The sequence below is a fragment of the Pseudomonas sp. MN1F genome (assembly GCF_009391885.1).
GTDB lineage: Bacteria > Pseudomonadota > Gammaproteobacteria > Pseudomonadales > Pseudomonadaceae > Aquipseudomonas.
This window is the reverse complement of the sequence record NZ_VZII01000007.1, coordinates 112,151-337,504: the sequence shown is the minus strand read 5'-3', so window position 1 is coordinate 337,504 and position 225,354 is coordinate 112,151. Positions and strand designations below refer to the sequence as shown.

Here is a 225,354-nt window from a genome sequence, read left to right as displayed (position 1 = left end):
GTAGCTCTTGTTGTTGATGATCCAGCTGTCGTTGACCTCACGCGAGACGATGATGCCGTGCTTCTTCTTGGTGCCGTATACGGTGTTGCCGGCGATGATCAGGCGGTGCGAACGGTCGTGCGGGTCGATGCCGTAGACGATGTTGTCGTGGTAGGTGTTGTCCTTGACCACGAAGTCGGAGGTCTCGTAGCAGTAGAAGCCGTACCACATGTCACTGAACGTCGAGCCGATGATCCAGCCGGTCGGTTCCGCGCGGCCCATGCGCTTGGACATGTTCGGCGTGTACTGCGAGATGCTGACGCCGTACGACTTGGACTTGGCATAACCGAAGCTGGCCATCGTGGTGTTGACGATGTAAGTCTCGGTACCGCCCCACGACAGCAGGAACGGGCGAAACTCCTTGGGCGAGCGGAAGGTCGCCGGGCCGTTGTCCTTCTCGCGCCAGCCGGTCACCTGGGTGTCGGTGACGAACAGCTTGCCGTCGTTGACCAGGAACGCGCCGCCTTCCTGCGACAGGCGCAGCTGCTTGACCTTGCCGTCGATCTCGAGAATACCCTTCTGCCCGACCACGATCGGCAGGCGCGCCAGGTACACGCCTGGCTCGACTTCGCTGAGGTACTGCTTGGGTACCTTCTTGCTCAGCTCGACCAGGTCGACATGGCCGTCATCAATGAAGATCGCCTGGGGAATGCCATGCTGGCGCTGCACCCACTCGGCGGCCTTGTTGTCGCCGCCGACGAATTCCTTGAGGGTGTCCTCCTGGAACATGCGGCGCACGCTGACCTTGCCCTTGTGGCGGCGGTCGATCTTCTTCTGCACCGCTTCGGCGGTGTAGCCGGTGAGGTCGGGCAGCTTCGGCGGGTCCATCTGCAGCGGCTCGATCGGTGCGCTGGCCACGGTATAGGTCTTGGCCTGCTGCAGCTCCTTGGCGATCACCTTGGGCTCTGCGGCGACAGCCAGGCCGCTAGCCAGCAGCAAAGCGCTGGCCAGGAGGCTGTGACGGATGTGCGGGTGAAGGTTCATCAGGGGTCTCCCGGCCTCAGAAGCGCCAGATCACGTCGACGAAGGCGCGGTGCATGTACGAGTCGGCTTCCTTGCCATAGGCATCGCCCGGCTTGAACACACCGGCACGCAGGCGCACCAGGGCGGAAGGCTCGTCGATCGCCTGGCTCATCGAGGCCGGCAGCAGGCCTTGCTTGAAGTACTTGGTGACGACCACGTCCATTTCCTGGCCGAGGTCTTTCTCGCCATCGACCAGTTGGCGGTTCACGCCGTTGTCGTCGACCACCGCGTTGATGCCGCTGGAACCGATGTTCTGGTTGCCATCGACGCGCCAGAACTTGTGGTAGATGAGGCTGGCGTCGTAGTCGTCGCGCAGCTGCCAGGAGGCGAACAGGGTGGCCGCCTGCAGGTTGCCCAGCTCGCCGCGGAAGGCTTCGCCGAAGCGGTGCACGCGCGAGCGGGTGCCGGTGAAGTTGGAGCGGTTGCTCTCAAGGCCGGTCTGCTCGAAGTTGTTCGAACCGTCGTCGCCTCCGCCGCCGCTGCCGCGGGCATAGGCTGCACCGACCTGCCATTGCGGGTCCAGGCGCAGGCGGATGCCGAGGTCGGTGGCCCAGGCGTTGACGTTACCGCTCTGCTTGCCGGTGGCCACGGTCTGGTCGCCGACGGTCTGGCTGCTGAGGGTGTCGCGGTCACCGGTCAGCCAGGTGACGCTGCCCCAGTAGTTGACGGTGTGGTCGTTGCGCCAGTTGTAGGCGTCGCTGTTGGCTTCCAGGCCCAGCCAGGTGAGGTCACCGGTGCGGGTCTTGTCCAGCGCGTCAACGGTCTCGCCCGGGTTCTTCAGGCTGCCGCTGTCATGGGTGTGGTGGGCGCGCACACCGACCCAGTGGCCAGGGGTCCACTGCGTGGCGACGTTGCCGTAGATGTGGGTGCGGTCCTTGTCTTCCGGGGCCAGCTCGGTAAGGTCGGTGCGGTATTCGCTGAAGCGCTGGGCCACACCCAGGTCGGCCTTGAGCAAGGTGGTGTCGAAGGTCCAGTTCAGCGCTTCGATGTTGGTGTCGCGCCACATGCCGTCGTCGCTGCGCAGGCGCTGGCGGCCCAGGCGCAGCTGCTCGCCGGGGTAGGCGGTGAGGCCGCTGTAGCCGACCCAGAATTCGCGCATGGCCAGGTAGCTCTTGTCCTGCTTGCGGCCGTCGGCGGCGGTGTCGGTGCTGGTGCCGTCATCGTTCTGGCGCAGGGTGTCGGTTTCGATGGTGTCGGTGGCGGTGACCGCCTGGCCCATGGCGTAGGCGCTCCAGTTGCCGCGCTCGCCGTACACCCAGGGGCGCAGGTCGAGGCCCAGGCCGTTGACGTCGCCGCCGGGGCGGGTGCCGAGGTCACGGTCGTCTTCCGACTGGCCGGTGATTTTCACATCCAGGCCGAAGTTCTTTTCAGCGGTCATTTCCGCCAGGGTCGGGCAGGACCACAGCAGGGCGAAGCTCAGGCCGATGCCAGCTTTCACGAATGGATTGAGCGTCATAGCGAGTCCTCACCTTCTACTTCTTTTTCGTCGTCTTGCAGGGCTTCGAGGGCCAGGGTGCTGTTGGCGCCCTGAGCCATGCTGCCGCGGGCCTGTTTTTCCTGCGCCAGCAGGCTCTGCGCCTGGCTGCGCTGGTCAGGCGTGAGTTGCTGGTCGAGCTGTTGCAGCAGTTCGCTGGACTGTGGCGTCGGGTTGGCCTGGGCCAGCTGGGCGAACACCCAGGCGTTACCCGGTTGCGGGCGGATGCCATGGCCTTCGCTGAACAGCTGGGCGAGGGCGTAGTCGGCGCTGTTCTGGCCGCCACGGGCGGCAGTCAGCAGGTGGTCGACAGCCTTCTGCGGCTCGACCTTGCCCAGGTAGCCACGGCGGTACAGCTGGCCGAGGTAGTAGTGGGCGCTGACTTCGCCAGCGTCGGCGGCGGCCTGCAGGTGTTGCTCGGCCTTCGGTGCATCGGCGGGCAAGGTCTTGCCTTCGTAGTACAGGCGGCCCAGCAGCAGTTCGGCGCGTGGTTGTTCGGCCTCGCGGCCCTTGTCGATGTAGGCCATCAGCTGGTCGGTGTCGCCCAGTTCGGGGAAGTCGTACACCAGCTGCGCCAGGCTGACCCAGGACGCCGGGTTGGCCGGGGCAACCTGTTCGAGCAGGTCCTTGGCGGTTTTCTCGTCGGTCTGGCCGAGGCTGCGGTCAGCCAGCACCCGGGCGACGCTGTCGACCCGGGTGGCCGGCACCGCGCCACGGGCATAGGCGGATTTGAGCTGGCCGAGCAGGGCAGCCTGTTGGTCGGCCTGGCCGCGCTTCTGGTACACGGTGGCCAGCTCGACGTAGCAGATGTCGGTGCTGTTCAGCGCGGCCTTGCAGATCTTCTCGACGTCACCCAGGTGCTGGTCGTAGGTGCCCTGGGTGCGATACAGCAGCACCTGGGCCAGGCCCGCTTCCGGGTTGCCGGCGGCGCGCCACTGGTCGATCTGTTGCTGGGCGTTGACCTTGGGGAAACTCTGCGGGTAGGTCAGGTAGAGCATCGCCAGCGGGATCAGCGTATTGCTCTCACCTTGCCTGGCGGCCTGCTTGAGCAGGGTTTCGGCCTCTTCACGCTCGGCCTGGGTGCTGTCGGGCTTGGCCACCAGCAGGCGGCCGAGACGCGCCTGGGCACGCGGCGAGGTGGAAGCGGCAGCGCGGTAGGTGGCTTCGGCTTCACGGATTTTTGCCGGGTCACGGGTGGCCACCTTGATGTCCGCCAGGCCCACTTGGGCGTCGCTGTAACCCAGGTCGGCCAGTGCCTTGTAGTTGCGCTCGGCCAGCGCGGTGTCACCGCGCTTGAGGGCTTCGTTGGCCAGGCGCTGGTCGGGCAGGCCCGCACAGCCGGCCAGGGCGACCGCTGCAGCCAGGGCACAGAGGCCCAGGCTTGCGCTTTTCTTATGGGGAATCATCACGAGATCCTCTTACAGACCGCGGGCCACGGCTTTATCGATCAGCCAGTTCAGCGAAGGGCCACGGTCGCTGTTGACCGAGGCCGGGCGGCCGGCGAGCTCGGCCGGCATGGCGCTGTCGGGCTTGATCTGCACGCGGATGTCGGAGGCCAGGTCCTCGCTGTTGAGGCTGGCGCTGCTGACGATCTGGCCGGTGCGCACGTCGTCTTCGCCGGCTACCTGGAAGTTGACCCGGGTGCCTGGCTTGACCTCGTCGAACTGGCGATAGCTGAAGCGTGCCTCGACCATCGGGGTAGTGGTGCGCGGCACCAGCTGGAAGATCGGCTGGCCCTTGGCGGCGTACTGGCCGTCGTCCACCAGCTGGCGGGCGACCACGCAGTCGCAAGGGCTGGTGAGGGTGCCGGAGAGCTGCTTGCCGAACAGCTCCTCGATCTTCGCAGGCTCCAGCTGCGAGTCGTCCAGGTTGCCCTTGAGCATGTCCAGCATGCTGGTGGTGAAGGTGGCCAGCGGCGCGCCCTTGACGATCTGCCCACCGGTTTCGGCCAGGCTGTTGACGGTACCGTCGCGTGGCATGGTGACGGTGGTGGTCGGCACGGCGACCACGCCGGCTTCGGCATGGCTGACGAAGTACATGCCGTACAACGACTTGGCGACGAAGCCGAAGGCGGCCACACCGACCACGAAGACGCCGAGGGTCACGGTCACGGCCTTGAGGCGGCCGAAGGCGGACAGGCCGGAGCCACCGTCCTTCTGCTTGCGCGCCTTGGTGAAGTTGTCGCGCTGCAGGGTGCTGAGCACGTCGCCGACAGTGATCAGCTCACCCGACAGGTGAGTGGTGATGATGTGGCGCAGGGTGGCGATGTCGCGCGGTTCGAGGTTCTGGAACTGCGCGCCGGTACGGCCGCTGCCGCTGTCGTAGGCACGCACCTGGAACTCGATGTCCATCGACAGGCCGAGGTTGTCGACCGTGAACTGCAGGCGACCGCGCAGCACTTCACCGACCGACAGTGGCTGTTTGGTGTGGAAGCTCAGGCCACCGGCGGAGAGGTCATCGACCTTCACATCGTGGGCCTGGCGCTCTTTGTCGAGGAAGCGCAGCTTGGCCGGGATGCGCACCCGGGCGTGTTGGCGCTGGGCTTCGGACTCATGCACGACGTTGACGTTCACGGCGGTATTCATCTGGGTTTGTTCCTGTTAGTTCCGATCCGGGTTGGGCTCACACGACCATGAACAGCACAGCGACGAAGATGCTGGCAGCCGAGAAGGTCATGGTCCGCGAGGACCAGGTGTTGAACCATTGTTGAAAACTGGCGAGGTCACGCTTGAGGGCAGTCGGTTGGCGGGTCCAGGACTGCTTGTCGAGGCGGAAGAACACGTAGATCTTCATCAGCGCGCCGACGATCTGGTTGTAATAGAGAATCAGCGGGTAGGCCGGGCCGACGTTGTGGCCGGAGCACAGCAGCATGACGGTGAGGATCAGGCGGGTGATGCCGATCCACAGCAGGTACACCAGCAGGTACGCCATGCCGAACTTGAGGCTGGCGATCACCGCCACGGTCAGGCCGAGCAGGCTGGTCCACATCGACACGCGCTGGTCGAACAGCACGATGCTGGTGAACAGGCCCAGGCGGCGCAGGCCGAGGCCCAGCGCGCGGGAGTTCTGCCGCAGGTTGTTGCCATACCAGCGGTACATCAGCTTGCGGCTGGCCTTGAGGAAGCTCTTCTCCGGCGGGTGTTCGACCGTGTTGATCGCGGCGTCCGGCACGTAGAAGGTGTCGTAGCCCAGGCGCATCAGGCTGAACCAGCTGGACTTGTCGTCACCGGTGAGGAACTTGAAGCGGCCCAGGCGCCAGTGCATCAGCGAGTCGCTTTCGACGTCGGCGATGAACTCGGGGTTGGTCACTACGCTGGCGCGGAACATCGACATGCGCCCGGTCATGGTCAGCACGCGCTTGGACAGGGCCATCGAGCACATGTTGATGTGGCGCTGGGCGAAGCGCAGCTTGTGCCACTCGCTCATGATGTAGCCGCCGCGCACTTCGCAGAACTCGTTGGTGGTCAGGCCGCCGACGTTGGGGAACAGCTTGAACCACGGCACGGTCTTGCGCACCACGCCTTCACCGAGCACGGTGTCGCCGTCGATCACCGCGACCACGGCGTTTTCGTCTGGCAGCATCCGCGAGATGGCGCGGAAGCCATAGGCCAGGCCGTCGCGCTTGCCAGTACCGGCGATGCGCACGATGTCCAGTTTGACGTGTGCGGGCGGGTTGTAGCGGGCCCACAGGCTCTTCACCAGCAGTTCATCGGACATCTCCACCAGCGAGCAGACCACGGTGGTGGGGTAGCCGCATTCGATCGCCTCGCGGATCACCGAGCTGTACACCTGGGCGGTGGTCAGCGCTTCGATACGGAAGCTGGTGACCATCAGGTACACGTGCGACGGCGCGGCGGTTTCGCCCATCTTCTGCACCTTGCGGCGCAGGTACGGGTAGACGCCGTAGAGGAAGATCATGCCGCGGATGAAATGGGTGGCGCCCATGGAATAGCGCCAGATGCCGACTGCGCCGACCAGGAAGATGAAGTGCTTCGACTGCGAGTCGAAGATATCGGCTGGCAGCGCCAGGGCGATCAACATGAGCAGGCTCATGTAGAGCAGCCACCCGGCGCACTGCAACAGCACTGTCTGGAGCCTTTGCATGTTCAGCATCCGTCGAGAATTCGGGAAAGGGTGGGCAGCGATGGTGGGGAGGCCACCGCTGCCCGGTCGGGCATTACCAGCAAATGCCTTCGGTGCGGCTGGTGGCGCAGGTCGGCTTGCTCATGAAGCCGACCAGGTCGATCACCTGCTTGCCTGCCGGCGCTTGCTCGGCAAGGGCGCGGAACTGCTCGTCGCGGTTGCCCAGGACGATGATGTCGGCGTTGGCGATGACTTTCTGGAAGTCGGCGTTGAGCAGCATTGATACGTGCGGGATCTTCGACTCGATGTACTCTTTGTTTGCCCCGTGGACGCGGGCGTACTCGACGTTCTCGTCGTAGATATCCAGTTGGTAGCCCTTGCCGATCAAGCGTTCGGCCAGTTCCACCAGCGGGCTCTCGCGCAGGTCGTCGGTGCCGGCCTTGAAGCTCAGGCCAAGCAGGGCGACCTTGCGCTTGTCGTGGGCTTCGATCAGCTCGAAGGCGTTCTGCACCTGCGATTCGTTGCTGCGCATCAGCGAGTCGAGCAGCGGTGCGCGTACGTCGAGGGACGCCGCGCGGTAGGTGAGGGCGCGCACGTCTTTGGGCAGGCATGAGCCACCGAAGGCGAAGCCTGGGCGCATGTAGTACTGCGACAGGTTCAGCACTTTGTCCTGGCAGACCACGTCCATCACGTCACGGCCATCGACGCCGACGGCCTTGGCGATGTTGCCGATCTCGTTGGCGAAGGTGACCTTGGTGGCGTGCCACACGTTGCAGGTGTACTTGATCATCTCGGCCACTTCGATCGGCTTGCGGATGACCGGCGCATCGAGCTCTTCGTACAGGGCTTGCAGCACGTCGCCGCTGGCCTTGTCCAGTTCACCGATGACGGTCATCGGCGGCTGGTCGTAGTCCTTGATCGCGGTGCTTTCACGCAGGAACTCCGGGTTCACGGCAACGCCGAAGTCGACGCCGGCCTTTTTGCCCGAGCAGTCTTCGAGAATCGGGATCACCACGTTCTTCACGGTGCCCGGCAGCACGGTGCTGCGCACCACGATGGTGTGGCGACGCTCGCTGTCGCGCAGCACGTAGCCGATTTCGCGGCACACCGACTCGATGTATTCCAGGCCCAGGTCGCCGTTCTTCTTGCTCGGGGTGCCGACGCAGATCATCGACACGTCGCTGGCGCGGATGGCCTCGGCGAAGTCGGTGGTGCCACGCAGGCGGCCGTTGGCGATGCCTTGTTGCAGCAGTGCTTCCAGGCCAGGTTCGACGATCGGCGACTTGCCCTGATTGATCAGGTCGATCTTGGTCTTGGACACGTCCACACCAATCACGTCATGGCCTCGCGCCGTCAGGCAGCCTGCACAGACCGCACCCACATAACCCAAACCAAAGATGCTGATACGCATCGCTATCACCTCATGTGTTTATCACGCCAGCTCTTCCGGGAAGAGCCGGACTGGGTTGATTAACAACAGTTTTCGGGCGCACGGATCCATGGGCGAAAGCTCACTTCGCCGAGCGCAGGCATGAATAAATCCGTCGCGCACAAAGTTGTGCACTAAAAGTTGGCAGTATTAAGCCAGTCTTTAAAAGGCGTGCCCTGTCATGCAGCCGTCTTTATTGCAAAGCGCTACTTGGCGCCTTGCTGTGCTTGTTTTTTCAAGTGGAAAAATCCTTTGAAATCAACCACTAGGACGATTTTGAAGGGGCGCGTTACTCCTCATTGGGCAGTGCCTGCGGGGGTTCCCGTTGCCGCTGCCAGATTATCTAGGCGGGTAGTGATACCTGCCGGTTGTCATCTGTAAGTCATCTCTCACAGCCCAGGGGCAGGAAATTCGTTACGGCACTATGAGCGATGGCTCGCAATAGAAGTTCCTGAGGGCGTTCCGCTTCGATGAAAGATTTTTAAATAATTCTTCAGTGGCAAATACTTTCAAATTGATAGCACGTCACAGTTCCACCCCCGGTTATAAAGGACGAAACTGAAGCGAGGTGCTGTTATGCCATCATGAAAAAATATTTTTCAAAATTCGTCAAAAAAGTACGAACGGTCTTATGGCGTTTGGCGATAACGCTGATAGTGGTGGTTTTTTGGCGTCGTAATTCTGGCGTTACGGCGGTTGATTCAATGCCTCGCAGCGGTGCACGCGGGTACACATGCCGAAACATAGATTGACCATACGAAGACTAAGGTTTTGCTGAGCCTTGCCGTTAAGCCTTTTGGACGCTCTGCGGGGCTGTCCATGTACGAAGGAGCGTCTTGGGCAGCCTCGGGCCGATGGCCAACGAGGGCGTCTCATCCATAAACACATGGAAGAGATGAGAGATAGCTTTATGAAGACAAAATCGCAGGTTCTGATCGGCAGCGCGGCGTTGCTGATGGCGGGAATGGTGCAAGCAGGGCCTCCCGTCGAGGTGACGTTCAAGAATCTTGGAAGCCAGCCAGTAGAACTGAAGTTGGTGACAGCCAATGAAAACAGCACTTATCAGATAGCCAACCCTAAGCCCGCTGGAAAGGTCGAGGGTGGAGCGGCTTTCGTTTTTAGCGTTCAAAGGGTCGTAAGCCCCGACGTCAACGGTGCCCAGGTTCGCTACGCCGTTGGCAGCAAGACCTGTGCGTTTGGAACGACATTCCAGATGCGCGTTCTGCCGGGGGGAATCAAACAGCCGCAATGGACCAAAACCGCCACGCCCAGTGGAGGGGCAGTCTGTGCCGCGACCATCACTCGCATGAATACCGATTACTCATGGAATGTTGAATTCACCATGAAATAAATCAGTTTTTTTGATCGCAACCCATGCCTGCACTTCGTTGGGCATCGCCAGCGAAGTGCGCATCAAAAAATCATGCGTTTGAGGACATCTATCGTGAAACCTGTGCAAAACGGTACGGGTCTGCCGTTGGCGGCCCCCGTGTCGAATGTGGAAAAACCCTTGCAGGGGCGCAGCACCGACCCCGTCACGGCAGCAGCGCAAGCTGTTGATGAACTGGAGCTTTCGGCACTTGGCAAGCAACTCAGTGCCGCAATTGAGCGTGCGGATGCACGCGATTCATCGCTGTCTCGCAAGGAGTTGGCTGCGCTTGGCGCACGCATTTGGGAGCAGGTCGCGGGCGCAAGTTATTCCTTCGCGAAGAAATTGCATGACGCTTATGTCCCCAGTACCGATGACCCAGCCGTGCTGGCACGGGCCGAGCAGGCTACGGACTTTGTCAACGGCAGGGGGCAGAACCCCTTCAAGGCTTTGGGGCGCGAAGAGCTGAGCGCCATCGTCTACGACGAATCCGGTGATTTCAGCGTGAATGAACGTAATGCCGCCTGGAAAGAGATAAACCAACGCGATTGCGACTGGAGCAGGGAAGTCTGCGACCAGCTTGCTGGTGAGTACCAGCGTACTGGCAAAACTGACCGAACCTCGCTTGCCATTCTGGCGCACTACAGGGGGCTTCCCCGCATTGAAGAAGCCCAGCTTCTAGGTAATTACGAAGTCGATATCCTGATGAACAGGTCTGCTTCGGACGCTGACTGGCCCGAATTCTGCGCATCGCTGTTCGAACTGATTGAGAAGCAATGGTTGCAACCCGGTGAAGCCAGTGAGCCTGAACCTGCAGGCCCAAGCGCCGATCTGGCTGGCAGGGAGGCAGGTTAATGTCTGACAGCATCATGCTGCGGGATGTATGCCGCCATCTCGGTGGACAAGTGGTCCTGGAACGCATCAGTCTGTCTATCCCTACTGGACAAAGCTGCGCGATTACTGGCTCGTCTGGCACGGGTAAAAGCACGCTGCTGAATCTCATCGGTCTGCTCGACCAGCCCTGCAGCGGCCGCTTGTGGTTGGCGGGCCTGGACATGACCAATGCCAATGAAGCGCAGCGGGCGATCATGCGCAACCGCACGCTTGGCTTCGTCTTCCAAAACTTCAACCTGCTGCCACGCCTGTCCGCCCTGGACAATGTGGCCTTACCCTTGAGTTACCGAGGTACTCGTCTGGCCTCAGCCCGCCAAGCTGCGAAGCTACAACTGGAAAAAGTTGGCCTGGGGCATCGTGCAGAACATCGCCCGGCCGATTTGTCCGGCGGTCAGCGTCAGCGGGTTGCGATAGCCAGGGCCTTGGTCACCGATCCGCGAATCCTGCTTGCCGATGAGCCCACGGGAAACCTCGATAGCGCCTCGGCGCAGGACATCATGGGGTTGCTGATGACGTTGAATCGGGAGCAGGGCATGACCCTGCTGATGGTCACCCATGACCCGGCCATGGCGCAGTGTATGGAGCGATGCCTGTTGGTACGCGACGGTGGCGTATTCGATGCTTGAGGCAAACTATGGGCCTGGTTGGCAGCTACGCCTCAGCGAAGCGTTGGGCAGCGTTCGCCAGCTGGGCACCAGGGCCTGGCTGGCACTGTTTGGCATCGCGGTCGGCTGCGCCGCCTTGGTCGCGATGATGAACATTGGCTACAGCGCGGCGCAGCATGCCCGGCAACTGTACCGGGGGCTGGGCAGCGACTTGCTGGTGGTCAACCTGCAAGCCCTGGACCAAAGCGCTGCACCCTTGCCGCTTGGCGAGCTGCCGCCAGTCATCCGTGCCGTGGCCCCCCTGGCATTCGCTGTGAGTTCGGTACAGGCCAAGGGTATCAGTATCGAAGTGATGGTCGCTGGCAGCACCGCGCAACTGTTCGAAGTACTGCCGCTTCAGGTTGCTCAAGGCCGTTTGCTCTCTGCCTACGACGATTGGGTGCCGCATGTACTGCTGGGCGCCTCACTGGCCACTGAGCTGCAGGTGAGCAAGGGTGAGCGCGTACGGTTGGGGACGTACCTGTTTGACGTGGTAGGGGTGCTGGCCGCTCAAGGATACAACCCGATGTTGCCGGTCAATTTCGACGACGCGGTATTGATGCCCCTGAGCGGCATGCGCCGTCTGGGTACTCTGCCCGAAGTGGCAACACTCGTTGCGGCGGCTGCGGATGCAGCTTCCATGAAGCATGCGGCCAGTTCACTTGAGCAGTATCTGCGCGCACAGTTGGTGCAGCACGATGTGGATGTTCAGCTACCCAGGCAAATGCTCGAAAGCATGGCCGGCCAGTCCCGCGTGATGACCGGGCTTCTGGCGGGTACGGCGGCAATTGCGTTGCTGCTGGGCGGGGTCGGGGTGATGAATGTCATGGTGATGAATGTGACGCAACGCCGGTGCGAAATAGGCGTGCGCCTGGCGTTGGGCGCACGTGCGCGTGATATCGCCTGGCTGTTCTTGCTCGAGTCGTTGTTGCTGTCGGTAGCAGGCGCGTTGCTGGGCGTACTGCTCGGGTTGGCCGGTGGCTGGCTGTTCGCGCGGTCAGTGGGGTGGGGCTTTGCGCTGGACATAAGCGCCTTGCCGTTGGGCGTTGGCAGTTCGCTGGTGCTGGGGCTTTTCTTTGGCATGCAGCCGGCGCTCGCCGCCGCGCGGCTTCAACCCGCAGCGGCATTGCGTGATGAGTAGGTGGCTGACAGTGACCTGCGCGTGGTCGTTTTCACTACTGGCCGTGGCCGACAATTACTCGCAGTCGTTTCAGTCGAGCCAGCCACAGACGCGCTCGGTAAGCGCCTTGTCTGCCTTGCAGGGCGAAACGGTCGACTTGGAACTGGCCGATGCCATCGGCCTTGCCCTGCGCGATAACCGCGCCATCCGCAGCGCCTATCTGGAGCGTGTGACACAGAAGTTCGACTTGCGCGTGGCCCGTGACCAGTTCGCTCCACAGCTTTCGCTGAAAGCGCGCTATCTAGGCAATCGTACTCACGCCGATCGCATGCGTCAGGCCCAGCTTACCCCCTCTGCCAGCTTGCTTACCCCCTACGGTACTCGCATTGGTCTCGACTGGACTTACGACCATGCCCGTACAGGAAGGGCGGGGCGCCAGTACCGCGATGGGGCCAACCTGATGATCATCCAGCCCCTGCTGCGCGGTGCTGGACGCGATATCACCAGTGCGCCGCTGCGCCAGGCGCAGCTGGCCGAACAGCTCAACCGGTTGGCGCTCAGGGACGAAGTGGCCCAGGTCATTACCCGGACCGTCACCCAGTACCGTGACCTGCTGCGCGCCCAGGAGCGCCTGCGCATTACTGAAGATGCCCTGGCGCGTGCGCGACGCTGGGTGCAAGTGAACCTGGCACTGATCGCCGCCGGGCGCATGCCGGCGTTCGAGGTTGTCCAGGCCGAAGCCGAGGTCGCCAGCCAGGAGTTGGCCCGTGAGGGGAGTCGCAACCGGCTATACCAGAGCCGCCTGGCGTTGGCACAGGTGTTGGCGGTGGACTTGGCGACGCCGCTTCGAGCCGTGGAGCGTCTGCGCGCGGAGCAGCAGCCGTTAAGCATCGAGCAAGCAATGGCGCGGGCCGAAATGTTACAACCGGCTTATCTGATGCAGCAGGTTGCCGGAGAACAGGCCACCATTGCCCTTCAGGTGGCGCGTGATGCGCAGTGGTGGGACTTGTCCTTGGTCGGCGGAGCCAGCCAGTCGCGCGAGCGGCCAGCAGACAGGGTTGCCTGGGAGCAGTACCTGGGGTTTGAACTGGTTATCCCGATTGGCGATCTGAGTCGCCGCCAATCCTTGGTGCAGGCTGAAGTAGCGGTGCAAATCCAGCGGCTGAGCCTGGCCGAATCCCACCAGCAGTTGCAGCGGGATGTCAGCAGTGCGGTTCGTGACCTGGAGGCAGGCTGGCGGCAGCTGGGGATCGCCGATCGCGCGCTTGAGCTTTCACGGCGCAAGCTTGAGATCGAGCAGGAGAAACTTGCAGCCGGGCGTTCCAGCAACTTCCAGGTGCTGAGTTTCGAAAGCGATCTGCGCCAGGCACAGAGTACGCAACTCGATACCACAATCGACTACCTGGATGCTCAGGTAGTGCTGGATCAGGTGCTAGGCACGACGCTGGAGCGTTGGGATGTGGCGCTTCATGACTAGGTGGGCATGGTGTTTGGCAGTCTTGGGGTTGTCAGCCCTGTTGGCCGTTCTGTTCTGGCTGGCCTGGCCCGAGAGCGAGCAGCGAGCCGCACCGCGTTGGGTGCGTGTCGAGCCGCAGTTGGTCGAGCAGCGTCTGGGGCTTGTGGGCAGGCTACAAGCGGCGCGCCGGGAAACCGTGAGCGCACCCTTCGACGGTGTCGTGGCGGCAGTGCTGGCACGGGAAGGGCAGCGTGTGGAGAAGGGACAATCGTTGTTCAGGCTAGACACGACCCAGCTGGATATTCAACTGCGTGAGGCCGAGGCCGAACGCCTCAGAACGGCGGAGCAACTGCGTCAGTTACGTGGCTGGCAAAGCGGGCCCGAAGTGGCGAGAAGCCAGCGTGCACTGGGAGCCGCTCGTACGGCGGTGGCGGTCAGCACGGCGAGCCTGGCTGAAACCCGGCGCCTGTTCGAGCGAGGTATCGTCGCCCGCATCGAAGTCGAAAGCCTTGAGCAATTGCTGCAGGCGCAGCGCCAAGCCTTGAAAGACGCCGAGCAGGAATTATTGCTGACGCGCGCACAAGGTCGAGAGGACGCGCTGTTGATCGTCGAGATGGCACAGGCCAACGCGCAAGCGCGCTGGCAGGCATTGACGTTGATCCGACAGCGCAAGGAGATCAAGGCGCCCTTCACCGGTGTACTGGCGGGCGTGCGACACAGCGAGGGTAGCGCCGCCCGGCAGGTGCAAGCTGGTCAAGCGATGATTCAGGGGATGCCGATGATCACGCTGCTCGACCTCGAACACTTGCAGGTGGCGACCAGAGTACAAGAGCACGACTTGCGCCTGGTTGGCGAAGGCCAGGCGGTCGAAGCCGTCATTGCAGGCCAGCAGTTTGCAGGCGTGATCGAACACATCGGTCTGCAGGCCCGTGACGACACAGGGCCGGTTGCCTGGTATGACGTACGGGTGCGCCTGAATCTGCCCGCAGCGCCTGCGCAACTCGGGTTGCGCCTCGGCATGAGTGCAGAGCTGACAGTAGTGGTGCGGCGTCAGGAGCAGGCCATGGTGCTACCCGTCGAGGCGCTGCGCGAGGATGAGGCAGGCGAGACCTATGTGGTTTATCGCGAGCAGGACGGGCAACCGCCGCGCAGGGTTCATGTGACGCCTGGCGCAGTGCTGTCGCAAGGGGTCGAGGTCGACGGGCTGGGGGCGGGCCTGGTGCTGCTACCCTGAGCATCAGGGTAGCCAGCGGCGGCTTCACTCGGCCGGGTGATCGCGCAGGAACACCAGGTGATCCGGCTTGGACTGCTCGGCACTGTAGTAATAGCCCTGCACGTCGAACTGCTTGAGCTGCTGCGGATCGTTGACCCGTTCCTGGATCACGAAGCGGCTCATCATGCCGCGGGCCTTCTTGGCGTAGAAGCTGATGATCTTGTACTGGCCGTTCTTCAAGTCCTTGAAGTCGACGTTGATCACCCGGCCCTTGAGCGCGCTGCGCTTCACCGCGCTGAAGTATTCGTTGCTGGCCAGGTTGAGCAGCAGGTCGTCGCCTTGCTCGGCCAGCGCCTGGTTCAGCCATTCGCTGATGCGCGTGCCCCAGAAGGCATACAGGTCCTTGCCACGGGCATTGGCCAGCTTGGTGCCCATTTCCAGGCGGTAGGGCTGCATCAGGTCCAGCGGGCGCAGCAGGCCGTACAGGCCGGAGAGCATGCGCAGGTGCTCCTGGGCATAGCTGAAGTCGTCCTCGCTGAGGGTTTCTGCATCCAGGCCGGTGTAGACGTCGCCTTTGAACGCCAGCAGCGCCTGCTTGGCGTTGGCCGGGGTGAAGTCCGGCGTCCAGCTGCCGAAACGCGCGGCATTAAGGCCGGCAAGCTTGTCGGACAGGTGCATCAGTTCGCTGATCTGCGCTGGCGACAGGTCGCGCAGCTGGAGGATCAGTTCCTGGGAATCGTCCAGGTATTGCGGCAAGGTGAAGCGGTCGGTCACCGGCGCGGTGTCGTAGTCGAGGGTCTTGGCGGGGGAAATCACCGTCAGCATCGGTTCGGCTCCTGGAATCGTTGACGGCAATTCTACGGGGTGGGGGGAACAAGTCCAAACTATGGCGACGATAGTCACAGACCATCGGCCAGGCAGGCGCTATAGTGCGCGTTTTGCCGTCACGGAGAGAGCCATCGTGCGCATTGCCGGGGCCTTGCTGGCCACCTTGTTGAGCCTTGCCGCCCAGGCCGCCCCCATGCCCCCGGCCAGCCTGGACCGCAGCCAGTGGCCCGAGCAACTGGACAGCCCGGTGCTGTTCGATGTCGCCTCGCGGGCCGAGATTCTGTCGTTTGCCCAGGTGCTGCATGAAAGCGAGCTGCTCGACGATGGTGCACTGGCTGCGCGTTTGGGGTTGCGGCAGATCAACCTGCAGAAGATTCGAGCTGTGCGCGCGCAGATGTGGCAGCGTTTGTGGCAGGGTTACCAGCAGGCTCAGCGCAGTTGCGAGCAGGATGCCTCGTTCTGCTATCTGTTTGAGTCTATGGCCGACTTGCGCACTAGAGCGGCGACATTCGCTACCGATGTCGGCACGTTCTATACCGGTTGGGTCGAGCCTAGTCATCAGTTCCATGTGCGTTATCTGGATGAGCAACTGCGCAAGGCGGCGTTGCTGCCGCAGACCAGCAGTGAGGTCGAGCGCCTGTCCAGCCGCGAGCGCAATGGCGATGAACTGAACGACCGCATGTTCCTGCTGAGCTTCGTCGGTGGCCCGGGGCCCGAGGGGGGTAGCACCGATGAACTCACCGAGTACCTGCGCAAGCAGAAGCTGCAGGGCACCTTCTTTGTCTTGGGCAATCGCCTTGAGCGGCGGCGCGACAGCGGCGCGGCCAATGCCCTGGCCCAGCTCTACGCCGGCCAATGCGTGGGTATCCAGGGCTGGGAATATCGCTCCCATGCCCAGTGGCAGGGCTGGCAGGATTCGATCAAGCGCGCCCAGGCGCGGGTCCAGGCTGACCTGCCCAATCAATACGTACCGCTGTTCCGTCCGCCCTATGGGCAGCGCCGGGCGGACGGCGAAGCGTTCATGGCCAGCCAGCAACTGCGGGTTTCGCTGTGGGATATCGACGCTCAGGATGATGGCCCACTGACTGCCGAAGCGTCGGCCCAGCGGGTGGTGACCTTGATGCTGTTATGGCGCAAGGGGGTGATCCAGTTCCATGACAGCCTGCCCAAGGCGCAGTCGGCGGTCGAGTGGTTGCTTCACAACACGGTGCAAAGCGGGATCGGCTGGGAGGACTGCCGCGATTACGCTTATCGCGAATAGAGGGTATGACTTTTGACTGTAGTCTCGTCTGGCGTTGCCGCCAAGCGCTCTTCGTCAATCGGAAAAATAAACTTCAAAATCTCGTAAAAATGCTTTTTTTGGTCATCGTTTTTGCGGTATGAAGAAACCAGACAGCCGATTCCTGCAGCACAGGTGGCGTCATCCAGGCCCACCTTGCCAGGTACGCTTCCCGCCCGTAGCAACGCGGATACGGGAAGAACGGCGGTCATTCTGCGGCACCACAGAGCGTGCCGTGTGGCTTCGACATAAGGTGACCGAGTATGGATGACCAAGGACGCAACCCTTCCTCCAGCAAGCCAATCCTCTATGTGCTCGATACCAACGTCCTGATTCACGACCCTAACGCATTACTCAACTTCGAGGAGCATCACGTCGCCATTCCGATGACGGTGCTGGAGGAACTCGACAAGCTCAAGACCGGTAAACAGACCATCGCCGCCGAATGTCGCCAGGCCATCCGCCTGATCGACCAGACCCTCGGTGACGCTTCGCCCAGCGATGTCGAGCAGGGCGTGCCGATCCAGCGTGGCAAGAGCGGGCCCAAGGGGTACCTGTCGATCCTGATGAGCCCGCGCAACGAGCCCAGCAAGCTGCTGCCGGAAAACCTCAACGACAACATCATCATCAACACCCTGTTCGAAGTCCGTAGCCGGCGCACCGACCTGGACGTGGTGCTGGTCACCAAAGACATCAACATGCGCCTGAAGGCGCGCGCCTGTGGGATCGCGGCCGAAGACTACAGCACCGACCAGCTGGTCGACGACGTCTCCTTGCTGTCCAAGGGCTATCACTCGGTCACCGGCTCGTTCTGGGACCGCGTCAGCAAGGTCGATACCCGCCAGGAGCGTGGCCGCACCTGGCATCGAGTGCAGATGATCGACAACCTGCCGGCCGTGCATATCAACGAGTTCATCATTGACGAGCAAGGTTTTGTCGGTTGGGTAAAAGGCATTCGCAACGATGAACTGCTATTGCTCGACCTGCACCAGGAGCCCTTGCTGCACCAGGAAGCCTGGGGCCTGAAACCACGCGACATTCATCAGAGCCTGGCGCTGTTCGCCTTGCTCGACCCGGATATCCACCTGGTCAACCTGACCGGCGCTGCCGGCTCCGGCAAGACCATCCTGGCCCTGGCCGCGGCCATCGAGCAGACCATGGTCAGCAAGCGCTACCGGCGCATCATTGCCACCCGCAGCGTGCAGGGGCTGGACCAGGAGATCGGCTTCCTGCCGGGCACCGAGGCGGAGAAGATGGAGCCTTGGCTGGGCGCCATTACCGACAACCTCGAAGCCTTGCACATGGACGATGAAAGCACCCATGGCAGCGTCGAGTACATCCTCGAACGCGTGCCGCTGCAGTTCAAGTCGCTGAACTACATCCGTGGGCGCAGCTTCCAGCAGAGCCTGATCCTGATCGACGAGTGCCAGAACCTCACGCCGCACCAGATGAAGACCATCATCACCCGCGCTGGCTCCGGCTCCAAAGTGGTGTGCCTGGGCAACCTGGCGCAAATCGACACGCCCTATCTGTCCGCGACCAGCTCGGGCCTGACCTACCTGACCGAGCGCTTCAAGGACTTCCCCCATGGCGTGCACATCACCCTGCAGGGTGTACCACGTTCGGTGCTGGCCGAGTACGCCGAGTCTCACCTGTAACCCACACAGCCGGGTGGCTTGCCGCCCGGCTTTTTTTCCGCTGCGCAATCCTGACCCACGGGTTTACACTCTCTGTTCCCTTCACAGGAGCAGAGCAGTGCTGACTCATCTTGATTCCCAGGGGCGCGCCAACATGGTCGACGTCACTGAAAAGGCCGTGACCGAGCGCGAGGCCGTGGCCGAGGCGCGGGTGCGCATGTTGCCGCAGACTTTGCAGATGATCGTCGACGGTGAGCATCCCAAGGGCGATGTGTTCGCCGTGGCGCGCATTGCTGGCATTCAGGCGGCAAAGAAGACCAGTGACCTGATCCCGCTGTGCCATCCGCTGATGCTGACCAGCGTCAAGGTCGAACTGAGCGCCGAAGGCCAGGACGCGGTGCGCATCGTCGCGCGCTGCAAGCTGGCCGGGCAGACTGGCGTCGAGATGGAAGCGCTGACCGCCGCCAGCGTCGCTGCGCTGACGATCTACGACATGTGCAAGGCGGTAGACAAAGGCATGGTCATCGAGCAGGTGCGTCTGCTGGAAAAGGTCGGTGGCAAGAGCGGCCACTACAAGGTGGAGGCGTGATGAAGGTCAAGGTGATGTATTTCGCCCGTTACCGCGAACTGCTGGGCGTCGATGCCGAGCGCCTGGAAGGTGAGTTCAAGGTGGTCGACGATGTGCGCCAGGCCTTGGTGGCCAAGGGCGGTCAGTACGCGGTGCTGGCCGAACAGAACCTCATGAGTGCGCGCAACGAGGAGCTGTGCAAGCTCGACGAGCCACTGGAAGAAGGCGATGAAGTGGCGTTCTTCCCACCGGTGACCGGAGGCTGAACATGGCAGTGCGAGTGCAACACGGGGCGTTCGACCCGGGGGCCGAGGTCAATGCCATGCATGCGGCCAATGTCGGCGTCGGTGCCGTGGTCGGTTTTGTCGGCTATGTGCGCGATTTCAACGATGGCCGGGAAGTGGCGGGGATGTTCCTCGAGCATTACCCGGGCATGACCGAGAAGGCCCTGGCCAAGATCGTGGTCGAGGCCGAGCAGCGCTGGCCGTTGCTCAAGGTGGAGGTGCTGCACCGCATCGGTGCGCTGGAGCCGGGTGAGCCGATCGTCTTTGTTGGCGTCGCCAGCGCCCATCGGCAGGCGGCGTTCGATGCCTGCAACTTCATCATGGACTACCTGAAGACCCGGGCGCCGTTCTGGAAGAAGGAAAATACCCAGGACGGGCCGAGGTGGGTGGAAGGCAAGCAGAGTGACCAGGATGCTGCTGGGCGCTGGTAGATCCTCTGCTTGATGGCCGGGGCGTTGCCCCGGTTCACCCGCGAACAATCCAGCGCTGATCAGTGGTGCTTGCGCGGCACCGGTTTCAGCAGCTCATCCGGCGGCATCTCGCACTTGATCTTGCGCCCCAGCAATTCCTCGATCGCCGGTAGCTGGTACGAATCATCCTCACCGGCAAAGCTGATCGACACACCGCTGCTACCCGCACGGCCCGTACGGCCAATGCGGTGCACGTAGTCGTCCGGGTCTTCCGGCAGGGTGAAGTTGATCACGTGGCTGATGCCGTCGATGTGAATCCCGCGTCCGGCCACATCGGTGGCCACCAGCACGGTGATGCGCCCTTCACGGAAGTTCTCCAGGGTGCGAATCCGCTTGTGCTGCGGCACGTCACCGGACAACTGCGCGGCATTGATACCGTCGCGCACGAGCTTTTCCTCGATACGCCGTACCTCGTCCTTGCGGTTGGCAAACACCATCACCCGTTCCCACTTGTTCTGGGTCACCAGGTTGTACAGCAACTTGTACTTGTCGCTGCCGGCCACCGCGTACACGTGTTGCTCGACCGTTTCGCTGGCGACGTTCTCCGGCTCGATCTCGACGATCGCCGGGTTGGTGGTCCACTGCTTGGCCAGGTTCATCACGTCTTCGGTGAAGGTGGCGGAGAACAGCAGGGTCTGGCGTTCGCTTTTCGGTGGGGTCTGGCGGATGATCTGCCGGACCTGGGGGATGAAACCCATGTCGAGCATGCGGTCGGCTTCATCCAGCACCATCACCTCGACCATGTCCAGGTGTACCTCGCCGCGCTGGTTGAAGTCCAGCAGACGGCCTGGGGTGGCCACCAGGATGTCGCAATGACGGGCTTCCAGGGCCTTGAGCTGCTTGTCGAAGTCCATGCCACCGACGAAGCTCATCACGTTCAGGCCGGTGTACTTGGTCAGGGCGACGGCGTCCTTGGCGATCTGCACCACCAGCTCGCGGGTTGGCGCGATGATCAGCGCGCGCGGCTCGCCCATGTAGCGCTCTTTCGGCGGCGGCGTCTGCTGCAGCTGGGAAATGATCGAAATCAGGAACGCCGCCGTCTTGCCGGTACCGGTCTGGGCGCGGCCGATGGCGTCCTGGCCAGCCAGGGTGTAACCCAGTACCTGCGCCTGGATCGGCGTGCAGTAAGGGAAACCGAGGTCGTGGATGGCGTGCATCAGCTCGTTGGAGAGCTTGAAGTCGTGGAAGCGGGTCTTGCCTTCCTGCGGCTCGACCACGAAATCTTCCGGCTTCCACAGGCTCGCCTGGGGCTTGGGCTTGCGTTCGCGGCGTGGTTTGTCCTTGGCCGGCTTGTCGGCAGGCGCTGCGGCATCGGCGGGTGCTTCTGCCTTGGCGGCGGGCTTGGCGCGGGGCGCGGCCGGTTTCGGTTCGGGCCGGGCCTCTGCAGTGGGGGCGGGCGCCGTTGGCGTCACGCTGGCAGCAGGAGCGACGGCCGTTGGCGCGGCGTCTCCTTTGCCGAATATTTTCTTGAGTGCCTTGAGCACGATCGTCTCATCAACTGGTTAAGGAATGTACGCCGGGCAGTGTAATGCAAGATCTGGGCGCGGCGTAGCGGAAAACTCCCACAACTACAGGTGGGGTTGGCTTATTGCAATTGCTTGCTCAGCCAGTCGTGGATATCGCTCAGTTCCTCGACCACCACCTCGTGCTCCATCGGGTATTCGTGCCAGCGTGCGGCGACACCCCAGGTGTTGAGGTATTCGAATGCGGTACGGCCCATGGACGGAATCACCACCGGGTCGTGCACGCCGTGCAGGCACAGGGCCGGGGTGCGTTGCTGGCAGGCGCTCAGCTGGTGGCTGTCAGTGAAGGTCGGGGCGTAGGTGGACAGGGCGATCACCCCGCCCAGTGCTTCCTGCCACTTTATATAGGCAGTGTGCAGCACCACCGCGCCGCCCTGGGAAAAACCGGCGAGGAAGATCCGCGACAGGTTGATGCCCTTGGCCTGTTCGGCCTTGATCAGGCCGATGATCTGCTCGGCTGACGCTTCCAGCTGTGTTTCGTCGATGGCGCGCGCCGGGGTCATGGCCTTGATGTCGTACCAGCTGGGCATGGCGTAGCCGCCGTTAATGGTCACTGGGCGGGTCGGCGCCTGGGGCATGACGAAACGGGTACTGGTCAGGCGTTCCTGCATGAATTCGGCAACAGGTAGGAAGTCGTAACGGTCGGCACCCAAACCGTGCAACCAGATCACACAGGCGTCAGCGGTTTTCTGGGGTTCGAGAATCAGCGGGTTGGTCATGACTGCTCCGAAAGAGTGCGGGTCTTGTTATGGCGTGCGTGAAAAGAAGGCGCTGCAATTGATTGTCAGAAAAAGAATGTCGCAACGATACAACTTTCCCTACTTGACGATCGCTTAAACGCTACAGCCAACAAATCTGGTACGCGCTTTGCAATTCTTCATTCGATGCAAAGGGCAGGCCGTGACGGTAACACCCTTTGCACGCGAAGGCTGTCACAGAACAGCCCATTGCGCCAATTGACCCAAGAACAAGCCAACACGGGTCGGATGCGCCTCAAAAGGGTGCGGTGCAATTCCGGCTCGTACAACAAGAGCAATTTGGAGGTTGTGAATGAAGATGTTGAAAACCACCCTGGCAGTCCTGACCGCTGCCGCTGCACTGGGCGCCGTGAGCAACGCCCAGGCCGGCGCCACCCTCGATGCGGTAAAGAAGAAGGGCTTCGTCCAGTGTGGCGTGAGCGACGGTCTTCCTGGCTTCTCGGTACCTGACAAGGAAGGCAAGATCGTCGGCATCGACGCCGACGTCTGCCGCGCCGTGGCCGCCGCCGTGTTCGGCGACGCGACCAAGGTCAAGTTCAGCCAGCTCAACGCCAAGGAGCGCTTCACCGCGCTGCAGTCGGGCGAAGTCGACGTGCTGTCGCGCAACACCACCTGGACCAGCTCGCGCGATGCCGGCATGGGCCTGGTGTTCGCTGGCGTCACCTACTATGACGGCGTTGGCTTCCTGGTCAACAAGAAGCTCGGCGTTTCCAGCGCCAAGGAACTCGACGGCGCGACCATCTGCATCCAGGCCGGTACCACCACCGAACTGAACGTTTCGGACTTCTTCCGTGCCAATGGCCTGAAGTACACCCCGATCACCTTCGACACCTCCGACGAAAGCGCCAAGTCGCTGGAATCCGGCCGTTGCGACGTGCTGACCTCGGACAAGTCGCAGCTGTTCGCCCAGCGCTCCAAGCTGGCCGCGCCGACCGACTACGTGGTGCTGCCGGAAACCATCTCCAAGGAGCCACTCGGCCCGGTGGTGCGTAAAGGCGACGAAGACTGGTTCAGCATCGTCAAGTGGACCCTGTTCGCCATGCTCAACGCTGAAGAGGCCGGCATCACCTCGAAGAACGTCGAGGCCGAGGCCAAGTCCACCAAGAACCCGGACGTCGCCCGCCTGCTGGGCGCTGACGGTGAATATGGCAAGGACCTCAAGCTGCCCAAAGACTGGGTAGTGCAGATCGTCAAGCAAGTCGGCAACTACGGCGAAGTGTTCGAGAAGAACCTGGGCCAGAACACCGACCTGAAGATCGACCGTGGCATGAACGCCCTGTGGAACAACGGCGGCATCCAGTACGCGCCACCTGTGCGCTGATGGCTGCACCCTGCGGCGGCATCCCGCCGCCGCAGGTTGTTCGAATCCCTATTTTTCGGGGCACTTCATGCAAAATCAAATTGGCGCACCCAAGGGGCTTTCCCTGAACGACCCGCGTGTGCGCGCCTGGCTGTTCCAGATTCTTACGATCGCCTTCGTGGTGGGCCTGGGCTGGTACCTGTTCCACAACACCCAGACCAACCTGCAACACCGCGGTATCACCTCGGGTTTCGACTTCCTCGAGCGTAGCGCCGGCTTCGGCATCGCCCAGCACCTGATTCCCTACGTGGAATCCGACAGCTATGCGCGTGTGTTCGTCATCGGCCTGCTCAATACCCTGCTGGTGACGTTCATTGGCGTGATCCTGGCGACCGTGCTCGGTTTCGTCATCGGCGTGGCGCGGCTGTCGCCAAACTGGATGATCAGCAAGCTGGCGACCGTGTATGTGGAAACCTTCCGCAACATCCCGCCGCTGCTGCAGATCCTGTTCTGGTACTTCGCGGTGTTCCTGACCCTGCCGGGGCCCAGGGGCAGCATCAACATCAATGACCTGTTCTTCATCAGCAACCGTGGCCTGAACATGCCCGGTGCCTCGATGGCCGATGGCTTCTGGCCGTTCGTGGTGGCCCTGGTGCTGGCGCTGGTGGCGATCGTGGTGATGGTGCGTTATGCCAACAAACGCTTCGATGCGACCGGCGAGCCGTTCCACAAGTTCTGGGTGGGGCTGGCGCTGTTCATTGCCATTCCAGGCGCCTGCGCGCTGCTGTTCGGCAGCCCGGTGCATTGGGAGGTGCCGCAGCTCAAGGGCTTCAACTTCGTCGGCGGCTGGGTGTTGATCCCCGAACTGCTGGCGCTGACCCTGGCGTTGACCATCTACACGGCGGCATTCATTGCCGAGATCGTGCGTTCGGGCATTCGCTCGGTGAGCCATGGCCAGACCGAAGCGGCCCACTCGCTTGGCCTGCGCGACGGCCCGACCCTGCGCAAGGTGATCATCCCCCAGGCACTGCGGGTGATCATTCCGCCGCTGACCAGCCAATACCTGAACCTGGCGAAGAACTCGTCGCTGGCAGCCGGTATCGGCTACCCGGAGATGGTCTCGCTGTTCGCCGGTACAGTGCTCAACCAGACCGGCCAGGCCATCGAGGTGATTGCCATCACCATGAGTGTCTATCTCGCCATCAGCATCAGCATTTCGCTGCTGATGAACTGGTACAACAAGCGCATCGCGCTGATCGAGCGGTGAGGATACGCCCGTGAATGCTCATGTTTTCAAACCCGACATGCCGCCTCCGGTGAAAACCGTCGGCGTGCTCGCATGGATGCGTGCAAACCTGTTCTCCAGCTGGCTCAACACCCTGCTGACCCTGTTCGCCGTGTACCTGGTGTGGCTGATCGTGCCGCCGCTGGTGCAATGGGCGTTGATCGACGCCAACTGGGTCGGCACCACCCGCGCCGACTGCACCCAGTCGGGCGCCTGCTGGGTGTTCGTGCAGCAGCGCTTTGGCCAGTTCATGTATGGCTACTACCCGGTCGAGTTGCGCTGGCGCGTGGACCTGACGGTATGGCTGGCCGTGCTCGGCGCGGCGCCGCTGTTCATCAAACGCTTCCCGCGCAAGGCGATCTACGGCCTGGGCTTCCTGGTGCTGTACCCGGTCCTCGCCTACACCTTGCTGCACGGTGGCCTGCTCGGCCTGAGCAACGTCGCCACCAGCCAGTGGGGCGGGCTGATGCTGACCCTGGTGATCGCCACCGTGGGGATCGTCGGCGCCTTGCCACTGGGCATCCTGCTGGCCCTTGGGCGGCGCTCGCGGATGCCGGCGGTGAAGGTGGTCTGCGTGACCTTCATCGAGTTCTGGCGTGGCGTGCCGCTGATTACCGTGCTGTTCATGTCGTCGGTGATGCTGCCGTTGTTCCTGCCAGAAGGCATGAGCTTCGACAAGCTGCTGCGGGCGATGATCGGGGTGATCCTGTTCCAGTCGGCGTATGTCGCCGAGGTGGTCCGCGGTGGCCTGCAGGCCATCCCCAAGGGCCAGTACGAAGCCGCTGCGGCCATGGGCCTGGGGTACTGGCGCTCGATGGGCCTGGTGATTCTGCCGCAGGCGCTCAAGCTGGTGATCCCCGGCATCGTCAACACCTTCATCGCCCTGTTCAAGGACACCAGCCTGGTGATCATCATCGGCCTGTTCGACCTGCTCAACAGCGTCAAGCAAGCCGCCGCTGACCCGGCCTGGCTGGGCATGGCCACCGAGGGCTATGTGTTTGCCGCCCTGGTGTTCTGGATTTTCTGTTTCGGTATGTCCCGCTACTCCATGCATCTGGAGCGCAAGCTGGACACTGGCCACAAGCGTTAGGAGTTTCGAAATGAGTGAAGCGATCAAGCAGCCTGCCGGCCCCGAAGGCATCATCCAGATGCAGGGCGTGAACAAGTGGTACGGCCAGTTCCATGTGCTCAAGGACATCAACCTGAACGTGCGCCAGGGCGAGCGCATCGTCCTGTGTGGCCCGTCCGGCTCGGGCAAGTCGACCACCATCCGCTGCCTCAACCGCCTGGAAGAGCACCAGCAGGGCCGCATCGTGGTCGATGGTGTGGAGCTGACCAACGACCTCAAGCAGATCGAAGCGATCCGCCGCGAGGTGGGCATGGTGTTCCAGCACTTCAACCTGTTCCCGCACCTGAGCATTCTGGAAAACTGCACCCTGGCGCCGATGTGGGTGCGCAAGATGCCCCGGCGCAAGGCCGAGGAAATTGCCATGCACTACCTGGAGCGGGTACGTATTCCAGAGCAGGCGCACAAGTTCCCTGGGCAGCTCTCCGGTGGCCAGCAGCAGCGCGTGGCGATTGCCCGGGCGCTGTGCATGAAACCGAAGATCATGCTGTTCGACGAACCGACCTCGGCGCTGGACCCGGAAATGGTCAAGGAAGTGCTCGACACCATGGTCGGCCTGGCCGAGGACGGCATGACCATGCTCTGCGTGACCCACGAAATGGGCTTTGCCCGCACCGTGGCGAACCGGGTGATCTTCATGGACAAGGGGGAGATCGTCGAGCAGGCGGCGCCGGATGACTTCTTCGACCGCCCGCGCAGTGACCGGACCAAGTTGTTCCTCAGCCAGATCCTGCACTGATGCAAGAAGGGGCCGCAAATGCGGCCCCTTCTTCTTATTTCTCTTCCTGCGTTGCTGCAGGTGCTGGAGGCGGGCGCAGCCCCACCTCGGCAATCAGCTTGAGCTGCTGACCATTGCGCATCACCTCGATGGTGATCTTGTCGGTCGGCTTGATCCGCGCCACCTGGTTCATCGACTTGCGCCCGTCGCCAGCCGGTTCGCCGTTGATGCTCAGGATCACATCGCCCAGCTGCAACCCGGCCTTCTGCGCCGGGCCATCACGGAAGATGCCCGCCACCACGATGCCCGGGCGGCCCTGCATGCCGAACGATTCAGCCAGCTCCTGGCTCAACGGCTGCACTTCAATGCCCAGCCAGCCGCGGATCACCTGGCCGTGTTCGACGATCGACTTCATCACCTCCAGCGCCAGCTTGATCGGGATGGCGAAGCCGATACCCTGGGAGCCACCGGACTTGGAGAAGATCGCGGTGTTGATGCCGACCAGGTTGCCATTGGCGTCGACCAGCGCACCACCGGAGTTGCCCGGGTTGATCGCCGCGTCGGTCTGGATGAAGTCTTCGTAGTTGTTCAGGCCCAGCTGGTTGCGGCCGGTGGCGCTGATGATGCCCATGGTCACGGTCTGGCCGACGCCGAACGGGTTGCCGATGGCCAATACCACATCACCGATGTGGATGTTGTCGGAGCGGCCGATGGTAATGGCTGGCAGGTTCTTCAGGTCGATCTTCAACACCGCCAGGTCGGTTTCCGGGTCGCTGCCGATCACCCGGGCCAAGGTTTCGCGGCCGTCTTTCAGGGCCACGACGATCTGGTCGGCGCCGCTGGTGACGTGGTTGTTGGTCAGCAGGTAGCCCTCGGGGCTCATGATCACCGCCGAACCCAGGCTCGACTCCCAGCGGCGCTGCTTGGGCAGGTTGTCACCGAAGAAGCGGCGGAATTGCGGGTCTTCGAACAACGGGTGGGCGGTCTTGTTCACCACCTTGGTGGTGTACAGGTTGACCACGGCCGGGGCGGCGAGGGTCACGGCGTCGGCGTAGGACACCGGGCCCTGCATGATCCGCGAGGTTTGCGGGGCTTGCTGCAGGTTGACGTCCTGGCTGGGCAGACCCACCCACTCGGGGTAGCGCTGGATGATCAGTACGGCGATCAGAATACCGGTGAGCAGGGGCCAGCCAAAGTAACGCAAAGCCTTGAACATGAACGAGTCCTGGAGAGAGCAAGGGCCGGTGGCCGCGCAGTGGGGCATGAGCGCGCGCGATCATACACCGGTTCCCCCGATGCCGGCGACGGCCCATAATGGCCGGCATTATACGGGCGTTCTGCAGGCGTTGCGCCCGAGAAAAGCGCAGATTTCGAGGAGATTTTCATGGCCGTCGCACTCAACACCCTGGTCGAGGAAGCCGAACGCTACCTGGGCAGCGCGAAGATCCAGGATTACTGCCCCAATGGCCTGCAGGTCGAGGGTCGACCACAGGTCAGCCGCATCGTCAGCGGGGTCACCGCCAGTCAGGCCTTGCTGGATGCCGCGGTCGAGGCCGAGGCCGACCTGATCCTGGTGCACCATGGTTATTTCTGGAAAGGTGAGAACCCGTGCGTTACCGGGATCCGTCAGCGCCGGCTGAAGACCTTGCTCAAGCACGACATCAGCCTGCTGGCGTTTCATCTGCCGCTGGACGTGCACCCGGAAGTCGGCAACAACGTGCAGCTGGCGCGGCAACTGGACATCACCGTCGAAGGGCCGCTGGACCCGGAAAACCCCAAGGTGGTCGGCCTGGTCGGTTCGCTGGCGGAGCCTGTGACCGCACGTGACTTCGCCCGTCGGGTGCAGGAAGTGCTCGGGCGTGAGCCGTTGCTGGTGGAAGGCGATCAGATGATCCGCCGGGTCGGCTGGTGCACCGGAGGCGGGCAGGGCTACATCGACACCGCGATTGCTGCGGGGGTGGACCTGTACCTCACTGGCGAGGCGTCCGAGCAGACCTATCACAGTGCCCGGGAGAACGGGGTGAGCTTCGTTGCCGCAGGGCACCATGCCACCGAGCGGTACGGGGTGCAGGCCTTGGGTGACTACCTGGCGCGGCGGTTTGCCCTGGAGCACCTGTTCATCGACTGCCCGAATCCCATCTGACATCCGGGCCAGTCTTCAGGCCGGCGCGGTCCCTGCGGGAGCGGGTTTACCCGCGAAAGGGCCGGGCCTGCCAGCCCCAAACCCCCAGTCATATCGTTAGACTTTTTCGATCTAGCCCGCCTCCTAAATAGAAGCAGCCGCTGTGATAAAGTGGCTCGCTCGAACACGGCCCGCTGGCCGTCCATAAGATCGTTTTTCGTGTTTTTTCGTGAGTAGCCATGGTCGACAAACTGACGCACTTGAAACAGCTGGAGGCGGAAAGCATCCACATCATCCGCGAGGTGGCCGCCGAGTTCGACAACCCGGTGATGCTGTACTCGATCGGCAAGGATTCCGCCGTGATGCTGCACCTGGCGCGCAAGGCCTTCTTCCCGGGCAAGCTGCCGTTCCCGGTGATGCACGTCGACACCCAGTGGAAATTCCAGGAGATGTACAGCTTCCGCGACAAGATGGTCGAGGAAATGGGCCTGGAGCTGATCACCCACGTCAACCCAGAGGGTGTGGCGCAGGGCATCAACCCCTTCACCCATGGCAGCTCCAAGCACACCGACATCATGAAGACCCAGGGCCTCAAGCAGGCGCTGGACAAGCATGGTTTCGACGCCGCCTTCGGTGGCGCGCGCCGCGACGAAGAGAAGTCGCGGGCCAAGGAACGTGTGTACTCGTTCCGTGACAGCAAGCACCGCTGGGACCCGAAGAACCAGCGCCCGGAGCTGTGGAACGTGTACAACGGCAAGGTCAACAAGGGCGAGTCGATCCGCGTCTTCCCGCTGTCGAACTGGACCGAGCTGGACATCTGGCAGTACATCTACCTCGAAGGCATCCCGATCGTGCCGCTGTACTTCGCCGCCGAGCGTGAAGTCATCGAGAAGAACGGCACCCTGATCATGATCGACGACGAACGCATCCTCGAGCACCTCTCCGAGGAAGAGAAGGCGCGCATCGTCAAGAAGAAGGTGCGTTTCCGTACCCTCGGCTGCTACCCGCTGACGGGCGCTGTCGAGTCGGAAGCCGAGACCCTGACGGACATCATTCAGGAAATGCTCCTGACCCGTACGTCCGAACGCCAGGGCCGTGTCATCGACCACGATGGCGCCGGTTCCATGGAAGACAAGAAACGCCAAGGCTACTTCTAATTTCAGGGTTACTCCATGTCGCACCAATCTGATCTGATCAGCGAGGACATCCTCGCCTACCTGGCCCAGCACGAGCGCAAGGAACTGCTGCGCTTCCTGACCTGCGGCAACGTCGACGATGGCAAGAGCACCCTGATCGGGCGCCTGCTGCACGATTCGAAGATGATCTACGAGGACCACCTCGAGGCCATCACCCGTGATTCGAAGAAAGTCGGCACCACTGGCGAGGAAGTCGACCTGGCGCTGCTGGTCGACGGCCTGCAGGCCGAGCGCGAGCAGGGCATCACCATCGATGTCGCCTACCGCTACTTCTCCACCGCCAAGCGCAAGTTCATCATCGCCGACACCCCGGGCCACGAGCAGTACACCCGCAACATGGCCACCGGCGCGTCCACCTGCGACCTGGCAATCATCCTGGTCGATGCCCGCTACGGCGTGCAGACCCAGACCCGTCGCCACAGCTACATCGCCTCGTTGCTGGGCATCAAGCACATCGTGGTCGCGGTCAACAAGATGGACCTCAAAGGCTTCGACGAAGGCGTATTCGAGTCGATCAAGGCCGACTACCTGAAGTTCGCCGACGCCATCAACCTGAAGCCAAGCAGCCTGCAATTCGTGCCGATGTCGGCGCTCAAGGGCGACAACGTGGTCAATCACAGCGAGCAATCGCCGTGGTACGCCGGCCCGACCTTGATGGAAATCCTCGAGACCGTCGAAGTGTCGGCCGACCGCAACTTCACCGACCTGCGTTTCCCGGTGCAGTACGTCAACCGCCCGAACCTGAACTTCCGCGGCTTCGCCGGCACCATCGCCAGCGGCGTGGTGCACAAGGGTGACGAAGTGGTCGTGCTGCCGTCGGGCAAGAGCAGCCGGGTCAAGTCCATCGTCACCTACGAAGGTGAACTGGAAAACGCTGGCCCAGGCCAGGCCGTTACCCTGACCATGGAAGACGAGATTGACATCTCCCGTGGCGACCTGCTGGTGCACGCCGATAACGTGCCGCCAGTCACCGACCAGTTCGACGCCATGCTGGTGTGGATGGCCGAGGAGCCGATGCTCCCGGGCAAGAAGTACGACATCAAGCGCGCTACCAGCTACGTGCCGGGCTCGATTGCCAGCATCACCCACAAGGTCGATGTGAACACCCTGGAGCAGGGCGCTGCCAGCGCGCTGCAGCTGAACGAGATCGGCCGGGTCAAGGTTGCCCTGGACGCCTCGATCGCCCTGGACGGTTACGACAGCAACCGCACCACCGGTGCGTTCATCGTCATCGACCGCCTGACCAACGGCACCGTCGGCGCCGGCATGATCATCGCGCCGCCAGTCTTGCCGCACGGCAGCACCGGCCAGCATGGCAAGCTCGCTCACGTGGCCACCGAAGAGCGCGCCCTGCGCTTCGGCCAGCAGCCTGCAACCGTGCTGTTCAGCGGCCTGTCCGGCGCTGGCAAGAGCACCCTGGCCTACGCTGTGGAGCGCAAGCTGTTCGATATGGGCCGTGCGGTGTACGTACTCGATGGCCAGAACCTGCGCCACGACCTGAACAAGGGCCTGCCACAGGACCGCGCCGGCCGCACCGAGAACTGGCGCCGCGCCGCCCACGTGGCTCGCCAGTTCAACGAAGCCGGCCTGCTGACCCTGGCGGCGTTCGTTGCCCCGGATGCCGAAGGCCGCGAGCAGGCCAAGGCGCTGATCGGCAAGGAGCGCCTGGTGACCGTTTACGTTCAGGCCTCGCCGTTGGCGTGCCGTGAGCGTGACCCGCAGGGGCTGTACGCCGCTGGGGGCGATAACATCCCGGGCGAAAGCTTCCCGTACGATGTGCCGCTGGATGCTGACCTGGTGATCGATACCCAGAACACCAGTGTTGATGAAGGCGTGAAGCAGGTGCTGGATGTGCTGCGCCAGCGTGGCGCGATCTAAGCATTGGTGCTTGTGAAAAACCCCGCTTCGGCGGGGTTTTTTGTTGGTGGATTTAATGGGCAGTGAGAGTGGGCTGCGGGGTGTTCGCCGCAGCATTTTCAGCGCCTAGGAGATCGAGCGCCAGCTCAAAACCCAAGACATGTATCTACGAGTGACGGCCGTGTTTACAAATAGACGCATTGAAAAATTGACTCATGCAACTGGAGAGCCATAGCCTCAGAGTTTACGGAATATCGAATTGCCGAGGAGGACTGATGGCTTCGGTTGCAACGCGTAATCAGGATGCAATAACCAGAATGAAAGCGCGCGCGCTCGAGCGTATCGACAGTCGCTGTCAGCTACTGGATGTGCAGGCAGCTTGCGAATTGTTGGGTATTACACAGCAAAAGTTGATCAAGGAGGCCAGCGCAGGGAAGCTTCTCGCATACACTCACACCGACGGTTGTAGGAAGTTTTACCCTTCGTTTCAGTTTGCGGAAAACAAACCTAAGGCAGTAGTTGCCTTGTTGATCAAGTCGCTTAACGTGACCCCTACGGATATCGAGGCCATGAATTTTCTGCTTCAGCATCTCGTCGGTAAGATGGACTATTCAGACCCAGGTGAGCTGAGCAACGAGGTGCCGCGCTTTGATCTGCTGGATGATGCAGTCGCCTTGGAAATCATCAAGCGTGATTACGTTAATGCTTTGATCCCGGGCCAATAGTAAGGACCTCGGGGAAGGCCCTTTTCTCGCTGTGCATAGCCGTTAACGTATCTAGCCTTCTTGTCCTTGGTGGGATTGAAGTTCAGGTCTGTGTCACTTCAGCGTTCAGACCCTGCCATCGGCGCAACCGGATAGAAGCAGCATCAACACCCATACAAATTTGTTCATTGCATATCCTTGAACAGGGGAAGTTCCTTTGATTTTCGCCAGGCAATGATCCGTGCGATCACCCCCACGGCGCAGCCTTCCAGTTCGTTTGCAGGGTAGTAGAGGAGGTCAGAGCCATCCGGATGTCCGGCCATCTCGATAAAGTGTTCGAGTAAGCGATCCTGCCAGGCGGAGGTACCAGATGCCTGTAGCAATTCCTCAACCACTGTCCTGAATTCGGCGCAGGTGTAGTCGGCAAGGGAGTGTTTTTGACTGATCACCACTTCACCTCCGATGACAGCGCGTACTGCAGGGCGCTCATGATCCGCATGTTTTCGGCGTCGTACGTCGCACCGCAAAAGGCAGGTGGGTCGATGTGGCAGATCTGATAGTCGCGTACGCCTTTTGCGGTTTCACCGAAAGGCGCGCGAGGTGGCCATCCTTGCTTGATGCGGTTGAGTTGCGAGGTAACGAATTGTTGGGAGTAGATCGGGTCTTCGGCGATTGCCAGCCAGAAAGCCTGGGAGAAATCGTCGAAGTTGTTGAAGATTTGCTCAGCAAGCTTGTTTGCGATGTGGTTGGGTAATGGTAATGCCATGTCAGCGTTCCCCTCCTGATTGATGCTGGTAGCATCGCTTAAGTTGCGCGGTAGTTAAGTGTTCGAGGTACTATGTAAAGTGTGAGGGTTTTTCTGTTTTTTGTAGGTTTTTTCCTTGCTGGTTTAACAGCTGCAGTAGTATGCCCCCGCCGTTGGATCTTGGGTTGCCTGCTTGCCATGGCTTCAGGTCATTGGTTTCTTGATCCAGCGACGGTGCTCTTGATAATCCATCATCCGTTCGCAGCCCTGTTTGTAAGGGTCCATGTCACACTGGAATTTCATTTCTTCTCTGTTAGGAAGCAAAAGGGGCATCTCGCCTTTGCATCCGGATAATATGAGAATAACGACTGCTAATAGCTTTTTCATACAGTTCTCGAATTTATGTGTAGTGACGTTATTTGGGGCGTTGTTTGGTGTGTTAGGTATATTTTGCCTGCCGAGTGGGCGCTTGCCATGCCTGAGAGATTATGACTAATTCCTCAATGCGAAATGTGATGACTATATGTGGGTGGATTCTATTGTTGTTGTAGGATTTTTTCCCATGGCAGGGGTGGGAATACTTTTTGGTGTGAATGTTGATTGCATTTGCGGATGATGAGTGCGTACCACTAGTTGAGTAGTGTCTGGCACTTACCTGAAGGAGACTTTCGTCATGGAAAAAAGCAAGTATCAACAAATACAATATCAGCTGTTTCAAGGGTCTGGAGGGGTATTGCTTCCTCCTAACCAGGCCATGCGGGCGGGGCATTTCATAAAATCTGATAATGGAAGGTTTGTACTTCGTCTCAGGGACGATGGTAATCTGGTTTTGGAAGACGCTGGTTCGGTCGTTTGGGTCGCTGACCATACGCAGCCATATAGCTCTACGTTCCGTAATCGATCTCGTGAGCCACTTCAGTTTGTCGTGAGTAACTCAGGTTTTTTATATGATCCGTCACGCGATAGGATATGGTCCGCGCAGAGCACGGAGACGCTGGATAGATCGTATTGGACAAATAATTACCTGAAGGTTACCGATACTGGAAATATTATAATTTTTGATGGCCGCAATGGGGAGGTTCGATGGGCGCGTCAAGGTTATGTGCCAGGACGACTGCCTCGAAATCCAAAAATATACCCTCATGTTTACCCTCCCATTCCTGATCCGTTTATTAAAATCCCTCACGATTATCCATGAGTCATAGCGGTGCATTAGAGCTTGTCGATCTCCAAACTGCACGCGTTGCTCTGATGCTAGCGGTTTGGAGACCGTTATAGACGGTGCGGCTTTTCAGATGTGTATTTCTGATACCGGAATCACTCGTTTTTCCTTGACCGCCTTATAGGAAAAACTCGAATAAATCTCCTTCACCCCCGGCAACCGCTGCAGTACCTCCCGAGTAAATTCCCCGAACGACTCCAGATCCCTCGCCAGAATCTCCAACAGAAAGTCATACCGCCCAGAGATGTTGTGACAAACAACAATCTCGGGAATCTCCATCAGTCGCTGCTCGAATGCCAGCGCCATGTCCTTGGTATGCGAATCCATCATGATGCTGACAAACGCCGTCACCCCAAAGCCCAGCGACTTGGGCGACAAGATGGCCTGGTAGCCGGTGATATAGCCGTTATCCTCCAGCAACTTGACCCGCCGCCAGCACGGCGAGGTGGTCAGCGCAACCTGGTCTGCAAGTTCGGAAATGGTCAGACGGGCGTTGTCCTGCAGGGCAGCGAGCAGAGCGCGGTCGGTGCGGTCGAGGCTTGAAGGCATGATTTGCCCTCCTGGTGTTGTAATTGTTGTTTTCATTCCAAAACAGGCGCGAATGCGTGGGCAATTTTGGAAAAATTCAGGCAGCTCGGTGGCATAAGCTTATAACAAACCACCAGAGGCTGTTGCCATGCGCGACTCCCATAACAACACCGGTTTTTCCACCCGCGCCATCCATCATGGCTACGATCCGCTTTCCCACGGCGGCGCCCTGGTGCCACCGGTTTACCAGACCGCAACCTATGCCTTCCCCAGCGTCGAATACGGCGCGGCGTGCTTTGCCGGTGAGGAGGGCGGGCACTTCTACAGCCGTATCTCCAACCCGACCCTGGCCTTGCTGGAGCAGCGCATGGCTTCTCTGGAAGGGGGCGAGGCAGGCTTGGCGCTGGCGTCGGGCATGGGGGCCATCACCTCGACGCTATGGACCCTGCTGCGCCCCGGTGACGAGTTGATCGTCGGGCGCACGGTGTATGGCTGCACTTTCGCCTACATGCACCATGGCATCGGCGAGTTCGGAGTGAAGGTGCGCCATGTCGACCTCAATGACGCCAAGGCCTTGAAGGCTGCGATCAACGCTAAAACCCGGATGATCTACTTCGAAACCCCGGCCAACCCGAACATGCAACTGGTCGATATCGCGGCAGTTGCTGAAGCGGCGCGGGGGCATGACCTGCATATCGTGGTCGACAATACCTATTGCACGCCTTACCTGCAGCGGCCGCTGGAGCAGGGGGCCGACCTGGTGGTGCATTCGGCGACCAAGTACCTCAGTGGGCACGGCGATATCACGGCCGGGCTGGTGATCGGACGCAAGGCACTGGTGGACCGCATTCGCCTTGAAGGCCTCAAGGACATGACGGGCGCTGTGCTGTCGCCGCACGATGCCTCGCTGCTGATGCGTGGCATCAAGACACTCGCTTTGCGTATGGATCGCCACTGCGCGAATGCCCAGCGGGTTGCCGAGTTTCTCGCGGTCCAGCCACAGGTGGAGCTGATCCAGTATCCGGGGCTACCATCGTTTGCCCAGTACGAACTGGCGCAGCGGCAGATGCGCTTGCCGGGCGGCATGATCGCTTTCGAACTCAAGGGCGGGATCGAGGCCGGGCGGCGCTTCATGAATGCGCTGCAACTGTTTGCCCGGGCGGTGAGCCTGGGGGATGCCGAATCGCTGGCGCAGCATCCGGCGAGCATGACCCACTCCAGCTACACGCCCGAAGAGCGGGCGCATCACGGCATTTCCGAGGGGTTGGTGCGGTTGTCGGTGGGGCTGGAGGATGTGGAGGATCTGCTGGCGGATGTCGAGCAGGCTTTGAAGGCTTGTAGCTAAATCAGTGAATCACACTCAAGAAAAAGGCCTCATGCGAGGCCTTTGTTCTTTTCAGCGGATCAGCGCTTGAGCCCGTAGCTCTCGTCCAGCATGCCCGGCGAGTTCGGCGTTTTGGGCGCGTAATCACGTGGCACTTCGGCGGTGTCTTTTGGTGGGGTCAGGCGATCGCGTGGAACCTGAGAGCCTTCCGAGTGCAGTGCAGCCAGCAGGCGTTGGCGGGTCACGTCGTCGAGGGCCAGGGCGTTGGCACCCTCTGCCAGGTGATCCTGTACATCCTGGTAGCTCTGGGTCAGCCGTTTGACCAGCACGGCAGTGCTGTTGAAGTGGGTGACCACCTCATTCTGGTAAGTGTCGAAGCGCTTCTGAATATCATCCAGCTGACGCTGAGTGCTGCTGGGCGCCGCATTGGGCAGCAGGCGGGCAACGATGAAACCGACCGCCACACCGATGACCAGGGCCAGGGTTGGCAACAACCAAACAAGGAGCGAGAGTTCCACGAGTCCTTCCTCTATAAACGGCTTTGCTTTACGTTAACGGCTCAGACCTGCGCTGTATACCGCGAGCGATCGCAAATCAGAACAGAATTCCTCACCTAGACGAAACGACCCCCTTCGAGGTCACGGAGTAGTGCCTTGCTTGTCCGCGAAACCCCCTTGTTCATCGATGGCCCGATCGGCCAGCTGGAAGCCTTGTACCTGGACGTGGCCGATGCCCGCGGTGCGGTGTTGATCTGCCACCCCAACCCGGTCCAGGGCGGCACCATGCTCAACAAGGTGGTCTCGACCCTGCAGCGCACCGCCCGCGATGCCGGCTACGTGACCTTGCGCTTCAATTACCGCGGCGTTGGCCAGAGCGCCGGCAGCCATGACATGGGCGCTGGCGAAGTGGCCGATGCCGAGGCCGCAGCGGCCTGGTTGCGTGCCAAGCATCCCGAGCTGCCGTTGGTACTGATGGGCTTCTCGTTCGGTGGCTTTGTCGCCACCAGCCTGGCCGGGCGCCTGGAAGCCCAGGGCGTGGCGCTGCAGCAGCTGTTCATGATCGCCCCGGCGGTGATGCGCCTGACCGCAGAGTTCCCGCTGCCGCAACACTGCCCGATCGCTGTGGTGCAGCCGGACGCCGACGAAGTCGTCGATCCGCAGCTGGTTTACGAATGGTCCGACGCACTGGGGCGCCCCCATGAGCTGCTGAAAGTGGCAGAATGCGGACACTTCTTCCATGGCAAGCTGACCGATCTGAAGGATCTGCTGCTGCCGCGCCTTTCGAACTGAGCCAAGCCTGAATAAGCGAACACCCATGACCACGCGCATCCTCACCGGTATCACCACCACCGGCACCCCGCACCTGGGCAACTACGCCGGCGCCATCCGCCCGGCGATCGTCGCCAGCCAGCAACCGGGTGTCGACTCGTTCTACTTCCTGGCCGACTACCACGCCCTGATCAAGTGCGACGACCCGCTGCGCATCCAGCGCTCGCGCCTGGAAATCGCCGCCACCTGGCTGGCTGGTGGCCTGGACCCGGCGAAGGTGACCTTCTACCGCCAGTCCGACATCCCCGAGATCCCCGAGCTGACCTGGCTGCTGACCTGCGTTGCGGCCAAGGGCCTGCTCAACCGCGCCCACGCCTACAAGGCCTCGGTGGACAAGAACCTGGAAGCCGGCGAAGACCCGGATGCCGGCGTGACCATGGGCCTGTACAGCTACCCGGTGCTGATGGCCGCGGACATCCTGATGTTCAACGCCAACAAGGTGCCGGTCGGTCGTGACCAGATCCAGCACGTGGAAATGGCCCGCGACATCGGCCAGCGTTTCAACCACCTGTTCGGCCAGGGCAACGACTTCTTCGCCCTGCCGGAAGCGGTGATCGAGGAGAGCGTGGCGACCCTGCCGGGCCTGGACGGTCGCAAGATGTCCAAGAGCTACGACAACACCATCCCGCTGTTCACCAGCGCCAAGGACATGAAAGACGCCATCTCGCGCATCGTCACCGACTCGCGTGCACCTGGCGAAGCCAAGGACCCGGACAACTCGCACCTGTTCACCCTGTTCCAGGCCTTCTCGACGCCGGCGCAGTGCGCCGAGTTCCGCGAAGAGCTGCTGCAGGGCCTGGGCTGGGGCGACGCGAAACAGCGCCTGTTCCAGCTGCTCGACGGCCAGTTGGCCGAGAAGCGCGAGCACTACCACCAGCTGATCGCGCGCCCGGCGGACCTGGAGGACATCCTCCTTGCTGGCGCCGCCAAGGCCCGCAAGATCGCCACCCCGTTCCTCGAACAGCTGCGTGAAGCCGTTGGCCTGCGCTCGTTCCGCAGCAGCGTGCAGGCCAACACCGAAGTGAAGAAGAAAGCCGCCAAGAGTGCGCGCTTCGTCAGCTTCCGTGATGAAGACGGCAGCTTCCGCTTCCGCCTGCTGGCCGCCGATGGCGAGCAACTGCTGCTGTCGCGCAGCTTCGCCGACGGCAAGAGCGCCGGTGCCGTGAGCAAGCAGCTGCAGCAGGGTGGCGACGCCGATGTGCGCGTTGATGGCCTGGGCTTCAGCCTGTGGCTGAACGATGAGCAGGTTGCCGACGGGCCGCAGTTCGACACTGCCGAAGCCCGTGATTCGGCCATCGAAAGCCTGCGTGTAGCGCTTCAGCCGCAACAGGACTGAGGCATTTCGCCGCAAGTCTGATTGCCATTAAGCGGGCCTGTCGCTACAGTGACGGCCCGTTTTTTGTTGCCTCGCTAACGAAATCATGACGCCCCTAGAACGATATCAAGCAGATCTGAAACGTCCCGACTTCTTCCATGATGCGGCGCAGGAAACTGCGGTTCGTCACCTGCAGCGCCTGTACGACGACCTGGTGCACGCGCAGAACAACAAGCCGGGCATGTTCGGCAAGCTGTTCGGCAAGAAGGAGCAGACGCCAGTCAAGGGTCTGTACTTCTGGGGTGGGGTAGGGCGCGGCAAGACCTATCTGGTCGACACCTTCTACGAAGCGCTGCCGTTCAAGCAGAAGATGCGCACGCACTTCCACCGCTTCATGAAGCGCGTCCACGAGGAAATGAAAACCCTCAAGGGCGAGAAGAACCCGCTGACCCTCATCGCCAAGCGCTTCAGCGACGAAGCCAGGGTGATCTGCTTCGACGAATTCTTCGTCTCCGACATCACCGATGCCATGATCCTCGGCACCCTGATGGAAGAGCTGTTCAAGAACGGCGTCTCGCTGGTGGCGACTTCCAACATCGTCCCTGACGGCCTGTACAAGGACGGCCTGCAGCGCGCGCGCTTCCTGCCGGCCATCGCCATGATCAAGCAGTTCACCGACGTAGTGAACGTCGACAGCGGCGTCGACTACCGTCTGCGCCACCTGGAGCAGGCCGAACTGTTCCACTTCCCGCTCAACGACGCAGCGCACCAGAGCCTGCGCGCCAGCTTCAAGGCGCTGACGCCCGAGTGCACCCAGGCCGTCGAGAACGACGTGCTGATGATCGAAAACCGCCCGATCACTGCCCTGCGCACCTGCGACGACGTCGCCTGGTTCGACTTCCGCGCCCTGTGCGACGGGCCGCGCAGCCAGAACGACTACATCGAGCTGGGCAAGATCTTCCATGCCGTGTTGCTGAGCAACGTGGAGCAGATGGGCGTCACCACCGACGACATTGCCCGCCGCTTCATCAACATGGTGGACGAGTTCTACGACCGCAACGTCAAGCTGATCATCTCGGCCGAAGTGGAACTCAAGGACCTGTACACCGGCGGGCGCCTGAGCTTCGAGTTCCAGCGGACCTTGAGCCGCTTGCTGGAAATGCAGTCGCACGAGTTCCTTTCGCGCCCGCACAAACCCTAAGGGCAGCGGCAAGCCACAAGCTGCAAGCGGTAAGAAAAAGCCAGAACAGTTCGAGAGCTGCTCTGGCTTTTTTGCTTTTTCTTGCCGCTTGCAGCTTCCGGCTTGAAGCTCAGGAGGCCTCAGGCTTCCTGCATGAACTGCTGCCGATACTGGTTCGGCGACAACTCCGTGTGCTGGCGGAACAACCGCGCAAAGAAACTCGCATCGTCATAGCCGACCTCATAACTGATGGTCTTGATGCTCTTGCGCGTGCTCGACAGCAGCCCCTTGGCCGTCTCGATGCGTAGCCGCTGCAGGTAGTGCAACGGCTTGTCGCCGGTCGCTCCCTGGAAGCGGCGCATGAAGTTGCGGATGCTCATGCCATGGTTGCGGGCCACATCCTCGAAGCGGAACTTGTCGGCGAAGTGTTCCTCCAGCCAGTGCTGGATCTGCAGGATGATCAGGTCCTGGTGCAGCTTCTGGCCGCCAAAGCCCATGCGCCCTGGGGTGTAGTTGCGCTGCACTTCGTAGAGGATGTCGCGGGCCACGGCACGCGCCACATTGGCGCCGCAGAAACGCTCGATCAGGTAGATGTACAGGTCGCAGGCCGATGTGGTGCCGCCGGCGCAGTACAGATTGTCGGCGTCGGTCAGGTGCTTGTCCTGGTTCAGGCGAATCTTCGGGAAGCGCTCGGTGAAGCTGTTGAAGAAGCGCCAGTAGGTGGTCGCTTCCTTGCCGTCGAGCAGGCCGGATTCGGCCAGCCAGAACACCCCGCTGGCTTCAGCGCACAGCACGGCGCCACGGGCGTGCTGTTCGCGCAGCCAAGGCAGCACCTGTGGATAACGTTGCAGCAGGTTGTCGAAATCCTCCCAGAAGGCCGGGAGGATGATCACGTCGGCATCATCGAGGCCGCCATCGACCGGCAGCTGCACATTGCTGAAGCTGTCCACCGGCTGGGCATCGGGGCTCACCAGGTGAATCTCGAACATGGGCTGCAAGCCCAGGCCCAGCTGCTTGCTGTAGCGCAAGCTGGCGAGGTGGAAGAAATCCTTGGCCTGCATCAGGGTCGAAGCGAACACCTTGTCAATGGCCAGGATGCTGACGCGCCGCAACGACGCGGAGGGTTGGGTAAACATCATTGTCATTGTTCTTATAGGGTAGAGTGGTCAATCACCGGCTGGATCGTCTTATTTTTTGGCGATTGTGTCTACCCCGTGTCACAGAAGGGCCGCGTGGCGGCCCATGCTGTTCAAGGCGCGGGATTCGGCTGCTCCTGATGGATCGCCTCGATTGCCGCGAGCAGTTCGTCGCTGAGGTTCAGCTGCTGGCTGTCGAGATTGCTCTGCAGTTGCACCAGGTCGGTTGCGCCAATGATGTTGCTGGTCACGAATGGCTGCCGGGTCACGAACGCCAGGGCCATCTGTGCCGGGTCCAGGCCGTGCGCCCGGGCCAGCTGTACATAGCGGCTGCAGGCTGCCACGGTCTGCGGGTTGGAATAGCGGGCGAAGCGGCTGAACAGGGTCAGGCGGCCTTTTTCTGGCCGGGCACCGTTCTCGTACTTGCCTGAGAGCAAGCCGAACGCCAGTGGCGAATAGGCCAGCAGGCCGCATTGTTCGCGGATCGCCACTTCCGCCAGGCCCACTTCGAAGCTGCGGTTGAGCAGGTTGTAAGGGTTCTGGATCGACACCGCCCGCGGCCAGCCGCGGCTATCGGCCAGTTGCAGGAACTTCATGGTGCCCCACGGGGTTTCGTTGGACAGGCCGATGTGACGGATCTTGCCGGCACGCACCTGCTCGTCGAGCACCTCGAGGGTTTCTTCCAGTGGGGTGAACAGGTCGTTGGCCAGGTGCTGGTAACCCAGCTTGCCGAAGAAGTTGGTGCTGCGCTCCGGCCAGTGCAGCTGGTAGAGGTCGATGCGGTCGGTGTGCAGGCGCTTGAGGCTCTCGTCCAGCGCGGCGACGATGTGCTGGCGGTTGTGCTTGAGTTGGCCGTCGCGGATGTGGCTGATGCCGTTGCCAGGGCCGGCGACCTTGCTGGCCAATACCCAGTCATCGCGATCACCGTTGGCCCGGAACCAGTTGCCGATGATGCGCTCGGTGGCGGCATAGGTTTCCGGGCGTGGCGGCACCGGATACATCTCGGCGGTGTCGATGAAGTTGATGCCGCTGGCCTTGGCCAGCGCAATCTGCTCGAAGGCCTCGTCCTGGGTGTTCTGCTCGCCCCAGGTCATGGTGCCCAGGCACAGGGCGCTGACGTCGAGGTCGGTACGGCCGAGCTTGCGGTATTCCATCGGGAAAACACTCCTTGGCAAAAGAAGCCCATCAAAGCAGGTTGAAATTTTTCGCGCAATCTGGATAATTCTGCCCCTCTCCGTGTGGCGGAAGTGATGCACCACCTCGCAGGAAGAACCCCGTCGAACATTGGCGTGCCCGACCCGAGCCCCCAAAAGCGTCAGCGTTCGGCTGCGCGCTTGCCCTTGGCAAGTTGTGCACTATCCAGTAAGATTCGCCGTCTATTTTTCGCTGGGCGGCCTCTGAGGCTTTAGAGAATGAAAACTTTTACTGCTAAACCGGAAACAGTAAAGCGCGAGTGGTTCGTAGTCGACGCCGCTGGCCAGACCCTGGGTCGTCTGGCTACCGAAATCGCTAGCCGTCTGCGTGGCAAACACAAACCAGAATACACCCCTCACGTTGACACCGGCGACTACATCGTCGTCATCAACGCTGAACAGGTTCGTGTGACTGGTGCCAAGTCTTCCGACAAAATGTACTACTCCCACTCCGGTTTCCCAGGCGGTATCAAGGAAATCAACTTCGAGAAGTTGATCGCCAAGGCCCCTGAGCGTGTTATCGAAACCGCGGTCAAGGGCATGCTGCCTAAGAACCCGCTGGGTCGCGACATGTACCGTAAGCTGAAAGTGTACGCGGGTGCTGCTCACCCACACACTGCTCAGCAGCCTCAAGAACTGAAGATCTAACGGGAAAGTTCATTATGTCGGCGACTCAAAATTACGGCACTGGCCGTCGCAAGACCGCAACCGCTCGCGTTTTCCTGCGTCCGGGTACTGGTAACATTTCCATCAACAACCGTTCTCTGGACGTGTTCTTCGGTCGCGAAACCGCTCGCATGGTTGTTCGCCAGCCGCTCGAGCTGACCGAAACCGTTGAGAAATTCGACATCTACGTCACCGTTTCCGGTGGTGGTGTCAGCGGTCAGGCCGGTGCGATCCGTCACGGTATCACCCGCGCCCTGATGGAATACGACGAAACCCTGCGTGGCGCTCTGCGTCGTGCTGGCTACGTCACCCGCGACGCTCGTGAAGTCGAGCGTAAGAAAGTGGGTCTGCGTAAAGCGCGTAAGCGTCCTCAGTACTCCAAGCGTTAATACCGCTTCGGCAGTCGAAAAAAGCCCGGTTCCTTGGAACCGGGCTTTTTTTTGTGCTTGAACTACCCTGTCAGCATGTCGGTGACCACTTGTCGCATAGACGCAGATCAAGCAAAGCGCGGGTTATAGCTCCTTGTGGGGGTAATCACCTTGTCACTGTGTGGATTTGTTTCTTACCATGGCGGCCAATTTTTAGCGCCACAGACACAACCTAAGTACAGGTCAGGTCCAACTGGCCAAGCAAGCTGATGGGAGAGGACTGAATGAGCAATGACGGCGTCAACGCAGGCCGGCGCCGCTTCCTCGTAGCCGCGACATCCGTGGTCGGGGCAGCGGGGGCAGTGGGGGCTGCGGTACCGTTCGTGGGGTCATGGTTCCCCAGTGCCAAGGCGAAGGCGGCCGGTGCACCGGTGAAGGTCAATATTGCCAAGGTCGAGCCAGGGCAGCAGATGGTTGCCGAGTGGCGTGGCCAGCCGGTGTTCATCGTGCGGCGAACGCAGGAGATCCTTGGCAACCTGAAGAAGATCGAGGGTGACCTCTCCGACCCTCAGTCGAAGAGCTCGGTGCAGCCGACCTATGTCGACCCCGAGGTTCGCTCGATCAAGCCGGAAATCCTCATTCTCGTGGGTCTCTGTACGCACCTGGGTTGCTCGCCGACCTTCCGCCCGGAAGTCGCGCCCGCAGACCTCGGGCCGAAGTGGGTCGGTGGCTATTTCTGCCCTTGCCACGGCTCCCACTACGATCTGGCTGGCCGTGTCTACAAGTCGCAGCCGGCGCCACTCAACCTGCCAGTACCGCCGCATTCTTATGAGTCGGACGACATTGTCGTCATCGGCGTCGACCAGGAGAAAGCATGATGAGCAAGTTCATGGACTGGATTGACGCTCGCTTCCCCGCCACCAAGATGTGGGAAGACCACCTGAGCAAGTATTACGCGCCCAAGAACTTCAATTTCCTGTATTTCTTTGGCTCGCTGGCGCTGCTGGTGCTGGTCAACCAGATCGTCACTGGCGTGTGGCTGACCATGAGTTTCACGCCCTCGGCGGAAGAGGCCTTCGCCTCGGTCGAGTACATCATGCGTGACGTCGAGTACGGCTGGATCCTGCGCTACCTGCACTCCACCGGCGCTTCGGCGTTCTTCATCGTGGTCTACCTGCACATGTTCCGCGGCCTGCTCTACGGCTCCTACCAGAAGCCCCGCGAGCTGGTGTGGCTGTTCGGCATGCTGATCTACCTGGCGCTGATGGCTGAAGCTTTCATGGGCTACCTGCTGCCGTGGGGGCAGATGTCTTACTGGGGTGCCCAGGTGATCATCTCGCTGTTCGGTGCCATTCCGGTGATCGGTGGCGATCTGACCCAATGGATCCGTGGTGACTACCTGATCTCGGGCATTACCCTGAACCGCTTCTTCGCCCTGCATGTGGTGGCCCTGCCAATCGTGATTCTCGGCCTGGTGGTGCTGCACATCCTGGCCCTGCACGAAGTGGGTTCGAACAACCCCGATGGTGTGGACATCAAGAAGAAAAAGGACGAAAACGGCATTCCGCTCGACGGTATTCCGTTCCACCCGTACTACACCGTCAAGGACATCGTGGGTGTGGTGGTGTTCCTCTTCGTGTTCTGTGCCGTGGTGTTCTTCTTCCCGGAGATGGGCGGTTACTTCCTGGAAAAACCTAATTTCGAGCAGGCGAACGCATTCAAGACGCCCGAGCATATCGCCCCGGTGTGGTACTTCACGCCGTTCTACGCGATCCTGCGAGCGGTGCCTGACAAGCTCATGGGCGTAATCGCCATGGGCGCCGCCATTGCCGTGTTGTTCGTGCTGCCCTGGCTCGACCGCAGCCCGGTGCGCTCCATGCGCTACAAGGGCTGGATCAGCAAGGTCTTCCTGCTGGTGTTCTGCATTGCCTTCGTCATCCTCGGCATCCTCGGCGTACTGGCGCCTACGCCTGGGCGTACCTTGCTGTCGCAGGTGTGCACGGTGCTGTACTTCGCCTACTTCCTGCTGATGCCGTTCTACACAAGGCTCGAGAAGACCAAACCGGTTCCGGAAAGGGTGACTGGCTGATGAAAAAGTTGATTGCAGTATTTTTGCTGGCAGTGATGCCTGCCTTTGCCTTCGCTGCCGAACATGGCCTGGAGCTGGACAAGGTCGATATCGACCTGACCGACAAGGCGGCCATGCAGGACGGTGCGCGCACCTTCGCCAACTATTGCATGGGTTGCCACAGCGCCAAGTTCCAGCGTTACGAGCGGGTTGCCGATGACCTCGGTATCCCTCATGAGTTGATGCTCGAGAAGCTGGTGTTCACCGGTGCCAAGATCGGTGACCACATGCAGATCGGCATGCAGCCCAGTGACGCCAAGACCTGGTTCGGCGCCGCGCCGCCCGACCTGACCCTGGTCGCACGGGTACGGGGTACCGACTGGCTGTACACCTACCTGCGCAGCTTCTATGAGGACCCGTCGCGCCCGTACGGGGTCAACAACAAGGTGTTCCCGAACGTCGGCATGCCTAACGTGCTGGTCGGCCTGCAGGGCAATCAGGTGGTTGGCTGCAAACAGGTGCAGATGGTGGTCGATGGCAAGAAGCAATTCGACCCATTGACGGGTAGCCCGCTCACCCATGAAGCCTGTGACCAGCTGACCATTACGCCGAATTCCGGTACCCTGAACGCCGAGCAGTTCGACGAGAAGGTCAAGAACCTGGTGACCTTCCTGGCCTATTCGGCCAACCCGGTCAAACTGGAAAGCCAGCGCATCGGTACCTACGTGTTGCTGTACCTGGCTTTCTTCTTCGTATTTGCCTACTTGCTCAAGCGCGAATACTGGAAGGACGTGCACTGATCACGCAGTAATTTCTGGTAGTCGAACGCGCCCGCGGGGCACTGGCAAATATGCCAGTGCCCCGCGGGCGCGTTTTCATTTAGAGTTTTACAAGCATCCCCTGCGAGGAGGCGCTACATGGGCGCAACCAACCGGTTAGCCTGTTATTCCGACCCTGCTGACCATTATTCTCATCGGGTACGCCTCGTGCTCGCCGAGAAGGGCGTCAGCGTGCAGGTCATTGACGTCGACCCTGCGCGCCTGCCACCCAGGCTGGCAGAGGTGAACCCTTACGGCAGCGTGCCGACCCTGGTCGATCGTGATCTGGCGTTGTATGAGTCGACCGTGGTGATGGAATACCTCGAGGAGCGTTATCCACATCCGCCGCTGATGCCGGTGTACCCGGTGGCGCGTGGCAACAGCCGTCTGCTGATGCATCGCATTCAGCGTGACTGGTGCGCGCTCGCGGATACCATTCTCGACCCGCGCAGCGCTGAGGCGGCCCGTACCGAGGCACGCAAGGCGCTGCGCGAAAGCCTGACCGGCGTCTCGCCGCTGTTTGGCGAGTTTGCCTGCTTCATGAGTGAGGAGCAAAGTCTGGTCGACTGTTGTCTATTGCCCATACTCTGGCGTTTGCCGGTAATGGGTATCGAATTACCGCGGCAGGCCAAGCCGCTGCTGGAATACATGGAGCGACAGTTCGTCCGCGAGCCTTTCCAGGCGAGCCTGTCCTCTGTTGAACGTGAAATGCGCAAGCTTTAAGGAGCCGTTGATGAACTCCAGTCGCCCCTACCTGGTTCGAGCGCTGTATGAGTGGATCGTCGACAACGATTGCACCCCCCATATGCTGGTCAATGCCGAATTCCCGGCAGTCCAGGTGCCACAAGGTTTTGCCAGTGATGGCCAGATCGTCCTGAACATTTCGCCGAGTGCCGTGCGCAACCTGCACATGGATAACGACGCGGTGAGCTTCGAGGGGCGCTTCAGTGGCGTTGCCCATTCGTTGTTCGTGCCAGCAGGTGCCATCCTGGGTATCTATGCCCGGGAGAACGGCCAGGGCATGGTCTTCGAGTTGGAGCCACCGCTGATGGATGGCGATGAGCTGGAAGACGAAGGCGTCGAGCCGGATGACGATGGCCCGCCGCAAGGCGGTGGCCAGCCACCACGCCCAAGCGGGCGACCTAGCCTGAAGGTGGTCAAGTAACAAAAAAAGGCGATCCGTAAGGGTCGCCTTTTTCTTTGCCGCGAAGCTGCGCTTACAGGTCGCTGATGGTGCGGACCTGGTCCCGGTTGATGCGGGTACGCTTGCCGTCGAGCTGCTGGAACTCGTAGAAGCCCGAGTCCTTGTCGAAGTGCGGGGCGTCGACAGCCTGGATTTCGCGGCCGTCGTTGAGGGTGATCAGGCTTGGGGTGGAGCAGCCGGCCAGGGTGGCGAAGGTGCCGAACAGCAGGGCGGGCAGCAGAAGCTTTTTCATGCGGTATTTCCTGGAAATTGAACAGCTGGGGCAAGCTGCCGCCGATGCCAGCCAGTTGCTGGTCATGGCGGCAACTGAATCAGTCGATGTACTCGTACAGCTTGACGATTTTCTGCACGCCAGACACACCCTGAACAACGGCGGTGGCGGCATTGGCTTCTTGCTGGGTTACCAGGCCGAGCAAGTAGACGATGCCGTTCTCGGTGATCACCTTGATGCGCGAGCTAGGCACGGCATTGTCGGCGAGCATCTGGGTCTTGATCTTGGTGGTCAGCCAGGCGTCGTTGTTGCGCGCGAGGATGGAGGAGGGCTGCATCACCTGCAGCTCGTTGTGCACCTTTTTCACCCGCTGGACCTGGCTGGCGGTCTGTTCAGCCAGGCTCTTGAGGTCGGCACGCGGCGTTTGCCCGGCAAGCAGGACGATACCGTTGTAGCTGCTGACGACGATGTGCGAGCTCTTGTCCAGGTCAGGGCTGGCCTTGGCAATGTTGACCGAGGCCTTGGTTTCGATCAGTGAGTCGTCGATCTTGCTGCCGATGGTACGGGTGCCACGATCATCCTCGATCGGCGAGTTGCGGGTCGAGGTCAGTACCGAGCTGCAGCCGGTGACGCTCAGGCACAGAGTCAGGGCCATCAGGCCGAGGCGTATGGGGGTCATTCTTCACTCCCGAACAGTTGGCTGTCGATCAGATCGCACAAGCAGTGGATCGCCAGCAGGTGGACTTCCTGGATACGTGCGGTGACCGTCGACGGGACGCGGATTTCCACGTCCTCAGGCAGCAGCAGTGATGCCATGCCGCCGCCATCACGTCCGGTCAATGCTACGACAATCATTTCGCGATCATGTGCGGCCTGGATCGCTTGAATCACGTTGGCAGAGTTGCCGCTGGTCGAAATCGCCAGCAGTACGTCGCCGGGTTGGCCCAGGGCGCGGATCTGCTTGGAGAAGATTTCGTTGTAGCTGTAATCGTTGGCGATCGAGGTCAGCGTCGAGCTGTCGGTGGTCAGGGCGATGGCCGGCAGGCTCGGGCGCTCACGCTCGAAGCGGTTGAGCAGCTCCGAAGAGAAGTGCTGCGCATCGCCGGCCGAGCCGCCATTGCCGCAGGCGAGCATCTTGCCCTCGTTGAGCAGCGCATTGACCATGACCAGGCTAGCCTGCTCGATGTGCGGTGCCAGGATGTCCATTGCCTGTTGCTTGGTGTCGATGCTGGCCTGAAACAGCCGGCGAATTCGGGATTGCATGTCCATCTGGTGACCTTAAGTAGGGCGGTGGCCTTTGCTACGCGCAACAAGGACCAGCCCGCGAAACATAGAGCAAAAAAAACGGAGTGGGTTCAGCATTCGAAGGCGTTTTTCAGCCATTGAAGTGGCCGGCCTGCATGGTGGCTGCCCTGCAGGGCGACAACGTCGAAGCGGCAGGGGTAATTGGCCCAGCGAGACTCCTTCTGCAGGAACAGTGTGGCGGCAAGCACCAGCCGTTTCTGCTTGCGCCCGTCAATGCTGCCGAGGGCGCCACCGAAGTCCGCGTGCAGCCGGTAGCGGACTTCGACGAATACTACTGTATCGGCGTCGAGCATGACCAGATCAAGCTCGCCGCCTTTGCATCGCCAATTGCGCGTCAGCAGTTGCAGGCCTTGCCCTTGAAGGTACTCAAGGGCTTGGGTTTCTGCCGCCTGGCCGGCGCTGCTCGGCGATGCTTCGGGCATCAGTGCGAAGTGTCTGGCAGGCGCTTGACCTGGCCACCAGAGAACTCGGCCCACGGCAGCTGGCGCTCGATGCGCTGGCTGGCGTTGATGCTCAGGCTGCCGGACAGGCCTTGCACACGGTTGTCTGGCAGGGCCTTGAGCTGGCCCAGGCGTGGCGCCAGGCTGTAGGCGTCGACACCCATGGCGTAGAGGCGGCCGAGGCTACCTGCGGCCTGTGGCCACTGCTGCACCACCTGCTGGCGCAGGCTGTTGCTGGTGTCGAGCAACCATGGGGTTTCGCAGAAGCGAATGCCGTTCATGTCGTTGTACTGGTTGACGTCACCGCTGGCGCTGTACAGGTTCGAGGTGGCGTAGACCGGTACGTCACCGGCGTACTGGAAGTTCAGGGTCGGTTTGATCTGCTGCGCCTGCTGTGGGGTCGAGGCGAGGAAGATGAAATCAATGTCCTGACGGCGCGACGGTTGTGCCGCGATGTTGCCGCCCACGGTGCTCTGCAGGCTCTGGGCACGGCCTTCGCTCTGGCGCAGCTGGAACAGGTTGGCGATCTGCTGGGCCAGGGCGACCGGCTGGGCGATGCGCTCGGCGGCGATGATGGTGCCGCCGTTGCTTTCCCAGTCCTGACGGAAGGCGGCCAGCACGCGGTCACCCCACTCGCCACTCGGTACCAGGGCTACGGCGCGGACCATGCCGTCAGCACGGGCACGGCGTGCCACTTCGCGGGCTTCGTCCTCGGCGGCGAGGCCGTACTGGAACAGCTGCGGTGGTGCTTTCTGGCCGGCGTCGGCGTAGTTCAGGGCGAGGGTGGTGATGGGCAGCTGGGTGTTGCCAGCGAGCTGCTTGACCAGCGGCTTTTCCAGCGGGCCGACCACCAGTTGCACGCCATCGGCCTGAGCCTGGCGATAGAAGGCGTCCAGCGAGCCGATACGCGAGCTGTCGTAAACCTGCACGGCAGGCGCTTGCCCGCCAGCCTGCTGGGCCTGGAAGTGCGCGGCCATGAAGCCGTCACGCAGGGCGCGGGCAACGCCGGCCAGCGGGCCTTCCTGAGGCAGCAGCAAGGCGATCTTGGTCAGCGGCTGGCTGGCCAGTTCCTTGAGCTTGGTCAGGGCCAGCGGCAGCTGCTTGGCGGCCGGGTGGTCAGGATGCTGCTTGCGCCAGGCCTCGATGGCAGCCTGTTGCTGCTCGAGGGTGCCGGCGCTTTTCACGGCCAGCGCCAGGCTGGTCCAGCCGGCGAGGATTTCGTTGTTGGCAGGCTGTTGCAGCTGCTCGGCTGGCAGCGAAGCGACCAGGGCCCAGATCGCGTCATTGTTGGCGCTGGCAGCCTGGCCGCTGAGCAGCGGGCTCAGCAGCACGCGTTGCTGGGCGGCGGCCATGGCCTGGCCGTCGGCCTCGAGGGCGGCGGCGTGAACGCTGTAGGTGCGCACCTGCTGTTGCTCCGGCAGCTCTGCGATGTGTTGCAGGCTCGGGTGGGACAGCGCGGTCAGGGCGGCCTTGGGCTGGTTGCGGCTCATGGCCAGTTCGGCGCCGAGGGTGGCGGCGAAAATCTGCTGGGCCGGCTTCAGCGTGTCCATCGGCACCTGCTCGAGGATGCGTGCGGCGCGTGGGAAGTCCTTCTGCTTGTAAGCCAGGTCGGCAGCGCTCAGGCGCAGCAAGGCAGCGTCTTCGGCGGACTTGCTGGTGGCGGCCTTCTCGAGCAGTTGCTCGATGCTGGCATCCGGGGTGCGTGGCAGTTCGCCCAGGCTGGATGAGGGCGAGCTGGCGCAGGCTGCCAGCAGGGCAGCGAGGCAGAGGGCTGTGAACAGCCGCAGGCAAGCGATCATGTAAAGGTCCTGTTACTCGATCAAGTTGGCCGGCAATTGTACCCAAGCGGCGGCCGGGGCGCGATCTGCCGTTAGCAGAACCTTCACTATAGGTGGCTTGCGCAGGCGCGCCGATGAAGTTCTTTGCGCCCTGTTACCGGCGCTCGGGCTACAATGTCGCCTTTGATCCGAAAGGCAGGGTGTGTGCAGTGACTGATGTGGCCGGGGCTTCGAAATCCACCATGGGGACGCTTTATGTGGTCGCGACCCCCATCGGCAACCTTGATGACATGAGCGCCAGGGCGCTCAAGGTGCTGGCCGGTGTTGCCCTGATCGCCGCCGAGGACACCCGGCATTCGATCCGCCTGCTGCAGCACTTCGGCATCGATACGCCGTTGGCGGCCTGCCATGAGCACAACGAGCGCGACGAGGGCGGGCGCTTCATCACCAAGTTGCTGGCGGGTGAAGATGTTGCGCTGGTCTCCGATGCCGGTACGCCGCTAATTTCCGACCCGGGTTACCACCTGGTGCGTCAGGCCCGTGCCGCAGGTGTCAGTGTGGTGCCAGTGCCTGGCGCCTGCGCCTTGATTGCCGCGCTTTCGGCGGCCGGCCTGCCTTCCGACCGCTTCATCTTCGAAGGCTTCCTGCCAGCCAAGGCTGCTGGTCGTCGGGCGCGCCTTGAGCAGGTCAAGGAAGAGCCTCGCACGCTGATCTTCTACGAGGCGCCGCACCGCATCCTGGAGTGCCTTGAAGACATGGAGCTGGTGTTCGGCGGCGAGCGCCCGGCGCTGCTGGCGCGCGAGCTGACCAAGACTTTCGAGACCCTCAAGGGCCTGCCGTTGGCTGAATTGCGTGCGTTCGTCGCCGGCGACAGCAATCAGCAGCGGGGTGAGTGCGTGGTGCTGGTTGGTGGCTGGAGTGCGCCTGAGGGCGAGGATGCGATCAGCGCAGAGGCGCAGCGTGTGCTGGACCTGTTGCTGGCCGAGTTGCCGCTGAAAAGGGCCGCAGCATTGGCGGCGGAAATCACCGGTGTGCGCAAGAACCTGCTGTATCAGGTGGCCCTGGAAAAGCAGAAAGCGCAGTAGTGGCAATTAGACATAGTTCACGGTATCACTTGTTCTTGCGCGCGCGTGCCGTTAACCTTGTCGGCGGAGAGTCGATCGGACAGTCGCTGCCGTCTTTTGTTCCGTAAAAGATGGGGGAGGAAAGTCCGGGCTCCATAGGGCAGAGTGCCAGGTAACGCCTGGGAGGCGCGAGCCTACGGAAAGTGCCACAGAAAATAACCGCCTAAGCACTTCGGTGCCGGTAAGGGTGAAAAGGTGCGGTAAGAGCGCACCGCACGGCTGGCAACAGTTCGTGGCTAGGTAAACCCCACTCGGAGCAAGACCAAATAGGGTTCCATCAGGCGTGGCCCGCGTCGGAACCGGGTAGGTTGCTAGAGGCGTCCAGTGATGGCCGTCGTAGAGGAATGACTGTCCTCGACAAAACCCGGCTTACAGATCGACTCTCCACCTTTTCCTCTCCTGCTTGAATCGACAGCAGATCCCTCTTGGTAATACCAAAAAGATCTTACTCTTAATAATTCACTTTAACTTCGAACGGCATTCGTTTGAGTCGGTTTGATTTTTCTCGTGTTTTTTCCCTCCTGGCAGTCCTTTCTCCTTCAAATGTTGCGCTAAATCTCGGTCCTGTAAGGGTTTTCCTTATGAACGTGCCTTGACGGTGCAGCGGGCGGATTCCTATAGTGTGCGCAAGTGGCAGAAAGTGGGATGAAGTGGGTTTTCTGGCACAAAAAAGCTAACATTGTGGGGAATTGCAGCCGTGTTCCGCGGAGCCAACGCCGTCAGCCTCGATGCCAAGGGCCGTCTCGCCATGCCGAGCCGGTACCGTGACGAGCTCGATTCGCGTTGCAATGGTCAGCTGATCGTGACCATCGACGCCGTTGACCCCTGCTTGTGTGTTTATCCCCTCGATGAGTGGGAACAGATTGAAGCCAAGTTGCGTGCCTTACCGTCGTTGCGTGAGGAAAACCGCCGCCTGCAGCGTTTGCTGATCGGTAATGCGGTTGACCTGGAGCTCGATGGCAGTGGGCGTTTCCTGGTACCGCCCCGCCTGCGTGAGTACGCCAAGCTGGACAAGAAGGCGATGTTGGTGGGGCAGCTGAACAAATTCCAGCTGTGGGATGAGGATGCCTGGAACGCGGTTTCGGCAGCCGACCTTGCAGCTATCCAACAACCGGGCGCCATGCCCGACGATTTGCGTGACCTGATCCTGTGACCATAGATAGCGGCTTCAACCACATCACCGTCCTCCTCGACGAAGCTGTCGAGGCATTGGCCCTGCGCGCCGACGGTTGCTATCTGGACGGCACCTTCGGACGTGGCGGCCATAGCCGCCTGATCCTCAGCAAGCTCGGGCCGCAAGGGCGGTTGCTGGGCTTCGATAAAGATCCTCAAGCGATTGCCACCGGGCAAGCGCTGGCGGCCGAAGACGGCCGCTTTGTCATTGTGCAGCGCAGCTTTGCCGAGCTCGGCGCGGAAGTCGCCGAGCGTGGTCTGCACGGCAAGGTCAGCGGCATCCTGCTTGACCTGGGCGTGTCCTCGCCGCAGCTGGATGACCCTGAGCGCGGCTTCAGCTTCCTCAATGATGGCCCGCTGGACATGCGCATGAACCCGGATCAGGGCATCAGCGCTGCCGAGTTCATCGCCACCGCACCTGTCGAAGAAATTGCCCGTGTCTTCAAGGAATATGGCGAAGAGCGCTTTGCCGGGCGCATGGCGCGTGCCGTGGTCGAACGCCGCGAAAAGCAGCCGTTCACCCGCACCGCCGACCTGGCTGAAGTGCTCAAGGTAGCCAACCCGGCCTGGGAGAAGGGCAAGAACCCGGCGACCCGGGCCTTCCAGGGGCTGCGCATTCACGTCAACAACGAGCTGGGTGACCTCGAGGCTGGCCTTGAAGCTGCGCTCGATGCCCTGGAAATAGGCGGTCGTCTGGCGGTCATCAGCTTCCATTCGCTGGAAGACCGCATCGTCAAGCTGTTCATGCGCAAGCTGGTCAAGGGCGAGGCCGACAACCTGCCACGCAACCTGCCGGTACAGCACAAGGTCTTCGAGCCGAAGATCAAGCTGATCGGCAAGGCCCAGTTTGCCTCCGAAGCCGAACTCAAGGCCAACCCGCGGTCGCGCAGCGCCGTGATGCGGGTGGCGGAGAAGCTTCGGTGAGCCGGCTATTCGCCAAACCTCTGCCAGGCGGAAGCTTCCTGATGCTTCTGCTGTTTGTCGGTGTGCTCGTTTCGGCCATCGCCGTGTCTTACAGCGCCCACTGGAATCGCCAGTTGCTCAACACCCTGTACGGCGAGTTGAACGAGCGTGACAAGGCCCAGGCCGAGTGGGGCCGGCTGATTCTTGAGCAAAGCACCTGGACGGCCTCCAGCCGTATCGAGAGCCTGGCCTCCGAGCAGCTGAAGATGCGTGTGCCTGCGGCTGACGAAGTACGGATGGTGGCGCCATGATGAAGCTCGAAGGCGCACTCTACCCCTGGCGCTTCCGGGTAGTGATCGGCTTGCTCGCGCTGATGGTTGGCGCCATCTGCTGGCGCATCATCGACCTGCAGGTGGTTGACCGTGACTTCCTCAAAGGCCAGGGCGATGCCCGCAGCTTGCGTCACATTCCCATTCCTGCGCACCGTGGCCTGATCACCGACCGTAACGGCGAGCCGCTCGCGGTCAGTACCCCGGTCACCACCTTGTGGGCCAACCCCAAGGAGATGCAGGTCGCCAAGGATCGCTGGCCGCAGTTGGCCGCAGCCCTTGGGCAGAACGCCCAGCAACTGACCGAGCGCCTGACCCAGCAGGCCAGCAAAGAGTTCATCTACCTGGTCCGCGGCCTGACCCCGGAGCAGGGCCAGCACGTGCTCGACCTGAAAGTACCGGGCGTGTATGGCCTGGAAGAATTCCGCCGCTTCTACCCGGCCGGCGACGTGACCGCACACATGGTTGGCTTCACCGACCTCGACGACCACGGTCGTGAAGGTGTGGAGCTGGCCTACGATGAATGGCTGGCCGGCGTGCCCGGCAAGCGGCAAGTGATCAAGGACCGGCGCGGCCGGTTGATCAAGGACATCCAGGTCACCAAGAACGCCAAGGCCGGCAAGACCTTGGCGTTGTCGATCGACCTGCGCCTGCAATACCTGGCCACCCGCGAACTGCGCAACGCCATCGCCGAACAGGACGCCAAGGCCGGCAGCCTGGTGATCATGGACGTCAAGACCGGTGAAGTCCTGGCCATGGTCAACCAGCCGACCTACAACCCCAACAACCGCCGCAGCATGTTCCCGGCTGCCATGCGCAACCGGGCAATCATCGACGTGTTCGAGCCAGGCTCGACGGTCAAGCCGATTTCGATGAGCGCGGCGCTGCAGAGCGGCCGCTGGAAGCCGACCGACAAGGTCGAGGTGTATCCGGGCAGCCTGCAGATCGGCCGTTATACCATCAAGGACGTATCCAAGAGCGAGGGCCCGATCCTCGACCTGACCGGTATCCTGATCAACTCCTCCAACGTCGGCATGAGCAAGATCGCCTTCGATATCGGCGGCGAGGCCATCTACCGGGTCATGTCCCAGGTCGGCCTGGGCCAGTACACCGGCCTCGGCTTCCCGGGCGAGCGCGTCGGCAACCTGCCTAACCACCGCGAGTGGCGCAAGGCTGAAACCGCGACCCTGTCCTACGGCTACGGTGTGTCGGTTACTGCCCTGCAGCTGGTGCATGCCTACGCCGCGCTGGCCAACGACGGCAAGATGGTGCCGCTGTCGATCCTCAAGGTCGACAAGGCGCCGGAAGCGGTGCAGGCCATTCCGAAGGAAACCGCCGAAACCATCCAGGGCATGCTGCAGCAGGTGATCGAAGCACCACGCGGTGTGTTCCGTGCCCAGGTGCCGTTCTATCACGTGGCCGGCAAGTCCGGTACCGCACGTAAAGCCACCGTCGGCTCCAAGGGTTACACCGAAAACGCCTATCGCTCGCTGTTCGCCGGCTTCGGCCCGATGAGTGACCCGCGCTACGCCATCGTCGTGGTCATCGACGAGCCGGGCAAGGGCGGCTATTTCGGCGGCCTGGTATCGGCCCCGGTATTCAGCAAGGTCATGTCGGGCACCCTGCGCCTGATGAACGTGCCGCCAGACAACCTGCCGCCGCCAACTGATCCGCAGCAGGCCAGTGCAGTACCCGCCAAGGGAGGGCGTGGATGATGACAATGCCATTGAGCAAGCTTTTCGCCCACGCCAGCCGTGATCCGCTGATCCGTGAACTGACCCTGGACAGCCGTCAGGTGCGCCAGGGCGACCTGTTCCTGGCCGTGCCAGGTGCCAAGGTTGATGGCCGTGAGCACATTGCCGATGCGCTGTCTCGTGGTGCTGCGGCCGTGGCCTATGAAGAGCAGGGCGTCAACGTCCTGCCGCTCACCGACGTGCCGCTGATTCCGGTGAAGGGCCTGATCGGCCAGCTGTCGCAGATTGCCGGGCGCTTCTATGGCGAGCCTAGCCGCCAGCTGAGCCTGGTGGGCGTCACCGGCACCAACGGCAAGACCAGCGTCACTCAACTGGTGGCCCAGGCGCTCGATGCGCTGGGCCAGCGCTGTGGCTTGATCGGCACCCTGGGCACCGGCTTCTATGGCGAGCTGCAGAGCGGCCGCCTGACCACGCCCGATCCGATCGCCGTGCAGTCGACCCTCAACGACCTCCAGAAAGCCGGCGCCAAGGCCGTGGCCATGGAGGTTTCCTCTCATGCCCTGGAGCAGGGCCGGGTCGCCGCGCTGGAATTCGACATCGCGGTCATGACCAACCTGTCCCGCGACCATCTGGATTACCACGGCAGCATGGAGGCTTACGAGGCCGCCAAAGCCAAGCTGTTCGCCTGGTCGAGCCTGCGTTGCCAGGTAGTCAACCTGGATGACGACTTCGGTCGTCGCCTGGCCGAAGACTTTGCCCGTCGCCCGAGTGTCGACCATATCGAAACCCGGCTGCTCAGCTATAGCCTGGAGAACCCGGACGCTTCGCTGTTCTGCCGTGAAGCGCATTTTGATGATGATGGCGTGCGCGCCATTCTCGTCACCGCCCAGGGTGAACGCACCCTGCGCAGCCAGCTGCTCGGCCGCTTCAACCTGAGCAACATGCTTGCGGCGGTAGCCACGCTGTTGGCACTGGACTACTCGCTGGATGAGATCCTCAAGGTCGCCCCGCACCTGCAAGGGCCGGTCGGCCGCATGCAGCGCCTGGGTGGTGGTGACAAGCCGCTGGTGGTGGTCGATTACGCCCATACCCCCGACGCCCTGGAAAAAGTCCTCGAGGCCCTGCGTCCGCATGCGCACGGCAAGCTGCTGTGCCTGTTCGGCTGCGGTGGTGACCGTGATCGCGGCAAGCGCCCGCTGATGGCCGAAGTGGCCGAGCGCCTGGCCGACCGCGTGCTGGTCACCGACGACAACCCGCGTACTGAAGACCCGCTGCGCATCTTCGACGACATTCGCCCTGGTTTCGCCAAGCCTGCCGACGTCGAGTTCGTCGCTGGCCGTGGTGAAGCCATTGCTCACCTGATTGCCGCCGCTGCCGCCGATGACGTGATCGTCCTGGCCGGCAAGGGGCACGAGGACTACCAGGAGATCAATGGCGAGCGCCATGCCTTCTCCGACCTGATCGAAGCCGACAAGGCACTTGCAGCCTGGGAGGCGCCACATGCTTAAGCCCATGAACCTCAGCCAGCTGACCGGCGCCTTGAATGCGCGCCTGGTCAACGCCGACGCCAGCTTCACCGGTGTCAGCATCGACAGCCGCAGCGTTGCTGCCGGTCAGCTGTTCGTTGCCCTGAGCGGGCCGCGCTTCGATGGCCATGACTACCTCGCCGACGTGCAAGCCAAAGGCGCCGTCGCTGCGCTGGTCGAGCGCGAAATTGCCGATGTTGATCTGCCGCAGCTGCTGGTCGCCGATTGTCGCGTAGCACTCGGCCAGCTCGGTGCGCTGAACCGCGCTGCCTTCGACAAGCCAGTCGTCGCCATCACCGGTTCCAGCGGCAAGACCACGGTCAAGGAGATGCTCGCCAGCATCTTGCGCACCCGCGGCCTCGTGCATGCCACCCGCGGCAACCTGAACAACGACCTCGGCGCCCCGTTGACCCTGCTGGAGATCGCTCCGGAGCACAGCGCCGCCGTGATCGAACTGGGTGCTTCGCGCATCGGTGAAATCCGCTACACCGTCGGCCTGACCCAGCCGCAGGTGGTGATCATCAACAACGCCGGTACTGCCCACGTTGGCGAGTTCGGCGGCCCCGAGAAGATCGTCGAAGCCAAGGGCGAGATCCTCGAGGGCTTGGGCGAGGGCGGTATCGCCATTCTCAACCTGGACGACAAAGCCTTCGCCATCTGGAAGGCCCGTGCCGGTGCGCACAAGGTAATCAGCTTCGCTCGTGGCAACGATCAGGCTGATTTTCACGCCAGCGACATCGGTCGCGATGCCCGTGGCTGCCCGTCGTTCAAACTGCATGGCGCGGGTGAAACGGTAGACGTGCAACTCAATGTGCTCGGCGAACACAACGTCAGCAACGCCCTGGCCGCTGCCGCCGCTGCCCATGCCGTTGGTCTGAGCCTGAGTGGCATCGCCGCCGGCCTCAACGCCGTGCAGCCGGTCAAGGGCCGTACCGTGGCGCAAATCGCCCCGAGCGGTGTGCGGGTAATCGACGATACCTACAACGCAAATCCCACCTCCATGTGCGCGGCCATTGATATACTCCGCGCCTTTTCCGGGCGCACCGTTCTGGTGCTGGGGGATATCGGCGAACTGGGTCAGTGGGCGGAAGAAGGCCACCGGCAGGTGGGTGAGTACGCACGCGGCAAGGTTGACGCCGTGTATGCAGTGGGTTCCAACATGATTCATGCGGTCAAGGCGTTTGGCGCCAATGGCCGTCATTTCGCTACTCAAGCTGAGCTGATCGACGCCGTTCGCGGCGAGACTGCCAGCGAAACCACTATCTTGATCAAGGGCTCGCGCAGCGCTGCGATGGAAAACGTCGTGGCTGCACTGTGCGGTGCCAGCGGGGAGAAACATTAATGCTGCTGCTGTTGGCCGAGTATCTGCAACAGTTCCACAAGGGCTTCGCGGTCTTCCAGTACCTGTCCCTGCGCGGGATTCTTGGCGTACTGACCGCGTTGTCGCTGGCGCTGTGGCTGGGGCCGTGGATGATCCGTACCCTGCAGATCCGTCAGATTGGTCAGGCCGTGCGTAACGACGGCCCGCAATCGCACCTGTCCAAATCCGGCACCCCGACCATGGGTGGCGCACTGATCCTGTCCGCCATCGGCGTCAGCACCCTGCTGTGGGCCGACCTGTCCAACCGCTATGTCTGGACCGTGCTGATCGTCACCTTGCTGTTCGGTGCCATCGGCTGGGTCGACGACTACCGCAAGGTGATCGAAAAGAACTCGCGTGGCCTGCCGAGCCGCTGGAAGTACTTCTGGCAGTCGGTGTTCGGCCTGGGCGCGGCGGTGTTCCTGTACATGACCGCACCGACCACTGTCGAGACCACCCTGATCGTGCCGTTCCTCAAGGATGTCACCATTCCGCTGGGTATCGGCTTCGTCGTGCTGACCTATTTCGTCATCGTCGGCTCCAGCAACGCGGTCAACCTGACCGACGGCCTCGATGGCCTGGCGATCATGCCAACCGTGATGGTCGGTGGTGCGCTGGGCATCTTCTGCTACCTGTCGGGTAACGTGAAGTTCGCCGAATACCTGCTGATCCCGTACGTGCCGGGTTCGGGCGAGTTGATCGTGTTCTGCGGCGCGCTGATCGGTGCCGGCCTGGGCTTCCTGTGGTTCAACACCTATCCGGCCCAGGTGTTCATGGGTGACGTCGGCGCACTGGCGCTGGGCGCTGCATTGGGCACCATCGCCGTGATCGTGCGCCAGGAGATCGTGCTGTTCATCATGGGCGGCATCTTCGTGATGGAAACCCTGTCGGTGGTGATTCAGGTCGCCTCGTTCAAGCTCACCGGCAAGCGCGTGTTCCGCATGGCGCCGATTCACCACCACTTTGAACTCAAGGGCTGGCCTGAGCCGCGCGTGATCGTCCGATTCTGGATCATCACCGTGATTCTGGTGCTGATCGGCCTGGCAACCCTGAAACTGAGGTAGAAAAGCGTGTCATTGATCGCTTCCGACCAATTCCGCATCGTTGTCGGCCTCGGCAAGAGCGGCATGTCCCTGGTTCGCTTCCTGGCGAACCGGGGCATTGCCTTTGCGGTCGCCGACACCCGTGAGCAACCGCCGGAACTGGAAACCCTGCGCCGTGATTACCCGCAGGTGGAAGTGCGCTGTGGTGAGCTGGATGTGGACTTCCTGTGCCGCGCCAACGAGCTGTACGTAAGCCCGGGCCTGGCGCTGGCCACCCCGGCCCTGCAGCAGGCAGCGGCGCGTGGTGTGCTGCTGTCCGGTGACATCGAACTGTTCGCCCGCCATGCCAAGGCGCCGATCGTGGCAATCAGCGGCTCCAACGCGAAAAGCACCGTCACTACCCTGGTCGGCGAGATGGCCGCCAAGGCCGGCAAGCGCGTGGCCGTGGGCGGCAACCTGGGCACCCCGGCGCTGGACCTGCTGAGCGACGACGTCGAGTTGTATGTGCTGGAGCTGTCCAGCTTTCAGCTGGAAACCACCGACCAGCTCAACGCCGAAGTGGCCACCGTGCTGAATATCAGTGAAGACCACATGGACCGCTACAGCGGCCTGCCGGCCTACCACCTGGCCAAGCACCGAATCTTCCGCGGTGCCCGTCAGGTCGTGGTCAACCGCCAGGATGCCCTGAGCCGGCCGCTGCCGGTGGAAGGCCGCCCATGCTTCTCCTTCGGCCTCAACCAGCCGGACTTCAAGGCCTTTGGCCTGCGTGAAGTCGATGGCGAGAAATACCTGGCCTACGAATTCCAGGCGCTGATGCCGGTGCGTGAGCTGAAGATTCGTGGCGCCCACAACCAGAGCAATGCCCTGGCGGCCCTGGCCCTCGGCCATGCTGCCGGCCTGCCATTTGCGCCGATGCTCGAAGCACTGCGTGAGTTCAAGGGCCTGGCGCACCGTTGCCAGTGGATACGTGAGCGTAACGCCGTCAACTGGTACGACGATTCCAAGGCCACCAACGTCGGTGCCGCCCTGGCGGCGATCGAGGGCCTGGGCGCGGACATCGACGGCAAGCTGGTGCTGATCGCCGGTGGCGATGGCAAGGGTGCCGATTTCGCCGCCCTGCGCGAACCGGTCAACAACTTCTGTCGCGCCGTGGTGCTGCTTGGCCGTGATGCCGAGCGCCTGGCCGAGGCCCTGGGCGATGGCGTGCCGCTGGTGCGGGTCAAGACCCTCGATGAGGCAGTGCAGCAATGCGCCGAGCTGGCCCAGCCGGGTGACGCGGTGCTGCTGTCGCCGGCCTGCGCCAGCCTCGACATGTTCAAGAACTTTGAAGAACGCGGGCGCCTGTTCGCCCAGGCGGCGGGAGGGCTGGCATGATCTTCGGCATCCTCAAGCCGTATCCGTCGCCGCTGATCAGCGGCCGTGGCGTCGACCTCGACTTCGCCATGCTGGCCGGTTGCCTGGCGCTGCTGGGCCTGGGCCTGGTGATGATCACCTCGGCGTCGTCGGAAGTTGCCGCCGTGCAGTCCGGCAACCCGCTGTACCACATGTTCCGCCACCTGGTGTACGTGTTCCTCGGCCTTGTGGCCTGTGGCGCGACCATGCTGGTGCCGATCGCCACCTGGCAGCGCATGGGCTTCATGATGCTGATCGGCGCCTTCGGCCTGTTGGTGCTGGTGCTGGTGCCGGGCATCGGCCGTGAAGTGAACGGTTCGATGCGCTGGATCGGCTTCAGCTTCTTCAACGTGCAGCCTTCGGAGATCGCCAAGGTCTTCGTGGTCATTTACCTGGCCGGCTACCTGGTGCGCCGGCAGACCGAAGTGCGCGAAACCTGGATGGGCTTCTTCAAGCCGTTCATCGTGCTGCTGCCGATGGCCGCCCTGTTGCTGATGGAGCCGGACTTCGGCGCCACCGTAGTGATGATGGGGGCCGCCGCCGCGATGCTGTTCCTCGGCGGGGTGGGGTTGTTCCGTTTCAGCCTGATGGTGGTGCTGGCGGTGGCTGCGGTGTTCATCCTGGTGCAGGCGCAGCCATACCGGATGGCGCGTCTGATCACCTTCACCGACCCCTGGTCCGACCAGTTCGGCTCCGGCTACCAGCTGACCCAGGCGCTGATCGCCTTCGGCCGCGGCGAGTGGCTGGGCGTCGGCCTGGGCAACAGCGTACAGAAGCAGTTCTACCTGCCTGAAGCGCACACCGACTTCGTGTTCTCGGTACTGGCCGAAGAGCTGGGCGTGGTCGGCTCGCTGGTAACCATCGCGCTGTTCGTCTTCGTCACTATCCGCGCGCTGTACATCGGCCTGTGGGCAGAGAAGGCCAAGCAGTTCTTTGCCGCCTACATGGCGTTCGGCCTGGCGTTCCTGTGGATTGGTCAGTTCCTGATCAACATCGGCGTGAACGTCGGCCTGCTGCCGACCAAGGGCCTGACCCTGCCGTTCCTCAGTTACGGCGGTTCATCGTTGGTGATCTGCTGTGCCTGCGTGGGCTTGCTGTTGCGCATCGAATGGGAGAGTCGCACGCACCTTGGCAGTGAAGAGCACGAATTCAAAGAGAGTGACTTTGCCGAGGAGACCAGTCATGGCCGCTGACGGCAAGAACGTATTGATCATGGCGGGCGGCACCGGGGGCCACGTGTTCCCGGCCCTGGCCTGCGCCCGTGAATTCCAGGCACGCGGTTACACCGTGCACTGGCTGGGCACCCCGCGTGGCATCGAGAACGAACTGGTGCCGCAAGCCGGCCTGCCACTGCACCTGATCCAGGTCAGCGGCCTTCGTGGCAAGAGCAAGCTCTCGCTGCTCAAGGCGCCGTTCACCCTGCTCAAGGCGGTGCTCCAGGCACGCCGTATCGTGCGTGAGCTCAAACCGGTGTGCGTGGTGGGCTTCGGCGGCTATGTGACTGGCCCGGGCGGCGTTGCTGCGCGGCTGTGCGGCGTGCCGCTGGTGATCCACGAGCAGAACGCCCGCGCCGGCACCACCAACCGCCTGCTGCTGCCGCTGGCGGCGCGTGTCTGCGAAGCCTTCCCGGCGACCTTCGACGCCAGCGACAAGCTGCGCACTACCGGCAACCCGGTGCGCCCGGAGCTGTTCATGGACGCCGTGCGCGCGCCCCTGGCCGAGCGTCGCGCGCGCCTGCTGGTGATGGGTGGCAGCCTGGGTGCGGAACCATTGAACAAATTGTTGCCTAAGGCCCTGTCCGAAGTACCGGCGAATCTGCGCCCAGAGGTGTTTCACCAGGCCGGCAAGCACCATGCGCCAGCCACTGCCGAGCGTTACCGCGAGGCGGGTGTCGAGGCCCAGGTCGAACCGTTTATCAAGGACATGGCTCATGCCTATGGCTGGGCCGATATCGTGGTCTGCCGGGCCGGTGCCCTGACCGTCAGCGAACTCGCGGCGGCGGGCCTGCCTTCGATGCTGGTGCCCTTGCCCCACGCAATCGACGATCACCAGACCTACAACGCCCAATATCTGGCCCGGGAAGGCGCTGCCTTCCTCATGCCACAAGCGACAACTGGCGCAGCGCAACTCGCTGAACGCCTGAACGAGGTGCTGATGCAACCCGAGAAACTCAACACCATGGCTGGCACCGCACGGCGCCTGGCCAAACCTGCTGCAACCAGCACCGTGGTCGATATCTGCCTGGAGGTGGCCCATGGTTGAAAGCCAGAAAGCCATGCCCCAGCCGAAGATGGGCCGCATCAACCGCATCCACTTCGTCGGTATCGGCGGCGTGGGCATGTGCGGTATCGCTGAAGTGCTGCTGAACCTGGGCTACCAGGTGTCCGGTTCCGACCTCAAGGCGTCGCCGGTTACCGAGCGCCTGGAGTCGTTTGGCGCCGAAATCTTCGTCGGCCACCGTGCCGAGAACGCAGCCAATGCCGATGTGCTGGTGGTGTCCAGTGCGATCAACCCGGCCAACCCGGAAGTCGCCACGGCCCTGGAGCGTCGCATCCCTGTGGTGCCGCGTGCCGAGATGCTCGCCGAGCTGATGCGCTACCGTCACGGCGTGGCGGTTGCCGGTACCCATGGCAAGACCACCACTACCAGCTTGCTGGCTTCGGTGTTCGCCGCCGGTGGCCTGGACCCGACCTTCGTCATCGGTGGCCGCCTGACCGCTGCCGGCACCAACGCGCAGCTGGGCACCAGCCGCTACCTGATTGCCGAAGCTGACGAAAGTGATGCCAGCTTCCTGCACCTGCAGCCGATGGTAGCCGTGGTCACCAACATCGACGCCGACCACATGGCGACCTACGAAGGCGACTTCAACAAACTGAAGAAGACCTTCGTCGAGTTCCTGCACAACCTGCCGTTCTACGGCTTGGCCGTGATGTGCCTGGACGACCCTGTCGTGCGCGAGATCCTGCCGCAGGTCAAGCGCCCGACCGTCACCTACGGTTTCAGCGAAGAGGCCGACATCCGCGCCATCAACGTGCGCCAGCAGGGCATGCAGACCCACTTCACCGTGCTGCGCCGCGACTGCGAGCCGCTTGAGGTGTCGGTGAACATGCCCGGCAATCACAACGTGCTCAATGCCTTGGCCACCATCGCCATCGCCACCGACGAAGGCATCAGCGACGAAGCCATCGTCCAGGGGCTGTCCGGCTTCCAGGGTGTCGGCCGACGCTTCCAGGTGTACGGCGAACTGCCGGTCGATGGCGGCAGCGTGATGCTGGTCGACGACTATGGTCACCACCCGACCGAAGTGGCTGCAGTGATCAAGGCCGTGCGCGGTGGCTGGCCAAGCCGCCGCCTGGTGATTGTCTACCAGCCGCACCGTTACAGCCGTACTCGCGACCTGTACGACGATTTCGTCCAGGTGCTGGGCGATGCCAACGTGCTGCTGTTGATGGAGGTCTACCCGGCCGGCGAAGAGCCGATCCCCGGCGCCGACAGCCGCCAGCTGTGCCACAGCATCCGCCAGCGCGGCAAGCTGGACCCGATCTACATCGAACGCGGCGCCGAACTGGCACCGCTGGTCAAACCGCTGCTGCGCGCTGGCGACATCCTGATCTGCCAGGGTGCCGGTGACGTCGGTGGCCTGGCCCCGCAACTGATGAAAAGCCCTCTGTTCGCTGGCGCCAAGCAGGAGAAGTCGAAATGACCAGCGCCTACGAACAACTGCGCTCGACCCTGGACGTGAAAGCATTCGGCCGCGTGGCTGTGCTGTACGGCGGCAAGAGCGCCGAGCGTGAAGTGTCGCTGAAGTCCGGCGCTGCGGTGATCGACGCGCTGACCACTGCTGGTGTCGACGTGGTCGGCATCGATGTCGGTGACGACCTGCTGGTGCGCCTGCAGAGCGAGAAGATCGACCGTGCCTTCATCATCCTCCACGGCCGTGGCGGTGAAGACGGCAGCATGCAGGGCCTGCTCGAATGCTTGGGGATTCCCTACACCGGCAGCGGCATCCTCGCCTCGGCCCTGGCCATGGACAAACTGCGCACCAAGCAGGTGTGGCAGAGCCTGGGTATTCCGACCCCGCGTCACGCGGTGCTGGCCAGCGAAGACGATTGTGTTGCCGCCGGTACGGAACTGGGCTTCCCGCTGATCGTCAAACCGGCCCATGAAGGCTCCAGCATCGGCATGGCCAAGGTGGGCAGCGTGAAAGAGCTGGTCGCCGCCTGGAAGGATGCCGCCCATTACGATTCGCAAGTCCTGGTCGAGCAATGGATCCACGGCCCGGAGTTCACCATCGCCGTTCTGCGTGGCCAGGTGCTGCCGCCGATCGCCCTGGGCACACCGCACGTGTTCTACGACTACGACGCCAAGTACATCGCCAATGACACCCAGTACCGCATCCCGTGCGGCCTGGACAGTGCCAAGGAGCAGGAACTGATCGACCTGACCGCGCGCGCCTGCGATGCCATCGGCATCGAAGGCTGGGGCCGGCTGGACGTGATGCAGGACGAGCAGGGCCGGTTCTGGCTGCTCGAAGTCAACACCGCACCCGGCATGACCGACCATAGCCTGGTGCCCATGGCGGCCCGCGCGGCCGGCCTGGACTTCCAGCAACTGGTGCTGGCGATCCTGGCTGAAAGCGTGAAGACGCGAGGTTAACCATCATGCAAGGCGCAATGATACGTCAGCAGCAACCCGTTACCGGCCGTAGCAAGCCGGTGCCGCGTGGTGCCAGCCGACTGGTGGCCGACGAGCCCGTATCGGCGCGCCTGCCGCGGCCCAGCCTGGGCGGCCTGAAACGCCTGCTGTGGCCGATCGTGCTGGTGGCTGCGGGCTTTGGTGCCTATGAGGGCGCCATCCGCCTGATGCCCTATGCCGACCGGCCGATCACCAAGATCGACGTGCAGGGTGACCTCAGCTACATCAGCCAGCAGTCGGTGCAGCAGCGCATTGCGCCGTATGTGGCGGCGAGCTTCTTCAGCGTCGACCTCACGGCGATGCGCGCCGAGCTCGAGCAGATGCCATGGATCGCCCACGCCGAAGTACGCCGGGTGTGGCCCGACGAAGTGGTGATTCGCCTGGAAGAACAGCTGCCGGTGGCACGCTGGGGTGACGAAGCCCTGCTGAACAACCAGGGCCAGGCCTTCACCCCGCGCGAACTGGCCAACTACGAGCACCTGCCGCAGCTGGCCGGGCCGCAGCGCGCTCAGCAACAAGTCATGCAGCAATATCAGGTATTGAGCCAGATGCTGCGCCCCCTGGGCTTTTCCATCGCTCGCCTGGAGCTGCGCGAGCGGGGCAGCTGGTTCCTGACCACCGGTGCGAGCAGTGCCGGGCCGGGCATCGAGCTGCTGTTGGGGCGCGACCACCTGGTGGAGAAGATGCGCCGTTTCATTGCCATTTACGACAAGACACTCAAAGAGCAGATCACCAATATCGCCCGCATTGATCTGCGTTACTCCAACGGACTTGCCGTTGGTTGGCGGGAACCGAACGCACCGACGACGGCCAAACCCGCCGTTGCGAAGAATTAGAGAGAGGCAGGACCATGGCAAACGCGCATAGCGGCAAAATGATCGTCGGGCTGGACATCGGCACCTCCAAGGTGGTGGCGCTGGTGGGTGAAGTGGGCGAAGACGGCACCCTCGAGATCGTGGGCATCGGCACCCATCCGTCCCGCGGCCTGAAGAAGGGCGTGGTGGTGAACATCGAATCGACTGTGCAGTCGATCCAGCGCGCGGTGGAAGAAGCCCAGCTGATGGCCGGCTGCCGTATCCACTCGGCGTTCGTCGGCGTGGCCGGCAACCACATCCGCAGCCTGAACTCCCACGGCATCGTCGCCATCCGCGATCGTGAGGTCAGTGTTGCCGACCTCGAACGCGTGCTCGATGCCGCCCAGGCCGTGGCCATTCCGGCTGACCAACGCGTGCTGCACACCCTGCCGCAGGACTACGTGATCGACAACCAGGAAGGCGTGCGCGAGCCGCTGGGCATGTCTGGTGTGCGTCTGGAGGCCAAGGTTCACGTGGTCACCTGCGCGGTCAACGCGGCGCAGAACATCGAGAAGTGCGTACGCCGCTGCGGCCTGGAAATCGACGACATCATCCTCGAGCAGCTGGCCTCGGCCTACTCGGTGCTGACCGATGACGAGAAAGAGCTGGGTGTGTGCCTGGTGGACATCGGGGGTGGCACCACTGACATCGCCATCTTCACCGAGGGCGCGATCCGTCACACCGCGGTCATCCCGATTGCCGGCGACCAGGTGACCAACGACATCGCCATGGCCCTGCGTACGCCAACCCAGTACGCCGAGGAAATCAAGATCCGCTACGCCTGCGCCCTGGCCAAACTGGCCGGTGCCGGCGAGACCATCAAGGTGCCGAGCGTGGGCGACCGCCCACCGCGCGAGCTGTCGCGCCAGGCCCTGGCCGAGGTGGTGGAGCCACGTTACGACGAGCTCTTCACCCTGATCCAGGCCGAACTGCGCCGCAGCGGCTACGAGGACCTGGTGCCAGCCGGCATCGTCCTCACCGGCGGCACTGCGAAGATGGAAGGTGCCGTGGAACTGGCCGAGGAAATCTTCCACATGCCGGTACGCCTGGGCGTACCGCACAGCGTTCGGGGGCTGAGCGACGTGGTGCGCAACCCGATCTATTCCACCGGCGTGGGCTTGCTCACCTACGGCCTGCTCAAGCAGTCCGAGGACATGGTCCTGACCGGTAACAGCAACAGCAGCAGCAACAGCTATGGCGATGAACCGAAGGCCCCAGTGCTTGAACGCTTCAAGCGGTGGGTCCAGGGCAACTTCTAAGTTTCAAAGCAGTAGTGGTAGGCGCGACAACTAGAGAACTGTAAGGAGAGGGAAAATGTTCGAGCTCGTAGACAACGTCCCGCAAAGTCCGGTCATCAAAGTGATCGGTGTTGGCGGTGGCGGCGGCAACGCCGTCAACCACATGGTGAAGAGCAGCATCGAAGGCGTCGAGTTCATCTGCGCCAACACCGATGCCCAGGCGCTGAAAAACATCGGCGCACGCACCATCCTGCAACTGGGTACCGGCGTGACCAAGGGTTTGGGTGCCGGTGCCAATCCGGAAGTCGGCCGTCAGGCGGCTCTGGAGGACCGTGAGCGCATCGCCGAGGTGCTGCAGGGCACCAACATGGTGTTCATCACCACCGGCATGGGCGGCGGTACCGGTACCGGCGCGGCGCCGATCATCGCCGAAGTGGCCAAGGAAATGGGCATCCTCACCGTTGCAGTGGTGACCCGTCCATTCCCGTTCGAAGGCCGCAAGCGCATGCAGATCGCCGACGAAGGCATCCGCATGCTGGCTGAGAGCGTCGACTCGCTCATCACCATCCCCAACGAGAAGCTGCTGACCATCCTGGGCAAGGATGCCAGCCTGCTGTCCGCCTTTGCCAAGGCTGACGATGTCCTGGCCGGTGCCGTTCGCGGTATCTCCGACATCATCAAGCGCCCGGGCATGATCAACGTCGACTTCGCCGACGTGCGCACCGTCATGGGTGAAATGGGCATGGCGATGATGGGTACCGGCTGCGCCAGTGGCCCGAACCGTGCTCGCGAAGCCACCGAGGCGGCAATCCGCAACCCGCTGCTCGAAGACGTCAACCTGCAGGGCGCCCGCGGCATCCTGGTGAACATCACCGCAGGTCCTGACCTGTCGCTGGGTGAATACTCCGATGTGGGTAGCATCATCGAAGCCTTCGCCTCCGACCACGCCATGGTCAAGGTCGGCACCGTGATCGACCCTGACATGCGCGACGAGCTGCATGTGACCGTGGTCGCCACTGGTCTGGGCGCGCGCATCGAAAAACCGGTCAAGGTAGTCGACAACACCCTGCAGACCGCTCAGCAGGTGTACGAGGCTTCCAACCCGGCGCCGGTGCGCCAGGAGCAGCCAGCCGTCAACTACCGTGACCTGGAGCGCCCGACCGTAATGCGCAACCAGGCCCACGCAGGTGCCGCTGCGGCAGCTAAACTCAACCCACAGGATGACCTGGACTACCTCGATATCCCAGCCTTCCTGCGTCGTCAGGCCGATTGATGGAATTTATCAGGGGTATAAGGGTGATTGGTGTTCAGCAAAGGCCGGGTCTGTTATCATCCCCAGCCTTTGTTGATACCTGTTCGCATTATTTGCGCTGAAGCGGCCAATGCCATGATTAGACAACGCACCCTGAAGAATACCATCCGTGCCACGGGCGTCGGCCTGCACTCCGGGGAGAAGGTCTACCTGACCCTCAAGCCTGCGCCTGTCGACACCGGCATCGTCTTCCGTCGCGCCGACCTTGACCCTGTGGTCGAGATCCCGGCGCGTGCGGCCAACGTCGGTGAGACCACCATGTCCACCACGCTGGTCAACGGTGACGTCAAGGTCGATACGGTCGAGCACCTGCTCTCCGCCATGGCGGGCCTGGGCATCGATAACGCCTACGTCGAGCTCTCCGCCTCGGAAGTGCCGATCATGGATGGCAGCGCCGGTCCCTTCGTATTCCTGATTCAGTCTGCCGGCCTGGAAGAGCAGGACGCAGCCAAGAAGTTCATCCGCATCCTGCGCGAAGTGACAGTGACGGAGGGCGACAAGAGCGCCACCTTCCTGCCATTCGACGGGTTCAAGGTGAGCTTCGAGATCGACTTCGATCACCCGGTCCTCAAGGGCCAGACCCAGAGTGCGGTCGTCGACTTCTCCAGCACCTCGTTCGTGAAGGAAGTCAGCCGCGCCCGTACTTTCGGCTTCATGCGTGACATCGAGTACCTGCGCAAGCACAACCTTGCGTTGGGTGGCAGTGTCGAGAACGCCATCGTGGTCGACGAGACTGGTGTGCTCAACGAAGACGGCCTTCGTTCCGATGACGAATTCGTCAAGCACAAGATCCTCGACGCCATTGGTGACCTTTACCTGCTGGGCAACAGCCTGATCGGCGAGTTCAAGGGCTACAAGTCCGGCCACGCGCTGAACAACCAGCTGCTGCGCAAGCTCATTGCTGAAACCGATGCTTGGGAAGTGGTCACTTTCGAAGATGCCAGTACGGCACCGATCTCGTACATGCGCCCTGTTGCGGCCGTGTAAGTTCGAACACTCTCTCTAGTGTGATTAAGGCCACCTTCGGGTGGCCTTTTTTATTTCTGGATGACGGACGTCGTGGGGGCGAGGGTGCCTGGCATGAGCTTTTCAGCGCCTGTGAGATCGAGCGCCAGCACAAAACTCGAGGCAAGCGCCCCTAGCCTTTACCCTTCGCATGAGCCGCCAGCCGTTCGAGGGCGGCACGCAGTTTCGGATCGGCGATGCCTTCGGCGGAATCGCGGATACTGTCGGCGGCATCGTTCGACAGCGCCGTCGTGTTACCGCCACGCTTGGCTGGCACCAGCGGTGGCTGCACCTTGTAGAGAATACGCTGCAGGTTGCCAAAGGCTTCCAGGGCCTGCAGCTGGCGCTGCAGACGCTTCTGCTGGTAGCGCAGGCGAGTAGCCCAGTGGCCGTCGGTAACCACCAGCAACAACGTGCCATCACGCCACGAGGCCACATGGCAATGCTCACGGGCAGCCGGCTGCAGCTGGCTTTCCAGCAGGCGCTGCAGGTGCGCCAGGCGCTCGGCCTGGTTCAGCAGCAGGCGCAGCGGGCGGTTCTGGCGCAGCAGGGTAGCGGGCGGCTGTGCAGGGGAGGGTTTGAAGGCCATGGCGGTTTGAATGAGGGTGACAAGGTTGCCAGTCTAACACCTCTGCAGGCCACACCACCCCTTCGCGGGAACGGATACGAGTCATTCTCGCTACGTTTCATCAACCTGCGGGTTGAACTCGGGGAAAATGCCCCTATCTTAGAAAAGCCCCCGCCTAAGCGCTGTGCCAGCATCGTGGCAATCGACCACTTTCCTCACCATCGTTTCCGGGTAGAATGCTCGTTCGCATGCGGCCTAAGGGCTGCACGGGCGACTCATGGGGCCGCCCTCCATCCCTACGTGTGGAAGATCCTGCCGATATGTTTGCGCCTTTGTTAAAGAAACTTTTTGGAAGCAAGAACGAGCGTGAAGTCAAACGCATGCTCAAGACGGTAGCTATCGTCAATGCCTTCGAAGAGAAGATGGTGGCCCTCTCCGATGAGCAACTGCGGGGCAAGACCGCAGAGTTCAAGGAGCGCCTGGCCAAAGGCGAGACATTGGACCAACTGCTGCCCGAAGCCTTTGCCGTGGCCCGTGAGGCCGGCAAGCGCGTGATGGGCATGCGCCACTTCGACGTGCAGCTGATCGGCGGCATGACCCTGCACGAGGGCATGATCGCAGAAATGCGTACCGGTGAAGGCAAGACCTTGGTCGGTACCCTGGCCGTTTACCTCAATGCCCTGTCTGGCAAAGGCGTACACGTGGTCACGGTGAACGACTACCTGGCCCGCCGTGACGCCAACTGGATGCGCCCGCTGTACGAATTCCTCGGCCTGTCCGTAGGCATCGTCTCGGCCTTCCAGCCGCCTGAAGAAAAGCGCGCCGCCTACGCCGCCGACATCACCTACGGCACCAACAACGAATTCGGTTTCGACTACCTGCGCGACAACATGGCGTTCAGCCAGGAAGAGAAGTTCCAGCGTGAACTGAACTTCGCCGTGATCGACGAAGTCGACTCGATCCTCATCGACGAAGCGCGCACCCCGCTGATCATCTCCGGCCAGGCCGAAGACAGCTCCAAGCTGTACATCGAGATCAACCGCCTGATTCCGCGCCTGACCCAGCACATCGAAGAAGTCGAAGGCCAGGTCACCCAGGAAGGCCACTTCACCATCGACGAGAAGAGCCGCCAGGTCGAGCTCAACGAAGCCGGTCACCAGTTCATCGAAGAGATGCTCACCCAGGCAGGCTTGCTGGCCGAAGGCGAGAGCCTGTACTCGGCGCATAACCTGGGCCTGCTGACCCACGTCTACGCTGGTCTGCGTGCGCACAAGCTGTTCCACCGCAACATCGAATACATCGTCCAGGACGGTCAGGTCCTGCTGATCGACGAGCACACCGGCCGTACCATGCCCGGCCGTCGCCTGTCCGAAGGCCTGCACCAGGCCATCGAGGCGAAAGAAAACCTGAACATCCAGGCCGAAAGCCAGACCCTGGCTTCGACCACCTTCCAGAACTACTTCCGCCTGTACACCAAGCTGTCCGGCATGACCGGTACCGCCGACACCGAAGCGTTCGAGTTCCAGTCGATCTACGCCCTCAACGTGATGGTCATTCCGCCGAACAAGCCGCTCGCGCGTAAAGACTTCAACGACCTGGTGTACCTGACCGCCGACGAGAAATACGCCGCGATCATCGCCGACATCAAAGAGAGCATGACCCAGGGCCGCCCGATCCTGGTGGGTACCGCCACCATCGAAACCTCGGAGCACATGTCGAACCTGCTGAAGAAGGAAGGTATCGACCATAAGGTACTGAACGCCAAGTACCACGAGAAGGAAGCCGAAATCATCGCGCAGGCCGGTGCCCCGGGTGCGCTGACCATTGCCACCAACATGGCCGGCCGTGGTACCGACATCCTGCTGGGCGGTAACTGGGAGGCCGAAGTGGCTGCCCTGGAAAGCCCGACCCCTGAGCAGATCGCCCAGATCAAGGCCGACTGGCAGAAGCGTCACCAGCAGGTGATTCAAGCCGGTGGCCTGCACGTGATCGCCTCCGAGCGCCACGAATCGCGCCGTATCGACAACCAGCTGCGTGGCCGTTCCGGCCGTCAGGGCGACCCAGGTTCGAGCCGCTTCTACCTGTCGCTGGAAGACAGCCTGATGCGCATCTTCGCCTCTGATCGGGTGAAGAACTTCATGAAGGCACTGGGCATGCAGTCCGGCGAGGCCATTGAGCATCGCATGGTCACCAACGCCATCGAGAAAGCCCAGCGCAAGGTCGAAGGCCGCAACTTCGACATCCGCAAACAGCTGCTCGAATACGATGACGTGGCCAACGAACAGCGCAAGGTGATCTACCACATGCGCAACAGCCTGCTGGCGGCCGAGAACATTGGCGACACCATCGTCGAGTTCCGCCAGGAAGTGCTGGACGCCACCATCAGCCAGCACATCCCGCCGCAGTCGCTGCCAGAGCAGTGGGACGTGGCCGGCCTCGAAGCTTCGCTGGCCAGCGACTTCGCCATGAAGCTGCCGATCCAGCAGTGGCTGGACGAGGACGATCACCTCTACGAGGAGACCCTGCGCGAGAAGCTGCTGAACGAGATCACCACCGCATACACCGAGAAGGAAGACCAGGCCGGTATCGAAGCCCTGCGTACCTTCGAGAAGCAGATCCTGCTGCGCGTGCTGGACGACCTGTGGAAAGACCACCTGTCGACCATGGACCACCTGCGTCACGGTATCCACCTGCGTGGTTATGCACAGAAGAACCCGAAGCAGGAATACAAGCGCGAGTCGTTCTCGCTGTTCCAGGAGCTGCTCGAGTCGATCAAGCGCGACACCATCCGCGTGCTGTCGCACGTTCAGGTACGCCGCGAAGACCCGGCCGAAGAAGAAGCCCGTCTGCGCCGCGAAGCCGAGGAGCTGGCCAGCCGCATGCAGTTCCAGCACGCCGCTGCGCCGGGCCTCGAAAGCGAGCAACTGAGCGAGGAGGGTGCCGAAGTGGCCGTGGCCGCTGCCCCGGTGCGCAACGACCTGAAGCTGGGCCGCAACGAGCCGTGCTGGTGTGGTTCGGGCAAGAAATTCAAGCATTGCCATGGTCAGATCGAGTGACCTGAGCTGATTGTTGTATCGTGACAACCCTGGGGGCCGCATTGCGGCCCCCTTTTTCCATATTCACCGTTTTTTCTAGGAGCGCTCTAATGGCTGTTGGTCTTGGTCCTTTGCCCACCCTGCACCCGGTTCCGGGTTTTGAACTCGGTATTGCTTCTGCCGGCATCAAGCGTCCTGGGCGCAAGGATGTGGTGGTCATGCGCTGCGCCGAAGGCTCCAGCGTGGCTGGCGTGTTCACCCTCAACGCCTTCTGTGCAGCTCCGGTGATCCTGTCCAAGCAGCGCGTGCAGGGCACCGTGCGCTACCTGCTGACCAACACCGGCAATGCCAACGCCGGTACCGGCGCGCCAGGCCTGGCCGCTGCCGAACGTACCTGCGCCAAGCTGGCCGAACTGACCGGCGTGCCGGCCGAGTCGGTGCTGCCGTTCTCCACCGGTGTGATCGGTGAGCCACTGCCGGTCGAGAAGATCGAAGGCGCGCTGCAGGCCGCCCTGGACAACCTGTCGGAAAACCACTGGGCTGAAGCCGCCACCGGCATCATGACCACCGACACCCTGCCAAAAGGTGCCAGCCGCCAGTTCCAGCACGATGGCGTCACCGTCACCGTCACCGGTATCAGCAAAGGCGCCGGCATGATTCGCCCGAACATGGCCACCATGCTCGGCTACATCGCCACCGACGCCAAGGTCGCCCCGGCCGTGCTCAAGGACCTGATCCTCGACGGCGCCAACAAGTCGTTCAACCGCATCACCATCGACGGCGACACCTCGACCAACGACTGCTGCATGCTGATCGCCACCGGCAAGGCCAACCTGCCGGAAGTCACCGAGGCCAGCGGCGCGCTGTTCGAAGCACTGAAGAAGGCCGTATTCGAAGTGTGCATGGAAGTGGCCCAGGCCATCGTCCGTGACGGCGAAGGTGCCACCAAGTTCGTTACCGTGCAGGTCAACGGTGGTGGTAATCATCAGGAATGCCTGGATGTCGGTTACGCCGTGGCCCACTCGCCACTGATCAAGACCGCGCTGTTCGCTTCCGACCCGAACTGGGGCCGTATCCTGGCTGCCGTGGGCCGTGCCGGTGTGCCGGAGCTGGATGTCAGCCTGATCGACGTTTACCTGGACAGCGTATGCATCGCCAGCCAAGGCGGCCGTAGCCCGAGCTACACCGAAGCGCAGGGTTCGGCAGTGATGGCCCAGGAAGAGATCACCATCCGTATCGAGCTTGGCCGTGGCCAGTGCAGCGAAACCATCTGGACCACCGACCTGTCCCACGAATACGTGAAGATCAACGCCGAATACCGTACCTGATGTAAAGGGGCTGCAAAGCAGCCCCAAATTCCCCAAAGACATGGAGCCGAACCATGAGCTATCACCAGATCATCGGCGACAAGCTGTATTCCTCCTGGTCGCTGTGCGTCGCCCTGGCCGATGCCTTCTTCGCCCCGGTGGCGGTGCGCCTGCGGACCTACCGCGTGGAAGTGCCCGCCAAGGCTGCCAGCTATATCGAAACCCTTTACCAGTGGCCGGCCTTCAAGGCCTGGCAGCAAGCTGGCCTGGCGGAGCGTGCAGGTTGAAACGTATTCATGTAGTCGCCGCGGTGATTCGCGGCAATGACGGGCGCATTCTGATTGCGCGCCGCGCCGATACCCAGCATCAGGGTGGCCTGTGGGAATTCCCGGGCGGCAAGGTGGAAGAGGGCGAAGGCGTCGAAGCGGCCTTGGCCCGCGAACTGCGCGAAGAGCTGGGCATCGAAGTGACCCGTTCGCGGCCACTGATCAAGGTCAGCCACGACTACCCGGACAAACAGGTGCTGCTGGATGTCCGCGAGGTCGATGCGTTCACCGGTGAGCCCCATGGCGCCGAAGGCCAGCCGCTGGCCTGGGTCGCACCCCGGGAGCTGGCACAGTACCAATTCCCTGAAGCCAACAAGCCGATCGTCGCGGCTGCGCGCTTGCCGGATCAGTACCTGATCACGCCGGATGGCCTGGAAGTGCCGCAGCTGCTCAAGGGTATCCAGAAGGCCGTGGCCAACGGTATTCGCCTGATCCAGCTGCGCGCCCCGGACATGTACGACCCCAAGTATCGCGATGTGGCGGTGGACGCGGTCGGCCTGTGCGCCGGCAAGGCGCAGCTGATGCTCAAGGGGCCGCTGGAGTGGCTGGGCGACTTCCCGTCGGCCGGCTGGCACCTGACCGCCGCGCAGCTGCGCAAATACGCAGCCAAAGGCCGCCCGTTCCCCACTGAGCGCTGGCTTGCGGCGTCGTGCCACAGTGCCGAAGAGCTGGCGCTGGCCGAGCAGATGGGGGTGGATTTCATCACCCTGTCGCCGGTGCAGGCGACCCAGACCCATCCCGAGGCGGTGCCGTTGGGGTGGGATGAGGCGCAGCGGCTGATTACCGGCTTCAACCAGCCGGTTTACCTGCTGGGTGGGGTTGGGCCGGGTGAGCGGGAGAAGGCCTGGGAAGCCGGGGCCCAAGGTGTTGCTGGGATTCGAGCGTTCTGGCCTGAGGCCTGAGTATCCGGGGCCGCTTTGCGGCCCCGGCGCTATCAGCCCTTAGGCTGTTGCGCAGGCTGCCACAAAACCTCCGCAACCCCCTGCCGCCGCCCGATGATCCGCGCTGCCACAAACAGCAGATCGGACAGCCGGTTGATATAAGCCAACCCAACCCCCGCCAACGGCTCCAGCGCATTCAACTGCTGACACCGCCGCTCGGCACTGCGCGCCAGGCTACGGCACACATGGGCCTGCGCCACCAGTGCCGAACCACTGGGCAGAATGAAGTTCTGCAGCGGCCCCAGTTCCTCGTTCCATACATCGATCGCCGCCTCCAGGCGCTCCACCTCGGCCTGGTTCAAGGCCTGATAGCTGGGCATCGCCAACTCGCCGCCAAGGTCGAACAAGCGATGCTGGCAAGGCGCCAGAACGTTGCTCACCTCATCCAGCTTGTGGTCATCCAGGCCGGCCAGCAGCACCCCGAGCTGGCTGTTGAGGCTGTCCACCTCACCGATCGCTTCGACCCGTGGATGGTCCTTGGGCACCCGTCGCCCGTCGCCCAGGCCGGTTTCGCCATTGTCGCCAGTGCGGGTGTAGATCTTCGACAGGCGATAGCCCATGTCATGCCTCCGTGTGGGTCGGCGCGGCCGCTGGCGGCTGGCCGAGGGGCAGGCGCAGGGTGAAGCAGGTGCCCTGGCCGGGCGTGGACTGCACCTCCATCTGCCCCTTGTGGTTGTTGGTGATGATGAAGTACGAAACCGACAGCCCGAGCCCGGTACCCTGGCCAATTTCCTTGGTGGTGAAGAACGGCTCGAAGGTGCGTTTGCGCACGGTTTCGGGCATGCCCACACCGTTGTCCTCGACCTGGATCTCGGCCCACGGCGGGTTGAGTTTGGTGCGCAGGATGATGCGCCCTGGCTCGCTGGGCTGTGGCCGCTGGTGGATGGCCTGGGCGGCGTTCTTCAGCAGGTTCAACAGCACCTGCTCCAGCTCGTTGGCGGTACAGGGCACCGGGCCGAGGTTGGGGTCGAACTGGCGGACGATGGCTTGGCCCTTGAAGTCGAAGCCGATGGTCAGGTCGAAGTCGTTGCTGGCAATTTCCACGGCCTGGTCGATCAACGCCGGCAGTTCGCAAGGTACCAGCAGGCGGTTGCTGCGGCGGCTGAAGCTGAGCATGTGGGTGACGATCTTGGCGGCGCGTGCGCCGGCCTGCTGGATGCCGTCGAGCAGTTGCGGCACTTCGCGGTTGTCCAGGTAGCGGTTGACGCTGGCCAGGTCGATGCCCAGTTCGCTCGCCTGCTCCTGGTTGCGCGGCAGATCCGGCGACAGGCGCCGGCGGATGTTCTGCACGTTGTGCAGGATCGCGCCCAGTGGGTTGTTGATTTCGTGGGCCATGCCGGCTGCGAGGCCGCCGACCGAGAGCATCTTCTCGGACTGCACCATCATTTCTTCCAGCGACAGGCGCTGGGTGATGTCGTCGATACGGATGACCACGCCGCGGCCGCCGCCGCCCATCAGCGGGTAGAAGGTCAGGGCGTAATGGCGCAGGTCGTCGCCCTTGGGCCAGGTGACCCGCTCGATCTTCGCCACCCGGTGCTTTTCGACGCTTTCCTTGAGTTGCGGCAGGAACGGCTTGAGCGGTTCGAAGGCGATGAATATCGGCTGGTTCAGCGCTTCGTCCAGCGGCGTGCCGGAGAGCACCGTGGCTTCGTGGTTCCATTGGGTGACGTAAAGCTGCTCATCGAGGGCGATCAGCGCCGAGGGCATGGAGTCGATGATGCTGTTGAGGTAATTCTGAAAACCGGTGAGCTTCTTCTCGATCTTGCTGCGCACCTGGACTTCCAGCTCCAGCTTGCGATTGGTGTGACGGGTTTCCTCGGCCAGGCCCTGTGCCTGGTCGTAGGCCGTCTGGAATTCGTCGCGAGTGCGCTTGAGCTGCTGCTCGCGGGCCTCGATACGCGAAAGCATGGTGTTGAAGGCTTCGGCCAGGCTGCCGATCTCGTCGTCGTTGCCACGGGTGGCGCGCAAGGCATAGCTTTCTTCGCGGGTGACCTGGCGGCTGAGTTCTTCGAGCTGGTTGATCGGCTGGGTGATCAGGCGCTTGATCTGTCGGGCGATGATCATCCACAGCAGGATGCTGAATACCAGGATCGCCAGGCTGGCACTGAGCGTGCCGGTGTAGAACGCCGTGGGCAGTTCACTGCTGGCCACCAGCAGCAGGTGCGCCGGTGGGCTGGCGTCACGCGGGATGCGGATCAGCTGGGTGCTGCGAAACTCCATGAGGCGCCAGCCGTCGATGTTGCGGTAGCGCTTGGGCAGGGCCAGTGGTTCGCCGTGCTGCAACTGGGCCAGCATGCTGCCGTCGCCGCCGTAGATGGCGGCGGCGCGTAGCGGGGTGTAGCTGTCCAGCTCCTTGAGCAGTGCCGTGGCAGTCTCGGCCGAGTCGCCGGCACGGGCCGACAGTTGCGGGTTGGCCACCAGCTTGCCGATGGTCTGCAATGCCTGCGGCGCCATGCTCTCCTGGGTGATCCAGTAGGCGGCGCTGATGAAGGTCAGGTTGGCGACCAGCAGGATGGTCACCAGCAGCACCAGCAGGGCTGCCAGCAGTTTCTGCCCGACCGGGAGGTTTTCCAGGCGTTGGCGCAGGCTCATGGGCAAGGCAATGTCCGTATTGGGTTGACGTCAGGCGCTGGGTAAACCACGCGCTCGCAGGTTATCGACCAGGCGCTGGTGCAGGTGTTCCAGCCGTGGCAGCACCATGCCGTGGCGCTCGGCTGCCCGGCAGGCGTGGCCCAGCAGGTAGTGCACCTCGGTACGCCGGCCAGCGCGCACGTCCTGGTACATGGAAGAGTAGTTGGCTGCGGTGGCCAGGATCACCCGTTGCACTTCCTCGTCCAGATCGGTCGCCGCTTCGGGCTGGCCGCAACGGCGCAGCAGTTCGGCCAGTTCCGTGCTCAATACCTCGACCTCGTCGAGATGCCCGAGCAAACCGCCGTTCTGGCAATCGTGCAGCACGGTCAGCGGGTTGATGGCGCAGTTGAGCGCCAGCTTGCGCCACAGGCGGGTAAGGATATCGACAGTCCATTCGCCCGGGATGCCGGCGTCATTCAGGTCATCGAACCATTCGGGGACAGTGGGGTTGGCCGGGTCCCCCAGCCAGTTGAAGCCATGCCCGGCGAAGCGCACCCGCCAGTCGTCCTCACGGAATGCGCCTTCGGTGCTGGAGGCGAAGATGCAGCGGGCGAGGGGGACCTGGTCGGCGACTTCGTCCTGGCTGCCCAGGCCGTTCTGCAGCAGCACGATTTCCGCGCCCTCCGCCAGGCGCGGTGCCAGGCGGGCGATGGCGGGGGCGGCATCGTAGGCCTTGCAGGCCACCAGCAGGCGATGGATCGGCCCGCCGGACTCGGCCGTTTCGGCCGGGATGGCGTAGAGCCGGGTTTGCTCCTGTTCGAGCAGGGTCAGGCCGCCGGCCTGCTGGTAGGCCTGCAGGCGCTGCGCATCACGCAGGATCAGGCGGACTGCCTTGCCAGCGCGTGCCAGGCGGCAGGCCCAGAGGCTGCCGAGGCTACCGGCGCCGAGAATATGCCAGGTGCTGCTCATCTGCGTTTCGCAACCCGTTATAATGAGCCCGCATTTTAACCCGCTAACACCGACGCGCTCCATGTTCAGACTGAGCGCGCGTTTATTTTATGGAGATTACCCATGCCTTCGTTCGACGTGGTATCGGAACTGGACAAGCACGAAGTGCAGAACGCGGTCGACAACGCCATCAAGGACCTTGATCGCCGCTATGACCTCAAGGGCAAGGGCAGCTTCGAGTTCAAGGACAAGGAGCAGACCGTGGTGCTGACCGCCGAGGAAGAGTTCCAGCTCGAAGCCATGATGGAAATCCTGCGCCTGGCGCTGGTCAAGCGCAAGATCGACGTCAAGTGCCTGGAAACCAAGGACCCGTACGCCTCGGGCAAGGAAAAGAAACAGGAAGCCAAGTTCCGCGAAGGCATCGACAAGGACCTGGCCAAGAAGATCGTCGCCACCATCAAGGACGGCAAGCTCAAGGTCCAGGCCGCCATCCAGGGCGAGCAGGTGCGGGTCACCGGCAAGAAGCGCGACGACCTGCAGGAAGCCATTGCCCTGCTGCGCACCAAGGAATTCGACATGCCGATCCAGTTCAACAACTTCCGCGACTGATCGCAGGGTTGTGCGGAACCTCGATGGCGTAATGATGTCCATGGGGGCCATGGCCGCTGTCAGACCCGCGGCCCGCTTTACTGTGTACGTGCCGCTCGGCATCAGGAGATGAATACATGGATTTGAACGCTGAAGTCGATCAGCTGGTCCGCCAATCGCAGACCTGGGTCCCCTTGATCATGGAATACGGCAGCCGCTTTCTGCTGGCACTGCTGACCCTGGCTGTCGGCTGGTGGATCATCAACAAGGTCAGCGCCCGCCTGGGCAAACTGGTTGGGCTGCGTAACGCCGACCTGGCGCTGCAAGGCTTCATCAGCACCTTGTCGAACATCGTGCTGAAAGTGCTGCTGTTCGTCAGCGTGGCGTCGATGATCGGCATCGAGACCACTTCGTTCGTCGCCGCCATCGGTGCCGCCGGCCTGGCCATCGGCCTGGCCTTGCAGGGCAGCCTGGCGAACTTCGCGGGTGGTGTGCTGATCCTGATGTTCCGCCCGTTCCGCATCGGTGACTGGATCGAAGCGCAGGGTGTGTCGGGTACCGTCGACAGCATCCAGATCTTCCACACCGTGCTGCGTACCGGTGACAACAAGACGGTGATCATGCCCAACGGTGCCCTGTCCAACGGCATCATTACCAATACCAACCGCCAGCCGACGCGCAAGGTGGTGTTCGATGTGGGCGTGGACTATGAGGCCGACCTGCAGAAGGCCCGCCAGGTGCTGCTGGAGCTGGCGCAGGACCCGCGCGTGCTGGCGGACCCTGCTCCGCAGGCGGTCGTCTCGACCCTGGGCGACAGCTCGATCACCGTGTCGCTGCGCCTGTGGACCAAGACCTCCGATTACTGGGACGTGATGTTCATGCTCAACGAGCATGCCCGTGACCGGTTGAAGGCCGAAGGGATCGACATTCCGTTCCCGCAGCGGGTGATCCGCGTGGTGCAGGAAACTGCAGCGCAGTGATGCCAGACCGGGGCCGCGAAAGCGGCCCCAGTCTTTTCAGCCCCCTTACACTTGTTCACAGCAATCCCTCGCCATTTCTGGCATATAGCCTGTCCCCTCCTGCCTGCACCCGATACGCCATCATGAAACCACTGCTCTACATCACGCCTCTTCGGGCCCTGCTGTTCGGCCTGACCCTGGCCCTGTTCGAGCTGCTCACCTACCTGGCCAGCGACGCCGTGATGCCGGCCATGCCGGTGGTGGTCGAGCAGCTGAACGCCAGCCCCGAGTACATTCCCCACGCGCTCAACCTGTACCTGCTCGGTGGCGTGGTGCTGCAATGGCTGATCGGCCCGCTGGCCGACCGCTATGGTCGCCGCCCGCTGCTGCTGGCCGGCTGCGCGTTCTTCGGCGTTGCCTGCCTGGCCACCTACTGGGTGCAGGACATGGGCCTGTTCAACCTGCTGCGCCTGCTGCAGGGCATCGGCCTGGGCTTCGTGGTGACGGTCAGCTACCCAGCGCTGAACGAGTCGTTCAGCGAAGCGGACGCGGTGCGCATGATGGCGTTGCTGGCCAATATCGCCTTGCTGTCGCCGTTGCTTGGGCCGCTGGTCGGGACCCTCATGCTGCAGTGGCTGGACTGGCGCTGGCTGTTCCTGGCCTTCGCCGTCGGAGCAGTGCTGTGCTGGCTGCTGCTGCATCGGCTGATGCCGGAAACCCTCGGTGTGGAGCGTCGTGATGGCTCACGCCTGCCGTTTACCCCAATCCACCTGCTGCCGCTGCTTGCCGGTTACGGCCAGCTGCTGGCCAACCGCAAGTTCGTCGCCGGCAGTGCCGCGTTGGGCCTGGTCGGGCTGCCGCTGATTGGCTGGATCGGCCTTTCGCCAGTGCTGCTGATCCACGATGAGGGGCTGAGCACGATGGAATATGCGCTGTGGCAGTTGCCGGTGTTCGGCGGGCTGATCCTGGGTAACCTGATCATCAACCGGATCGCCGACCGTTACCCGCTGCCGGCCCTTGTGCGCGGCGCGCTGGGGCCGTACCTGGCCGGCCTGTGCCTGATGGTGCTGGCGACCTGGCTGTGGCCGACGGTAACCAGTGTGGTCGCCGGCATGTCGCTGTATGCGTTGGGGCTGGGCGTGGCCAATGCGGTGCTGTACCGCATGACGCTGTTCGCCAGCGAGCAGAGCAAGGGGTTGGTATCGGCGATGCTGGGGATGATCACCATTGCCTTGCTGGGGCTGGGTGGTGCGGTATTGGCGATGATCGGGGCAGGGGAGAGCTTGCTGCACTTTGCCCTGGCAGCAGGTGTGGCGGGTGCCTTGGCGCTGTGGCCTTTGTGGTTCGTGGTAGGCGGGCGGCCTGGGGAAGGGGCTGTCGCTCAATAAATTCTGTTGGATGTACCGACCTCTTCGCGGGTGAACCCGCGAAGAGGTCGGTACAGGCTGTAGAACGCTATCAGGGCTGCTCGGTCGCCGGGTTATCCACCGGCACCTGCTTTCCCCGGCTCACTTCCTGGCGCCAGTGCAGCGCGATCAGGATCAGCGTGGGCACACCCAACAGTGCAGTGATCAGGAAGAAATCGTGATACCCGTACTTCTCCACCATCACCCCTGAATAGCCGCCGATCAGGCGCGGCAGCAACAGCATGATCGAGCTGAGCAGCGCATACTGCGTGGCCGAGAACTTCAGGTTGGTCAGGCTCGACAGATAGGCGACGAACGCCGAGGTGGCCAGGCCCGAGCTGAAGTTGTCCAGCGAAATGGTCACCACCAGCATTTCCAGGTTAGGCCCCATGTCGGCCAGCATCAGGAACAGGATGTTGGTGGCCGCCGAGGCTGCGCCGCCGATGAACAGGATCGGCAGGATGCCGAACCGTACGATCAGCAAGCCGCCGACGCCGGCACCGACCAGGGTCATGATCAGGCCGAAGACCTTGCTGACGCTGGCGATCTGGTCCTTGGTGAAGCCCATGTCGATGTAGAACACGTTGGCCATCACGCCCATGACCGTGTCCGACATGCGATAGGTGGCGATCAGCCCCAGCAGCAGCAGCGCCTGCCAGCGATAGCGGGCGATGAAGTCGTGCACCGGTGTCAGCACCGGGGCCAGGCCACGCCGGCCCATGCTCGAAAGGCAGGCCCAGGTCAGCAGCACGTAGAGGATCAGGCGCAGGAAGGCACGGTCTTCGAGCAGCAGGTCGAGTGGCGTCGCAGCGCCGGAAATGACGCTCGACCAGCCGGTGTTGAACATCTGGGTGAAGCTGGCCGGTACTGACACCAGCAGGATGATCAGCACGAACACCGAGGCCATCTGATGCATCAGGCCATAACGCGCAGCCGACAACTGGGTGCGCAACGGTACCGGTGGCTCACGCATCACCAGGGTGGTGAACAGCGCTGGCAGCATCATCACGCCGAACAGCACGTAGGTGCCGGCCCAGGCCTTGTGCAGGTAGCTGAAGCCAGTGGAACCGAACCATTCGGCGAAGAACAGTGCACCTGCGGTCGCGAGCAGGGCGGCAACCCGGTAACCGGCCATGTAGCTGGCCGCGAGGGCCGCCTGGCGCTGGTCGTCGGCAATCTCCAGGCGATAGGCATCGACGGCGATGTCCTGGGTGGCCGAGGCAAAGGCCACCAGCACCGCCAGGGCGATCAGCCAGGAAAGGTGCTGCTGCGGGTCGCACAGGCTCATGCCGACCAGGCCGATCACCACCAGCGATTGCGACAGCAACAGCCACGAGCGCCGGCGCCCGAGGCCGCCAAGCAGCGGCAGGCGCCACTGGTCGAGCAGGGGTGACCAGACCCATTTGAAGGCATAGGCCAGGCCGATCAGGCTGGCGTAGCCAATGGTTTCACGGGCCACGCCAGCTTCGCGCAGCCACACCGACAGGGTCGAGAACACCAGCATGTAGGGCAGGCCGGCGGCGAAGCCCAGCAGCAAAAGTACCAAGGTTGACGGGCTGGCATAGGCAGCGAGCGCAGCGCGCCAGGTTTTACGGGGCATGGGCCAACATCTGCCTCAAATTTTCGAAAACAAAGCGCGCACTCTAACCGCTGTGCTCCATTGGGCGCCAGCCATGGCGCGTCATATCCACACGATTATTGGCCACATTCACACCCTCTGCGCGCAGTCTGGCGCGCTGTTCATCGCCCGAAGGGGTGCCCTGCGCCAGGCTCAGCCGCCCGCCAGCGCCGAGTACCCGGTGCCAGGGCAGGCGCGTATCGGCGGGCAACTGCCCAAGGGTGCGCCCGACCCAGCGTGCCGCCCGGCCAAGTCCCGCCAGCTCGGCGAGCTCGCCGTAACTGACCACCTTGCCCTCGGGGACCTGGCCAAGCACCGAATACAGCGCCGTTCGTCGGGCTTCGGGCGATGCCAGCGTGTGCTCATGACCCTCAGACATCGGGGCAGCCCTGGGCTGGGATGAAACCGGATGAATGGTCGCGGCAAATGAGAGTTGAACTCAACGGCATGCTCCTGGGTCTGTCCTTGCTCTGGTCGTTGGTATCTGGATAATGCCCGGCTTTTTTCGTCAAATCGAACCTGTAGCGCGCTTATGTATTCTAGATCCTTGCTTTGCCTGTTGACCGCCCTGAGTGCCGCCCCGGCGTTCGCCGACACCGTGTGGATGAAGAACGGCGATCGGCTCAGCGGCAAGATCCGTGTATTCGACGGTGGCAAGTTGCTGCTGGAAACCCCGTATGGCGGCTCGATCTCGCTGGACTGGAAACAGGTCCAGACCCTGGAAAGCGACCAGGAACTGCTAGTCAAGCAGGACGCCTACAGCGGCGAAAAGGCCAAGTCGCTCAAGGCCGCCGAGCCGGGCAAGGTGACTCTGGCCAATGGCGATGCGCCAAAGACGGTCGACCTGGCCAGTGTCCAGCAGATCATGAAGCCCAAACCGTTGGTTGAGGACTTCATCTGGAAGGGCAATGTCGACGTGGCCATGGACTACAAGCGCGCCGAGACCGACAGCGACGACTACGACATCGACTTCAAGACCACCGCCCGCCACGGCCGCTGGCGGCACAATGCCGAAGGCGAGTACAACCGCGAATCCAAGGACGACGTCACCACCACCGACAACTGGAGCGCCGAGTACGCGCTCGACCGCTTCATCACCGAGAAGTGGTTCTGGCAGGGGCGCATGGAGTACAAGCGCGACCGCATCGAAGACCTGTCCCGCCAGCGCACGGTCGGTACCGGCCCTGGCTACCAGTTCTGGGACGATGAGCTGGGCGCGTTCTCGCTGGGCTCGCTGATCAACCGTACCGACTTCGAATACCAGGACGGTGCCAAGGACAACTTCTACTCGGCGGCGGTGAAGTGGGACTACACCCGCTACCTGATCGGCAAGAACGTCCAGCTGTTCACCAATGGCGAGTTCGCCAAACCGCTGGGTGGCGTAGCCGACTACGCGCTGGATGCCGAGGTGGGGCTGCGCTACAAGGTCACCGAATGGGCCTCGCTCAACCTCAAGGCGGAGAAGGACATCATCACCGGAACGCGGGACAGCGACCTGGACAAGACCCGTTACACCGCCGGCTTCGGTGTGACCTGGTAGATCGCCGGGGCCGCATAGCGGCCCCATTGGCACTGGATCTGATAATGCTTATCTTGTCACCCATCCAGTTCGCATCCAGGAGCCGCCTTCAGTGAGTACCAACGCCATCCGCCCCGCCCGGGAACTGCTGCTCAAGGAATACCGCGGCGTACTTTCGACCCATTCCAAATCCATGCCCGGCTTCCCGTTCGGTTCGGTGGTGCCGTACTGCCTGGATGCCGAGGGCAACCCGCTGATCCTGATCAGCCGCATCGCCCAGCACACCCACAACCTGCTCAAGGACCCCAAGTGCTCGCTGCTGGTGGGTGAGCGTGAGGCCGAGGACGTGCAGGCCGTCGGCCGCCTGACGGTCATGGCCGAGGCGCACAAGCTGGTCGAGGAGGCCACCATCGAGGCGGCGGCCGAGCGCTACTACCGCTTCTTCCCCGATGCCGCCAACTACCACAAGGCCCATGATTTCGACTTCTGGGTCTTGCAGCCGGTGCGCCATCGCTACATCGGCGGTTTCGGTGCGATCCACTGGCTCGACCAGGTAACCCTGGCCAATCCCTTTGCGGGCAAGGCCGAGTCGAGCATGATCGAGCACATGAACAGCGACCATGCCAATGCCATCGCCCATTACGTCGACCTGAGCGACCTGCCGCGTAGCGTACCGGCGCAGATGGTCGGCATCGACAGCGAAGGCATGCACCTGCGCATCGGCCAAGGCATCTACTGGTTGCCTTTCCCAGCTCCTTGCAACACGCCGACACAAGTCCGCGAAGCCCTGGTTCTGCTGGCGCGCGCCGACCAATGGCCGACTGCGACTGAAGTCGAGGCTTGAAATCCTGAGCGCACGCATCCATCTGTAGGTCTTACAGGAAGGGTCTCTTCCGACGAGGAATGCTTTGATGCGTGCTTTTCTACTGCTGTTTCTACTGTTTCCGGTGCTGGAGCTGTTCGTCTTCGTCAAGGTTGCTGGCGCCATCGGTTTCTTCCCGGCGTTGCTGCTGATCATCGCCGGTTCCGCCCTGGGTGTGCTGGTGGTCCGTGTGGCGGGCCTCGCCACGGCCTTGCGTGCCCGTGAAAGCCTGCAGCGTGGCGAACTGCCCGCCGAGGACATGTTCCAGGGCCTGATGCTGGCCGTGGGTGGCGGTTTGCTGCTGCTGCCAGGCTTCATCAGTGACGTGCTGGGCCTGCTGTGCCTGCTGCCGTTCACCCGCCATCTGGCGGCGCGCAAGATGCGCGAACGCGCTGAAGCCCAGACCCTGCGCCAGCGCGCGTTCCAGGACGACCCGTTCCAGGCGCAGCCGCGTGATAGCGGCCATCGCCCGAACGTGATCGAAGGCGAGTACGAGCGCCGCGACAAATAGTCAGACCTGTAACCCCCGGGGCCGCACAAGCGGCCCCGGTCTTTTTCAACCGGCTGAAAAATTTTGCATATCAAGCCTTGTAATTGAATATGGCGGCCTCATGTATGTGGTCACCGCAAGGTTTCTGGTGGCAACACCAGTCATGACACAGGTGGTTCGCCCTTTGCGGGCCACCCCCGGCAACGCCGGATTGCATTAACCCGCCGGTTTCGTACCGGCCGATGAAAACCACTATTTGGGAGAGATCGACAATGAAGCTTCGTCCTCTGCATGACCGCGTAGTCATCCGTCGCAGCGAAGAAGAATCGAAAACCGCTGGCGGTATCGTCCTGCCGGGTTCGGCCGCTGAAAAACCAAACCGCGGCGAAGTCGTTGCTGTTGGCACCGGTCGCGTTCTGGAAAACGGCGAAGTCCGTGCGCTGGCCGTTAAAGTCGGTGACAAAGTGGTTTTCGGCCCTTACTCGGGCAGCAACACCGTGAAAGTCGATGGCGAAGACCTGCTGGTCATGGCCGAGAACGAAATCCTCGCCGTTGTAGAAGGCTGATTTTCCCCGACTTCCCGTTACTCCAAAGATTTTCAAGGATTAAACGATCATGGCTGCTAAAGACGTAAAATTCGGCGATTCCGCTCGTAAGAAAATGCTGGTTGGTGTCAACGTTCTGGCTGACGCGGTAAAAGCGACCCTCGGCCCGAAAGGCCGTAACGTGGTGCTGGCCAAGAGCTTCGGCGCTCCGACCATCACCAAGGACGGCGTTTCCGTCGCCAAAGAAATCGAGCTGAAAGACGCCTTCGAAAACATGGGCGCCCAGCTGGTCAAGGAAGTTGCTTCCAAGGCCAACGACGCTGCCGGTGACGGCACCACCACCGCTACCGTTCTGGCTCAGGCCATCGTCAACGAAGGCCTGAAAGCCGTCGCTGCCGGCATGAACCCGATGGACCTGAAGCGCGGCATCGACAAGGCCACCGCCGCCGTTGTCGCCGAGCTGAAGAACCTGTCCAAGCCATGCGCCGACTCCAAGGCCATCGCCCAGGTAGGCACCATCTCCGCCAACTCCGACAGCTCCATCGGTGAAATCATCGCCGAAGCCATGGAAAAAGTCGGTAAAGAAGGCGTGATCACCGTTGAAGAAGGCTCGGGCCTGGAAAACGAACTGTCCGTCGTAGAAGGCATGCAGTTCGACCGTGGCTACCTGTCGCCGTACTTCATCAACAAGCCAGACACCATGGTAGCCGAGCTGGAAGGCCCGCTGCTGCTGCTGGTTGACAAGAAAATCTCCAACATCCGTGAGCTGCTGCCAGTTCTGGAAGCCGTTGCCAAGGCCGGTCGCCCACTGCTGATCGTTGCCGAAGACGTTGAAGGCGAAGCCCTGGCTACCCTGGTGGTCAACAACATGCGCGGCATCGTCAAGGTTGCTGCGGTCAAGGCACCGGGCTTCGGCGACCGCCGCAAGGCCATGCTGCAGGACATCGCCGTCCTGACCGGCGGCCAGGTCATCTCCGAAGAAATCGGCCTGACCCTGGAAACCACCACCCTGGAGCACCTGGGTAACGCCAAGCGCGTCATCCTGTCCAAGGAAAACACCACCATCATCGACGGTGCTGGCGTTGACGCCGACATCGAAGCACGCGTCAAGCAGATCCGTGCCCAGATCGAAGAAACCTCTTCGGACTACGACCGTGAGAAGCTGCAAGAGCGTCTGGCCAAGCTGGCTGGCGGTGTTGCCGTGATCAAGGTCGGTGCTGGCACCGAAGTTGAAATGAAAGAGAAGAAAGCCCGCGTTGAAGACGCCCTGCACGCTACCCGTGCAGCCGTCGAAGAAGGCGTGGTGCCTGGCGGTGGTGTGGCCCTGGTTCGCGCCCTGGCTGCCATCGTTGACCTCAAAGGCGACAACGAAGACCAGAACGTCGGTATCGCCCTGCTGCGTCGCGCTGTTGAATCTCCGCTGCGCCAGATCACTGCCAACGCCGGCGACGAGCCAAGCGTTGTTGCTGACAAGGTCAAGCAAGGTTCGGGCAACTTCGGCTACAACGCCGCTACCGGCGAATACGGCGACATGATCGAGATGGGTATCCTCGACCCAGCCAAGGTCACTCGTTCGGCTCTGCAAGCCGCAGCTTCGATCGGCGGTCTGATGATCACCACCGAAGCCATGATTGCTGATGCCCCGAGCGAAGCTCCAGCTGGCGGCGGCATGCCAGACATGGGCGGCATGGGTGGCATGGGCGGCATGATGTAAGCCAGCCTTACCCCCTGCACCAAGAAAAAGCCCCGCCTAGTGCGGGGCTTTTTCGTTTAGCAGCCACTCTATCAGGCGACGCGCTGCTCGACGGCTGACGCCTCGACGATGCCCTTGCGATACAGCACCAGGTAATACGAGCCCAGGCCGATCAACCAGCAGAACACCGCCGTCCACAGGTTATGTGACAGGAAGTGCGCGCCCTGCAGCATCCGCCCCAGCCCCAGCGCCGAGCCGGCCACCAGGGCCACCGCGAACGCCACCCGCGCCAGCTTCGGCCGGCGGTCACGCAGCATGAAGAACAGGCCGAACAGGCAGAACCCGGTGGCCGCATGCCCGCCCGGCCAGCACAGCCCCGGCTTGTCGGTGGCCGGGCGATGCTGGAGCAGTTCGCTGTAGGTTTCCTTGCCGCCGAACTGGGTCAGGCTCCACGGGCATTGCACCTGGGTCACCTTCTTCAACGGCGTGACGAAGGCCGTCGACAGCCCCAGCGCCAGCACCAGGCAACCCAGCTCGCGGCGCCAGCCGAACAGGCGCTTCCAGAAGAAGCTCGAGGCGAACGCACCCAGCGAAATCAGCCCGAGCAGGATCACGCCTTGCTTGACCCGGTCATGCATGACGGTTTCCAGCAGGTAACTGTGACGGCCGATGAACTGCCCGGCGGCGGGGTCGAAGAACAGGTTGGCGACGTCCATGTCGACCGAGGTCAGTTCCAGCAGGAGCAGGGCCGCAGCGACAGCCAGTGGAATGCCCAGGTACAGCCAGAGGTTGATCGGACGCGGACGAGTGCGTTGTTGCATGACGACTCCAGGGGGTAAAAAGACCGGGCATTGTCGTGCGCCCGCTATCCTCTGTCCGTGAAGGATCAGTGAAAAAACTGTCAAGTTCGCTGAATTTGCCCTGGGGCTGGCACAGTACCGGCGATGGCCTTAAGCTGCGCCTGCCGCGCACCCTAGCGAAGCGCCGCACAGGAGAACCCGATGCGTATTCTTTTGGTTGAAGACAACCGCGATATTCTTGCCAACCTTGCCGATTACCTGGGCATGAAAGGCTACACCGTCGACTGCGCCCAGGACGGCCTCTCGGGCCTGCACCTGGCCGCCACCGAGCATTACGACCTGATCGTGCTCGACATCATGCTGCCCGGTATCGATGGCTATACCCTGTGCAAGCGCCTGCGCGAGGATGCCCGCCGTGATACCCCGGTGATCATGCTCACGGCCCGCGACCAACTGGACGATCGCCTGCAGGGCTTCCGCTCCGGTGCCGATGATTACCTGCTCAAACCCTTTGCCCTGTCTGAATTGGCCGCGCGCATCGAAGCGGTGCTGCGCCGGGCTCAGGGCGGCGGGCGCCGCACCCTGCAGGTCGCGGACCTGAGCTACGACCTCGATACCCTCGAAGTGACCCGCCAGGGCCGCCTGCTCAAACTCAACCCGGTCGGCCTCAAGCTGCTGGCCGTACTGATGCAGAAAAGCCCGCACGTGCTGCGCCGCGAAGTGCTGGAAGAAGCCCTGTGGGGCGATGACTGCCCCGACAGCGACAGCCTGCGCAGCCATGTGCACCAGCTGCGCCAGGTGATCGACAAACCGTTCGAAAAACCCCTGCTGCATACCGTCCATGGCGTCGGCTATCGCCTCGCCGAGGGCCGCGATGGAGTTTAAGCAAAGCCTTGCCCAGCGCATCATCATCGCCTTTGCGTTGATGAGCGCGCTGGTGGCCGGCGCCTTCGCCTTCGGTATCGTCGCCACCGTGCACCTGGTCGAGGAGCGCCTGATTTCATCGGTGCTCGGTGGCGACCTGCAGCGCCTGCTGCGCATGGACAGCGTCAGTGACTGGAGCCACCGGCCACGGCCTGACCAGCTGTTCTACTTCAGTGGCGGGCGCGATGATTTCGAGCTGCCCAAGGACCTGCGCCACCTCGATGTCGGCTTCCATGAGGTGTTTCGCGACCAGCTGTCCTACCACGCGATGGTCGAGATCGTCGACGGTCGACGCTATGTGCTGCTGCAGGACCAGAGCGACTTCGAAGAGCGCGAGCGCGTGCTGTTTGCCGTTGTGGTGGTGGGCTTCGTGCTCAGCCTGGTGCTGGCGGTGGTGCTTGGCTGGCTGCTGGCGCGCAGGGTGATGGCACCGGTCATCCGCCTGGCGCGACAGGTTCGTCATCGCGATCAGTTGCTTGGCCTGGCGCCACCGCTGGCACCGGACTACGCGGCCGATGAGGTCGGCCAGTTGGCGGTGGCGTTCGACGACACCCTGGGCCGGCTGCGCGATGCGCTGACCCGCGAACGCTTGTTCACCAGCGATGTCAGCCATGAGCTGCGTACACCGCTGATGGTGCTGGCCACCTCGTGCGAACTGCTGATGGAAAACCCCAATCTGGATACCCGCGCGCGCAGCCAGGTGGAACGCATCGCCCGTGCCACGGAAGAGATGCGCGAGCTGGTCAAGACCTTCCTGATGCTCGCCCGCGCCCAGCGCGACCAGGGTGCGGTGGCATCCCAGGCAACCCTGCGCGAAGTCGCCGACGACCTGGTCGGGGTGTGGCGCGATACCATCGAGCAGAAGGGCCTGGCACTCTATTTCGATGGCCAGGCCAGTGCAGGCCCATTGCTGTACAACGCCACCTTCCTGCACTCGGTGATGGGCAACTTGCTGCGCAACGCTGCGCATTACACCGATAGCGGTTACATCCGCCTGAGCCTGGAGCTCAACGGTTTCAGTGTCGAAGACAGTGGCGTGGGTATCCCGGAGGAGAAGCGCGAGGCGATGTTCCAGCCCTTCGTGCGTGGCGAGGAGCGGCGTGGCGAGGGCCTGGGCCTGGGCCTGTCGCTGGTGCAGCGGATCTGCGATGACCAGGGCTGGCGGGTGACACTGACTTCGACGGCACCGCATGGCTGTCGCTTCCAGGTAGACCTGAGCCAGAGCGCGGAGAAGACCGATCCCACTCAGTAATAAGATGAAACATTCCTGCAGTTTGATGACATTATTTTCACATTGGCATGACCTGTTTCCTACGATTTGTTACCTAAGGTATGCGCATTGGAGACAGGAGCCACTCGATGCGCAGCCCGATCAAACTCGAATTTTCCGAGAAGTACGACCAGCAACATGCCAAGGAGTACTTCCTCAAACACCAGGATGGGCTGGCTCGACGCCTGTCCCACCAGCGTGACGAGCAACTGGCCCGTCGTGCCTTGGCGTTGGCCGGAGAACCGGGTCTGGTCCTCGACCTGCCCTGCGGCGCAGGCCGTTTCTGGCCGCTGCTGGCGGAAAAGCCGAACCGGGTAATCATCGGTGCCGACAATTCTGAAGCGATGATCCAGACCGCCTGTGCCGCCCAACCGCCAGAAGTGGTGGCGCGGGTACGGCCTTTGCAGACATCTGCTTTCGCGATCGATTTGCCGGATAATTCGGTCGACAGCATCTTCTGCATGCGGCTGTTCCACCATATTGGCGAAGCGGCTCACCGCAAGACCATTCTTGACGAGTTTCAAAGGGTTAGCCGTGACAGTGTAATCCTGTCATTGTGGGTGGACGGTAACTTCAAGGCCTGGCGCCGCCAGAAACTCGAGAAAAAGCGCAGTGCCAAGGCCGAACAGGGCAGCTATCAGAACCGTTTCGTGTTACCAGCAGAAACGGTCGAAGCAGAATTCAAGGCCGCCGGCTTCAGAATCCAGGAACACCTCGACTTCCTGCCGTTCTATGCCATGTGGCGGGTATATGTATTGCGTAAGGGGTAGTGTTTGATGGCTGTAGCCCAAAATGGGGAGTCGCGGTTCGATTATTACTGGCGCCAGCAGGGCGAATGGGTCGAGGAACCCAACCAGCGGCGCGGTGGTGAAAGTGGTGTGCAACGGCTGAGCGATGGCAACGGCAAGGTGCTGTATGCCAAGCGTCAGGTCGGCCACATCTATCGCAGCCTGTTGCACCCATTCGGCAGGCCGACCGTATTGCGCGAGCTCGATGCACTGAACAGCTTCGAGCAACTGGGTGTGCGTGTGCCGCGCATCGTGTTTTGTGGTGCCGAGCGTGATCCCGAGCACCAATGGCGCGCGTTGCTGGTCAGCGAGGCGCTGGATGGCTTTGTCGAGCTCGACACGTGGCACGCCGAAGGCGCGCGCGAGCGCTATCCACAAGTCGTGCATGAACGCATGCTCAAGGACCTGGCCGACAACCTGGCGCGCATGCACCTGGGGCATTGGCAGCATGGCTGCCTGTATGGCAAGCACGTCTTTATCAAGGTCATCGGCGAGGGTGAGCAGGCCCGTGTCGAGGTAGCACTCCTGGACCTGGAAAAGTGCCGACGACGCATCAGCTGTCAGCGCGCTGCGGGTAACGACCTGCGCCAGCTGCGCCGCCACTCGTCGCTAAATGACACGGAATGGCAAACGCTGCTCTATTTTTACCAGATGGCGTTTGGCAGCGCTGTCAAAGGGTTAGGGCGATGAAACTAGAAATAGCTCGAGCTTTGTTCCTGGTGGCTGGGTTGGCTGTGACCACGGCGGCGGTAGCTGCCTGGGAAGAGCCGCGGCCTGTGGTATTCAGCAAGGCAGGCCAGTGTGCGGTGCCGCATGAGGTCAAGGCACAGCAGAACAAGGCCGAACCGGACCAGGACCTGCTGTTGTTCCTCTTCGGCATGCGCCAGGGGCTACGGCCGTTTGGCTGATACAGCTTGAGCAAGATGAAGGCCTCGCAAACGCGAGGCCTTTGTTTTTGGGATAGTCTGATCAGGCTGCAACCGTTTCCTTGGCAGCCGATTTGTGTGCCAGCAAGGTGTAGATGCACGGCAGCACGAACAGGGTAAACAAGGTCCCGATCGACATCCCGGTGGCAATCACCGTGCCGATATCAAACCGGCTCACCGCGCCGGCCCCGGTCGCCAGGATCAGCGGCACCATGCCGAACACCATCGCCGCCGTGGTCATCAGCACCGGCCGCAGGCGAATGGCGGCCGCTTCCTCGATGGCCTGGCGCGCGCTCAAGCCCTTTTCCTCGCGCAACTGGTTGGCGAACTCGACGATCAGGATGCCGTGCTTGCTGATCAGGCCGATCAGCGTCACCAGCCCTACCTGGGTGTAGATGTTCATGCTGGAAATGCCCAGGAACAGCGGTAGCAGCGCGCCACAGATCGACAAGGGCACGGTCACCAGAATCACCAGCGGGTCGCGGAAGCTTTCGAATTGCGCGGCCAGTACCAGGAAGATGATCGCCAGTGCCAGGCCGAAGGTCACCCACAGGGCGCTGCCCTCTTGCACGTATTGGCGCGCCGTCCCGGCATAGTCGAAGGCAAAGCCCTCCGGTGCTTCTTCCCGGGCGATGTCGCGCACCGTCTGCAACGCCTCGCCGATACTGACCATCGGCACCCCCTGGATGATCGCCGAGTTCAGCTGCTGGAACTGGTTGAGCTGGCGGGGGCGGGCGCGGTCACTGAGGGTGATCAGTGTCGACAAGGGCAGCAGCTGCCCTTGCTCGTTCTTCACGTAGTAGTTGTTCAGCCAGCCGGCGTTGTCCCGATAGGGCCGCTCGACCTGGGCAATCACCTTGTAGCTGCGGCCCTCGAGGGTGAAACGGTTGATTTCGGCCTCGCCCAGCAAGGTGGCCAGGGTGCTGCCCAGCGTATCCATGGACACGCCCATCTGCGCCGCCTTGGCCCGGTCGATGTCGACGACCACCTCGGGTTTGTCGAACGCGAGGTCGATGTCGAGGAAGGCGAACTTGCCCGATTCCTGTGCCCGTTTCTTGACCCGCTGAGCGACTTCCAGCAGGGCAGGGTAGTCACCCGCAGTGTTGATCACGAACTGGAACGGCAGGCCTTCGCCGGTACCCGGCAGCGACGGCAGGTTGAAACCGAAGATCTGCAGCCCGGCTACCTGCTCCAGCTTGGCCTGCACCAGCGGTAGCAGCTCCATCTGCGTGCGCTGGCGTTCGTTCCAGGGCTTGAGCAGGAAGCCACCGATGCCGCTCTGTACGCCGTTGAAACCGTTGATCTGGAACGACGAGTAGTACTCGGGGAAGCGCTTGAACAGCGGCGTGAACTGGTCGGTGTAGGCGTTCAGGTAGTCGAGGTTGGCCGGCTGTGGCGAGCTGCTCATCATGAAGATCACACCCTGGTCCTCGTTGGGTGCCAGCTCGTTCTGGGTGAACTTGAGCAGCACCGGGATCAGGCACAGGATGATCACGGCGAACACCAGCACCACCGGGCGGCTGTCGAGGGTGGCGTGCAGCAGGCGCTGGTAACGCACCTTGAGGCCTTCGAACAGCACGTCGAGCCGATGGGCCAGGCCGCTGGGGTTCTGCTCCTGGCGCAGCAGCAGGGCGCACATCATCGGCGACAGGGTCAGGGCGACGATCCCGGATATCACCACTGCCCCGGCCAAGGTCAGGGCGAATTCCTTGAACAGTGCACCGGTAAGCCCGGTAAGAAAACCGATGGGGGCGTATACCGCCGCGAGGGTGATGGTCATCGACACCACCGGCATGGCGATTTCCCGCGCGCCTTCCAGGGCCGCATCGAAGGGTGACTTGCCTTCCTCCATGTGCCGGTGAATGTTCTCCACCACCACGATGGCATCGTCCACCACCAGGCCGATGGCCAGCACCATCGCCAGCAGCGTCAGCAGGTTCAGCGAGTAGCCCATCATCTGCATGAAGAACAGCACGCCGATCATCGACAGCGGAATGGTCACCACCGGGATCAGTACCGAGCGCAGGGCACCAAGGAACAGGAACACCACCACGATGACGATCAGCACCGCTTCGCCGAGGGTCTTGATCACTTCGTCGATGGAGGCCTGGATGAACAGCGTGGCGTCGTAGGCGATCGATACCTTCAGCGCCGACGGCAGCTGGCTTTCCAGCTCGGGCATGATGCGCCGCACTTCCTTGATCACGTCCAGCGGGTTGGCCGCCGGGGTGGCCTTGATGCCGATGTAGACCGATGGCGTGCCATCGAACGAGCTGACCGTGTCGTAGTTTTCCGCGCCCATCTCCACGCGCGCCACGTCACCCAGCAGCACGCGGCTGTCACCGGACACCTTGAGCGGCAGCGCAGCAAAGGCTTCGGCCGATTTCAGCTCGGTGCTGGCGTTGATGCTGGTGACGACGTACTCGCCTTTTACTTCACCGGCAGCGGAGAGGAAGTTGTAGCGGCGCACGGCATCCGTGACGTCGGTGGCCGACAGGCCGAAACCTGCCAGCTTCACCGGGTCGATCCAGATGCGCATGGCGAACACCTGGTTGCCGAGGATTTCCGCCTCGGCCATGCCTGGCAAGGTAGCAAGCTTGGGCTGGATCACCCGCGACAGGTAATCGGTGATCTGCGGGTTGCTCATCTCCTTGCTGTAGAAGCTGATGTACATCAGTGCCGAGGCGTCGGCGGCCTCTTTGCTCAGGACCGGGTCTTCGGCGTTCTGCGGCAGCTGGTTGCGCACCTCGTTGGCCTTGGCCAGCAGCTCGGTGAACAGACGGTCGCTGTCGGCGCCGACGCGCGCGTAGATGGAAATCACCGAGAAGTTCTGGCGGCTGACCGAGGTCATGTAGTCGATGCCTTCGGCACTGGCCAGGCTCTGTTGCAGCGGCTGGGTGATGTAGCCCTGGATGGTCTCGGCGTTGGCCCCGGGGTAGGCGGTGGTCACCGTGATCAGGGCGTTTTCCATTTTCGGGTATTGGCGGATCTGCAGCTTGTTCCAGGCCTGGAAGCCGAGCAGCAGGATCAGCAGGCTGACCACGCTGGCCAGCACCGGGCGGCGGATGAACGGGTCGGTGAACGCCATGCCTGCCTCCTGCTCAGTCGGTGCGCGGGGCGCCCTGTTCGGGTTTGAGCGCGCTGTCCTGGCCAATGCGGATGGCCGCACCCGGCGTCAGCTTGAGCTGCCCGGCGGTGACCACCTGCTCCCCGGCCTTGAGGCCCTTGCTGACCACCACCACGCCATCGCGGCGCTCGCCGGTCTGTACGGTGCGCTGTTCGGCGCTGAGCTGCGGCTGGCCCTGATCGTCGTTTTCCGGGTTGCCGTCCTTGTCCTTCTTCGGCGTGGCGACGTACACCGAGTTGCCGTAGAGGGTGTAGGTAATGGCACTTTCCGGCACGACCACCTGGGGCTGCGGGTCGGGTAGCAGGATCAGCAGGTTGGCGAACATGCCTGGCAGCAGCTTGTCGTCCGGGTTGGCCAGGGTCGCGCGCACCAGCAGGTTGCGCGTGTTCTCATCGACCTTGGGGTTGATCGCGCTGAGGCTGGCCGGGAAGGTCTGGCCGGGGTAGGCGGCCACCTGCACCAGCACCTGCTGGCCCAGGCTCAGGTGCGGCAATGCCTGTTCCGGGACGTTGAAGTCGACGTACAGGCTGGACAGGTCCTGCAAGGTGGCGATCACCGTGCCGGCGGCCAGGTACTGGCCGATGTCCACCTGGCGAATGCCGATGGTGCCACTGAACGGCGCGTTGATGCTTTTCTTGATTTTCTGCGCCTTGAGCTGTTCGACCACTGCCTGATTGCGCCGGTACTGGGAGGACAGGCGGTCGAACTCGCCGCGGGAGATGGCGGCATCGCCGACCAGCTGGCTGCCGCGACCGAAGTCGACCTTGGCCAGCCCCAGGTCGGCCTGGGCAGTGCCGAGCAGGGCGGTTTCCTGGTCGTCGTTGAGCTGCAGCAGCGGTTGCCCGGCTTTGACCTTCTGCCCGGAGTCGAAGTACAAGGCTTTGACGATGCCTTCCACTTCCAGGCTCAGCTCAACGCCTTGCAGGGCCTTGAGGCTGCCGACGGCAGGCAGGCGTTCTTGCCACAGGCGTTGTTCGGCCGGGGCGGCCGCAACGGTGATGGGCGGCCTGGGCGCGGAGAACATCTGGATCTGCTGGTAGATCGAGAAGCCCTTGTAGCCCCCCAGGGCCAGCACGATCAACAGAACGACAGCCAACATGATGAGCATGCGGCGGCGTAGCATAAGTCCGGTTCCTTGGATGCGTGATTGTTATTCGTTCAGACACGACAACGGGCGATCCTGCCCACGTGTGGATCAGAGAAGTATTGCAGAAGGGGGAGAGGATTGCCTGAGCCGGCCTCTTCGCGGGTAAACCCGCGAATGGGCCTTCAGACCAGGTGCAGATGGTTGTCCCAGAACCCGGACGGCAGGTCCATCGGTTGCCCGATCAGTTCGGCCTTGCGGCAATCGTAGAAGCGGCAACGCCCCTGGCCCGAGGTGACGACAAAACCATCCTTGACCGCCCCGACCCCGGCGCAATCGGGCATCGGTGCATCGAGCTTCACCGCGCCGCTGTCCAGGTCCCAGACGAACAGGCGGTTGGCCCGCGGCGCAGTCAGCGCCACCAGGCGCAGGTCGCTGTGGATGGCAACGCTGGCGGTGTACTGGGCCATCGATTGCAGCTGGCGCTCCGGCACCGGGAAGGCCTTGAACGGCTCGCCCGGGCGCTTGATCGCCAGCAGCTCGGCGGTTTCCTCAGCAGCACCCATGAACTGCTGGCAGGCAGCGATGGTGCCATCGTCGCCTACCGCCAGGTGGCGCACACTGTTCATCTGCTGGGCCAGGGTCTCCTTGCTCAGCAGGGTGCCGTCGCGCTGCATCAGCACCAGGCTCGGCTCCATGGCATCGAGGTTCATCTCGACCCGGCTCTCGGCCTCGGTGCGGATGCCACCGTTGGCCACGACCAGGGTTTCGCCGTCCGGCAGCCAGGCCACTTCATGGGGGCCGATGCCGTGAGTCGGGATCTCGCCGGTATGCACCAGGCGTTCACCCTCGAAGCGGTACACGCCGAGCACGCCACGGCCTGGGTCGGTGGTGTCGTTCTCGGTGGCATACAGCCATTCGCCACCCTGGTGGATCACCGCATGGCCATAGAAGTGCCGGTTCGGTTGCGAGGTGACGGTCTGCAGCAGGCGCCCGTCGCGCAGGTCGACCAGGTAGCTTTCGGTACCGGGGCGGCGGGCGACGAACAGGGCGATCGGCAGCTCGGGGTGGTTGATGATGGCATGGCAACGCTGGGCGACCTGGGTGCTGAACACCTGGGTGCCATCCAGGCGGAACCCGACCGCATAGTGCTTGCCGTCGCCATCGTCACGCGCCGACAGCAGCAAGGGTTCGCTGCCTTTGTTGCGAAATAGGCTCCAGCCGCCCAGGGTCAGGGCGCTGAGCAATACGCTACCGAGTTTGAGAGCCTGGCGTCGCAGCATCATCAGTCACCGTCGTTGGCATTGAAGCCCAGCTGGATGTTCAGCGCCTTGGCCAGGTCGCCTTCGTGCAGGCGGTGGACGGCGTTGAGGGCATCGTAGAACTGGTTGAGGGTCTGCTGCCCGGCGTCGTCGGCGAGCAGCTCGCCGAGGGTCTTCTGGTTGTCGGCCAGCAGCTTGAGCGCCGTAGCGTAGGCGTCGTCGATCTTCTGCGCCAGGGCTTTCTGATCGCTGGGCAGCAGGCTGCGCAGGCCCTGGTTGTCGACCCCGACCCACACCGCCTGGGAGGCCTTGAGGGTGGCTTCCAGGCTCTTCAGCGAGGAATGGCTGCGCCAGGCTTCGGCCTGCAGTGGCTGCGGGATGCCCTTGCTCTGGCGACCCATCGGCGCACCCAGCTTCTTCTTCAGGGTGTCCAGGGCGGTGACCTGGGAACGCAGCAGGTCGGCGATCGCCTCGTGGGAATCGGCGTAGCGCTGGTTGGGGAACTTGGTCATCTGCGACAGCATGCCGTCGGTGCTGTTCCAGGTCTTGAGGATGTCCTCGGCCAGGACCTTCTGGTGATCGGCGATGGCGACCAGCAGCGGGCAGTAGCGGGTTTTCTGCTCGGCAGTGGCGATGTCCGGCTTGCTGTCGAAGAGGATGTACTCGTAAGCCGACAGGCCGCGTACCACGACGCTGGCCTTGCCCAGGGCGGCGGCATCGACCGGCTTGTCGCCGTTGACCAGCTGCTCGACCTGGCGGCCGACCAGGTTCTTCTTGTCAGGCCAGAACTGTACCTGCCAGGCGCGGTTGCCTTCGGCCAGCGGGCCTACCAGCAACGGTTGCAGTTCGGCCCAGGCTTTTTGCGCATTGAGGAAGTCGGCGCGCGCGGTGTCCAGGCTTTCCTTGCCTTCACAGTAGGCCAGGGCGCTGGCAGCCAGCTGGCGGTCGGCTTCGACCCAGCGGCTGTAGGTCGGCAGGATCACCTGCTTGGCGATGGCGGCGGAAGTCACCGCCTGTGGGTCCTGCGGCGAGCAGGCACCCAGGGCGAGTGCGGCGAGGCTGGTGAACAACAGTTTGGGTCGGAACATGCCCGGCTCCTTGCGCGTTTTAAAGTGAGTTCAGGAAGGCCAGCAACGCAGCGCGCTGCTCGGCATTGAAGGTCAATACATGGTCGCGCGCCGACTGCGCTTCGCCGCCGTGCCAGAGCACGGCTTCGAGCAGGTTGCGGGCACGGCCGTCGTGCAGGTACTGGGTGTGGCCGCTGACCGTTTCGGTCAGGCCTATGCCCCACAACGGTGGGGTCCGCCAATCCTGGCCGTTGGCTGCGAATTCGGTGCGCTCGTCGGCCAGGCCCGGGCCCATGTCGTGCAGCAGCAGGTCGCTGTAGGGGCGGATCAGCTGGTTGGCCAGCTCCGCTTCGGCGGTGTTGGCGGCAGTGGTGAACTGCGGGATGTGGCAGGCCTGGCAACCGGCCTCGAAGAACAGGTTCTTGCCGGCCAGCACTTGCGGCGCGCCGACGTCACGACGGGCAGGCACACCGAGGTTGCGGGTGTAGAAGGTGACCAGGCGCAGGATGTTGTCGCTGACTTCCTTCTCGTCGCCTTCGCCATCGCCATTGGGCGCGGCCAGGCAGTCGACCTGGGCCGGGGTGCAGTCGTCCTTGGGTTGCAAGGTGCTGGTCAGGCCCATGTCACCGTTGAAGGCGTGCACGTTCTGCTGGTTGACGTTGGGTTGCCCGGCCTTCCAGCCGAAGCGGCCGATCACGGTCTTGCCCTGGGCGTCGTCCCAGACCCGGTTGGCGCGGCCGCGGATACCGTCGTGGTTGCGGTCGTCGGGGTCTTCGTTGGCCAGGATGTCGGCTTCGGGGATGGCTTCGAGCAGGCCCAGGCCGATCATCGGCGGGGCGACACGGGCCGAGAAGCGTGTGTCGGGGTGCATCGGGCCGTAGCCAAGCTGGGTGATCTGCAGGGTCGGGCGGCGTAGCTCGACCGGGTGGCCGTCCTTGAAGGTGACGGTCTGGGTGGTGTAGTTAACCCGCACCTTGCCCTCCGGCGCCACGCCGGGGATGGCCATGTCCTGCAGCTGGGTGCCGTAGACGGGCTCGGGGACCACGCCCAGGCGCTCGATCACCTTGGCCAGGTAAGGCTGATCGGGGATCGACAGGCGCACCAGCATGCCCACGGCATTGCTGTCGTCGGGCTCCGGCGGGTGCCCGCGGCCATCGCGCACGTGGCAGTTCTGGCAGGCCGTGGTGTTGAACAACGGGCCCAGGCCATCACGCGCGGTGGTGGTGGAAGGGGCGATCACCCAAGGGCTGCGGAAAAAACTGTTGCCCACGGCGAAGTCCAGGCGCCGCTCGGCCGAGAGGTTGGCCGACGGCAGGGAAAAAGCCTTGCGGTCGTCGCGTTGGACCGTGGCCTGGCCGCCAGACAGCGCTTCGCCGGGCTCGGCCTGGGTGAAACGCGGGGCGTCATCACAGGCGGCAAGGGCGAGGGCCAGCAGCAGAGGGGGGAATCGGGACAGCGACGAGGACATGCAAAATCCTGGGCGTGGACGAAAAACCGGCGTGCAAGCTTAGCAGGCCAGCGTTGTTTGAATAAGAGCAATTTGCAATTACCCGGGTGAAAAGGATGTGAAATCTCAGCATTTTCATGGACTTCACCGGCCCTTTCGCGGGGCACAGAAAAAAGGCGACCCGAAGGTCGCCTCTTTGTGAACCAGGACAGCCGATCAGAATTCGTGGTCGGCGGTGTCCGGGTTCAGGTTGGCAATCCCCAGCTTGCCTGCAGCCTGCTCGATCGAGCCGGTCTGCTTGACCAGCGAGGCGATGGCATCGCGCACGATCTGGTTGCCGGCAGCGTTGTCGGCGGCGATCAACTGGTCGTAGTGCTCGCCCTTGAGGGCGTGGTCGACCATCACCTGGATCTTCGCTTCGGTGGCTTCGAGGTCAGCCTTGAGGGTGGCGTCGGCAGCCGGGTCGGCCTTGGCCACCAGCGACGACAGGCTCGGGCCGGTCAGCTTGGTGCCGTCGACACGGGTGTACTCGCCCAGGTAGACGTTGCGGATGCCCTTGGCGTCGTAGAAGTGCGAGTAGTGGGTGTTGTCGCTGAAGCAATCCTGCTCGTCTTCCGGCGAGTTGGCTTCCAGCGAGACCTTCATGCGCTCACCGGCCAGTTCGCCCAGCGACAGGCTGCCCATGCCGAACAGCATCTTGCGCAGGCCATCGGCCACCGGCTCGGCTTCCAGCGTGGCGCGGTAGTTGTCGGCGACGTTCGGTGCCCAGTTGCCGACCATCTCTTCGAGGTCCTTGACCAGCAGCTCGGTGACCGCCTTCAGGTAGGCGCGGCGACGGTCGTTGTGGCCGCCGGTGGCACCCGTGCCTTCCAGGTAGTCGGAAGCCGGGCGGTTGCCGGCGCCTGGGCCGGTACCGTTGAGGTCCTGGCCCCAGAGCAGGAATTCGATGGCGTGGTAGCCGGTGGCGACGTTGGCTTCGGAACCTGCCAGTTCGTTCAGGCTGGCCAGCTTCTCAGGGGTGATGTCCTTGACGTCGACCTTCTCTTCGCCCACCTGGATCTCGGTGTTGGCGATGATGTTGGCGCTGGCTGCCGGGTTGCCCAGGGCGTGCTCGTAGCTCTTGTCGACGTAGTCGATCAGGCCTTCGTCCAGCGGCCAGGCATTCACCTGGCCTTCCCAGTCGTCGATGATGGTGTTGCCGAAGCGGAACGCCTCGCTCTGCAGGTACGGAACGCGCGCGGCGACCCAGGCCTCTTTGGCGGCTTTCAGGGTTTCGTCGTTGGGCTTGGCGAGGAACGCGTCGACGGCGCTCTGCAAGTGCTTGGCGGTGCTCAGCGCGTCGCTGTACACGGCGTAGACGATTTCGGTGTAATGCTTGACCACGGCTTTGCCGGTCGCTTCGTCGACAGCCCCGGGCGCCGCAGCTGTGGTGCTGGCAGCAGCAGGTGCCTGAGCTTGCGGAGCGGCGGCCTTGTCATCCTTGCCTTCGCCGCAACCGGCGAGAGCGATGGCGATGGCCAGCAGACTGGCGGAGGCCAGAGGCATACGAATCATTATTGGTTTTCCTGCGTCGTGTGGTTGGACCAAGGGGTTAGGCCGTGCGCCGTGGCACGCGAAACGACAACATCATGCGAAAGATTTGCATTTGCTGTAAAGGGGGTGGCGCGCAATTCATGTAAATGCGCGTCACGGCCGGTAATCGGGGGGCAAGCGTTACAGCGCGGAGACCTGATTGCGCTGGGCTTGTTTGAGGAAGTTGGTCAGTTCGCGGGCCGACAACGGCTTGCTGTAGTGGTAGCCCTGACCCTCGTGGCAACCCTGGGCGATGATGTAGGTTTCCTGCTCGGCGGTTTCCACGCCTTCGGCGATCACCTGCATACCCAGGCTCTTGCCCAGCTGGATGATGGCGCGAACGATGGTGGCGTCGTCATCGTCGTCGAGCAGGTCCTGAACGAAGCTCTTGTCGATCTTGATCTTGTCCAGCGGCAGCGACTTCAGGTAGCTGAGCGACGAGTAACCGGTGCCGAAGTCGTCGATGGCGATCATCGCCCCGGAGCGGCGCAGGCTCAGCAGGTGCTGGGCGGCGGTGCTGATGTCTTCCATCAGGCCGGTTTCGGTCACCTCCAGTTCCAGGCTGCGCGGAGGCAGGCGGTAGGCCTGCAGCAGGTTGTTGACCACCCGCGGCAGCTCGCTGTGGTGCAGCTGCACGGTAGACAGGTTGACCGCCATGCGCAGTTCGCTGAAGCCCAGGTCATGCCATTCGCGCAATTGCCGGCAGGCCTGGTCGAGTACCCACTCGCCGATGCTGATGATGCTGCCGTTCTGTTCGGCCAGCGGGATGAACTGGTCGGGCGGGACCATGCCCAGTTCCGGGTGCTGCCAGCGCAGCAAGGCCTCGACGCCGACCACGCGGTGGTCGCGGTAGCTGATCTGCGGTTGATAGACCAGGTACAGCTGGTTGCGCGGCAGGGCTTCGCGCAGGTCCTTTTCCAGCTCGCGGCGGCGGCGCATCTCGCTGTCGACGCTGGCGATGTAGAACTGGTAGCGGTTGCGCGAGCGGGCCTTGGCCAGGGTCATGGTCTGTTCGGCCTTCTGCAGCAGCTTCTCGGTGCTGTCACCGTCCTCGGGGAACAGGGTGATGCCGATGGTGGCGCGCAGGCGGATCTGCTGGTGGTCGAGGCCGAATGGCAGTTCCAGGTCGTCGAGGATGCTCTGGGCCAGCTCTGCCGCTTCGTAAGGCTGCTCGATATTGGCCTGGACCAGGGCGAACTGGTCGCCACCCAGCCGCGCCAGGGCACCCAGGCGGCCACTGTGCGCGCGCAGGCGATCGGCCAGGGCCAGCAGCAGCTGGTCGCCGGTCTGGTAACTGAACTGTTCGTTGATGCCCTTGAAGTCGTCCAGGCCTACGCACAGTACGGCCACGCGATGTTGCAGGCGGCCGGCGTCGGCGAGAATCTTGTCGAGCTGCGCCTGCAGTTGCTGGCGGTTGGGCAGGCCGGTGAGGAAATCGTACTGGGCCATGCGCTGCAAACTGTTCTCGGCTTCGTGGCGCAGGTGGGTGTTGCGCTCGATCGAGGCCAGCAGCTGGTTGGCGGTGTTGACCCAGAGGCCCAGCTCGTTCTTCTCGTGGCCCTTGAGCAGCGGGATCTGGTGCTGGCTGGGGCGGTCAGGGTTGATCTGGGTCAGGTGCTCGATGATCTTCGACAGCGGCTTGGTCAACAGCCAGTGGTACACCAGATAGAGCACCAGGCCCATGGCCAGGGCGCGCAGCACGCCGGATATGAAGATGATCACTGCATTGATCAGGAAATCTTCGCCGTAGGACGACGTATCGAGGGTGATGCTCAGGTCGCCGTAGTATTCGCTGTATGGGCCACGGCCGACCAGTTGGGTGGTGTAGGTGCGCTCCTGGCCGAGGATCAGGTCGGTCAGCCAGCGCATCGACATGTCCTGCAGCGGGCGGGACTTTTCCGCGAGCATGGTTTCGTTGGGGTGGCCGATCGAGGCCATGCGCACTGACTCATCCTGGAACAGGCCTTCCATCACCTGCATGCCCATTTCCCGGTCGAGGCTGTACACCGCCTGGGTGGAAGGGTCGCGGAACATGTCGAGAATGCGTTGGGCGTCGTTGTTGACGGCCTGGCGGGTCTTGTAGGTGTCGTAGACGATCTGCGCGCAACTGAGGACGACGCCGACCGCCAGCGCCGAAAGGAGCACGACCCTGAGCAACTTGACCGATAAGCTGTTCCGCAATTCCAGCTTCAATGGGGTTTCCTTAATCCATGCGCATGACATCATTTTGCCATTAACGTTGGCAATACACTATCGGCCGACCTTGGGTAGTGTATCGGTTGCCCGACCCTGCAACTTGAGTGCGTGGTATCAAACTTCCAGACGGTTGATGTTAGCGTGCTATACGCGCTGAGCAAGACCCTGCGGGAAAACTGTCAGGCATGAAAAAGCCCGGCACTGGGCCGGGCTTTTCGTTCAGGGCTGAATGAATCAGGCCTTGAAGGTTTTGCCTTCGAACTGCTCGGCAACGAATTTCCAGTTGACCAGGTTCCAGAACGCCTCGACGTACTTCGGACGCAGGTTGCGGTAGTCGATGTAGTAGGCGTGTTCCCAGACGTCGCAGGTCAGCAGCGGGGTGTCGCCGCTGGTCAGCGGGCAGCCGGCGCCGATGGTGCTGGCCAGGGCCAGGGAACCGTCAGCTTTCTTCACCAGCCAGCCCCAGCCGGAACCGAAGGTGCCGATCGAAGTCTTGGAGAACTCTTCCTTGAACTTGTCGAAGGAACCGAAAGCGGCGTTGATGGCGTCAGCCAGGGCGCCAGTCGGCTGGCCACCGGCGTTAGGTGCCAGGCAGTTCCAGTAGAAGGTGTGGTTCCAGACTTGAGCGGCGTTGTTGAAGATACCGCCCGAAGAGGTCTTGACGATCTCTTCCAGGGTCTTGCCTTCGAATTCGGTGCCTGGGACCAGGTTGTTCAGGTTCACGACATAGGTGTTGTGGTGCTTGTCGTGGTGATACTCCAGGGTTTCCTTGGAGATGTGCGGCTGCAGGGCATCGTGGGCGTATGGCAGCGGCGGCAATTCAAAAGCCATGGTGGATCTCCTGATTCAGGTCTGTGTGCGGTTTGCGCAAGGCCGATCACGGGCGGCCCGATGTACGTCGGCGAGTTTGTACTCTTTGCGACGCAAGGGCTGGATCATAGCACCGGGCCCGGCGCATAACCACGCAACAAAGATAGGGAATAGAGGTTCCAGAGCGGTTGGTGGCTGCCGACCGGCGGCCCTCAGTTGAAGATCAGCTGCGCGGCCACGGCGAACATCATCACCGCCACCATCAGGTCGAGCATCCGCCAGGTGGCTGGGCGCGCCAGCCATGGCGCGAGCCAGGCGGCGCCGATCGCCAGGGTCGAGAACCACACCAGCGAGGCGCTGGCGGCGCCCGCCACATAAGCGCCAGGCACGGTCTGCTGGGCACCGAGCGAACCGATCAACAGCACGGTGTCGAGGTACACGTGGGGGTTGAGCAGGGTGACCGCCAATGCACTCAGCAGTACCGCCCGGCGCGAGCGCATGCCCTGGCCTTCCTGGTGTTGCAGGCTCTGCTTGGAACAGGCGCTGCGCAATGCCTTGGCGCCGTACCAGATGAGAAACACCGCACCGCCCCAGCGGGCGATCGCCAGCAACGTCGGGTTATGCGCCAGCACCGTGGCCAGGCCGAACACCCCGGCTGCCACCAGGATCGCATCACAGACGATGCACAGCGCAGCCACCGGCAAATGGTGCTCGCGGCGCAGGCTCTGGGCGAGGACGAAGGCGTTTTGTGCACCGATGGCCATGATCAGGCCGAAGGCCACCAGCATGCCGTTGAGATAGCTTTGCCACATGGCAGTTACTCCAAAGAAGATGCTGGATAGTGTGGCGAGTGACGCTGTATAAGAAAAACAAATAACGCTGATCCGTCATTAGGAAAATTGATGTTCGACTACAAGCTGCTGGCTGCCCTCGCGGCAGTGATCGAGCAAGGCGGTTTCGAACGTGCCGCGCAGGTGCTTGGGCTGTCACAGTCGGCCATTTCGCAGCGCATCAAGCTGCTCGAAGCGCGGGTCGGCCAGCCGGTGCTGGTGCGTGCCGCACCGCCGAGCCCGACCGAAGTCGGCCGGCAATTGCTCAACCATGTGCAGCAGGTACGGCTGCTTGAGCGCGACTTGCAACGCCAGGTGCCGGCGCTGGACGAGGAGGGTATGCCCGAGCGTCTGCGCATCGCCCTCAACGCCGACAGCCTGGCGACCTGGTGGGCCGGTGCGGTGGGGGCATTCTGCGCCGAGCATCAGTTGCTCACCGACCTGGTGGTGGAAGACCAGGAGGTCGGCCTCAAGCGCATGCGTGCCGGTGAAGTGGCGGCCTGCCTGTGTGGCAGCGAGCGGCCAGTGGCTGGCGCACGAAGCCTGCCGCTGGGGGCCATGCGCTATCGGGCGCTGGCCAGCCCAGGCTTCATGGCGCGGTATTTCCCGCAGGGTTTCGCGGCGCAGCGGCTGGCCCGCACGCCGGCCATCGTCTATGGGCCGGACGATTTCCTGCAGCACCGTTACCTGGCCTCGCTGGGGATTCAAGATGGCTTCCTGCACCACTTGTGCCCATCGTCCGAAGGCTTCCTGCGCATGACCGAGGCTGGCCTGGGCTGGGGCCTGGTGCCCGAGTTGCAGGCCCGTGAGCAGTTGGCCAATGGCCAGTTGGTGGAAATCTGCAGCGATACCCCCATCGATGTGCCTTTGTACTGGCATCATTGGCGCAACGGCGGGCACCTGCTCGCGCAACTGACCGAACACCTGCGGCACACGGCACAGCATTGGCTGGTGCCCTTGTAGCGGCGGCTGGCGTCTGTTGCATCTGAAATCAAGGCGGAGTCATACATGCAAATTCTGGTCACCGGCGCGAGCGGCTTCATTGGCGGGCGCTTTGCGCGCTTTGCCCTGGAGCAAGGCCTGGCTGTGCGGGTCAGCGGCCGGCGTGCCGAAGGCGTGGAGCACCTGGTCAAACGTGGCGCACAGTTCATCCCCGGCGACCTGGGTGACCCTGAGCTGGCCCGTCGCCTTTGCCAGGGGGTCGAGGCCGTGGTGCATTGCGCGGGCGCGGTGGGCACCTGGGGGCGCTACCAGGACTTCTACCAAGGCAACGTGGTGGTCACGGAAAACGTCGTCGAGGGCTGCCTCAAAGAGCATGTACGGCGCCTGGTACACCTGTCGTCGCCGTCGATCTATTTCAACGGGCGTTCGCGCCTGGGTATCCGTGAAGACCAGGTGCCGCGCCGTTTTCACGACCACTATGGGCACACCAAGCACATTGCCGAGCAGAAAGTCTTCGGTGCCCAGGAGTTCGGCCTGGAAGTGCTGGCGCTGCGCCCACGCTTCGTCACCGGGGCCGGTGATGCGAGCATCTTCCCGCGCTTGATGCAGATGCAGCGCAAAGGCCGTGTGGCGATCATCGGCAACGGCCTGAACAAGGTCGACTTCACCAGCGTGCACAACCTCAACGAGGCACTGCTCAGCGCGCTGTTCGCCGAAGACCGTGCCCTGGGCCAGGCCTACAACATCAGCAACGGCCAGCCGCTGCCGCTGTGGGACGTGGTCAACTACGTGATGCGCCAGATGCAGCTGCCGCAGGTTACCCGCTACCGCTCTTACGGCCTGGCCTACAGCCTCGCAGCCCTGAACGAAGCAGCCTGCATGCTCTGGCCCGGGCGCCCGCAGCCGACCTTGTCGCGTTTGGGCATGCAGGTCATGAGCCGTGATTTCACCCTGGACATCAGCCGTGCCCGCCAATACCTGGATTACCAGCCCAAGGTCAGCCTGTGGACCGCGCTGGATGAATTCTGTGCCTGGTGGAAGCATCAACCGCTGGGGCAGTGAACCCGGTGCGCAGATGATGGTCATCAGTGCGCCGCACGAGCGGTTTATACTCATGTCTCTTTGCTACCACCGCGGTTGAAGCCACCTATGCGTAACGATGCCAACGACGATTTCAATGATGTGCCCACCTTGCGTGCGGGTACCCCCGATGACGACGAGTTGCTCCCCGCGCACGTCTCGCGCAGCCGCCAGAAGGCCGCCAAACCGGCCAGCAACGGGCCGCTGTGGGCATTGCTGGGGGCATCGTTCATCGCCTTGGCAGGCCTGGGCTGGTGGAGCTTCCAGCAGATCTCGCTGATGGAGCAGCAACTGGTGGCCACCCAGGAAAGCTTTGCGCGGATCAGCGAAGAAGCCGCCGGGCGTTTGCAGGCAATCAGCGGCAAGGTCGAGGCCAGCGAGACCACGAGTACCACCGGCAGTGAAGCACTGAAGCTGCAGATCCGTCAGTTGCAGGCCAGCCTGGCCGAGCAGGGCAAGCAGCAGCAAGGGGTGGCAGGGCAGGCGGGTGACCTGGGCAAGCGCCTGGAGCAGGTGCTGGCTGATACCCGTGAGCAGCAGAAGGCGGTGACCGAGTTGCAGACCCAGCTGCAGGCCCAGTTGAAGGCTGTGAATGCTGAGCTGGCGGCGCTCAAGTCGGGACAGGTGGATGGTGGCAAGCTCGATGGCCAGCTGAAGAACCTGAACGATGAAGTGGCCGCATTGAAGAAGCAGGGCAACCAGAAGGCTGCGGTGGAAGGCCTGGAGCAGGATGTGCTGGTGCTCAAGACCCAGATGGAAAACCGCACGGCGTCGTCGAGCGGGGCGACGGTGCAGGAGTTCGATGCGTTCCGTGGGCAGACCACGCGCAACCTCAATACCCTGCAGAGCCAGATTCAGAACCTGCAGCAGCAGATCAATTCCCGGCCTTGAAAAGGCCGGGGCAGCAAAGCGGCCCCGGCGATCTCAATTACAGGCGCGGATAGTCGATGTAGCCCACCGGCCCTTTGCCGTAAAAGGTTTCCGGATGCGCCTCGTTCAGCGGTGCATCCGCCGCCAGCCGCGCCGGCAGGTCCGGGTTGGCGATGAACGGCACACCAAACGCCACCGCATCGGCCTTGCCCGCTGCCAGTGCAGCATTGGCGCTGGCCTTGTCGAAGCGTTCGTTGACGATATACGGGCCACCGAATGCCGCCTTGATCAGCGGGCCGATGCTGTCGTCGGCTTCCTTCTCCCGCGAGCAGATAAAGGCAATGCCGCGTTTACCCAGCTCACGCGCCACGTAGGTGAAGGTCTCGGCGCGGTCGGCATCGCCCATGTCGTGGGCATCGGCACGGGGTGCCAGGTGCACGCCGACGCGGCCTGCCCCCCACACATCGATGGCCGCATCGGTCACTTCCAGCAGCAGCCTTGCGCGGTTTTCCAGCGAGCCGCCGTAGCGATCGGTGCGCTGGTTGGTGCTGCTCTGCAGGAACTGGTCGAGCAGGTAGCCGTTGGCGCCGTGGATCTCCACGCCGTCGAAGCCGGCGGCCTTGGCGTTTTCGGCACCGCTGCGGTAGGCCTCGACGATGTCGGCAATCTCTTCGGTTTCCAGGGCGCGCGGGGTCGGGTAGTCGCTCAGCGGCCGCACCAGGCTGACGTGGCCTTTGGCCTGGATCGCGCTGGGCGCCACCGGCAGTTCGCCATCGAGGTAGCTGGGGTGAGAGATACGGCCAACGTGCCACAGCTGCAGGAAGATGCGCCCGCCAGCGCCGTGCACGGCCTGGGTGACGTTGTGCCAGCCACGCACCTGTTGGTCGTTCCAGATGCCGGGGGTGTCGGGGTAGCCGACGCCCATCGCGCTGACCGATGTCGCTTCGCTGAGAATCAGGCCGGCACTGGCGCGCTGCACGTAGTATTCGGCCATCAGCGCATTGGGCACGCGGCCTTCATCGGCGCGGCAGCGGGTCAGCGGGGCCATGATGATGCGGTTGGGCAGTTGCACGTCGCCCAGTTGGATCGGATCGAAAAGCGTGGTCATAGGGGTTACCTGCCTTGTCAAAGTGCTTGGCGCAGTTGTTCGAGGAACGCCTCGATGGTGGCTTCGTTGCGTTTGAAGAAGTGCCACTGGCCGACCTTCTGGCTGCTGATGAGACCGGCCCGCTGCAAGGTGGCCAGGTGGGCAGAGACGGTCGATTGCGACAGCCCGCAGCGCTGGTCGATCTGCCCGGCACAGACACCGTTCTCGGTGCTGTGGTACTGGTCTGGGAACTGCGTTGCCGGGTCTTTCAGCCAGCTGAGGATTTCTCGCCTGACCGGGTGGGCCAGCGCTTTTATGATTTCGTCGAGATCGAGTGGCATGGGTTGAGGCTCGTGCTGTAGCGGTATATCGCGATAGAACGAAACGTACATCGGTATTTGTCGATATACAAATATGAAGAAGTTCTGAGGTGAGCACGAATCGCTATATCGCGTTATAACGATATGGGCGATGGGGGTGCTAGACTGCGTCCATGAACTACCTCGCACACCTGCACCTGGGCGGCCCGGCGCCGCAACAACTGCTCGGCAGCCTGTATGGCGACTTCGTCAAAGGCTCGCTGGAGGGGCGCTTTGCGCCTGCGTTGGAGGCGGCGATCCGGCTGCATCGGCATATCGACAGCTACACCGACCAGCACCCGTTGGTGCTGGCTGCCCTGGCACGTTTCCCGCGGGAGCGGCGGCGCTTTGCCGGGATTGTCCTGGATGTGTTTTTCGACCATTGCCTGGCGCGGCACTGGGGGGATTACGCCGAGCAGCCACTGGGGCAGTTCACCACGGACTTTTACCAGGTACTGCTGGCCGAGCCCGAGCTGCCGGGGCGGCTGGCGCGGATTGCGCCGTTCATGGCGGCGGACGACTGGCTGGGGGCGTATGGCGATTTTGCCACGCTGGAGCAGGTCTTCGGCGGGATTGCCCGGCGTTTGTCGCGGCCGGAAGGGATGGCTGGGGTGATGGATGAGCTGGAGCGGTTGTATGAGCCGTTGCTTGCGGATTTTCGTGAGTTTTATCCACAGTTGCAGGCGTTTGCGGCGGCAGGAAGGCTAGCTGACAGCTGAATCTCTTATTGCCTTCACCGGCCTCTTCGCGGGTTTACCCGCGAAGAGGCCGGTTCAGGTAATGCATGAATCAAGCAGCACGCGCTTGACGCCGTGGAACCACCGCCACGTCCTCAACCCCGAACAACGCCATGTGAATCGCCTGCTGTGCCTGAAACGCCAGCGCCGCCCGTTCCTGCCCGGTACTGCTGAGCGGCTGCAACAGGTGAATGCACACCTCACCCCGAGGCTCGGCAAACAAGCGCATCAAGTGCGAAACCAGATCATCATCGCCAATGAATGGCGCAATGGGGTCCGCCTCGCCGTTACGCCGGTACTGAATGGCCACGGGCTGCACGGCCACACCTTGGTCGATGGCACCGGCCAGCAGGCGGCCGTGGAAGGTACGCAGCTGGCGCCCGTCGGTGGTGGTGCCTTCGGGGAAGATCAGCAGCGGCCGCGCCTGGCCCAGCTGGTCGCTGATCTGCTCGCGCAGGCGCTGGCCGTCCCCACCACCGCGGCGAATGAACAGCGTGCCGGCCTTTTCCGCCAGCCAGCCGGCCACCGGCCAGTGACGCACTTCGGCCTTGGACAGGAACGACAGCGGCAGCAGCATGCCGAGCAGGGGAATGTCGGTCCAGGAAACGTGATTGCTGACCCACAACATCGGCCGTTGTGGCAGCTCGCCGATTACCTGCACCTCGAAGGGCAGTGCGGCGACCAGGCGTTTCATGAACCAGCAGGACCAGCGCTGGCGAAGTTCGATGGACGCCTTGATCCCCAGGCGTTCGCCCACGGTGACGACGCCGGCCATGAGCATGCCGAGCGCCAGCACCAGCAACAGCCGCGAAAGGCGGGCAAATACCCGCATGCCAGGCATCAGACTGCTGCCTTGAAGTGGCGAGCGTAGCGCGGGCAGAGGTCGTCACGCTTGAGCAGGATGAACACGTCGGCTACCTGGAAATCCTCGTCCCAGCACGGCTCGCCGCAGATCTTCGCCCCCAGGCGCATGTAGGCCTTGAGTAGCGGCGGCATTTCGGCGATGACGTTGTTCGGCAGTGCCAGGCTGGGCAGCGGGTTCTTCGGCTCGGCACGCAGGTGCTCGGTGCACAGGTAGCGCTCGCGCAGGCGCTGCATGACCGCGTGGGCCTGCACGCCGCCGTCCTGCATGGGGATGCTGGCACAGCCCATCAGGTAGCTGTAGCGGCCCTCGTTGAGCACTTCCGCCAGTTCGCCCCAAAGCACGGCGATGGTGCCGCCGTTGCGGTAGTCGGTGGCGACGCAGGTGCGGCCCAGTTCGAGGATCGGGCCCTGCAGTTGCAGCAGGCCGTGCAGGCTGAATTCCTCTTCGCTGTAGAAGCGCCCCAGGCTGCTGGCAGCCTGGTGGTCGAGCAGGCGGGTGGTGGCCACCAGCTCGCCGGTGCTCAGGTCGCGCACGCCGATGTGGCGGCAATGTACGTCGTAGTCATCCATGTCCAGGCCCAGTTCGGCGCCTTTGAGCTTGGCCTTGAACTCCGCGCTGAACACCTTGTAGCGCAGGGCCTGGGCTTCCTGCAGGGCCGTGGCGCCGACCAGGCGTTCGGCTTGCAGACGGCGTTCAGTGCTGTTGTCGCCAGAGTGAGCGATCCGAGTCATTACGAGTCTCCCTAAGCCAGCCATGAAGGGTTGCGGCCGGTCGGCTTTGTTGTGCAAAGTCAGCCTAGGTAGACGCGGTGTCACCCCTGTGAATCTTTGGTGATGCTTGCATGACACCCCCAAACAGCCCCCTTGAAGGAGCGTCCGATGGCCTGGTTGCAACGACTCAACGACCCCCTCCGCCAGCCCCTGGCCGGCACTTTGGGCGAGACCTATGCCGCGCAGTTCGAGCGCCTTGGCGCGGTTGCCCCATTCGAACTGGCGGTGCTGGGCGGGCGCGCCATGGCCACGCCGGGCCTGGCGTTCCTCATCGGTTACCAGGCCGCCCTGCGCGTGCTCTGGCCCAGTGCACCGGCCAGCCTTGGTGCGCTGTGCGCCACCGAGCGGCGCAGCGTGCGCCCGGCGGACATGCGTACCCGGCTGGTCGGTTTGCGCCTGAACGGCAACAAGGATTTCGTTACCGCCGGCCTGGATGCCGAGTGGCTGTTGGTGGCCGCACGCAGCGAAGCGCTGGGTGAAGCGCCACGGCTGAGCCTGGCGGTGGTTTACCCGGGGGAGGCTGGGGTCACGCTGGAAGCATTGCCGACCCTGCCGCTGATGCCCGAGGTCGGGCATGGCCGTTTGCACTTGCAAGACGCGGCCTGTGAGCTGCTGGCGGGCGATGGCTGGGACGCCTATGTCAAACCGTTCCGCTCGCTGGAGGACTTGTACGTGCTCGCGGCGTTGACGGCCTGGCTTTATGGGGTAGGGCAGGAGTGCGACTGGCCGCAGGAACTGCGCCTGCGCTTGCTGGGATTGCTGGCGGGATGCGCCGAGGGTAGCCGGCAGTGCGCCGACAGCGTTGGCTGCCATCTGTTGCTGGGTGGATTGTTTTCGCAGTTTCAGGAGCTGCGCGGGGCGATCGACAAGGCGCTGCTGGCCGGGCCGGAGCAGTGGGCGCAGCTGTGGCAGCGGGATCAGGGGGTGCTGGCATTGGCCACTGCAGCGCGGGAAAAGCGCCTGGCCAAGGCCTGGTTGGCAGCAGGGTTGTCATGAAAGCCTGAGAAACTGTGGGATCTTTCAGATCCTGGGGCTGCTATGCGCCCCATCGCCGGCACGCCCCATGATCAAGACCCTGTTGGCAATCCTTGGCCTGACCATCATGCCCGCCTGGGCCGAAGTCTGGCCCGAACCAGACTGGCCAATCGACAGTGCTGCCCTCGACTGGCAGGCCGTCGACGCCTACGCCTTCCCGGAGCGCAACGCCAGCGAGCGCAGCGGCATCCGCACCGACGCCTTGTTGATCATCCGTGACGGTCGCATCCTCCACGAACGTTACAGCGCCCCCACCACCGCCAACACCGCCCACCTGACCTGGTCGGTCAGCAAGAGCGTGCTGGCCACCGTGCTCGGTGTGGCCCAGGGTGAGGGCCGTTTTCAGCTGCAGGACCCGGCCGCACGCTTCTACCCGCCGATGCAGGCCCACCCTGATGTGCACCTGGCCGACCTGCTGCACTGGGCCAGTGGCCTGGACTGGCAGGAGGACTACGAGTACGCACCGCTGAAGTCTTCGGTGGTGGCCATGCTCTATACCCGCGGGCGCAGCGACATGGCAGCCTATACCGCAGCCCGCGCCAGCGCCGAAAAGCCTGGCCGGCGCTTTCTCTATTCCAGCGGCGACAGCAACGTGCTGGCTGGCGCATTGCGCGGCATGCTCGACGCTGGCACTTATCCCGACTACCCCTGGCAGGCGCTGTTCACCCCGCTGGGCATCGACAGCGCAGTCTGGGAGCGTGACGGCGCGGGCACCTTCGTCGGCTCGTCCTACCTCTACCTCAGTGCCCGCGACCTGGCACGCATCGGTTTGTTGATGCAGCGCGATGGCCGCTGGCAAGGGCGCCAGTTGTTGCCCGCAAGCTGGGTTGCCTTCAACCGCGCGCTGTTCACCCCGGCCGCCGCCATACCCGGTGAAGCCAACCCTGGCGGCCACTGGTGGCTCAACCTGCCATTGCCGGGAAGCCCGGCACCGTGGCCCGACGCCCCTGCTGATACCTATGCCGCGCTCGGCCACTGGGGGCAGGCGCTGTACATCCTGCCGTCGCAGAAACTGCTGATCGTGCGCTATGCCGATGACCGCGACGGCAGCTACCGCCACAACGAACTGCTCAAGCGGGTGCTGGCGGCGCTGGCCAAGGAGGGCGCATGAAGCGCGTGCTGTTGCTGGTGATCGTTGCCTTGCTCGGCTGGGCCTGGCTGGAGCGCCAGGCGCTGGCCGACTTCCCGGGCATCCTTTCGGCCTATTCGGCCAAGGAGTACTGCTCGTGCCGCTTCGTCATGGGCTTCGACGAGGCCTATTGCCGGGGCTATGTGAAGCAATGGCTGCCCCTCAGCCGGCTGGAGGAAGACGGCCCACAACGGCGGGTTACCGCTGAGGGCCTTGGCCAGCGCAACCAGGCAGCCTGGCACGGCGCACAGGCAGGCTGCCGCTTGCTGCCATGAGGGCGGGCGGGTAAGGTTGGCGGTCAAGTTTCACGAGACCTGCCATGTTCAAGCTGCCCCGTTTCCTGCCTGCCCTGCTGCTGGCTTTGTGCCTGCCCGCCCACGCCAACTGGCACCTCGATGGCGAGTCTTCACGCCTGTCATTCGTCACCGGCAAGAACGGCGATACTGCCGAGGTGCATCGCTTTCTGGTGTTGCATGGCAGCGTCAACCGCAAGGGCTCGGCCGCGCTGAGCATCGAGATGGACTCGGTGAGCAGCGGCATCCCGCTGCGTGACGAGCAGATGCGCGACAACCTGTTCGAGGTGGAGCGCTTCGCCGAGGCGAGCGTAAAGGCGCAAATCGACCTGCGGCCGATCAACGACCTGGCCGATGGCGCGCAGATCGAACTGCGCCTGCCGCTGACCGTCACCCTGCATGGCCAGTCGCACAGTTACAACGCGCTACTGCTGGCCACGCGCCTGGATGAGCGGCGCTTTCAGGTGGTGACCCTTGAACCATTGGTGTTGCGGGCTTCGGACTTCGGCCTGCTGCCAGGGCTGGAAGGCCTGCGCAAGTTCGCCAAACTGAAATCCATCAACCCGTCGGTACCGGTCAATGCGGTACTGATCTTCAACGCTCGCTGACATGCCGGGGCCGGTCTTCCCCTGGCGGGGTGGCAATGAATTCGAACTGTTGATCGACGGCCCCGAGTTCTTTCCGCGCATGCTCCAGGCGATCCTGCGCGCCGAGTTCCAGGTTGACCTTGAGCTGTACCTGGTCGAGGCCGGCGCTTGTGCCGAGGCGGTGGTGGAGGCGCTGGAGCAGGTGGCACGGCGTGGCGTGCGGGTGCGTTGCCTGTTCGATGACTATGGTTCGCTGGCCTTTACCGCAGCGTTGCGCCAGCGCCTGCTGGAGGCCGGGGTGTACTTGCGCTGGTACAACCGCCTGCGCTGGAAGCGTGGTTTTCGCAACCTGTACCGCGACCATCGCAAGCTGTTGCTGGTGGATGAGCGCTGGGCAGTGGTGGGCGGCACCGGCGTCACCGACGAGTTCTGGACGCCAGGCGAGGCGACCAGCGCCTGGCACGAAGTGATGGTGCAGGTGCAAGGGCCAGTGGTGAACGACTGGCAGTTGCTGTTCGACCGCCAGTGGCAAGCCAACAACCGCCGCACCGCCTGGCGCCCGGCCGAAGGCTTTGGCCTGCCGCGCTTGCCCAAGGTGCCGGCGCAAGGCCAGGGCATGGCCCGGGTGGCCTATGCCGACGCCCGTCAGCACCAGGACATCCTGCATTCGCTGGTACGGGCAATCAACAGTGGCAAACAGCGGGTGTGGCTGGCCACGCCTTACTTCCTGCCAACCTGGAGCGTGCGCCGGTCGTTGCGCCGCGCCGCCAGCAAAGGCCTCGACGTGCGGTTGCTGTTGACCGGGCCACGCACCGACCACCCATCGGTGCGTTATGCCGGGCACCGCTATTACCCCCGGTTGCTGCGTGCCGGGGTGCGCATCTACGAGTACCAGCCGTGCTTCCTGCACCTGAAGATGGTGCTGATCGACGACTGGGTCAGTATCGGTTCGTGCAACTTCGATCACTGGAACCTGCGCTTCAACCTGGAAGCCAACATCGAGGCGCTCGACCCGCCGTTGACAGCTGCCGTGCAGGCCAGCTTCGAGCGTGACTTTGCCTTGAGCGAGGTGGTTGACCTTCACCACTGGCATGCCCGGCCGCTGTGGCGTCGGGTGAAGCAGCGGATCTGGGGCTGGCTGGACCGGCTGGTGGTCAACTTGCTCGACCGGCGCGACTGAGAGCGGCTATCGTGCAGTGACTGTCTCTAGGCAATCGAAGGAGTGGGTGCGATGACGGCGAAGAAGATTCTCATGCTGGTTGGCGACTATGTCGAAGATTACGAGGCCATGGTGCCGTTCCAGGCGCTGAGCATGGTCGGCCACACGGTGCATGCGGTGTGCCCGGAGAAGGTTGCGGGGCAGACCGTGCGCACGGCGATTCATGATTTCGAGGGTGAGCAGACCTACAGCGAAAAGCCTGGCCACAATTTTGCCCTGAACTACGACTTCGTGCGGGTGCGGGCCGAGGGTTACGACGCGTTGCTGATTCCCGGTGGCCGCGCGCCGGAGTACCTGCGCCTGGATGAGAAGGTGCTGGAGCTGGTACGGGCGTTCGACCAGGCCGGCAAGCCGATTGCGGCGGTGTGCCATGGCGCGCAATTGCTGGCGGCAGCGGGTGTGCTGGAGGGGCGCGAGTGCAGTGCGTATCCGGCCTGTGCGCCGGAAGTACGCTTGGCCGGGGGCACGTTCATCGATATTGCGGTGGATCAGGCGCATGTCGATGGCAACTTGGTGACCGCCCCCGCCTGGCCGGCGCACCCGGCCTGGCTGGCAGCTTTCCTCAAGGTGCTCGGCACCCGTATCGCCTGACCCGGCCTCTTCGCGGGTTTACCCGCGAAGAGGCCGGTACAGGTTCACGCCACCTGCTCAACCCAGTCATTGAGGTTGTAGTAGTTGGTGACCCGGGCAATCTTGCCGCAGTGAATGTAGAAGAAGGCCCCCGCCGGCAGCACGTAAGTCTGGCCATTGGCTGCCGGAAGCCCTTCGTCGTCGGCCAGGTATTCGCCATGCACGGTGAATTCTGCCGCGGCCCGGCTGCCGTCGGCGTTCTGCATCACCACGATGTCGGCCAGGCGCTCGCGGTAGCAGCGGTTCATCTTGTCCATGAACGCGGCGAATCTGGCTTTGCCCATCTGCCGTTCGCCCTGGTTGATGTCGTGGATCACGTCTTCGCTGAGCAGTGCCAGGAAGGCCGGCATGTCGCCGGCATTGAAGGCGGCGTAGTAAGCATTTACCAGTTCGGTAGCGGTCATGGAACAGTACCTGTCGTGTAGGGAAAAGGCTGTGCGTTGGCTCGGATGATAGGGTTTCCACTCAAGCCCGGCTTAGCCGAGCGCGTCATCCACATCGACAAAACGACCGCCAAGCATGGAAATACGCCTGTTGCACGGCGCCGCTATCGCGCCTTACATCGATGACCTCGCTCGCCTGCGCCTGACCGTGTTCCGCGAGTTTCCCTACCTCTACGACGGCACTGCGGAGTACGAGGCCAACTACCTGGCCAGCTATGCCCGTTCCGGGCGCAGCCTGGTGGTGCTGGCCCTGGACGACGGCCAGGTGGTGGGTGCCTCGACCGGCCTGCCGCTGGTGGATGTGGCCCCGGAGTTCCAGCAGCCGTTCCTGGCCCTGGGGCGCGACCCGGCCAGCGTCTACTACTTCGGTGAATCGCTGGTGCTGCCGGAGTACCGTGGCCGGGGCCTGGGGGTGCGCTTCTTCATCGAGCGCGAATCCTATGCCCACAAACTGGCCGAATTCGACTATTGCGCGTTCTGTGCCGTGGAGCGCCCGGGTGTGCACCCGCGCCGGCCTGCGGACTACAAGCCGTTGCACGGATTCTGGCGCAATCGCGGCTTCCTGCATGAACCCTCGCTGCGCACCCGCTACGCCTGGCGTGACCTGGACGAGCAGGAAAGCTCGGAAAAGATCATGACGTTCTGGACCAAGGAGCTGCCGATTTGATCCGCCTCGCGGCCTGCCAGTACGCCATCGAGCTGCATGAAACCTGGGATGCCTATGCCGATCATCTGCAGGCCTTGTGCGCCGAGGCAGTAGAGGTGGGCGCCCAGCTACTGCTGCTGCCGGAATACGCCGGGCTGGTGCTTAGCGGCCAGTTGCCGGCCGAGCAGCGTGGTGACCTCAAGGCTTCGATTGCCGGCATCCAGCCGCTGATCGAGCCGTGGGTGGCGCTGTGCGAAGGGCTTGCCCGGCGCTGGGGCATCTACCTGCAACCGGGCAGCCTGCCGGTGCTCGACCTTGATGGGCAGTACCGTAATCGGGCCTGGCTGTTCGGCCCCAAGGGCGCACTCGGCTACCAGGACAAACTGATGATGACCCGCTTCGAGCGGGAGCAGTGGGGCATTGCTGGGGGTGATGGGCTGCAGGTGTTCGACACCGATCTTGGGCGCCTGGGCATCCTGATCTGTTATGACAATGAGTTCCCGATGCTGGCGCGGCGCCTGGCCGAGGGTGGTGCCGACCTGATCCTGGCGCCGAGCTGTACCGACACCGAAGCGGGTTACCACCGGGTGCGCATTGGCGCACAGGCACGGGCGCTGGAAAACCAGATTGCCGTGTTGCAAAGCCCAACGGTGGGGGTGGCGCCCTGGTCGCCGGCACTGGATGAGAACATCGGCCGGGCTGGGCTGTTTGTTCCGCCGGATCACGGCATGCCGGGGGACGGGGTGGTGGCGCTGAGTGAGGCGTTGAGCCCGGTGAGCAGCCAGTGGCTGGTGTGTGAGGTGGATCTTGAGGAAGTACGGCGGGTGAGGCGGGAAGGGCAGGTGTTTACCCGCAGGGACTGGCCGGAGCAGTTCGACAGAATCCTGTGAGAACAGCAACGGCTCCACGTTGGAGCCGCCACCGTTACATCGGGATTACTTCACTTCGACTGCCAGGCTCTGGGCAATCTTGCTCTGCCACAGGGCCGGGCCAGTGATGTGCACCGACTCACCGTTGCTGTCGACAGCGACGGTCACCGGCATGTCCTTGACCTCGAACTCGTAGATCGCTTCCATGCCCAGCTCGGCGAAGGCCAGGACCTTCGACTTGCGGATGGCCTGGGCCACCAGGTAGGCAGCGCCACCGACGGCCATCAGGTACACGGCCTTGTTGTCCTTGATCGCTTCGATCGCGGTCGGGCCACGCTCGGACTTGCCGATCATGCCCAGCAGGCCGGTCTGTTCGAGGATCTGGCGGGTGAATTTGTCCATGCGGGTGGCAGTGGTCGGGCCGGCTGGGCCTACCACTTCGTCACCGACCGGGTCGACCGGGCCGACGTAGTAGATGAAGCGGCCTTTGAGGTCGACCGGCAGTTCTTCACCGCGGTTGAGCATCTCGACCATGCGCTTGTGCGCCGCGTCACGGCCGGTGAGCATCTTGCCGTTGAGCAGGATGGTCTCGCCCGGCTTCCAGCTGGCAACTTCTTCCGGGGTGATGTCGTCGAGGTTGACGCGACGGGCACTCGGGCCGGCTTCCCAGACGATTTCCGGGTAGGCGTCCAGCGACGGCGCTTCCAGCTCGGCCGGGCCGTTGCCGTCGAGCACGAAGTGGGCGTGACGGGTGGCGGCGCAGTTCGGGATCATGCACACCGGCAAGGAGGCGGCGTGAGTCGGGTAGTCCATGATCTTGACGTCGAGCACGGTGGTCAGGCCGCCAAGGCCCTGGGCGCCGATGCCCAGCTGGTTGACCTTGTCGAACAGCTCCAGGCGGATCTCTTCGAGGCGGTTCTGCGGGCCACGGGCTTTCAGTTCGTGGATGTCGATGGATTCCATCAACACTTCCTTGGCCATGACTGCGGCCTTCTCGGCGGTACCGCCGATGCCGATGCCGAGCATGCCAGGCGGGCACCAGCCAGCGCCCATGGTCGGGACGGTCTTCAGCACCCAGTCGACGATCGAGTCGGACGGGTTGAGCATGGCCATCTTCGACTTGTTCTCCGAGCCGCCGCCTTTGGCTGCAACGTCGACTTCGACCTTGTCGCCAGGGACGATGGAGTAGTGGATGACGGCCGGGGTGTTGTCCTTGGTGTTCTTGCGGGCACCGGCCGGGTCGGCCAGGATCGAGGCGCGCAGGACGTTTTCAGGCAGGTTGTAGGCGCGACGCACACCTTCGTTGATCATGTCGTCGACGCTCATGGTGGCGCCGTCCCAGCGCACGTCCATGCCCACGCGGATGAACACGGTGACGATACCGGTGTCCTGGCAGATCGGGCGGTGGCCGGTGGCGCACATGCGCGAGTTGATCAGGATCTGGGCGATCGAATCGCGTGCAGCGGGCGACTCTTCACGCAGGTAGGCTTCGTGCATCGCCTGGATGAAATCGACGGGGTGGTAGTACGAGATGAATTGCAGGGCGTCGGCGACGCTCTGAATCAGGTCGTCTTGCTTGATCACGGTCATGCAGCGCGCTCCTCTTAAAGACGGGAACATTCAAAAAGACGCTCGACGGTGCCGACCAGCGTGTCGAAGCGCCTTGCAAGGCGCGCCGGCAGGCTGGCCGACGCAAAAGGGCGCGGCAGTATAGCGCGCCTCACCGCGCGAAACACCTGCGCGTGGTCTGGACCATGGTCGGCAGGTGGCAGGCATCCTTTTTGCTGCCGATGCGCGCTTGGCATACAGTGACCCGGTGATCGATGGAGACAGACTTACCATGCCCGAACTTTGCGTGGGCGCGCGCCGCTGGACGGTGCCGACCGGCAGCAACCTGCTCGATGCCCTCAACGAGGCCGGGCTGAATGTGCCCTACAGCTGCCGTGCCGGCAGTTGCCACGCCTGCCTGGTGCATTGCCTCGATGGGCAGCCGGCGGATGCCTTGCCCGAGGCCCTGGCGCTGGACAAGCACGCCCAGGGCTGGCGCCTGGCCTGTCAGTGCCGGGTGATCGACGACCTGCGCGTGGCGGTGTTCGACCCGCAGCAGGACGGCGTGCCGGCCCGGGTGAGCGCGCTGGACTGGTTTGGCGACGTGCTGCGTTTGCGCCTGCGTCCCGAGCGGGCGTTACGTTATCAGGCTGGGCAGCATGTGGTGCTGTGGAACGGCGCTATTGCAAGGCCTTACTCACTTGCCAGCTTGCCGGGGGAGGATGATTTTCTCGAATTTCATATCGATTGCCAACGAGCCGGTGCCTTTTGCGACAAGGGGCGTGGCTTAAAGGTGGGCGATGAGTTGCGCCTCGGTGAGTTCAGGGGCGGGGCGCTGCACTACGACCCGGACTGGCAGGCGCGGCCGCTCTGGTTGCTGGCAGCGGGCACTGGCTTGGCGCCGTTGTGGGGCATCTTGCGCGAAGCATTGCGCCAGGGGCATCAAGGCGAGATTCGGGTGGTGCATGTGGCGCGGGACAGCGCTGGTCACTATCTGGCTGAGCCGCTGAGGCAACTGCAGGGTGTGAAGGTCGAGCGGGTGCTGGCGGAACAGGTGGAGGAAGCGTTGGCGGGGTTGCGGCCGTCATCGCGGCAGACGGTGGCGCTGGTGTGCGGGTCGCCTGGGAGTGTCGAGCGGTTTGCCCGGCGGCTGTTCATTGCCGGGGTGCCGCGGGGGCAGGTGTTTGCTGATGTATTTGTCGAACATGCTTGATTGAATGGGGGCCGCAAAGCGGCCCCCACGGCTATCAGCCGACCAGCGGATCACCGACGTGCAGGATCTTCATGCCGTTGGTACCACCGATGGTGTGGTAGCTGTCACCCTTGGTCAGGATTACCCAGTCACCTTGCTCCACCAGGCCGCGCTTGAGCAGCTCGTCGACGGCTGCCTGGCTGACCTTGTCGGCCGGCAGCGAAGCCGGGTCGAAGGCGATCGGGTAGACGCCGCGGAACATGTTGGCGCGGGCCTGGGTGGCGCGGTGCGGCGACAGTGCGAAGATCGGCACATGCGAACGCAGGCGCGACATGATCAGCGGGGTATAGCCACTTTCGGTCAGGGCGATGATCGCCTTCACGCCCGGGAAGTGGTTGGCGGTGTACATGGCCGCCAGGGCGATGCTTTCGTCGCAGCGCTCGAAGGTGGTGTGCAGGCGGTGGCTGGACTTCTGGCTGGTCGGGTGCTTTTCGGCACCGGAGCAGATACGGGCCATGGCCTGTACGGCTTCGATCGGGTAGGAACCGGCGGCGCTTTCGGCCGACAGCATCACCGCATCGGTGTTGTCCAGCACGGCGTTGGCCACGTCGGACACTTCGGCGCGAGTCGGCATCGGGTTCTGGATCATCGACTCCATCATCTGGGTCGCGACGATCACCGCCTTGTTGTTGCGGCGGGCGTGCTGGATGATCTTCTTCTGGATGGCGATCAGCTCGGCGTCGCCGATTTCCACGCCCAGGTCGCCACGGGCAACCATCACCGCGTCGGAGGCTGCGATCAGTTTGTCGAGGGTCTCGTCGTCGGCTACGGCTTCGGCGCGTTCGATCTTGGCCACCAGCCAGGCGCTGCCGCCGGATTCGTCACGCAGCTTGCGCGCGTATTCCATGTCGCTGGCGTCACGCGGGAAAGAGACGGCCAGGTAGTCCAGGTCCATTTCCGCGGCCAGCTTGATGTCGGCCTTGTCTTTTTCGGTCAGGGCCGGGGCGGTCAGGCCGCCACCTTTGCGGTTGATGCCTTTGTGGTCCGACAGCGGGCCACCGATGATCACCACGCAGTGCAGGGCGTCTGCGGTGGCGGTCTCGACGCGCATGACCACACGGCCGTCGTCGAGCAGCAGTTCGTCACCGACGCCGCAGTCCTTGACCAGGTCGGGATAGTCGATACCGACGATGTCCTGGTTGCCTTCGGTCAGCGGGTGGGCGGTGGAGAAGGTGAACTTGTCACCGATCTTCAGTTCGATGCGCTTGTTGGCGAACTTGGCGATGCGGATCTTCGGACCCTGCAGGTCGCCCAGCAGTGCGACATGGCGGCCGTTCTTGGCGGCGATGTCACGGATCAGGCGGGCGCGTGCCTTGTGCTCGTCCGGCGTGCCGTGGGAGAAGTTCAGGCGTGCCACGTCCAGGCCGGCAAGGATCAGCTGTTCGATCACTTCCGGCGAGTTGCTGGCGGGGCCAAGGGTGGCGACGATTTTGGTACGGCGGATGCTCATGCACAGACTCCTATAGTGAAGCGCAGCGAAAGGCTACTCCTCAATTACGCTGTAGTCATTGTTCCGTTGCACTACCTGCGACCAATGCAGGGTGGCATTTGAACGGGCGGGAGTATCCTTGCAAAACGCTGTGAAGATTTGCCGGCAACGGCCGATATACTGGCATCAAAGGAGATACCCCATGCGCGCCCTGATCATCATCGCCCTGGCGGCCAGCACCGTCGGCTGCACCCGCTGGTCCATGGACCACCACCTGAACAACGCCTACCGCGCCTATGACCGTGGCGATTGTTCGAAGGTCATGCTGGAGTTGTCGCAGGTCGACCGCGCCAGCCGTGCGCGGCCGTTCATCCACCCGGAAGTGTCACTGCTGCGTGGCCAGTGCCTGGAGCGTGACATGCTTTATGTGGATGCCGCACAGACCTACGAGTACCTGATCCAGCAGTACCCGGGCAATGAATACGCCTATCGGGCCAAGGCGCGCCTGCAGACCCTGGAGAAGCTCGGGCACTACCGTGGTACAGAGGCGGCAGTGGCCAACCCGGTGAATACCCCTACTTGGCGTTAACGCCAAGGTGTGATTTATTTCACGGGATTTGCCCGGCGCGCTGCGCTAATCTGTAACTCAGCTGTTACAACAACCGCCAGTACCTTGCATTCCTGGCATCAGGTACGGGACTGCACTCGCAATCATGTTCATCCAGCGCCATATCGAACGTCATCAGTTGCCTTGTGTACTCAAGGTCTACAACCGCTTCACCGATCAGCCGATCGGTCAGCTGGGCAATGCCTCCGAAGACGGGATCATGCTGATCAGCTCGCTGCCTGTGCTGGTCGGCCCGGACTTCGAGCTGCAATTGCGCCTGCCGCTGGCGGGGGGCGGGTATCAGTGCATCAACCTGACCGCCAGTTGCCTGTGGTGCCGCGAAGACCAGACCCCGGGCCACTACGATTCCGGCTTCATGCTGCTGCAGGCGCCGCGCGAATACGATGAATTCGTCCGCTCGCTGCGCGACTATTTCAGTTTCCGCCCCGCCAACGCTTCCGCCTGAGCCTGTCTCCGCTAGAATCGGGTCGACCTCGAAACAGGACGACCCCGTGACTTCCAGCATCTTCTGGCACGACTACGAAACCACCGGCATCAACCCGCGCTGCGACCGACCGCTGCAGGTCGCAGGTGTGCGCACCGATCTCGAACTCAACGAGATCGAAGACCCGATCAACCTCTATTGCCGCCCCTCGGACGATATTCTGCCGCACCCGGCCGCCTGCCTGGTCACTGGCATCACCCCCGAACAACTCGCCAACCAGGGCCTGTGCGAAGCCGAGTTCATGACCCGGGTCCACGAGCAACTGGCGCGCCCTGGCACCTGCAGTGCTGGCTACAACACCCTGCGCTTCGATGATGAAGTGACCCGCTACAGCCTGTACCGCAACTTCTTCGACCCTTATGCCCGCGAGTGGCAGGGCGGCAACAGCCGCTGGGACCTGATCGACGTGGTGCGCACTGCCTACGCCCTGCGTCCGGAAGGCATCGTCTGGCCGCAACAGGACGGGCGCACCAGCCTGCGCCTGGAACTGCTCAGCCAGGCCAATGGCATCGACCATGGGCATGCCCATGAAGCGCTTTCCGACGTACGGGCCACGATTGCCCTGGCACGCCTGATCAGGCAGAAACAACCTAAGTTGTACGAGTGGCTGTTCCAGTTGCGCAGCAAGCACAAAGTGATGGAGCAGGTCCGTCTATTGCAGCCATTGGTGCATATATCCGGGCGCTTTTCCGCAGCGCGTAATTATCTGGGGGTGGTCCTGCCATTGGCCTGGCACCCGCGTAATCGCAATGCACTGATTGTGTGCGACCTGCATCAGGAAACCCTACCCTTGATAAGGGAAAGTGCCGAGGTACTGCGTGAGCGTTTGTATACTCGGCATGAAGAATTATCGGAAGGGCAATTGCCGGTGCCGCTCAAGTTGGTGCAGATCAACCGCTGCCCGGTAGTCGCTCCGCTGTCGGTATTGCGCCCCGCAGATCAGCAGCGACTGGGTATCGATCTGGCACTGATGCAATCACGCGCTGAACAGTTGGCTAATCAACAGGCGCTATGGCAAGACAAGCTGGAGATTATCTATGGCAAGGAGGATTTCGCTGCGGTTGAAGACCCGGAACAGCAGTTGTATGACGGTTTCATCGGTGACCGCGACCGTCGCTTGTGCGAGCAAGTTCGCACGCTGGATCCTGCGCAATTAGGGCACGGCCATTGGATGTTCGATGATCCACGCTTGCCGGAGTTATTGTTCCGTTACCGCGCCCGTAACTTCCCGGAGACCTTGAACAGCGAAGAGCGCCAGCGCTGGTATGGCTTCTGCCAGCAGCGCCTGAGCGACCCGCAGTGGGGCGCACCGAACACGCTGGGTGATTTCGAGCAGGCCAGGCTGAGCGCCTGGGCCAACGCCGACGAGGCCGGGCGGCGGGTGTTGGACGCCTGGCAGGTGCATGCCCGCAACTTGAGTGAGCAGTTTGCTATCCGCTGTTGAGTGAGCAAACAAAAACGCCGGCATCATGCCGGCGTTCTTGTTTGTATAGGTAGCGGGTGGCTGTGGACAATCAGTCCAGCAGGGTCGCCCAGCTTTCAACCACGTCACCACCCCATTTGGCTTTCCATTCTTTCAGGGTCTTGTGGTTGCCGCCTTTGGTTTCGATCACTTCACCATTGTGCGGGTTTTTGTATTGCTTGACCTTGCGCGCACGCTTGGTAGCGACAGGTTTCGCTGCACCGCGTGGGCCTTTGCTCAGTTTCGACTCTGGGTCGAGCAGGGCGATGACGTCGCGCAGCGACTTGGAGTATTCGCCCATCAGGGTGCGCAGTTTGCCTTCGAACTCCAGTTCTTTCTTCAGCTTGTCATCCTGCGACAGGTTGGCCAGGCGGGCCTGAAGTTCCTTGATGGCTTCTTCGGTAGCGCGGTACTCGTTGATCAGGGACATGGAGTGTTCCTTTAATGCGTGTTCAGAAATGTGTGAGGCAATAATAGACAGGCGATACTCTCAAGTAAACATATTATTCGGCACTTAACTGTTATTAGCCCTGTGACAAAATATCTCAAGATTAAGAAAAATTTACATAGGACCCTGCACTTCGAGCTGATTGTCACCCGGCTGTAGTAGCCGGGTTCACAGCCAGGCTGGCCGGGCATGGCGCTACCGGCAGGTGCAATGATTACTGCGTTTTTCTGGTCGGGCCGCTAGAATGAGCGCCTTTGCGAAGTTCTGGAGTCTTAATTCATGCGCACCTATCGTCTGGTGATCGCCTGCCCCGACCGTGTTGGCATCGTGGCGAAAGTCAGTAATTTCCTGGCCTTGTACAATGGCTGGATCAACGAAGCCAGCCACCACTCTGATGAGCAGAGCGGTTGGTTCTTCATGCGCCATGAAATCCGCGCTGAATCGCTGCCATTCGGTATCGAGGCGTTCCGCGAAGCCTTCGCGCCGATCGCCGAAGAGTTCTCCATGACCTGGCGTATCACCGACTCGGCGCAGAAGAAGCGCGTGGTGCTGATGGCCAGCCGCGAATCGCACTGCCTGGCCGACCTGCTGCACCGTTGGCACACCGATGAACTGGATTGCGAGATCCCTTGCGTGATTTCCAACCACAACGACCTGCGCAGCATGGTCGAGTGGCACGGCATTCCGTTCTTCCACGTGCCGGTTGACCCCAAGGACAAGGCCCCGGCCTTTGCCGAAGTGTCGCGCCTGGTCCAGGAGCACGCGGCTGACGTGGTGGTGCTGGCGCGTTACATGCAGATCCTGCCGCCGCAACTGTGCCAGGACTATGCCGAGAAGGTCATCAACATCCACCACAGCTTCCTGCCGTCGTTCGTCGGCGCCAAGCCGTATCACCAGGCAGCCCTGCGTGGCGTGAAGCTGATCGGTGCAACCTGCCACTACGTGACTGAAGAGCTGGACGCCGGCCCGATCATCGAGCAGGACGTGGTGCGTGTGAGCCACGCCGACAGCATCGAGGACATGGTCCGCTTTGGCCGTGACGTCGAGAAGATGGTGCTGGCCCGTGGCCTGCGCTATCACCTGGAAGACCGCGTGCTGGTGCATGGCAACAAGACCGTGGTATTCGACTGATAGTGAGTGGGGCGCGCAGCGCCCCCTTTTGACGGGGAACGAATATGGCCAAGCGTAACAATCCCACCGCCTCCCCCCCGCCCACCCTCGGCGAAGGCTGCCTGGCCCGCTACGACCCCCAAGCCCTGAGCGAAGACGACGGTACCGATTTCCCCGATGCCGCCCAATTGTGGCGCCAGCTCAACCCGCCTGACGCCGCCAGCGCTCCAGCAACGGACGCGCCAGCAGGCAGACAAACACCGGCCCGCCCGCCAGCAGATAAAAGTAGTAAGTGATCGCTCGCCAGATCAGGATTGCCGCTGCGGCTGTCGAACTGCCCACCAGCGGTGTCAGCAGGCTGGCCGAGGTCAGCTCGGCGGCACCGGCGCCACCCGGTAGCAGGCTGAACTGGCCGGCACTGAGCGCCAGCATCTGTACCAGGAAGCTCGGGATCCACGACAGCTCCACCCCCAGGCCCTGCAGCACCAAGTACAGCACGCTGTAGCGCAGGCTCCAGTGCAGGCAGGTGAGGCTGAACACCAGCGCCAGGGTGCGTTTTGGCAACTGCCAGGTCTGTGCCAGGGCATCGATGAAATGCAAGACTTTGCGGGCCCAGCGGCGTCTGCGTTTGCCAGGCATGCCCAGGCGCTGCAGCACGCGCCCGTTGAAGCGCATCAGCGCCCGGCGATAACGCAGCAGTACCACGATAATGGCCAGGGCAGCGCACAGCAGCAGCGCACTGCCCAGCAGCATGCTTTGCTGGCTGCGCCCGAGGCTGTGGAACAGGGCATAGCCGGCAATCGCCAGCATCGCGCAGAAGAAGAACAGCAGGTCGTTCAGCTGATCCATGGCAAACACCGCGCCGCTGCGCGCCGGCCCGATGCGGTCACGGGCGAGCAGGGCCATGAGGGTGATCGGGCCGCCGCTGCCGCCAGGGGTGGTACAGATGGCGAACTCGGTGGCCATCACCACGCCGAGGCTGCGCACACGGCCAAGCTGCCGCGCTTGCTGGCCGAGCAGCAGGCGCAGGCGCATGGCATTGATCACCCAGCACAGCAGGATCATGCCGAGCAGGGCCAGCAATAGCCGGATGTCGAAGGTCGCCACTCTGGGCAGCAGTTCGTTGCCGCCGAGCAATGCCGGCACCAGTAGGGCGCCGACCAGTGCCAGGCTTAGCCAGCCGAGGCGGTTCATGCGATCACCTGGCGCTCCAGCCAGGCCGACTTGGTCAGCGGCTCGCGGCCTTGCAGCAGCAGGCTGTCGAGGGTGCGCAGCCAGTAATTGCGCGCTGAGCGGTGGCGCATGTCCACCGGGTGCAAACCCAGGCGCAGGGTTTCAGCGGTGCGCCAGCGCCGGCACTGCCAGTCGCAGACCACCCGCGACAGCCCCCGGCGCCACGCGCTGCGCGCGCTCCATACCAGCCCCGGTGCCTCGAACGCGGTGAAGTCCGGCAAGCGATAAAGGTGCTGGGGCGTGCTGGTGTAGCGCAGCGGCAGCTGGCTCAGGGCCTGCCGGGTGCCTTGGCTCATCAGCCAGGCCGGGGCGACGAAGCCGGCCACTGGCCAGCCTTGCCCGGCGAACAGCGCCAGGCCTTGTTCCAGGCGCTGCAGGGCGTGTGCCTGGTCAAGGGCATAGAACTCGCCTTCATGGGTGTAGATACGCCGCATGAAGTATTCGCCGAGGCTGCGCGGCGTTGGGCCGTCGTCGGCGTGGTAAAAGCCGTGCAGGGCCAGTTCGTCACCGCGGGCCAGGCGCCGTTCGAGCAGGCGGCAGAAGGTCGGTGAGCGGGTCAGCGGGTTGCGGTGGTGGAAGTCTGGCACCACCAGCCAGGTCATTGGCACATTGCCCATCTCGTCCACGGCCTGCACGAACGGCTGGTAGTCAGGCCAGGTTTCGGGCGCAATATCGTGCAGCACCAGCATCAGGCTGCCTGCGGCATTACCGGGCTCAGCCATGGGCGCGTACCTGCGGTTGGTGGCCGAGCACGGCCTGGTAGTGCTGCAGCAGGCCGGTGACCACGTTGTCCCATGAATAGTGTTGCTCCACATGGCGGCGGGCCTGGGCGCCGAGCGTACGCACGCCGGCTTCGAACGCTTCGCGCACGGCCAGGGCCATGGCCTGGCCATCGTTGGCCTGGCACAGGCGGCCACACTGTTCGTTGACGATCTCGCCGAAGGCCCCGGCGCGAACCGCGACGACCGGCGTGGCACTGGCCATGGCTTCGAGGATGACCAGGCCGAAGGTTTCCTGGTCGCCGGCATGCACCAGCAGGTCGGCGCTGGCCATCAGGCGGGCGACTTCCTGCGGCGGGCGGAACTGGCCGATGACGCTGACGTTCTCGGGCACGCTGGCCGGCATGTTCGAACCGACCAGCAACAGGTGATAGGGCTGCCCGAGGTGTTGCATGCATTCCAGCAGCACCGGCAGGTTCTTCTCCCGTGAACCGCGCCCGGCATAGATGAGCAGGCGGCTGGTATCGGCGATGCCCAACTGGGCCCGCAGTTGCGGGTCGCGATGGTCAGGGTGGAAGGTCTGCAGGTCGACACCCAGGCGCTGCACGTGCACGTCGCGCACGCCGAGGCGGCGCAGCTTGTCGGCCATCACCAGGCTCGGCGCCAGCACCCGGTCGAAATTGCCGTACAGCTTGCTGACATAGGCTTCGACATTGGGTGTGAACCAGTTGCCCATGCGGTTGCTCACCAGCAGTGGCAGGTCGGAGTGGTAGAAGCCGATCACCGGCACGTCGAGCTGGCGCCGGGCTTCCAGCGCTGCCCAGGCGGTAAGGTACGGGTCGCCGACTTCGATCAGGTCGGGCTTGAGACGGCGTAACACGTTGCACCAGGGCGCCAGGCGCACCGGGAAACGGTAGCCTTTGCCGAACGGCAAGGGCGGTGCGGGGACCTGGTAGATGCCATCGGCATGGCTGGCGCTGGGGCCGGGGATCAGAAGGCTGTGGCGTACGCCCGCTAGCGCGTCGAGGCGATGGTGTTTGGCGTCGAGGTAAGTCCGCACGCCGCCGCTGGCCGGGGCGTAGAACATGGTGATGTCGGCGATGTGCACGATCAGCATCCCTCCGGGATCGTCTTCGGGTCTGTCATCTGGTGATGACGCGCCTAAAGGTTGACCTACCTGAAGGATAGTTTGTTCGATCGGGGTTGGGCGGGAGGGCGGTGCTGGATTGTTCGCGGCTAACGCCGCTCCCACAGGGATTTCCTCAATCCTGTAGGAGCGGCTTTGGCCGCGAGGCAGGCGACGCGGCCTGTTGGTCAGATACGGAAGCTGCCAACCAGGTGTTTCAGGCGGGTGGCCTGCTGCTCCAGGTCCGAGCAGGCGCGCAGGGTGGCCTGCAGGTTCTCGACACCTTCCTGGTTGAGCATGTTGATCTCGTTGATGTCCATGTTGATCGAATCGACCACGGCGGTCTGCTCTTCAGTGGCGGTGGCCACCGACTGGTTCATGCCGTCGATTTCGCCGATACGCACAGTCACGCTGTCCAGGCGCTCGCCGGCCTGGTTGGCGATCTGCATGCTGTCCTGGCTGTGGCGCTGGCTCTGGCCCATGGTGTCAACCGACTCGCGGGCGCCGACCTGCAGCTCTTCGATCATGGTCTGCACCTGCTGCGCCGACTCCTGGGTGCGGTGCGCCAGGTTGCGTACCTCGTCGGCGACCACGGCAAAACCACGCCCGGCCTCACCGGCGCGGGCCGCTTCGATCGCGGCATTGAGTGCCAGCAGGTTGGTCTGCTGGGAAATGCTGGTAATCACTTCGAGGATCTGGCCGATGTTCACGGTCTTGCTGTTGAGCGTCTCGATGTGTGCGCTCGAGGTGACGATCAGGTCGGACAGTCGGTTCATCGCGGCGATATTGCGCTCCACCACCTGTTGGCCTTCCTCGGCCAGCAGGCGCGCAGAGCTGGCGTGCTGCGAGGCCTGGGCGGCATTGCCGGCGATTTCCTGGGCGGCGGCGCCGAGTTCGTTGATGGCCGCCGCGACACTGTTGGTGCGGTTGGACTGCTCGTCGGAGTTGGCCATCGACGAGTTCGAGGCGCTGATCACGCGCAGGGCCACTTCGTTGACCTGCTCGGTCGCCGACGACACTTCGCGGATCGAGCCGTGGATACGTTCGACGAAGCGGTTGAAGGCCTTGCCGAGGATGCCGAACTCGTCGTGGTTGTGGATGCTCAGGCGCTTGGTCAGGTCGCCTTCACCTTCGGCGATGTCTTCCATGGCGCGGGTCATGGTGTGCAGCGGCTGCATCAGCACGCGGATCAGCAGGCCGAGCAGGCCGATGATGATCACCACCGCCACCAAGGTGGCGATCACCGCCGAGGTGCGGAAGGTGCTGAGCATGGCAAAGGCCTTGTCCTTGTCCACCGACAGGCCGATGTACCAGTTGGCCGAGGGCAGGCCCTTGATCGGGGTGAAGGTCAGCAGGCGGGCTTGGCCATTGGCGCTGACTTCGGTCAGCGCGCCGGACAGTTTCGGCGTGTCCTGCGGGAACAGGTCCGACAGCGACTTCATCACCAGGTCCTTGTCCGGGTGGACCAGGATCTTGCCCTGGTCGTTGACCAGGAAGGCATAACCCATGCCGCCGAAGTTCAGCGAGTTGATGATCTGCACCAGGCCATCGAGGGCCAGGTCGCCACCGACCACACCGACGCTGGCGGAAACCTTGCTGATGATGCCGATGACCATCTTGTTGGTGGCCATGTCGATGTACGGCTCGGTGAGAATGGTGCCCTGGGCGTTCATGCCGTCCTTGTACCAAGGGCGGCTGCGCGGGTCGTAGCCATCAGGCATCTTGGTGTCTGGACGCACGCTGAAACCACCATCGACCTTGCCCAGGTAAACGGTGAGGAAGCTCGATATCAGGGCATTCTGGCCCATCAGTGTTTCGGCGTTGGCCGGTTGCTGGGCAATGTTCTGCGCCAGGTTTTCCACCAGCTTGATACGGCCATCGAACAGGTTGCGGATGTTGGTCGAAGTGGATTCGCCCATTTCAGCCAGATAATTCTCCAGATTCTCGCGGATCGCATTACGCTGGAGGTAATCGTTGTAAAGGGTGAACAGGCTGAAGGCGAGTATCACGATCAATGACGCAGCCAAAAGAATCTTGTGGCTGAAACGCAGGTTTTTGTTCATGGCGTAATCGGTTCCGCTAAGGTTTTTATCGGGCGTTCGCACGGTGTCGCTGCAAACAGTGCAACATCCCGAAAAGTCCTTTTTCGGTTGCTCCTGTCTATTAAGGCGAATATCACCCAAAGGTATCGGCCGAATTAAGCCAAAGCTTGAGCGGGGGATTAGAGAGATGTCGGATACTTCGACCATAGTTGTAGGCGCTGACCCGAGCGGGCAGCCAGTGCAGCAAGCCATGCGCCTGGCCAATCGCCATGGCCTGGTCGCCGGTGCCACCGGCACCGGCAAGACCGTGACCCTGCAGCACCTGGCGGAGGTGTTCAGCGATGCTGGCGTGGCAGTGTTCGCGGCAGACGTCAAAGGCGACCTGTGCGGCCTGGGGGCGGCAGGTGTGCCACAAGGCAAAGTGGCCGAGCGGATTGCTGGCATGCCCTGGCTCGGGCACACGGCAAAAGCCTATCCGGTAACGCTCTGGGATGTGGCGGGGCAGTCCGGTCATCCGTTGCGGACCACGCTCAGTGAAATGGGCCCGTTGTTGCTCGGCAACCTGCTGGAATTGACCGACAGCCAGCAGGCCGCGTTGTATGCGGCGTTCAAGGTGGCGGATCGCGAAGGCTTGTTGCTGCTCGACCTGAAAGACCTCAAGGCCCTGTTGGCGCACCTGAAGGACAACCCGCAACTGCTCGGCGAAGACAGCGCGCTGATGACCACCGGCTCGACCCAGGCCTTGCTGCGCCGGCTGGCAACCCTGGAGCAGCAAGGTGCCGAGGCGTTGTTTGGTGAGCCGGCGCTGCAACTGGAGGACCTGTTGCGGCCGGATACCGATGGCCGTGGGCGTATCCACTTGCTCGACGCCAGCCGGCTGGTGCATGAGGCGCCGAAAGTGTACGCGACCTTCCTGCTGTGGTTGTTGGCCGAGCTGTTCGAACAGTTGCCGGAGCGCGGTGATGCCGACAAACCGGTGCTGGCGCTGTTCTTCGATGAGGCGCATCTGTTGTTCAACGGCACGCCGAAAGCGCTGCAGGACCGTCTGGAGCAGGTGGTGCGGCTGATCCGTTCCAAGGGCGTTGGGGTGTATTTCGTCACCCAGTCGCCGGGCGATCTGCCCGATAGCGTATTGGCCCAGTTGGGTTTGCGTATCCAGCACGGTCTGCGTGCCTTTACCGCCAAAGAGCAGAAATCGCTCAGGGCCGTGGCTGATGGCTTCCGCCCGAACCCGGCGTTCGACAGCCTGGCGGTGCTGACCGAGCTGGGGATTGGCGAGGCGTTGGTCGGCACCCTGGAAGACAAGGGCACGCCAGCGATGGTCCAGAGGGTGCTGATCGCACCACCGCAATCGCGGATCGGGCCGTTGAGTGGGGCAGAGCGCAGTGCGTTGATTGCGGCTTCACCCTTGCTGGGGCGGTATGACAAGGCGATTGACCGGGAGTCGGCCTATGAAATGCTGACTCAGCGTAAAGGTGAGGCAGTGGAGCCGGTGCCAGTGCCGAAAGCGGATGAAGAGAGTTTCGCCGACAAGGCAGGGGACTTTTTGCAGAGCGCGGCGGGGCAGGCGATCAAGTCGGCGGTGCGCCAGGCAGCCAACCAGTTGGGGCGACAGTTGGTGCGTGGGTTGATGGGGTCGTTGCTGGGTGGCAAGAAGAAATAACTTCCTGCACCCACGAAAAAGGCGCCATGAGGCGCCTTTTTCAGTGCAGCGCAATCGCTCAGGCCAGTGCCTTGGAGGCCAGCCAGAACAGCCCGGCCGCCAGGCCCATCGAGGCCGGCAGGGTCAGGACCCAGGCCAGCAGGATGGTCTTCACGGTGCCGCCTTGCAGGCCGCTCTTGTTGGCGACCATGGTGCCGGCAACACCAGACGACAGCACGTGGGTGGTCGATACCGGCAGGGCGAACACGTTGGCCATGCCGATGGCGCAGGCTGCGGTGATCTGCGCCGACATGCCCTGGGCATAGGTCATGCCCTGCTTGCCGATCTTCTCACCGACGGTCAGCACCACGCGCTTCCAGCCGACCATGGTGCCCAGGCCCAGGGCCAGGGCGACGGCCACGATCACCCAGAACGGGGCGTATTCGGTGGTGGCAGTCAGGTCCTTGCGCAGCTTCTCGAGGTCGGCCTTTTCACGGGCTTCCAGGCCAGGCAGCTTGCCGACCTTCTTCGCGGTGTCGTCCAGGCACAGCAGGTAGCGGCGCACTTCAACACGCTTCTCGGCATCCAGCGCGTGGTAGTCGGTCACGCCTTGCAGCGAGGACTGCAGGGCGGCGATGGTCGGTTCGGTCTGCTGCGGGTTGCAGCTGAACTTCTCCGGCAGGTCGGTCGACTTGGCCTTGCCCAGTGCCAGGAACTCGCCCAGGGTGGCGGCGTTGCGCTGGTAGAACTGGCTCATGTGCAGGGTGGCGTCGCGGGTGCGCTCGATCTGGTAGGTGGTGCTGTTCAGGTCGAGGACGAACTTGGCCGGTACGATACCGATCAGCACCAGCATGATCAGGCCGATGCCTTTCTGGCCATCGTTGGAGCCGTGCACGAAGCTGACGCCCATGGCCGAAATCACCAGGACCAGGCGGTTCCAGAACGGTGGGTGCTTCTTGTCGTCGAGCTTGCGGCGCTGGTCCGGGGTTTTGTGCATCTTCGACAGCGGGCGCCACCATTTCAGGCCGACCAGCACCAGCGCGGCGACAGCAAAGCCGGCGATCGGCGAGACCACCAGCGACATGGCGATGTCGATCGCCTTCTGCCAGTTGACCCCATCGCCCAGCGGGATGTCGTTGATCAGTGCGTTGGCCAGGCCCACGCCAAGGATCGAGCCGATCAGGGTGTGCGAACTGGAAGCAGGGATGCCGAAGTACCAGGTCCCGAGGTTCCAGGTGATGGCAGCGGCCAGCAGCGAGAAGACCATGGCCAGGCCATGCCCGGTATTCACATTGATCAGCAGCTCGACCGGCAGCAGGTGCACGATGGCGTAGGCCACCCCGACACCACCGAGCAGAACGCCGAGGAAGTTGAACACCCCGGAGAAGAACACGGCCAGGTGTGGTGGCATGGCTTTGGTATAGATGACGGTGGCTACCGCGTTTGCGGTGTCATGAAAGCCATTGATGAACTCGAATGCGAGCACGAAGGTCAGGGCGAGCAGCAGGCTCACCAGTACCCAGGCATCCAGTCCGCTGAATAAATCGATCATGAAGGTTGTCTGGCGGTCATAGGGGGGCGGGATTATGCCAGAAAACCTTGGCAATCGATGCACCCACTGCTGACCGATGGCGGCTTTTCGAGCGCGCTCTCAACCCAGCAGGTGACGGGATCTGGCGGAAAAAGTTCCGTTAAAAATCAGGAAATCGCCAAAAATTCGTTAAATTTCTGGGAAAATCTCTGTGCCGTAAGGCTTCAAACGGTTGTATGAAATTTGTGTAATTCCATTTCATCCTCGGCCATTCGGTAAAGATCGGCCGCGTCGAGGGCGGGTGGCCCGCGACGTGAGGGGCGGTGCAGAGGGCAGCTCAGGGCTGCTCGCTGCGCAGCTCCTTTTCCATTTTTTCCAGTTCCTGGCTGAAGGCCTGGTCCTGGACGGTGGCACGTTTGCGCCACGGCTTGCGTTCCGGTTCCGGTTGCGCGGCATAGGTGGTGACTTCACCACCGTAAACTTCCTTGTAACGTTCTGCCTGGCGCTCGAGTTCTGCGCGCAGTTCATCTTTCGTCACAGTAATACCTGAATGAGTAGAAGTGGCGGGTGTTGCATGCAGGTGCAAGTTGCCCATGCACACGACGTGCTGGTTGGCGGATGAAAGCCGGGCCAGTATTGCGCATTGCCGGCGTATCGATCCGGGCCAGCGGAATCGATTATAGCAATCGGTAAATCGCCAAACAGGGTTATTTATACAACAGTGTGCAAAGTTTCAAGACCCAGGCGGCCTGTACAAACTTTGAGCAAACAACGCCTGGAATAGTTCGCTGCCGTTTTACCGCAAGGCAGAAATAAAACGGCCCCGCACGAGGCGAGGCCGTTGCCTGGGGACTTCTACGGTGGGTACCTGACCAGTCTCTCCAAAGAAGCCACATGTGGCAGGAGAAAGGTATAAGTAAATTTGTCGGCGGTCAATTGCGATTATCGGCCGTTCGTTCGATAATCGCACGAGCCAGTGATTTTTTTGAGGTGAGCGATGAACGACGAAACCATGGCCAACGAATCTGCCAACCCAGAGGCGCCCCGTCCAAGCGCACCTGCGCTGGCACCGCCGATCGTGGCTTCGGCGGCCAAGCGCATCCAGGCGTTTACCGGTGACCCTGACTTCATGACCTCCCTGGCGCGTGGCCTGGCGGTGATCCAGGCCTTCCAGGAGCGCAAGCGCCACCTGACCATCGCCCAGATCAGTCATCGCACCGAAATCCCCAGGGCCGCCGTGCGCCGTTGCCTGCACACGCTGATCAAGCTGGGGTACGCCACCACCGACGGGCGCACCTATTCGCTGTTGCCGAAAGTGCTGACCCTGGGCCATGCCTACCTGTCGTCGACGCCGCTGGCGGTATCGGCCCAGCCTTATCTGGACCGTATCAGCGACCAGTTGCACGAGGCTGCCAACATGGCCACCCTCGAAGGCGACGACATTCTTTATATAGCCCGTTCGGCGACGGTGGAGCGGCTGATTTCGGTCGACCTGTCGGTCGGTGGTCGGTTGCCAGCCTATTGCACGTCCATGGGCCGCATCCTGCTGGCGGCGATGGACGACACCAGTCTGCGCGAGTACCTCGAGCGCGCCGACCTCAAGGCGCGCACCAGCCGTACCCTGAATGACCCCGAGTCGTTGTTCGCCTGCATCCAGCAAGTGCGGGAGCAGGGCTGGTGCGTGGTCGACCAGGAACTGGAGCAGGGGCTGCGCTCGATCGCCGTGCCTATCTATGATGCGTCCGGGCAGGTGCTGGCAGCGCTGAACGTGAGCACGCACGTCGGTCGGGTGACGCGCAGCGAACTGGAGCAGCGCTTCCTGCCGATCCTGCTGGCGGCCAGCCGCGATCTCTGCCACCAGTTGTTCGGTTGACGGCAGGGGCAGCACTGTTTCCTGTTCGATAAACGCACAGTGTCGCTTCGGGTCAATTGCGCCTCCCCCCATCGCTGATTAATGTCTCTCGCAACGGTCGGCTCTGCCGACCGATACAAGAAAAACATATGAGGCGCATCCCATGACCACTGTCACTCGACTGCCGCGGCCGCACCCGTTCGCAGTACCGTTGTATCCAGGCTGATTCAGGCCGCACTTCATCGATAATCAAGCCCTGTGCTGTTGACCCAAGTGCAGTGGCCCGACCGTGCCCCTTTCTGGATAACAACAATGAACCAACCACAGTCTGTCGGGAATAATCTCGACGTACAGTCATTCATCAATGAGCAACCGCTGTCGCGCTATCAGTGGCGCGTAGTAATCCTCTGCTTTCTGATTGTCTTCCTCGATGGCCTTGATACGGCTGCCATGGGCTTCATCGCGCCAGCCTTGTCGCAAGAGTGGGGCATCGACCGTGCCAGCCTCGGCCCGGTGATGAGCGCCGCGTTGATCGGCATGGTGTTCGGCGCCCTGGGTTCCGGGCCGCTGGCCGACCGTTTCGGGCGCAAGGGCGTGCTGGTCGGTGCAGTGCTGGTGTTCGGTGGTTTCAGCCTGGCTTCGGCCTATGCTGGCAACGTAGACCAACTGCTGGTGCTGCGCTTCCTGACAGGCCTCGGGCTGGGGGCGGGGATGCCCAATGCCACCACGCTGCTGTCCGAATACACCCCGGAGCGCCTCAAGTCGCTGCTGGTGACCAGCATGTTCTGCGGCTTCAACCTGGGCATGGCCGGTGGTGGTTTCATCTCGGCGAAGATGATCCCGGCCTACGGCTGGCACAGCCTGCTGGTGATCGGTGGCGTGCTGCCGCTGCTGCTGGCCGTGGTGCTGATGGTCTGGCTGCCGGAGTCGGCGCGCTTCCTGGTGGTGCGCAACCGTGGTAACGACAAGGTGCGCAAGACCCTGGCGCCGATCGCGCCGGCGGTGGTGGCGCAGGCGGCCAGCTTCAGTGTGCCGGAGCAGAAGGCTGTGGCTGCACGCAACGTGTTTGCGGTGATCTTCTCCGGGACTTACGGCCTGGGCACGGTGCTGCTGTGGCTGACCTACTTCATGGGCCTGGTGATCGTCTACCTGCTGACCAGCTGGCTGCCGACACTGATGCGCGACAGCGGTGCCAGCATGGAACAGGCCGCGTTCATCGGTGCGCTGTTCCAGTTCGGCGGCGTGCTCAGCGCCGTAGGGGTGGGTTGGGCCATGGACCGCTTCAACCCGCACAAGGTCATCGGCATCTTCTACCTGCTGGCCGGTGTATTTGCCTACGCTGTCGGCCAGAGCCTGGGCAACATCACCGTGCTTGCCACCCTGGTGCTGGTCGCCGGCATGTGCGTGAACGGCGCGCAGTCGGCCATGCCATCGCTGGCTGCACGGTTCTACCCGACCCAAGCGCGCGCCACAGGCGTATCGTGGATGCTGGGCATCGGCCGCTTCGGCGCGATCCTCGGGGCCTGGAGCGGCGCGACGCTGCTGGGCCTGGGCTGGAACTTCGAGCAGGTTCTGACTGCATTGCTGGTGCCGGCGGCGCTGGCGACGGTGGGCGTGATCGTCAAAGGGCTGGTGAGCCACGCCGACGCGACCTGAGCAGGCGGGGACCGCACCGCGGCCCCGTAAGCGAAGAGGGATAGTGGGGTAACATTTGGTTCGATAATCGCACGAATAGTCGATTATCGAATTGTAAGCGACCCCCCTGTCTCCTTAATCTGGGCGCAACGTAGCACCCCTGGCAGGAGAAGCCTGATGCGTGAAGTATTTATCTGTGACGCCATCCGCACCCCGATCGGCCGCTTCGGCGGCGCCCTGGCCGGCGTGCGTGCCGACGACCTGGCGGCCGTGCCGCTGAAGGCGCTGATCGAACGCAACCCGTCGGTGCAGTGGGACCAGCTCGACGAAGTGTTCTTCGGCTGCGCCAACCAGGCCGGTGAAGACAACCGCAACGTCGCGCGCATGGCCCTGCTGCTGGCTGGCCTGCCAGAGAGCGTCCCGGGCGTGACCCTGAACCGCCTGTGCGCTTCGGGCATGGACGCTATCGGCACGGCCTTCCGCGCCATTGCCAGCGGCGAGATGGAGTTCGTGATTGCCGGCGGCGTCGAGTCGATGTCGCGTGCGCCATTCGTCATGGGCAAGGCCGAAAGCGGCTACTCGCGCAACATGAAGCTGGAAGACACCACCATCGGCTGGCGTTTCATCAACCCGCTGATGAAGAGCCAGTACGGCGTCGACGCCATGCCGGAAACCGCCGACAACGTGGCTGACGACTACAAGGTTTCCCGCGCTGACCAGGACGCTTTCGCCCTGCGCAGCCAGCAGAAGGCTGCTGCGGCCCAGGCCGCCGGCTTCTTCGCCGAGGAGATCGTGCCGGTGCGTATCGCCCACAAGAAGGGCGAAACCATCGTCGAGCGTGACGAGCACCTGCGCCCGGAGACCACCCTGGAAGCGCTGACCAAACTCAAACCGGTCAATGGCCCGGACAAGACAGTCACCGCAGGCAACGCCTCGGGCGTCAACGATGGCGCTGCGGCACTGATCCTGGCCTCGGCCGAGGCGGTGAAGAAGCACGGCCTGACCCCACGTGCCCGCGTACTGGGCATGGCCAGCGCCGGTGTTGCCCCGCGAGTCATGGGCATCGGCCCGGTGCCGGCGGTGCGCAAGCTGACCGAGCGCCTGGGTGTGGCGGTCAATGATTTTGATGTGATCGAGCTCAACGAAGCCTTTGCCAGCCAAGGCCTGGCGGTGCTGCGTGAGCTGGGTGTGGCCGACGATGCGCCGCAGGTGAACCCCAACGGCGGCGCGATCGCCCTGGGCCACCCGCTGGGCATGAGCGGTGCGCGCCTGGTGCTGACTGCGCTTCACCAGCTGGAGAAGAGCGGTGGCCGCAAGGGCCTGGCGACCATGTGTGTGGGCGTCGGCCAAGGCCTGGCGCTGGCCATCGAGCGGGTTTGATCTGTACCGGCCTCTTCGCGGGTAAACCCGCTCCCACAGGGGGAACCACGCCTCCCTTTGTGGGAGCGGGTTTACCCGCGAAGAGGCCGGCACTTACGACACAAGGCCAATTGCCAGCCTGCAGGCGGAACGAGTGTGTTACTAGGTATGTCTAGACTTACCTGTGACCCTTCAGGAGTAAACACACCATGACCTCAACCTATTACACCGGTGAAGAGCGCAGCAAACGCATCTTCGCCATCGTCGGTGCCTCTTCGGGCAACCTGGTGGAATGGTTCGACTTCTACGTCTATGCCTTCAGCGCGATCTACTTCGCCGCGTCCTTCTTCCCCTCCGACGACCCCACCGTGCAGTTGCTCAACACGGCTGGTGTATTTGCTGCAGGTTTCCTGATGCGTCCGATCGGTGGCTGGATCTTCGGCCGCCTGGCCGACCGCCATGGCCGCAAGAATTCCCTGATGATCTCGGTGCTGATGATGTGCTTCGGCTCCCTGATGATCGCCTGCCTGCCGACCTACTCGAGCATCGGCGCCTGGGCGCCGGCGCTGCTGCTGCTCGCGCGGCTGATCCAGGGCCTGTCGGTGGGGGGTGAGTACGGCACCACCGCGACCTACATGAGTGAAGTGGCCCTGCGCGGTCAACGCGGCTTCTTCGCGTCGTTCCAGTACGTGACCCTGATCGGTGGCCAGTTGCTGGCGGTGCTGGTGGTGGTAATCATGCAACAGCTGCTGACCGAGGAAGAGCTGCGTGCCTGGGGCTGGCGCATTCCGTTCGTGGTCGGCGCCATCGCCGCGCTGATTTCGCTGATGCTGCGCCGCTCGCTGCACGAGACCAGCAGCGCCGAAACCCGCAAGGACAAGGACGCCGGCACCATCAAGGGGCTGTTCCGCAACCACACCGCAGCGTTCATCACCGTGCTGGGCTACACCGCCGGTGGCTCGCTGATTTTCTACACCTTCACCACCTACATGCAGAAGTACCTGGTCAACACCGCAGGCATGAATGCGAAGACGGCCAGTTTCGTGATGACGGGAGCGCTGTTCCTGTACATGGTGATGCAGCCGTTCTTCGGCATGCTCTCCGATCGCATCGGCCGGCGTAACTCGATGCTGCTGTTCGGCGCGCTGGGCACGATCTGCACCGTGCCGCTGCTGATGGCGCTGAAGACCGTGACCAGCCCGTTCATGGCCTTCGTGCTGATCACCCTGGCCCTGTGCATCGTCAGTTTCTACACCTCGATCAGTGGCCTGGTGAAAGCCGAGATGTTCCCGCCGCAGGTCCGTGCGCTGGGCGTGGGCCTGGCCTACGCGGTGGCCAACGCAGCGTTCGGTGGTTCGGCCGAATACGTCGCCCTGGGCCTGAAGACCCTGGGCATGGAAAACACCTTCTACTGGTACGTGACGGCCATGATGGCAATTGCCTTCCTGTTCAGCCTGCGCCTGCCGAAGCAGGCGCAATACCTGCACCACGATGATTAAGGACGTTGCATGAGCAACCAACTGTTCGACGCCTACTTCACCGCGCCGGCCATGCGCGACGTATTCTCCGACCGTGGCCGCCTGCAGGGCATGCTCGACTTCGAGGCCGCGCTGGCCCGTGCCGAGGCCGCTGCCGGCCTGGTGCCGCACAGTGCCGTGGCGGCCATCGAAGCGGCCTGCCAGGCCGAGCGCTATGACGTGCGCGCCCTGGCCGATGCCATCGCCACCGCCGGCAACTCGGCGATCCCGCTGGTCAAGGCGCTGGGCAAGGTAATCGCCAGTGGTGTGCCTGAAGCCGAACGCTACGTGCACCTGGGCGCCACCAGCCAGGATGCGATGGATACCGGGCTGGTCTTGCAGTTGCGCGCGGCACTGGACCTGGTCGAAGCAGACCTTGGCAAGCTGGCCGAGACCCTGGCGCGTCAGGCCCTGCAGCATGCCGACACGCCGCTGGTTGGCCGCACCTGGCTGCAACACGCCACGCCAGTGACCTTGGGCATGAAGCTGGCGGGTGTGCTCGGTGCATTGACCCGCCATCGCCAGCGCCTGCAGGAACTGCGCCCGCGTTTGCTGGTGCTGCAGTTTGGCGGTGCATCTGGCAGCCTGGCAGCCCTGGGTAGCAAAGCCATGCCGGTGGCAGAAGCGCTGGCCGAACAACTGCAGCTGAGCTTGCCCGAGCAACCTTGGCACACCCAGCGTGATCGCCTGGTGGAGTTCGCTTCGGTGCTGGGCCTGGTTGCCGGCAGCCTGGGCAAGTTCGGCCGTGATGTCAGCCTGCTGATGCAGACCGAAGCCGGTGAGGTGTTCGAGCCGTCCGCGCCGGGCAAGGGCGGTTCCTCGACCATGCCGCACAAGCGCAACCCGGTGGGCGCCGCCGTGCTGATCGGCGCTGCTACCCGCGTGCCGGGCCTGCTGTCGACGCTGTTCGCCGCCATGCCCCAGGAGCACGAGCGCAGCCTCGGCCTGTGGCATGCCGAATGGGAAACCTTGCCGGACATCTGCTGCCTGGTTTCTGGCGCCCTGCGCCAGGCCCAGGTGATCGCCGAAGGCATGGAAGTGGACGCCGAGCGCATGCGCCGCAACCTCGACCTGACCCAGGGCCTGGTGCTGGCCGAGGCGGTCAGCATCGTGCTTGCCCAGCGCCTGGGCCGTGACCGTGCCCACCACTTGCTGGAGCAGTGCTGCCAGCGGGCCGTGGCCGAACAGCGCCATTTGCGCGCCGTACTGGGTGACGAGCCGCAGGTCAGTGCCGAACTGAGCGCGGAAGAACTCGACCGCCTGCTCGACCCTGCCCATTACCTCGGCCAGGCCCGCGTCTGGGTGGCGCGCGCCGTGGCTGAACATCAACGTTTGACTGCCTGAAGGAGACCGCTGTGGCGCACTTGCAACTGGCCGATGGCGTACTGAACTACCAACTCGACGGCCCGGCCGATGCGCCGGTGCTGGTCCTGTCCAACTCGCTGGGTACCGACCTTGGCATGTGGGACAGCCAGATCCCGCTGTGGAGCGAACACTTCCGCGTGTTGCGCTACGACACCCGTGGCCACGGCGCTTCGCAGGTCACTGAAGGCCCGTACAGCGTCGAGCAACTGGGCCAGGATGTACTGGCGCTGCTCGACGCGCTGGACATCCAGCACGCGCACTTCGTCGGCCTGTCCATGGGCGGCCTGATCGGCCAGTGGCTGGGTATTCATGCAGGCGCGCGCCTGCACAGCCTGACCCTGTGCAACACCGCCGCCAAAATTGCCAACGACGAGGTGTGGAACACCCGTATCGACACCGTGCTCAAGGGCGGCCAGCAAGCCATGGTCGACCTGCGCGATGCGTCCATCGCTCGCTGGTTCACCCCGGCGTTTGCCCAGCAGCAGCCGCAAGAGGCCCAGCGCATCTGCCAGATGCTGGCACAGACCAGCCCTGAAGGTTATGCCGCCAACTGCGCGGCCGTGCGTGACGCCGACTTCCGTGAGCAACTGGGCCGCATCCAGGTGGCCACACTGATCGTCGCCGGTACCGAAGACGTGGTCACCACGCCTGAGCATGGCCGCTTCATGCAGGCCGGTATCATCAGTGCCACCTACGCCGAGTTCCCGGCCGCGCACCTGTCCAACGTCGAGATCGGCGAGGCGTTCAGCCGCCGCGTGCTCGACTTCCTGCTGGCTCGCTGAGGAATTGGCCATGGATGAGAAACAACGTTACGACGCCGGCATGCAGGTTCGCCGCGCGGTACTGGGCGATGCCCATGTGGATCGCAGCCTGGAGAAGCTCAACGACTTCAACGGCGAATTCCAGGAAATGATCACCCGGCACGCCTGGGGTGACATCTGGACCCGCCCAGGCCTGCCGCGTCATACCCGCAGCCTGATCACCATCGCCATGTTGATCGGCATGAACCGCAATGACGAGCTCAAGCTGCACCTGCGCGCCGCGGCCAACAACGGCGTGACCCGTGACGAGATCAAGGAAGTGCTGATGCAGAGCGCGATCTATTGCGGCATCCCGGCAGCCAATGCCACCTTCCACCTGGCCGAGTCGGTGTGGGATGAGCTGGGCGTAGAGTCGCGGGGTTAAACCCCGCGTATGGCCACCGGCCCGGCATTGGCTTCCACGGCCTGTTTCAGTGCCGGGCACAGGCCCAACATGAACGCCGCTTCAGCCACCACGAACAGCGGGCCGATGATCAGCCCGCTGATATCGTCGACGAATGCCGGCTTGCGGCCTTCGTAATGATGCCCGACGAACTGGATGATCCAGCCCACCACGAACGCCCCCAGCCCGGCGCTGAGCCACAGGCCAGTGGATTGCGTGGCCAGTGCCTGGCCGATCCACAGGCACAGGCCCAGCAACAGGCCCATGACCAGCCCGAAGCGCAGGTCCAGGCGCAGGTAGAACCGCACGGCAGCGGCTGCGGCGAGCAGGGCGGGGGATAACCAGATCCCTGCAACGTCCCAGCCGGGGCGCGACAGCAGCACAGTGACGGCTACCACGATCAGCGGAATGCCGACGAAGTGGGTGGTGATGTTGCGGGGGTCGCGGTGGTAGTTGGCGTATTGGCTCAGGTGTTCGACGAGGGTTTTCATTGTTGTTCCTCCCTGGGGGGCCGATGTCTCGATATAGCTGAGAATAGCCCGCAGCCACCACCATCATCAGTTCAGCGAATGGCAGCAGCGCGCATTGGCGCATCCAGCCCCACCAGGGTCTCGATCATCGCCCGTGCCGCCGGTGACAACCGGTAGCCGCTGCGGCTGACTACCCCGCAACGCACGCTCAGCACCTCCAGTGCCGGTGGCAGGTTGCGCCAGTGCAGGCGCACCAGGTGCCCGCTGGCGAGGTCGTCGGCCACGGCTTCTTCGCTGGCCGTACCCACGGCATCGCTGGCCAGCACCACGCTGCGCAACACCGCCAGATGCTCGGTCTGCAAGTGCGGGACGAAGTCGCTGCGCCCGCTCAGGTTGGCCAGGCGCTTGCGCACGCCGGGGGCGAGCAGGGCGCTGGCCAAGGGGTAGGCGAACAGGTCGTTGGTCGACAGGCTGTCCTTGGCCAGCAGCGGGTGGCCAGGGCGGCAGAAGAACAGCCCGGGGCGCGGGGTGAGCGGTTCGGTGTGGAAGTTGGGGTCGGCTTCGAAGGGGCGGATGTCGTCTACGAAGAACTCGATCTGTTCGCGGCGCAGGGCCTGGCCCAGGCGCTCGGCATTGTCCACCATCAGTGCCGTGCGGATACCGGGGTGGCTGGCAATGAAATGTTGCAGTGCTTGCGGGACCAGGCGCACGGCCAGGGCCGGGCCGCTGCCGAAATGCAGTTCACCCGCGTCGAGCTTGGTCATCTGCAGCACTTCGTTGCTCAGCTGAGTGGCGCCTTGCACCAGGCGGCGGGCGTGTTGGAGTACCACCAGGCCCTCGGGGGTAGGGGGCAGGGCTTTGCTGGCGCGGTCGACCAAGGGGCAGCCGAAGGTTTGTTCCAGGCCCTGGATGGCCCGACTGAAGGCGGGTTGGGTGATGCCCATGGCTTCGGCGGCGCGAACGAAACTGCGGTATTCGGTGAGGGCGATGAAGTAGCGCAGTTGGCGAAGGTCCATGTCGAGGCTCTGCGGTGGAACGGGGCTCAATTTAAGCGGTTGCTTAATATTCCGTCAAAGAAGGTTTATTGATTTGTTTATTTCTATTGGTTATTTGAAAGGGCTGCTGGCCTTTCGCGGATAAAACCGCGAAAGGCCAGCAGATTCAGAGAAGATTCAGCGGGTAGCTCACGATCAACCGGTTCTCATCGAACGAGTTGGTGCTGAAGTCCCGGCGCATGGTGGAGTTGCGCCACTTCACCGACAGGTCCTTGAAGGTGCCGGACTGGATCACATAGGCCAGTTCGCTTTCCCGCGCCCATTCCTTGCCGTCGGTCACGCCACCGGCGGTGACATTGTCGCCCTTGATGTAGCGGTTCATCAGGGTCAGGCCGGGAATGCCGACGCTGACGAAGTTGAAGTCGTGACGAACCTGCCAGGAGCGCTCCTTGGCATTGTCGAAGCTCGAGTTGTAGCTGTCGTTGGCCAGGGTGCCGCCACTGGTGCCGTTGACCCGCAGCCAGGCATTGTCACCGCTGACCTTCTGCAGGCCGACGTAGAAGGTGTTGCCCTTGTAGCGCGCCGACAGCATTGCCGAGGCGGTTTTGTTGTCCAGCTGGCCTGCGCGTTCCGCGCCGTCTTCCTTGCCCCAGAAGTAGCCCAGGTTGGCCCCCAGGGTCCATTCGCCCAACGGCTGGCTGTGCACCAGGTTGAGGTACTGCTGGCGGTAGATGTCCTTGAGCTGGGCGTCCCACAGGCCGATCATGGTGCGCTTGTCGTTGAAGGTGTATTCACCGCCGCCGAAGTTGAAGCGGTCCGAGGTGAAGGCCGCGCGGCCGTTGAGCGACATGTCCTCCATGCTGGCGTCGTTGCGCGGGCTGTTGCCGCGGAACTGGCCGGCATACAGGGTCAGGCCTTCGATCTCTTTCGAGGTGAGCTGGCCGCCACGGAAGGTCTGCGGCAGCGAGCGGCCGTCGTCAGAGCGCAGGATCGGCAGTACCGGCATCCATTCGCCGACTTTCAGTTCGGTCTGGGACAGCTTGGCTTTCAATGCCACGCCCAGGCGGCCGAAGTCATCGGCGGGGCGGCCGTCGTCATGTACCGGCAGCAGCTGGGTGTTGGTGGTGCCTTTGCCGCCATCGAGCTTGACCGAATACAGGCCCAGCACGTCTACGCCGAAGCCGACGGTGCCTTGGGTGAAACCGGAGCGGGCATCGAGGATGAAGCTCTGGGTCCATTCTTCGGCCTTGCCTTGCGGGTAGGCCGGGTCGACGAAGTTGCGGTTGATGTAGAAGTTGCGCAGGTTGAGGCTGGCCTTGGCGTCCTCCATGAACCCGCCATTATCGGCGGCGTATACAGGCAGGGCGCAGGAAATGGCCAACAGGCCGGGCAGCAGCTGGCGTGCGGGTTGTGAAGTGCTCATCTGTCGTAAATCTCTTGTTTTTATGGGCTGCCCGCTGCTCGGCAGGATGCGGCCTGCAGGTGCGGGTCTTTTGATGAACTTGCGAAGCGTTGCGTGGGGAATGGTGCGGGGCTGCGCGGGGGTGAGGCAATTCGCCGCAAACGGTTTTGGGCGATAATCGAACGCTATGTTCCGGTTGGTTAATTTTGCCCAAGAAAAAGCCCAGCGCGAGGCTGGGCTTGATGCTGTTGCCGGTTGATCAGCCCTTCGGCGTATCCACCGAAGCCTGCTGGTTGGCCTGGCCAGTCTGCTCGTACCAGCCACCGCCGAGTGCCTTGTACAGGTTGACCTCGCTGGTCAGCTGCGAGAGGCGGTCGGTGATCAGCGACTGCTGCGACGAGTACAGGTTGCGCTGGGCATCGAGGAAGGTCAGGTTGCTGTCGATACCGATGCGGTAGCGGCGCTCGGCCAGGCGGTAGTAGTCCTGGTTCGCCTGCACCAGGTCGCGTTGCGCCTGCAGCTGCTCTTCGAAGGTCTTGCGCGCTGCCAGGCCATCGGAGACTTCCTGGAAGGCGGTCTGGATGGTCTTTTCGTACTTGGCGACGTTGATGTCCTTCTGGATCTTCGAGTAGTCCAGGCTGGCCTTCAGGCTGCCGGCGTTGAAGATCGGCAGGTTGATCTGCGGCTGGAACAGCCAGGTACCCTGGCCACCCGCGAACAGGTGACCCATGTCGGGGCTCAGGCTGCCGGCATTGGCGGTCAGGCTGATGCTCGGGAAGAACGCTGCGCGGGCCGCGCCGATATTGGCATTGGCGGCCTTGAGCAGGTGCTCGGCTTCCTGGATGTCCGGGCGACGCTGCAGAATCTCGGACGGCAGGCCGGCCGGCACTTCGGCCAACTGGTCGGCATTGAGCTCCAGCGGCTTGGCCAGGTCGGCCGGAATGCCGGTACCCAGCAGCACGGTCAGGCTGTTGACGTCCTGGGCAACCAGGCGCTGGTACTGCGAGTACTTGACCCGTGCGCCTTCCACGGCGGTGCGCGACTGGCTGACGTCGAGCGCCGAAGCCACACCGACTTCGTTGCTGCGACGGGTCAGGTTGTAGCTTTCCTCGTAGGTCTTGAGCGTCTCTTCGGTCAGCTTGAACAGGGCCTGGTCGGCCTGCCAGGTGTAGTAGGCGTTGGCCACGCTGGCGACCAGAGCGATCTGCGTGGAGCGGCGCGCCTGCTCGCTGGACAGGTAGGTTTCCAGGGCTTGTTCGGTCAGGCTGCGCACGCGGCCGAACAGGTCCAGCTCATAGGCACTGACGCCCAGGGTGGCCGAGTACTGGCTGGTGATGCTGGATTCACCGCTGGTCGACATGTTCGCCGGCACGCGCTGGCGGCTGCCGCTGGCGGTGGCCGACACTGCCGGGAACAGGTCGGCACGCTGGATGCGGTACTGGGCGCGGTAGGCGTCGATGTTCAACGCCGCCACACGCAGGTCGCGGTTGTTCACCAGCGAGGTCTGGATCAGCTGCTGCAGTGCCGGGTCATGGAAGAACTGCCGCCAGCCCTGTTCGGCGGCGGCCACCTCGGCCGACTGGGTCGGCGAGTACGCAGGGCCTTGCGGCCACTGCGCAGCCACCGGCGATTCCGGGGTCTGGTAATCAGGGATCAGCGAGCAGCCGCCGAGAATGAAAGCGGTTACCGCCAGGGACAACAAAGACTTGGTCATTGCCCAGCCTCATAACGTGGAGTTTCAGGGGTGGCGTCCTTTTCCGGCTCTTTGCTGCCGAACAGCGACGACACTGCGACGAAGAATAGCGGTACCCAGAAGATGGCCAGCACGGTCGCACTGATCATGCCGCCGATCACACCGGTGCCGATGGCGTGCTGGCTGCCGGCGCCGGCGCCGCTGGCGATGGTCAACGGTACCACGCCGAGGATGAACGCCAGCGAGGTCATGATGATCGGGCGCAGACGCATGCGGCACGCTTCGATGGCCGAGTCGTACAGGCTGCGGCCCTGTTCGTGCAGTTCCTTGGCGAATTCGACGATCAGGATCGCGTTCTTCGCCGCCAGGCCGATGGTGGTCAACAGGCCGACCAGGAAGTACACGTCGTTGGACAACCCGCGCAGGCTGGTGGCGATCAGTGCACCGATGATACCCAGCGGTACTACCAGCACCACGGCGATCGGGATCGACCAGCTTTCGTACAGGGCTGCCAGGCAGAGGAACACGAACAGTACCGAGAGGGCGAACAGCGCCGGCATCTGCGAGCCGGAGAGTTTTTCCTCGTAGGACATGCCGGTCCAGGAGAAGCCGATACCGGCTGGCAGTTCGCCGGCGATACGCTCGACTTCGGCCATGGCTTCACCGGTACTGTAGCCTGGCGCCGGGGCACCGAGGATTTCCATCGCTTCGACGCCGTTGTAACGCGACAGCTTCGGCGAACCGTAGCTCCACTCACCTTTGGCGAAGGAGGAGAACGGTACCATCTCGCCGGCGCCGTTGCGCACGTACCACTTCTGCAGGTCTTCCGGGCTCATCCGCGAGTTGGGTTCACCCTGGATGTACACCTTCTTGACCCGGCCACGGTCGATGAAGTCGTTGACGTAGCTGGCACCCAGGGCAATCGACAGGGTGTTGTTGATGTCGGCGATGGTCACGCCCAGGGCGCTGGCACGTTCGTCATCGATGGTCAGCTGGTACTGCGGTTCGTCGTTCAGGCCGTTCGGGCGCACCGCCATCAGCACCTTGCTCTGCGCGGCCTTGGCCAGGAACTGGTTGCGCGCTTCCATCAGCTTGGCATGGCCGACACCGGCGCGGTCCTGCAGGAACACGTCGAAGCCGGTGGCGTTACCCAGTTCGAGTACCGCCGGCGGGGCGAAGGCGAACACCATCGCATCGCGGAAGCTGAAGAAGTGCTGCTGGGCACGTTGCGACAGGTTGAACACGCTGTTCTCGGCCGAACGCTCACCCCACGGCTTGAGCATGATGAACGCCATGCCCGAGCTCTGGCCACGGCCAGCGAAGTTGAAGCCGTTGACGGTGAACACCGATGCCACGGTGTCGGATTCTTCCTTGAGCAGGTACTCACGCATCTGGTCGACCACTACCTGGGTACGCTCGGCACTGGAGCCGGCCGGCGTCTGCACCTGGGCGAACAGTACACCCTGGTCTTCTTCAGGCAGGAACGCGGTGGGGATGCGGGCAAACAGCCAGATCATGCCGACCACGATCAGCGCGTAGGCCAGCAGGAACGGCACCTTGTTGCGCAGGATCGCGCCGACGCTGCGTTCATAGCCGTTGACGCTGCGGTCGAAGTTGCGGTTGAACCAGCCGAAGAAGCCGCCTTTGGCGGTGTGGTGCTCGCCTTTCTTCAGCGGCTTGAGCATGGTTGCGCACAAGGCCGGGGTGAAGATCAGCGCCACCAGTACCGACAGGCCCATGGCCGAGACGATGGTGATGGAGAACTGCCGGTAGATCACACCGGTGGAGCCGCCGAAGAACGCCATGGGCAGCAGTACCGCCGACAGCACCAGGGCGATACCCACCAGGGCGCCCTGGATCTGCTCCATGGAGCGCTTGGTCGCCTCCTTGGGCGGCAGGCCTTCCTCGGACATCACCCGTTCGACGTTCTCCACCACGACGATGGCGTCGTCCACCAGCAAGCCGATGGCCAGGACCATGGCGAACATGGTCAGGGTGTTGATGCTGAAGCCCGCGGCGGCCAGGATGCCGAAGGTACCCAGCAACACCACCGGTACGGTCATGGTGGTGATGATGGTGGCGCGGAAGTTCTGCAGGAACAGGTACATCACCAGGAACACCAGGACCACGGCTTCGATCAGGGTGTGGATCACGCCGCTGATCGATTCGGTGACCACCGGGGTGGTGTCATACGGGAATACCGCTTTCACCCCAGGCGGGAAGAACGGTTCCAGGTCGGAAATGGTCTTGCGCAGGGCCTTGGCGGTGTCCAGGGCGTTGGCGCCGGTAGCCAGTTTTACCGCAAGGCCGGAAGCCGGCTTGCCGTTGAACTGTGCGCTGACCGCGTAGTTTTCACCGCCCAGGCCGACCTGGGCAACATCGCCCAGACGCACCTGCGAACCGTCGTTGTTGACCTTGAGCAGGATCTTCTCGAACTGCTCGGCGGTCTGCAGGCGGGTCTTGCCGATGATGGTGGCGTTCAGCTGGGTACCCGGCATGGCCGGCAGGCCGCCGAGCTGGCCGGAGGACACCTGCACGTTCTGCGCGGCAACCGCGGTCTTGACGTCGACCGGGGTCAGCTGGAACTTGTTCAGCTTGGCCGGATCGAGCCAGATACGCATGGCGTACTGCGCACCGAACACCTGGAAGTCACCCACACCGGCAGTCCGCGAAATCGGGTCCTGCATGTTGGAGACGATGTAGTTGGCCAGGTCGTCCTTGGTCATGCTGCCGTCTTCGGACACCAGGCCGATCACCAGCAGGAAGTTCTTCACTGCCTTGGTGACGCGGATACCTTGCTGCTGCACTTCCTGCGGCAGCAGCGGGGTCGCCAGGTTCAGCTTGTTCTGTACCTGGACCTGGGCGGTGTCAGGGTTGGTGCCCTGCTCGAAGGTGGCGGTAATGGTCATGCTGCCGTCGGAGTTACTTTCCGACGACACATAACGCAGGTTGTCGATACCGTTGAGCTGCTGCTCGATGACCTGCACCACGGTGTCCTGCACCGTCTGCGCCGAGGCGCCCGGGTAGGTCACGGCGATGGCGATGGCTGGCGGCGCGATGCTCGGGTACTGGTTGATCGGCAGCTTCAGGATCGACAAGGCGCCGACCAGCATGATCACCAAGGCGATCACCCAGGCGAAGATCGGGCGATCGATAAAGAACTTCGACATGGTTTACTCCGCTTTGGCGTCTGCTTTGGCCGCACTGGCCTGATCAGGTTTGCCTGGCTGCTTGACGTTGGTGGCGTCGCTGACCTTGACCTCGACACCTGGGCGCACGTACTGCAGGCCTTCGGTGATCAGGCGGTCGCCCGGGTTCAAGCCTTCCTCGATCAGCCAGTCGCTGCCCAGGGTACGGCTGGCCTTGAGCTGGCGCAGTTCGACCTTGTTCTCCTGGTTGACCACCAGTGCGGTCGGCGCGCCCTTGAGGTCGCGGGTCACACCCTGCTGCGGGGCCAGGATGGCGTTGGCGTTGACCCCGGCCTTGAGCCGCGCATGCACGAACATGCCTGGCAGCAGGGTGTGATCGGGGTTGGGGAACAGCGCACGCAGGGTCACCGAACCGGTGGTCTCGTCGACCGCGACTTCGGAGAACTCCAGGCGGCCTTCCTGCTTCAGCAGGCTGCCGTCTTCCAGCACCAGCTGCACCGAGGCGGCGTTGTCGCCAGCTTTCTGCAGCTGACCGCTTTCCAGGTCACGGCGCAGCTTGAGCAGCTCGGCAGTGGACTGGGTGACGTCGACGTAGATCGGGTCGAGCTGCTGGATGGTAGCCATGGCGTTGGTCTGGCCATTGTTCACCAGGGCCCCTTCGGTAACTGCGGAGCGCCCGATGCGGCCGCTGATCGGGGCGAGGACCTTGGTGTAGCGCAGGTCGATCTGCGCGCTTTTCAGCGAAGCTTCGGCCTGCAATCGTTTGGCACTGGCATCGTCGTATTCCTGTTTCGACACCGCCTGTTCGTTGACCAGCTGCTTGTAGCGCTCGGCCAGCGACTTGGTCGACTGCAGGTTGGCCTGGGCGTTGGCCAGGGTGGCTTCGTACACGGCCGGGTCGATCTGGTACAGCTGTTGGCCTTCCTTGACCTCGCTGCCTTCCTTGAACAGGCGCTTGAGGATGATGCCGTTGACCTGCGGGCGCACTTCGGCGATGCGGTAGGCGCTGGTGCGCCCCGGCAGTTCCGTGGTCAGGGTGAAGGGTTGCGGCTGGATGGTCACGACGCCGACCTGAGGAGCCTGCGCTGCGGGCGCGGCTTCTTCTTTCTTACAGCCACCTAGCAGGGTTGCCAGGGCGACGGCGGAAACCAGAGCGGTAACGGCTGGCTTGAATTGCATGAGGATCCTCGGGTCGCAAGAGCAGGGAGACGCTCAAGAGTAATGGAAGAGTCTTGTCAGAAAAAAACTATCCGGTGGATAAATAGCTTGCTAAGGAATATACTTACATTCATGGTTGTTTGTAAATACCGCTGGGTAGTACTTGGCTACTACCACAGCCCTTGATTAGCCCATCCGGGAGGCACCCTGCAGAGGTGACCCCGGCGGATTCCCCGCGAGCGCAGCGGGCCCAGATGAGGTTGTACTGCCATGGTCCGTCGAACCAAAGAAGAAGCCCAGGAAACCCGCGCCCAGATCATCGAGGCTGCGGAAAAGGCCTTCTACAAGCGCGGTGTTGCGCGAACCACCCTGGCCGACATCGCCGAACTGGCGGGCGTGACGCGGGGGGCGATCTACTGGCACTTCAACAACAAGGCGGAGCTGGTGCAGGCGCTGCTCGACAGCCTGCATGAAACTCACGACCACCTGGCGCGGGCCAGTGAAAGCGAAGACGAACTGGACCCGCTCGGCTGCATGCGCAAGCTGTTGTTGCAAGTGCTCAACGAGCTGGTGCTGGACGCCCGTACCCGGCGTATCAATGAAATCCTGCATCATAAGTGCGAGTTCACCGATGACATGTGTGACATTCGCCAGCAGCGCCAAGGCGCGGTGCTGGATTGCCATGAGGGCATCAAGCTGGCTTTTGCCAATGCCGTGCGCCGTGGCCAGCTACCTGCGGATATGGATATAGAACGAGCGGCCGTGGCTCTGTTCGCCTATGTCGATGGCCTGATCGGGCGCTGGTTGTTGCTGCCGGACAGTTTCGATCTGCTGCGCGACGCGGAAAAATGGGTCGACACAGGGCTGGATATGCTGCGCTTGAGCCCTGCGCTGCGCAAATGACACTTTGTTAAGGATTGTGAGGAAGTGTTTCCCTTGTGTATTAAGTGAGCATTAATACCTATCGGCGGCAACTGCGCAGCCCTCAGCGGCCGCGCAATTGCCGGTCCGGCAGCGCCAGGGCCGCTAGCAGCCCCAGCAAGGCAATCCCCGCACTGCCCAGCAGCAGGTGACGGAACGTTTCCAGCAGCCGCAACTGCGTGTGCGGATCCGCTTCGCCCGCCTTCAGGCTCCCCAGCAGCGGGTTGCCCAGCAACTCGAAACCACCCTGTTGCAGCAGCGCCAGCAGCAGGCTGGACATGCACGCCACGCCCATGGCCCCGCCGAGCGAGCGGAACAGGTTGGTGGTGCTGGTGGCCACCCCGATATCCTTGCTGTCCACCGCGCTCTGTGTGCCCACCAGCGAGGTGGGGAACTGCAGACCACAGGCGATGCCGGTCAGCAGCATGAACACGGCACTGAGCAAGCCAGACTGCGGTGGGGTGATGGCCATGGCGAAGATCGCCACGGGCATCAGCACGGCGCCCGCCAGAATCTGTGGCTTGAAGCGCCCGGTGCGGCTGGTCATGCGGCCACCGGTGAAGGCGCCCAAGGGCAGGCCCATGGCCAGCGGCAGCAGGTGCAGCGCAGCGCTGTCGGCACCGGCGCCGGTGATGCCCTGGTAGCGCAGCGGCATCAGCATGGTCAGCGAGATCGACTGGAAGCTGGCGAAGAAGATCACCCCCCAGCACAGCACAGCCACACGGTTGCCAAACAGGCCCATGGGCAGCAGCGGTTCCTGGCAGCGCCGCTCATGGCCGATGAACAGCGCCAGCCCGAGCACCGCGCAGGCGAACAGCGCCAGCACGGGTGGTGCGCTCCAGGGCTGCCCCTGGCCGACCAGGGTGATGCCCAGCAGCAAACTGCCCAGGCCAAGAATCAACAGCACGGCGCCGAGGTAATCCACCCGGGCCTGACGGTGCTGCACTGGCATGCCGGCCAAGGCGCGGCGGATCGCCCACAGCGCGACCAGGCCCAGCGGCAGGTTGATCCAGAACACCCAGCGCCAGGACAGGTACTCGGTCAGCCAGCCGCCGAGCACTGGCCCGGCCACGCTGGCCACGGCGTACATGCTGCTGAAATAGCCCTGGTAACGGCCGCGTTCACGCGGTGGCACGAAGTCGCCGATGATCGCCTGGCTCACCGACACCATGCCGCCGGCACCGATGCCTTGCAGCACGCGCGCCATGACCAGTTGCTGCATGTCCTGGGCCAGGGCGCAGGCGATCGAGGCCAGCGTGAACAGGCTGATGCCGGTGAGGATCATGCGCCGCCGGCCATACAGGTCGCCGAGCTTGCCGTAGATCGGCACGGCCACGGTCATCGCCACCATGTAGCCGGAAATCACCCAGGCCAGCAGGCCGACGTCATTGAACTGCGCCGAGATGGCCGGCAGGGAGACGGCGACGATGGTCTGGTCGAGGGCGCCGAGGAAGATCGCCAGCATCAGGGCGGTCAACACGTTGCGCAGGACGGTCAGGGGCAGGGCGGCAGTCACGGGGGCACCTTGTCTGGAAGGGTGACGCGAATAGCCGGATTGTAACCCGAGTTAGGTAGCTTCCTATGTACTATCTGCATCGCCTATGCAAGATCGGCATTGGCGCATTCATCCAGAGCTGCATGGCCGCGTGATATCGTTGGTATGCCACAGGGGCTGAAAGCCGCGGCCCGCACCAGCTTGGTGCAGCAATTTGCCGCAGGCTGGGTACGCCGCTGTCTCCCACACCTTTTATTCCTCTGCCTGCATGTCGAGCATGACCGCCCAGATGGCGACGGTTGGAACAGGTCAGGTAGACCCGATTCAGGGGTCGGTAGCAACCGTTCAATTTCTACATATATAAGCGGAGTGATCATGCCCAAGGCTTCCCATCAAGATCTGCGTTTTGCCTTCCGCGAGCTGCTCGCTTCAGGTTCCTGCTACCACACCGCCTCCGTGTTCGACCCGATGTCGGCGCGCATCGCTGCCGACCTGGGCTTCGAAGTCGGCATTCTCGGCGGTTCGGTGGCTTCGTTGCAGGTGCTGGCCGCTCCGGACTTCGCCCTGATCACCTTGAGCGAGTTCGTCGAGCAGGCCACCCGCATTGGCCGCGTGGCGCAACTGCCGGTGCTTGCCGATGCCGACCACGGTTACGGCAATGCGCTCAACGTCATGCGCACGGTCATCGAGCTGGAGCGCGCCGGCGTGGCTGCGCTGACCATCGAAGACACCCTGTTGCCTGCCCAGTTCGGGCGCAAGTCCACTGACCTGATCTCGGTCGAAGAGGGCGTGGGCAAGATCCGTGCGGCCCTGGAAGCGCGCGTCGACTCCTCGCTGTCGATCATCGCCCGGACCAACGCCGTGGTGCTCACCACCGAAGAAATCATCGTCCGCACCCAGAGCTACCAGAAGGCTGGTGCCGACGGTATCTGCATGGTCGGGGTGAAAGACTTCGAGCAGCTGGAGCAGATTGCCGGGCACCTGACCGTGCCGTTGATGCTGGTGACCTACGCCAACCCCAACCTGCGCGACGACGAGCGCCTTGCTCGCCTGGGCGTGCGCATCGTGGTCGATGGCCATGCCGCTTACTTTGCCGCGATCAAGGCCACCTATGACTGCCTGCGCCTGCAGCGCGGCCAGCAGAACAAGTCCGAGAACCTCAGCGCCACCGAGCTCTCGCACACCTACACCCAGCCTGAGGACTACATCCGCTGGGCCAAGGAGTACATGAGCGTCGAGGAGTGATCGGCGTGGCGCCGCCCAACCAAAGGGCGGCAGTTGAACCTTCGACCTAGTCAATACAGGTCGCGGTCCCACTCCGGTTCATCCTTGAACCGCTGCACCAGAAAATCCAGCATGCTGCGCAAGGTTGCCGGCATATGCTTGCGCGAGGTGTAGACCGCGTTCAGGTTCAGCTCCCGTGGCCGCGCGTCAGCCAGCAGGCGCACCAGGGCACCGCTGCGCAATGCCGTGGCTGCCTGGTAGGTTGGCAGCATGGCAATACCGGCACCTGCCAGCGTCGCGTTTTGCAGGGTCATGACCTCGTTGGCGCTGATGTTGCCTTGCACCGGCACGGCAATCTGCTGGCCGCCCACCTCGAAATGCCACAGGCTGTGGCCGAAATAGGCATGGGTCAGGCAGTTGTGCTGGCTCAGCTCCTCGACCCGTTGCGGCGTGCCGTGCTCGCGCAGGTAGGCGGGCGATGCGCAGATCACCGAGCGGCACACGGTCAGGCGCCTGGCGATCAGGTTCGGGTCCAGGTCGTTGCTGGTGCGGATCGCCAGGTCGATACGCTCGTCCACCAGGTTGACCGTGCGATCGAGCATCTGCAGTTCAACCTTCACGCCTGGGTAGCGCCGCACATAATCGGCGACCGCATCCACCAGCTGCGCCTGGCCAAACGACGTACTGACGCTGATGCGCAGGGCACCCTTGGGCGCATCTTCCGGTTGTTGCACGGCGGCCTGCAGGTCGCCGGCCAATTCCAGCAACTGCCGGCAGCGGGGCAGGGTTTCCTGGCCGGCGGCAGTCAGGCTGAGCTTGCGCGTGGTGCGCTGCATCAGCCGTGCGCCCACCCAGTCCTCCAGTTCGGCCAGGTAGCGCGACACCACTGGCCGTGAAAGCTGCAGCTGGTCTGCCGCGGCCGACTGGCTGCCCAGGTCGACGACGGTGACGAAAACGCGCATGGCGTTGAGACGGTCCATGATTTGCCCGATTTCAGAAACAAACTATGTCTGAGCATCGCATTTTTTGTCATGGATCGGGCAACTAAGCTGTGCGTATTCATTGTTCAACTGCTGGAGAATCTACCCATGAGCAAGATCGCAATCATCGGTGCCACCGGCCGTGCCGGCAGCCAACTGCTGGAAGAAGCCCTGCGCCGTGGCCACAGCGTCGTGGCCATCGCCCGTGACCCCTCGAAGTTGCAGGGGCGTGAGGGGGTCACCACCCAGGCGCTGGATGCCAAGGACAGTGCAGCCTTGCAGCAGGCGGTTGCGGGTGCCGATGCGGTGCTCAGTGCTGCGCACTTCTCCACCCTCGAACCCCACGCCATCATCGAGCCGGTCAAGCGCGCCGGGGTCAAGCGCCTGCTGGTGGTCGGCGGTGCGGGCAGCCTGCTGCTGCCTTCCGGGCATCGCGTGATCGACAGCCCGGACTTCCCTGAAGCCTACAAGGCTGAAGCCACTGCCGGCGTGCGCTTTCTCGAAGTGCTGCGCCAGGAGCCGACACTGGACTGGACCTTCCTGTCGCCATCGGCGGAGTTTGTCGAAGGCGAGCGCAGCGGGCACTACAAACTGGGCAAGGACCATCTGCTGATCGGCGCGGATGGCAAAAGCACGATTACCTTTGCCGACTATGCCATCGCCATGCTCGATGAGCTGGAGAACCCTGCGCACTCGCGCCAGCGCTTCACTGTCGGTTACTGAGAAAACGACTGCTCATGGGCTGGTCTGGCTCTCCAGCCAGTCCATGAGCTCCACCAGCCCCTGCGGCAAGCTCTTTGCCTGGCTCACCAGGTAATAGCCTTTGCCGGTCTGTACCTTCAGCGCAAACGGCATGCACAGCCGCCCCCCGCGCAAGTCATCACCGATCAGCGCCCAGTCACCAATCGCCACTCCGGTTCCCTGCGACGCCATGGCCATCGCCATGTCCAGCGTTTCGAAGTGCTGCTTGGGCCCCTGTGCCTCCAGGTTCACGCCTGCTGCCTGTAGCCACAATCGCCAGTCATGCTCATCCCGGGACGGGTGCAACAGCATATGGCGCGCCAGGTCCTGGATCTTTTGCAGCGGCACCGGCCCGTTCATCAGCGAAGGCGCGCACACCGGTGTCAGTTGCTCGTCGAACAGCTTGCGCACCCGCAGCCCATGGTTCGGCGCATCGCCATAGACCACGGCGGCATCGAACCCCTCACGGCGAAAATCCACACCGTGCTGCACCGTGGTGGTCAGCTCGACCGGCACGTCCGGCCGCAGCGCCTGCCACTCCATCAGCCGCGGCAGCAGCCAGCGCATCACGCAGGTCGGTGCCTTGAGCTGCAAGGTGGCGCTGCGCCCGCCCACTTCGCGCACGCCTTGTTCGACAAGGCTGAAGATCTGCTGCACCCGTGGCAGCCAGTCCTGGCCCTCGCGGGTCAGGCTCAGGCCACGCGCCTGGCGCTGGAACAAGGCGTAGCCCAGGTGTTCCTCGAGCCCGGCGATCTGCCGGCTCACGGCGCCCTGAGTGATGTGCAACTGCTGCGCGGCACGGGTGAAATTGCAGTGCTGGGCGGTGACCAGAAAGGTGTAGAGGGCGGGCAGGGGCGGTAGCCGTTTCATTGCGCTGAGCCATGATTGCAGGACATGGCTAGTATGTGTTTTTTTGCATTGTGGCGGTAGCACTGCCTTGGGTCCAATGGGCGCAGATTTCCAACAAAATCCAAGGTGACATCCGATGGCAACCTGCGGCGAAGTACTGGTCAAACTCCTTGAAGGCTATGGCGTGGACCATGTCTTCGGCATCCCCGGCGTACATACCGTGGAGCTCTACCGTGGCCTGGCGGGCTCGTCGATCCGCCACATCACTCCGCGCCACGAGCAGGGCGCCGGGTTCATGGCTGATGGCTATGCGCGTACCCGTGGCAAGCCTGGCGTGTGTTTCATCATCACCGGCCCAGGGATGACCAACATCACCACCGCCATGGGCCAGGCCTATGCCGATTCGATTCCGATGCTGGTGATCTCCAGCGTGCAGTCACGCGATCAACTGGGCGGTGGCCGCGGCAAGCTGCACGAGCTGCCGAACCAGGCCGCGCTGGTGGCGGGCGTGGCGGCGTTCTCGCAGACACTGATGAGCGCCGATGACCTGCCCCAGGTACTGGCGCGCGCCTTTGCCGTGTTCGATGGCGCCCGCCCGCGGCCAGTGCATATCGAGATCCCGCTGGACGTACTGGTCGAGCCCGCCGACCATCTGCTGCCTGGCCGCCCTGTGCGCAGTGCCCGCGCAGGTGCCGCCCCGCAGGCCGTGGCCGCCATGGCCGAGCGCCTGGCCAAGGCTCGCCGGCCGCTGATCCTGGCCGGTGGCGGTGCGCTGGCTGCCGGTGCACCGCTGGCGCTGCTGGCCGAGCACCTGCAGGCGCCGGTGGCACTGACCATCAATGCCAAAGGCCTGCTGCCGGCCAGCCACCCGTTGCAGATCGGTTCGACCCAATCGTTGGTTGCCACCCGTGAGCTGGTGGAAGAGGCTGATGTGGTGCTGGCAATCGGCACCGAGCTGGCCGAGACCGACTATGACGTGACCTTCAAGGGCGGTTTCAAGATTCCCGGCAGCTTGCTGCGTATCGACATCGACCCGGACCAGACCGTGCGCAACTATCTGCCGGAGCTGGCGCTGGTCGCGGATGCCGAGCTGGCCGCTCAGTCTCTGCTCGAGGCCTTGCATCAGCTACCAGCACCGGTGCGTGCCGAGGGCTGGGGCGTTGCCCGGGTGCAGCGCCTGCGTAATGCGTTGGCAACGGGCTGGGACCAGCCGACGCTGAGCCAGACACGCCTGCTGAACAGCATTCTGCAAAGCCTGCCCAACGCCATTCTGGTCGGTGACTCGACCCAGCCGGTGTACACCGGCAACCTGACCCTGGACATGGATCAGCCGCGCCGCTGGTTCAATGCTTCGACCGGTTACGGCACTTTGGGTTATGCATTGCCTGCAGCGATGGGGGCCTGGCTGGGCAGCGCCGAGCAAGCGGCCGAGCGTGCGCCAGCGGTGTGCCTGATTGGCGACGGTGGGCTGCAGTTCACCTTGCCGGAGCTTGCCAGCGCGGTGGAGGCGCAGGTGCCGTTGATCGTGCTGCTGTGGAATAACCAGGGTTACGAAGAGATCAAGAAGTACATGGTCAACCGGGCGATCGAGCCGGTCGGCGTGGATATCCATACCCCGGACTTCATTGGCGTGGCCCGGGCGTTGGGCGCCGAGGCCGAGCATGTGGCCGATGTCGGGCAGCTGCAGGCTGCGCTTGGCAGGGCGGTCGAGCGCAAGGGGCCGACCTTGATCCAGGTCGACCAGAACCAGTGGCAGGCGGCAGTAGCGGGCTAGTTCAGCCCACACTGGCCCGTAGCCGGGCCACATCACGGATCGGCGGTGCGCCATACAGCCGGCTGTACTCGCGGCTGAACTGCGATGGGCTTTCGTACCCCACCCGATAGCCCGCCACCGCTGCTTCCAGGCCATCGTTGAGCATCAGCCGCCGCGCCTCCTGCAGGCGCAGTTGCTTTTGGTACTGCAGCGGGCTCATGGAGGTCACGGCCTTGAAGCGGTGATGCAGGGTCGAGGTGCTGAGGTTGACCTCGCGGGCCAGGTCCTCGATGCGCAGCGGCTGCTGGAAGTTCTGGTTGAGCCAGGTGATGGCCTGGCACACCCGGTGGGTCTGGCTGTTGGCCAGGGCGATTTCGTACAGTCGATAACCCTGAGGCCCACGCAGCAGGCGGTAGAGAATCTCGCGGCGAATCAGCGGCGCGAGCATGCCGATGTCGCGCGGTGAGTCCAGCAAGCGGACCAGCCGCAGCAGCGCGTCGAGCAACTGCGGGTCGGTGCGTTCCACATACAGGCCGCGGCCGGAGGGCAGGTTGGGCACCAGCATCGGTCCGCTCTCTGCGATCAGCTGGCTGATTTCAGCCGGGTCAAGGTCCATGCGCAAGCCGAGGCTCGGGTTCTCCGGGCTGGCGTCCAGCCTCACGCCGCTCAGCGGCAAGGTCACCGATACCACCATGTAGTGCAGTGGGTCATAGGCGTACTGTTCGTCACCGAGGAACAGGCTCTTGCTGCCTTGCGCCAGGATGCACAAAGCCGGTTGAGCCAGGGTCGGCACGGATCGGACGTTTTCGGTGTAGCGCACCAGATACAGGTCGTCGATGGCCGAGGCGGGGCCGTAGGGTTCACCGGCGTGCCTGCGAATCAGGTCGGCCAGTTCCTGGCGTTGTACTTCCAGTGTCGGGTCGATGGACGGTGCTGTGGTCATGATGGCGTTCCTCTGCTGACCGACGCAGCATAGGTTTGGGCAATGGCTGGCGCTAGTCGAAAGCTGCACGTCGATTGCCTGATCCTGCCGTGCTGCAGGATCAGGCAATCGGTGAGCAGTAATGGCCTAACGCGTCGCGCGCGCCAGCCCCTAACCTTGGCAGCCTGGTATTTCCGCCCGCCTGCTTCAAGGAGATCGTGCAATGACCCTACGACAACCGGTCACCCATCTGGCTTTCATCCGTGCCAGCAGCGGTCGTTCCGCCGAACTCGGCGCCCGCCTGCGCGACCTGCTGGAGCCGTCCTTGCGCACCCCCGGCTGCCTCAGCTTCACCGTGCAGCGCTCCCAGGCCGACGCCGACCTGTGGCTGCTCAGCGGCAGTTGGCAGGATCAGCAGGCGATGAGTGGCTACTTCGCCTCGCCTACCCTCAATGTGTTCGGCGAGCTGGTTCAGGCGCAGGTCGTCAGCAGCCTCGACTTGCATACCTTCGATTGAAACACGGTTAGAATGCCGCCCCTCGATCAACAGGCGGATGGCAACATGGCACGTAAGGAATTCCCGCAGTTCGAAGCGGTTTCGGCGATGGTCCCGGTGGAAGGCGGTGGCTATAACGCCGCCATTGCGGTCAAGGCACTGGGCATGGGCGGCGCTCCGCGCTTTCACAAGGTACTCGACGAGCAAGTGTTCAAAAGCGCCGTGGCGGCTGACGAAGCCGCCTGCGCCGAGCTTGCACGCCTGCAGGGTGTGGGCGAGGAAGGCGAACTGATCTGGTGATCAGGCCTGTGGGCGAGCCATCTTGAACAGGTTGCCCAACTCGAAGTAATCCGCCGGGCCACCGCCACGCAGGATCGGCTCGGCGGCAGCGGTATCGTAGATGCCGTTCTTCAGCAGGTGCTCGGCAATGTGCACCGCCACCACTTCACCCAGAATCAGCCAGCTCGGTACCAGCTCCTGGTCGGCACGCTTGAGCTGGATGATCTGGCTCACCTTGCACTCGAAGGCCACCGGCGTTTCGCCTACGCGTGGCACCTTGACGATGTTCGATGGCACCGCAGTCAAGCCGCTCAGTTCGAACTCGTTGATATCGGCGGCGACGGCCGCGCAACTCTGGTTCATCTGCTCGGCCAGTGGCCGGGTAGCCAGGTTCCAGACGAATTCACCGGTCTGCTCGATGTTGTTCAGGCTGTCTTTGCGCCCGACGCTGCAGAAACCGATGATCGGTGGAATGTAGTTGAACGCGTTGAAGAAGCTGTACGGCGCGAGGTTCAGTTGGCCGTCCTGGCTCTGCGAGGAGATCCAGCCTATCGGGCGCGGGCCGACGATGGCGTTGAACGGGTCGTGGGGCAGGCCGTGGCCTTTGGCGGGTTCGTAGTAGTACATCTGCCAACATCCTGGGAACGAGGCGCCTAGTGTGCCAAGCCTTTGTCCGCCTGAAAATGATCAAGCCCGGCCAAGGCCGGGCTGGTAGCGCGCACAGGGGTCAGCTGATGCGGTGAGCGTTGGTGCGGTCGAAGCCATCTTCGGCGAAGCGTTGGCCGCCAGTGCGATCGAAACCATCTTCGGTGAAGCGCTGAGCGCCCGTGTGATCGAAGCCGTCTTCGGCGAAGCGTTGGCCGCCAGTGCGGTCGAAACCATCTTCGGCGAAGCGCTGTGCGCCAGTGTGGTCGAAGCCGTCTTCGGCGTAGCTGGCCGACTGAGATTGGGCGGCGGCGAAGGTGTGGGCGTTGGTGCGTTCAAAACCATCTTCGGCGAAGGCGCCAGCAGCGAATACCGAGAGGGCCAGGGTGAGGATCAGTTTGCTTTTCATGGTCGTTGCTCCTTTGGGTGCGAGAGGGTGTTTGTTTCTATGGGTTTAATGCTACGCCGATTAATTTGATTAAAAAGCGCAAAAAATAGCGACTAATAATCGAATTAATAGATATTTTAGGCCGCACGCTAGGTAATCCAGCGGGTGCTGAAGCTTCTGGATGAGGTGCTTTATGCCCAAGGCGAGCGCAATGCTTCGTCAGCCATTGCAGATTGAGGGAATGGGATTAATCGGCAGTTAAGAACGAAAAATCTAAATTTGTAACAACGTATGACGCTTTTTTCATATATCGCCAACCGATTTTTCAGGCCCTGCTCCGCACCATCGCCGCACCCAATTCCGGAGCGGCAATCAATGAACAAACTTCCGCAAATCACCTTGGCCTTCTGGGTCATGAAGATCTGCGCCACCACCCTTGGCGAAACTGCCGGTGATCTGCTGTCGATGACCCTCAACGTTGGTTACGCGGTCAGCTCGATGGTGCTGATCAGCGTGTTCCTGGTGACCTTGTTCGGTCAGCTGTTTTCGCGCCGCTATCACCCGATGCTGTACTGGCTGGTGATCCTGTCCACCAGCACGGCCGGCACTACCATGTCCGACTTCATGGACCGCACCCTGGGCCTGGGCTATGCCGCAGGCTCGGCAATCCTGATCGGCATCCTGATGCTGACCTTCCTGGTCTGGCGCCTGAGCGGCAACCCGCTCGACGTTACCCGCATCAAGAACCGCACCGGTGAAATCTTCTACTGGGTCGCCATCCTGTTCTCCAACACCCTGGGCACAGCGCTGGGCGACTATCTGGCGGACGACTCGGGGCTGGGCTTTGCCGGTGGTGCACTGCTGATTGGCAGCGCCATCGCCGTAGTGGTGCTGGCCCGTTACTGGACGCGCATCCCCGGGGTGGTGCTGTTCTGGGTGGCCTTCGTGTTGACCCGTCCATTCGGCGCGACCCTTGGCGATTTCCTGACCAAACCGCATGAGAAGGGTGGGCTGGATTTTGGCACCATCGGTTCTTCCGCGGTGCTGGGTGGCGTGCTGGTTGTGCTGGTGCTGATGGCGAGCTGGTACCAGAAGCGTGAGCCGCGTCAGGTGTTGGAGATGTCTTGAGTGCCTGGCTGAATGCTGAGGTGAGGCGGAAATCGAGCGCCGCGGGCGGCGCTCGATCTCATAGGCGCCGAGATCTCCAGGCAAGCACCTGGCAGCCACAAAAAAGGGGCGTCCGTTTCACGGAGCGCCCCTTTTTCAATCGCTGAATACCGTCAGTCAGTAGTAATCCGCGAATGCTGCTTGGTGTCCTTCATGGTTGCATACACCAGCAGCGAGCAGGCGATGCACGCCGTAACGTACCAATAGAAGCCGCTTTCCATGCCGACGCTCTTGAACCACAGGGCCACGTACTCGGCGGTGCCGCCGAAGATCGACACGGTCAGCGCGTACGGCAGGCCGACGCCCAGGGCGCGGATTTCGGTAGGGAACAGCTCGGCCTTCACCACTGCGTTGATCGAGGTGTAGCCGCTGACGATGATCAGCGCCGCCATGATCAGGAAGAACGCGCCCCACCAGGTCTGGATGGTGTGCAGGGTGCTGAGGATCGGCACGGTGAACAGGGTGCCGAGCACGCCGAAGGCGATCAGGATAGGGCGACGGCCGATCTTGTCGGACAGGCCACCGATCACTGGCTGCAGGCACATGAACAGGAACAGCGTGGCCGCCGAGATGGTGGTCGAATCGCTGATGCTCATGCCCACGGTGTTGACCAGGTACTTCTGCATGTAGGTGGTGTAGGTGTAGAAGGCCAGGGTGCCGCCCATGGTCAGGCCAACCACGGTCATCAGTTCCTTGGGGTGGCGCATGAGGGTGCGCATCAGGCTTTCCTTGGCCTTTTCCTTCTTGGTGAAGGAGGCGGTTTCTTCCATGCCGCGGCGCAGGTACAGGGCAACCACCGCGCACAGCGCGCCGATCACGAAGGGTACACGCCAGCCCCAAGCGTACAGCTGCTCGGTGGTCAGGGTCTGCTGCAGGACGATCAGTACCGCCAGGGCGATGAGCTGGCCGGAAATCAGCGTCACGTACTGGAAGCTGGAGAAGAAGCCACGGCGCTCCTTGCTGGCCATTTCGCTGAGGTAGGTAGCCGAGGTGCCATATTCGCCACCCACCGACAGGCCCTGCAGCAGGCGCGCGATGACCAGCAGGATCGGTGCGGCGACGCCGATGGTTTCATAGCCCGGGGTCAGGGCGATCACCAGGGAGCCGGCGCACATCAGCAGCACCGAAGCCATCAATGCGGCCTTGCGCCCCTTGCGGTCGGCGTACAGGCCCATCAGCCAGCCACCGATCGGGCGCATCAGGAAGCCCACGGCGAAGATCGCAGCGGTGTTGAGCAATTGGGCGGTGGAGTCGCCAGCCGGGAAGAAGGCCTTGGCGAAGTACAGCGAGAATGCGGCGTAGACGTACCAGTCGTACCATTCGACCATGTTGCCGATGGAACCACTGAAGATCGACTTGAGGCGGCTGGCGGTGGTTTTTTCAGCGGCGGGCGTGACGGCCGCCCCGGCTGGCAGGGAGGTGGCGTTATCCATCAGGGATACCTTCTCGTTGTTTTTGTGGAGCGCGCCGAGGCGCAGCTTGCCAGGGCAATTGCAGAAGGTGTGCCAAATGGGTGCGTGACGATCCAAATGGGGGCGTGAGGCCCGTGGGCACTGGGTTGGCGGCAATGGGGCGGGAAACAGCCCCCTCTGTTATCCAGGGTTGAATAAGCGGATTTCCGCTTATTGGATGTGGCTGATAGGCGATAAAGCGCTTATGGAAGAAAGTCTTCCCGCACCAACCCGTGTCGCTGCATCTTCTCGTTCAGCGTGCGTCGAGGCAGCTGCAGCGTTTCCATCACCGCCTTGATCTCTCCTGCATGCTGGCGCAATGCAGCACGCAGGCACTGCGCCTCGAACGCCTCCATCTGCTCTCCCAGCGACTGCCCGGCAGGCACCACTTCGATGTTCGGCGAGCCCAATCCCAAGGCATGCCGTTCCGCCGCGTTGGCCAGTTCACGCACATTGCCTGGCCAGTCATGCGACAGCAGTTGCGCCAGTTGCGCACCGCTCAGCGCTGGCGCCGCGCGCCCCAGCTTTTCGGCAGCCGCGCGGGCAAAATGCTCGAACAGCAGCGGGATGTCCTCACGCCGTTCACGCAGCGGCGCCAGGCGCAGTTCCGCCACGTTCAGGCGATAGGCCAGATCCTCGCGAAAACGCCCGGCACGGGCCTCTTCGAGCAAGTCAGGCTTGGTGGCGGCAATGATCCTCAGGTCGACGCTGATGCTCTGGTTGGCCCCCAGCCGCTCCAGCTTCTGTTCCTGGATCACCCGCAACAGCTTGGCTTGCTGGGCCAGCGGCATGCTCTCGATCTCGTCGAGGAACACGGTACCGCCGTTGGCGTATTCCAGCTTGCCGATGCGTTTGCCCTGGGCGCCGGTGAAGGCACCGCTTTCGTGGCCGAACAGTTCGGCTTCGAACAGCGCTTCGGGGATGGCCGCGCAGTTGAGTGCGACGAACGGTTTTTCGGCACGCGGGCCGAAGTCGTGCAGGCAACGCGCCACGCGCTCCTTGCCGCTACCGGTCTCGCCGCGGATCAGCACATTGACCGGCAGGCTGGCCAGGTCCAGCACCTGCCGGCGTAATTGCTGCAAACCCTGGGACATGCCCAGCAGGGTGGTTTCCAGGCGCGACTTGAGGTCGGCCTGTTCATGCAGCCGGCGGTTCTCCAGAACCAGCTGGCGTTTCTCCAGGGCGCGGCGCAGGCTGCCCAGCAGGTGCTGCGGGGTGAAGGGCTTTTCCAGGAAGTCGTAGGCACCGTTGCGCATCGCCTCGACCGCCATCGGCACATCCCCGTGGCCAGTCAGCAGGATCACCGGCAGGTCCGGGTCATCCGCCTGCAGGCGTTCGAGCAGTTGCATGCCGCCCATGCCCGGCATGCGCACATCGCTGATGATCACGCCGGCAAAGTGCGCGGGCAGCTGGGCCAGGCAGTCTTCGGCGCGGGCGAACAGCTGCACGCTGAAGCCCGACAGGCTCAGCCACTGCTCGACCGCCGTGCGGATGCTGGCTTCATCATCGACGACGATTACCGAATTCAACATACAGGCTCCAGGTCACGGGGCAGGGTCAGGCTCAACCGGGCGCCGCCCGGCAGGTTCTCGGCGAGCAACTGCCCGCCGGCTTCGACGATGATGCCATAGGAAATCGCCAGGCCCAGGCCCAGGCCTTCGCCCACCGGCTTGGTGGTGAAGAACGGGTCGAAGACCTTGGCCAGGTCCGCTTCGGCAATACCGCCGCCGGAGTCCAGCACGCTCAGGCGCCATTGCTCGTGGTCTGGTTCGATGCGGACCTCCAGGCGCTTGTAGCGTTTGTCGGCCATGGCGTCCAGGGCGTTGCGCAGCAGGTTGATCAATACCTGCTCGAGGCGGATTGCATCGCCCCGGACCCAGGCCGGGCGCGCCAGGTAAAGGGCCACCTCGACTGCTTCACTGCGAATGCGGGTGTCCAGCAGGTGCAGGGCCTGGTCAACCACGGTGGCCAGGTCGAGGCGTTCACGCAGGCCGACTGGGCTGTTGCGGGCGAAGGTCTTCAGGTGGCTGGTGAGCGCGGCCATGCGCGTGAGCATCTGCTCCAGCGGTTCGAGGGCCTTGCGCGCGTCGTCGTAGCGGCCGTGGTCGAGCAGCAGGCGCAGGGTCTCCAGTTGCATGCGTTGGGTGGTCAGCGGCTGGTTGATCTCGTGGGCCATGGCCGCCGACATCTGCCCCAGGGCAGCCAGCTTGGCCGATTGCACCAGGCCTTCCTGGGCGGTGCGCAGCTCGCGGGTGCGCTCCTCGACCTGGCGCTTGAGCTCTTCGCGGCTGCGCTGGCGCAGGCGGGCCAGGCGCAGGCGCTGGCTGACGAACAGCGCGGCGAACACCAGGCTCAGCCATACCGCCGCGGCGCCCAGTGCGGCGTTGCGACCGGCCGCTTCGACCTGCGGCTTGCGCAGCAGGTGCAAGGTCCAGTCTTCGCCTGCCAGCGGCAGGCTCTCCCAGAGGAATTCGGCGCTGCCTTCGGGGCTCTGCACGCGGCTCAGCTGACTGTTGCTGGCGAAGCGGGTAAGCACCTGATGCTGAAGCGGCACCAGCGGCTGCTTGTCGTATTGGCGGGTTTCGGCCAGCTCGGCGCGGTCGTCGCCAGTGAGTGGCTTGAGCTCGCGGTAGCGCCAGCCCTCCTGGTTGGCGATGAAGGTGATGCCACGGGCGTCACTGACCAGCAGGATGTCGTTGCCCTGGCGCCATTCGCGTTCGAGCTCAGGGAACTCCAGCTTGACCACCATGGCGCCGAGGAAGCGCCCCTGCTCATCGCTGACTGCGCTGGCCAGGAAGTAGCCCGGCACGCCGCTGGTCACGCCCACCGCGTAGAAGCGGCCACTGCCCTGGCTGCGGGTTTGCTTGAAGTAGGGGCGAAAGCCGTAGTTGGAGCCCACGTAGGTGGTCGGCAGGCGCCAGTTGCTGGCGGCCACGGCCAGCCCGGTGCGGTCGAGCAGCTCCAGGGTCGAGGAGTTGGCGGCACCGTTGATACGTTCGAGCTTGAGGTTGAGCGCGTGTTGCTTCTGCTCGCTGACCGGGCCGCGCAGGGCCTCGATCAGCTCCGGGTCCAGCGCCAGCACGGCGGGCAGGGCGCGGTAGCGATCGATCAGGGTGTGCAGGGCGTTGGCGTAAAGCCCCAGTTGCTGGCTGGCGCGGCGGGCATCGTCTTCCATGGCCTGGCGCTTGGCCTGGTGCATGGCCCAGCCGGCGCTGAGGACGGTGCCGAGCACAATCAGCAGGGTGATCAGCCCCAGACGCAGGGCGCGAAAGGAAAAGGGCATGGGCGGATCCAGATGCAGGGATATCAGATCCGGCCTCTTCACGGGTGCTGTGAAGAGGCCGGAACGGCGACCAACCTGTTACAGCAATTCGAAGCTCTTTTGTTGCACCGCCTCGGAATCCAGCCCGACCTGGACATTGAACTCGCCAGGCTCGGCCACCCGCTGCAGCTGGCCATTGTAGAACTTCAGGTCGTCCTCGCTGATGCGGAAGGTCAAGGTGCGCGATTCGCCAGGCTTGAGCATCAGTTTCTGGAAGTTCTTCAGCTCCTTGACCGGGCGGCTCATCGACGCCGAGACATCCTGCAGGTACAGCTGTACCACCGTTTCGCCTTCAAGCTTGCCGGTGTTCTTCACCGTCACATTGGCGTCCAGGGTATCGCCGCGCTTGAGGTCCTTGCTCGACAGGGTCAGGCCCGACAGCTCGAAGCTGCTGTAGCTCAGGCCATAGCCGAACGGGTACAGCGGGCCGTTGGGCTCTTCGAAGTACTGCGAGGTGTAGTTGCCCGGCTTGCCTGGGGTGAACGGCCGGCCGATGCGGGTGTGGTTGTAGTACATCGGGATCTGCCCGACCGAACGCGGGAAGGTGATCGCCAGCTTGCCCGACGGGTTGTAGTCGCCGAACAGCACGTCGGCGATGGCATTGCCGCCTTCGGTGCCGGAGAACCAGGTTTCGAGGATAGCGTCGGCCTGTTCACGCTCCCAGCCGATGGACAGCGGGCGGCCGTTCATCAGTACCAGTACCAGCGGCTTGCCGGTGGCCTTCAGCGCCTTGATCAGCTCGCGCTGGCTGGCCGGGATTTCCAGGGTGGTGCGGCTCGACGACTCGTGGGACATGCCACGCGACTCACCGACCACGGCCACCACCACATCGGACTGCTGGGCGGCCTTGACCGCTTCATCGATCAGCACCGCCGCAGGGCGTGGGTCATCGACGATTTCCGGGGCATCGAAGTTGAGGAAGTTAAGGTAGTCGAGGATCGCCTTGTCGCCGGTGACGTTGGAGCCTTTGGCATACACCAGCTTCGCCTTGCCCTCGACAGCGCGACGCAGGCCTTCGCGCACGGTGACCGAGTGCATCGGTTTACCGTCGGCGGCCCAGCTGCCCATCATGTCGATCGGGGCATCGGCCAACGGGCCGACCAGGGCGATGATGCCAGCCTTTTTCAGCGGCAGGGTCTGGTTGCGGTTTTCCAGCAGCACCAGGCTACGACGCGCGACGTCGCGGGCGGCGTCGCGGTGCAGACGGTCATCGGCGTAGTAGTCTTTCAGGTCGGTTTCGGCCTTGCCGATACGCACGTACGGGTCCTTGAACAGGCCCATGTCGTACTTGGCACCGAGCACCTCGCGCACGGCCTGGTTCAGCTCGTGCTGGGTCACTTCGCCAGACTTCAGCAGCCCTGGCAGCTCTTCGCCGTACAGGGTGTCGTTCATGCTCATGTCGATGCCGGCCTTGATCGCCAGCTTGGCGGCTTCGCGGCCGTCGCGGGCGACACCGTGGCGGATCAGTTCCTGGATGGCGCCGTGGTCGCTGATGGTCACGCCCTTGAACCCCCACTGCTTGCGCAGCAGGTCGTTCATCAGCCAGGTGTTGGAGGTGGCCGGCACGCCGTTGATCGAGTTCAGCGCCACCATTACCCCGCCCGCACCGGCGTCGAGCGCGGCGCGGTAGGGCGGCAGGTAGTCGTTGTACATCTTCGGCAGGCTCATATCGACCGTGTTGTAGTCGCGCCCGCCTTCCACTGCGCCATACAGGGCGAAGTGCTTGACGATGGCCATGATGCTGTCGGAGTTGGCCGGGCTGCTGCCCTGGAACGAGCGGACCATCACCTGGCCGATCTTTGAGGTCAGGTAGGTGTCTTCACCGAAGCCTTCACTGGTGCGGCCCCAGCGCGGGTCGCGAGCGATGTCGACCATGGGCGCGAAGGTCATGTCCAGGGCGTCGGCCGAGGCTTCGATGGCCGAGGTGCGGCCGACCTTGGCGATGGCGTCCATGTCCCAGCTGGCGGCCAGGCCCAGGCCGATCGGGAAGATGGTGCGCTCGCCGTGGATGGTGTCGTAGGCGAAGAACATCGGGATCTTCAGGCGGCTGCGCATGGCGGCATCCTGCATCGGCCGGTTCTCGGGGGCGGTGCGCGAGTTGAAGGTGCCGCCGATACGCCCGGCGGCGATTTCTTCGCGGATCTTTTCGCGCGGCATTTCCGGGCCGATGCTGATCAGGCGCAGCTGGCCGATCTTTTCCGCTTCGGTCATCTGGCTGATCAGATGGTCGATGAAAGCCTGCTTGTCCTGCAGGGGCGGGGCGGTTGGGGCGGCAAGGGCCGCCTGGCTGGCAAGGCCCATGGCCAGGCCCAGCAAAGACAGTTTCATCATCAATTCCATTGTCGAGGCCTTTGCCGTATCCACGGTGATACGCGCGCGGCCGAAGTTTTCAGGCGGCTATTGTTGTACGATTCGCCGGTAATTCATCCAGCGGCGGATTATGCCTGAATATGTCGGCTGCGGAGGAAGCCCCGAATGCCGGGACAACAACTATAAGAACGCTGAAGAGACCGAAGGCATGACTCCCCTCAATGAATACGAGCGCCGTCAGGTGGCCGAGGCCATCGCCCGCGTCGAGCGGCGCACCGATGCGCAGCTGGTGACCGTGCTGGCGCGACGGGCCGATGATTACGCTTACCTGCCGCTGTTCTGGGCTGCCGTGCTGGCGCTGGCCGTGCCTGGCCTGATGCACTGGCTGCTGGGCTGGCCCGGGATGCGTGGGCTGCTGGTAGCCAACGTGCTGCTGTTTATCGGCCTGTGCCTGCTGCTGCGCAGCCCGCGCGTGGCCGCCTGGCTGATCCCGCACGCCTTGCGCCGCTGGCGTGCTTCGCGCCTGGCGCGACAGCAATTTCGCGAGCAGAACCTGGAGGGCACGGTGGGGGCCACGGGGGTGCTGATCTTTGTCGCCGAGGCTGAGCGGCATGTGGAAATCCTGGTCGACCAGGGGATTGATCGCCATCTCGATGCGCAGGCCCGGGCCGTGATCGTTGCGCGTCTGGCCGAGCAAGTGCGCCAGGGGCGGACCTTGCAGGGTTTTCTCGACTGCATCGAGGCATGCGGCGAACGGCTGTGCGAACACGTGCCACGCACCCATGCACGCAACGAACTGCCCAACCGTCTGGTGATTCTCGACTGAAGCGGCGGCTGCAGGGTGTAGAATGCGCGGCATTGCGCAACGCGCCCCCTGTTATTCGAGGCACCCGTTTTCCATGTCCGCCAGTACTTCCGCTTCTTCCGCGCCGGATGCGCGCGCCCAGTTCCTCGACCTGCTGAGTGCCGCCCTGCACGGCAACACCCTGGTCAAGCTGGTACTGGCGCGCCATGTCGGAGCCGACCAGACCTTGCAGCGCATCATCGCCAAGCCGTTGCAGGTCAAGGGCCAGACCCAGCTGTCGCTGGTCTACCGCCACCAGACCCGTGACATCACCCGCAACCTGCCGCGGGACCAGGCCCAGGCGCTGGTCGCCGAGTTGCTGCCGGAGAGCTTCCGCAATGCCCACCTGTTCGATGCCGATGGCGAAGTGCAGCTGACCTTCAGCAAGAAAGGCAAGCCGATGCTCCAGCGCCACGGCGCCCAAGCACCACGCGAAACGGTTGCCAATACCGGCCATGACCGCGAGAAGAAACGCTACCTGGAGCTGTCGCGGCCATTCCTGCGGGACCTGGGCGTGACCGATGCCCAGGGCGCGCTGATCCCGTCGATGTCGCGCAAGTGGAAGCAGATCAACAAATTCATCGAAGTCTTCGACCACGCCCTGGCCAATGCCCCGGTACCGGCCGAGCAGCCGCTGCGTGTCGCCGACTTCGGCTCGGGCAAGGGCTACCTGACCTTCGCCATGCATGACTACCTGCGCAACACCCTGGCCCGCGAGGCGCAGGTGACCGGCGTGGAGCTGCGCCAGGACATGGTCGACCTGTGCAATGCCGCTGCTCAGCGCCTGGAACACCCGGGCCTGGAATTCCAGTGCGGCGACGTGCGCAGTGTGGTGCCCGAGGCCATCGAGGTGATGATTGCCCTGCACGCCTGCGACATCGCCACCGACTACGCCATCCACACCGGCATCCGCTGCAACGCCGCGATCATCATGTGCTCGCCGTGCTGCCACAAACAGATCCGCCCACAACTGCACAGCCCGGGGCTGCTGCAGCCGATGCTGCAATACGGGCTGCACCTGGGGCAGCAGGCCGAGATGCTGACCGACAGCCTGCGTGCGCTGTATCTGGAAGCCTGTGGTTACGAGACCAAGGTGTTCGAGTTCATCTCCCTGGAGCACACCAACAAGAACAAGATGATTCTTGCAGTGAAGCGCCGGCAGGCGGGGGATAACGCGGCCTTGCTAGAGAAGATCGAACAGCTCAAGGCGTTTTATGGGGTGCAGGAGCATTGCCTGGAGACGTTGTTGAGGGCGGATAAGCTGATCTGATGACAGCTAGGTATATTTAGCGACGAGCTGCCGGTACCTCGATAGCGAGTTCCTCAAACCCCAACGGGTGCGTACTGGCATCGAAGAAGTGCAGCGCTGTCCCGGTCATATCCCCGAACCGCTCGACAAAGTGCTGCTTCTGATTGATCACCGATGCCTCGCTCAACGGTCGGATGGCAATCGACAGATGCGTCGGCCGCGCCTGGCGAATGGCTTCGAGCAGGTGCTGGTCAGTGCCGTCCAGATGCTGCCCGAACAGGCACATGCCCTGGCTTTCCTGTGCCAGCTGCCCCAACCCCCAGGACAGATAGTCCGAGTTACGGATGGCGCGCAGTTTCTCGTCGCTGCGTTCTTCGTTGACGAACAACGGCACTTCACCCGGAATGTTCACGGCAAAGCCGTCCAGCAACTCGGCGCTGTCGGCGCTGCGCTGGCGGGTGCTGCCGTCGGGCAGCTTGAGCAGGTGCAGGCCGCCATGCAGGTGCAGCACGCGGGTGCCTTCGCAGCAGGTGCGGCGTACGTCGAAGAACCCTTGATCGTCGAACAGCGCGGCGAAGCCCTGTGGATTGTGCTGCAGGGCCCAGGGCAGGATCAGGTCGTAGTTGCTGGTATAGACGCTGCGGTATTCGCGCAAGGCCTGGTTGATCGACGCGAGGGTGGCGGCGGGCACCAGTGGCCAAGGCAGGTGCAGGGTGCGAATGGCGTGGATCAGGCCTTCCTTGATCGAGTAATAGCGGTTCAGCGGCGCGGTGGAGTTGATGGCCAGGGCGGCGTTGGCGCGCACGGTGTGGTTGAGGGTGGTCAGCACCGGCTCGAACAGCTCGGTGCCCAGCGACTTGAACAGGGCCTGGTCGCTGATCGCCAGGCCTTTCTTGCGCCCTGCGCGCTGGGCTTCCTCATACAGCGAGAAGTAGCCGAACGGTTTCCACAGCGCACGACTGGCGCCATTGCCCAGCAGCAGGGCGGTGCACGGGTGGCGCTGGTTGAGGTCTGGCCAAGAGGCGAGGCGGGCGTCGAGAGCTGGCATGGGCGGTCCGTTCGGTGGGGCGGGAAACGGCGGGGACTTTAGCATGTCATGCAAGGTGAGCGAGGGTTGCTGACTACAGTGTCGCCTTTTGTTGCCTGTTCCGCCAAACCCGATAAGCCCTTATCCCCGCCCGCACCGAGCCGAACAGCAGCTTGTCTTCCATCTCCCGCGCCATCCCCGAGCGCACCAGCATGCGCAGGAACGTGCCGCGGGCGCGGGCGATGGCGAAGTGGATGCCCTGTGCCGTCAGGGTGTCGCGCACCTCGCGCAGGGCGGCGATGCCGCTGACGTCGATGCTGCTCACCGCCTCGGCATCGAACAGTACTGCCTGGGGCTGGGCCTGGCTCTGCACGGCTTCGAGCAGGCGCATCTTGAAGTAGTCGGCGTTGAAGAACAGGATCGCGTCGTCGAAGCGGTACACCACCAGGCCCGGCACGGTACGGGCGTCCTTGTGCTTGCGGATGTCGACCTGGCCTTCGGTGCCCGGCAGCCAACCGAGCACGGCGTCGGTGGGCTGGTAGATGGTGTAGAGCAGGCGCAGGATCGCCAGGGTCACGGCAAACACGATGCCCGGCAGCACGCCCAGGCCGAGCACGCCGACCGTGGTCAGCAGGCACAGCCAGAATTCGAAGCGGCTCAGGCGCTTGATGCTGCCCAGCGACTTGATGTCGATCAGGCCCCAGCCGGCCATCAGCAGCACGGCGCCCAGCACCGCCTGCGGGATCCACGCCATCGGTGCGGTGAAGAACAGCAGGATCAGGGCGATGACCAGTGCCGCGATAATGCCGACCAGCTGGCTCTTGCCGCCGACCATGTCATTGACCGCCGTGCGCGAGTCGGCGCCGCTGATGGCGAAACCCTGAGAGATACCGGCGGCCAGGTTGCTCACGCCGAGGGCGACGAACTCATGGTTGGCATTGATCGCATAGCCGTGTCGTGCGGCGAAACTGCGGGCGGTGAGCATGGCGCTGCAGAAACTCACGGTGGCGATACCCAGGGCATCGCGCAGCAGGCTCTTGGTTTCGCCCAGGTTGCTGTGCGGCCAGGCGAGTTTGGGAATGCCGGACGGTACCGGCCCGAGAATGGCGACGCCGAAACGGTCGAGGCCCAGCAGGCCGACCAGCAAGGTGAACACTGCCACGGTCACCAGGGCGGCCGGCAGGCGCGGGTAGCGGCGCGGCAGCCAGATCAGCAGCGCCAGCCCGGCCAGGCCGATGGCCAGGGTCATCCAGTGGATCTCGTTCAGGCGCTGGAAGAAATTCACCACGCTGAGGATGAAACCGTCGCCCTCGATCCTGAACCCCACGACCTTGGACAGTTGCCCGGCAATCAGGCTCAGGCCGATGCCGTTGAGGTAACCGATCAGGATCGGGCGCGAGAAGAAGCTGGCAATGAACCCGGCGCGCGCCAGGCCGGCGACAATCAGCATCACCCCGACCAGCACGGTGACGATCACCGACAGTTCGGCGATGCGCTGCGGGTCACCCAGGGCCAGTGGCGCTACGGCACCCGCGATCATGGCGCAAGTGGCGGCGTCAGGGCCGACCATCAATTGCCGCGAACTGCCGATTAGGGCATACACCATCATCGGTAGCACGCAGGCGTACAGGCCATACTGCGGCGGCAGGCCGACGATCTGTGCATACGCGATGGCGATGGGGATCTGGATCGCCGCCACCGACAACCCGGCTTGCAGGTCGGCATGGAACCATTCGCGGCGGTAGTGCAGCAGGTTGGCAAGGCCGGGGAGCCAGCGGGAGAGAAACATGCGTCGTCCTTTCGAAATGTTTCACGGAACCATGAAGCATATGCGCCCCAAGCCGGTTCGCTTGCAAGCGAATTGAAGCGGAAGGTGGCCAACGCGGCCATGGGCCATATCAATGAAAGGGCAGAAACGAAAAAAGGAGCCTCGGGCTCCTTTTGACAGCGATGACGTTGCTGGAACGCCATGCGGGGGAATGCAATGTGTGGAGCGGGTAGAGGGAATCGAACCCTCAACTAAAGCTTGGGAAGCTTTCGTTTTGCCACTAAACTATACCCGCGTCTGCGCTGGACTTTTTACCAGAAGCCTCCCCGAATTAGAAGCCCAAGTTATAAAAAAAGCTTGTCGGCGCCCCATGACCTGCGGGTGTGGGGTAGGGACGCCGATGCGCTCAGATGGCCAATGCATGCTGCCCCTGGATGTATGGGTTACCGCGTTGACGGGACTCGCGCACGGTCGGCTTGAGGAAACCGAGCATGACATTGCGGGTGTCTTCACAGGCTGCCTTGTTTTCCATGTCGAGGAAGTGGCCAGCGTCGCGGATCACGCTGAACTGGCTGTTGCCTACATGTTTGCCGAACTCGCGTGCATCGTCGACGGTGGTGTACTCGTCGCGCTCGCCGTTGATGAACAGCACCGGGATGTCGATGTTGCGCGCGCCGTTCAATGCCCGTTGCAGGTCACGTTGCAGCACTTCGTTGATGTGGAAGTGCATCTGCGCGTACTCGTGGCTGTCCAGGCCGCTGACATGCCGGTAGTTGAAGCGCTTGAACAGCGATGGCAGGTACTTGCCGATGGTGTCGTTGACCAGGTTGCCGACCTGGTAACGATCACAGGCGGCCAGGTACCGGCAACCACGCTCCAGATAGTCGCGCATCGGTTCGTTGATCACCGGCGAGAACGAGCTGACCACCGCCTTCTTCACCCGCCGCGGCTGGTGCGCCAGCGCCAGCAGGGTGCTGGCACCGCCCCAGGAGAAGGACAGGACGTGGTCGCACTGGAAATGATCGATCAGTTCGAGGAGGATCTGCGCCTCGTCCTCCTTGCTGATCAGCCGTTCCTGGCGGTTGTGCGGCTTTGACTTGCCGGCATACGGCTGGTCGAACAGCACAACGTTGAATTGCGGGTGCAGGTTACGCACCGTCTGGGCGAACGAGGCCGTGGTGGCCAGCGACCCATTGATCAGTATGATCGTCTTCTCGGCCGCATCCGCGCGATAGAACTCCGTGTAAACCCGATACTGACCTTGGATATCAAGTACAGCGATTTCTGGCCTCATGTCATCGACTCCTGGCGCAAAAAGGGTAATCGCGTCACCTAGGGTGCACGTTCTTTATGACAGGTAGGCATTCGCCTGAATAAATCGGGGGGCCCTGTGTCGATCCTTGGCACACGTGTCGACGATATTGTTGTGGCGGGCAATCTGCCGTGCCCCAAGGCATCAGGGCTTTGGGTGGCCGGCAAAAGGTGTCATGAACTGCAGGCGTGACTGGTTGGTCACTCGCGGACTGACAAGTTAGGAGTCAAGCAGTGGGTCGGGGTTCCCGCAAGTGCCGTTTGCGCAAATTTGTGACTCGGGCCGCTCAGCGGTCGTATGCCTGTATTACGGCATTCAGACCGAGGCGATTTCTTCCGCTGTCAGGGCCCTGAATTCGCCAGGTTGCAGGCCTGGATCGAGGCGGATCGTACCCATGCTTTCGCGATGCAGGCCGACCACCTTGTTGTCGAAATGGCCGAACATGCGCTTGACCTGGTGGTAACGCCCTTCGACGATTGCCAGCCGTGCCTGCCGGGGGCCGAGGATATCGAGTTGGGCGGGCAGGGTAGTCAGGTCTTCGAAGGCGAAGTACAACCCTTCGCTGAACTTGGCGACATAGTGCGCGCCGATCTCGTCTTCGGTTTCCACCAGGTAGTGCTTGGGCAGCTTGGTGGCCGGCTGGGTCAGGCGCCGCGACCACTGGCCATCGTTGGTCAGGATCATCAGGCCGGTGGTATTGAAGTCCAGGCGCCCGGCGATGTGCAGGTCGTCGCGCAAATCGCAGGGCAGCAGGTCGAGCACGGTGCGGTGCTGCGGGTCTTGCGTGGCGCTGACGCAGCCCGTGGGTTTGTGCAGCATCAGGTAGCGTGCGGGGCGGCCGGCCTGCAGCAGTTGATCGTCCACTTCCACGCGGCTGAATTCCCGGACCTCGGCCTTGGGGTCGCTGACCACTTCATGGTCCAGGCGCACACGGCGCTGCACCAGCAGCAGGCGCACTTGCTGACGGTTGAAGCAGGGCAGGTTGGCGAGGAAGCGGTCAAGGCGCATGGCGGCAAGGCAGTCAAAGGAGGCGCGCAGTTTAGCGGTTTTCACCGATGACCGCAGTTGCATCAGCCACAAGCTGATCTTCCACGGCCGCGCAGCGCGGGCACAGGCAGGCCTTGTCGCGCAGTTCGGCAGGCAGGGCCTGGAGTACGGCGGGGTCGATGCTCACGCCGTAGCACCAGCAGGCCTGGGTAGCGCTGCGCGGGTCGGCCAGGCTGCACTGGTTGAGGGCGCCACAGGCGGGGCAGTGCTGGCTGTCATTCATGTTCGCTTCCGGGAATTTCACTGCAGACGCGGTTGCGACCGGCCTGCTTGGCACGATATAGCGCACGGTCGGCGCGGGTCAGCAGGGCGTGCAGCAAGTCACCCGGCTGCAAGGCGCTGAGGCCGATACTGGTGGTCAGGCGCAAAGGTTGATCTTCGTAGCTGAACGTCAGTTGCTCGGTACGACGACGGATCTTCTCCGCCACGTCGAATGCCTGCCGGCCTTCGGCCTCACGCAGCAGCACGATGAACTCCTCACCGCCCCAGCGGCAGAGTATATCCGACTGACGCAGGCTGCCCTGCAGCACGTTGGCGAACTGACGCAACACTTCGTCGCCTGCCAGGTGGCCATGGGTATCGTTGAGCACCTTGAAGTGATCGAGGTCGATCAGCAAGGCGACCAGCGGTGCGCACTCGCGCTTGGCCTCCTGCAGCGCGTGGGCGGCCAGCAGGTCGAAGCTGCGGCGGTTGGGCAGCCCGGTCAGGCTGTCGAGGGTGGCAAGCGCCTCGGTGCTGGCCTGGTGGCGCCTGAGCATGCCATTGAGCAGCGACAGCACCACCAGGGTGATCATCGCGCAGATCACCAGGTTCAGGTACAGCGAGTGGCGGATGTGGTCGAGGGCGCCGGTCTCGCGTTTGTCGACCAGCAGGTACCAGCCCAGCTCCGGCAATTGCCGCACATTGAGGAAATGGCTGTGACCTTTGCTGTCCTTGTACTCATGGCTGCCTTCGGCGGGGGTCGGGCGCTGCGCCAGCAAATCGCTCAGGTCGGCATTGTCGGTCAAGGATTGCCCGATCTTCAGGCCAGGGGGGCTACCCTCCGAGCCAGTCAGAATGACCTTGCCCTTGGCGTCGGTGAAGAACACCGCGCGCTGGTAGCGGCGCTGGTACTTGTCGATCAGCTTGATCACCGCGTCGACGCTCAGGCCCACCCCGGCGGCGCCGATGAAGCGCTGCTGGTAGTCCAGAACCCGGTAGTTGATGAACACCGTCAGGCTGTCCTGGTTGGCCATGTCCAGATCGACGTTGATTTCATACGGCGCTCTCATATCGCGCAGGCGGAAGTACCAGGCGTCGCGCCAGGTGTTCGGTACCACCTGTTTGAGCACGCCCTTGGCCTGGTAGTAGGTGAGGGTGCGGTCGGAAACGAAGAATGAAGTGAAGGTGTTCTGCTTGCCCATGACCTCGCCGAGAAAGCGAGTGATGCGCTGGGTGTCCTGTTCGCCCGCCAGTACCCAGTCGCGCAGGAAGGTGTCCTGGGCCATCATCGAGGCGATCAGCACCGGGCGGATCAGGTCTTTCTGGATTTCCGAGTAGACAGTATCGGAGGTCAGCGGTAGCTCGGTATTGACGATGCCGTCGCGGATCGCGCTGCGCGAGGCGAAATAGCTGATCAGCGATGTGGCGAGGAAGCCGCAGGTCAGCAACAGCAGCAGGGTGAGGATCAGCGAGCGCTGTGAAAACAGGGCGGAGCGTGAAGGCATGATCTTCCCGTGATGTGTGCCGAGGCGCTCATTCTAGTGAGATGACAGGCAAATGACTGCATGTTTTTCAGGGTTATTTCTACCTGTATCAATTTGTTGCTGAAATGGCACTGCACCTTGGCGCCGTTGTCTGATTCATTGTCGATGAACACATTTGCGTCGACGCTCGCCAGCGCCGCTGTTTGAGCACCCCAGCGGTCCAGGAGGCCGCCATGTCCTATCGAATTCTGTTGATCGCCCTGCTGGGTCTGATGACGTCTGCCTGCGCGCCTTACTACGAGGGTGGCGGCTATTCCCGTTCCGAATACTATTCGACCGATCGCTACGTAGCGCCGGGGTATTACCATTATGACCGCTACTACGCGACACCTCAGCCGCGCTACTACTACCAGCCGGCGCCCCGTTACTACCGGCCGGCACCTGCCCCCTATTACCGGCCAGGCCCTCAGCCGGGGATGAACCAGTGGCACGGCAACCCGCGTTACGACTATGGCAATCGTCAGCGCAATGACTATGGCCGTGATCGCGACCGCCATGACTATCGCGATGGCAGCCAGCGCTACCAGCATGATCGCTGGCATTCGAACAACCGCGGGGACAACGACCGCCAGTCAGATCGTGGGCGCGGAGGGGACCACAACTGGCAGCGCTGATGGTGTCATGAGCCCAAATCGGCCAATGGATGTCGCCCTTCCCACACCTTGGCAAAATGCGCCTCGACCACCGCCGCTGGCACCTGCGCCACATCCGGCCAGTGCCAGTGCGGCTGGTTGTCCTTGTCCAGCAGGCGGGCGCGCACACCTTCGCTGAATTCCGGGTGCCGGCAGCAATTGAGGCTCATGCTGTATTCCATCTGGAACACCTGGGCCAGTGACAGGTGCCGGGCACGCTGGATTTGCTCCCAGACCAGGTGTGCCGTCAGCGGGCAGCCCTCATGCAGGCGCTGACCGGCTTCGGCAAGCAGCGGATCAGTGTGATGCTTGAGGTTTTCCAGGGCGCGCCAGGCAGCAGCCGGGTCGGCCACATCGAGCAGGTCGTCGATCACCTGGCGCCGCGGCAGCCACTGCGCCGCCGGCAGCTCGGCCCAGGCGCGATGCTGTTCGGCCTTCAGCAGGCTGTTCAGCTGCAGGCTGGTTTGCTCCTGCCAGTTCAGTTGCAGCAGCTCTTCGATCAACGCCTCTTGCTGTTGCTCCCCGAAGAACCGGTCCGCCAGGTCCAGGTCGAGCGCATCGCGGGCATTGATCGGTGCCCCGGTCAGCCCGAGGAACAAACCCAGCTTGCCGGGCAGGCGGGCGAGAAACCAGCTGGCGCCTACGTCCGGGTAAAGGCCGATGCTGATTTCCGGCATGGCCAGGCGGCTGCTTGGCGTGACGATGCGCACCCCGGCGCCCTGCAGCAGCCCCATGCCGCCGCCCAGCACATGCCCGTGGCCCCAGCACAGCAGCGGTTTGGGGTAGGTATGCAAGAGGTAGTCGAGGCGGTATTCGGCGGCAAAGAAGGTGGCGGCCAGTGGCGGCACGCTGCCGGGGTGGGCCAGGCAGGCCTGGGCCAGCGCCCGTACATCGCCGCCGGCGCAAAAGGCCTTGGCACCGTTGCCACGCAATAGCACGCAGACCACTCCAGGGTCGTTGGCCCAGCTGTGCAACTGTTCGCCCAGCATTTCGATCATCGGCAGGTTGAGGGCATTGAGCGCCTTGGGGGCATCGAGGGTGGCGATGCCGATTCGGGCGCCATCGGCGCCGGTGAGTACCTCGCAATGAATGGCCATGGACTACCTCGCGCAAGTCATCTCCCAAGTATGGCCCGCATGGCCGATCATGCCGGTCTTCGGTCGGATCGATTGACAAGGGCAATTCGCTTACCTAGTGTCGCGCCATTGTTTACGGATGTCCCCATGACTGAAGACGATCGCATCAAACTCGAACCCGGCTGGAAGGCTGCACTGCGCGCCGAGTTCGACCAGCCCTACATGCACCAGTTGCGTGAGTTCCTGCGCCAGGAGTACGCAGCCGGCAAGGAGATCTACCCGCCGGGGCCGCTGATCTTCAATGCGCTCAATTCCACGCCGCTGGAGCAGGTCAAGGTGGTGATCCTCGGCCAGGACCCATACCACGGCCCGGGCCAGGCCCATGGCCTGTGCTTCTCGGTACAGCCGGGCGTGCCGGCGCCACCGTCGCTGGTCAACATCTATAAAGAGCTGCAGCGCGACCTGAACATCCCGATCGCCAGCCACGGCTACCTGCAAAGCTGGGCCGAGCAGGGTGTGTTGCTGCTCAACACGACCATGACCGTCGAGCGCGCCAATGCCGCTTCGCATGCGAAGAAGGGTTGGGAGTTCTTTACCGACCGGATCATCCAGGTGGTCAGCGAGCAGTGCCCGAACGTGGTGTTCCTGCTGTGGGGCGCGCATGCCCAAGGCAAGCAGAAGCTGATCGATGGCACCAAGCACCTGGTGCTCAAGTCGGTGCACCCGTCGCCGCTATCGGCCTATCGCGGGTTCCTTGGCTGCGGGCACTTCAGCCGCACCAACAGCTTCCTCGAACAGCGTGGCATGGCGCCGATCCACTGGGCGCTGCCGCCACTTTGAAGCCGGGCAGGGGCTGCCTGGCGGCCCCTAGTCCTGAGCCTTGATCCAATAGCGGAACAACGGCTCCGCCAGAAACAGCACCAGGATCAACCGCACCACCTGCAGCGCCGTCACCAGCGGCACCGACAGCTGCAGGGTTTCGGCCGTCAGGCTCATCTCGGCGATCCCGCCTGGCATCATCCCCAGGGTCAGCGAACGCAGGTCGAGCTCGGTCATCACGCTCAACCCCCACGCCGCGCTGCCGGCAATCGCCATGCACAGCGCCGTGGCCAGCAGCGTGCGCCCGAGAAAGGACGGCGCGCGGCGGAAGAACGCACGGTTGAAATGGCAGGCCAGGCCACTGCCGATCAGCCACTGGCCGATCTGGCTGGCACCATTGGGCAAGGCGATCTGCAGGTTGCCCGCCAGGCTCACCGACGCGGCGGCCAGCAACGGCCCGAACAGCCACGGGTTGGGCTGGCGCAGGCGTTGCCAGGCAAAACCGACCCCCACGCCGAGCGGCACGATCAGCGCCAGCCAACCCCAGCTGACACTGCCGGCGTGATTCAGCGGCACGCCGTCACCCAGCAGCAATTTGAACAGTGCCGGCACGCATAGCACCACAGCCAGCACGCGCAGGCTCTGCGCCGCCGCCACCTGGCTGAGTACCGCGCCATTGCGTGCGCCAAGGTTGACCATCTCCCCCGAACCACCGGGCATGCTGGCGAAGAAGGCCGTGGCGCGGTCTTCACCGGTACGCCGCAGCAGCCACATGCTGATCACGCTGGAAAGCGTGGTGAACAGGGCGCCGAAGAAGATCAGCGCGAAGTGGCTGGCGACCTGCTCGATCACCGCTGGAGTGAAGTGCAAGCCGATACCGATGCCGATGATGCATTGCCCGCACTTGCGGCCATTGGGGATTTCCGACAACTGCCAGGGCGTCAGGCAGCGCACCAGGATGATCGCCAGCAACGCGCCGACCATCCACGGCAAAGGCCAGCCGACCTTGCTGGCGGCAAAACCGCCAGCAAGGCCGACCAGCCCGGTTGCGACAAACAGCGGCAGTGGCCGATCAGGCATCCGCCAAGGCCCGGCGCTGCAGGCTGCGTTTGCGCCAGATGCGCAGCAGTGGCAGGGTCAGCATGCACAGGGTCAGCACCCACACCGACATGCTGATGGTGCTCGACCAGAGGATGCCCAGCTCACCGTTGGAAATCGACAGTGCCCGGCGCAGGTTCTGCTCCATCAGGCCGCCGAGGATGAAACCGAGCAGGATCGGCGACAGCGGGAAGTCCAGCTTGCGCAGGATGTAGCCCATGATGCCGATGCCGACCATCAGGAACAGGTCGAAGGTAGTGGCATGCACGGCATAGACGCCGATCCCGGTGATGATCGCAATTACCGGTACCAACGCCCAGTTCGGCACGGCGAGAATGCGGGTGAAGATGCGGATCATCGGGATGTTCAGGACCACCAGCATGATGTTGGCGATGAACAGCGAGGCGATCAGGCCCCAGACGATGTCCGGCTGCTGTTCGAACAGCAATGGGCCTGGGGTGATGTTGTACAGGGTCAGCGCGCCGATCATCACCGCGGTGGTGCCCGAACCGGGGACGCCGAGGGTCAGCATTGGCACCAGGGCGCCACAGCAGGAAGCACCGATGGCGGTTTCCGGGGCAGCCAGGCCGCGGGCGTCACCTTTGCCGAACTTGCCTTTTTCACCGGCGATGCGTTTCTCGGTCATGTAGGCCACGGCGCTGGCCAGGGTCGCGCCGGCCCCAGGCAGCACGCCCATGATGAAGCCCAACAGGCCGCAGCGGATGTTGACCACGAACACGGAGGCCGCTTCCTTGAAGTTGAACAGCATGCGCCCGGTGGCTTTCACCGCCTGGTGGCCATGGTGGGTCTTCTCCAGCAGCAGGAGGATCTCGCTGATCGAGAACAGGCCCAGTACCAGCACCACGAACTGGATGCCGTCGGCCAGGTGCACGCTGTCACCGGTGAAGCGGTATACGCCGCTGTTGGCGTCGATGCCGACCGCCGACAGGAACAGGCCGATCAGGGCGGCGATGAAGGTCTTCAGTGGCTTGTCGCCGGCCATGCCGCCAAGGGCGACGATGGCGAACACCATCAGCACGAAGTATTCCGCGGGGCCGAAGGCAATCGCCCATTTTGCCAGCAGCGGGGCGAACAGCACCATGCCGCAGGTAGCGATGAACGCGCCAATGAACGAGCTCCACGCCGACAGCGACAAAGCCACGCCGGCCAAGCCCTGGCGCGCCATCGGGTAGCCGTCGAGGGTGGTCATCACGGTCGAGGCTTCGCCCGGAATGTTCAGCAGGATCGAGCTGATCCGCCCGCCGTATTCGCAGCCCAGGTACACCGCGGCCAGCAGGATCAGCGCCGACTCCGGTGGCAGGCCAAGGGCGAAGGCGATCGGGATCAGCAGGGCCACGCCGTTGATCGGGCCCAGGCCCGGCAGCAGGCCGACCACGGTGCCGATCAGCGTGCCCGCCAGGGCGGTGACCAGGTTGTAGGGGGACAGGGCGACGCCGAAGCCCTGGCCCAGGTAGCTCAAGGTATCCATATGTCAGTTCTCCAGTACGCTCAGCAGGCCGAGGGGCAGGGGCACGTCCATGACGCGGTCGAACAGCCAGTAGAGGAACACGCTCATGCCCACCACCACGAGGGCGCTGTGCAGCCAGCGGCCGCCGTACAGCCGGGCCATGGGGATACCGACCAGGATGGCGCTGAGGATGAAGCCCAAGGGTTCGAACGTGCCGGCGAAGACGATCAGCAAGCCGACGCAGACGGCGATCTTGATCAGGGTTTCGCGGTCCAGTTCGGGTTCGTCGTCCTTGCGCACGATGGGCGTGGGACGGATCGCCAGGTACAGCAGGCCCAGGCCCATCAGGCCGAGCATCAGCAGTGGGTAGGCGCGTGGCCCCACCGGTTCGTAGGAAAACGCGGCCTGGTAGGGCCAGGCCATCACGGCCAGGGCGGCGCACACCGCCAGCAGGGCCAGGGCGAAGATGCGTTGCAGGATCATCAAAGAGTCCTCGTTGGGCGCGTGCCCTGGGGGTGCGGGCACGCCCGCTCCCACAGGGATCGGTGAAAGGTCGGGGGCTTACTGGATCAGGCCGAATTCCTTGGCCAGTGCCTTGTACTCAGTCACCTGCTTCTTCACATAGCCGTCCAGCTCGGCGCCGGTCATGGCGAACGGGAACAGCTCGCGCTGGTCACGCAGCTTGGCGAAGTCTTCCGAAGCCAGCATCTTGTCGAACGATTCTTTCCACCAGGCGTAGTCTTCGTCGCTCACCTTCGGCCCCAGGTAGAAGCCGCGTACCACCGGCCAGACGATGTCGTAGCCCTGTTCCTTGGCGGTAGGGATGTCCTTCATTTCCGGCTCGTCCAGGCGGTTTTCCGCGAACACCGCGAGGATGCGCATGTTGCCGCTCTGGATGTGCGGCATGGAGTCGGAGATGTCGGTGGAGCCAACCTGGATGTGCCCGCCCAGCAGCGCGGTGGCGATCTCGCCGCCGCCTTCCAGGGCCACGTAGCGCAGGTCGCGCGGGTTGATGCCGGCGGCCTTGGCGATCAGTGCGGTCTGCATCCAGTCCTGGCTGCCGACGGTGCCACCGGAGCCGATCACCACCTTGCTCGGGTCTTTCTTCAGGGCGGCGACCAGGTCGTCGAGGGTCTTGTAGGGCGAATCACTCTTCACCGCGATGGCGCCGTAGCTGGTGCCGACCGCGGCCAGCCATTTCACCGCGTTTTCATCGAAACGGCCGAACTTGCCCTGGGCCAGGTTCAGCAGCGAGCCGCTGGACCAGGCCACCAGGGTGCCGGCGTCGGCCGGGCGCTGGGCGACCACGGCGTTATAGGCCACTGCACCGACACCGCCGGGCATGTAGGTCACGCGCATCGGCTTGCTGAGGATCTTCTCCTGCACCAGGGCGCTCTGCACCAGTTTGCAGGTCAGGTCGAAGCCACCGCCGGGCGAGGCCGGGGCGATGCATTCAGGGCGTTTCGGTTCGGCAGCGAGGGCATTGCCGGCCAGCAGCAGGCAGCCGGTGGCGAGGACGAGGCGGCGCAGTGAAAAGGTCATCGAATGTCTCCGTGAGCGTTTTTGTTATGGGGTACCGCTTGGGTTACCACAGCGCTACGCTGTAGCTCACCAGCAGCCGCACTTCGTCCGCGTCGCGGGCGAAGTTGGAGCGGAAGGTGGCGTTGCGCAGGCGCACGGCGACGTTCTTCAACGGGCCGCTTTGTACCACGTACTTCAGTTCGGTATCACGTTCCCACTCCTTGCCCTCGCCACCGGCGGCGCGGCTGACGTTGTCGCCGTTGATGTAGCGGGTCATGAAGGTCAGGCCGGGCACGCCGAGGGCGGCGAAGTTGTAGTCGTAGCGGGCTTGCCACGAGCGTTCGTCTCTACCTGCGAAGTCGTTGATCTGGACGAAGTTGACCAGGTACGGGTCGGCGCCATCGATGTAGGGGAAGGCGCTGTCGCCCGACAGTTGCTGCCAGGCGGCGCTGACCTTGTGCCCGCCCAGGCTGTAGCTGAGCAGGGTGTTGAAGGTGGTGTTGTCGATGCGCCCGGCCTTGGCCGCGCCGGCATCGTCGCTGATCGCCAGGCGCACATCGGCGCCGAAGGTGCCCGGGCCCCAGGGCTGGGTGGCGAGCATGCCGATGAAGTGCTGGCGGTAGATGTCTTCGAGCTGGGCGAAGTGGTAGCTGCCGGTGATGCGGTCGGTGAACTTGTAGTCCAGGCCGGCCAGGTCGAGGTTGTCGGCGCTGAAGGTGCCGCCGAAACGGCCGTTCTTGTTGTTGAGGGCCAGGTCTTCCCAGTTGGTGTCGTTGCGGTCCTTGGCCTTGTCCAGGCGCCCGCCGGTGAAAGTCAGGCCCTTGATCTCCTGCGAGGTCAGCAGGCCGCCCTCGAAGGTTTGCGGCAGGATGCGACCATCGTTGGGCTGCAGGGTCGGCAGTTCAGGGATCAGGGTGCCGATCTTCAGTTCGGTCTTCGACACTTTCACCTTGCCGGTCAGGCCGAGCTTGGAGTACTCGTCGGCGGCCTTGCCGTCATCGTGGGTCGGCAGCAGGCCGGTGTCGGTGCGGTCGGGGCTGGAGTCGAGCTTGATGCCCAGCATGCCCAGCGCATCCAGGCCGAAGCCCACGGGGCCATCGGTGTAGCCGGACTCGAAGTTGAGCATGAAGCCCTGGGCCCATTCGTCGCGCTTGGATTGCTGCGCGCTGGTGCCGTCGCGGAAGTCGCGATTGAAGTACATGTTGCGGGTTTCGAAGGTGGCCGTGCTGTCTTCGAAGAAGGCGGCCTGGCTCAGCGGGGCGACACCGGCAAGTGCAAGGGCACTGGCGATGGCAGAAGGGCGTGCGGACAGGGAACGGCTAGGCGCGAACGCCTGAGGCTGTAATGACAGCATCGGGATGACTCCGTTTTTTTGTTCTTATTCGTTGCACCTTGCTGGTGCTTTTTTCGGTGCGTGGAGCGACCGTAGTGCGATGCTAGGCAATCAACCTTTCGCTAACCTTTCAGCGTGAAAGGTTTGTTCCGAGGGGCTTCACAGGCCCGGCGACAGCGGTACACTCCGCGCCACCGCCCCACCCGAGCAGGGAGAATCCGATGCGTGTGCTGCTGGTCGAAGACCATCTGCAACTGGCCGAAAGCGTGGCTCAGGCCCTGAAAAGCCACGGCCTGACCGTGGATGTATTGCACGATGGCGTGGCCGCCGACCTGGCCTTGGCCAGCGAGGAATACGCCGTTGCCGTGCTCGACGTGGGCCTGCCGCGCATGGACGGTTTCGAGGTGCTGGCGCGCCTGCGTGGCCGTGGCAAGACCCTGCCGGTGCTGATGCTTACCGCGCGCAGCGATGTGAAGGACCGCGTGCATGGCCTGAACCTCGGCGCCGATGATTACCTGGCCAAGCCCTTTGAGCTGACCGAGCTTGAGGCGCGGGTAAAGGCCCTGCTCAGGCGCAGTGTGCTCGGTGGCGAACGCCAGCAGCGCTGCGGGCCACTGGTTTACGACCTGGACACCCGGCGCTTCAGCCTCGGCGAGGACAACCTGACCCTGACCTCGCGCGAACAAAGCGTGCTGGAGGCCTTGATCGCCCGCCCAGGCCGGGTGATGAGCAAGGAACAGCTGGCCGCCCAGGTATTCGGCCTGGATGAAGAGGCCAGCCCCGACGCCATCGAAATCTACATCCATCGGCTGCGCAAGAAGCTCGATGGCCACCCGGTCGCCATCGTCACTTTCCGCGGGCTGGGTTACCTGCTCGAGCACCGCGATGCGTGACAACGGCAGCTTGCGCGGGCGGCTGCTGGGCAACCTGGCGCTGCTGCTGGTGGTGCTGATGCTGGCCAGCGGCCTGAGCGCCTACTGGAACGGTCGCGAAGCGGCGGATACCGCCTATGACCGCACCTTGCTGGCCTCGGCGCGGACCATCGCCGCCGGGCTGTCCCAGCGTGATGGCAGCCTCAGTGCCGACGTGCCTTATGTAGCGCTGGACACCTTCGCCTACGACAGCGCCGGGCGTATCTACTACCAGGTGCTGGACATCAATCAGAAGCTGATTTCCGGTTACGAGCGCCTGCCACCACCGCCGCCCGGCACGCCGCGCACTGACGACTACCCGGCGCTGGCGCGCTTCTACGACGCCACCTACCTCGGCCAGGATGTACGGGTGGTCAGCCTGCTGAAGGCGGTGAGCGAGCCGAACATGAACGGCATGGCGGAAATCCGCGTGGCCGAGACCGAAGAGGCGCGGGTGCGCATGGCCCGTGGGTTGATGGCCGACACCTTGCTGCGCCTGGGCATGTTGGCACTGGGTGCGCTGGTCATGGTGTGGTTTGCGGTGAGCGCCGCGCTACGCCCGCTGGAGCGCCTGCGCACGGCGGTGGAGGAGCGTCAGCCGGATGACCTGCGGGCGTTGCCGGTGGTGCAGGTACAGCGTGAACTGGGCCCACTGGTGCGTGCCTTGAACCATTTCACCGAGCGTTTGCGTGGGCAGTTCGAACGCCAGGCGCAGTTCATTGCCGAGGCTGCCCACGAACTGCGCACGCCGCTGGCGGCGCTGAAGGCGCGGGTCGAACTGGGGTTGCGTTCGCAGCAGCCCGAAGAGTGGCGGCAGACCCTGGAGTCGGCGGCCCAAGGCACAGATCGCCTGACTCATCTGGCCAATCAGTTGCTGTCACTGGCGCGGGTCGAGAACGGTGCCCGAGCGATTGCCGAAGGCGGAGCCCAGCGCCTGGATTTGAGTCAGCTGGCCCGTGAACTGGGCATGGCCATGGCACCGTTGGCATACAACCGGGGCGTAGCCTTGGCCCTGGAGGCCGAGGCGCCAGTGTGGTTGAAGGGGGAGCCGACCTTGCTCAACGAGCTGCTCAGCAACCTGGTGGACAATGCGCTGGCGCATACACCGGCGGGCGGCAATGTGATCCTTCGGGTGTTGGCGCCGGCGGTGCTGGAGGTCGAGGATGATGGCCCCGGGATTCCCGAAGATGAGCGCGAACGGGTGTTCGAGCGCTTCTATCGGCGCGGTGTACAGGGCAGTGGGCTGGGGTTGGCTATCGTAGGTGAGATCTGCAGGGCGCACTTGGCGCAGATAAGCCTGCATGATGGCGAGAAGGGCGGGTTGAAAGTGCGCGTGAGCTTTATCGCCGACTGATCTGTTGCCTGCACTGATGTGTTGCCAGTACAGGTAGCGCAAGTCAGCGCAGCATGCTTCGCGCTTCCAGCAACTCGGCAACGTCCAGTTCGGTGCCAAACGGCAGCCCAAGGTGGCGATAAGCCGGCAGCGCCGCCAACGGCCGGCTGCGCGCGCGCTGGCTCAGGCATTTGGCGATCTGCACCACATCGATGTAGTCGACCTTGTCGGTACGCCGGTCCAGGTCCTGAACCTGGCTCGGCAGGTTGACCAACTGCTCGGGAAACTCCCACGAAGAGAGAATCTTGTCCCCCAGCACTGGCTGGATCTGCTCGATCACATAGTGCAGGCAGACCGGGTCGGAAAGCAGCTCGTTGTGTTCTTCGGCATAGATCAGCACTGGCAGCGCGCCGATCTGGTTGACCAGCCCGCCGAGCGTCGCCTGGTCGGGTTTCAGTTGCGTAAAGCGGCGGCAAATTTCATAGCTTATGCCTGCAACTTCAAGGCTGTTCGACCAGATATCGCGCAATTTTTGTTCAACTGCCGACGAGCGGGCATGGAAGATCTGTTCGATCACCAGGCCGATGGCCAGGTTGCAGCTGTAGTTGATGCCCAGGCGGGTGATGGCCGTGTGCAGGTCGGTGACTTCGACCGCTGCGCGCAGCAGCGGGCTGTTGACCACCTTGATCAGGCGCGCCGACAGGGCGGCGTCACGGCCGATCACCTTGCTCAGGGCGGCCACGCTGATCTCGCTGTCTTCGGCAGCCTCGCGAATGCTCAGGGCTACCTCGGGCAGGGTTGGCAGGACCAGGTCATCGTTGTCGATGGCAGCGAGCAACTGCGCTTGAACCATCTCGGCCAGCTTGTTCATGAACGTCTCAACGGCAAGGGTGGTGCACTGTTCAGCGCAGGATTTCCTGATCGCGGTCCAGCTCGTACGGCAGGCTCAGTACCTGCAGGCGAGGGCCTTCGAGGCTGCCCAGGTGCAGGTTGTCGTCTTCCACCGACTCGGCGCTGAGCACGGCAAGCAGCTCACAGCCCTGGCCGGTGCTGGCGGCCAGTACTACCTCGCCAACAGAGGATCCATGGGTCGGCGAGAAGATTTCCGTACCCGGGGCCGGAATATCCTGCTGTTCAAGCGCCAACCGGTACTGGCGGCGCTTGAGCTTGCCCAGGTACTGCATGCGCGCGACGATTTCCTGGCCGGTGTAGCAGCCTTTCTTGAAGCTCACGCCATCGACTGCCTGCAGGTTGATCATCTGCGGGATGAACAGCTCACGGGTCGGGCCCATGACCTGGCCGATACCGGCGCGCACCTGCCCCAGCAACCAGTCGTTGAGGCTGCCTTGCGGCAGCGTGGCTGCCAGCTGTTGGCGAATGCTGGCGGCCTGGTCTGCCGGTACCCAAAGCTCGGCACGGTCGGCGGAGACGGCAATGGCGATCAGGCCATCATGGCGAACGGTACTGCCCGCTGCTGCCGGCAGGTCCAGCCCCAATGCCTGCAGCGCGGCGCCGCCAGCTTGCAGGCCGAAGCGCGCCCAGGCAGCACTCTCGTCAGTGAGCGTGGCCTTGGAAAAGACGGCGTACTTCTTCAGGTCGGCCAGTTGCAGCTCCAGCAACTCGCTGGCCATGGCCAGCAGGTAGCCATTGCCCTCGGGCAGGATGCGGAAGCTCGACTGCATGCGCCCCTTGACCATGCAGCGGGCGCCAAGGCTGGCGTGCTCGAGGCTGAGGTAGTTGATGTTGCAGGTCAGCTGGCCCTGCAGGAACTTGCCGGCGTCGGAGCCGCGGACGGCGAGGATGCCCTCGTGGGACAGGGGGCTGAAGAAAGCGGAATCGGCCATGGGTGATCGCGGTGGCTAAAGACTGGCGGCCATCATAGAACGCCAGTAACAAAATAGGTAGGTGACTAGACCAACGCCCTGTGCCGCTTCGTTCGCTGCGCGGTATACTGCGCGACCATTCGAGGAGGGCCCCATGGTCGAACAAACTGAACTCAACCGGCTTTTCTGGCACAGCCGCCGCGGCATGCTGGAACTGGACGTACTGCTGGTGCCATTCACCCAGGAGGTCTATTCGACCCTGAGCGAAGCCGACCGCGAACTTTATGTCCGCCTGTTGAGCTGTGAAGATCAGGACATGTTCGGCTGGTTCATGGAGCGCACCGAGTCGGAAGACCCGGAGCTGCAGCGCATGGTCCGCATCATTCTGGATCGTGTCCAGCCCAAGTGAGTGTTTCGAGTGCCGTTGGCAGGGCTCGCGCCTGTTGCTGGCGGCCTACCTGGGTTGCCAGGTGCTGGCGCTACTGGTCTTGTGGCTGAGCGCGCTGCCCTGGTGGCTTGGCCTTTGTGTGTTTGCCAGTTGTATTGCCCACGCTAGCTGGGCCATCCCTCGTCGTATCCTGCTGACTGACCCCCGTGCTGTTACCGGCCTGCGCCGTGACGCGCTGGGCTGGCGTGTGTTCAGCCGGGCGCAGGGCTGGCAGCCGGTGCGCTTGTGCCGGGACAGCGTGGCAGTGCCGGGGTTGGTGGTGTTGCGGTTCGTCAGGGCAGGGCACTGGCTCGGCGAGAGCCAGTGCGTGCCGCGAGACGCCCTGGGGGCTGACCTGCATCGGCGTTTGCGGGTGAGGCTGAAGTTCAGCCGGCGCCGCTTCGACGCCTGTTTCAGATCGGGCTGAGGATGGTGTCCTTGGCTTCGGCCAGCATCCCCGGGTAATCCAGGGTGTAGTGCAGCCCACGGCTTTCCTTGCGCTGCATCGCCGAGCGGATCATCAGCTCCGCCACCTGGGCCAGGTTGCGCAGTTCGATCAGGTCGCGGCTGACCTTGTAGTTGCTGTAGAACTCGTCGATCTCGTCGAGCAACAGGCGAACGCGATGCTCGGCGCGCTGCAGGCGTTTGCTGGTGCGTACGATCCCCACGTAGTCCCACATGAAGCGGCGCAGCTCGTCCCAGTTGTGCGCGATGATCACGTCCTCGTCCGAATCGGTCACCTGGCTGGCATCCCAGCAGGGCAGGGCCCTGGGCATGGCGATCTGGTCCAGATGCGCCTCGATGTCCGCGGCTGCGGCCCGGCCATAGACGAAGCACTCCAGCAACGAGTTGCTGGCCATGCGGTTGGCGCCGTGCAGGCCAGTGAAGCTGGTTTCGCCGATGGCGTACAGGCCGGGTACATCGGTGTGGCCACGATCATCGACCATGACCCCGCCACACGTGTAATGGGCCGCCGGAACCACCGGGATCGGCTGGCGGGTGATGTCGATGCCGAAGGCCAGGCAGCGCTCGTAAACGGTCGGGAAGTGGCTCTTGATGAAATCGGCGGGTTTGTGGGTGATGTCCAGGTAGACACAGTCCACGCCCAGTCGCTTCATCTCGTGGTCGATGGCGCGGGCGACGATATCGCGCGGTGCCAGTTCTTCGCGCGGGTCGAAGCGCGGCATGAAGCGCTCACCGTTGGGCAGGCGCAACAACGCCCCTTCGCCACGCAAGGCCTCGGTGACCAGGAAACTCTTGGCCTGGGGGTGATACAGGCAGGTCGGGTGGAACTGGTTGAATTCCAGGTTCGCCACCCGACAGCCGGCGCGCCAGGCCATGGCGATGCCATCGCCGCAGGCACCGTCGGGGTTGCTGGTATAGAGATAGACCTTGGCTGCGCCCCCCGTCGCCAGCACGGTGAAGCGCGCGCCGAAGGTGTCGACTTCGCCGCTGTTGCGGTTCAGTACGTAGGCCCCGAGGCAACGATCGCCCGCCAGGCCCAGGCGGCGCTCGGTGATCAGGTCGACCGCTACCCGCTGTTCCAGCAATTCGATGTTCGGGCGCTTGCGGGCTTGTTCCAGCAACGTGGTGAAAATCGCCGCGCCGGTGGCGTCGGCAGCATGGATGATGCGTCGGTGGCTGTGGCCACCTTCACGGGTCAGGTGGAACTCGAAGCCACCATCATCGACGCTGTAGTGTTCGTCGCGGGTAAAAGGAACACCTTGCTCTATCAGCCATTCGATGGCTTCGCGGCTGTGCTCGACGGTAAAGCGCACAGCCTCTTCGTGGCACAGGCCGCCGCCGGCATTGAGGGTGTCTTCGACATGCGACTGCACGGTGTCGGTGTTGTCGAGTACGGCGGCGACGCCGCCTTGGGCCCAGAAGGTCGAACCGTTGGCCAGGTCGCCTTTGCTCAGCACGGCAATGCGCAAATGGCCGGGAAGGTTCAGTGCCAGGCTGAGACCGGCTGCGCCGCTGCCGATCACCAGGACATCATGTTGGAATTGTTGGCTCATGTCGGGACACTAGTAATCTTTGGAAAGGGCGCGGCACAATAGTCACGTGCAGATGGCAATGTGAAACTATCGTGAATACTGGCCGGGCTGCCTTTATAGCAGCCTGCGGTAGCCAATTTCCATGCCGGTTAGGACGTTGCGTCAATCTTTGTGGGAACTTTCCGACACGGCCGGAAATCCTATGAAGGCTGTCCGCACGCCACAATTTGCCGCGGCGACGCGGGGCGGCAGCTCTATCCGGGCTGACACCTGCGTATTCGAAACCTGATTATCGACGCAGCGGGCCGTGACCGTGCCGCGTCTTCCGTGCGAGCCGACCAAGGGCCGCAGGAAACTTGCTTGGAGGGGAGAACTTTTGCGCAAAGCCCGAGTCTATGGTTGCAGGCCTGAACAAAGGCTGTTGCAACGCTCCTTCGAGTTCACTGAGGAGTGTTCATGCTAACCCAGGAAGAGGATCAGCAGCTTGTCGAGCGCGTGCAGCGCGGAGACAGGCGAGCGTTCGATCTGTTGGTGCTGAAGTATCAGCACAAGATTCTAGGGTTGATCGTGCGGTTCGTTCACGACACCCACGAGGCCCAGGATGTGGCGCAGGAAGCCTTTATCAAGGCCTACCGTGCGCTTGGCAATTTCCGCGGTGACAGTGCGTTTTATACCTGGCTGTACCGCATCGCCATCAACACGGCGAAGAACTACCTGGTGTCCCGTGGAAGACGGCCACCAGACAGCGATGTGAGCTCCGAGGATGCGGAGTTTTACGACGGCGATCATGGTCTCAAGGATCTCGAGTCCCCAGAGCGCTCGTTGTTGCGGGATGAAATCGAAGGCACTGTCCATCGCACCATCCAGCAACTGCCCGAAGATCTGCGCACGGCATTGACCCTGCGTGAATTCGACGGGTTGAGTTACGAAGACATTGCGAGCGTCATGCAATGTCCGGTGGGTACCGTGCGCTCTCGAATCTTCCGCGCTCGGGAGGCCATAGACAAAGCCCTGCAGCCGTTGTTGCAGGAAACCTGAGACAGCGGCGACAGCCAAGAGAGGAACCGCCATGAGTCGTGAAGCTTTGCAGGAATCGCTGTCCGCGGTAATGGATAACGAAGCGGACGAACTGGAATTGCGTCGGGTGTTGAATGCCGTCGACGATGCCGAAACCCGTGCCACCTGGTCGCGTTACCAGGTAGCCCGGGCAGCGATGCACAAGGAGCTGTTGCTGCCCAAGCTGGATATCGCCTCGGCGGTCTCCGCCGCGCTGGCTGACGAAGCCGTGCCGGCCAAGGTCAAGCAGGGCCCGTGGCGCAGCCTTGGCCGCCTGGCCGTGGCCGCCTCGGTCACCGTGGCGGTACTGGCTGGTGTGCGTATGTACAACCAGGACGAGATCACCGGCGCCGAGCTGGCTGCCCAGCAGCCTGTACAGCAAGGCCTGACCCTGCCACAAAGTCAGGGCCCGGCGGTTTTGGCAGGCTATAGTGAAAGCAGTGAGCAACCGACCGGGCCGATGGCCAACGGCGTGCTGCAGAACCAGGCCGGCTGGGATCAGCGTCTGCCAGGCTATCTGCGCCAGCACGCGCAGGAATCCGCGCTCAAGGGCACTGAAACCGCCCTGCCGTATGCCCGCGCCGCCAGCCTGGAAAACCGCTAAGTAAGGAGGATCATGCGCGCGCTACCTCTCCTGTCGCTGCTGATAGGCAGCTGCATGACGGTGCCAGCGTTGGCAGCCAACTCCTCGCCCGAGGCGAGCGAATGGTTGAACAAGCTGGCACAGGCCGAGCAGAAGCAGAGTTACCAAGGCGCCTTCGTCTACGAACGTAACGGCAGCTTTTCTTCCCACGATATCTGGCATCGCGTTCAGGACGGCAAGGTCAGCGAGCGGCTTCTGCAGCTCGATGGCGCCGCCCAGGAAATCGTGCGCGTGGATGGCAAGGTGCAGTGCGTCAGTGGTGCCTTGGCGAGCGGGGTAGGCAGCCCTCCTGATTCTGCGCAGCGTTCGCTTGACCCTCTCAAGCTGATGAGCTGGTACGACCTGAGCGTGGCGGGCAGGTCACGGGTCGCCGACCGCGACGCCGTGATCGTCACGTTGACGCCGCGTGACCAGCATCGCTATGCGTTCGAACTTCATCTGGACCGCCGCACCGGCCTGCCACTGCGTTCATTGATGCTCAATGACAAGGGGCAGTTGCTCGAGCGCTTCCAGATGACTCGCCTGGACACCGACGACCTGCCTAGCGACCAGGACCTGCAAGCCAGTGCCGCTTGCAAGCCGATCGAGCGTGCGCCCACTACCGCCACCGAAGCCGTCGCTGGCTGGCGCTCAGACTGGCTGCCGCCGGGTTTCGAGCTGATCAACAGTACGGTGCGCCGGGATCCCGAGCGCAACAGCTCGATCAGCAGCCTGATGTATGACGATGGCCTGGCCCGCTTCTCGGTGTTCCTCGAACCCGTGAAGGATGATGCCGGTGCCGATGTGCGCACCCAGCTTGGCCCGACCTCGGCCGTTTCCCGGCGCCTGAACACGCCCAAGGGCAAGGTGCAGGTCACCGTGGTCGGCGAAATTCCGCTGGGTACGGCAGAACGTGTCGCGTTGTCGATGCGCCCTCAGGATGCCCAGGCGCGCCAGTAACGGCGCGCTTTTGCGGGCCGGATCAAGGGCAATGCACAGGCGAACGGACACGCGGCTGAAATGAAATTAAAGCATTGTCATTTGCAATCCTTCGGCAAATTTTCTATAGGTCAGGCTTCTAGGAGTCTGGCCTTTGCTGCTTTGTGCAGGGCTATTTCCAACTACCGCTCGTTGTGACGGGAGCCGTATGTCAATACCACGCTTGAAATCCTACCTAACGATGTTCGCCGCCGTGCTGATGCTCGGCCAGGTGCTCAGTGCCCAGGCCGATGAAGCCCTGCCGGACTTCACCACCCTGGTCGAGCAGGCCTCGCCGGCCGTGGTCAACATCAGCACCAAGCAGAAGCTGCCGGACCGCGTCGCCTCCGGGCAGATGCCGGACCTCGAAGGCCTGCCACCGATGTTCCGTGAGTTCTTCGAACGCAATATGCCGCAACAGCCGCGTTCGCCGCGCGGTGACCGCCAGCGTGAGGCCATGTCGCTGGGTTCGGGCTTCATCATCTCCAGCGATGGTTATGTACTGACCAACAACCATGTGGTTGCCGATGCCGACGAGATCATCGTCCGCCTGTCGGACCGCAGCGAGTTGCAGGCCAAGCTGATCGGCACCGATCCACGCACTGACGTGGCCCTGCTCAAGGTCGAGGGCAAGAACCTGCCGACCGTCAAGCTGGGTGATTCCGAGAAACTCAAGGTCGGTGAATGGGTGCTGGCCATCGGTTCGCCGTTCGGCTTCGACCATTCGGTGACCAAAGGTATCGTCAGCGCCAAGGGCCGGACCCTGCCCAACGACACCTATGTGCCGTTCATCCAGACCGACGTGGCCATCAACCCGGGTAACTCCGGTGGCCCGCTGTTCAACATGAAGGGCGAAGTGGTGGGTATCAACTCGCAGATCTTCACCCGTTCCGGTGGCTTCATGGGCCTGTCCTTCGCCATTCCGATCGACGTGGCGCTCGATGTGTCCAACCAGCTGAAGAAAGACGGCAAGGTCAGCCGCGGCTGGCTGGGCGTGGTGATCCAGGAGGTCAACAAGGACCTGGCTGAATCGTTCGGCCTCGACAAGCCGGCTGGTGCCCTGGTGGCGCAGGTGCTGGAAAACGGCCCGGCAGCCAAGGGCGGCCTGCAGGTGGGTGACGTGATCCTGAGCATGAACGGCCAGCCGATCGTCATGTCGGCCGACCTGCCGCACCTGGTCGGCAGCCTGAAGGACGGTGAGAAGGCCAAGCTCGAGATCATTCGCAACGGCAAGCGCCAGACCTTGGACGTCGCCGTCGGCCCGATGCCGGATGACGATGCCGACATCGGCACCGGTAGCAGCCCTGAAGGCAGCGCCGAGCGCAACAGCAACCGCCTGGGTGTGTCGGTATCGGACCTTACCGACGAGCAGAAGAAGACCCTGGAACTGAAGGGCGGCGTGGTCATCAAGGAAGTCCAGGACGGCCCGGCCGCGATGATCGGGCTGCGCCCGGGTGACGTCATCAGCCACCTGAACAACCAGGCGGTCACTTCGGCCAAGCAGTTCACCGAGATCGCCAAGGACCTGCCAAAGAACCGTTCGGTGTCGATGCGCGTGCTACGTCAGGGCCGTGCCAGCTTCATCACCTTCAAACTCGCTGAATAAGCGGGTTCAGAAGTAGGAAAGGGCAGCTCTGGCTGCCCTTTTTCATGAAAGTTCACAATTGCAGGCGCGAATGCTGTGTACAGTCCGATAGAGGAATCTCCCATATCCCAGCAGCTTAAGGTACAATTCCCGGCTATTTTTCGGCGGGCGTCCGGCTCGCAGCCTTTTCCGAGTGTTGACCCGTGAGTGATTTGAGTCATATCCGCAATTTCTCCATCATCGCCCACATCGACCATGGCAAGTCGACGCTGGCCGACCGTTTCATTCAAATGTGCGGTGGCCTGTCGGCGCGCGAAATGGAAGCCCAGGTACTGGACTCCATGGACCTGGAGCGCGAGCGCGGTATCACCATCAAGGCCCACAGCGTCACGCTCAACTACAAGGCGCAGGACGGCAAGGTCTACCAGCTGAACTTCATCGACACCCCCGGCCACGTCGACTTCACCTACGAAGTCTCGCGTTCGCTGGCGGCCTGTGAAGGCGCGCTGCTGGTGGTGGACGCCGGCCAGGGCGTCGAAGCCCAGTCCGTGGCCAACTGCTACACCGCCATCGAACAGGGCCTGGAGGTCATGCCGGTCCTGAACAAGATGGACCTGCCCCAGGCCGACCCGGACCGCGTGAAGGACGAGATCGAGAAGATCATCGGCATCGACGCCACCGACGCCGTGGCCTGCAGCGCCAAGAGCGGCATGGGCGTGGACGAGGTGCTCGAGCGCCTGGTGCAGACCATCCCCGCGCCGGAAGGTGATATCGAAGCGCCACTGCAGGCGCTGATCATCGACTCCTGGTTCGACAACTACCTGGGCGTGGTCTCGCTGGTGCGTGTGCGCCACGGCCGCGTCAAGAAAGGCGACAAGATCCTGGTCAAGTCCACCGGCAAGGTGCACCTGGTCGACAGCGTCGGTGTGTTCACCCCCAAGCACACCCAGACGGCTGACCTGAAAGCCGGTGAAGTAGGCTTCATCATCGCCAGCATCAAGGACATTCACGGTGCACCGGTCGGTGACACCCTGACGCTGTCCTCGACGCCTGAAGTCGAAGTGCTGGCCGGCTTCAAGAAGATTCAGCCACAGGTCTACGCCGGCCTGTTCCCGGTCAGCTCCGATGACTTCGAGGACTTCCGCGACGCCCTGCAGAAGCTGACCCTCAACGACTCGTCGCTGCAGTACATGCCGGAAAGCTCCGACGCTCTGGGCTTCGGCTTCCGTTGCGGCTTCCTCGGCATGCTGCACATGGAGATCATCCAGGAGCGCCTGGAGCGCGAATACGACCTGGACCTGATCACCACCGCGCCAAGCGTGATCTATGAGCTGGAACTTAAAACCGGCGAAACCATCATCGTCGACAACCCGTCCAAGCTCCCAGACGTGTCTGCGGTGGCCGACTTCCGCGAGCCGATCGTCACCGCGACCATCCTGGTGCCGCAGGAACACCTGGGCAACGTCATCACCCTGTGCATCGAGAAACGTGGCGTGCAGCGCGACATGCAGTTCCTCGGCAGCCAGGTGCAGGTGCGCTACGACATGCCGATGAACGAAGTGGTCCTGGACTTCTTCGACCGCCTGAAGTCGACCAGCCGCGGCTATGCTTCGCTGGACTATCATTTCGATCGCTACCAGTCGGCCAACCTGGCCAAGCTGGACGTACTGATCAACGGCGACAAGGTAGATGCCCTGGCGTTGATCGTGCACCGCGACAACGCGGCCTACAAAGGCCGTGCGTTGACCGAGAAGATGAAGGAGCTGATCCCTCGGCAGATGTTCGACGTGGCGATCCAGGCAGCCATTGGCGGCCAGATCATCGCGCGGACGACCGTCAAGGCGCTCAGAAAGAACGTACTGGCCAAGTGCTACGGTGGTGACGTCAGCCGTAAGAAGAAACTGCTGGAGAAGCAGAAGGCCGGTAAGAAACGCATGAAACAGGTGGGCAACGTGGAGATTCCACAGGAAGCCTTCCTCGCCGTGCTCAGGTTGGATAGCTAGGTCCTATGTCGCTAAATTTCCCGCTGTTGCTAGTCATCGCCGTCTTCGTCTGCGGTCTGCTGGGCTTGATTGATCTGCTGTTCCTGGCTCCGCGCCGGCGGGCAGCGATCGCCAACTACCAGGGCAGCGTCACCCAGCCAGAAATGGCGGTGGTCGAGCGCCTGAGCAAAGAGCCGCTGTTGGTCGAGTACGGCAAGTCGTTCTTCCCGGTGCTGTTCATCGTGCTGGTGCTGCGCTCGTTCCTGGTCGAGCCGTTCCAGATCCCTTCGGGCTCGATGAAACCGACCCTGGAAGTGGGCGATTTCATCCTGGTGAACAAGTTCTCCTACGGCATCCGCCTGCCGGTGATCGACAAGAAGGTCATCGAGGTGGGTGACCCGCAACGCGGCGATGTGATGGTGTTCCGCTACCCGAGCGACCCGAACGTCAACTACATCAAGCGTGTGGTCGGCCTGCCGGGCGACAAGATCAGCTATACCAGCGACAAGCGGCTGTTCGTCAACGGCCAGCCGATTGCCGAGCAACTGGTCGGTGCCGAGCCGGGTACCCTGGGCAGCGCCGAGCTGTACAAGGAAAAACTCGGCGAAGCCGAGCACCTGATCCGCAAGGAAATGACCCGCTATCGCATGCCGCCGGACCAGCAATGGACCGTGCCGGCCGGCCATTACTTCATGATGGGCGACAACCGCGACAACTCCAACGACAGCCGCTACTGGGATGACCCGAAAATCCCTCAAGCGCTGCACGGCATGGTTCCGGACCGGAACATCGTCGGCAAGGCCTTCGCGGTCTGGATGAGCTGGCCAGAGCCCAAGCTCAGCCACTTGCCCAACCTGTCGCGGGTCGGCCTGATCCATTGATACCCTTCGGCGCTGTCCTGCAGACAGCGCCGAATGCATTTCTGACATAGGCTGTGTTCTCAAGGAACGAGAGATTCGCCGCTCGCCGCGACGGACCACAGCCAAACAGTCTTTCAGGATGTTGATTTGAACAACGCGTTGAATAACCAACGGGTGGCTGCATGACTGCTTCCCTTGCCCGTCTCGAGCGCAAGCTCGGCTACACCTTCAAGGATCAGGAGCAGATGCTGCTGGCCCTGACCCACCGCAGCTACGCCGGGCGCAACAACGAGCGCCTGGAGTTCCTCGGTGATGCCATCCTCAACTTTGTCGCCGGCGAGGCGCTGTTCGAGCGCTTCCCGCAGGCCCGCGAAGGCCAGCTGTCGCGCCTGCGCGCCCGGCTGGTCAAGGGTGAGACCCTGGCTCGCCTGGCCCGTGGCTTCGACCTGGGCGATTACCTGCGCCTGGGCTCGGGTGAGCTCAAGAGCGGAGGCTTTCGCCGCGAGTCGATCCTGGCCGACGCCCTGGAGGCGCTGATCGGTGCCATCTACCTGGACGCGGACATGCAGACCGCGCGCGAGCGTGTCCTCGCCTGGCTGACTGACGAGTTCGAAGGGTTGACCCTGGTCGACACCAACAAAGACCCGAAAACCCGCCTGCAGGAGTTTCTGCAATCGCGCAGCTGCGAGCTGCCGCGCTACGAGGTGGTCGACATCCAGGGCGAACCGCACTGCCGCACGTTCTTCGTCGAATGCGAAGTGGTGCTGCTGAACAACAAGAGCCGCGGCCAAGGCGTCAGCCGGCGTATCGCCGAGCAGGTCGCCGCTGCTGCTGCATTGATCGCCCTGGGCGTGGAGAATGGCAATGACTGATAACAATCCGACCCGCTGCGGTTACGTGGCCATCGTCGGCCGCCCGAACGTGGGCAAGTCGACCTTGCTCAACCACATCCTCGGCCAGAAGCTGGCGATCACCTCGCGCAAGCCGCAGACCACCCGCCACAACATGCTCGGTATCAAGACCGAGGGTGACGTGCAGGCGATCTACGTCGACACCCCGGGCATGCACAAGGCCAACGACAAGGCCTTGAACCGCTACATGAACCGCAACGCCTCGGCAGCCCTGAAGGACGTCGACGTGGTGATCTTCGTGGTCGACCGCACCAAGTGGACCGATGAGGACCAGTTGGTGCTGGAGCGCGTGCAGTACGTGACCGGCCCGCTGATCATTGCCGTCAACAAGACCGACCGCATGGAAGAGAAGGCCGAGTTGATCCCGCACCTGCAGTGGCTGCAGGAACAGCTGCCGAACGCTGAAGTGATGCCGATTTCCGCGCAGCAGGGCCACAACCTGGAAGCGCTGGAAGCCCAGATTGCCAAGCACCTGCCGGAAAACGATCACTTCTTCCCGGAAGACCAGATCACCGACCGCAGCAGCCGTTTCCTCGCCGCCGAACTGGTACGCGAGAAGATCATGCGCCAGCTGGGTGCCGAGCTGCCGTACCAGATCACCGTGGAAATCGAAGAGTTCAAGCAGCAGGGCCACGTGCTGCACATCCATGCACTGATCCTGGTCGAGCGTGATGGCCAGAAGAAGATCATCATTGGTGACAAGGGCGAGCGCATCAAGCGCATTGGCTCTGAAGCGCGCAAGGATATGGAAGTGCTGTTCGACTCCAAGGTCATGCTCAACCTCTGGGTCAAGGTCAAGGGCGGCTGGTCCGACGACGAACGCGCCCTGCGTTCGCTGGGCTACGGCGACCTGTAATCAAGATTGTTGGGGCCGCTTTGCGGCCCATCGCAGGCAAGCCAGCTCCCACAGGGACTGCACATGACTTGAAGTCGATGCGGTCGGGGTGGGAGCTGGCTTGCCTGCGATGGGCTGCACAGCAGCCCCAACAAGCAGTATTACCGGGTGCAGGTAACGAGTGATCTTTATGGAACAGCCAGTCGGCCAGCCCGCTTACGTCCTGCACAGCCGTGCCTACAAGGAAACCAGCGCTCTGGTGGACTTCTTCACGCCACAGGGCCGCATGCGTGCGGTGCTGCGCCGTGCGCGCGGCAAGGGTGGCAGCCTGGTGCGGCCGTTCGTGCCGCTGGAAGTGGAGCTGTTCGGCAAAGGTGAGCTGAAAAACGTCAGGCGCCTGGACACTGTGGGCATTGCCGCGTGGCTCAATGGCGACGCGCTGTTCAGCGGCCTCTACCTCAATGAGCTGCTGATGCGCTTGTTGCCCGCCGAGGCACCGCAACCCGAACTGTTCGAGCATTACGCCCTGACCCTTCAGGCATTGGCAGCAGGAAGGCCGCTCGAACCCCTGTTGCGCTCCTTCGAATGGCGGCTGCTGGAAGACCTGGGTTACACCTTTTCGCTCAGCCACGACATCAACGAAGACCCGATCGAAGCCGTCGGCCTGTACCGCCTGCGGGTCGACGCTGGCCTGGAGCGGGTGTACCTGGCCCAGCCTGGGCTGTTCAACGGCACCGAGCTGTTGGCCCTGGCCCAGGCCGACTGGGATGCCCCTGGCGCCTTGCTGGCCGCCAAGCGCCTGATGCGCCAGGCACTGGCGGTGCACCTGGGGGCAAAGCCGCTGGTCAGCCGGGAACTGTTTCGCAAGCGCTGAGCACGTCGTATGCTGTGTGGCTCAATCTTCAGGAGAGCCTTTCGTGACTCACAGCAACCGCATGCTTCTCGGCGTCAACATCGACCACGTGGCAACCCTGCGCCAGGCCCGCGGCACCCGCTATCCGGACCCGGTCAAGGCTGCGCTGGATGCCGAGGAAGCGGGCGCCGATGGCATCACCGTGCACCTGCGCGAAGACCGGCGGCATATCCAGGAGCGCGACGTGGTGCTGCTCAAGGACGTGCTGCAGACGCGCATGAACTTCGAAATGGGCGTCACTGAAGAGATGATGGCCTTCGCCGAGAAAATCCGCCCGGCGCATATCTGCCTGGTCCCCGAAACCCGTCAGGAGCTGACCACCGAGGGTGGCCTGGACGTGGCCGGCCAGGAGGCGCGGATCAAGGCGGCGGTTGAGCGCCTGTCGCGTACCGGTGCTGAAGTGTCGCTGTTCATCGATGCCGACGAGCGGCAGATCGAGGCTTCGCGCCGTGTCGGTGCCCCGGCCATCGAGTTGCACACCGGGCGTTATGCTGATGCCGAAACACCGACCGAAGTGGCCGAGGAGCTGCAGCGCATCGTCGATGGCGTGGCGTTTGGCGTGGGTCAGGGGCTGATCGTCAATGCCGGCCATGGCCTGCATTACCACAACGTCGAGGCAGTAGCGGCGATCAAGGGCATCAATGAACTGAACATCGGCCATGCCTTGGTTGCGCATGCGCTGTTCGTCGGTTTCAAGGCCGCTGTGGCCGAGATGAAGGCGTTGATCGTCGCGGCTTCGCGCTGATTCATCGGCTGCCTGTACTGGCCTCTTCGCGGGTACAGGCAGCCCTTTATTCCGCTTGAAACACCAAGGTGAACCGAGTTGGCCCTTCAAGCCTGCTGCGGACCTCGACCCGCCCCCCATGCAACTGCATGATCGACTTCACGATCGCCAACCCCAGCCCCGTCCCGCCCTCCAGCCGCGAACGCCCCGACCCCACCCGGTAAAAGCGCTCGAACAACTGCGGCCAATGTTCTTCGGCAATCCCCGGCCCCTGATTCTCCACCCACATCAGTACTTCGCTGCCTTGGCGCTCGACGCCCAGCCTCACCGCCTGTCCGTCTGGTCCGTGCCGTATGGCATTGCTCAACAGATTCGACAGCGCCCGCTGGAACATCAGCCGATCCACCAGCGCCGTCCCCCAGCCCTGCAGACGCAGCTCGATATCCTTCAGCTCGGCACTGAAGGCAAACAGCTCGCTCACCTGCGCCGCTTCGTCCGCCAACGCCAGCGGCTTGAGCGCCACCTGCGCCTGGGGCTGGCTGACCTGGGCGAGGAACAGCATGTCGTTGATGATGCGGTTGAGCCGGGTCAGCTCCTCGATGCTGTCTTCCAGTACTTCCCGGTAGTTTTCCGTGTCGCGCTCACGGGCCAGGGTGACCTGGGCTTTGCCCATCAGGTTGCTCAGCGGGGTCCGGAGCTCGTGGGCCAGGTCGTCGGAAAACTGCGACAGCTGGCGCACGCCTTGGTCCAGGCGATCGAGCATCACGTTGATACTGCGTGCCAGCTCCGCCAGCTCCTGCGGTAACCCGGTCGCGGGCAGCCGGTGTTGCAGGTCCTGGGCTGAGACCTGGCCGGCGATGCGGCGAAAGTGGCGCAGTGGCTGCAAGCCGCGTTGCACGAGCCACCAGGCGCCGGCGCCGATCAGCAGCAGCAACAGGGGCAGGGCCAGCAGCGTCGAGTGCAGGTAGGCTTGCAGCAGGGCATGGTCGTCGGCGCGGTTGAGCGACATCATCACCCGCACCGGGGTGTCGTCGCGCAGGCGCATCTGCCGGGTGACGGTGAGGATCTGTTTGCCGCTGCTGTCACGCCACTCGTGGTAGTTCAGCCGTGAATCGGTATGCAGTTCGCCTACCCGGGACTCAAGCGCAGGGCCGAGGCTGAGCAGGTGCGGGTGGCGGCCCTCAAGGGCCAGTACGCTGAGGCTGAGGTTGTCATGGCCCATCACCAGGTCGAGCAACGGATGGGCGCGGCTGCCAAGGTCTTCGCTGCGCAGGTCGACCCGCAGGTTGTGTTCCACCTGCAGCATCTTGCGCGCCAGGTCCTTGCGGGCGCGGCTGTCCAGTTCGTGGTCGAGGGCGAACACTGCCAGGCAGGCGAGCAGCAACACCAGGGCGGCGCCCATCAGGGTCACGCTCAGGCCCAGGCGCAGTGACAGGCTGGCGTGCTTCACACGCGGGCCTCAAGTACGTAGCCGACACCGCGCAAGGTGTGGATCAGCTTGTCTTCGAACGGATCATCGATCTTCGCCCGCAGGCGGCGGATCGAAACCTCGACCACATTGGTGTCGCAATCGAAATTCATGTCCCACACCAGCGAGATGATCTGCGTGCGTGACAACACCTCGCCGCTCTGGCGCATCAGCAGGTGGAGCAGGGCGAATTCCTTGGCGGTCAGGTCGATGCGTTTGCCAGCGCGGTAGGCGCGGTGGCGGCCTGGGTCCAGCTCAAGGTCGGCGACGCGCAGTGTGCTCGGTTGCAGTTGTTGATCGTTACGCCGCAGCAGGCTGCGAATACGGGCCAGCAACTCGGGGAATTCGAACGGTTTGAGCAGGTAGTCATCGGCGCCCAGGTCCAGGCCTTTGACCCGGTCTGACAGGCGACCATGGGCCGTCAGCATCATGATCCGCGTGGCCGATTCGGCGCGCAGGCGCTGCAGCACTGTCCAGCCGTCCAGCTCGGGCAGGTTGACGTCGAGGATGATCAGCTCGTAGGGCTGCTGGCGCGCCAGGTGCAGGCCATCGGTGCCAGTGTGGGCGCAATCGACTACATAGCCGTTTTCGCGCAGGCCTTGTTGCAGGTAGTCGGCGGTACGCAGTTCGTCCTCGATGATCAGTAGGCGCATGGGCGGGGCTCGGTGTGCTGGAAAGGGCAGGATTCTCAAGCCTGTAGGGGCTTCAGGGTCAAGCCGCAGGATGTTACGGCATGCGAATGCCCCATCGGCCTAGATAACGGATTTGTAATCCTGGTGTTAACTGGCTGCCTGCCAAGGGCACATTGCAAGACTGTAATGTCCGCCTCACCTTGGCGTTAGCTGCCCCTGGGTAGGATTGCCCTGTCTGATCGGTTATCAACGAGGCAAGCACGATGAACCTGACCAAATACCTGCTCCTGGCGGCCCTCGCCCTGGGCAGCGCCAGCGCCTACGCCGAAGGCGGCGGCGAACGTTCCAAGCAGTTCTGGCAAGCATTCCGCCAGGACCAGGAGCGCCTGCACGGCGACAAGCAACAGGCCATCGCCGAGCGCGAGCGCAAGGCACAGGAGAAGGCCCGCGAGGTGGCCAAGGACTGAGGCAACAGCAGCTGTGCCGGCACTGCTCCCCGGCACAGGTGTGATTCGGGCGTCCATAGGGACGCCCTTTTTATTTGCGCGCCAGCAGGGTGGCGCGGCGCGGGGCGGGCAGGCCTTCGATGGTCTTGCTGTGGTCGTTCGGGTCGAGGAAATCGCCCAGCGACTGGTAGCGCATCCATTCGGTACTGCGCTGTTCCTCGATGCTGGTGACGCTTACATCCACGCAACGCACGTCAGTGAAGCCGGCGCGGCGCAACCAGCGTTCCAGGGCCGGTACCGACGGCAGGTACCAGACGTTGCGCATCTGCGCGTAACGGTCTTCGGGCACCAGCACCTGGTTTTCGTCACCCTCGATCACCAGGGTTTCCAGCACCAGCTCGCCGCCTTTGACCAGGCAGTCCTTGAGCGCCAGCAAGTGCTCGATGGGTGAGCGGCGGTGGTAGAACACGCCCATGGAGAACACGGTGTCGAAGCCTTCAAGGTTGGCTGGCAGCTCTTCCAGGGCGAAGGGCAGGTGCCACGCGGGCAGTTCGGGCAGGTATTGCTGCACGGCCTGGAACTGGCAGAAGAACAGCCAGTTGGGATCGACGCCGATGACCATGTCGGCACCGGCACCGAGCATGCGCCACTGGTAGTAGCCGTTGCCGCAACCGACATCGAGCACGCGCTTGCCCTTGAGGTCGAGGTGCGGGCCGACCCGCGACCACTTCCAGTCCGAGCGCCATTCGGTGTCGACGTGCACGCCAAACAGGTCGAATGGCCCCTTGCGCCAGGGCGACAGGCCCATCAGCGCCTGGCGCATCTGCGCACGGGTGGCGTCATCACATGCGCAATCCAGGCGCAGGCCGTCAGTCAGGTCGATTTCGCTGGGCTGCAGGTTCGGCAGTGCGTCGAGCGCGCCGCGCCAGCGGTCGAGGTCGCCGTGGCCTTTTTCCAGCTTGGCTTGCAGTTGTGCTTGCAGGCCCTGGGACCAGGAAGCCAGGGGCGTGCCCGCCAGGCGGCGGACGAGGGGGGACAGATCGATCATGGCAGGGCTATCAGCGAGGCAAAGTTGAGGCATTGGAACCACGGCACCACCTTGGTGAAGCCGGCCGCGTGCAGGCGTTCTTTATGGGCTTGCAGGGTGTCGGGCTTCATCACGTTCTCGATGGCGCTGCGCTTCTGGGCGATTTCCAGTTCGCTGTAGCCATTGGCCCGCTTGAAGTCCAGGTGCAGTTCGTTGAGCAGGGTCTGCTCTTCGTCATCGGCGAAACGCAGTTTCTCCGAGAGGATCAGCGCGCCGCCGGGCAGCAGTGCCTGGCGGATCTGGCTGAGCAGCGCCAGGCGTTGTTCAGGGGCGATGAACTGCAAGGTGAAGTTCATTGCCACCACCGAAGCCGGTTCGAAGGGCAGGGTGAGGATGTCGGCTTCCAGCACGTCGACCGGCAGCAATTCCTGGAACATCGAGTCCTGGGCGGTGAGGTACTGGCGGCAACGCTCGACCATGGCGGCGGAATTGTCCACTGCGATCACCCGGCAGCCGTCGCTGCGTACATGGCGGCGCAGCGATTGGGTGACGGCACCCAGGGAGGCGCCCAGGTCATACAGCGCAGTGTTCGGCTGGGCGAAGCGCGCGGCCAGCACGCCGAGGTTTTCGACGATGGTCGGGTAACCGGGCACCGAGCGCTTGATCATGTCCGGGAACACGCGCACCACGTCTTCGTTGAACACGAAGTCGGGGACTTGCTCCAGAGGTTGGGCGAAAAGGCGGTCGGGTTGTTTGCTCACGGTGAATCCAGGCGGCTGGCAATATGCAGGGCCGGCATTCTAGCCAAACCGCGACGTGGATGCATGGTTGGCTGACCAGCGCTTTGCGTTTAGTTGACCCGGATGGCGCAATCGAAGGTCTGTACCGGGCGCACTTCCGGCGCCCAGGGCTGCTGGTAGACCAGGACCAGGTGGCCTTCACCGGCGGTGCGGGCCTGGTAGCGCCAGGTCGAGATGCCCGAGCTGCCGACGATACCGGCGTCCTCGGGGGCACTGTAGACCTCAGGGCCCAGGCTTTGCAGCACGTTGGATGCAGGGTTCTGTACCAGCCAGCGGTAGCCGGTGGTGGGGTTGCTGGGCAGGGTCAGGGTGAGGCTCTGGCCGACCTGCAGGCGCTTGGGGCATTCGCTTTCGGCGTCCAGTTCGACGGTCTGTTTTGGCTGCTGGGCGCAGGCAGCGAGCAGGGCGAGGCTCAGGGGAACGAGCAGACGAGATGCGGTCATGGTGGCTCCGGAGGCTGGCGATGGCCTGAGGATACCCGATGCTGGTGGGGTTTTGTGTTGTCAGTGCTGGCCTCATCGCGGGTTCACCCGCGATGAGGCCGGTGCTGGTCAGAACAGGACTTTGGCGACGTCGGAGAAGCGCTTGGCGAAATGCACGGTCAGGCCTTCACGCAGGTAGTCCGGCAGTTCTTCGAAGTCCCCGCGGTTCGGCTCCGGCAGGATCAGCTCGAAGATCTTCTGCCGCCGCGCCGCGATCACTTTCTCGCGCACGCCGCCAATCGGCAGTACCTGGCCGGTGAGGGTGAGCTCGCCAGTCATGGCCACACCTTTTTTCGGCGCCTGGTCGCGGGCCAGCGACAGCAGCGCGCTGGCCATGGTCACCCCGGCACTGGGGCCATCTTTGGGCGTGGCGCCCTCGGGCACGTGCAAATGGATGAACGCTTCATTGAAATAGCCAGGTGTGCCACCGAACTGCTTCAGGTTCGAGCTGATGTAGCTGTAGGCGATCTCCGCCGATTCCTTCATCACATCACCTAGCTGCCCGGTGAGTTTCAGCCCGCGGTTGAGGCTGTGGATGTGGGTGGCCTCGATCGGCAGGGTCGCACCGCCCATGCTGGTCCAGGCAAGGCCGGTGATCACGCCTTTGCCAGACAGCACCTGCTCGCTGCGGAACACCGGCATGCCCAGGGCGGCCTCGAGGTCCTTGTTGCCGATCTTGAGCTTGGCGTCCGGGGCTTCCAGCAGCTTGACCACGGCCTTGCGCACCAGCTTGCCCAGCTGTTTCTCCAGCTGGCGCACCCCGGCTTCACGGGCATAGCCCTCGATCACCGTGCGCAGGGCACTGTCACTGATGCTCAGGCTGGTCTTGGCCACGCCGGCCTTTTCCAGCTGCTTGGGCCACAGGTGGCGCTTGGCGATGGCCAGCTTCTCTTCGGTGATGTACCCGGACAGGCGGATCACTTCCATGCGGTCGAGCAGCGGCCCGGGGATCGAGTCGAGGGTGTTGGCGGTGCACACGAACAGCACCTTGGACAGGTCCAGGCGCAGGTCCAGGTAGTGGTCGAGGAAATCGACGTTCTGCTCCGGGTCGAGGGTTTCCAGCAACGCCGAGGCGGGGTCGCCCTGATAGCTCTGGCCCATCTTGTCGATCTCGTCGAGCATGATCACCGGGTTCATCACTTCGACCTCCTTCAGCGCCTGCACCAGCTTGCCCGGCTGGGCGCCGATGTAGGTGCGGCGGTGGCCCTTGATTTCGGCCTCGTCGCGCATGCCGCCGACGCTGAAACGGTAGAACGGCCGGCCGAGGGATTCGGCGATGGACTTGCCGATGCTGGTCTTGCCCACCCCGGGCGGGCCCACCAGCAGTACGATCGAGCCGCTGATCTCGCCTTTCCAGGCACCGACGGCGAGGAATTCGAGGATACGTTCCTTGATGTCGTCCAGGCCGGCGTGGTGCTGGTCGAGCACTTTGCGCGCATGCTTGAGGTCGAGTTTGTCCTTGCCGTATACCCCCCAGGGGAGGGCGGTGGCCCACTCCAGGTAATTACGGGTGACAGCGTATTCGGGCGAACCGGTCTCGAGGATGGCCAGTTTGCCCATTTCTTCGTCGATGCGCTTTTGCGCTTGCTTGGGCAGGGTCTTGCCGGCAAGGCGCTGCTCGAACTGTTCGAGGTCGGCGCTGCGGTCGTCCTTGGTCAGGCCCAGCTCCTGCTGGATGACCTTGAGCTGTTCCTTGAGGAAGAACTCGCGCTGGTGCTCGCCGATCTGCCGGTTGACCTCGGCGGAAATCTCGTTCTGCAGGCGCGCGACCTCGACCTCCTTGCGCAGCATCGGCAGGACCTTCTCCATGCGCTTGAGCATGGGCACGCAGTCGAGCACTTCCTGCAGCTGATTACCGGTGGCGGAGGTAAGCGCGGCGGCGAAGTCGGTGAGGGGCGACGGGTCGTTGGGGCTGAAGCGGTTGAGGTAGTTCTTGAGCTCTTCGCTGTACAACGGGTTGAGCGGCAGCAGCTCCTTGATCGCGTTGATCAGCGCCATGCCGTAGGCCTTCACCTCGTCGGTCGGCTCGGCCGGCTGGCGCGGGTATTCGACTTCGACCAGGTACGGTGGGCGATGGTGCTTGAGCCAGGTGCGGATGCGCACCCGGGTCAGGCCCTGGGCAACGAACTGCAACTTGCCGTTTTCACGGCTGGCGTGATGAACCTTGACCAAGGTGCCGTACTCCGGCAGGGCCGAGGTGTCGAAATGGCGGTGGTCTTCCGGCGGGCTGTCCATGAAGAACAGAGCCAGCGAGTGATGTTCGGTCTTGGCCACCAGGTCGAGGGTTTCGGCCCAGGGCTCTTCGTTGACGATTACCGGCAGCACTTGCGCGGGGAAGAACGGGCGGTTGTGGATCGGGATCACGTAGACCTTGTCCGGCAACTGCTGGCCGGGCAGGGCGAGGGCGTGGCCGTGGCCGTGGCCGTGGCCGTGGCCGGTGTCGGCCTGGGTGTCAGGCTGTTCGATTGCGCTGTGTTCGTCGGGTTGTTCCGGGAAATCCTGCTGGTCGCTCATGGGGCACCTGCGTGAATGACTATGGTGCTTAGATGGGGCGCGGGGGGATGGGTTTCAATGGTAGACGAAGGGCGCAGGGGGAGGGTTTCATCTTTGTTGGCCTGTACCGGCGGCATCGCCGGTACAGGTAAATGAGCCCCTGAGCGGGGCTCGATGGCGTTACTCAGCCAATTTGTAAGCGATGATGTAATCGCCCATTTTGGTGCCCAGCGAGCCATGGCCGCCGGCGACGATCAACACGTACTGCTTGCCGTCCTTGCCGGTATAGGTCATCGGCGTGGCCTGGCCACCCGCTGGCAGGCGGGCCTTCCACAGTTCCTTGCCGTTGTTCACGTCATAGGCGCGCAGGTACTGGTCGAGGGTGCCGCTGAGGAAGCCGACGCCACCGGCGGTGACGATCGAACCGCCCATGCTCGGTACGCCCACCGGCATGCCGATCGGCACCGGGGTGCTGTCGCGGGTAGTGCCGTTCTTGCGCTTCCATACCACCTTGTTGGTGAACAGGTCGATGGCTGCCACATAACCCCAGGCGGGTGCCTGGCAGGGGATGCCGATCGGCGACATGAACGGATGCATGGTCACTGCGTAGGGCGCGCCGGTGTTCGGCTGTACACCGCTGGTCTCGCTCTCGCGCTTGCTGCCGGCGGCCACCTGCTCACGCGGCACCATCTTCGACACGAAGGCCATGTAGTTGGGCGAGGTGAACAGCAGCTGGCGCACCGGGTCGACCGACACGCCGCCCCAGTTGAACACGCCGACGTTGCCCGGGTAGATCAGGCTGCCCTGTTCGGACGGCGGGGTGTACTGGCCCTCGTAGCGCAGCTCGCGGAACTGGATGCGGCAGAGCATCTGGTCGAATGGCGTGGCACCCCACATGGCCTGTTCGGTCAGCTCAGGGCCCAGCAGGTTGAGGTCGGAGCGGGCCTGGGTCGGGGCGGTGTGGTCACCCTTGACCGCGCCCTGCGGCACCGGGATCTCGCGAATCGGCACGATCGGTGTGCCGTCGCGGCGGTCGAGCACGTACAGGCTGCCCTGCTTGGTCGGCACAATGATCGCCGGCTTCACCTCGTCCTTGGTCTTCAGGTGCACCAGGGTCGGCTGGCTACCGACGTCCATGTCCCACAGGTCGTGGTGGGTGAACTGGTAGTTCCAGCGGGCCTTGCCGGTGGCCAGGTCGAGGGCGACCACGCCGGCGCTGTACTTCTCGGCGCCTGGGGTGCGGTCGGCGCCCCACTGGTCAGGGGTCTGGTTGCCCAGCGGCAGGTAGACCATGCCTAAGTCTTCGTCGACGCTGGCCAGCGACCACATGTTGGCCGAGTTGCGGCTGTACATCTTGCCCGCGGCGAGCGGTTTGGTGTCGTCCGGGTTGTTGCTGTCCCAGTTCCACACCAGGCGGCCGTCGTGCACGTCGTAGGCGCGGATCACGCCGGACGGTTCGTTGGTCGACTCGTTGTCAGTGACATGGCCACCGATGATCACCAGGCTGCGGGTGATCGCCACGGGCGAGGTGGAGTAGTAGCCGCCTGCGGTGAACGGGCCGATGCCGGTGGTCAGGTCGATCGCGCCCTGGTTGGCGAAGCCTTCGCAGACCTTGCCGTTGTCGGCGTTGATGGCGATCAGGCGGGCGTCGGCGGTCGGCAGGTAGAGGCGGCGTGGGCAGGCCTGGGCCACGGCCTGGCCGGCGTCGGACACCTTCGGTGCCGGGCTGCCGTCACGGCTGACGTAGCTGTTCTCGTCATAGTACGAGACGCCGCGGCAGGTCATGTGGGCGAAGCCCTTGAACGTGCCGACCGGGGTTTTGATCTGTGGGTCATAGCGCCAGATTTCGGCGCCGGTGTCCGGGTCCAGGGCCAGCACCTTGCTGTGGGCGGTGCAGGCATAGAGCATGCCGTTGGCCTTCAGCGGGGTGTTTTCGTTGGTCAGTTCGACCGGGTCGTTGTCGGTCGGCAGGTCGCCGGTGCGGATGCGCCAGGCTTCTTCCAGGCGGTAGGCGTTCTGCGGGGTGATCTGGCGCAGCGGCGAATAGCGGTCGCCGTGCTCGGTGCGGCCATAGGCCTGCCAGTCGCCATCCGGCATGGCCGGTGCGGCGCTGCCCATTTCGCTGTTGTCGCGGCCGAGTTCGCCAAACACTTCACCCGGGTGGGTGAACTGGCTGCCCAAGGCACAGGCGCCCGAAGCCAGCACGGCAACGCTCAGCAGCGCGGTGTTGGCCCTGGATGCAGGGCCGGTCAGCGGGCGACGGGCCCACGGCAGTAGCAACACCACGCCGATGGCGAACCAGATGGCCAGGCGCGGCACCAGTTGCCACCAGTCCAGGCCCACTTCCAGCATCGCCCACACCGTACTGCCCAGCAGCACCACGCCATAAAGGCCCAGGGCGAGGCGGCGCTTGGCCAGCAGCAGGGCGCCCGACAGGGCAAAGCCGATACCGGCAATCAGGTAGTACAGCGAGCCGCCCAGCTGGCTCAACTTGATGCCGCCGGCCAGCAGGGCCAGGCCCATCAGCAACAGCAACACGCCCATCAGGCGTGGCAGCCAGCGGGTTCCTTGGTTGGCACCGTCAGTGCTCATCGTAGGTTCTCCCTTTTTTGAAGGTAGTCAGTGTGAAGGTGGTCAGAACGTGCTTTGAATCTTCAGGCCGCCGATCAGCGCGCTGTCAACCTGCGACACCCCGCCCGGATGGCGGATGTACTGCAGGTTCGGGCGCACCGTGAGCCAGTCGGCCAGGTGAATGCCGTAATAGAGTTCGGCGCTGTACTCGGTGTCTTGCACCGGCAGGTAGCCCGGGTTGTCGTAGTCGTCGAGGCCGGCCACCTGATTGGCCAGGCGGGCATTCTTGCGGTAGGCCGGGTTGGCGTGCACGCGGGCGACGGCGAAGCCGATGTCGTCCTTGGCACGGGCGTCGAAGGGGCCCTTGTAAACCAGTCCAGCCTGAACGTAGTTGTCGATGACATTGGTCTTCTTGTCGTGCACCGTGGCGTTGGCGAAAAGGCTCAGGCCGCGCGACTGGTCGGTGGCCTGCGAGGTGACCTGCTGCTGGGCCCCGAGCCACAAGCCGTGCTTGCTCGAACTGCTGCGGTAGGCGGCGCCGCTGAGGGCAGCCGGCTGGCCGTTGCTGTCCTTGAGAACATCCTGTGCCTTGGCATTACTGTAGTAGTAGCCGGCGCGATATTCCCCTTTCAGTTCTTGGATACGTGGGGTCCATACCAGTTCGATCGGCATCACCGCGCCCTGCGTGCCGCTGCCGCTGAGCTTGAAGCCGTTGCCTGATTCGAGATTGGATGGGTTCTGCTCATACACGCCTAGCTGGGCGTACAGCTCGGGGTTGAGGTTGTAGCGCACGCGCATGGCCCACTGGCTGACCGGCCAGTTGTACCAGATGCCACCGACCCAGTTGCCCACCTGCGAGCCGCAGAAGGCCAGGTTCTGGAAGTCGCAAGGGAAGCTGTTGAAATCCTCACCTTCGCCGAAACGGCCGACTTTCACGTCCAGGGCGCCGTCGAAGTATTGCTGCTTGATCCACATTTGCGTCAGCCGCCAGGTTTCGCCACGGCCCCAGACCTCCTGGGCCGAAGTGAAGCCGCCGACCCGCGGGTCGTTGATACGGTCGTTGCTGATGTTGTCGCCGTGGCGTTCGGTGATAGTCAGCTGGAACTCGGTGTCGTTCCAGCCGAGGATCTTCTCCAGGTCCAGGTGGCTGCCAAAGGTGAACTGGTCGCTGTAGCGTGCCGTGCGGTCGTGGTCGTAGCCGCCGTGCAGGTTGCTGCCCATCTCGCCGGTGTAGCCGAGGGTGAAGTCGTAGCCTTTTTCCAGCAGCTCGGTGCGGCTGCCGCCCCAGTCGCCGAACATCCAGGGGGAGTCCTTGGCGAAGGGTTCGCTGGCGCTGGCCGTGCCTGGCAGGCTGGCGGTAAAGGCGATGAGGGCAAAACTGGTGTAGCGGGTTTTGGGCAGCTGGAACATGAGATAGCGCTATCTTTTGATTGTTGAGCAAATGGCAAGCGCACCGATGAGCGGGCTCTTCGATGGAAAAGGCAATTGGGAATGCTGGATGAAGCGATTCAGCTTGCGGCGGGGAGAATATAGGGGAAGTTGTAAGAAAAAAAGACAAATTGTCGCAGTTGATTGTTGCTGATCCGGTAACAGTCCGCTGAGAAAGGGGCTGCTTGGCAGCCCCCTCGCGGCTTAGAAGCTGGTCCGCAGTCCAACTTCCACGCTGCGCCCCGGTGCTGGCGCGATATCCCGCAGGATCGAACTGGCATAGCGCACGGTCTGGTCGGTCAGGTTCTCGCCGCGCACGAAGGCCAGCCACTGGCTCTGGCCGATGTCGAAGCGGTAGCCGACGCTGGCCCCGAGCGTGGTGTAGCCATCGGTACGGGTCTCGTTCTCAGGCTTGCGATGCTGTGATGCGGCATGTTGCACATCCACCCGTGCCTGCCAGCGGTCCAGTTCCCATACCAGTCCGCTGTTCAGCCGTAGTGGGGCAATACGCGGCAATGGCTCGCCGCTGTCGAGGTTCTTGGCCCGGGTGTAGTCGCCCGACAGTTCCAGCGCGAAGCTGCCATAGCGGTTTTCCAGCAGCTTCCAGCGATCTTGTGCCTCGATGCCGTAGAAGCGTGCACGCACGCCTTGGTAACGGTATTCGGGGAAGCCACCATCGTCATGATCGTGGTCGTGATCATCCTCGTCATGGTCATGGCCTTCACGCAGGTTGCCCGTACCGATCAGGCCGATGTAGTTGCGAAAGTGGCTGTAGAACACCCCGACGCTGCCCTTGTGGGTGCCGTTGTCGAAGCGCAGGGCCAGGTCGGCGGAGATGGCTTTTTCCTTGTTCAGGCTGGCATCACCGACTTCGAAAGCGCCGGTGGCCACGTGGGCGCCGTTGGCGTAAAGCTCGTAGAACGTCGGGGCGCGTTCGGTGTAGCCGAGGTTGGCAGCCAGCGACCAGATCGGGTCGAGCTGGTACACCGCGCCTGAGGACAGGCTGAACGCATTGAAGCTGCTGGCGCTGTCGGCATCGACGAAGTTTTCATTGCCCTTGGCGTCGGGGTCGACCCGGGTATGTTCCAGGCGGGCGCCAAGGCTCAGGTTCAGGCGCTCGGTGGCCTGCCATTGTTCGAGCATGAACAGCGCCAGGCTGTCGGTGTCGGTGTGCGGAACGAAGGCTTCCTCGCCCAGCGCCGAAAACGCGTTGCGACTGACCTGTGCGCCGATCACGCCTTCAAGCGGGCCGAGCGGCTGATGACGGGCTTCGATACGGGCCTCATAGCCCTTGTTCTTGAAGGTGGTGTGTACCTCGCCTTCCTCGATCTCGCTGTGCTCGTAGTCGGTGTAGCCAGCATCGACCTTGACCGAGCTGAACGGGCCGTCCAGGTCGCGCAGTTCCGAGGCAAAGGCGTAGTGGTCCTGCTTCATGTCCAGGCGCACGCCAGCCTCGGCCACCGAGCCGTAGTTGCTGTCGTAACGGCTGTAGGACAGCCCGGCATAGCCATGCTCCCAGTTGTAGGCGCCGCCGATCGCGCCACCGTCCTGGCGGCCGTCGCTGTTTTCCAGGCGGTGGCGGCTGCCTGGCGCGTCGGCGTCACGGACCTTGGCGCTTTGCGCGTAGCCGGGAATGCGCAGGTCATTGAACTGGCGGCTGTTGGCGTCCAGGTGCAGGGCGAAGGTGCCGTCACCGGCTTCCAGCTTGCCGGCACTGCTGCGGGTGGTGTCGGCACCGCCGTAGCGCAGTTCGCCGGCACCGTGGATGCCCTCGATCGGCGAATCGGGGATGCGATTGTCGAACGTGTTGACCACGCCGCCGATGGCATTGCCGCCATAGAGCAGGGCGGCCGGGCCGCGGACGATTTCCACGCGCTCGACCGTGACCGGGTCCAGCGGCACCGCGTGGTCGTAGGACAGCGACGAGGCATCCAGAGCACCCACGCCATTGCGCAGGATGCGAATGCGGTCGCCATCCAGGCCACGAATTACCGGGCGGCTGGCGCCGGGGCCGAACCAGGTGGAGGCTACACCGGGTTGCTTGTTCAGGGTTTCACCGAGGCTGCCGTGCTGCTGTTGCAGCAGGTCGTCACCTTCAAGCACGGTGCTGGGGGCCGCCAGTTGACGGTTGCCCAGCGGGTTGGCGGTGATGACCTGGGGCTCCAGTTCCACGGCTTGGCTGGGTGATGAGGCGAGCCACAGGGCGACAGCGAGGGGGGAGAGGCGAAGCGGGATGTGCAGCATGGGGATGAGGCGTTCCTTGGCAGATGCTTTTTAGTGTTACAATATAACATCACTATTTCAGCACAGAGGTTTTGCGCCTGGCCAGCGCTTTTTCCGCAGGCAACACGGATCCCACCTGCCACTACACTCGTGTAAGGTGCGCATCTTTCCTACGGAGCACTGGCATGAGCACGGCCCAACACAACGCGCTGCACGGCAAGACCCTCGAACAGATCCTCACCGAACTGGTGGCGCACTACCAATGGCAGGGCCTGGCCGAACGCGTTGACGTGCGCTGCTTCAAGAGCAACCCGACGATCAAGTCGAGCCTGACCTTCCTGCGCAAGACCCCCTGGGCGCGGGAGAAGGTCGAGCAGTTGTACGTGAAGCTGCAGCGCCAGGCCTGATATGCCACGGCGCCTCTGGCTGACGTCGATGGCGTTGCTTGGCTGGTTCGGCCTGGCGGTGCAGGTCTACCTGGTGCTGCTGGCACGCTGGCAGGAGCAGGCCAGCCTGATTGGCGGGCTGATCAATGTGTTCGGTTATTTCACCGTGCTGACCAATACCCTGGTGGCGACGGTACTCAGCTACGCAGCCTTTGGCCGGGCGTCAGCGGCGAGGCGCTTTTTTTTGTCGCCCTCGGTGAGTTCTGCGGTGGCGGCCAGCATCGTGCTGGTGGCACTGGCTTATAGCGTGTTGCTGCGGCATCTGTGGCAACCAGAAGGCTGGCAGTGGCTGGCGGATGAGTTGCTGCATGATGTGATGCCAGTGCTGTTCGCCTTGTACTGGTGGTTCGAGGTGCCCAAGGGCAGCCTGCGGCTCCGGCACTTGGCGGGGTGGGCGCTGTACCCGGCGGTGTATTTTGGCTATGCGCTGTGGCGGGGGAGTGAGATAGGGGCGTATGCCTACCCGTTCATCGATGTGGCGAGCCTGGGGTATGGGCAGGTGATGCTCAATGCCCTGGGCGTGTTGGCGGGGTTCTGGGGGATTGGCCTGGTCTTGCTGGGGCTGGATCGGTGGCGGGCAAGGTATGGATTGGCTTGACCTGCGCTGGCCTCTTCGCGGGTATATCGAGGCGTCGAACCGCCGCGAAGAGGCCGGTACAGAAGAGCGCAGATCACTCGTCGTCTGTGGTCCCGTCGGCACGCCAGTAAGCGGCTGCCTTCAGGGCATCCTCTGATACGCCCTTTTCCAGAAGCAATGCCTTGGCCAGGCGGGTCAGCGACTTCTCCAGCGCGACCCAGCTGTACAGCTTGCCTTCGGGCAGGTTCAGCTCCTTCAGCAACGCCAGCAGGTCCTCATCTCGTTTTACCCAGATGACTTCCACCTGCGCCGCACTCGGCAGCGGCTGGCGCTCCTGCTCATCCTCGATCTGGATCACCGCCAGCACGCGGCGGCCCGCTGGCAGCGCCTCCAGGCGCCGGCCAATCGCCGGAATCGCCGTCTCGTCACCCACCAGCAGGTAGCTGTCGAAGATATCCGGCACCACCATCGATGCCCGTGGCCCGGCGATGTTCAGGGTTTGCCCCGGTGCCGCCTGCGCAGCCCAGGTCGAAGCAGGGCCGTCGCCGTGCAGCACGAAGTCGATGTCCAACTCGTTGGCCACCAGGTCGATACGGCGCGGCGTGTACTCGCGCATGGTCGGCCGGGCACCGCCGTCACGGCCCAGGTTGCGGGCGTCGATGGCTTGCTGCTGTTCGGCCGTTTCAGCGAACAGCAACTTGATGTGGTCGTCACTGCCCAGGCTGGTGAAACCCTGCAATTCGTCACCACCCAGGGTGATGCGGCGCATGCGCGGGGTGAGGTCGGTAACCCGCAGTACCTGTAGGCGACGTTGGCGGATTTCGTGGTTGACGCGGTGAATGGTGTCACTCATGGGGATTCTCCCTGACTGGATCGGCCGGCCCGGAGGCAATGGCCTTGGCAGTGTCGTTGAGCAGGTTGCGCACCCGTTCGATTTCTTCCGGCGTCCAGCGGCCACTGTGCATGTGCAGGGCATGGCGCAGGTTGCCGACCGCTTCGTGGATTTCTGGCGGGCGCTCGTGGCCACGCAGGGCGCGCTTGCTGACTTCGATGCGCATGCGCACGCCATCCAGGGCGACGGCCTGATCGGCCAGTGCGTTACGGCCGGCAGCGGTGATGGCGTACAGGCGTTTGCTGCCGTGCACCTGGCCGCTGATCAGTTCGGCTTCTTCGAGGAAATTGAGGGTGGGGTAGATCACGCCGGGGCTCGGCGTGTAGCTGCCGTCGAACAGGTTCTCGATCTGGCGGATCAGGTCATAGCCGTGGCCCGGTTGCTCGGCCAGCATCGACAGCATCAGCAGCTTGAGGTCACCCGGGGCGAAAACCCGCGGGCCACGCTCGCCTCGGGCGGGGCGGCGTTCAAAAGGGTCATGTGCGCCATGGTCACGCATTTAGAGGCTCCCTGTGTTTCGATATATCGAAAGATATTACTCAAGATATATCTAAACACAAGCCGCTAAATGCCGATGATTATCATCTATGTTTTAGATGAATCGTTGCCATGCATGGCAACCTGCGGTGGTTTGCACTCGTTCGGGTTACCCGGCTGCAAGT

211 protein-coding genes, 1 tRNA gene, 1 other RNA gene and 3 pseudogenes (2 of these 216 only partly in view) are annotated in these 225,354 nt (G+C 63.1%); 119 read left to right on the top strand and 97 right to left on the bottom strand.

Features of this window, described 5'->3' with window-relative positions; all coding sequences use genetic code 11:
* The 6 genes from algG to F6X59_RS04440 form a co-directional block, all read right to left on the bottom strand.
* Positions 1 to 1,023, bottom strand: the 5' portion of a protein-coding gene (gene algG / locus F6X59_RS04465) for a mannuronan 5-epimerase AlgG (RefSeq protein ID WP_152954867.1). The gene continues 537 nt to the left of window position 1, outside the view; 1,023 of the gene's 1,560 nt are visible here — the first part of the coding sequence; its start codon is at positions 1,021 to 1,023; its stop codon lies off the left edge, out of view.
* A gap of 16 nt (positions 1,024 to 1,039) precedes the next feature.
* Positions 1,040 to 2,518: an alginate export family protein gene (locus tag F6X59_RS04460; RefSeq protein ID WP_152954865.1), complete on the bottom strand. Its 1,479-nt coding sequence runs from the start codon at positions 2,516 to 2,518 to the stop codon at positions 1,040 to 1,042.
* Complete coding sequence (gene algK, locus F6X59_RS04455) at positions 2,515 to 3,942, bottom strand: alginate biosynthesis TPR repeat lipoprotein AlgK (RefSeq protein ID WP_152954863.1); 1,428 nt, start codon at positions 3,940 to 3,942, stop codon at positions 2,515 to 2,517. Before algK ends, F6X59_RS04460 begins: the two co-directional genes overlap by 4 nt.
* Positions 3,943 to 3,954: 12 nt before the next feature.
* On the bottom strand, positions 3,955 to 5,121 hold the full coding sequence (locus tag F6X59_RS04450; RefSeq protein ID WP_152954861.1) for an alginate biosynthesis protein Alg44: 1,167 nt from the start codon (positions 5,119 to 5,121) through the stop codon (positions 3,955 to 3,957).
* A 37-nt stretch (positions 5,122 to 5,158) separates the two neighbouring features.
* Positions 5,159 to 6,640 (bottom strand): glycosyltransferase family 2 protein, encoded by a 1,482-nt coding sequence (locus F6X59_RS04445; protein WP_178120028.1) that lies wholly within the window; start codon positions 6,638 to 6,640, stop codon positions 5,159 to 5,161.
* A 73-nt stretch (positions 6,641 to 6,713) separates the two neighbouring features.
* Positions 6,714 to 8,030 (bottom strand): nucleotide sugar dehydrogenase, encoded by a 1,317-nt coding sequence (locus F6X59_RS04440; protein ID WP_152954856.1) that lies wholly within the window; start codon positions 8,028 to 8,030, stop codon positions 6,714 to 6,716.
* A 928-nt stretch (positions 8,031 to 8,958) separates the two neighbouring features.
* Between F6X59_RS04440 and F6X59_RS04435 the strand changes: the two genes are divergently transcribed.
* The 6 genes from F6X59_RS04435 (at position 8,959) to F6X59_RS04410 (ending at position 14,765) form a co-directional block, all read left to right on the top strand.
* Entirely contained in the window at positions 8,959 to 9,399 is a 441-nt protein-coding gene (locus tag F6X59_RS04435; protein WP_152954855.1) for a hypothetical protein, read from the top strand.
* Positions 9,400 to 9,492: 93 nt separating this feature from the next.
* A complete protein-coding gene (locus tag F6X59_RS04430; RefSeq protein WP_152954854.1) occupies positions 9,493 to 10,272 on the top strand; it encodes a hypothetical protein in 780 nt (259 codons plus the stop codon).
* A complete protein-coding gene (locus F6X59_RS04425) occupies positions 10,272 to 10,937 on the top strand; it encodes an ABC transporter ATP-binding protein (RefSeq protein ID WP_152954852.1) in 666 nt (221 codons plus the stop codon). Before F6X59_RS04430 ends, F6X59_RS04425 begins: the two co-directional genes overlap by 1 nt.
* Positions 10,930 to 12,096 carry an ABC transporter permease gene (locus F6X59_RS04420; RefSeq protein WP_152954849.1) on the top strand — a complete coding sequence of 389 codons (1,167 nt, stop codon included), beginning with the start codon at positions 10,930 to 10,932 and terminating at the stop codon, positions 12,094 to 12,096. The genes F6X59_RS04425 and F6X59_RS04420 overlap by 8 nt, the downstream gene beginning before the upstream one ends.
* Positions 12,089 to 13,552, top strand: coding sequence for a TolC family protein (locus tag F6X59_RS04415; RefSeq protein WP_152954847.1), 1,464 nt, complete (start codon positions 12,089 to 12,091; stop codon positions 13,550 to 13,552). The genes F6X59_RS04420 and F6X59_RS04415 overlap by 8 nt, the downstream gene beginning before the upstream one ends.
* 22 nt (positions 13,553 to 13,574) lie before the next feature.
* A complete protein-coding gene (locus tag F6X59_RS04410; RefSeq protein ID WP_178120027.1) occupies positions 13,575 to 14,765 on the top strand; it encodes an efflux RND transporter periplasmic adaptor subunit in 1,191 nt (396 codons plus the stop codon).
* A 24-nt stretch (positions 14,766 to 14,789) separates the two neighbouring features.
* Here F6X59_RS04410 and yaaA read toward each other — a convergent pair whose 3' ends face one another.
* Positions 14,790 to 15,569, bottom strand: coding sequence for a peroxide stress protein YaaA (gene yaaA, locus F6X59_RS04405; protein ID WP_152954842.1), 780 nt, complete (start codon positions 15,567 to 15,569; stop codon positions 14,790 to 14,792).
* A 136-nt stretch (positions 15,570 to 15,705) separates the two neighbouring features.
* Between yaaA and F6X59_RS04400 the strand changes: the two genes are divergently transcribed.
* Complete coding sequence (locus F6X59_RS04400) at positions 15,706 to 16,833, top strand: polysaccharide deacetylase family protein (RefSeq protein WP_372240297.1); 1,128 nt, start codon at positions 15,706 to 15,708, stop codon at positions 16,831 to 16,833.
* Here the strand turns inward: F6X59_RS04400 and F6X59_RS04395 are convergent.
* On the bottom strand, positions 16,821 to 17,063 hold the full coding sequence (locus F6X59_RS04395) for a hypothetical protein (RefSeq protein WP_152954840.1): 243 nt from the start codon (positions 17,061 to 17,063) through the stop codon (positions 16,821 to 16,823). The two genes, F6X59_RS04400 and F6X59_RS04395, sit on opposite strands and share 13 nt — an antisense overlap.
* Positions 17,064 to 17,114: 51 nt before the next feature.
* On the opposite strand from F6X59_RS04395, the gene F6X59_RS04390 reads away from it, so the two are divergent.
* The 4 genes from F6X59_RS04390 (at position 17,115) to moaE (ending at position 19,771) form a co-directional block, all read left to right on the top strand.
* Positions 17,115 to 18,509 (top strand): PhoH family protein, encoded by a 1,395-nt coding sequence (locus F6X59_RS04390; protein ID WP_152954838.1) that lies wholly within the window; start codon positions 17,115 to 17,117, stop codon positions 18,507 to 18,509.
* Between the two features lie 97 nt (positions 18,510 to 18,606).
* Complete coding sequence (moaC, locus tag F6X59_RS04385) at positions 18,607 to 19,077, top strand: cyclic pyranopterin monophosphate synthase MoaC (protein WP_085675049.1); 471 nt, start codon at positions 18,607 to 18,609, stop codon at positions 19,075 to 19,077.
* The gene (gene moaD / locus F6X59_RS04380) at positions 19,077 to 19,322 is read left to right on the top strand and encodes a molybdopterin converting factor subunit 1 (protein ID WP_099815833.1); all 246 of its coding nucleotides are present in this window, start codon (positions 19,077 to 19,079) and stop codon (positions 19,320 to 19,322) included. Before moaC ends, moaD begins: the two co-directional genes overlap by 1 nt.
* 2 nt (positions 19,323 to 19,324) lie before the next feature.
* The gene (gene moaE, locus F6X59_RS04375; protein ID WP_060508587.1) at positions 19,325 to 19,771 is read left to right on the top strand and encodes a molybdopterin synthase catalytic subunit MoaE; all 447 of its coding nucleotides are present in this window, start codon (positions 19,325 to 19,327) and stop codon (positions 19,769 to 19,771) included.
* Positions 19,772 to 19,830: 59 nt separating this feature from the next.
* Here moaE and rhlB read toward each other — a convergent pair whose 3' ends face one another.
* Both rhlB and F6X59_RS04365 read right to left on the bottom strand, forming a co-directional pair.
* Entirely contained in the window at positions 19,831 to 21,294 is a 1,464-nt protein-coding gene (gene rhlB / locus F6X59_RS04370) for an ATP-dependent RNA helicase RhlB (protein WP_346653527.1), read from the bottom strand.
* Positions 21,295 to 21,395: 101 nt separating this feature from the next.
* Positions 21,396 to 22,052: an alpha/beta hydrolase gene (locus tag F6X59_RS04365; protein WP_152954836.1), complete on the bottom strand. Its 657-nt coding sequence runs from the start codon at positions 22,050 to 22,052 to the stop codon at positions 21,396 to 21,398.
* A gap of 331 nt (positions 22,053 to 22,383) precedes the next feature.
* On the opposite strand from F6X59_RS04365, the gene F6X59_RS04360 reads away from it, so the two are divergent.
* From F6X59_RS04360 to F6X59_RS04345, 4 genes are all read left to right on the top strand, one after another.
* Complete coding sequence (locus F6X59_RS04360; protein ID WP_152954834.1) at positions 22,384 to 23,412, top strand: amino acid ABC transporter substrate-binding protein; 1,029 nt, start codon at positions 22,384 to 22,386, stop codon at positions 23,410 to 23,412.
* Positions 23,413 to 23,479: 67 nt separating this feature from the next.
* Positions 23,480 to 24,658, top strand: a complete 1,179-nt coding sequence (locus tag F6X59_RS04355) for an amino acid ABC transporter permease (RefSeq protein WP_152954832.1) — start codon at positions 23,480 to 23,482, stop codon at positions 24,656 to 24,658.
* A 10-nt stretch (positions 24,659 to 24,668) separates the two neighbouring features.
* Complete coding sequence (locus F6X59_RS04350; RefSeq protein ID WP_372240296.1) at positions 24,669 to 25,766, top strand: amino acid ABC transporter permease; 1,098 nt, start codon at positions 24,669 to 24,671, stop codon at positions 25,764 to 25,766.
* Between the two features lie 10 nt (positions 25,767 to 25,776).
* Entirely contained in the window at positions 25,777 to 26,541 is a 765-nt protein-coding gene (locus F6X59_RS04345; protein ID WP_027918029.1) for an amino acid ABC transporter ATP-binding protein, read from the top strand.
* 34 nt (positions 26,542 to 26,575) lie between these two features.
* On the opposite strand, the gene algW is transcribed toward F6X59_RS04345, so the two are convergent.
* Positions 26,576 to 27,736 (bottom strand): Do family serine endopeptidase AlgW, encoded by a 1,161-nt coding sequence (gene algW / locus F6X59_RS04340; protein WP_152954830.1) that lies wholly within the window; start codon positions 27,734 to 27,736, stop codon positions 26,576 to 26,578.
* A gap of 168 nt (positions 27,737 to 27,904) precedes the next feature.
* On the opposite strand from algW, the gene F6X59_RS04335 reads away from it, so the two are divergent.
* The 4 genes from F6X59_RS04335 to F6X59_RS04320 all read left to right on the top strand — a co-directional run bounded on the left by F6X59_RS04335 (position 27,905) and on the right by F6X59_RS04320 (position 32,420).
* Entirely contained in the window at positions 27,905 to 28,663 is a 759-nt protein-coding gene (locus F6X59_RS04335) for a Nif3-like dinuclear metal center hexameric protein (RefSeq protein WP_152954828.1), read from the top strand.
* A 218-nt stretch (positions 28,664 to 28,881) separates the two neighbouring features.
* Positions 28,882 to 29,799, top strand: coding sequence for a sulfate adenylyltransferase subunit CysD (gene cysD, locus F6X59_RS04330; protein WP_003251799.1), 918 nt, complete (start codon positions 28,882 to 28,884; stop codon positions 29,797 to 29,799).
* 15 nt (positions 29,800 to 29,814) lie between these two features.
* A complete protein-coding gene (cysN, locus tag F6X59_RS04325) occupies positions 29,815 to 31,716 on the top strand; it encodes a sulfate adenylyltransferase subunit CysN (RefSeq protein WP_152954826.1) in 1,902 nt (633 codons plus the stop codon).
* 254 nt (positions 31,717 to 31,970) lie between these two features.
* On the top strand, positions 31,971 to 32,420 hold the full coding sequence (locus F6X59_RS04320; protein ID WP_152954824.1) for a hypothetical protein: 450 nt from the start codon (positions 31,971 to 31,973) through the stop codon (positions 32,418 to 32,420).
* Positions 32,421 to 32,584: 164 nt separating this feature from the next.
* Here the strand turns inward: F6X59_RS04320 and F6X59_RS04315 are convergent, their stop codons facing one another.
* Both F6X59_RS04315 and F6X59_RS04310 read right to left on the bottom strand, forming a co-directional pair.
* Positions 32,585 to 32,848, bottom strand: coding sequence for a bacteriocin immunity protein (locus tag F6X59_RS04315; RefSeq protein WP_346653523.1), 264 nt, complete (start codon positions 32,846 to 32,848; stop codon positions 32,585 to 32,587).
* The gene (locus F6X59_RS04310; protein WP_152954819.1) at positions 32,845 to 33,165 is read right to left on the bottom strand and encodes an S-type pyocin; all 321 of its coding nucleotides are present in this window, start codon (positions 33,163 to 33,165) and stop codon (positions 32,845 to 32,847) included. The genes F6X59_RS04315 and F6X59_RS04310 overlap by 4 nt, the downstream gene beginning before the upstream one ends.
* Before the next feature lie 652 nt (positions 33,166 to 33,817).
* Here F6X59_RS04310 and F6X59_RS04305 point away from each other — a divergent pair.
* Positions 33,818 to 34,342, top strand: a complete 525-nt coding sequence (locus F6X59_RS04305) for a hypothetical protein (protein WP_152954817.1) — start codon at positions 33,818 to 33,820, stop codon at positions 34,340 to 34,342.
* Positions 34,343 to 34,435: 93 nt separating this feature from the next.
* Here the strand turns inward: F6X59_RS04305 and F6X59_RS04300 are convergent, their stop codons facing one another.
* Positions 34,436 to 34,915, bottom strand: a complete 480-nt coding sequence (locus F6X59_RS04300) for an Lrp/AsnC family transcriptional regulator (RefSeq protein WP_152954815.1) — start codon at positions 34,913 to 34,915, stop codon at positions 34,436 to 34,438.
* A 127-nt stretch (positions 34,916 to 35,042) separates the two neighbouring features.
* On the opposite strand from F6X59_RS04300, the gene F6X59_RS04295 reads away from it, so the two are divergent.
* Positions 35,043 to 36,239 carry a methionine gamma-lyase gene (locus tag F6X59_RS04295; RefSeq protein WP_152954812.1) on the top strand — a complete coding sequence of 399 codons (1,197 nt, stop codon included), beginning with the start codon at positions 35,043 to 35,045 and terminating at the stop codon, positions 36,237 to 36,239.
* A gap of 59 nt (positions 36,240 to 36,298) precedes the next feature.
* Here the strand turns inward: F6X59_RS04295 and F6X59_RS04290 are convergent, their stop codons facing one another.
* Entirely contained in the window at positions 36,299 to 36,736 is a 438-nt protein-coding gene (locus F6X59_RS04290) for a ZapG family protein (RefSeq protein WP_346653522.1), read from the bottom strand.
* 135 nt (positions 36,737 to 36,871) lie between these two features.
* On the opposite strand from F6X59_RS04290, the gene F6X59_RS04285 reads away from it, so the two are divergent.
* The 3 genes from F6X59_RS04285 (at position 36,872) to zapE (ending at position 40,062) form a co-directional block, all read left to right on the top strand.
* Positions 36,872 to 37,507, top strand: coding sequence for an alpha/beta hydrolase (locus F6X59_RS04285; RefSeq protein WP_152954810.1), 636 nt, complete (start codon positions 36,872 to 36,874; stop codon positions 37,505 to 37,507).
* Positions 37,508 to 37,532: 25 nt separating this feature from the next.
* Entirely contained in the window at positions 37,533 to 38,882 is a 1,350-nt protein-coding gene (locus tag F6X59_RS04280) for a tryptophan--tRNA ligase (RefSeq protein ID WP_152954808.1), read from the top strand.
* Between the two features lie 85 nt (positions 38,883 to 38,967).
* On the top strand, positions 38,968 to 40,062 hold the full coding sequence (gene zapE, locus F6X59_RS04275; protein ID WP_152954805.1) for a cell division protein ZapE: 1,095 nt from the start codon (positions 38,968 to 38,970) through the stop codon (positions 40,060 to 40,062).
* A 119-nt stretch (positions 40,063 to 40,181) separates the two neighbouring features.
* Here the strand turns inward: zapE and F6X59_RS04270 are convergent, their stop codons facing one another.
* Positions 40,182 to 41,102, bottom strand: a complete 921-nt coding sequence (locus F6X59_RS04270; RefSeq protein WP_178120030.1) for a GlxA family transcriptional regulator — start codon at positions 41,100 to 41,102, stop codon at positions 40,182 to 40,184.
* 188 nt (positions 41,103 to 41,290) lie between these two features.
* Positions 41,291 to 42,331 (bottom strand): NADP(H)-dependent aldo-keto reductase, encoded by a 1,041-nt coding sequence (locus F6X59_RS04265; RefSeq protein WP_152954803.1) that lies wholly within the window; start codon positions 42,329 to 42,331, stop codon positions 41,291 to 41,293.
* Between the two features lie 258 nt (positions 42,332 to 42,589).
* Between F6X59_RS04265 and rplM the strand changes: the two genes are divergently transcribed.
* The 7 genes from rplM (at position 42,590) to F6X59_RS04230 (ending at position 47,455) form a co-directional block, all read left to right on the top strand.
* Positions 42,590 to 43,018, top strand: a complete 429-nt coding sequence (gene rplM / locus F6X59_RS04260; RefSeq protein WP_003260798.1) for a 50S ribosomal protein L13 — start codon at positions 42,590 to 42,592, stop codon at positions 43,016 to 43,018.
* A 14-nt stretch (positions 43,019 to 43,032) separates the two neighbouring features.
* The gene (gene rpsI, locus F6X59_RS04255) at positions 43,033 to 43,425 is read left to right on the top strand and encodes a 30S ribosomal protein S9 (protein ID WP_003260797.1); all 393 of its coding nucleotides are present in this window, start codon (positions 43,033 to 43,035) and stop codon (positions 43,423 to 43,425) included.
* A gap of 263 nt (positions 43,426 to 43,688) precedes the next feature.
* Positions 43,689 to 44,282, top strand: a complete 594-nt coding sequence (petA, locus tag F6X59_RS04250) for a ubiquinol-cytochrome c reductase iron-sulfur subunit (protein WP_016395498.1) — start codon at positions 43,689 to 43,691, stop codon at positions 44,280 to 44,282.
* On the top strand, positions 44,282 to 45,493 hold the full coding sequence (locus tag F6X59_RS04245; protein ID WP_016395499.1) for a cytochrome bc complex cytochrome b subunit: 1,212 nt from the start codon (positions 44,282 to 44,284) through the stop codon (positions 45,491 to 45,493). The genes petA and F6X59_RS04245 overlap by 1 nt, the downstream gene beginning before the upstream one ends.
* Complete coding sequence (locus F6X59_RS04240; protein WP_152954801.1) at positions 45,493 to 46,272, top strand: cytochrome c1; 780 nt, start codon at positions 45,493 to 45,495, stop codon at positions 46,270 to 46,272. Before F6X59_RS04245 ends, F6X59_RS04240 begins: the two co-directional genes overlap by 1 nt.
* Before the next feature lie 117 nt (positions 46,273 to 46,389).
* Positions 46,390 to 47,013 carry a glutathione S-transferase N-terminal domain-containing protein gene (locus F6X59_RS04235; RefSeq protein ID WP_152954799.1) on the top strand — a complete coding sequence of 208 codons (624 nt, stop codon included), beginning with the start codon at positions 46,390 to 46,392 and terminating at the stop codon, positions 47,011 to 47,013.
* 10 nt (positions 47,014 to 47,023) lie between these two features.
* Positions 47,024 to 47,455, top strand: coding sequence for a ClpXP protease specificity-enhancing factor (locus tag F6X59_RS04230; protein ID WP_152954797.1), 432 nt, complete (start codon positions 47,024 to 47,026; stop codon positions 47,453 to 47,455).
* A gap of 52 nt (positions 47,456 to 47,507) precedes the next feature.
* On the opposite strand, the gene F6X59_RS04225 is transcribed toward F6X59_RS04230, so the two are convergent.
* The 5 genes from F6X59_RS04225 to F6X59_RS04205 all read right to left on the bottom strand — a co-directional run bounded on the left by F6X59_RS04225 (position 47,508) and on the right by F6X59_RS04205 (position 51,249).
* Positions 47,508 to 47,726 (bottom strand): YgdI/YgdR family lipoprotein, encoded by a 219-nt coding sequence (locus F6X59_RS04225; protein WP_103449214.1) that lies wholly within the window; start codon positions 47,724 to 47,726, stop codon positions 47,508 to 47,510.
* 79 nt (positions 47,727 to 47,805) lie between these two features.
* Positions 47,806 to 48,384: a BON domain-containing protein gene (locus F6X59_RS04220; RefSeq protein ID WP_152954795.1), complete on the bottom strand. Its 579-nt coding sequence runs from the start codon at positions 48,382 to 48,384 to the stop codon at positions 47,806 to 47,808.
* Positions 48,381 to 48,974 (bottom strand): phosphoheptose isomerase, encoded by a 594-nt coding sequence (locus F6X59_RS04215; RefSeq protein ID WP_008097558.1) that lies wholly within the window; start codon positions 48,972 to 48,974, stop codon positions 48,381 to 48,383. Before F6X59_RS04215 ends, F6X59_RS04220 begins: the two co-directional genes overlap by 4 nt.
* Before the next feature lie 86 nt (positions 48,975 to 49,060).
* Positions 49,061 to 49,432 (bottom strand): YraN family protein, encoded by a 372-nt coding sequence (locus F6X59_RS04210; RefSeq protein ID WP_110635776.1) that lies wholly within the window; start codon positions 49,430 to 49,432, stop codon positions 49,061 to 49,063.
* Entirely contained in the window at positions 49,432 to 51,249 is a 1,818-nt protein-coding gene (locus F6X59_RS04205; RefSeq protein ID WP_152954793.1) for a penicillin-binding protein activator, read from the bottom strand. Before F6X59_RS04205 ends, F6X59_RS04210 begins: the two co-directional genes overlap by 1 nt.
* A gap of 221 nt (positions 51,250 to 51,470) precedes the next feature.
* Here F6X59_RS04205 and rsmI point away from each other — a divergent pair, with 221 nt between their 5' ends.
* The 18 genes from rsmI to lpxC all read left to right on the top strand — a co-directional run bounded on the left by rsmI (position 51,471) and on the right by lpxC (position 70,858).
* The gene (rsmI, locus tag F6X59_RS04200; RefSeq protein ID WP_152954905.1) at positions 51,471 to 52,313 is read left to right on the top strand and encodes a 16S rRNA (cytidine(1402)-2'-O)-methyltransferase; all 843 of its coding nucleotides are present in this window, start codon (positions 51,471 to 51,473) and stop codon (positions 52,311 to 52,313) included.
* Positions 52,314 to 52,380: 67 nt separating this feature from the next.
* An RNA gene (rnpB, locus tag F6X59_RS04195) (RNase P RNA component class A) lies at positions 52,381 to 52,740 on the top strand.
* A gap of 309 nt (positions 52,741 to 53,049) precedes the next feature.
* Entirely contained in the window at positions 53,050 to 53,505 is a 456-nt protein-coding gene (gene mraZ / locus F6X59_RS04190; RefSeq protein ID WP_011535546.1) for a division/cell wall cluster transcriptional repressor MraZ, read from the top strand.
* Positions 53,502 to 54,449 carry a 16S rRNA (cytosine(1402)-N(4))-methyltransferase RsmH gene (gene rsmH / locus F6X59_RS04185; RefSeq protein ID WP_372240295.1) on the top strand — a complete coding sequence of 316 codons (948 nt, stop codon included), beginning with the start codon at positions 53,502 to 53,504 and terminating at the stop codon, positions 54,447 to 54,449. The genes mraZ and rsmH overlap by 4 nt, the downstream gene beginning before the upstream one ends.
* Positions 54,446 to 54,739, top strand: a complete 294-nt coding sequence (ftsL, locus tag F6X59_RS04180; RefSeq protein ID WP_261941472.1) for a cell division protein FtsL — start codon at positions 54,446 to 54,448, stop codon at positions 54,737 to 54,739. Before rsmH ends, ftsL begins: the two co-directional genes overlap by 4 nt.
* Positions 54,739 to 56,472, top strand: coding sequence for a penicillin-binding protein 2 (locus F6X59_RS04175; RefSeq protein ID WP_178120029.1), 1,734 nt, complete (start codon positions 54,739 to 54,741; stop codon positions 56,470 to 56,472). The genes ftsL and F6X59_RS04175 overlap by 1 nt, the downstream gene beginning before the upstream one ends.
* Positions 56,469 to 57,959, top strand: a complete 1,491-nt coding sequence (locus tag F6X59_RS04170; protein WP_372240294.1) for a UDP-N-acetylmuramoyl-L-alanyl-D-glutamate--2,6-diaminopimelate ligase — start codon at positions 56,469 to 56,471, stop codon at positions 57,957 to 57,959. The genes F6X59_RS04175 and F6X59_RS04170 overlap by 4 nt, the downstream gene beginning before the upstream one ends.
* Positions 57,952 to 59,319: a UDP-N-acetylmuramoyl-tripeptide--D-alanyl-D-alanine ligase gene (gene murF / locus F6X59_RS04165; RefSeq protein ID WP_152954787.1), complete on the top strand. Its 1,368-nt coding sequence runs from the start codon at positions 57,952 to 57,954 to the stop codon at positions 59,317 to 59,319. The genes F6X59_RS04170 and murF overlap by 8 nt, the downstream gene beginning before the upstream one ends.
* Entirely contained in the window at positions 59,319 to 60,401 is a 1,083-nt protein-coding gene (gene mraY / locus F6X59_RS04160) for a phospho-N-acetylmuramoyl-pentapeptide-transferase (RefSeq protein ID WP_054884625.1), read from the top strand. Before murF ends, mraY begins: the two co-directional genes overlap by 1 nt.
* 6 nt (positions 60,402 to 60,407) lie before the next feature.
* Positions 60,408 to 61,754: a UDP-N-acetylmuramoyl-L-alanine--D-glutamate ligase gene (gene murD / locus F6X59_RS04155; RefSeq protein WP_372240293.1), complete on the top strand. Its 1,347-nt coding sequence runs from the start codon at positions 60,408 to 60,410 to the stop codon at positions 61,752 to 61,754.
* Complete coding sequence (ftsW, locus tag F6X59_RS04150) at positions 61,751 to 62,965, top strand: putative lipid II flippase FtsW (RefSeq protein ID WP_152954785.1); 1,215 nt, start codon at positions 61,751 to 61,753, stop codon at positions 62,963 to 62,965. Before murD ends, ftsW begins: the two co-directional genes overlap by 4 nt.
* Positions 62,955 to 64,034, top strand: a complete 1,080-nt coding sequence (gene murG, locus F6X59_RS04145; protein WP_152954783.1) for an undecaprenyldiphospho-muramoylpentapeptide beta-N-acetylglucosaminyltransferase — start codon at positions 62,955 to 62,957, stop codon at positions 64,032 to 64,034. Before ftsW ends, murG begins: the two co-directional genes overlap by 11 nt.
* Positions 64,027 to 65,475, top strand: coding sequence for a UDP-N-acetylmuramate--L-alanine ligase (gene murC, locus F6X59_RS04140; protein WP_110635803.1), 1,449 nt, complete (start codon positions 64,027 to 64,029; stop codon positions 65,473 to 65,475). The genes murG and murC overlap by 8 nt, the downstream gene beginning before the upstream one ends.
* Positions 65,472 to 66,428: a D-alanine--D-alanine ligase gene (locus F6X59_RS04135; protein ID WP_152954780.1), complete on the top strand. Its 957-nt coding sequence runs from the start codon at positions 65,472 to 65,474 to the stop codon at positions 66,426 to 66,428. Before murC ends, F6X59_RS04135 begins: the two co-directional genes overlap by 4 nt.
* 5 nt (positions 66,429 to 66,433) lie before the next feature.
* Positions 66,434 to 67,303, top strand: coding sequence for a cell division protein FtsQ/DivIB (locus F6X59_RS04130; RefSeq protein WP_152954778.1), 870 nt, complete (start codon positions 66,434 to 66,436; stop codon positions 67,301 to 67,303).
* Between the two features lie 14 nt (positions 67,304 to 67,317).
* The gene (gene ftsA / locus F6X59_RS04125; RefSeq protein WP_027594020.1) at positions 67,318 to 68,580 is read left to right on the top strand and encodes a cell division protein FtsA; all 1,263 of its coding nucleotides are present in this window, start codon (positions 67,318 to 67,320) and stop codon (positions 68,578 to 68,580) included.
* 55 nt (positions 68,581 to 68,635) lie between these two features.
* Positions 68,636 to 69,832: a cell division protein FtsZ gene (gene ftsZ, locus F6X59_RS04120; RefSeq protein WP_003260772.1), complete on the top strand. Its 1,197-nt coding sequence runs from the start codon at positions 68,636 to 68,638 to the stop codon at positions 69,830 to 69,832.
* 114 nt (positions 69,833 to 69,946) lie between these two features.
* Positions 69,947 to 70,858 (top strand): UDP-3-O-acyl-N-acetylglucosamine deacetylase, encoded by a 912-nt coding sequence (gene lpxC, locus F6X59_RS04115; protein WP_152954776.1) that lies wholly within the window; start codon positions 69,947 to 69,949, stop codon positions 70,856 to 70,858.
* Between the two features lie 151 nt (positions 70,859 to 71,009).
* On the opposite strand, the gene F6X59_RS04110 is transcribed toward lpxC, so the two are convergent.
* The gene (locus F6X59_RS04110) at positions 71,010 to 71,465 is read right to left on the bottom strand and encodes a DUF721 domain-containing protein (RefSeq protein WP_152954774.1); all 456 of its coding nucleotides are present in this window, start codon (positions 71,463 to 71,465) and stop codon (positions 71,010 to 71,012) included.
* A 299-nt stretch (positions 71,466 to 71,764) separates the two neighbouring features.
* Here F6X59_RS04110 and secA point away from each other — a divergent pair, with 299 nt between their 5' ends.
* From secA to F6X59_RS04090, 4 genes and pseudogenes are all read left to right on the top strand, one after another.
* A complete protein-coding gene (gene secA, locus F6X59_RS04105; protein ID WP_152954772.1) occupies positions 71,765 to 74,500 on the top strand; it encodes a preprotein translocase subunit SecA in 2,736 nt (911 codons plus the stop codon).
* An 89-nt stretch (positions 74,501 to 74,589) separates the two neighbouring features.
* Entirely contained in the window at positions 74,590 to 75,807 is a 1,218-nt protein-coding gene (gene argJ, locus F6X59_RS04100; RefSeq protein WP_152954770.1) for a bifunctional glutamate N-acetyltransferase/amino-acid acetyltransferase ArgJ, read from the top strand.
* A 77-nt stretch (positions 75,808 to 75,884) separates the two neighbouring features.
* Positions 75,885 to 76,073: pseudogene (locus F6X59_RS04095) on the top strand (glutathione S-transferase); the annotation flags it as partial.
* Positions 76,070 to 77,014 carry a Nudix family hydrolase gene (locus tag F6X59_RS04090; RefSeq protein ID WP_152954769.1) on the top strand — a complete coding sequence of 315 codons (945 nt, stop codon included), beginning with the start codon at positions 76,070 to 76,072 and terminating at the stop codon, positions 77,012 to 77,014. The pseudogene F6X59_RS04095 and the gene F6X59_RS04090, both read left to right, overlap by 4 nt.
* Positions 77,015 to 77,046: 32 nt before the next feature.
* Here F6X59_RS04090 and F6X59_RS04085 read toward each other — a convergent pair whose 3' ends face one another.
* The 3 genes from F6X59_RS04085 to F6X59_RS04075 are packed head-to-tail and all read right to left on the bottom strand — an operon-like array spanning position 77,047 to position 80,593.
* On the bottom strand, positions 77,047 to 77,613 hold the full coding sequence (locus F6X59_RS04085) for a cob(I)yrinic acid a,c-diamide adenosyltransferase (protein ID WP_152954767.1): 567 nt from the start codon (positions 77,611 to 77,613) through the stop codon (positions 77,047 to 77,049).
* A gap of 1 nt (position 77,614) precedes the next feature.
* Positions 77,615 to 79,645, bottom strand: a complete 2,031-nt coding sequence (locus tag F6X59_RS04080; protein ID WP_152954765.1) for an ATP-binding protein — start codon at positions 79,643 to 79,645, stop codon at positions 77,615 to 77,617.
* A gap of 30 nt (positions 79,646 to 79,675) precedes the next feature.
* Positions 79,676 to 80,593 carry a putative 2-dehydropantoate 2-reductase gene (locus tag F6X59_RS04075; protein ID WP_152954763.1) on the bottom strand — a complete coding sequence of 306 codons (918 nt, stop codon included), beginning with the start codon at positions 80,591 to 80,593 and terminating at the stop codon, positions 79,676 to 79,678.
* Positions 80,594 to 80,695: 102 nt separating this feature from the next.
* Between F6X59_RS04075 and F6X59_RS04070 the strand changes: the two genes are divergently transcribed.
* The 3 genes from F6X59_RS04070 to F6X59_RS04060 all read left to right on the top strand — a co-directional run bounded on the left by F6X59_RS04070 (position 80,696) and on the right by F6X59_RS04060 (position 83,507).
* Positions 80,696 to 81,181 (top strand): YajQ family cyclic di-GMP-binding protein, encoded by a 486-nt coding sequence (locus F6X59_RS04070; RefSeq protein ID WP_152954761.1) that lies wholly within the window; start codon positions 80,696 to 80,698, stop codon positions 81,179 to 81,181.
* 116 nt (positions 81,182 to 81,297) lie between these two features.
* Positions 81,298 to 82,140, top strand: a complete 843-nt coding sequence (locus tag F6X59_RS04065) for a mechanosensitive ion channel family protein (protein ID WP_152954758.1) — start codon at positions 81,298 to 81,300, stop codon at positions 82,138 to 82,140.
* A 122-nt stretch (positions 82,141 to 82,262) separates the two neighbouring features.
* Positions 82,263 to 83,507: an MFS transporter gene (locus F6X59_RS04060; protein WP_152954756.1), complete on the top strand. Its 1,245-nt coding sequence runs from the start codon at positions 82,263 to 82,265 to the stop codon at positions 83,505 to 83,507.
* Positions 83,508 to 83,577: 70 nt separating this feature from the next.
* On the opposite strand, the gene F6X59_RS04055 is transcribed toward F6X59_RS04060, so the two are convergent.
* Together F6X59_RS04055 and F6X59_RS04050 are read right to left on the bottom strand one after the other, a co-directional pair.
* On the bottom strand, positions 83,578 to 85,125 hold the full coding sequence (locus F6X59_RS04055) for an AmpG family muropeptide MFS transporter (protein WP_152954754.1): 1,548 nt from the start codon (positions 85,123 to 85,125) through the stop codon (positions 83,578 to 83,580).
* 43 nt (positions 85,126 to 85,168) lie between these two features.
* The gene (locus tag F6X59_RS04050; RefSeq protein WP_152954752.1) at positions 85,169 to 85,522 is read right to left on the bottom strand and encodes an MGMT family protein; all 354 of its coding nucleotides are present in this window, start codon (positions 85,520 to 85,522) and stop codon (positions 85,169 to 85,171) included.
* A gap of 153 nt (positions 85,523 to 85,675) precedes the next feature.
* Between F6X59_RS04050 and F6X59_RS04045 the strand changes: the two genes are divergently transcribed.
* From F6X59_RS04045 to groL, 5 genes are all read left to right on the top strand, one after another.
* Positions 85,676 to 86,683, top strand: a complete 1,008-nt coding sequence (locus F6X59_RS04045) for a DUF481 domain-containing protein (protein WP_152954750.1) — start codon at positions 85,676 to 85,678, stop codon at positions 86,681 to 86,683.
* A gap of 91 nt (positions 86,684 to 86,774) precedes the next feature.
* Complete coding sequence (locus tag F6X59_RS04040) at positions 86,775 to 87,506, top strand: HugZ family protein (protein ID WP_372240292.1); 732 nt, start codon at positions 86,775 to 86,777, stop codon at positions 87,504 to 87,506.
* 67 nt (positions 87,507 to 87,573) lie between these two features.
* On the top strand, positions 87,574 to 88,035 hold the full coding sequence (locus F6X59_RS04035; protein ID WP_152954748.1) for an FxsA family protein: 462 nt from the start codon (positions 87,574 to 87,576) through the stop codon (positions 88,033 to 88,035).
* A 251-nt stretch (positions 88,036 to 88,286) separates the two neighbouring features.
* Positions 88,287 to 88,580: a co-chaperone GroES gene (locus F6X59_RS04030; RefSeq protein ID WP_152954746.1), complete on the top strand. Its 294-nt coding sequence runs from the start codon at positions 88,287 to 88,289 to the stop codon at positions 88,578 to 88,580.
* Positions 88,581 to 88,629: 49 nt separating this feature from the next.
* A complete protein-coding gene (groL, locus tag F6X59_RS04025; RefSeq protein ID WP_152954744.1) occupies positions 88,630 to 90,273 on the top strand; it encodes a chaperonin GroEL in 1,644 nt (547 codons plus the stop codon).
* Positions 90,274 to 90,344: 71 nt separating this feature from the next.
* Here groL and F6X59_RS04020 read toward each other — a convergent pair whose 3' ends face one another.
* Positions 90,345 to 91,073, bottom strand: a complete 729-nt coding sequence (locus F6X59_RS04020) for a phosphatase PAP2 family protein (protein ID WP_152954742.1) — start codon at positions 91,071 to 91,073, stop codon at positions 90,345 to 90,347.
* Between the two features lie 180 nt (positions 91,074 to 91,253).
* Between F6X59_RS04020 and colR the strand changes: the two genes are divergently transcribed.
* The 5 genes from colR to F6X59_RS03995 all read left to right on the top strand — a co-directional run bounded on the left by colR (position 91,254) and on the right by F6X59_RS03995 (position 94,942).
* Positions 91,254 to 91,937: a two-component system response regulator ColR gene (colR, locus tag F6X59_RS04015; RefSeq protein WP_003255215.1), complete on the top strand. Its 684-nt coding sequence runs from the start codon at positions 91,254 to 91,256 to the stop codon at positions 91,935 to 91,937.
* Complete coding sequence (locus F6X59_RS04010) at positions 91,927 to 93,228, top strand: HAMP domain-containing sensor histidine kinase (RefSeq protein ID WP_152954740.1); 1,302 nt, start codon at positions 91,927 to 91,929, stop codon at positions 93,226 to 93,228. The genes colR and F6X59_RS04010 overlap by 11 nt, the downstream gene beginning before the upstream one ends.
* A gap of 107 nt (positions 93,229 to 93,335) precedes the next feature.
* Positions 93,336 to 94,016, top strand: coding sequence for a class I SAM-dependent methyltransferase (locus F6X59_RS04005; protein WP_152954738.1), 681 nt, complete (start codon positions 93,336 to 93,338; stop codon positions 94,014 to 94,016).
* A 6-nt stretch (positions 94,017 to 94,022) separates the two neighbouring features.
* Positions 94,023 to 94,724 (top strand): lipopolysaccharide kinase InaA family protein, encoded by a 702-nt coding sequence (locus F6X59_RS04000; protein ID WP_152954735.1) that lies wholly within the window; start codon positions 94,023 to 94,025, stop codon positions 94,722 to 94,724.
* Entirely contained in the window at positions 94,721 to 94,942 is a 222-nt protein-coding gene (locus F6X59_RS03995; protein ID WP_152954733.1) for a hypothetical protein, read from the top strand. The genes F6X59_RS04000 and F6X59_RS03995 overlap by 4 nt, the downstream gene beginning before the upstream one ends.
* Positions 94,943 to 95,003: 61 nt before the next feature.
* On the opposite strand, the gene F6X59_RS03990 is transcribed toward F6X59_RS03995, so the two are convergent.
* The 9 genes from F6X59_RS03990 to F6X59_RS03950 form a co-directional block, all read right to left on the bottom strand.
* Positions 95,004 to 98,048: a multidrug efflux RND transporter permease subunit gene (locus tag F6X59_RS03990; RefSeq protein ID WP_152954731.1), complete on the bottom strand. Its 3,045-nt coding sequence runs from the start codon at positions 98,046 to 98,048 to the stop codon at positions 95,004 to 95,006.
* 13 nt (positions 98,049 to 98,061) lie between these two features.
* Positions 98,062 to 99,210, bottom strand: a complete 1,149-nt coding sequence (locus F6X59_RS03985; protein ID WP_152954728.1) for an efflux RND transporter periplasmic adaptor subunit — start codon at positions 99,208 to 99,210, stop codon at positions 98,062 to 98,064.
* A 146-nt stretch (positions 99,211 to 99,356) separates the two neighbouring features.
* Positions 99,357 to 100,454 (bottom strand): DUF1513 domain-containing protein, encoded by a 1,098-nt coding sequence (locus tag F6X59_RS03980; RefSeq protein WP_152954900.1) that lies wholly within the window; start codon positions 100,452 to 100,454, stop codon positions 99,357 to 99,359.
* Positions 100,455 to 100,456: 2 nt separating this feature from the next.
* Positions 100,457 to 101,521, bottom strand: a complete 1,065-nt coding sequence (locus F6X59_RS03975; protein ID WP_152954726.1) for an imelysin family protein — start codon at positions 101,519 to 101,521, stop codon at positions 100,457 to 100,459.
* Positions 101,522 to 101,540: 19 nt separating this feature from the next.
* A complete protein-coding gene (locus F6X59_RS03970; RefSeq protein WP_152954723.1) occupies positions 101,541 to 102,968 on the bottom strand; it encodes a di-heme oxidoredictase family protein in 1,428 nt (475 codons plus the stop codon).
* Positions 102,969 to 103,163: 195 nt separating this feature from the next.
* The gene (locus F6X59_RS03965) at positions 103,164 to 104,501 is read right to left on the bottom strand and encodes an imelysin family protein (protein WP_152954721.1); all 1,338 of its coding nucleotides are present in this window, start codon (positions 104,499 to 104,501) and stop codon (positions 103,164 to 103,166) included.
* A gap of 159 nt (positions 104,502 to 104,660) precedes the next feature.
* Positions 104,661 to 106,712, bottom strand: coding sequence for a bifunctional diguanylate cyclase/phosphodiesterase (locus F6X59_RS03960; protein ID WP_152954718.1), 2,052 nt, complete (start codon positions 106,710 to 106,712; stop codon positions 104,661 to 104,663).
* Positions 106,713 to 106,949: 237 nt separating this feature from the next.
* Positions 106,950 to 107,546, bottom strand: a complete 597-nt coding sequence (locus tag F6X59_RS03955; RefSeq protein WP_152954717.1) for a superoxide dismutase — start codon at positions 107,544 to 107,546, stop codon at positions 106,950 to 106,952.
* A 191-nt stretch (positions 107,547 to 107,737) separates the two neighbouring features.
* Positions 107,738 to 108,337 (bottom strand): LysE/ArgO family amino acid transporter, encoded by a 600-nt coding sequence (locus tag F6X59_RS03950; protein WP_152954715.1) that lies wholly within the window; start codon positions 108,335 to 108,337, stop codon positions 107,738 to 107,740.
* A 90-nt stretch (positions 108,338 to 108,427) separates the two neighbouring features.
* Between F6X59_RS03950 and F6X59_RS03945 the strand changes: the two genes are divergently transcribed.
* The 3 genes from F6X59_RS03945 to F6X59_RS03935 all read left to right on the top strand — a co-directional run bounded on the left by F6X59_RS03945 (position 108,428) and on the right by F6X59_RS03935 (position 111,268).
* On the top strand, positions 108,428 to 109,318 hold the full coding sequence (locus F6X59_RS03945) for a LysR family transcriptional regulator ArgP (RefSeq protein WP_152954712.1): 891 nt from the start codon (positions 108,428 to 108,430) through the stop codon (positions 109,316 to 109,318).
* Positions 109,319 to 109,363: 45 nt separating this feature from the next.
* The gene (locus F6X59_RS03940; RefSeq protein WP_152954710.1) at positions 109,364 to 110,359 is read left to right on the top strand and encodes an NAD(P)-dependent oxidoreductase; all 996 of its coding nucleotides are present in this window, start codon (positions 109,364 to 109,366) and stop codon (positions 110,357 to 110,359) included.
* Positions 110,360 to 110,446: 87 nt separating this feature from the next.
* The gene (locus F6X59_RS03935) at positions 110,447 to 111,268 is read left to right on the top strand and encodes an ATPase (protein WP_152954708.1); all 822 of its coding nucleotides are present in this window, start codon (positions 110,447 to 110,449) and stop codon (positions 111,266 to 111,268) included.
* Between the two features lie 37 nt (positions 111,269 to 111,305).
* Here F6X59_RS03935 and F6X59_RS03930 read toward each other — a convergent pair whose 3' ends face one another.
* Positions 111,306 to 112,355 (bottom strand): alkene reductase, encoded by a 1,050-nt coding sequence (locus F6X59_RS03930; RefSeq protein ID WP_152954706.1) that lies wholly within the window; start codon positions 112,353 to 112,355, stop codon positions 111,306 to 111,308.
* Positions 112,356 to 112,372: 17 nt separating this feature from the next.
* The gene (locus F6X59_RS03925) at positions 112,373 to 112,675 is read right to left on the bottom strand and encodes a helix-turn-helix transcriptional regulator (RefSeq protein WP_054885082.1); all 303 of its coding nucleotides are present in this window, start codon (positions 112,673 to 112,675) and stop codon (positions 112,373 to 112,375) included.
* Between the two features lie 152 nt (positions 112,676 to 112,827).
* On the opposite strand from F6X59_RS03925, the gene F6X59_RS03920 reads away from it, so the two are divergent.
* On the top strand, positions 112,828 to 113,412 hold the full coding sequence (locus F6X59_RS03920; protein WP_152954704.1) for an ACP phosphodiesterase: 585 nt from the start codon (positions 112,828 to 112,830) through the stop codon (positions 113,410 to 113,412).
* 70 nt (positions 113,413 to 113,482) lie between these two features.
* Here F6X59_RS03920 and F6X59_RS03915 read toward each other — a convergent pair whose 3' ends face one another.
* Both F6X59_RS03915 and olsB read right to left on the bottom strand, forming a co-directional pair.
* Complete coding sequence (locus tag F6X59_RS03915; protein ID WP_152954702.1) at positions 113,483 to 114,271, bottom strand: lysophospholipid acyltransferase family protein; 789 nt, start codon at positions 114,269 to 114,271, stop codon at positions 113,483 to 113,485.
* Positions 114,271 to 115,026, bottom strand: coding sequence for an L-ornithine N(alpha)-acyltransferase (gene olsB / locus F6X59_RS03910; protein ID WP_152954700.1), 756 nt, complete (start codon positions 115,024 to 115,026; stop codon positions 114,271 to 114,273). The genes F6X59_RS03915 and olsB overlap by 1 nt, the downstream gene beginning before the upstream one ends.
* 147 nt (positions 115,027 to 115,173) lie before the next feature.
* Between olsB and F6X59_RS03905 the strand changes: the two genes are divergently transcribed.
* From F6X59_RS03905 to F6X59_RS03880, 6 genes are all read left to right on the top strand, one after another.
* A complete protein-coding gene (locus F6X59_RS03905; RefSeq protein WP_152954699.1) occupies positions 115,174 to 116,061 on the top strand; it encodes an acyl-CoA dehydrogenase in 888 nt (295 codons plus the stop codon).
* Positions 116,062 to 116,128: 67 nt separating this feature from the next.
* On the top strand, positions 116,129 to 117,211 hold the full coding sequence (locus tag F6X59_RS03900; RefSeq protein ID WP_152954697.1) for a serine hydrolase: 1,083 nt from the start codon (positions 116,129 to 116,131) through the stop codon (positions 117,209 to 117,211).
* On the top strand, positions 117,208 to 117,504 hold the full coding sequence (locus F6X59_RS03895) for an amidase (RefSeq protein WP_152954695.1): 297 nt from the start codon (positions 117,208 to 117,210) through the stop codon (positions 117,502 to 117,504). The genes F6X59_RS03900 and F6X59_RS03895 overlap by 4 nt, the downstream gene beginning before the upstream one ends.
* 44 nt (positions 117,505 to 117,548) lie before the next feature.
* Positions 117,549 to 118,130: a YceI family protein gene (locus F6X59_RS03890; RefSeq protein ID WP_152954693.1), complete on the top strand. Its 582-nt coding sequence runs from the start codon at positions 117,549 to 117,551 to the stop codon at positions 118,128 to 118,130.
* Between the two features lies 1 nt (position 118,131).
* Positions 118,132 to 119,289 (top strand): phosphatidylserine/phosphatidylglycerophosphate/cardiolipin synthase family protein, encoded by a 1,158-nt coding sequence (locus tag F6X59_RS03885; RefSeq protein ID WP_152954691.1) that lies wholly within the window; start codon positions 118,132 to 118,134, stop codon positions 119,287 to 119,289.
* 51 nt (positions 119,290 to 119,340) lie between these two features.
* Positions 119,341 to 119,919 carry a DJ-1/PfpI family protein gene (locus F6X59_RS03880; protein ID WP_054885073.1) on the top strand — a complete coding sequence of 193 codons (579 nt, stop codon included), beginning with the start codon at positions 119,341 to 119,343 and terminating at the stop codon, positions 119,917 to 119,919.
* Between the two features lie 44 nt (positions 119,920 to 119,963).
* Here the strand turns inward: F6X59_RS03880 and F6X59_RS03875 are convergent, their stop codons facing one another.
* Entirely contained in the window at positions 119,964 to 120,362 is a 399-nt protein-coding gene (locus tag F6X59_RS03875) for a nuclear transport factor 2 family protein (RefSeq protein WP_025340507.1), read from the bottom strand.
* A gap of 115 nt (positions 120,363 to 120,477) precedes the next feature.
* Between F6X59_RS03875 and F6X59_RS03870 the strand changes: the two genes are divergently transcribed.
* Together F6X59_RS03870 and F6X59_RS03865 are read left to right on the top strand one after the other, a co-directional pair.
* Positions 120,478 to 121,068, top strand: coding sequence for a GNAT family N-acetyltransferase (locus F6X59_RS03870; RefSeq protein ID WP_152954689.1), 591 nt, complete (start codon positions 120,478 to 120,480; stop codon positions 121,066 to 121,068).
* Positions 121,065 to 121,937, top strand: a complete 873-nt coding sequence (locus F6X59_RS03865; protein ID WP_152954687.1) for a carbon-nitrogen hydrolase family protein — start codon at positions 121,065 to 121,067, stop codon at positions 121,935 to 121,937. The genes F6X59_RS03870 and F6X59_RS03865 overlap by 4 nt, the downstream gene beginning before the upstream one ends.
* Positions 121,938 to 121,982: 45 nt before the next feature.
* Here the strand turns inward: F6X59_RS03865 and F6X59_RS03860 are convergent, their stop codons facing one another.
* Positions 121,983 to 123,506 carry a fumarate hydratase gene (locus tag F6X59_RS03860; RefSeq protein ID WP_060508498.1) on the bottom strand — a complete coding sequence of 508 codons (1,524 nt, stop codon included), beginning with the start codon at positions 123,504 to 123,506 and terminating at the stop codon, positions 121,983 to 121,985.
* Between the two features lie 250 nt (positions 123,507 to 123,756).
* Here F6X59_RS03860 and F6X59_RS03855 point away from each other — a divergent pair, with 250 nt between their 5' ends.
* A complete protein-coding gene (locus tag F6X59_RS03855) occupies positions 123,757 to 124,677 on the top strand; it encodes an iron-sulfur-binding ferredoxin reductase (protein WP_152954686.1) in 921 nt (306 codons plus the stop codon).
* A 34-nt stretch (positions 124,678 to 124,711) separates the two neighbouring features.
* Here F6X59_RS03855 and pyk read toward each other — a convergent pair whose 3' ends face one another.
* Positions 124,712 to 126,166, bottom strand: a complete 1,455-nt coding sequence (gene pyk, locus F6X59_RS03850; protein ID WP_152954684.1) for a pyruvate kinase — start codon at positions 126,164 to 126,166, stop codon at positions 124,712 to 124,714.
* 181 nt (positions 126,167 to 126,347) lie between these two features.
* Here pyk and F6X59_RS03845 point away from each other — a divergent pair, with 181 nt between their 5' ends.
* From F6X59_RS03845 to sbcB, 3 genes are all read left to right on the top strand, one after another.
* On the top strand, positions 126,348 to 126,734 hold the full coding sequence (locus F6X59_RS03845; RefSeq protein ID WP_152954683.1) for a tol-pal system YbgF family protein: 387 nt from the start codon (positions 126,348 to 126,350) through the stop codon (positions 126,732 to 126,734).
* Positions 126,735 to 126,858: 124 nt separating this feature from the next.
* Positions 126,859 to 127,218 (top strand): PilZ domain-containing protein, encoded by a 360-nt coding sequence (locus F6X59_RS03840; protein ID WP_152954682.1) that lies wholly within the window; start codon positions 126,859 to 126,861, stop codon positions 127,216 to 127,218.
* Between the two features lie 46 nt (positions 127,219 to 127,264).
* On the top strand, positions 127,265 to 128,701 hold the full coding sequence (gene sbcB / locus F6X59_RS03835) for an exodeoxyribonuclease I (RefSeq protein WP_346653493.1): 1,437 nt from the start codon (positions 127,265 to 127,267) through the stop codon (positions 128,699 to 128,701).
* 70 nt (positions 128,702 to 128,771) lie between these two features.
* Here sbcB and mvaT read toward each other — a convergent pair whose 3' ends face one another.
* Positions 128,772 to 129,149 (bottom strand): histone-like nucleoid-structuring protein MvaT, encoded by a 378-nt coding sequence (gene mvaT, locus F6X59_RS03830; protein WP_152954681.1) that lies wholly within the window; start codon positions 129,147 to 129,149, stop codon positions 128,772 to 128,774.
* 297 nt (positions 129,150 to 129,446) lie between these two features.
* Here mvaT and purU point away from each other — a divergent pair, with 297 nt between their 5' ends.
* The gene (purU, locus tag F6X59_RS03825) at positions 129,447 to 130,298 is read left to right on the top strand and encodes a formyltetrahydrofolate deformylase (protein WP_023378897.1); all 852 of its coding nucleotides are present in this window, start codon (positions 129,447 to 129,449) and stop codon (positions 130,296 to 130,298) included.
* Between the two features lie 180 nt (positions 130,299 to 130,478).
* Here the strand turns inward: purU and F6X59_RS03820 are convergent, their stop codons facing one another.
* The 5 genes and pseudogenes from F6X59_RS03820 to F6X59_RS28885 form a co-directional block, all read right to left on the bottom strand.
* The gene (locus F6X59_RS03820; protein ID WP_152954680.1) at positions 130,479 to 131,471 is read right to left on the bottom strand and encodes a lysylphosphatidylglycerol synthase transmembrane domain-containing protein; all 993 of its coding nucleotides are present in this window, start codon (positions 131,469 to 131,471) and stop codon (positions 130,479 to 130,481) included.
* On the bottom strand, positions 131,468 to 132,232 hold the full coding sequence (locus tag F6X59_RS03815; RefSeq protein WP_152954677.1) for a DUF2334 domain-containing protein: 765 nt from the start codon (positions 132,230 to 132,232) through the stop codon (positions 131,468 to 131,470). The genes F6X59_RS03820 and F6X59_RS03815 overlap by 4 nt, the downstream gene beginning before the upstream one ends.
* Positions 132,225 to 133,346: a glycosyltransferase family 1 protein gene (locus F6X59_RS03810; protein WP_152954676.1), complete on the bottom strand. Its 1,122-nt coding sequence runs from the start codon at positions 133,344 to 133,346 to the stop codon at positions 132,225 to 132,227. Before F6X59_RS03810 ends, F6X59_RS03815 begins: the two co-directional genes overlap by 8 nt.
* Positions 133,347 to 133,543: 197 nt before the next feature.
* A pseudogene (locus tag F6X59_RS28890) lies at positions 133,544 to 134,140 on the bottom strand (methyl-accepting chemotaxis protein); the annotation flags it as partial.
* Positions 134,141 to 134,401: 261 nt separating this feature from the next.
* Positions 134,402 to 135,418, bottom strand: a pseudogene (locus tag F6X59_RS28885) (cache domain-containing protein); the annotation flags it as partial.
* Positions 135,419 to 135,584: 166 nt separating this feature from the next.
* Between F6X59_RS28885 and F6X59_RS03800 the strand changes: the two are divergent.
* Positions 135,585 to 137,060, top strand: a complete 1,476-nt coding sequence (locus F6X59_RS03800; RefSeq protein ID WP_152954671.1) for a helicase HerA-like domain-containing protein — start codon at positions 135,585 to 135,587, stop codon at positions 137,058 to 137,060.
* A 58-nt stretch (positions 137,061 to 137,118) separates the two neighbouring features.
* Here the strand turns inward: F6X59_RS03800 and F6X59_RS03795 are convergent, their stop codons facing one another.
* Positions 137,119 to 138,591, bottom strand: coding sequence for an inorganic phosphate transporter (locus F6X59_RS03795; protein WP_152954668.1), 1,473 nt, complete (start codon positions 138,589 to 138,591; stop codon positions 137,119 to 137,121).
* A 316-nt stretch (positions 138,592 to 138,907) separates the two neighbouring features.
* Positions 138,908 to 139,108, bottom strand: coding sequence for a hypothetical protein (locus F6X59_RS03790; RefSeq protein ID WP_027917930.1), 201 nt, complete (start codon positions 139,106 to 139,108; stop codon positions 138,908 to 138,910).
* A gap of 459 nt (positions 139,109 to 139,567) precedes the next feature.
* Here F6X59_RS03790 and pcaR point away from each other — a divergent pair, with 459 nt between their 5' ends.
* The 7 genes from pcaR to pcaC all read left to right on the top strand — a co-directional run bounded on the left by pcaR (position 139,568) and on the right by pcaC (position 147,483).
* On the top strand, positions 139,568 to 140,443 hold the full coding sequence (gene pcaR / locus F6X59_RS03785) for a pca regulon transcriptional regulator PcaR (protein WP_218572242.1): 876 nt from the start codon (positions 139,568 to 139,570) through the stop codon (positions 140,441 to 140,443).
* A gap of 291 nt (positions 140,444 to 140,734) precedes the next feature.
* On the top strand, positions 140,735 to 142,078 hold the full coding sequence (locus F6X59_RS03780; protein ID WP_152954664.1) for an MFS transporter: 1,344 nt from the start codon (positions 140,735 to 140,737) through the stop codon (positions 142,076 to 142,078).
* Between the two features lie 153 nt (positions 142,079 to 142,231).
* A complete protein-coding gene (gene pcaF, locus F6X59_RS03775; RefSeq protein ID WP_178083378.1) occupies positions 142,232 to 143,437 on the top strand; it encodes a 3-oxoadipyl-CoA thiolase in 1,206 nt (401 codons plus the stop codon).
* A gap of 188 nt (positions 143,438 to 143,625) precedes the next feature.
* Positions 143,626 to 144,915 (top strand): MFS family transporter, encoded by a 1,290-nt coding sequence (locus tag F6X59_RS03770; RefSeq protein WP_152954662.1) that lies wholly within the window; start codon positions 143,626 to 143,628, stop codon positions 144,913 to 144,915.
* A 9-nt stretch (positions 144,916 to 144,924) separates the two neighbouring features.
* Entirely contained in the window at positions 144,925 to 146,277 is a 1,353-nt protein-coding gene (locus tag F6X59_RS03765) for a 3-carboxy-cis,cis-muconate cycloisomerase (protein WP_152954660.1), read from the top strand.
* Positions 146,278 to 146,288: 11 nt separating this feature from the next.
* Positions 146,289 to 147,080, top strand: coding sequence for a 3-oxoadipate enol-lactonase (pcaD, locus tag F6X59_RS03760; RefSeq protein ID WP_372240291.1), 792 nt, complete (start codon positions 146,289 to 146,291; stop codon positions 147,078 to 147,080).
* A gap of 10 nt (positions 147,081 to 147,090) precedes the next feature.
* Positions 147,091 to 147,483 (top strand): 4-carboxymuconolactone decarboxylase, encoded by a 393-nt coding sequence (pcaC, locus tag F6X59_RS03755; protein ID WP_028635111.1) that lies wholly within the window; start codon positions 147,091 to 147,093, stop codon positions 147,481 to 147,483.
* Here the strand turns inward: pcaC and F6X59_RS03750 are convergent.
* The 6 genes from F6X59_RS03750 to ttgA all read right to left on the bottom strand — a co-directional run bounded on the left by F6X59_RS03750 (position 147,480) and on the right by ttgA (position 156,389).
* The gene (locus F6X59_RS03750) at positions 147,480 to 147,992 is read right to left on the bottom strand and encodes a DUF962 domain-containing protein (protein WP_152954657.1); all 513 of its coding nucleotides are present in this window, start codon (positions 147,990 to 147,992) and stop codon (positions 147,480 to 147,482) included. The genes pcaC and F6X59_RS03750 overlap by 4 nt on opposite strands.
* A 71-nt stretch (positions 147,993 to 148,063) precedes the next feature.
* Positions 148,064 to 148,987 (bottom strand): LysR family transcriptional regulator, encoded by a 924-nt coding sequence (locus F6X59_RS03745; RefSeq protein ID WP_152954655.1) that lies wholly within the window; start codon positions 148,985 to 148,987, stop codon positions 148,064 to 148,066.
* Between the two features lie 145 nt (positions 148,988 to 149,132).
* Positions 149,133 to 150,389: an OprD family porin gene (locus F6X59_RS03740; protein WP_152954653.1), complete on the bottom strand. Its 1,257-nt coding sequence runs from the start codon at positions 150,387 to 150,389 to the stop codon at positions 149,133 to 149,135.
* A gap of 238 nt (positions 150,390 to 150,627) precedes the next feature.
* The gene (locus tag F6X59_RS03735) at positions 150,628 to 152,082 is read right to left on the bottom strand and encodes an AdeC/AdeK/OprM family multidrug efflux complex outer membrane factor (protein WP_152954652.1); all 1,455 of its coding nucleotides are present in this window, start codon (positions 152,080 to 152,082) and stop codon (positions 150,628 to 150,630) included.
* Positions 152,079 to 155,231 (bottom strand): multidrug efflux RND transporter permease subunit TtgB, encoded by a 3,153-nt coding sequence (ttgB, locus tag F6X59_RS03730; protein WP_152954650.1) that lies wholly within the window; start codon positions 155,229 to 155,231, stop codon positions 152,079 to 152,081. The genes F6X59_RS03735 and ttgB overlap by 4 nt, the downstream gene beginning before the upstream one ends.
* A 3-nt stretch (positions 155,232 to 155,234) precedes the next feature.
* Positions 155,235 to 156,389 (bottom strand): toluene efflux RND transporter periplasmic adaptor subunit TtgA, encoded by a 1,155-nt coding sequence (gene ttgA / locus F6X59_RS03725; protein ID WP_152954648.1) that lies wholly within the window; start codon positions 156,387 to 156,389, stop codon positions 155,235 to 155,237.
* A gap of 249 nt (positions 156,390 to 156,638) precedes the next feature.
* Here ttgA and F6X59_RS03720 point away from each other — a divergent pair, with 249 nt between their 5' ends.
* Positions 156,639 to 157,271, top strand: coding sequence for a TetR family transcriptional regulator (locus tag F6X59_RS03720; RefSeq protein ID WP_152954646.1), 633 nt, complete (start codon positions 156,639 to 156,641; stop codon positions 157,269 to 157,271).
* 82 nt (positions 157,272 to 157,353) lie between these two features.
* Here F6X59_RS03720 and F6X59_RS03715 read toward each other — a convergent pair whose 3' ends face one another.
* Positions 157,354 to 158,805, bottom strand: a complete 1,452-nt coding sequence (locus F6X59_RS03715; RefSeq protein ID WP_372240290.1) for an MDR family MFS transporter — start codon at positions 158,803 to 158,805, stop codon at positions 157,354 to 157,356.
* A 354-nt stretch (positions 158,806 to 159,159) separates the two neighbouring features.
* On the opposite strand from F6X59_RS03715, the gene F6X59_RS03710 reads away from it, so the two are divergent.
* On the top strand, positions 159,160 to 160,029 hold the full coding sequence (locus F6X59_RS03710) for an oxaloacetate decarboxylase (RefSeq protein WP_152954644.1): 870 nt from the start codon (positions 159,160 to 159,162) through the stop codon (positions 160,027 to 160,029).
* Between the two features lie 50 nt (positions 160,030 to 160,079).
* Here F6X59_RS03710 and F6X59_RS03705 read toward each other — a convergent pair whose 3' ends face one another.
* Positions 160,080 to 160,988: a LysR family transcriptional regulator gene (locus F6X59_RS03705; RefSeq protein ID WP_152954641.1), complete on the bottom strand. Its 909-nt coding sequence runs from the start codon at positions 160,986 to 160,988 to the stop codon at positions 160,080 to 160,082.
* A 108-nt stretch (positions 160,989 to 161,096) separates the two neighbouring features.
* On the opposite strand from F6X59_RS03705, the gene F6X59_RS03700 reads away from it, so the two are divergent.
* Positions 161,097 to 161,711 carry an NAD(P)-dependent oxidoreductase gene (locus F6X59_RS03700; RefSeq protein ID WP_152954639.1) on the top strand — a complete coding sequence of 205 codons (615 nt, stop codon included), beginning with the start codon at positions 161,097 to 161,099 and terminating at the stop codon, positions 161,709 to 161,711.
* Positions 161,712 to 161,723: 12 nt separating this feature from the next.
* On the opposite strand, the gene F6X59_RS03695 is transcribed toward F6X59_RS03700, so the two are convergent.
* Positions 161,724 to 162,599: a LysR substrate-binding domain-containing protein gene (locus F6X59_RS03695; protein ID WP_152954637.1), complete on the bottom strand. Its 876-nt coding sequence runs from the start codon at positions 162,597 to 162,599 to the stop codon at positions 161,724 to 161,726.
* Positions 162,600 to 162,714: 115 nt separating this feature from the next.
* Here F6X59_RS03695 and F6X59_RS03690 point away from each other — a divergent pair, with 115 nt between their 5' ends.
* Entirely contained in the window at positions 162,715 to 164,352 is a 1,638-nt protein-coding gene (locus F6X59_RS03690) for a 5-guanidino-2-oxopentanoate decarboxylase (protein ID WP_152954635.1), read from the top strand.
* Between the two features lies 1 nt (position 164,353).
* Here F6X59_RS03690 and F6X59_RS03685 read toward each other — a convergent pair whose 3' ends face one another.
* A complete protein-coding gene (locus F6X59_RS03685; RefSeq protein WP_152954633.1) occupies positions 164,354 to 165,274 on the bottom strand; it encodes an AraC family transcriptional regulator in 921 nt (306 codons plus the stop codon).
* Between the two features lie 202 nt (positions 165,275 to 165,476).
* Between F6X59_RS03685 and F6X59_RS03680 the strand changes: the two genes are divergently transcribed.
* The gene (locus tag F6X59_RS03680; protein ID WP_103449332.1) at positions 165,477 to 165,770 is read left to right on the top strand and encodes a putative quinol monooxygenase; all 294 of its coding nucleotides are present in this window, start codon (positions 165,477 to 165,479) and stop codon (positions 165,768 to 165,770) included.
* Between the two features lie 12 nt (positions 165,771 to 165,782).
* Positions 165,783 to 166,049, top strand: coding sequence for a hypothetical protein (locus tag F6X59_RS03675; RefSeq protein WP_152954631.1), 267 nt, complete (start codon positions 165,783 to 165,785; stop codon positions 166,047 to 166,049).
* Here the strand turns inward: F6X59_RS03675 and F6X59_RS03670 are convergent, their stop codons facing one another.
* On the bottom strand, positions 166,050 to 166,655 hold the full coding sequence (locus F6X59_RS03670) for a flavin reductase family protein (RefSeq protein ID WP_152954630.1): 606 nt from the start codon (positions 166,653 to 166,655) through the stop codon (positions 166,050 to 166,052).
* A gap of 100 nt (positions 166,656 to 166,755) precedes the next feature.
* On the bottom strand, positions 166,756 to 167,082 hold the full coding sequence (locus F6X59_RS03665) for a hypothetical protein (RefSeq protein ID WP_152954628.1): 327 nt from the start codon (positions 167,080 to 167,082) through the stop codon (positions 166,756 to 166,758).
* A 354-nt stretch (positions 167,083 to 167,436) separates the two neighbouring features.
* Between F6X59_RS03665 and F6X59_RS03660 the strand changes: the two genes are divergently transcribed.
* Entirely contained in the window at positions 167,437 to 168,189 is a 753-nt protein-coding gene (locus F6X59_RS03660) for a hypothetical protein (protein ID WP_152954627.1), read from the top strand.
* Between the two features lie 152 nt (positions 168,190 to 168,341).
* Here F6X59_RS03660 and F6X59_RS03655 read toward each other — a convergent pair whose 3' ends face one another.
* From F6X59_RS03655 to bglX, 4 genes are all read right to left on the bottom strand, one after another.
* Complete coding sequence (locus tag F6X59_RS03655; protein ID WP_152954625.1) at positions 168,342 to 169,661, bottom strand: MFS transporter; 1,320 nt, start codon at positions 169,659 to 169,661, stop codon at positions 168,342 to 168,344.
* 221 nt (positions 169,662 to 169,882) lie between these two features.
* Positions 169,883 to 171,211, bottom strand: a complete 1,329-nt coding sequence (locus F6X59_RS03650) for a sigma-54 dependent transcriptional regulator (RefSeq protein ID WP_152954623.1) — start codon at positions 171,209 to 171,211, stop codon at positions 169,883 to 169,885.
* Positions 171,205 to 172,962 carry an ATP-binding protein gene (locus F6X59_RS03645; RefSeq protein WP_152954620.1) on the bottom strand — a complete coding sequence of 586 codons (1,758 nt, stop codon included), beginning with the start codon at positions 172,960 to 172,962 and terminating at the stop codon, positions 171,205 to 171,207. Before F6X59_RS03645 ends, F6X59_RS03650 begins: the two co-directional genes overlap by 7 nt.
* A 78-nt stretch (positions 172,963 to 173,040) precedes the next feature.
* A complete protein-coding gene (gene bglX, locus F6X59_RS03640) occupies positions 173,041 to 175,332 on the bottom strand; it encodes a beta-glucosidase BglX (protein WP_152954618.1) in 2,292 nt (763 codons plus the stop codon).
* A 187-nt stretch (positions 175,333 to 175,519) separates the two neighbouring features.
* On the opposite strand from bglX, the gene F6X59_RS03635 reads away from it, so the two are divergent.
* A complete protein-coding gene (locus tag F6X59_RS03635) occupies positions 175,520 to 176,137 on the top strand; it encodes a TPM domain-containing protein (protein ID WP_152954616.1) in 618 nt (205 codons plus the stop codon).
* A gap of 73 nt (positions 176,138 to 176,210) precedes the next feature.
* Positions 176,211 to 177,425 (top strand): SAM-dependent methyltransferase, encoded by a 1,215-nt coding sequence (locus F6X59_RS03630; RefSeq protein ID WP_152954614.1) that lies wholly within the window; start codon positions 176,211 to 176,213, stop codon positions 177,423 to 177,425.
* 16 nt (positions 177,426 to 177,441) lie between these two features.
* On the opposite strand, the gene F6X59_RS03625 is transcribed toward F6X59_RS03630, so the two are convergent.
* The 7 genes from F6X59_RS03625 to F6X59_RS03595 form a co-directional block, all read right to left on the bottom strand.
* Entirely contained in the window at positions 177,442 to 178,452 is a 1,011-nt protein-coding gene (locus F6X59_RS03625; protein WP_152954612.1) for a DUF4917 family protein, read from the bottom strand.
* 73 nt (positions 178,453 to 178,525) lie between these two features.
* The gene (locus F6X59_RS03620) at positions 178,526 to 180,220 is read right to left on the bottom strand and encodes a SulP family inorganic anion transporter (protein ID WP_152954610.1); all 1,695 of its coding nucleotides are present in this window, start codon (positions 180,218 to 180,220) and stop codon (positions 178,526 to 178,528) included.
* A 200-nt stretch (positions 180,221 to 180,420) separates the two neighbouring features.
* Positions 180,421 to 180,494: transfer RNA gene (locus F6X59_RS03615), tRNA-Gly, on the bottom strand.
* 111 nt (positions 180,495 to 180,605) lie between these two features.
* Positions 180,606 to 181,493 carry an alpha/beta fold hydrolase gene (locus tag F6X59_RS03610; protein ID WP_152954608.1) on the bottom strand — a complete coding sequence of 296 codons (888 nt, stop codon included), beginning with the start codon at positions 181,491 to 181,493 and terminating at the stop codon, positions 180,606 to 180,608.
* Between the two features lie 333 nt (positions 181,494 to 181,826).
* Positions 181,827 to 182,519 (bottom strand): pseudouridine synthase, encoded by a 693-nt coding sequence (locus F6X59_RS03605; protein WP_152954897.1) that lies wholly within the window; start codon positions 182,517 to 182,519, stop codon positions 181,827 to 181,829.
* A gap of 31 nt (positions 182,520 to 182,550) precedes the next feature.
* Positions 182,551 to 182,781 carry a cysteine-rich CWC family protein gene (locus F6X59_RS03600; RefSeq protein WP_152954607.1) on the bottom strand — a complete coding sequence of 77 codons (231 nt, stop codon included), beginning with the start codon at positions 182,779 to 182,781 and terminating at the stop codon, positions 182,551 to 182,553.
* On the bottom strand, positions 182,774 to 184,264 hold the full coding sequence (locus tag F6X59_RS03595) for a sensor domain-containing diguanylate cyclase (RefSeq protein WP_152954605.1): 1,491 nt from the start codon (positions 184,262 to 184,264) through the stop codon (positions 182,774 to 182,776). The genes F6X59_RS03600 and F6X59_RS03595 overlap by 8 nt, the downstream gene beginning before the upstream one ends.
* Positions 184,265 to 184,476: 212 nt before the next feature.
* Between F6X59_RS03595 and F6X59_RS03590 the strand changes: the two genes are divergently transcribed.
* Positions 184,477 to 184,917, top strand: coding sequence for a hypothetical protein (locus tag F6X59_RS03590; protein ID WP_152954602.1), 441 nt, complete (start codon positions 184,477 to 184,479; stop codon positions 184,915 to 184,917).
* A gap of 5 nt (positions 184,918 to 184,922) precedes the next feature.
* Here F6X59_RS03590 and F6X59_RS03585 read toward each other — a convergent pair whose 3' ends face one another.
* Positions 184,923 to 186,032 (bottom strand): enoyl-CoA hydratase/isomerase family protein, encoded by a 1,110-nt coding sequence (locus F6X59_RS03585; RefSeq protein ID WP_152954600.1) that lies wholly within the window; start codon positions 186,030 to 186,032, stop codon positions 184,923 to 184,925.
* A 126-nt stretch (positions 186,033 to 186,158) separates the two neighbouring features.
* Here F6X59_RS03585 and ung point away from each other — a divergent pair, with 126 nt between their 5' ends.
* Positions 186,159 to 186,851, top strand: coding sequence for a uracil-DNA glycosylase (gene ung / locus F6X59_RS03580; RefSeq protein ID WP_152954598.1), 693 nt, complete (start codon positions 186,159 to 186,161; stop codon positions 186,849 to 186,851).
* 27 nt (positions 186,852 to 186,878) lie between these two features.
* Here the strand turns inward: ung and F6X59_RS03575 are convergent, their stop codons facing one another.
* The 5 genes from F6X59_RS03575 to F6X59_RS03555 form a co-directional block, all read right to left on the bottom strand.
* Positions 186,879 to 187,910, bottom strand: a complete 1,032-nt coding sequence (locus F6X59_RS03575) for an AbrB family transcriptional regulator (RefSeq protein WP_152954596.1) — start codon at positions 187,908 to 187,910, stop codon at positions 186,879 to 186,881.
* On the bottom strand, positions 187,903 to 189,417 hold the full coding sequence (locus F6X59_RS03570) for a tripartite tricarboxylate transporter permease (RefSeq protein ID WP_152954594.1): 1,515 nt from the start codon (positions 189,415 to 189,417) through the stop codon (positions 187,903 to 187,905). Before F6X59_RS03570 ends, F6X59_RS03575 begins: the two co-directional genes overlap by 8 nt.
* Before the next feature lie 3 nt (positions 189,418 to 189,420).
* The gene (locus F6X59_RS03565) at positions 189,421 to 189,879 is read right to left on the bottom strand and encodes a tripartite tricarboxylate transporter TctB family protein (RefSeq protein ID WP_152954593.1); all 459 of its coding nucleotides are present in this window, start codon (positions 189,877 to 189,879) and stop codon (positions 189,421 to 189,423) included.
* Positions 189,880 to 189,957: 78 nt separating this feature from the next.
* Positions 189,958 to 190,938, bottom strand: coding sequence for a tripartite tricarboxylate transporter substrate binding protein (locus F6X59_RS03560; protein ID WP_152954591.1), 981 nt, complete (start codon positions 190,936 to 190,938; stop codon positions 189,958 to 189,960).
* A gap of 43 nt (positions 190,939 to 190,981) precedes the next feature.
* Positions 190,982 to 192,271, bottom strand: coding sequence for an OprD family porin (locus F6X59_RS03555; RefSeq protein ID WP_152954589.1), 1,290 nt, complete (start codon positions 192,269 to 192,271; stop codon positions 190,982 to 190,984).
* A 200-nt stretch (positions 192,272 to 192,471) separates the two neighbouring features.
* Between F6X59_RS03555 and F6X59_RS03550 the strand changes: the two genes are divergently transcribed.
* Positions 192,472 to 193,143: a response regulator gene (locus tag F6X59_RS03550; protein WP_027594137.1), complete on the top strand. Its 672-nt coding sequence runs from the start codon at positions 192,472 to 192,474 to the stop codon at positions 193,141 to 193,143.
* Positions 193,136 to 194,515 carry a sensor histidine kinase gene (locus tag F6X59_RS03545; RefSeq protein ID WP_152954587.1) on the top strand — a complete coding sequence of 460 codons (1,380 nt, stop codon included), beginning with the start codon at positions 193,136 to 193,138 and terminating at the stop codon, positions 194,513 to 194,515. Before F6X59_RS03550 ends, F6X59_RS03545 begins: the two co-directional genes overlap by 8 nt.
* Positions 194,516 to 194,558: 43 nt before the next feature.
* Here F6X59_RS03545 and F6X59_RS03540 read toward each other — a convergent pair whose 3' ends face one another.
* Both F6X59_RS03540 and F6X59_RS03535 read right to left on the bottom strand, forming a co-directional pair.
* The gene (locus F6X59_RS03540; RefSeq protein WP_152954585.1) at positions 194,559 to 195,365 is read right to left on the bottom strand and encodes an HDOD domain-containing protein; all 807 of its coding nucleotides are present in this window, start codon (positions 195,363 to 195,365) and stop codon (positions 194,559 to 194,561) included.
* 31 nt (positions 195,366 to 195,396) lie between these two features.
* On the bottom strand, positions 195,397 to 196,338 hold the full coding sequence (locus F6X59_RS03535; protein ID WP_152954584.1) for a folate-binding protein YgfZ: 942 nt from the start codon (positions 196,336 to 196,338) through the stop codon (positions 195,397 to 195,399).
* 133 nt (positions 196,339 to 196,471) lie between these two features.
* Here F6X59_RS03535 and F6X59_RS03530 point away from each other — a divergent pair, with 133 nt between their 5' ends.
* A complete protein-coding gene (locus F6X59_RS03530; protein ID WP_152954582.1) occupies positions 196,472 to 196,726 on the top strand; it encodes a succinate dehydrogenase assembly factor 2 in 255 nt (84 codons plus the stop codon).
* Positions 196,710 to 197,171, top strand: a complete 462-nt coding sequence (locus F6X59_RS03525) for a protein YgfX (RefSeq protein WP_372240289.1) — start codon at positions 196,710 to 196,712, stop codon at positions 197,169 to 197,171. Before F6X59_RS03530 ends, F6X59_RS03525 begins: the two co-directional genes overlap by 17 nt.
* Here the strand turns inward: F6X59_RS03525 and nadB are convergent.
* Entirely contained in the window at positions 197,158 to 198,762 is a 1,605-nt protein-coding gene (nadB, locus tag F6X59_RS03520) for an L-aspartate oxidase (protein WP_152954580.1), read from the bottom strand. The genes F6X59_RS03525 and nadB overlap by 14 nt on opposite strands.
* 435 nt (positions 198,763 to 199,197) lie before the next feature.
* Here nadB and rpoE point away from each other — a divergent pair, with 435 nt between their 5' ends.
* The 10 genes from rpoE to pdxJ all read left to right on the top strand — a co-directional run bounded on the left by rpoE (position 199,198) and on the right by pdxJ (position 209,228).
* Positions 199,198 to 199,779: an RNA polymerase sigma factor RpoE gene (rpoE, locus tag F6X59_RS03515; RefSeq protein WP_003252049.1), complete on the top strand. Its 582-nt coding sequence runs from the start codon at positions 199,198 to 199,200 to the stop codon at positions 199,777 to 199,779.
* A 31-nt stretch (positions 199,780 to 199,810) separates the two neighbouring features.
* A complete protein-coding gene (locus tag F6X59_RS03510) occupies positions 199,811 to 200,401 on the top strand; it encodes a sigma-E factor negative regulatory protein (RefSeq protein WP_152954578.1) in 591 nt (196 codons plus the stop codon).
* A gap of 12 nt (positions 200,402 to 200,413) precedes the next feature.
* The gene (locus F6X59_RS03505) at positions 200,414 to 201,379 is read left to right on the top strand and encodes a MucB/RseB C-terminal domain-containing protein (protein ID WP_152954576.1); all 966 of its coding nucleotides are present in this window, start codon (positions 200,414 to 200,416) and stop codon (positions 201,377 to 201,379) included.
* 187 nt (positions 201,380 to 201,566) lie between these two features.
* On the top strand, positions 201,567 to 203,003 hold the full coding sequence (locus F6X59_RS03500) for a DegQ family serine endoprotease (protein ID WP_152954574.1): 1,437 nt from the start codon (positions 201,567 to 201,569) through the stop codon (positions 203,001 to 203,003).
* Between the two features lie 182 nt (positions 203,004 to 203,185).
* Complete coding sequence (gene lepA, locus F6X59_RS03495; protein WP_372240288.1) at positions 203,186 to 204,985, top strand: translation elongation factor 4; 1,800 nt, start codon at positions 203,186 to 203,188, stop codon at positions 204,983 to 204,985.
* A 5-nt stretch (positions 204,986 to 204,990) separates the two neighbouring features.
* Complete coding sequence (gene lepB, locus F6X59_RS03490) at positions 204,991 to 205,845, top strand: signal peptidase I (protein WP_152954572.1); 855 nt, start codon at positions 204,991 to 204,993, stop codon at positions 205,843 to 205,845.
* Between the two features lie 161 nt (positions 205,846 to 206,006).
* Positions 206,007 to 206,696: a ribonuclease III gene (gene rnc / locus F6X59_RS03485; protein WP_060508426.1), complete on the top strand. Its 690-nt coding sequence runs from the start codon at positions 206,007 to 206,009 to the stop codon at positions 206,694 to 206,696.
* Positions 206,689 to 207,591: a GTPase Era gene (gene era, locus F6X59_RS03480; RefSeq protein WP_016498176.1), complete on the top strand. Its 903-nt coding sequence runs from the start codon at positions 206,689 to 206,691 to the stop codon at positions 207,589 to 207,591. Before rnc ends, era begins: the two co-directional genes overlap by 8 nt.
* Before the next feature lie 169 nt (positions 207,592 to 207,760).
* The gene (gene recO / locus F6X59_RS03475) at positions 207,761 to 208,444 is read left to right on the top strand and encodes a DNA repair protein RecO (RefSeq protein ID WP_152954570.1); all 684 of its coding nucleotides are present in this window, start codon (positions 207,761 to 207,763) and stop codon (positions 208,442 to 208,444) included.
* Positions 208,445 to 208,505: 61 nt separating this feature from the next.
* Positions 208,506 to 209,228 (top strand): pyridoxine 5'-phosphate synthase, encoded by a 723-nt coding sequence (pdxJ, locus tag F6X59_RS03470; protein WP_152954894.1) that lies wholly within the window; start codon positions 208,506 to 208,508, stop codon positions 209,226 to 209,228.
* A gap of 46 nt (positions 209,229 to 209,274) precedes the next feature.
* On the opposite strand, the gene F6X59_RS03465 is transcribed toward pdxJ, so the two are convergent.
* Together F6X59_RS03465 and F6X59_RS03460 are read right to left on the bottom strand one after the other, a co-directional pair.
* A complete protein-coding gene (locus F6X59_RS03465) occupies positions 209,275 to 210,657 on the bottom strand; it encodes a heavy metal sensor histidine kinase (protein WP_346652636.1) in 1,383 nt (460 codons plus the stop codon).
* A complete protein-coding gene (locus F6X59_RS03460; protein WP_054884998.1) occupies positions 210,654 to 211,328 on the bottom strand; it encodes a heavy metal response regulator transcription factor in 675 nt (224 codons plus the stop codon). Before F6X59_RS03460 ends, F6X59_RS03465 begins: the two co-directional genes overlap by 4 nt.
* A 242-nt stretch (positions 211,329 to 211,570) precedes the next feature.
* On the opposite strand from F6X59_RS03460, the gene F6X59_RS03455 reads away from it, so the two are divergent.
* On the top strand, positions 211,571 to 211,774 hold the full coding sequence (locus tag F6X59_RS03455) for a hypothetical protein (RefSeq protein WP_152954567.1): 204 nt from the start codon (positions 211,571 to 211,573) through the stop codon (positions 211,772 to 211,774).
* A 70-nt stretch (positions 211,775 to 211,844) separates the two neighbouring features.
* Here F6X59_RS03455 and cmoB read toward each other — a convergent pair whose 3' ends face one another.
* From cmoB to F6X59_RS03420, 7 genes are all read right to left on the bottom strand, one after another.
* Positions 211,845 to 212,801, bottom strand: coding sequence for a tRNA 5-methoxyuridine(34)/uridine 5-oxyacetic acid(34) synthase CmoB (gene cmoB / locus F6X59_RS03450; RefSeq protein ID WP_152954565.1), 957 nt, complete (start codon positions 212,799 to 212,801; stop codon positions 211,845 to 211,847).
* Positions 212,798 to 213,541 (bottom strand): carboxy-S-adenosyl-L-methionine synthase CmoA, encoded by a 744-nt coding sequence (cmoA, locus tag F6X59_RS03445; RefSeq protein WP_346652637.1) that lies wholly within the window; start codon positions 213,539 to 213,541, stop codon positions 212,798 to 212,800. The genes cmoB and cmoA overlap by 4 nt, the downstream gene beginning before the upstream one ends.
* Before the next feature lie 89 nt (positions 213,542 to 213,630).
* The gene (locus F6X59_RS03440) at positions 213,631 to 214,023 is read right to left on the bottom strand and encodes a protease inhibitor I42 family protein (RefSeq protein ID WP_103449375.1); all 393 of its coding nucleotides are present in this window, start codon (positions 214,021 to 214,023) and stop codon (positions 213,631 to 213,633) included.
* 108 nt (positions 214,024 to 214,131) lie between these two features.
* Positions 214,132 to 216,576, bottom strand: coding sequence for an endopeptidase La (lon, locus tag F6X59_RS03435; protein ID WP_152954562.1), 2,445 nt, complete (start codon positions 216,574 to 216,576; stop codon positions 214,132 to 214,134).
* Positions 216,577 to 216,735: 159 nt separating this feature from the next.
* Entirely contained in the window at positions 216,736 to 219,147 is a 2,412-nt protein-coding gene (locus F6X59_RS03430; protein WP_152954560.1) for a glucose/quinate/shikimate family membrane-bound PQQ-dependent dehydrogenase, read from the bottom strand.
* A gap of 42 nt (positions 219,148 to 219,189) precedes the next feature.
* Positions 219,190 to 220,536 carry a carbohydrate porin gene (locus F6X59_RS03425; protein WP_152954558.1) on the bottom strand — a complete coding sequence of 449 codons (1,347 nt, stop codon included), beginning with the start codon at positions 220,534 to 220,536 and terminating at the stop codon, positions 219,190 to 219,192.
* 222 nt (positions 220,537 to 220,758) lie between these two features.
* Complete coding sequence (locus F6X59_RS03420; protein WP_152954556.1) at positions 220,759 to 222,798, bottom strand: TonB-dependent receptor; 2,040 nt, start codon at positions 222,796 to 222,798, stop codon at positions 220,759 to 220,761.
* Positions 222,799 to 222,962: 164 nt separating this feature from the next.
* On the opposite strand from F6X59_RS03420, the gene F6X59_RS03415 reads away from it, so the two are divergent.
* Together F6X59_RS03415 and F6X59_RS03410 are read left to right on the top strand one after the other, a co-directional pair.
* Complete coding sequence (locus tag F6X59_RS03415) at positions 222,963 to 223,184, top strand: VF530 family DNA-binding protein (protein ID WP_008093990.1); 222 nt, start codon at positions 222,963 to 222,965, stop codon at positions 223,182 to 223,184.
* Position 223,185: 1 nt separating this feature from the next.
* Positions 223,186 to 223,821 carry a Pr6Pr family membrane protein gene (locus F6X59_RS03410; protein ID WP_152954554.1) on the top strand — a complete coding sequence of 212 codons (636 nt, stop codon included), beginning with the start codon at positions 223,186 to 223,188 and terminating at the stop codon, positions 223,819 to 223,821.
* A gap of 73 nt (positions 223,822 to 223,894) precedes the next feature.
* Here F6X59_RS03410 and F6X59_RS03405 read toward each other — a convergent pair whose 3' ends face one another.
* The 3 genes from F6X59_RS03405 to F6X59_RS03395 form a co-directional block, all read right to left on the bottom strand.
* The gene (locus F6X59_RS03405; protein ID WP_152954552.1) at positions 223,895 to 224,653 is read right to left on the bottom strand and encodes a siderophore-interacting protein; all 759 of its coding nucleotides are present in this window, start codon (positions 224,651 to 224,653) and stop codon (positions 223,895 to 223,897) included.
* Positions 224,646 to 225,191: a PadR family transcriptional regulator gene (locus tag F6X59_RS03400; RefSeq protein ID WP_152954550.1), complete on the bottom strand. Its 546-nt coding sequence runs from the start codon at positions 225,189 to 225,191 to the stop codon at positions 224,646 to 224,648. Before F6X59_RS03400 ends, F6X59_RS03405 begins: the two co-directional genes overlap by 8 nt.
* Positions 225,192 to 225,277: 86 nt before the next feature.
* Positions 225,278 to 225,354, bottom strand: partial view of a transglycosylase domain-containing protein gene (locus tag F6X59_RS03395; RefSeq protein ID WP_152954548.1) — the end only. Its footprint extends 3,061 nt past the window's final position; only the last 77 of its 3,138 coding nucleotides appear in the window; its start codon lies off the right edge, out of view; it ends in the stop codon at positions 225,278 to 225,280.

Coding starts and splice junctions, on each gene's coding strand:
- ftsW (WP_152954785.1), top strand. CDS start 61,751: ATGATCTTCGGCATCCTCAAGCCGTATCCGTCGCCGCTGATCAGCGGC.
- ttgA (WP_152954648.1), bottom strand. CDS start 156,389: ATGCAATTCAAGCCAGCCGTTACCGCTCTGGTTTCCGCCGTCGCCCTG.
- F6X59_RS04065 (WP_152954758.1), top strand. CDS start 81,298: ATGGATTTGAACGCTGAAGTCGATCAGCTGGTCCGCCAATCGCAGACC.
- F6X59_RS03735 (WP_152954652.1), bottom strand. CDS start 152,082: ATGACCAAGTCTTTGTTGTCCCTGGCGGTAACCGCTTTCATTCTCGGC.
- F6X59_RS03845 (WP_152954683.1), top strand. CDS start 126,348: ATGCGCGCCCTGATCATCATCGCCCTGGCGGCCAGCACCGTCGGCTGC.
- F6X59_RS04305 (WP_152954817.1), top strand. CDS start 33,818: ATGGAAAAAAGCAAGTATCAACAAATACAATATCAGCTGTTTCAAGGG.
- ftsA (WP_027594020.1), top strand. CDS start 67,318: ATGGCAAACGCGCATAGCGGCAAAATGATCGTCGGGCTGGACATCGGC.
- F6X59_RS03975 (WP_152954726.1), bottom strand. CDS start 101,521: ATGTTCCGACCCAAACTGTTGTTCACCAGCCTCGCCGCACTCGCCCTG.
- F6X59_RS03460 (WP_054884998.1), bottom strand. CDS start 211,328: ATGCGCCTACTGATCATCGAGGACGAACTGCGTACCGCCGACTACCTG.
- F6X59_RS04235 (WP_152954799.1), top strand. CDS start 46,390: ATGGGCGCAACCAACCGGTTAGCCTGTTATTCCGACCCTGCTGACCAT.
- F6X59_RS04240 (WP_152954801.1), top strand. CDS start 45,493: ATGAAAAAGTTGATTGCAGTATTTTTGCTGGCAGTGATGCCTGCCTTT.
- F6X59_RS03560 (WP_152954591.1), bottom strand. CDS start 190,938: ATGACCTTTTCACTGCGCCGCCTCGTCCTCGCCACCGGCTGCCTGCTG.
- F6X59_RS03810 (WP_152954676.1), bottom strand. CDS start 133,346: ATGCTGATCGTGCACATCGCCGACATCACCATGTTCTACGCCCCGGCC.
- F6X59_RS04395 (WP_152954840.1), bottom strand. CDS start 17,063: ATGACCGCCGTTCTTCCCGTATCCGCGTTGCTACGGGCGGGAAGCGTA.
- F6X59_RS03705 (WP_152954641.1), bottom strand. CDS start 160,988: ATGGACCGTCTCAACGCCATGCGCGTTTTCGTCACCGTCGTCGACCTG.
- F6X59_RS03885 (WP_152954691.1), top strand. CDS start 118,132: ATGCCGGGGCCGGTCTTCCCCTGGCGGGGTGGCAATGAATTCGAACTG.
- F6X59_RS03985 (WP_152954728.1), bottom strand. CDS start 99,210: ATGCTACGCCGCCGCATGCTCATCATGTTGGCTGTCGTTCTGTTGATC.
- pcaR (WP_218572242.1), top strand. CDS start 139,568: ATGAACGACGAAACCATGGCCAACGAATCTGCCAACCCAGAGGCGCCC.
- F6X59_RS04175 (WP_178120029.1), top strand. CDS start 54,739: ATGAAGCTCGAAGGCGCACTCTACCCCTGGCGCTTCCGGGTAGTGATC.
- purU (WP_023378897.1), top strand. CDS start 129,447: ATGCGCACCTATCGTCTGGTGATCGCCTGCCCCGACCGTGTTGGCATC.
- F6X59_RS04005 (WP_152954738.1), top strand. CDS start 93,336: ATGCGCAGCCCGATCAAACTCGAATTTTCCGAGAAGTACGACCAGCAA.
- F6X59_RS04080 (WP_152954765.1), bottom strand. CDS start 79,645: ATGAGCCTGCGCCAACGCCTGGAAAACCTCCCGGTCGGGCAGAAACTG.
- F6X59_RS03585 (WP_152954600.1), bottom strand. CDS start 186,032: ATGGCCATTCATTGCGAGGTACTCACCGGCGCCGATGGCGCCCGAATC.
- F6X59_RS03980 (WP_152954900.1), bottom strand. CDS start 100,454: ATGCTGCGACGCCAGGCTCTCAAACTCGGTAGCGTATTGCTCAGCGCC.
- F6X59_RS04320 (WP_152954824.1), top strand. CDS start 31,971: ATGGCTTCGGTTGCAACGCGTAATCAGGATGCAATAACCAGAATGAAA.
- F6X59_RS04295 (WP_152954812.1), top strand. CDS start 35,043: ATGCGCGACTCCCATAACAACACCGGTTTTTCCACCCGCGCCATCCAT.
- F6X59_RS03740 (WP_152954653.1), bottom strand. CDS start 150,389: ATGAGCACTTCACAACCCGCACGCCAGCTGCTGCCCGGCCTGTTGGCC.
- F6X59_RS03890 (WP_152954693.1), top strand. CDS start 117,549: ATGTTCAAGCTGCCCCGTTTCCTGCCTGCCCTGCTGCTGGCTTTGTGC.
- mvaT (WP_152954681.1), bottom strand. CDS start 129,149: ATGTCCCTGATCAACGAGTACCGCGCTACCGAAGAAGCCATCAAGGAA.
- F6X59_RS03655 (WP_152954625.1), bottom strand. CDS start 169,661: ATGGATAACGCCACCTCCCTGCCAGCCGGGGCGGCCGTCACGCCCGCC.
- F6X59_RS04220 (WP_152954795.1), bottom strand. CDS start 48,384: ATGACCCCCATACGCCTCGGCCTGATGGCCCTGACTCTGTGCCTGAGC.
- F6X59_RS03650 (WP_152954623.1), bottom strand. CDS start 171,211: ATGTTGAATTCGGTAATCGTCGTCGATGATGAAGCCAGCATCCGCACG.
- F6X59_RS03410 (WP_152954554.1), top strand. CDS start 223,186: ATGCCACGGCGCCTCTGGCTGACGTCGATGGCGTTGCTTGGCTGGTTC.
- argJ (WP_152954770.1), top strand. CDS start 74,590: ATGGCTGTTGGTCTTGGTCCTTTGCCCACCCTGCACCCGGTTCCGGGT.
- F6X59_RS04060 (WP_152954756.1), top strand. CDS start 82,263: ATGAAACCACTGCTCTACATCACGCCTCTTCGGGCCCTGCTGTTCGGC.
- F6X59_RS03455 (WP_152954567.1), top strand. CDS start 211,571: ATGAACCTGACCAAATACCTGCTCCTGGCGGCCCTCGCCCTGGGCAGC.
- F6X59_RS04135 (WP_152954780.1), top strand. CDS start 65,472: ATGACCAGCGCCTACGAACAACTGCGCTCGACCCTGGACGTGAAAGCA.
- F6X59_RS03690 (WP_152954635.1), top strand. CDS start 162,715: ATGGCAACCTGCGGCGAAGTACTGGTCAAACTCCTTGAAGGCTATGGC.
- F6X59_RS04230 (WP_152954797.1), top strand. CDS start 47,024: ATGAACTCCAGTCGCCCCTACCTGGTTCGAGCGCTGTATGAGTGGATC.
- F6X59_RS03590 (WP_152954602.1), top strand. CDS start 184,477: ATGTCCTATCGAATTCTGTTGATCGCCCTGCTGGGTCTGATGACGTCT.
- F6X59_RS04035 (WP_152954748.1), top strand. CDS start 87,574: ATGCGTGCTTTTCTACTGCTGTTTCTACTGTTTCCGGTGCTGGAGCTG.
- F6X59_RS03855 (WP_152954686.1), top strand. CDS start 123,757: ATGCCCGAACTTTGCGTGGGCGCGCGCCGCTGGACGGTGCCGACCGGC.
- F6X59_RS03800 (WP_152954671.1), top strand. CDS start 135,585: ATGTCGGATACTTCGACCATAGTTGTAGGCGCTGACCCGAGCGGGCAG.
- algW (WP_152954830.1), bottom strand. CDS start 27,736: ATGTTCAAGGCTTTGCGTTACTTTGGCTGGCCCCTGCTCACCGGTATT.
- ftsZ (WP_003260772.1), top strand. CDS start 68,636: ATGTTCGAGCTCGTAGACAACGTCCCGCAAAGTCCGGTCATCAAAGTG.
- F6X59_RS04360 (WP_152954834.1), top strand. CDS start 22,384: ATGAAGATGTTGAAAACCACCCTGGCAGTCCTGACCGCTGCCGCTGCA.
- F6X59_RS04270 (WP_178120030.1), bottom strand. CDS start 41,102: ATGCAGGCCAAGGATTTCTTCCACCTCGCCAGCTTGCGCTACAGCAAG.
- yaaA (WP_152954842.1), bottom strand. CDS start 15,569: ATGCTGACGGTGATTTCCCCCGCCAAGACCCTCGACTACGACACCGCG.
- F6X59_RS03670 (WP_152954630.1), bottom strand. CDS start 166,655: ATGTACTACTACGAACCCGCCAAAGGCCACGGCCTGCCCCACGACCCG.
- F6X59_RS03965 (WP_152954721.1), bottom strand. CDS start 104,501: ATGATTCGTATGCCTCTGGCCTCCGCCAGTCTGCTGGCCATCGCCATC.
- F6X59_RS03630 (WP_152954614.1), top strand. CDS start 176,211: ATGTCCGCCAGTACTTCCGCTTCTTCCGCGCCGGATGCGCGCGCCCAG.
- F6X59_RS03505 (WP_152954576.1), top strand. CDS start 200,414: ATGCGCGCGCTACCTCTCCTGTCGCTGCTGATAGGCAGCTGCATGACG.
- F6X59_RS03990 (WP_152954731.1), bottom strand. CDS start 98,048: ATGGCGTTCACCGACCCGTTCATCCGCCGCCCGGTGCTGGCCAGCGTG.
- F6X59_RS03555 (WP_152954589.1), bottom strand. CDS start 192,271: ATGCTGTCATTACAGCCTCAGGCGTTCGCGCCTAGCCGTTCCCTGTCC.
- F6X59_RS03595 (WP_152954605.1), bottom strand. CDS start 184,264: ATGCCTTCACGCTCCGCCCTGTTTTCACAGCGCTCGCTGATCCTCACC.
- lpxC (WP_152954776.1), top strand. CDS start 69,947: ATGATTAGACAACGCACCCTGAAGAATACCATCCGTGCCACGGGCGTC.
- F6X59_RS04055 (WP_152954754.1), bottom strand. CDS start 85,125: ATGCCCCGTAAAACCTGGCGCGCTGCGCTCGCTGCCTATGCCAGCCCG.
- F6X59_RS03920 (WP_152954704.1), top strand. CDS start 112,828: ATGAACTACCTCGCACACCTGCACCTGGGCGGCCCGGCGCCGCAACAA.
- F6X59_RS03700 (WP_152954639.1), top strand. CDS start 161,097: ATGAGCAAGATCGCAATCATCGGTGCCACCGGCCGTGCCGGCAGCCAA.
- F6X59_RS04425 (WP_152954852.1), top strand. CDS start 10,272: ATGTCTGACAGCATCATGCTGCGGGATGTATGCCGCCATCTCGGTGGA.
- F6X59_RS03510 (WP_152954578.1), top strand. CDS start 199,811: ATGAGTCGTGAAGCTTTGCAGGAATCGCTGTCCGCGGTAATGGATAAC.
- F6X59_RS03645 (WP_152954620.1), bottom strand. CDS start 172,962: ATGCCCTTTTCCTTTCGCGCCCTGCGTCTGGGGCTGATCACCCTGCTG.
- era (WP_016498176.1), top strand. CDS start 206,689: ATGACTGATAACAATCCGACCCGCTGCGGTTACGTGGCCATCGTCGGC.
- F6X59_RS03600 (WP_152954607.1), bottom strand. CDS start 182,781: ATGAATGACAGCCAGCACTGCCCCGCCTGTGGCGCCCTCAACCAGTGC.
- F6X59_RS03635 (WP_152954616.1), top strand. CDS start 175,520: ATGACTCCCCTCAATGAATACGAGCGCCGTCAGGTGGCCGAGGCCATC.
- F6X59_RS03500 (WP_152954574.1), top strand. CDS start 201,567: ATGTCAATACCACGCTTGAAATCCTACCTAACGATGTTCGCCGCCGTG.
- F6X59_RS04010 (WP_152954740.1), top strand. CDS start 91,927: ATGGAGTTTAAGCAAAGCCTTGCCCAGCGCATCATCATCGCCTTTGCG.
- F6X59_RS03780 (WP_152954664.1), top strand. CDS start 140,735: ATGAACCAACCACAGTCTGTCGGGAATAATCTCGACGTACAGTCATTC.
- F6X59_RS03840 (WP_152954682.1), top strand. CDS start 126,859: ATGTTCATCCAGCGCCATATCGAACGTCATCAGTTGCCTTGTGTACTC.
- F6X59_RS04450 (WP_152954861.1), bottom strand. CDS start 5,121: ATGAATACCGCCGTGAACGTCAACGTCGTGCATGAGTCCGAAGCCCAG.
- F6X59_RS03535 (WP_152954584.1), bottom strand. CDS start 196,338: ATGGCCGATTCCGCTTTCTTCAGCCCCCTGTCCCACGAGGGCATCCTC.
- rpoE (WP_003252049.1), top strand. CDS start 199,198: ATGCTAACCCAGGAAGAGGATCAGCAGCTTGTCGAGCGCGTGCAGCGC.
- F6X59_RS03605 (WP_152954897.1), bottom strand. CDS start 182,519: ATGCGCCTTGACCGCTTCCTCGCCAACCTGCCCTGCTTCAACCGTCAG.
- mraY (WP_054884625.1), top strand. CDS start 59,319: ATGCTGCTGCTGTTGGCCGAGTATCTGCAACAGTTCCACAAGGGCTTC.
- F6X59_RS03720 (WP_152954646.1), top strand. CDS start 156,639: ATGGTCCGTCGAACCAAAGAAGAAGCCCAGGAAACCCGCGCCCAGATC.
- F6X59_RS04070 (WP_152954761.1), top strand. CDS start 80,696: ATGCCTTCGTTCGACGTGGTATCGGAACTGGACAAGCACGAAGTGCAG.
- F6X59_RS03750 (WP_152954657.1), bottom strand. CDS start 147,992: ATGAAAACCCTCGTCGAACACCTGAGCCAATACGCCAACTACCACCGC.
- F6X59_RS03400 (WP_152954550.1), bottom strand. CDS start 225,191: ATGCGTGACCATGGCGCACATGACCCTTTTGAACGCCGCCCCGCCCGA.
- F6X59_RS03660 (WP_152954627.1), top strand. CDS start 167,437: ATGAACAAACTTCCGCAAATCACCTTGGCCTTCTGGGTCATGAAGATC.
- F6X59_RS03415 (WP_008093990.1), top strand. CDS start 222,963: ATGAGCACGGCCCAACACAACGCGCTGCACGGCAAGACCCTCGAACAG.
- murC (WP_110635803.1), top strand. CDS start 64,027: ATGGTTGAAAGCCAGAAAGCCATGCCCCAGCCGAAGATGGGCCGCATC.
- F6X59_RS03955 (WP_152954717.1), bottom strand. CDS start 107,546: ATGGCTTTTGAATTGCCGCCGCTGCCATACGCCCACGATGCCCTGCAG.
- moaE (WP_060508587.1), top strand. CDS start 19,325: ATGGCAGTGCGAGTGCAACACGGGGCGTTCGACCCGGGGGCCGAGGTC.
- F6X59_RS03575 (WP_152954596.1), bottom strand. CDS start 187,910: ATGCCTGATCGGCCACTGCCGCTGTTTGTCGCAACCGGGCTGGTCGGC.
- F6X59_RS04075 (WP_152954763.1), bottom strand. CDS start 80,593: ATGAGCAGCACCTGGCATATTCTCGGCGCCGGTAGCCTCGGCAGCCTC.
- F6X59_RS03925 (WP_054885082.1), bottom strand. CDS start 112,675: ATGCCACTCGATCTCGACGAAATCATAAAAGCGCTGGCCCACCCGGTC.
- F6X59_RS04205 (WP_152954793.1), bottom strand. CDS start 51,249: ATGATCGCTTGCCTGCGGCTGTTCACAGCCCTCTGCCTCGCTGCCCTG.
- F6X59_RS04130 (WP_152954778.1), top strand. CDS start 66,434: ATGCAAGGCGCAATGATACGTCAGCAGCAACCCGTTACCGGCCGTAGC.
- F6X59_RS03675 (WP_152954631.1), top strand. CDS start 165,783: ATGCCGCCCCTCGATCAACAGGCGGATGGCAACATGGCACGTAAGGAA.
- F6X59_RS03875 (WP_025340507.1), bottom strand. CDS start 120,362: ATGACCGCTACCGAACTGGTAAATGCTTACTACGCCGCCTTCAATGCC.
- F6X59_RS03950 (WP_152954715.1), bottom strand. CDS start 108,337: ATGTGGCAAAGCTATCTCAACGGCATGCTGGTGGCCTTCGGCCTGATC.
- murF (WP_152954787.1), top strand. CDS start 57,952: ATGCTTAAGCCCATGAACCTCAGCCAGCTGACCGGCGCCTTGAATGCG.
- cysN (WP_152954826.1), top strand. CDS start 29,815: ATGTCGCACCAATCTGATCTGATCAGCGAGGACATCCTCGCCTACCTG.
- F6X59_RS04170 (WP_372240294.1), top strand. CDS start 56,469: ATGATGACAATGCCATTGAGCAAGCTTTTCGCCCACGCCAGCCGTGAT.
- F6X59_RS04245 (WP_016395499.1), top strand. CDS start 44,282: ATGAGCAAGTTCATGGACTGGATTGACGCTCGCTTCCCCGCCACCAAG.
- F6X59_RS04210 (WP_110635776.1), bottom strand. CDS start 49,432: ATGCCCGAAGCATCGCCGAGCAGCGCCGGCCAGGCGGCAGAAACCCAA.
- F6X59_RS03820 (WP_152954680.1), bottom strand. CDS start 131,471: ATGAACCGCCTCGGCTGGCTAAGCCTGGCACTGGTCGGCGCCCTACTG.
- F6X59_RS03905 (WP_152954699.1), top strand. CDS start 115,174: ATGGCCTGGTTGCAACGACTCAACGACCCCCTCCGCCAGCCCCTGGCC.
- ung (WP_152954598.1), top strand. CDS start 186,159: ATGACTGAAGACGATCGCATCAAACTCGAACCCGGCTGGAAGGCTGCA.
- F6X59_RS03860 (WP_060508498.1), bottom strand. CDS start 123,506: ATGACCGTGATCAAGCAAGACGACCTGATTCAGAGCGTCGCCGACGCC.
- pcaC (WP_028635111.1), top strand. CDS start 147,091: ATGGATGAGAAACAACGTTACGACGCCGGCATGCAGGTTCGCCGCGCG.
- F6X59_RS04415 (WP_152954847.1), top strand. CDS start 12,089: ATGAGTAGGTGGCTGACAGTGACCTGCGCGTGGTCGTTTTCACTACTG.
- F6X59_RS04445 (WP_178120028.1), bottom strand. CDS start 6,640: ATGCAAAGGCTCCAGACAGTGCTGTTGCAGTGCGCCGGGTGGCTGCTC.
- F6X59_RS04030 (WP_152954746.1), top strand. CDS start 88,287: ATGAAGCTTCGTCCTCTGCATGACCGCGTAGTCATCCGTCGCAGCGAA.
- F6X59_RS04365 (WP_152954836.1), bottom strand. CDS start 22,052: ATGACCAACCCGCTGATTCTCGAACCCCAGAAAACCGCTGACGCCTGT.
- F6X59_RS03530 (WP_152954582.1), top strand. CDS start 196,472: ATGGTCGAACAAACTGAACTCAACCGGCTTTTCTGGCACAGCCGCCGC.
- F6X59_RS03405 (WP_152954552.1), bottom strand. CDS start 224,653: ATGAGTGACACCATTCACCGCGTCAACCACGAAATCCGCCAACGTCGC.
- F6X59_RS03440 (WP_103449375.1), bottom strand. CDS start 214,023: ATGACCGCATCTCGTCTGCTCGTTCCCCTGAGCCTCGCCCTGCTCGCT.
- F6X59_RS03895 (WP_152954695.1), top strand. CDS start 117,208: ATGAAGCGCGTGCTGTTGCTGGTGATCGTTGCCTTGCTCGGCTGGGCC.
- lon (WP_152954562.1), bottom strand. CDS start 216,576: ATGAGCGACCAGCAGGATTTCCCGGAACAACCCGACGAACACAGCGCA.
- F6X59_RS03420 (WP_152954556.1), bottom strand. CDS start 222,798: ATGCTGCACATCCCGCTTCGCCTCTCCCCCCTCGCTGTCGCCCTGTGG.
- F6X59_RS04345 (WP_027918029.1), top strand. CDS start 25,777: ATGAGTGAAGCGATCAAGCAGCCTGCCGGCCCCGAAGGCATCATCCAG.
- F6X59_RS03540 (WP_152954585.1), bottom strand. CDS start 195,365: ATGAACAAGCTGGCCGAGATGGTTCAAGCGCAGTTGCTCGCTGCCATC.
- F6X59_RS04020 (WP_152954742.1), bottom strand. CDS start 91,073: ATGCAACAACGCACTCGTCCGCGTCCGATCAACCTCTGGCTGTACCTG.
- F6X59_RS03425 (WP_152954558.1), bottom strand. CDS start 220,536: ATGTTCCAGCTGCCCAAAACCCGCTACACCAGTTTTGCCCTCATCGCC.
- F6X59_RS03995 (WP_152954733.1), top strand. CDS start 94,721: ATGAAACTAGAAATAGCTCGAGCTTTGTTCCTGGTGGCTGGGTTGGCT.
- F6X59_RS03935 (WP_152954708.1), top strand. CDS start 110,447: ATGCGTAACGATGCCAACGACGATTTCAATGATGTGCCCACCTTGCGT.
- F6X59_RS04050 (WP_152954752.1), bottom strand. CDS start 85,522: ATGTCTGAGGGTCATGAGCACACGCTGGCATCGCCCGAAGCCCGACGA.
- F6X59_RS04335 (WP_152954828.1), top strand. CDS start 27,905: ATGGCCGTCGCACTCAACACCCTGGTCGAGGAAGCCGAACGCTACCTG.
- F6X59_RS04215 (WP_008097558.1), bottom strand. CDS start 48,974: ATGGACATGCAATCCCGAATTCGCCGGCTGTTTCAGGCCAGCATCGAC.
- cmoB (WP_152954565.1), bottom strand. CDS start 212,801: ATGATCGATCTGTCCCCCCTCGTCCGCCGCCTGGCGGGCACGCCCCTG.
- F6X59_RS03680 (WP_103449332.1), top strand. CDS start 165,477: ATGACCCTACGACAACCGGTCACCCATCTGGCTTTCATCCGTGCCAGC.
- F6X59_RS03915 (WP_152954702.1), bottom strand. CDS start 114,271: ATGCCTGGCATGCGGGTATTTGCCCGCCTTTCGCGGCTGTTGCTGGTG.
- pdxJ (WP_152954894.1), top strand. CDS start 208,506: ATGCTTCTCGGCGTCAACATCGACCACGTGGCAACCCTGCGCCAGGCC.
- F6X59_RS03625 (WP_152954612.1), bottom strand. CDS start 178,452: ATGCCAGCTCTCGACGCCCGCCTCGCCTCTTGGCCAGACCTCAACCAG.
- rplM (WP_003260798.1), top strand. CDS start 42,590: ATGAAAACTTTTACTGCTAAACCGGAAACAGTAAAGCGCGAGTGGTTC.
- F6X59_RS04440 (WP_152954856.1), bottom strand. CDS start 8,030: ATGCGTATCAGCATCTTTGGTTTGGGTTATGTGGGTGCGGTCTGTGCA.
- F6X59_RS03570 (WP_152954594.1), bottom strand. CDS start 189,417: ATGGATACCTTGAGCTACCTGGGCCAGGGCTTCGGCGTCGCCCTGTCC.
- F6X59_RS04110 (WP_152954774.1), bottom strand. CDS start 71,465: ATGGCCTTCAAACCCTCCCCTGCACAGCCGCCCGCTACCCTGCTGCGC.
- F6X59_RS04265 (WP_152954803.1), bottom strand. CDS start 42,331: ATGGAATACCGCAAGCTCGGCCGTACCGACCTCGACGTCAGCGCCCTG.
- F6X59_RS04280 (WP_152954808.1), top strand. CDS start 37,533: ATGACCACGCGCATCCTCACCGGTATCACCACCACCGGCACCCCGCAC.
- F6X59_RS03565 (WP_152954593.1), bottom strand. CDS start 189,879: ATGATCCTGCAACGCATCTTCGCCCTGGCCCTGCTGGCGGTGTGCGCC.
- cysD (WP_003251799.1), top strand. CDS start 28,882: ATGGTCGACAAACTGACGCACTTGAAACAGCTGGAGGCGGAAAGCATC.
- groL (WP_152954744.1), top strand. CDS start 88,630: ATGGCTGCTAAAGACGTAAAATTCGGCGATTCCGCTCGTAAGAAAATG.
- F6X59_RS03765 (WP_152954660.1), top strand. CDS start 144,925: ATGAGCAACCAACTGTTCGACGCCTACTTCACCGCGCCGGCCATGCGC.
- F6X59_RS03970 (WP_152954723.1), bottom strand. CDS start 102,968: ATGTCCTCGTCGCTGTCCCGATTCCCCCCTCTGCTGCTGGCCCTCGCC.
- petA (WP_016395498.1), top strand. CDS start 43,689: ATGAGCAATGACGGCGTCAACGCAGGCCGGCGCCGCTTCCTCGTAGCC.
- F6X59_RS03550 (WP_027594137.1), top strand. CDS start 192,472: ATGCGTGTGCTGCTGGTCGAAGACCATCTGCAACTGGCCGAAAGCGTG.
- zapE (WP_152954805.1), top strand. CDS start 38,968: ATGACGCCCCTAGAACGATATCAAGCAGATCTGAAACGTCCCGACTTC.
- F6X59_RS03610 (WP_152954608.1), bottom strand. CDS start 181,493: ATGAGGCCAGAAATCGCTGTACTTGATATCCAAGGTCAGTATCGGGTT.
- F6X59_RS04310 (WP_152954819.1), bottom strand. CDS start 33,165: ATGGCATTACCATTACCCAACCACATCGCAAACAAGCTTGCTGAGCAA.
- colR (WP_003255215.1), top strand. CDS start 91,254: ATGCGTATTCTTTTGGTTGAAGACAACCGCGATATTCTTGCCAACCTT.
- rnc (WP_060508426.1), top strand. CDS start 206,007: ATGACTGCTTCCCTTGCCCGTCTCGAGCGCAAGCTCGGCTACACCTTC.
- F6X59_RS03770 (WP_152954662.1), top strand. CDS start 143,626: ATGACCTCAACCTATTACACCGGTGAAGAGCGCAGCAAACGCATCTTC.
- F6X59_RS04000 (WP_152954735.1), top strand. CDS start 94,023: ATGGCTGTAGCCCAAAATGGGGAGTCGCGGTTCGATTATTACTGGCGC.
- F6X59_RS04225 (WP_103449214.1), bottom strand. CDS start 47,726: ATGAAAAAGCTTCTGCTGCCCGCCCTGCTGTTCGGCACCTTCGCCACC.
- F6X59_RS03620 (WP_152954610.1), bottom strand. CDS start 180,220: ATGTTTCTCTCCCGCTGGCTCCCCGGCCTTGCCAACCTGCTGCACTAC.
- F6X59_RS03930 (WP_152954706.1), bottom strand. CDS start 112,355: ATGACCACGCTTTTCGATCCGATCCAACTGGGCGACGTGCAACTGCCC.
- pyk (WP_152954684.1), bottom strand. CDS start 126,166: ATGAGCATCCGCCGTACCAAAATCGTCGCCACCCTTGGCCCCGCCAGC.
- ttgB (WP_152954650.1), bottom strand. CDS start 155,231: ATGTCGAAGTTCTTTATCGATCGCCCGATCTTCGCCTGGGTGATCGCC.
- F6X59_RS03745 (WP_152954655.1), bottom strand. CDS start 148,987: ATGGACCTTCGCCAACTGCGCTACTTCATCGCCCTCACCGAATACCGC.
- F6X59_RS03870 (WP_152954689.1), top strand. CDS start 120,478: ATGGAAATACGCCTGTTGCACGGCGCCGCTATCGCGCCTTACATCGAT.
- F6X59_RS03940 (WP_152954710.1), top strand. CDS start 109,364: ATGCAAATTCTGGTCACCGGCGCGAGCGGCTTCATTGGCGGGCGCTTT.
- lepB (WP_152954572.1), top strand. CDS start 204,991: ATGTCGCTAAATTTCCCGCTGTTGCTAGTCATCGCCGTCTTCGTCTGC.
- moaD (WP_099815833.1), top strand. CDS start 19,077: ATGAAGGTCAAGGTGATGTATTTCGCCCGTTACCGCGAACTGCTGGGC.
- olsB (WP_152954700.1), bottom strand. CDS start 115,026: ATGACTCGGATCGCTCACTCTGGCGACAACAGCACTGAACGCCGTCTG.
- F6X59_RS04300 (WP_152954815.1), bottom strand. CDS start 34,915: ATGCCTTCAAGCCTCGACCGCACCGACCGCGCTCTGCTCGCTGCCCTG.
- F6X59_RS03815 (WP_152954677.1), bottom strand. CDS start 132,232: ATGGCTGAGCCCGGTAATGCCGCAGGCAGCCTGATGCTGGTGCTGCAC.
- secA (WP_152954772.1), top strand. CDS start 71,765: ATGTTTGCGCCTTTGTTAAAGAAACTTTTTGGAAGCAAGAACGAGCGT.
- F6X59_RS03685 (WP_152954633.1), bottom strand. CDS start 165,274: ATGACCACAGCACCGTCCATCGACCCGACACTGGAAGTACAACGCCAG.
- rpsI (WP_003260797.1), top strand. CDS start 43,033: ATGTCGGCGACTCAAAATTACGGCACTGGCCGTCGCAAGACCGCAACC.
- bglX (WP_152954618.1), bottom strand. CDS start 175,332: ATGATGAAACTGTCTTTGCTGGGCCTGGCCATGGGCCTTGCCAGCCAG.
- F6X59_RS03880 (WP_054885073.1), top strand. CDS start 119,341: ATGACGGCGAAGAAGATTCTCATGCTGGTTGGCGACTATGTCGAAGAT.
- F6X59_RS03665 (WP_152954628.1), bottom strand. CDS start 167,082: ATGAAAAGCAAACTGATCCTCACCCTGGCCCTCTCGGTATTCGCTGCT.
- F6X59_RS04420 (WP_152954849.1), top strand. CDS start 10,930: ATGCTTGAGGCAAACTATGGGCCTGGTTGGCAGCTACGCCTCAGCGAA.
- F6X59_RS04045 (WP_152954750.1), top strand. CDS start 85,676: ATGTATTCTAGATCCTTGCTTTGCCTGTTGACCGCCCTGAGTGCCGCC.
- F6X59_RS04390 (WP_152954838.1), top strand. CDS start 17,115: ATGGATGACCAAGGACGCAACCCTTCCTCCAGCAAGCCAATCCTCTAT.
- F6X59_RS04355 (WP_152954832.1), top strand. CDS start 23,480: ATGCAAAATCAAATTGGCGCACCCAAGGGGCTTTCCCTGAACGACCCG.
- F6X59_RS03695 (WP_152954637.1), bottom strand. CDS start 162,599: ATGAAACGGCTACCGCCCCTGCCCGCCCTCTACACCTTTCTGGTCACC.
- F6X59_RS04460 (WP_152954865.1), bottom strand. CDS start 2,518: ATGACGCTCAATCCATTCGTGAAAGCTGGCATCGGCCTGAGCTTCGCC.
- recO (WP_152954570.1), top strand. CDS start 207,761: ATGGAACAGCCAGTCGGCCAGCCCGCTTACGTCCTGCACAGCCGTGCC.
- F6X59_RS03900 (WP_152954697.1), top strand. CDS start 116,129: ATGATCAAGACCCTGTTGGCAATCCTTGGCCTGACCATCATGCCCGCC.
- F6X59_RS04435 (WP_152954855.1), top strand. CDS start 8,959: ATGAAGACAAAATCGCAGGTTCTGATCGGCAGCGCGGCGTTGCTGATG.
- F6X59_RS03710 (WP_152954644.1), top strand. CDS start 159,160: ATGCCCAAGGCTTCCCATCAAGATCTGCGTTTTGCCTTCCGCGAGCTG.
- algK (WP_152954863.1), bottom strand. CDS start 3,942: ATGATTCCCCATAAGAAAAGCGCAAGCCTGGGCCTCTGTGCCCTGGCT.
- F6X59_RS03430 (WP_152954560.1), bottom strand. CDS start 219,147: ATGAGCACTGACGGTGCCAACCAAGGAACCCGCTGGCTGCCACGCCTG.
- F6X59_RS03545 (WP_152954587.1), top strand. CDS start 193,136: ATGCGTGACAACGGCAGCTTGCGCGGGCGGCTGCTGGGCAACCTGGCG.
- murG (WP_152954783.1), top strand. CDS start 62,955: ATGGCCGCTGACGGCAAGAACGTATTGATCATGGCGGGCGGCACCGGG.
- F6X59_RS04085 (WP_152954767.1), bottom strand. CDS start 77,613: ATGGGCTATCGCCTGTCGAAGATCTACACCCGCACTGGCGACAATGGC.
- F6X59_RS03795 (WP_152954668.1), bottom strand. CDS start 138,591: ATGATCGATTTATTCAGCGGACTGGATGCCTGGGTACTGGTGAGCCTG.
- F6X59_RS03945 (WP_152954712.1), top strand. CDS start 108,428: ATGTTCGACTACAAGCTGCTGGCTGCCCTCGCGGCAGTGATCGAGCAA.
- rsmI (WP_152954905.1), top strand. CDS start 51,471: ATGGGGACGCTTTATGTGGTCGCGACCCCCATCGGCAACCTTGATGAC.
- nadB (WP_152954580.1), bottom strand. CDS start 198,762: ATGAGCCAACAATTCCAACATGATGTCCTGGTGATCGGCAGCGGCGCA.